210 protein-coding genes, 1 tRNA gene and 2 pseudogenes (2 of these 213 cut by a window edge) are annotated in these 227535 nt (G+C 64.0%); 117 read left to right on the top strand and 96 right to left on the bottom strand.

Annotation, left to right across the window (positions count from 1 at the left end):
- Window positions 1-390, top strand: the 3' portion of a protein-coding gene (locus EJ069_RS11445; RefSeq protein WP_126061373.1) for an anion transporter. The gene continues 834 nt to the left of window position 1, outside the view; only the last 390 of its 1224 coding nucleotides appear in the window; the start codon falls outside the window, past its left edge; the stop codon is at window positions 388-390.
- 49 nt (window positions 391-439) lie between these two features.
- Here EJ069_RS11445 and EJ069_RS11440 read toward each other — a convergent pair whose 3' ends face one another.
- Window positions 440-1030, bottom strand: a complete 591-nt coding sequence (locus tag EJ069_RS11440; protein ID WP_126061372.1) for a TetR/AcrR family transcriptional regulator — start codon at window positions 1028-1030, stop codon at window positions 440-442.
- Window positions 1031-1113: 83 nt separating this feature from the next.
- Between EJ069_RS11440 and EJ069_RS11435 the strand changes: the two genes are divergently transcribed.
- Window positions 1114-1992: a crotonase/enoyl-CoA hydratase family protein gene (locus EJ069_RS11435; RefSeq protein ID WP_126061371.1), complete on the top strand. Its 879-nt coding sequence runs from the start codon at window positions 1114-1116 to the stop codon at window positions 1990-1992.
- 92 nt (window positions 1993-2084) lie between these two features.
- Here the strand turns inward: EJ069_RS11435 and EJ069_RS11430 are convergent, their stop codons facing one another.
- On the bottom strand, window positions 2085-3170 hold the full coding sequence (locus EJ069_RS11430; protein WP_126061370.1) for an HPP family protein: 1086 nt from the start codon (window positions 3168-3170) through the stop codon (window positions 2085-2087).
- A gap of 192 nt (window positions 3171-3362) precedes the next feature.
- Window positions 3363-4532, bottom strand: coding sequence for a cystathionine beta-lyase (locus EJ069_RS11425; RefSeq protein WP_126061369.1), 1170 nt, complete (start codon window positions 4530-4532; stop codon window positions 3363-3365).
- 466 nt (window positions 4533-4998) lie between these two features.
- Between EJ069_RS11425 and EJ069_RS11420 the strand changes: the two genes are divergently transcribed.
- From EJ069_RS11420 to EJ069_RS11400, 5 genes are all read left to right on the top strand, one after another.
- Entirely contained in the window at window positions 4999-6027 is a 1029-nt protein-coding gene (locus EJ069_RS11420) for an amino acid ABC transporter substrate-binding protein (RefSeq protein ID WP_042646531.1), read from the top strand.
- A 62-nt stretch (window positions 6028-6089) separates the two neighbouring features.
- Window positions 6090-7277: an amino acid ABC transporter permease gene (locus tag EJ069_RS11415; RefSeq protein WP_126061368.1), complete on the top strand. Its 1188-nt coding sequence runs from the start codon at window positions 6090-6092 to the stop codon at window positions 7275-7277.
- A gap of 3 nt (window positions 7278-7280) precedes the next feature.
- Complete coding sequence (locus EJ069_RS11410) at window positions 7281-8438, top strand: amino acid ABC transporter permease (protein WP_126061367.1); 1158 nt, start codon at window positions 7281-7283, stop codon at window positions 8436-8438.
- Between the two features lie 15 nt (window positions 8439-8453).
- Complete coding sequence (locus EJ069_RS11405; RefSeq protein ID WP_042646526.1) at window positions 8454-9257, top strand: amino acid ABC transporter ATP-binding protein; 804 nt, start codon at window positions 8454-8456, stop codon at window positions 9255-9257.
- 283 nt (window positions 9258-9540) lie between these two features.
- Entirely contained in the window at window positions 9541-10209 is a 669-nt protein-coding gene (locus EJ069_RS11400; protein ID WP_126061366.1) for a TIGR02117 family protein, read from the top strand.
- A 31-nt stretch (window positions 10210-10240) separates the two neighbouring features.
- Here the strand turns inward: EJ069_RS11400 and EJ069_RS11395 are convergent, their stop codons facing one another.
- Both EJ069_RS11395 and EJ069_RS11390 read right to left on the bottom strand, forming a co-directional pair.
- A complete protein-coding gene (locus EJ069_RS11395; RefSeq protein WP_126061365.1) occupies window positions 10241-11476 on the bottom strand; it encodes an FAD-dependent monooxygenase in 1236 nt (411 codons plus the stop codon).
- A 12-nt stretch (window positions 11477-11488) separates the two neighbouring features.
- On the bottom strand, window positions 11489-11734 hold the full coding sequence (locus tag EJ069_RS11390; protein WP_027169907.1) for a zinc-finger domain-containing protein: 246 nt from the start codon (window positions 11732-11734) through the stop codon (window positions 11489-11491).
- Between the two features lie 247 nt (window positions 11735-11981).
- Here EJ069_RS11390 and EJ069_RS11385 point away from each other — a divergent pair, with 247 nt between their 5' ends.
- Together EJ069_RS11385 and ppx are read left to right on the top strand one after the other, a co-directional pair.
- Entirely contained in the window at window positions 11982-14177 is a 2196-nt protein-coding gene (locus EJ069_RS11385) for an RNA degradosome polyphosphate kinase (RefSeq protein WP_126061364.1), read from the top strand.
- Window positions 14174-15709: an exopolyphosphatase gene (gene ppx / locus EJ069_RS11380; RefSeq protein WP_126061363.1), complete on the top strand. Its 1536-nt coding sequence runs from the start codon at window positions 14174-14176 to the stop codon at window positions 15707-15709. The genes EJ069_RS11385 and ppx overlap by 4 nt, the downstream gene beginning before the upstream one ends.
- 23 nt (window positions 15710-15732) lie before the next feature.
- Here the strand turns inward: ppx and EJ069_RS11375 are convergent, their stop codons facing one another.
- The 4 genes from EJ069_RS11375 to EJ069_RS11360 form a co-directional block, all read right to left on the bottom strand.
- The gene (locus EJ069_RS11375) at window positions 15733-16155 is read right to left on the bottom strand and encodes a DoxX family protein (protein WP_126061362.1); all 423 of its coding nucleotides are present in this window, start codon (window positions 16153-16155) and stop codon (window positions 15733-15735) included.
- Window positions 16156-16270: 115 nt separating this feature from the next.
- Window positions 16271-16693 (bottom strand): DoxX family protein, encoded by a 423-nt coding sequence (locus EJ069_RS11370; RefSeq protein ID WP_126061361.1) that lies wholly within the window; start codon window positions 16691-16693, stop codon window positions 16271-16273.
- A gap of 393 nt (window positions 16694-17086) precedes the next feature.
- Window positions 17087-18484 (bottom strand): class II fumarate hydratase, encoded by a 1398-nt coding sequence (gene fumC, locus EJ069_RS11365; RefSeq protein ID WP_126061360.1) that lies wholly within the window; start codon window positions 18482-18484, stop codon window positions 17087-17089.
- Window positions 18485-18590: 106 nt separating this feature from the next.
- Window positions 18591-19070: a cupin domain-containing protein gene (locus tag EJ069_RS11360; RefSeq protein WP_126061359.1), complete on the bottom strand. Its 480-nt coding sequence runs from the start codon at window positions 19068-19070 to the stop codon at window positions 18591-18593.
- Window positions 19071-19176: 106 nt separating this feature from the next.
- Between EJ069_RS11360 and EJ069_RS11355 the strand changes: the two genes are divergently transcribed.
- Complete coding sequence (locus EJ069_RS11355; protein ID WP_126061358.1) at window positions 19177-20154, top strand: LysR family transcriptional regulator; 978 nt, start codon at window positions 19177-19179, stop codon at window positions 20152-20154.
- A gap of 38 nt (window positions 20155-20192) precedes the next feature.
- Here the strand turns inward: EJ069_RS11355 and betI are convergent, their stop codons facing one another.
- On the bottom strand, window positions 20193-20843 hold the full coding sequence (gene betI, locus EJ069_RS11350) for a transcriptional regulator BetI (protein WP_126061357.1): 651 nt from the start codon (window positions 20841-20843) through the stop codon (window positions 20193-20195).
- 85 nt (window positions 20844-20928) lie between these two features.
- On the opposite strand from betI, the gene choX reads away from it, so the two are divergent.
- The 3 genes from choX to EJ069_RS11335 all read left to right on the top strand — a co-directional run bounded on the left by choX (window position 20929) and on the right by EJ069_RS11335 (window position 23379).
- Window positions 20929-21867 carry a choline ABC transporter substrate-binding protein gene (choX, locus tag EJ069_RS11345; RefSeq protein WP_126061356.1) on the top strand — a complete coding sequence of 313 codons (939 nt, stop codon included), beginning with the start codon at window positions 20929-20931 and terminating at the stop codon, window positions 21865-21867.
- Window positions 21864-22709, top strand: a complete 846-nt coding sequence (locus tag EJ069_RS11340) for an alpha/beta hydrolase (RefSeq protein WP_245456506.1) — start codon at window positions 21864-21866, stop codon at window positions 22707-22709. Before choX ends, EJ069_RS11340 begins: the two co-directional genes overlap by 4 nt.
- A 208-nt stretch (window positions 22710-22917) precedes the next feature.
- The gene (locus EJ069_RS11335) at window positions 22918-23379 is read left to right on the top strand and encodes a sulfocyanin-like copper-binding protein (protein WP_245456505.1); all 462 of its coding nucleotides are present in this window, start codon (window positions 22918-22920) and stop codon (window positions 23377-23379) included.
- Between the two features lie 66 nt (window positions 23380-23445).
- On the opposite strand, the gene EJ069_RS11330 is transcribed toward EJ069_RS11335, so the two are convergent.
- Complete coding sequence (locus tag EJ069_RS11330; RefSeq protein WP_126061355.1) at window positions 23446-24039, bottom strand: hypothetical protein; 594 nt, start codon at window positions 24037-24039, stop codon at window positions 23446-23448.
- A 136-nt stretch (window positions 24040-24175) separates the two neighbouring features.
- Between EJ069_RS11330 and EJ069_RS11325 the strand changes: the two genes are divergently transcribed.
- From EJ069_RS11325 to EJ069_RS11300, 6 genes are all read left to right on the top strand, one after another.
- Entirely contained in the window at window positions 24176-25324 is a 1149-nt protein-coding gene (locus EJ069_RS11325; RefSeq protein WP_126061354.1) for a metallophosphoesterase, read from the top strand.
- A 163-nt stretch (window positions 25325-25487) separates the two neighbouring features.
- Entirely contained in the window at window positions 25488-26891 is a 1404-nt protein-coding gene (locus EJ069_RS11320) for a patatin-like phospholipase family protein (protein WP_126064693.1), read from the top strand.
- A 19-nt stretch (window positions 26892-26910) separates the two neighbouring features.
- Window positions 26911-27564 (top strand): glutathione S-transferase family protein, encoded by a 654-nt coding sequence (locus EJ069_RS11315; RefSeq protein ID WP_126061353.1) that lies wholly within the window; start codon window positions 26911-26913, stop codon window positions 27562-27564.
- A 94-nt stretch (window positions 27565-27658) separates the two neighbouring features.
- Window positions 27659-27988: a YciI family protein gene (locus EJ069_RS11310; protein WP_245456504.1), complete on the top strand. Its 330-nt coding sequence runs from the start codon at window positions 27659-27661 to the stop codon at window positions 27986-27988.
- A 211-nt stretch (window positions 27989-28199) separates the two neighbouring features.
- Window positions 28200-28544 carry a YkgJ family cysteine cluster protein gene (locus EJ069_RS11305; RefSeq protein ID WP_126064691.1) on the top strand — a complete coding sequence of 115 codons (345 nt, stop codon included), beginning with the start codon at window positions 28200-28202 and terminating at the stop codon, window positions 28542-28544.
- Between the two features lie 68 nt (window positions 28545-28612).
- Window positions 28613-29224 carry a LysE family translocator gene (locus tag EJ069_RS11300; protein ID WP_126061352.1) on the top strand — a complete coding sequence of 204 codons (612 nt, stop codon included), beginning with the start codon at window positions 28613-28615 and terminating at the stop codon, window positions 29222-29224.
- Window positions 29225-29585: 361 nt separating this feature from the next.
- On the opposite strand, the gene groL is transcribed toward EJ069_RS11300, so the two are convergent.
- From groL to EJ069_RS11285, 3 genes are all read right to left on the bottom strand, one after another.
- Window positions 29586-31238 carry a chaperonin GroEL gene (gene groL, locus EJ069_RS11295; protein WP_126061351.1) on the bottom strand — a complete coding sequence of 551 codons (1653 nt, stop codon included), beginning with the start codon at window positions 31236-31238 and terminating at the stop codon, window positions 29586-29588.
- A gap of 62 nt (window positions 31239-31300) precedes the next feature.
- Entirely contained in the window at window positions 31301-31597 is a 297-nt protein-coding gene (gene groES, locus EJ069_RS11290) for a co-chaperone GroES (protein WP_073987612.1), read from the bottom strand.
- Between the two features lie 229 nt (window positions 31598-31826).
- Window positions 31827-32627: a methyltransferase domain-containing protein gene (locus tag EJ069_RS11285; RefSeq protein WP_126061350.1), complete on the bottom strand. Its 801-nt coding sequence runs from the start codon at window positions 32625-32627 to the stop codon at window positions 31827-31829.
- A 76-nt stretch (window positions 32628-32703) separates the two neighbouring features.
- Between EJ069_RS11285 and EJ069_RS11280 the strand changes: the two genes are divergently transcribed.
- Window positions 32704-33555 carry a hypothetical protein gene (locus EJ069_RS11280; RefSeq protein ID WP_126061349.1) on the top strand — a complete coding sequence of 284 codons (852 nt, stop codon included), beginning with the start codon at window positions 32704-32706 and terminating at the stop codon, window positions 33553-33555.
- 11 nt (window positions 33556-33566) lie between these two features.
- On the opposite strand, the gene EJ069_RS11275 is transcribed toward EJ069_RS11280, so the two are convergent.
- The gene (locus EJ069_RS11275) at window positions 33567-34193 is read right to left on the bottom strand and encodes a TetR/AcrR family transcriptional regulator (RefSeq protein ID WP_126061348.1); all 627 of its coding nucleotides are present in this window, start codon (window positions 34191-34193) and stop codon (window positions 33567-33569) included.
- A 120-nt stretch (window positions 34194-34313) separates the two neighbouring features.
- Here EJ069_RS11275 and EJ069_RS11270 point away from each other — a divergent pair, with 120 nt between their 5' ends.
- From EJ069_RS11270 to EJ069_RS11255, 4 genes are all read left to right on the top strand, one after another.
- Window positions 34314-35498: an MFS transporter gene (locus tag EJ069_RS11270; protein WP_126061347.1), complete on the top strand. Its 1185-nt coding sequence runs from the start codon at window positions 34314-34316 to the stop codon at window positions 35496-35498.
- A gap of 11 nt (window positions 35499-35509) precedes the next feature.
- Window positions 35510-36787, top strand: coding sequence for a D-arabinono-1,4-lactone oxidase (locus EJ069_RS11265; protein WP_126061346.1), 1278 nt, complete (start codon window positions 35510-35512; stop codon window positions 36785-36787).
- Window positions 36787-37923, top strand: a complete 1137-nt coding sequence (locus EJ069_RS11260; protein ID WP_189476289.1) for an alanine racemase — start codon at window positions 36787-36789, stop codon at window positions 37921-37923. Before EJ069_RS11265 ends, EJ069_RS11260 begins: the two co-directional genes overlap by 1 nt.
- Before the next feature lie 326 nt (window positions 37924-38249).
- Window positions 38250-39185, top strand: coding sequence for a bifunctional helix-turn-helix transcriptional regulator/GNAT family N-acetyltransferase (locus EJ069_RS11255; RefSeq protein ID WP_126061344.1), 936 nt, complete (start codon window positions 38250-38252; stop codon window positions 39183-39185).
- Window positions 39186-39227: 42 nt separating this feature from the next.
- On the opposite strand, the gene EJ069_RS11250 is transcribed toward EJ069_RS11255, so the two are convergent.
- The 6 genes from EJ069_RS11250 to EJ069_RS11225 are packed head-to-tail and all read right to left on the bottom strand — an operon-like array spanning window position 39228 to window position 45194.
- The gene (locus tag EJ069_RS11250; RefSeq protein WP_126061343.1) at window positions 39228-40163 is read right to left on the bottom strand and encodes a phosphatidate cytidylyltransferase; all 936 of its coding nucleotides are present in this window, start codon (window positions 40161-40163) and stop codon (window positions 39228-39230) included.
- Window positions 40163-40822, bottom strand: coding sequence for a lysophospholipid acyltransferase family protein (locus EJ069_RS11245; protein ID WP_126061342.1), 660 nt, complete (start codon window positions 40820-40822; stop codon window positions 40163-40165). The genes EJ069_RS11250 and EJ069_RS11245 overlap by 1 nt, the downstream gene beginning before the upstream one ends.
- Window positions 40819-41262 (bottom strand): hypothetical protein, encoded by a 444-nt coding sequence (locus EJ069_RS11240; RefSeq protein ID WP_126061341.1) that lies wholly within the window; start codon window positions 41260-41262, stop codon window positions 40819-40821. The genes EJ069_RS11245 and EJ069_RS11240 overlap by 4 nt, the downstream gene beginning before the upstream one ends.
- Window positions 41259-42596, bottom strand: coding sequence for a phosphatase PAP2/dual specificity phosphatase family protein (locus EJ069_RS11235; RefSeq protein WP_126061340.1), 1338 nt, complete (start codon window positions 42594-42596; stop codon window positions 41259-41261). Before EJ069_RS11235 ends, EJ069_RS11240 begins: the two co-directional genes overlap by 4 nt.
- 12 nt (window positions 42597-42608) lie before the next feature.
- The gene (locus EJ069_RS11230; protein WP_245456503.1) at window positions 42609-44396 is read right to left on the bottom strand and encodes a bifunctional alpha/beta hydrolase/class I SAM-dependent methyltransferase; all 1788 of its coding nucleotides are present in this window, start codon (window positions 44394-44396) and stop codon (window positions 42609-42611) included.
- Window positions 44397-44432: 36 nt separating this feature from the next.
- A complete protein-coding gene (locus EJ069_RS11225) occupies window positions 44433-45194 on the bottom strand; it encodes a CDP-alcohol phosphatidyltransferase family protein (RefSeq protein ID WP_348639364.1) in 762 nt (253 codons plus the stop codon).
- A gap of 121 nt (window positions 45195-45315) precedes the next feature.
- On the opposite strand from EJ069_RS11225, the gene EJ069_RS11220 reads away from it, so the two are divergent.
- The 3 genes from EJ069_RS11220 (at window position 45316) to EJ069_RS11210 (ending at window position 48934) form a co-directional block, all read left to right on the top strand.
- Entirely contained in the window at window positions 45316-45795 is a 480-nt protein-coding gene (locus EJ069_RS11220) for a MarR family transcriptional regulator (RefSeq protein ID WP_126061338.1), read from the top strand.
- Window positions 45792-46994, top strand: coding sequence for an HlyD family secretion protein (locus EJ069_RS11215; protein ID WP_126061337.1), 1203 nt, complete (start codon window positions 45792-45794; stop codon window positions 46992-46994). The genes EJ069_RS11220 and EJ069_RS11215 overlap by 4 nt, the downstream gene beginning before the upstream one ends.
- A gap of 407 nt (window positions 46995-47401) precedes the next feature.
- Entirely contained in the window at window positions 47402-48934 is a 1533-nt protein-coding gene (locus EJ069_RS11210; RefSeq protein ID WP_126061336.1) for a DHA2 family efflux MFS transporter permease subunit, read from the top strand.
- Between the two features lie 30 nt (window positions 48935-48964).
- On the opposite strand, the gene EJ069_RS11205 is transcribed toward EJ069_RS11210, so the two are convergent.
- Complete coding sequence (locus tag EJ069_RS11205) at window positions 48965-49471, bottom strand: CAP domain-containing protein (RefSeq protein WP_126061335.1); 507 nt, start codon at window positions 49469-49471, stop codon at window positions 48965-48967.
- 167 nt (window positions 49472-49638) lie between these two features.
- Between EJ069_RS11205 and EJ069_RS11200 the strand changes: the two genes are divergently transcribed.
- Window positions 49639-50463 carry a DUF2189 domain-containing protein gene (locus EJ069_RS11200; RefSeq protein WP_126061334.1) on the top strand — a complete coding sequence of 275 codons (825 nt, stop codon included), beginning with the start codon at window positions 49639-49641 and terminating at the stop codon, window positions 50461-50463.
- Window positions 50464-50489: 26 nt separating this feature from the next.
- Window positions 50490-51377 (top strand): dienelactone hydrolase family protein, encoded by an 888-nt coding sequence (locus EJ069_RS11195; protein WP_245456502.1) that lies wholly within the window; start codon window positions 50490-50492, stop codon window positions 51375-51377.
- A 2-nt stretch (window positions 51378-51379) separates the two neighbouring features.
- Here EJ069_RS11195 and EJ069_RS11190 read toward each other — a convergent pair whose 3' ends face one another.
- The 3 genes from EJ069_RS11190 to EJ069_RS11180 all read right to left on the bottom strand — a co-directional run bounded on the left by EJ069_RS11190 (window position 51380) and on the right by EJ069_RS11180 (window position 56000).
- Window positions 51380-52012 carry a LysE family translocator gene (locus EJ069_RS11190; protein WP_126061333.1) on the bottom strand — a complete coding sequence of 211 codons (633 nt, stop codon included), beginning with the start codon at window positions 52010-52012 and terminating at the stop codon, window positions 51380-51382.
- An 87-nt stretch (window positions 52013-52099) separates the two neighbouring features.
- Complete coding sequence (locus EJ069_RS11185; protein WP_126061332.1) at window positions 52100-54073, bottom strand: pilus assembly protein; 1974 nt, start codon at window positions 54071-54073, stop codon at window positions 52100-52102.
- Between the two features lie 28 nt (window positions 54074-54101).
- Window positions 54102-56000, bottom strand: a complete 1899-nt coding sequence (locus tag EJ069_RS11180; protein ID WP_126061331.1) for a TadE/TadG family type IV pilus assembly protein — start codon at window positions 55998-56000, stop codon at window positions 54102-54104.
- Between the two features lie 283 nt (window positions 56001-56283).
- On the opposite strand from EJ069_RS11180, the gene EJ069_RS11175 reads away from it, so the two are divergent.
- The 3 genes from EJ069_RS11175 (at window position 56284) to EJ069_RS11165 (ending at window position 58942) form a co-directional block, all read left to right on the top strand.
- Window positions 56284-57132, top strand: coding sequence for a TIGR01459 family HAD-type hydrolase (locus EJ069_RS11175; protein ID WP_126061330.1), 849 nt, complete (start codon window positions 56284-56286; stop codon window positions 57130-57132).
- 32 nt (window positions 57133-57164) lie between these two features.
- Window positions 57165-58148 carry a bifunctional riboflavin kinase/FAD synthetase gene (locus tag EJ069_RS11170; protein WP_126061329.1) on the top strand — a complete coding sequence of 328 codons (984 nt, stop codon included), beginning with the start codon at window positions 57165-57167 and terminating at the stop codon, window positions 58146-58148.
- A gap of 92 nt (window positions 58149-58240) precedes the next feature.
- Window positions 58241-58942, top strand: coding sequence for a hypothetical protein (locus tag EJ069_RS11165; protein WP_126061328.1), 702 nt, complete (start codon window positions 58241-58243; stop codon window positions 58940-58942).
- Between the two features lie 82 nt (window positions 58943-59024).
- Here EJ069_RS11165 and EJ069_RS11160 read toward each other — a convergent pair whose 3' ends face one another.
- The 4 genes from EJ069_RS11160 to EJ069_RS11145 all read right to left on the bottom strand — a co-directional run bounded on the left by EJ069_RS11160 (window position 59025) and on the right by EJ069_RS11145 (window position 63070).
- On the bottom strand, window positions 59025-59579 hold the full coding sequence (locus EJ069_RS11160; protein ID WP_126061327.1) for an HdeD family acid-resistance protein: 555 nt from the start codon (window positions 59577-59579) through the stop codon (window positions 59025-59027).
- 105 nt (window positions 59580-59684) lie between these two features.
- On the bottom strand, window positions 59685-61121 hold the full coding sequence (locus tag EJ069_RS11155; protein ID WP_126061326.1) for a glycosyltransferase family 1 protein: 1437 nt from the start codon (window positions 61119-61121) through the stop codon (window positions 59685-59687).
- A gap of 13 nt (window positions 61122-61134) precedes the next feature.
- Window positions 61135-62085, bottom strand: coding sequence for a glycosyltransferase (locus EJ069_RS11150; protein WP_189476286.1), 951 nt, complete (start codon window positions 62083-62085; stop codon window positions 61135-61137).
- Window positions 62086-62227: 142 nt separating this feature from the next.
- Window positions 62228-63070, bottom strand: a complete 843-nt coding sequence (locus tag EJ069_RS11145; RefSeq protein WP_126061324.1) for a hypothetical protein — start codon at window positions 63068-63070, stop codon at window positions 62228-62230.
- Window positions 63071-63383: 313 nt separating this feature from the next.
- On the opposite strand from EJ069_RS11145, the gene EJ069_RS11140 reads away from it, so the two are divergent.
- From EJ069_RS11140 to EJ069_RS11125, 4 genes are all read left to right on the top strand, one after another.
- The gene (locus EJ069_RS11140) at window positions 63384-64499 is read left to right on the top strand and encodes a glycosyltransferase family 4 protein (protein ID WP_126061323.1); all 1116 of its coding nucleotides are present in this window, start codon (window positions 63384-63386) and stop codon (window positions 64497-64499) included.
- Window positions 64500-64608: 109 nt separating this feature from the next.
- A complete protein-coding gene (locus EJ069_RS11135) occupies window positions 64609-65406 on the top strand; it encodes a MipA/OmpV family protein (protein ID WP_126061322.1) in 798 nt (265 codons plus the stop codon).
- A gap of 320 nt (window positions 65407-65726) precedes the next feature.
- On the top strand, window positions 65727-68690 hold the full coding sequence (gene ileS / locus EJ069_RS11130) for an isoleucine--tRNA ligase (RefSeq protein WP_126061321.1): 2964 nt from the start codon (window positions 65727-65729) through the stop codon (window positions 68688-68690).
- A gap of 306 nt (window positions 68691-68996) precedes the next feature.
- Complete coding sequence (locus EJ069_RS11125) at window positions 68997-69671, top strand: hypothetical protein (RefSeq protein WP_126061320.1); 675 nt, start codon at window positions 68997-68999, stop codon at window positions 69669-69671.
- A gap of 52 nt (window positions 69672-69723) precedes the next feature.
- On the opposite strand, the gene EJ069_RS11120 is transcribed toward EJ069_RS11125, so the two are convergent.
- The gene (locus EJ069_RS11120) at window positions 69724-70185 is read right to left on the bottom strand and encodes a nucleoside deaminase (protein ID WP_126061319.1); all 462 of its coding nucleotides are present in this window, start codon (window positions 70183-70185) and stop codon (window positions 69724-69726) included.
- A 180-nt stretch (window positions 70186-70365) separates the two neighbouring features.
- Between EJ069_RS11120 and EJ069_RS11115 the strand changes: the two genes are divergently transcribed.
- The 9 genes from EJ069_RS11115 (at window position 70366) to EJ069_RS11075 (ending at window position 85267) form a co-directional block, all read left to right on the top strand.
- Entirely contained in the window at window positions 70366-72318 is a 1953-nt protein-coding gene (locus EJ069_RS11115; protein WP_126061318.1) for a pseudouridine synthase, read from the top strand.
- The gene (gene rsmD / locus EJ069_RS11110) at window positions 72299-72853 is read left to right on the top strand and encodes a 16S rRNA (guanine(966)-N(2))-methyltransferase RsmD (RefSeq protein ID WP_126061317.1); all 555 of its coding nucleotides are present in this window, start codon (window positions 72299-72301) and stop codon (window positions 72851-72853) included. The genes EJ069_RS11115 and rsmD overlap by 20 nt, the downstream gene beginning before the upstream one ends.
- A 94-nt stretch (window positions 72854-72947) precedes the next feature.
- Window positions 72948-74309 carry a pitrilysin family protein gene (locus EJ069_RS11105; protein WP_126061316.1) on the top strand — a complete coding sequence of 454 codons (1362 nt, stop codon included), beginning with the start codon at window positions 72948-72950 and terminating at the stop codon, window positions 74307-74309.
- Window positions 74310-74530: 221 nt separating this feature from the next.
- Window positions 74531-75865, top strand: a complete 1335-nt coding sequence (locus tag EJ069_RS11100; RefSeq protein WP_245456501.1) for a pitrilysin family protein — start codon at window positions 74531-74533, stop codon at window positions 75863-75865.
- A complete protein-coding gene (locus tag EJ069_RS11095; RefSeq protein ID WP_126061314.1) occupies window positions 75862-76719 on the top strand; it encodes a patatin-like phospholipase family protein in 858 nt (285 codons plus the stop codon). Before EJ069_RS11100 ends, EJ069_RS11095 begins: the two co-directional genes overlap by 4 nt.
- Window positions 76720-77277: 558 nt before the next feature.
- Window positions 77278-79320 carry a type I secretion system permease/ATPase gene (locus EJ069_RS11090; protein WP_245456500.1) on the top strand — a complete coding sequence of 681 codons (2043 nt, stop codon included), beginning with the start codon at window positions 77278-77280 and terminating at the stop codon, window positions 79318-79320.
- A gap of 1 nt (window position 79321) precedes the next feature.
- Window positions 79322-80623 carry an HlyD family type I secretion periplasmic adaptor subunit gene (locus EJ069_RS11085; protein WP_126061313.1) on the top strand — a complete coding sequence of 434 codons (1302 nt, stop codon included), beginning with the start codon at window positions 79322-79324 and terminating at the stop codon, window positions 80621-80623.
- Between the two features lie 73 nt (window positions 80624-80696).
- Entirely contained in the window at window positions 80697-83213 is a 2517-nt protein-coding gene (locus tag EJ069_RS11080; RefSeq protein ID WP_126061312.1) for an SdrD B-like domain-containing protein, read from the top strand.
- A complete protein-coding gene (locus EJ069_RS11075) occupies window positions 83210-85267 on the top strand; it encodes a hypothetical protein (protein ID WP_126061311.1) in 2058 nt (685 codons plus the stop codon). The genes EJ069_RS11080 and EJ069_RS11075 overlap by 4 nt, the downstream gene beginning before the upstream one ends.
- A 200-nt stretch (window positions 85268-85467) precedes the next feature.
- Here EJ069_RS11075 and EJ069_RS11070 read toward each other — a convergent pair whose 3' ends face one another.
- Window positions 85468-86724 carry an outer membrane beta-barrel protein gene (locus tag EJ069_RS11070; protein ID WP_126064687.1) on the bottom strand — a complete coding sequence of 419 codons (1257 nt, stop codon included), beginning with the start codon at window positions 86722-86724 and terminating at the stop codon, window positions 85468-85470.
- 671 nt (window positions 86725-87395) lie between these two features.
- On the opposite strand from EJ069_RS11070, the gene EJ069_RS11060 reads away from it, so the two are divergent.
- The 6 genes from EJ069_RS11060 to EJ069_RS11030 all read left to right on the top strand — a co-directional run bounded on the left by EJ069_RS11060 (window position 87396) and on the right by EJ069_RS11030 (window position 96376).
- Window positions 87396-89429: an ATP-binding protein gene (locus EJ069_RS11060; protein ID WP_189476280.1), complete on the top strand. Its 2034-nt coding sequence runs from the start codon at window positions 87396-87398 to the stop codon at window positions 89427-89429.
- Window positions 89430-89762: 333 nt separating this feature from the next.
- A complete protein-coding gene (locus EJ069_RS11055) occupies window positions 89763-90806 on the top strand; it encodes a LacI family DNA-binding transcriptional regulator (RefSeq protein ID WP_126061310.1) in 1044 nt (347 codons plus the stop codon).
- 74 nt (window positions 90807-90880) lie between these two features.
- Window positions 90881-92128 carry a sugar ABC transporter substrate-binding protein gene (locus EJ069_RS11050; protein WP_126061309.1) on the top strand — a complete coding sequence of 416 codons (1248 nt, stop codon included), beginning with the start codon at window positions 90881-90883 and terminating at the stop codon, window positions 92126-92128.
- 460 nt (window positions 92129-92588) lie between these two features.
- Window positions 92589-93509 carry a sugar ABC transporter permease gene (locus EJ069_RS11040; protein WP_126061307.1) on the top strand — a complete coding sequence of 307 codons (921 nt, stop codon included), beginning with the start codon at window positions 92589-92591 and terminating at the stop codon, window positions 93507-93509.
- Window positions 93509-94366 carry a carbohydrate ABC transporter permease gene (locus EJ069_RS11035; RefSeq protein WP_126061306.1) on the top strand — a complete coding sequence of 286 codons (858 nt, stop codon included), beginning with the start codon at window positions 93509-93511 and terminating at the stop codon, window positions 94364-94366. Before EJ069_RS11040 ends, EJ069_RS11035 begins: the two co-directional genes overlap by 1 nt.
- 18 nt (window positions 94367-94384) lie before the next feature.
- The gene (locus EJ069_RS11030) at window positions 94385-96376 is read left to right on the top strand and encodes a glycoside hydrolase family 127 protein (RefSeq protein ID WP_126061305.1); all 1992 of its coding nucleotides are present in this window, start codon (window positions 94385-94387) and stop codon (window positions 96374-96376) included.
- Between the two features lie 9 nt (window positions 96377-96385).
- Here EJ069_RS11030 and EJ069_RS11025 read toward each other — a convergent pair whose 3' ends face one another.
- The 3 genes from EJ069_RS11025 to EJ069_RS11015 form a co-directional block, all read right to left on the bottom strand.
- Window positions 96386-97195, bottom strand: a complete 810-nt coding sequence (locus EJ069_RS11025; protein WP_126061304.1) for an endonuclease/exonuclease/phosphatase family protein — start codon at window positions 97193-97195, stop codon at window positions 96386-96388.
- A gap of 22 nt (window positions 97196-97217) precedes the next feature.
- Window positions 97218-98678, bottom strand: a complete 1461-nt coding sequence (locus tag EJ069_RS11020; RefSeq protein ID WP_126061303.1) for a phospholipase D-like domain-containing protein — start codon at window positions 98676-98678, stop codon at window positions 97218-97220.
- Window positions 98679-98740: 62 nt separating this feature from the next.
- A complete protein-coding gene (locus EJ069_RS11015) occupies window positions 98741-99568 on the bottom strand; it encodes an oxidoreductase (RefSeq protein WP_126061302.1) in 828 nt (275 codons plus the stop codon).
- Between the two features lie 75 nt (window positions 99569-99643).
- On the opposite strand from EJ069_RS11015, the gene EJ069_RS11010 reads away from it, so the two are divergent.
- Window positions 99644-100576, top strand: a complete 933-nt coding sequence (locus EJ069_RS11010) for an AraC family transcriptional regulator (RefSeq protein WP_126064685.1) — start codon at window positions 99644-99646, stop codon at window positions 100574-100576.
- Here the strand turns inward: EJ069_RS11010 and EJ069_RS11005 are convergent.
- The 3 genes from EJ069_RS11005 to EJ069_RS10995 form a co-directional block, all read right to left on the bottom strand.
- The gene (locus tag EJ069_RS11005) at window positions 100494-101255 is read right to left on the bottom strand and encodes a class I SAM-dependent methyltransferase (RefSeq protein WP_245456499.1); all 762 of its coding nucleotides are present in this window, start codon (window positions 101253-101255) and stop codon (window positions 100494-100496) included. The genes EJ069_RS11010 and EJ069_RS11005 overlap by 83 nt on opposite strands.
- A 77-nt stretch (window positions 101256-101332) precedes the next feature.
- The gene (locus EJ069_RS11000; RefSeq protein ID WP_126061301.1) at window positions 101333-101569 is read right to left on the bottom strand and encodes a hypothetical protein; all 237 of its coding nucleotides are present in this window, start codon (window positions 101567-101569) and stop codon (window positions 101333-101335) included.
- Window positions 101570-101673: 104 nt separating this feature from the next.
- A complete protein-coding gene (locus EJ069_RS10995) occupies window positions 101674-102423 on the bottom strand; it encodes a DUF899 family protein (protein WP_126061300.1) in 750 nt (249 codons plus the stop codon).
- 120 nt (window positions 102424-102543) lie between these two features.
- On the opposite strand from EJ069_RS10995, the gene EJ069_RS10990 reads away from it, so the two are divergent.
- Window positions 102544-103764 (top strand): helix-turn-helix domain-containing protein, encoded by a 1221-nt coding sequence (locus tag EJ069_RS10990; RefSeq protein WP_126061299.1) that lies wholly within the window; start codon window positions 102544-102546, stop codon window positions 103762-103764.
- A gap of 31 nt (window positions 103765-103795) precedes the next feature.
- Complete coding sequence (locus EJ069_RS10985) at window positions 103796-104458, top strand: DUF5074 domain-containing protein (protein WP_126061298.1); 663 nt, start codon at window positions 103796-103798, stop codon at window positions 104456-104458.
- 45 nt (window positions 104459-104503) lie between these two features.
- Here EJ069_RS10985 and EJ069_RS10980 read toward each other — a convergent pair whose 3' ends face one another.
- The gene (locus tag EJ069_RS10980) at window positions 104504-104722 is read right to left on the bottom strand and encodes a hypothetical protein (RefSeq protein ID WP_126061297.1); all 219 of its coding nucleotides are present in this window, start codon (window positions 104720-104722) and stop codon (window positions 104504-104506) included.
- 161 nt (window positions 104723-104883) lie between these two features.
- On the opposite strand from EJ069_RS10980, the gene EJ069_RS10975 reads away from it, so the two are divergent.
- Window positions 104884-105393 carry a winged helix-turn-helix domain-containing protein gene (locus EJ069_RS10975; RefSeq protein ID WP_189476277.1) on the top strand — a complete coding sequence of 170 codons (510 nt, stop codon included), beginning with the start codon at window positions 104884-104886 and terminating at the stop codon, window positions 105391-105393.
- A 4-nt stretch (window positions 105394-105397) separates the two neighbouring features.
- On the opposite strand, the gene EJ069_RS10970 is transcribed toward EJ069_RS10975, so the two are convergent.
- Entirely contained in the window at window positions 105398-105790 is a 393-nt protein-coding gene (locus EJ069_RS10970) for a hypothetical protein (RefSeq protein WP_126061295.1), read from the bottom strand.
- Between EJ069_RS10970 and EJ069_RS10965 the strand changes: the two genes are divergently transcribed.
- Window positions 105782-106402, top strand: coding sequence for a hypothetical protein (locus EJ069_RS10965; RefSeq protein WP_145965055.1), 621 nt, complete (start codon window positions 105782-105784; stop codon window positions 106400-106402). The genes EJ069_RS10970 and EJ069_RS10965 overlap by 9 nt on opposite strands.
- 76 nt (window positions 106403-106478) lie before the next feature.
- On the opposite strand, the gene EJ069_RS10960 is transcribed toward EJ069_RS10965, so the two are convergent.
- The 3 genes from EJ069_RS10960 to EJ069_RS10950 form a co-directional block, all read right to left on the bottom strand.
- Window positions 106479-107567, bottom strand: a complete 1089-nt coding sequence (locus EJ069_RS10960; RefSeq protein WP_126061293.1) for an acyltransferase family protein — start codon at window positions 107565-107567, stop codon at window positions 106479-106481.
- A gap of 119 nt (window positions 107568-107686) precedes the next feature.
- Complete coding sequence (locus EJ069_RS10955; RefSeq protein WP_126061292.1) at window positions 107687-108928, bottom strand: MFS transporter; 1242 nt, start codon at window positions 108926-108928, stop codon at window positions 107687-107689.
- Window positions 108925-110427, bottom strand: coding sequence for a winged helix-turn-helix domain-containing protein (locus tag EJ069_RS10950; protein ID WP_126061291.1), 1503 nt, complete (start codon window positions 110425-110427; stop codon window positions 108925-108927). Before EJ069_RS10950 ends, EJ069_RS10955 begins: the two co-directional genes overlap by 4 nt.
- Window positions 110428-110684: 257 nt before the next feature.
- Here EJ069_RS10950 and EJ069_RS10945 point away from each other — a divergent pair, with 257 nt between their 5' ends.
- Window positions 110685-111407, top strand: coding sequence for a phytochelatin synthase family protein (locus EJ069_RS10945; RefSeq protein ID WP_126061290.1), 723 nt, complete (start codon window positions 110685-110687; stop codon window positions 111405-111407).
- A 130-nt stretch (window positions 111408-111537) separates the two neighbouring features.
- Here the strand turns inward: EJ069_RS10945 and efp are convergent, their stop codons facing one another.
- On the bottom strand, window positions 111538-112107 hold the full coding sequence (gene efp, locus EJ069_RS10940) for an elongation factor P (protein ID WP_042646394.1): 570 nt from the start codon (window positions 112105-112107) through the stop codon (window positions 111538-111540).
- A gap of 129 nt (window positions 112108-112236) precedes the next feature.
- Between efp and epmA the strand changes: the two genes are divergently transcribed.
- From epmA to lpxK, 7 genes are all read left to right on the top strand, one after another.
- Window positions 112237-113280 (top strand): EF-P lysine aminoacylase EpmA, encoded by a 1044-nt coding sequence (epmA, locus tag EJ069_RS10935; protein WP_126061289.1) that lies wholly within the window; start codon window positions 112237-112239, stop codon window positions 113278-113280.
- Between the two features lie 204 nt (window positions 113281-113484).
- Entirely contained in the window at window positions 113485-114828 is a 1344-nt protein-coding gene (locus EJ069_RS10930) for a TldD/PmbA family protein (protein WP_126061288.1), read from the top strand.
- Window positions 114815-115624 carry a 3'(2'),5'-bisphosphate nucleotidase CysQ gene (locus tag EJ069_RS10925; RefSeq protein ID WP_126061287.1) on the top strand — a complete coding sequence of 270 codons (810 nt, stop codon included), beginning with the start codon at window positions 114815-114817 and terminating at the stop codon, window positions 115622-115624. Before EJ069_RS10930 ends, EJ069_RS10925 begins: the two co-directional genes overlap by 14 nt.
- A 75-nt stretch (window positions 115625-115699) precedes the next feature.
- The gene (locus EJ069_RS10920) at window positions 115700-115945 is read left to right on the top strand and encodes a DUF4170 domain-containing protein (RefSeq protein ID WP_042646392.1); all 246 of its coding nucleotides are present in this window, start codon (window positions 115700-115702) and stop codon (window positions 115943-115945) included.
- A gap of 5 nt (window positions 115946-115950) precedes the next feature.
- Complete coding sequence (locus EJ069_RS10915; RefSeq protein ID WP_126061286.1) at window positions 115951-116730, top strand: lysophospholipid acyltransferase family protein; 780 nt, start codon at window positions 115951-115953, stop codon at window positions 116728-116730.
- Window positions 116727-118043: a lipid IV(A) 3-deoxy-D-manno-octulosonic acid transferase gene (gene waaA / locus EJ069_RS10910; RefSeq protein ID WP_126061285.1), complete on the top strand. Its 1317-nt coding sequence runs from the start codon at window positions 116727-116729 to the stop codon at window positions 118041-118043. Before EJ069_RS10915 ends, waaA begins: the two co-directional genes overlap by 4 nt.
- Before the next feature lies 1 nt (window position 118044).
- Window positions 118045-119073: a tetraacyldisaccharide 4'-kinase gene (gene lpxK, locus EJ069_RS10905; protein ID WP_126061284.1), complete on the top strand. Its 1029-nt coding sequence runs from the start codon at window positions 118045-118047 to the stop codon at window positions 119071-119073.
- A 138-nt stretch (window positions 119074-119211) separates the two neighbouring features.
- Here lpxK and EJ069_RS10900 read toward each other — a convergent pair whose 3' ends face one another.
- The 3 genes from EJ069_RS10900 to EJ069_RS10890 form a co-directional block, all read right to left on the bottom strand.
- On the bottom strand, window positions 119212-120132 hold the full coding sequence (locus tag EJ069_RS10900) for a UDP-glucuronic acid decarboxylase family protein (RefSeq protein WP_245456498.1): 921 nt from the start codon (window positions 120130-120132) through the stop codon (window positions 119212-119214).
- Between the two features lie 201 nt (window positions 120133-120333).
- Window positions 120334-121113, bottom strand: a complete 780-nt coding sequence (locus EJ069_RS10895; protein ID WP_245456497.1) for a glycosyltransferase family 92 protein — start codon at window positions 121111-121113, stop codon at window positions 120334-120336.
- A gap of 123 nt (window positions 121114-121236) precedes the next feature.
- Window positions 121237-121467 (bottom strand): DUF2093 domain-containing protein, encoded by a 231-nt coding sequence (locus EJ069_RS10890; protein ID WP_126061281.1) that lies wholly within the window; start codon window positions 121465-121467, stop codon window positions 121237-121239.
- A gap of 115 nt (window positions 121468-121582) precedes the next feature.
- Here EJ069_RS10890 and EJ069_RS10885 point away from each other — a divergent pair, with 115 nt between their 5' ends.
- The gene (locus tag EJ069_RS10885) at window positions 121583-122185 is read left to right on the top strand and encodes a hypothetical protein (protein ID WP_126061280.1); all 603 of its coding nucleotides are present in this window, start codon (window positions 121583-121585) and stop codon (window positions 122183-122185) included.
- Here the strand turns inward: EJ069_RS10885 and EJ069_RS10880 are convergent.
- Window positions 122182-123108, bottom strand: coding sequence for a LysR substrate-binding domain-containing protein (locus EJ069_RS10880; protein ID WP_126061279.1), 927 nt, complete (start codon window positions 123106-123108; stop codon window positions 122182-122184). The two genes, EJ069_RS10885 and EJ069_RS10880, sit on opposite strands and share 4 nt — an antisense overlap.
- A gap of 90 nt (window positions 123109-123198) precedes the next feature.
- Here EJ069_RS10880 and EJ069_RS10875 point away from each other — a divergent pair, with 90 nt between their 5' ends.
- Entirely contained in the window at window positions 123199-124092 is an 894-nt protein-coding gene (locus tag EJ069_RS10875) for an EamA family transporter (protein WP_126061278.1), read from the top strand.
- 229 nt (window positions 124093-124321) lie between these two features.
- On the opposite strand, the gene mutL is transcribed toward EJ069_RS10875, so the two are convergent.
- Both mutL and EJ069_RS10865 read right to left on the bottom strand, forming a co-directional pair.
- On the bottom strand, window positions 124322-126211 hold the full coding sequence (mutL, locus tag EJ069_RS10870; RefSeq protein WP_126061277.1) for a DNA mismatch repair endonuclease MutL: 1890 nt from the start codon (window positions 126209-126211) through the stop codon (window positions 124322-124324).
- A gap of 260 nt (window positions 126212-126471) precedes the next feature.
- Window positions 126472-127374: a LysR substrate-binding domain-containing protein gene (locus tag EJ069_RS10865; protein WP_126061276.1), complete on the bottom strand. Its 903-nt coding sequence runs from the start codon at window positions 127372-127374 to the stop codon at window positions 126472-126474.
- Between the two features lie 90 nt (window positions 127375-127464).
- Here EJ069_RS10865 and EJ069_RS10860 point away from each other — a divergent pair, with 90 nt between their 5' ends.
- From EJ069_RS10860 to EJ069_RS10840, 5 genes are all read left to right on the top strand, one after another.
- Window positions 127465-129015 (top strand): trimethylamine methyltransferase family protein, encoded by a 1551-nt coding sequence (locus EJ069_RS10860; protein WP_126061275.1) that lies wholly within the window; start codon window positions 127465-127467, stop codon window positions 129013-129015.
- Between the two features lie 121 nt (window positions 129016-129136).
- Window positions 129137-130786, top strand: a complete 1650-nt coding sequence (locus tag EJ069_RS10855) for an ABC transporter substrate-binding protein (RefSeq protein WP_126061274.1) — start codon at window positions 129137-129139, stop codon at window positions 130784-130786.
- A 111-nt stretch (window positions 130787-130897) separates the two neighbouring features.
- Window positions 130898-131371 (top strand): DUF3828 domain-containing protein, encoded by a 474-nt coding sequence (locus tag EJ069_RS10850; protein ID WP_126061273.1) that lies wholly within the window; start codon window positions 130898-130900, stop codon window positions 131369-131371.
- Window positions 131372-131375: 4 nt separating this feature from the next.
- Window positions 131376-131972, top strand: coding sequence for a hypothetical protein (locus tag EJ069_RS10845; RefSeq protein WP_126061272.1), 597 nt, complete (start codon window positions 131376-131378; stop codon window positions 131970-131972).
- Between the two features lie 22 nt (window positions 131973-131994).
- A complete protein-coding gene (locus tag EJ069_RS10840) occupies window positions 131995-132864 on the top strand; it encodes an alpha/beta fold hydrolase (RefSeq protein WP_126061271.1) in 870 nt (289 codons plus the stop codon).
- Window positions 132865-132868: 4 nt separating this feature from the next.
- Here the strand turns inward: EJ069_RS10840 and queF are convergent, their stop codons facing one another.
- Window positions 132869-133330: a preQ(1) synthase gene (queF, locus tag EJ069_RS10835; RefSeq protein ID WP_126061270.1), complete on the bottom strand. Its 462-nt coding sequence runs from the start codon at window positions 133328-133330 to the stop codon at window positions 132869-132871.
- Window positions 133331-133468: 138 nt separating this feature from the next.
- Between queF and EJ069_RS10830 the strand changes: the two genes are divergently transcribed.
- The 9 genes from EJ069_RS10830 to EJ069_RS10790 all read left to right on the top strand — a co-directional run bounded on the left by EJ069_RS10830 (window position 133469) and on the right by EJ069_RS10790 (window position 142648).
- A complete protein-coding gene (locus EJ069_RS10830) occupies window positions 133469-135514 on the top strand; it encodes an NADH:flavin oxidoreductase (RefSeq protein WP_126061269.1) in 2046 nt (681 codons plus the stop codon).
- 169 nt (window positions 135515-135683) lie between these two features.
- Window positions 135684-136457 carry a glucose 1-dehydrogenase gene (locus tag EJ069_RS10825; RefSeq protein ID WP_126061268.1) on the top strand — a complete coding sequence of 258 codons (774 nt, stop codon included), beginning with the start codon at window positions 135684-135686 and terminating at the stop codon, window positions 136455-136457.
- Window positions 136458-136557: 100 nt separating this feature from the next.
- Window positions 136558-137880 (top strand): histidinol dehydrogenase, encoded by a 1323-nt coding sequence (gene hisD, locus EJ069_RS10820; RefSeq protein WP_126061267.1) that lies wholly within the window; start codon window positions 136558-136560, stop codon window positions 137878-137880.
- Between the two features lie 12 nt (window positions 137881-137892).
- Window positions 137893-138915 carry an alcohol dehydrogenase catalytic domain-containing protein gene (locus EJ069_RS10815; protein WP_126061266.1) on the top strand — a complete coding sequence of 341 codons (1023 nt, stop codon included), beginning with the start codon at window positions 137893-137895 and terminating at the stop codon, window positions 138913-138915.
- A gap of 31 nt (window positions 138916-138946) precedes the next feature.
- Window positions 138947-139678, top strand: a complete 732-nt coding sequence (gene hutC, locus EJ069_RS10810) for a histidine utilization repressor (RefSeq protein ID WP_126061265.1) — start codon at window positions 138947-138949, stop codon at window positions 139676-139678.
- Window positions 139679-139695: 17 nt separating this feature from the next.
- Window positions 139696-139971 carry a hypothetical protein gene (locus EJ069_RS10805; protein ID WP_126061264.1) on the top strand — a complete coding sequence of 92 codons (276 nt, stop codon included), beginning with the start codon at window positions 139696-139698 and terminating at the stop codon, window positions 139969-139971.
- Window positions 139964-140965 carry an ABC transporter substrate-binding protein gene (locus EJ069_RS10800; RefSeq protein ID WP_126064684.1) on the top strand — a complete coding sequence of 334 codons (1002 nt, stop codon included), beginning with the start codon at window positions 139964-139966 and terminating at the stop codon, window positions 140963-140965. The genes EJ069_RS10805 and EJ069_RS10800 overlap by 8 nt, the downstream gene beginning before the upstream one ends.
- A 92-nt stretch (window positions 140966-141057) precedes the next feature.
- On the top strand, window positions 141058-141852 hold the full coding sequence (locus EJ069_RS10795) for an ABC transporter permease (protein ID WP_126064683.1): 795 nt from the start codon (window positions 141058-141060) through the stop codon (window positions 141850-141852).
- 13 nt (window positions 141853-141865) lie between these two features.
- Window positions 141866-142648 carry an ABC transporter ATP-binding protein gene (locus tag EJ069_RS10790; RefSeq protein WP_126061263.1) on the top strand — a complete coding sequence of 261 codons (783 nt, stop codon included), beginning with the start codon at window positions 141866-141868 and terminating at the stop codon, window positions 142646-142648.
- A gap of 114 nt (window positions 142649-142762) precedes the next feature.
- On the opposite strand, the gene EJ069_RS10785 is transcribed toward EJ069_RS10790, so the two are convergent.
- On the bottom strand, window positions 142763-143170 hold the full coding sequence (locus EJ069_RS10785; RefSeq protein WP_126061262.1) for a hypothetical protein: 408 nt from the start codon (window positions 143168-143170) through the stop codon (window positions 142763-142765).
- Window positions 143171-143312: 142 nt separating this feature from the next.
- Between EJ069_RS10785 and EJ069_RS10780 the strand changes: the two genes are divergently transcribed.
- Window positions 143313-143831: a MarR family winged helix-turn-helix transcriptional regulator gene (locus tag EJ069_RS10780; protein WP_126061261.1), complete on the top strand. Its 519-nt coding sequence runs from the start codon at window positions 143313-143315 to the stop codon at window positions 143829-143831.
- A 4-nt stretch (window positions 143832-143835) separates the two neighbouring features.
- Here the strand turns inward: EJ069_RS10780 and EJ069_RS33250 are convergent, their stop codons facing one another.
- From EJ069_RS33250 to EJ069_RS10770, 3 genes and pseudogenes are all read right to left on the bottom strand, one after another.
- Window positions 143836-144315 carry a hypothetical protein gene (locus EJ069_RS33250; RefSeq protein WP_245456749.1) on the bottom strand — a complete coding sequence of 160 codons (480 nt, stop codon included), beginning with the start codon at window positions 144313-144315 and terminating at the stop codon, window positions 143836-143838.
- Between the two features lie 52 nt (window positions 144316-144367).
- A pseudogene (locus tag EJ069_RS33245) lies at window positions 144368-144574 on the bottom strand (polysaccharide deacetylase family protein); the annotation flags it as partial.
- 71 nt (window positions 144575-144645) lie between these two features.
- Window positions 144646-146715: an EAL domain-containing protein gene (locus EJ069_RS10770; protein WP_126061260.1), complete on the bottom strand. Its 2070-nt coding sequence runs from the start codon at window positions 146713-146715 to the stop codon at window positions 144646-144648.
- A 134-nt stretch (window positions 146716-146849) separates the two neighbouring features.
- Here EJ069_RS10770 and EJ069_RS32705 point away from each other — a divergent pair, with 134 nt between their 5' ends.
- From EJ069_RS32705 to tdh, 3 genes are read left to right on the top strand one after another with little or no spacing between them, the layout of a single operon-like run.
- On the top strand, window positions 146850-147014 hold the full coding sequence (locus EJ069_RS32705; RefSeq protein WP_189476274.1) for a hypothetical protein: 165 nt from the start codon (window positions 146850-146852) through the stop codon (window positions 147012-147014).
- Window positions 147011-148198: a glycine C-acetyltransferase gene (locus tag EJ069_RS10765; protein WP_126061259.1), complete on the top strand. Its 1188-nt coding sequence runs from the start codon at window positions 147011-147013 to the stop codon at window positions 148196-148198. The genes EJ069_RS32705 and EJ069_RS10765 overlap by 4 nt, the downstream gene beginning before the upstream one ends.
- Window positions 148199-148250: 52 nt before the next feature.
- Window positions 148251-149285, top strand: a complete 1035-nt coding sequence (tdh, locus tag EJ069_RS10760) for an L-threonine 3-dehydrogenase (protein WP_126061258.1) — start codon at window positions 148251-148253, stop codon at window positions 149283-149285.
- 134 nt (window positions 149286-149419) lie between these two features.
- Here tdh and EJ069_RS10755 read toward each other — a convergent pair whose 3' ends face one another.
- Complete coding sequence (locus tag EJ069_RS10755) at window positions 149420-149929, bottom strand: MarR family transcriptional regulator (RefSeq protein WP_245456642.1); 510 nt, start codon at window positions 149927-149929, stop codon at window positions 149420-149422.
- 131 nt (window positions 149930-150060) lie between these two features.
- Between EJ069_RS10755 and hmgA the strand changes: the two genes are divergently transcribed.
- Genes hmgA through EJ069_RS10725 form a run of 6 tightly spaced genes read left to right on the top strand, consistent with a single transcriptional unit; the run spans window position 150061 to window position 154472 of the window.
- Window positions 150061-151374, top strand: coding sequence for a homogentisate 1,2-dioxygenase (gene hmgA / locus EJ069_RS10750; protein ID WP_126061257.1), 1314 nt, complete (start codon window positions 150061-150063; stop codon window positions 151372-151374).
- The gene (locus tag EJ069_RS10745) at window positions 151371-152270 is read left to right on the top strand and encodes an MBL fold metallo-hydrolase (RefSeq protein WP_126061256.1); all 900 of its coding nucleotides are present in this window, start codon (window positions 151371-151373) and stop codon (window positions 152268-152270) included. The genes hmgA and EJ069_RS10745 overlap by 4 nt, the downstream gene beginning before the upstream one ends.
- Complete coding sequence (locus tag EJ069_RS10740) at window positions 152267-153280, top strand: fumarylacetoacetate hydrolase family protein (RefSeq protein WP_126061255.1); 1014 nt, start codon at window positions 152267-152269, stop codon at window positions 153278-153280. Before EJ069_RS10745 ends, EJ069_RS10740 begins: the two co-directional genes overlap by 4 nt.
- A 28-nt stretch (window positions 153281-153308) precedes the next feature.
- Window positions 153309-153845 carry a DinB family protein gene (locus EJ069_RS10735; protein ID WP_126061254.1) on the top strand — a complete coding sequence of 179 codons (537 nt, stop codon included), beginning with the start codon at window positions 153309-153311 and terminating at the stop codon, window positions 153843-153845.
- Window positions 153846-153901: 56 nt separating this feature from the next.
- On the top strand, window positions 153902-154159 hold the full coding sequence (locus EJ069_RS10730; RefSeq protein WP_126061253.1) for a BrnT family toxin: 258 nt from the start codon (window positions 153902-153904) through the stop codon (window positions 154157-154159).
- The gene (locus EJ069_RS10725) at window positions 154146-154472 is read left to right on the top strand and encodes a BrnA antitoxin family protein (RefSeq protein WP_126061252.1); all 327 of its coding nucleotides are present in this window, start codon (window positions 154146-154148) and stop codon (window positions 154470-154472) included. Before EJ069_RS10730 ends, EJ069_RS10725 begins: the two co-directional genes overlap by 14 nt.
- Window positions 154473-154488: 16 nt before the next feature.
- On the opposite strand, the gene EJ069_RS10720 is transcribed toward EJ069_RS10725, so the two are convergent.
- The 3 genes from EJ069_RS10720 to hppD all read right to left on the bottom strand — a co-directional run bounded on the left by EJ069_RS10720 (window position 154489) and on the right by hppD (window position 156273).
- Window positions 154489-154866, bottom strand: coding sequence for a type II toxin-antitoxin system VapC family toxin (locus EJ069_RS10720; protein WP_126061251.1), 378 nt, complete (start codon window positions 154864-154866; stop codon window positions 154489-154491).
- Window positions 154863-155087: a type II toxin-antitoxin system prevent-host-death family antitoxin gene (locus EJ069_RS10715; protein ID WP_126061250.1), complete on the bottom strand. Its 225-nt coding sequence runs from the start codon at window positions 155085-155087 to the stop codon at window positions 154863-154865. The genes EJ069_RS10720 and EJ069_RS10715 overlap by 4 nt, the downstream gene beginning before the upstream one ends.
- Window positions 155088-155157: 70 nt before the next feature.
- Entirely contained in the window at window positions 155158-156273 is a 1116-nt protein-coding gene (hppD, locus tag EJ069_RS10710; protein WP_126061249.1) for a 4-hydroxyphenylpyruvate dioxygenase, read from the bottom strand.
- A 137-nt stretch (window positions 156274-156410) separates the two neighbouring features.
- Here hppD and EJ069_RS10705 point away from each other — a divergent pair, with 137 nt between their 5' ends.
- On the top strand, window positions 156411-156878 hold the full coding sequence (locus EJ069_RS10705) for an Lrp/AsnC family transcriptional regulator (protein WP_042646286.1): 468 nt from the start codon (window positions 156411-156413) through the stop codon (window positions 156876-156878).
- 64 nt (window positions 156879-156942) lie between these two features.
- Here EJ069_RS10705 and EJ069_RS10700 read toward each other — a convergent pair whose 3' ends face one another.
- The 6 genes from EJ069_RS10700 to aztA all read right to left on the bottom strand — a co-directional run bounded on the left by EJ069_RS10700 (window position 156943) and on the right by aztA (window position 161038).
- Window positions 156943-157281: a TIGR01244 family sulfur transferase gene (locus EJ069_RS10700; protein WP_042646282.1), complete on the bottom strand. Its 339-nt coding sequence runs from the start codon at window positions 157279-157281 to the stop codon at window positions 156943-156945.
- A 91-nt stretch (window positions 157282-157372) separates the two neighbouring features.
- On the bottom strand, window positions 157373-157810 hold the full coding sequence (locus tag EJ069_RS10695; RefSeq protein ID WP_126061248.1) for a DUF6691 family protein: 438 nt from the start codon (window positions 157808-157810) through the stop codon (window positions 157373-157375).
- 3 nt (window positions 157811-157813) lie between these two features.
- Window positions 157814-158236, bottom strand: a complete 423-nt coding sequence (locus EJ069_RS10690) for a YeeE/YedE thiosulfate transporter family protein (protein WP_126061247.1) — start codon at window positions 158234-158236, stop codon at window positions 157814-157816.
- 131 nt (window positions 158237-158367) lie between these two features.
- Entirely contained in the window at window positions 158368-159309 is a 942-nt protein-coding gene (gene aztC / locus EJ069_RS10685; protein ID WP_126061246.1) for a zinc ABC transporter substrate-binding protein AztC, read from the bottom strand.
- Window positions 159310-159338: 29 nt separating this feature from the next.
- Window positions 159339-160214: a zinc ABC transporter permease AztB gene (gene aztB, locus EJ069_RS10680; protein WP_126061245.1), complete on the bottom strand. Its 876-nt coding sequence runs from the start codon at window positions 160212-160214 to the stop codon at window positions 159339-159341.
- Window positions 160214-161038 carry a zinc ABC transporter ATP-binding protein AztA gene (gene aztA, locus EJ069_RS10675; RefSeq protein ID WP_126061244.1) on the bottom strand — a complete coding sequence of 275 codons (825 nt, stop codon included), beginning with the start codon at window positions 161036-161038 and terminating at the stop codon, window positions 160214-160216. Before aztA ends, aztB begins: the two co-directional genes overlap by 1 nt.
- A 224-nt stretch (window positions 161039-161262) precedes the next feature.
- Between aztA and EJ069_RS10670 the strand changes: the two genes are divergently transcribed.
- Window positions 161263-161607: a RidA family protein gene (locus tag EJ069_RS10670; RefSeq protein ID WP_126061243.1), complete on the top strand. Its 345-nt coding sequence runs from the start codon at window positions 161263-161265 to the stop codon at window positions 161605-161607.
- A gap of 330 nt (window positions 161608-161937) precedes the next feature.
- Here EJ069_RS10670 and EJ069_RS10665 read toward each other — a convergent pair whose 3' ends face one another.
- The 3 genes from EJ069_RS10665 to EJ069_RS10655 all read right to left on the bottom strand — a co-directional run bounded on the left by EJ069_RS10665 (window position 161938) and on the right by EJ069_RS10655 (window position 165121).
- Window positions 161938-162918 (bottom strand): IS5 family transposase, encoded by a 981-nt coding sequence (locus EJ069_RS10665; protein ID WP_189341472.1) that lies wholly within the window; start codon window positions 162916-162918, stop codon window positions 161938-161940.
- A gap of 87 nt (window positions 162919-163005) precedes the next feature.
- Entirely contained in the window at window positions 163006-163752 is a 747-nt protein-coding gene (hutC, locus tag EJ069_RS10660; protein ID WP_126061242.1) for a histidine utilization repressor, read from the bottom strand.
- Between the two features lie 13 nt (window positions 163753-163765).
- A complete protein-coding gene (locus EJ069_RS10655; protein WP_126061241.1) occupies window positions 163766-165121 on the bottom strand; it encodes a formimidoylglutamate deiminase in 1356 nt (451 codons plus the stop codon).
- A 96-nt stretch (window positions 165122-165217) separates the two neighbouring features.
- On the opposite strand from EJ069_RS10655, the gene hutI reads away from it, so the two are divergent.
- The 8 genes from hutI to EJ069_RS10610 all read left to right on the top strand — a co-directional run bounded on the left by hutI (window position 165218) and on the right by EJ069_RS10610 (window position 183110).
- A complete protein-coding gene (gene hutI / locus EJ069_RS10650; RefSeq protein WP_189476271.1) occupies window positions 165218-166447 on the top strand; it encodes an imidazolonepropionase in 1230 nt (409 codons plus the stop codon).
- The gene (gene hutH, locus EJ069_RS10645; protein WP_126061239.1) at window positions 166444-167979 is read left to right on the top strand and encodes a histidine ammonia-lyase; all 1536 of its coding nucleotides are present in this window, start codon (window positions 166444-166446) and stop codon (window positions 167977-167979) included. Before hutI ends, hutH begins: the two co-directional genes overlap by 4 nt.
- A 52-nt stretch (window positions 167980-168031) precedes the next feature.
- Complete coding sequence (gene hutG / locus EJ069_RS10640) at window positions 168032-168847, top strand: N-formylglutamate deformylase (RefSeq protein WP_126061238.1); 816 nt, start codon at window positions 168032-168034, stop codon at window positions 168845-168847.
- Window positions 168848-168875: 28 nt separating this feature from the next.
- On the top strand, window positions 168876-170546 hold the full coding sequence (gene hutU / locus EJ069_RS10635; protein WP_126064682.1) for a urocanate hydratase: 1671 nt from the start codon (window positions 168876-168878) through the stop codon (window positions 170544-170546).
- 4 nt (window positions 170547-170550) lie between these two features.
- Entirely contained in the window at window positions 170551-171138 is a 588-nt protein-coding gene (locus EJ069_RS10630; protein WP_126061237.1) for a HutD family protein, read from the top strand.
- Window positions 171139-171407: 269 nt separating this feature from the next.
- Window positions 171408-179987, top strand: a complete 8580-nt coding sequence (locus tag EJ069_RS10625; protein ID WP_126061236.1) for a glucoamylase family protein — start codon at window positions 171408-171410, stop codon at window positions 179985-179987.
- Window positions 179988-180362: 375 nt separating this feature from the next.
- Window positions 180363-182132 (top strand): glucan ABC transporter ATP-binding protein/ permease, encoded by a 1770-nt coding sequence (locus EJ069_RS10620; RefSeq protein ID WP_126061235.1) that lies wholly within the window; start codon window positions 180363-180365, stop codon window positions 182130-182132.
- A gap of 198 nt (window positions 182133-182330) precedes the next feature.
- Window positions 182331-183110 carry a heme ABC transporter permease gene (locus tag EJ069_RS10610; protein ID WP_126061234.1) on the top strand — a complete coding sequence of 260 codons (780 nt, stop codon included), beginning with the start codon at window positions 182331-182333 and terminating at the stop codon, window positions 183108-183110.
- A gap of 217 nt (window positions 183111-183327) precedes the next feature.
- Here the strand turns inward: EJ069_RS10610 and EJ069_RS10605 are convergent, their stop codons facing one another.
- The gene (locus tag EJ069_RS10605; protein ID WP_126061233.1) at window positions 183328-184386 is read right to left on the bottom strand and encodes a D-TA family PLP-dependent enzyme; all 1059 of its coding nucleotides are present in this window, start codon (window positions 184384-184386) and stop codon (window positions 183328-183330) included.
- A 209-nt stretch (window positions 184387-184595) separates the two neighbouring features.
- On the opposite strand from EJ069_RS10605, the gene EJ069_RS10600 reads away from it, so the two are divergent.
- The gene (locus EJ069_RS10600; protein ID WP_041011546.1) at window positions 184596-185282 is read left to right on the top strand and encodes a D-lyxose/D-mannose family sugar isomerase; all 687 of its coding nucleotides are present in this window, start codon (window positions 184596-184598) and stop codon (window positions 185280-185282) included.
- A 6-nt stretch (window positions 185283-185288) separates the two neighbouring features.
- Here the strand turns inward: EJ069_RS10600 and EJ069_RS10595 are convergent, their stop codons facing one another.
- Genes EJ069_RS10595 through EJ069_RS10565 form a run of 7 tightly spaced genes read right to left on the bottom strand, consistent with a single transcriptional unit; the run spans window position 185289 to window position 191613 of the window.
- Window positions 185289-185639 (bottom strand): hypothetical protein, encoded by a 351-nt coding sequence (locus tag EJ069_RS10595; protein WP_126061232.1) that lies wholly within the window; start codon window positions 185637-185639, stop codon window positions 185289-185291.
- Window positions 185640-185653: 14 nt separating this feature from the next.
- Complete coding sequence (locus EJ069_RS10590; protein ID WP_126061231.1) at window positions 185654-186532, bottom strand: RDD family protein; 879 nt, start codon at window positions 186530-186532, stop codon at window positions 185654-185656.
- Complete coding sequence (locus EJ069_RS10585) at window positions 186519-187535, bottom strand: stage II sporulation protein M (RefSeq protein ID WP_126061230.1); 1017 nt, start codon at window positions 187533-187535, stop codon at window positions 186519-186521. The genes EJ069_RS10590 and EJ069_RS10585 overlap by 14 nt, the downstream gene beginning before the upstream one ends.
- Window positions 187532-188836: a DUF58 domain-containing protein gene (locus EJ069_RS10580; protein WP_126061229.1), complete on the bottom strand. Its 1305-nt coding sequence runs from the start codon at window positions 188834-188836 to the stop codon at window positions 187532-187534. Before EJ069_RS10580 ends, EJ069_RS10585 begins: the two co-directional genes overlap by 4 nt.
- Window positions 188833-189789: a MoxR family ATPase gene (locus tag EJ069_RS10575; protein WP_126061228.1), complete on the bottom strand. Its 957-nt coding sequence runs from the start codon at window positions 189787-189789 to the stop codon at window positions 188833-188835. Before EJ069_RS10575 ends, EJ069_RS10580 begins: the two co-directional genes overlap by 4 nt.
- Window positions 189776-190990 carry a DUF4350 domain-containing protein gene (locus EJ069_RS10570; protein WP_126061227.1) on the bottom strand — a complete coding sequence of 405 codons (1215 nt, stop codon included), beginning with the start codon at window positions 190988-190990 and terminating at the stop codon, window positions 189776-189778. Before EJ069_RS10570 ends, EJ069_RS10575 begins: the two co-directional genes overlap by 14 nt.
- Window positions 190987-191613, bottom strand: a complete 627-nt coding sequence (locus EJ069_RS10565; RefSeq protein ID WP_126061226.1) for a DUF4129 domain-containing protein — start codon at window positions 191611-191613, stop codon at window positions 190987-190989. The genes EJ069_RS10570 and EJ069_RS10565 overlap by 4 nt, the downstream gene beginning before the upstream one ends.
- 149 nt (window positions 191614-191762) lie before the next feature.
- Between EJ069_RS10565 and EJ069_RS10560 the strand changes: the two genes are divergently transcribed.
- The gene (locus tag EJ069_RS10560; protein WP_126061225.1) at window positions 191763-192545 is read left to right on the top strand and encodes a hypothetical protein; all 783 of its coding nucleotides are present in this window, start codon (window positions 191763-191765) and stop codon (window positions 192543-192545) included.
- A gap of 30 nt (window positions 192546-192575) precedes the next feature.
- Here the strand turns inward: EJ069_RS10560 and EJ069_RS10555 are convergent, their stop codons facing one another.
- The 4 genes and pseudogenes from EJ069_RS10555 to EJ069_RS10540 all read right to left on the bottom strand — a co-directional run bounded on the left by EJ069_RS10555 (window position 192576) and on the right by EJ069_RS10540 (window position 198001).
- Window positions 192576-194261 (bottom strand): hypothetical protein, encoded by a 1686-nt coding sequence (locus EJ069_RS10555; protein ID WP_126061224.1) that lies wholly within the window; start codon window positions 194259-194261, stop codon window positions 192576-192578.
- Between the two features lie 85 nt (window positions 194262-194346).
- Entirely contained in the window at window positions 194347-195471 is a 1125-nt protein-coding gene (locus tag EJ069_RS10550; protein ID WP_126064680.1) for an FAD-binding oxidoreductase, read from the bottom strand.
- Window positions 195472-195547: 76 nt separating this feature from the next.
- On the bottom strand, window positions 195548-197062 hold the full coding sequence (locus tag EJ069_RS33730) for an amino acid ABC transporter permease/ATP-binding protein (RefSeq protein ID WP_126061223.1): 1515 nt from the start codon (window positions 197060-197062) through the stop codon (window positions 195548-195550).
- Between the two features lie 104 nt (window positions 197063-197166).
- Window positions 197167-198001 (bottom strand): annotated as a pseudogene (locus EJ069_RS10540) (ABC transporter substrate-binding protein).
- Between the two features lie 193 nt (window positions 198002-198194).
- Here EJ069_RS10540 and EJ069_RS10535 point away from each other — a divergent pair.
- Window positions 198195-199271 carry a LacI family DNA-binding transcriptional regulator gene (locus EJ069_RS10535; RefSeq protein ID WP_126061222.1) on the top strand — a complete coding sequence of 359 codons (1077 nt, stop codon included), beginning with the start codon at window positions 198195-198197 and terminating at the stop codon, window positions 199269-199271.
- Between the two features lie 69 nt (window positions 199272-199340).
- Here the strand turns inward: EJ069_RS10535 and EJ069_RS10530 are convergent, their stop codons facing one another.
- The 6 genes from EJ069_RS10530 to EJ069_RS10500 form a co-directional block, all read right to left on the bottom strand.
- Window positions 199341-200981, bottom strand: a complete 1641-nt coding sequence (locus tag EJ069_RS10530; RefSeq protein ID WP_126061221.1) for an ABC transporter substrate-binding protein — start codon at window positions 200979-200981, stop codon at window positions 199341-199343.
- 361 nt (window positions 200982-201342) lie between these two features.
- Entirely contained in the window at window positions 201343-202311 is a 969-nt protein-coding gene (locus EJ069_RS10525; protein WP_126061220.1) for an alpha/beta hydrolase, read from the bottom strand.
- Window positions 202312-202316: 5 nt separating this feature from the next.
- A complete protein-coding gene (locus EJ069_RS10520) occupies window positions 202317-202994 on the bottom strand; it encodes an isochorismatase family protein (RefSeq protein ID WP_126061219.1) in 678 nt (225 codons plus the stop codon).
- 322 nt (window positions 202995-203316) lie between these two features.
- Window positions 203317-204612, bottom strand: a complete 1296-nt coding sequence (locus EJ069_RS10510) for a Xaa-Pro peptidase family protein (RefSeq protein WP_126061218.1) — start codon at window positions 204610-204612, stop codon at window positions 203317-203319.
- Window positions 204613-204935: 323 nt separating this feature from the next.
- The gene (locus tag EJ069_RS10505) at window positions 204936-205910 is read right to left on the bottom strand and encodes a GlxA family transcriptional regulator (RefSeq protein WP_126061217.1); all 975 of its coding nucleotides are present in this window, start codon (window positions 205908-205910) and stop codon (window positions 204936-204938) included.
- Entirely contained in the window at window positions 205907-206335 is a 429-nt protein-coding gene (locus tag EJ069_RS10500; protein WP_245456496.1) for an NUDIX domain-containing protein, read from the bottom strand. The genes EJ069_RS10505 and EJ069_RS10500 overlap by 4 nt, the downstream gene beginning before the upstream one ends.
- 183 nt (window positions 206336-206518) lie before the next feature.
- Between EJ069_RS10500 and EJ069_RS10495 the strand changes: the two genes are divergently transcribed.
- From EJ069_RS10495 to EJ069_RS10485, 3 genes are read left to right on the top strand one after another with little or no spacing between them, the layout of a single operon-like run.
- The gene (locus EJ069_RS10495; protein WP_126061215.1) at window positions 206519-206827 is read left to right on the top strand and encodes a DUF1778 domain-containing protein; all 309 of its coding nucleotides are present in this window, start codon (window positions 206519-206521) and stop codon (window positions 206825-206827) included.
- On the top strand, window positions 206824-207378 hold the full coding sequence (locus EJ069_RS10490) for a GNAT family N-acetyltransferase (protein WP_126061214.1): 555 nt from the start codon (window positions 206824-206826) through the stop codon (window positions 207376-207378). Before EJ069_RS10495 ends, EJ069_RS10490 begins: the two co-directional genes overlap by 4 nt.
- 35 nt (window positions 207379-207413) lie before the next feature.
- Window positions 207414-207911, top strand: coding sequence for a GAF domain-containing protein (locus tag EJ069_RS10485; protein WP_126061213.1), 498 nt, complete (start codon window positions 207414-207416; stop codon window positions 207909-207911).
- A 46-nt stretch (window positions 207912-207957) separates the two neighbouring features.
- Here EJ069_RS10485 and EJ069_RS10480 read toward each other — a convergent pair whose 3' ends face one another.
- Window positions 207958-209094: an NAD(P)/FAD-dependent oxidoreductase gene (locus tag EJ069_RS10480; RefSeq protein WP_126061212.1), complete on the bottom strand. Its 1137-nt coding sequence runs from the start codon at window positions 209092-209094 to the stop codon at window positions 207958-207960.
- 80 nt (window positions 209095-209174) lie between these two features.
- Here EJ069_RS10480 and EJ069_RS10475 point away from each other — a divergent pair, with 80 nt between their 5' ends.
- A complete protein-coding gene (locus EJ069_RS10475) occupies window positions 209175-209843 on the top strand; it encodes a TetR family transcriptional regulator (protein ID WP_126061211.1) in 669 nt (222 codons plus the stop codon).
- Between the two features lie 15 nt (window positions 209844-209858).
- Here the strand turns inward: EJ069_RS10475 and EJ069_RS10470 are convergent, their stop codons facing one another.
- Window positions 209859-210812, bottom strand: coding sequence for a YeiH family protein (locus EJ069_RS10470; protein ID WP_126064679.1), 954 nt, complete (start codon window positions 210810-210812; stop codon window positions 209859-209861).
- A 445-nt stretch (window positions 210813-211257) separates the two neighbouring features.
- Between EJ069_RS10470 and EJ069_RS10465 the strand changes: the two genes are divergently transcribed.
- The 3 genes from EJ069_RS10465 (at window position 211258) to EJ069_RS10455 (ending at window position 213727) form a co-directional block, all read left to right on the top strand.
- A complete protein-coding gene (locus EJ069_RS10465) occupies window positions 211258-211725 on the top strand; it encodes a GNAT family N-acetyltransferase (protein WP_126061210.1) in 468 nt (155 codons plus the stop codon).
- Window positions 211726-211745: 20 nt separating this feature from the next.
- Complete coding sequence (locus tag EJ069_RS10460; RefSeq protein WP_126061209.1) at window positions 211746-212129, top strand: ACT domain-containing protein; 384 nt, start codon at window positions 211746-211748, stop codon at window positions 212127-212129.
- 164 nt (window positions 212130-212293) lie between these two features.
- The gene (locus EJ069_RS10455; RefSeq protein ID WP_126061208.1) at window positions 212294-213727 is read left to right on the top strand and encodes an aldehyde dehydrogenase family protein; all 1434 of its coding nucleotides are present in this window, start codon (window positions 212294-212296) and stop codon (window positions 213725-213727) included.
- A gap of 174 nt (window positions 213728-213901) precedes the next feature.
- Here the strand turns inward: EJ069_RS10455 and EJ069_RS10450 are convergent, their stop codons facing one another.
- The 3 genes from EJ069_RS10450 to EJ069_RS10440 all read right to left on the bottom strand — a co-directional run bounded on the left by EJ069_RS10450 (window position 213902) and on the right by EJ069_RS10440 (window position 215496).
- A complete protein-coding gene (locus EJ069_RS10450; RefSeq protein WP_126061207.1) occupies window positions 213902-214135 on the bottom strand; it encodes a hypothetical protein in 234 nt (77 codons plus the stop codon).
- A gap of 208 nt (window positions 214136-214343) precedes the next feature.
- Window positions 214344-214417, bottom strand: a tRNA-Gln gene (locus EJ069_RS10445).
- Window positions 214418-214563: 146 nt separating this feature from the next.
- Entirely contained in the window at window positions 214564-215496 is a 933-nt protein-coding gene (locus EJ069_RS10440) for a YbhN family protein (protein WP_126061206.1), read from the bottom strand.
- Between the two features lie 249 nt (window positions 215497-215745).
- On the opposite strand from EJ069_RS10440, the gene EJ069_RS10435 reads away from it, so the two are divergent.
- Together EJ069_RS10435 and EJ069_RS10430 are read left to right on the top strand one after the other, a co-directional pair.
- Window positions 215746-217128 carry a Ppx/GppA phosphatase family protein gene (locus tag EJ069_RS10435; RefSeq protein WP_126061205.1) on the top strand — a complete coding sequence of 461 codons (1383 nt, stop codon included), beginning with the start codon at window positions 215746-215748 and terminating at the stop codon, window positions 217126-217128.
- Window positions 217125-217820, top strand: a complete 696-nt coding sequence (locus EJ069_RS10430; RefSeq protein WP_126061204.1) for an RlmE family RNA methyltransferase — start codon at window positions 217125-217127, stop codon at window positions 217818-217820. The genes EJ069_RS10435 and EJ069_RS10430 overlap by 4 nt, the downstream gene beginning before the upstream one ends.
- Window positions 217821-217862: 42 nt before the next feature.
- Here the strand turns inward: EJ069_RS10430 and EJ069_RS10425 are convergent, their stop codons facing one another.
- Together EJ069_RS10425 and EJ069_RS10420 are read right to left on the bottom strand one after the other, a co-directional pair.
- Complete coding sequence (locus EJ069_RS10425; RefSeq protein ID WP_126060767.1) at window positions 217863-218825, bottom strand: IS110 family transposase; 963 nt, start codon at window positions 218823-218825, stop codon at window positions 217863-217865.
- A 339-nt stretch (window positions 218826-219164) separates the two neighbouring features.
- Window positions 219165-220595, bottom strand: coding sequence for an MFS transporter (locus tag EJ069_RS10420; RefSeq protein WP_126061203.1), 1431 nt, complete (start codon window positions 220593-220595; stop codon window positions 219165-219167).
- A gap of 186 nt (window positions 220596-220781) precedes the next feature.
- On the opposite strand from EJ069_RS10420, the gene EJ069_RS10415 reads away from it, so the two are divergent.
- Complete coding sequence (locus tag EJ069_RS10415) at window positions 220782-222008, top strand: site-specific integrase (protein WP_189476268.1); 1227 nt, start codon at window positions 220782-220784, stop codon at window positions 222006-222008.
- A gap of 185 nt (window positions 222009-222193) precedes the next feature.
- On the top strand, window positions 222194-222325 hold the full coding sequence (locus EJ069_RS33725) for a hypothetical protein (RefSeq protein WP_281060059.1): 132 nt from the start codon (window positions 222194-222196) through the stop codon (window positions 222323-222325).
- Window positions 222326-222579: 254 nt separating this feature from the next.
- On the opposite strand, the gene EJ069_RS10410 is transcribed toward EJ069_RS33725, so the two are convergent.
- The 4 genes from EJ069_RS10410 to EJ069_RS10395 form a co-directional block, all read right to left on the bottom strand.
- Entirely contained in the window at window positions 222580-222942 is a 363-nt protein-coding gene (locus EJ069_RS10410; protein WP_126061201.1) for a hypothetical protein, read from the bottom strand.
- Window positions 222943-223225: 283 nt separating this feature from the next.
- Window positions 223226-224992 carry a virulence-associated E family protein gene (locus tag EJ069_RS10405; protein ID WP_126061200.1) on the bottom strand — a complete coding sequence of 589 codons (1767 nt, stop codon included), beginning with the start codon at window positions 224990-224992 and terminating at the stop codon, window positions 223226-223228.
- Window positions 224989-225957, bottom strand: a complete 969-nt coding sequence (locus tag EJ069_RS10400) for a hypothetical protein (protein WP_126061199.1) — start codon at window positions 225955-225957, stop codon at window positions 224989-224991. Before EJ069_RS10400 ends, EJ069_RS10405 begins: the two co-directional genes overlap by 4 nt.
- 225 nt (window positions 225958-226182) lie before the next feature.
- Window positions 226183-226434: a hypothetical protein gene (locus tag EJ069_RS10395; protein ID WP_126061198.1), complete on the bottom strand. Its 252-nt coding sequence runs from the start codon at window positions 226432-226434 to the stop codon at window positions 226183-226185.
- Window positions 226435-226570: 136 nt separating this feature from the next.
- Between EJ069_RS10395 and EJ069_RS10390 the strand changes: the two genes are divergently transcribed.
- The 3 genes from EJ069_RS10390 to EJ069_RS10380 all read left to right on the top strand — a co-directional run.
- Window positions 226571-227020 (top strand): DUF669 domain-containing protein, encoded by a 450-nt coding sequence (locus EJ069_RS10390; protein ID WP_126061197.1) that lies wholly within the window; start codon window positions 226571-226573, stop codon window positions 227018-227020.
- A gap of 118 nt (window positions 227021-227138) precedes the next feature.
- Window positions 227139-227435, top strand: a complete 297-nt coding sequence (locus EJ069_RS10385; RefSeq protein WP_126061196.1) for a hypothetical protein — start codon at window positions 227139-227141, stop codon at window positions 227433-227435.
- 18 nt (window positions 227436-227453) lie between these two features.
- Window positions 227454-227535 carry the beginning of a hypothetical protein gene (locus EJ069_RS10380; RefSeq protein ID WP_126061195.1) on the top strand. 140 nt of this gene lie beyond the right edge of the window, so 82 of the gene's 222 nt are visible here — the first part of the coding sequence; its start codon is at window positions 227454-227456; its stop codon lies beyond the right edge, outside the window.

The raw sequence follows: 227535 nt of genomic DNA, 5'->3' as shown, positions 1-227535 counted from the left end.
GGCCTGTTCGTCGTAGTGGCTGGCGCCGAGCGCACGCTGCTCACGCCCGACATGATCGCCTGGGCGAAGAACATCGGCCTCGACGATGTCTGGCGGCTTTCGGGCTTCACCGCGGTGCTCTCCAACATCATGAGCAATGTGCCGGCGGTGCTGGCGCTCCGTCCCTTCGTTCCCGGGCTGGAGAACCCGGAGCGCGCCTGGCTGGTCGTGGCGATGAGCTCGACGCTGGCCGGCAATTTCACGCTGCTCGGCTCGGTCGCCAACCTGATCGTCGCCGAGCAGGCGAAGGTGGCCGGCAAGGAGCTTTCCTTTTCCGCTTTCTTCAAGGTCGGCCTGCCGATGACGCTGGTGACGCTTCTCGCCGGCACCGCCTGGCTGGCCTTGTCCTGAAGAGGCCCCCCTCGAACGCCTCAATCGACGCGCCGCGAGCATCCACGATCTAAGCTGCGTGTTTGCCCGCCATCCTCGCCCGTATCAGCGTCGCGGCGGCATGGCCGGCGGCGTTGACGTAGTCGGGATTGTGATGGATCAGCATGCTGGAAAAGGCGCCGTCCATCAAAAGCACGATCTCGCGCGCCAGCATCTTCGCCTGGGCGACATCGTGGCTTGAAAGCGCGCCGGCCAGCCATTTCTCGAAATTGGTCTTGTGGCGTGCTCCAGCCTTCACCGCCGGATGTCCCGGCATCGCCGCCAGCTCGGCCGCCGTGCGCAGGAAACCGCAGCCCTTCCATTTGGGATGGCGGGCAACCCGTGCCAGGTTGGTGAACATCGCCTCGACCTTTTTGTCCGCGCCGCCCTCCGCCGCATCGAACCAGCCCGCCATCTGCTCTAGATTGGGCTGGTCGCGTCCTTCGAGATAGGCCGCGATCAGATCGTCCTTGCTGTTGAAATGGTAGTAGAGCGTGCGCTTGGTAAGTCCTGCCTTCTCGGCCACGGCGTCGACGCTGACGCGGCCGATGCCCTCGGCATAGAAGAGCTTAGTCGCCGCGTCGACAAGGCGTTTTCGCGTGGGATTGGTCTTTTCGTTCATCGTGTAAGTATACCGACTAGTGAATATACAAGCAATCGAAAGCCTGCTCCTTATCCGCCGAACCACCGGAAAAGGAAAAAGCCATGACCGACCTTGTGCTGAGCGAGACGCGCGACCGCGTCGCGATCCTCACCCTCAACCGACCCGATAGGCTGAATGCGCTGAATTACGCGCTGATCGACCGGCTGCTTTCGCGTCTCGACCTGATCGAGACGGATGATGGCGTGCGCGCCGTCATCCTCACAGGGGCAGGGGAACGCGCCTTTTCCGCCGGCGGCGACATCCACGAATTCTCGTTGAGCGTGGCCGAGGGCACCGATGTCGCGCTGCGTGATTTCGTCATGCGCGGCCAGCGTCTGACGGCGCGGCTGGAAGCGTTCCGCAAGCCGGTGATCGCCGCCGTCAACGGCCTCGCCTTTGGCGGCGGCTGCGAGATCACCGAAGCGGTGCCGCTGGCCGTCGCCAGCGACCGCGCCTTGTTCGCCAAGCCGGAGATCAAGCTTGCCATGCCGCCGACTTTCGGCGGCACGCAGCGGCTGCCGCGGCTTGCCGGCCGCAAGCGCGCGCTGGAGCTGCTGTTGACCGGTGAGACATTCTCCGCCGCTCGTGCCGCCGAGCTTGGCCTGGTCAACCAGGTCGTGCCGCACGAAGAGCTGATGCGGGCGGCCTTTGACCTTGCGCGCCGCATCGTCAGTCATTCGCAGACAGCGGTTGCCAGCATCCTCACAGCGGTGGCGCGTGGCATCAACTCGAGCATAGCGGAAGGCTTGCTGGTGGAGGCTGAGCAATTCGCCCGCGTTGCCCCGACAGCAGACCTGCGCGAAGGCTTGACCGCCTGGATCGAGCGGCGGCAGGCGGTCTATGACGGCTCATGGGCGCATCTCGCCCGGCCGGACAAGGCCACGGGCGCCACGCGGCGTCTCGACCGGGCGGTCCACTTGGCTGGCTGCCGCCCTGTCTGAAGCGGCTCGGCGTTTCACGAAAGCGCTGAACCGCTTCAGGTTCCATGCACTTTCAGGCGGAAGACCGTGTCACACTTTTCCTGCATTTGCTCCTAGGCCACCGCTTTCAACGGCGCCTTGCCAGCCTGTTGCACGCGCGCGGCCGCAGCCAGCAGGTCGGTCTGCGTGATCAGTCCAAGTATATGCCGGCCGCCATCGACGATCACCACCGCATGACTGCGCCCGTCGGTTAGCGTCGGCAGCAGGCTCATCGCCGGCATGTCGGGCAAAGCGGTGCTTGCTTTCGACATCACCCCTCCCACCGTGTCGGTCGTCCTCGTCAGCTCGCGCAGGCCGATTGCGCCGGTGAGCCGTCCTTCCGCGTCGACGACCGGCAAGGTGCGGATGTTGTGGTCGATCAAAAGGTTGCGCGCCTCGTCGGCCGTGGCCGTTTCCGGCACCGAGATCACATCGCGGGACATGATGTCCCGGCAAAGCAGCGTGCGCTGCGAGCGCACCATCGCCTGCAGCTCGACCTGACGCAGCAGGCGCTCCAGGTCATCGCGGTCGATGTCGAAGGTTTCGTCGAGCGCCGAGAGCGCCGCATCGACATCCTCGGGCCGAAAACCGACGCGCTCGGCTGGCGGCCGGTCGGCTGTGCCGTGACCGCTGTTGGCCGGCACATGCACATGGGGATAGTTGCGGCGCGACAGCTTGTGGAAGAGGAAGCCGAGCGCGACCAGGATGGTCGAGTTCAGCGCCACCGGCACAAACGGAAACAGGAAGCCGGCCGCGGCAACCGCCGGCCCGCCGAGCACGCCGGTAAGCGCCGCCGCGCCGCCCGGCGGGTGCAATGATCGCGTGAACGACATGGCGGCGATCGCCAGGGCCACCGCGAGGCCGGAGGCGATCACCGTGTCATGCACAAAATGCGCCACCGTTACGCCGACCAGCGCCGAAATCGTGTTGCCGCCGATGATCGACCAGGGCTGCGCCAGCGGGCTCGAGGGAACGGCAAAGAGCAGCACCGCGGAGGCGCCCATGGGCGCCACCAGCATCGCCACAAGCGGACCGCTACCCGTCGCAAGCCCGCTGATCATGCCGGTGAGTGCGATGCCGATGGTCGCGCCGATGCAGGCGAGCAGCCGCTCGCGAAGCGTCGCTCCGGCGAGGATTGGAACAAAGAGGCGAAACGCCATGGCAGGCCCTTGATCGAATGGGTGGAATTGCGCTGCACGCAATGCCGCTGAAGTCACGGATTTGGAAGCCAAACCAATCCGTAAATTCGCGGCCGGAGAGAATATTATTGCGCGGCGCGCTGTGGGGGACATGCCGCCAGCGGCTTTGCCTGTATCAATCGCGTGGGCGGCCAGCGTCTGCGGGTCAACCTGTCAGCCGGCGGCAGCCGCCGCCAGCCCACGCGCGATATCGGTCTTCAGATCTTCGACATCCTCAAGCCCGATCTGCAGACGGATCAGCGGACCGGCATAAGAGCCTTTGGCGATGGTGCGGTCGCCGAGGTGGACCGGCACGGCGAGGCTCTCATAGCCGCCCCAGGAATAGCCGAGCCCGAAGATCTTGAGGGCGTCGAGGAAAGCGTGCTGGGCCTTCTGCCCGCCACCCTGGAGCACGATCGAGAAGACGCCGCTCGAGCCGCAGAAGTCGCGCTTCCACAGCGCATGGTCGGGATGGCTTTCCAGCGCCGGGTGCAGCACCTGCGCGACGCCCGGCTGCCCTTCCAGCCAGCGCGCGACATCGAGCGCGGACTTGCGGTGATGCTCGAGCCGCACGCCCATCGTCCGCAGGCCGCGCAGGACCTGGTAGACATCGTCCGGACCGGAACAGCAGCCCAGCGTGCAGAAACCGTCATAAAGCTTCGTCCAGCAGGCCTCGTTGGCCGAAACCAGGCCAAGCAGCACGTCGGAATGGCCGGCCGGATATTTCGTCGCCGCGTGGATCGAGATGTCGACGCCATGGTCGAGCGGCTTGAAATAGAGCGGCGTCGCCCAGGTGTTGTCCATCATCACGGTGGCGCCCGCTTCATGCGCCACCTTGGCGATGGCCGGGATGTCCTGCACCTCATAGGTGTTCGATCCAGGCGATTCGGTGAACACCACTTTTGTATTGGGCCTGATCAGCGAGGCGATGCCGGCGCCGATGCGCGGCTCGTAATATTCGACCTCGATGCCGAGCCGCTTCAGCATCGTACCGGCGAAGTGGCGCGTCGGATGGTAGACGCTGTCGACGATCAATAGATGGTCGCCGGCGGCAAGGAAGGCGAGCAGCGGCACCGTCACCGCCGCCAATCCCGAAGGCACCGCGATGGTGCCGGCCGAGCCTTCCAGCGCGTCGACGGCGAGCGTCAGCGCATCCATCGTCGGCGTGCCGCGCGTGCCGTAAGTGTATTTCTGGCTGCGTCCGGCCATCGAGGCGGCATCGGGGTAAAGCACCGTGGAGGCGTGCACGACCGGTGGGTTGACGAAGCCGAAGTAGTCGCGCGGGTTATTGCCGGAATGGGCAAGCAGCGTGTTGGTGCCGATTCCGATGCCGTCTTTAGCCATGGTTCGTCGCCTATCGAATGATGTCGGGGGTCCAGCCATAAAGCGGCGGCAAAGCCCACGCAACCGCGCCGGGCCCGCCAAAAGCCCGTCTTCGGCTGGGCCAATCCAATCCCACCTGCGCTCAATAAAGCACCGCTATTGCCGAAGCGGATTCGGCCCGCGGATCACGGATTCGCGCCGCCGCAACTTGACTGATTTGTTCGCATGGCCTGCCGATTTCATGGGCTCTTGTCCGCAATTCAGGCATTTGCGGCAATTGCTTTTCAAACCTTTGAGCTTTCGGTCATTTCCCTTGACCTCACAGGAATAATCGCCTTCGATGCGTTTCGTGAATGGGAGGCAGCGCATCGGCAACCGATGCGGGTCCGGGAGTGGGCCTTGAAGTGGGAGCTGCATTCACAAACGAAAAAAGATCAAGCGTCGCCTGGCAGCAGGGGCGCCTGTAACAGAAAAGGGTCTGTGGGTCATGAAACACATTGCAATCGGCATTCTTGGCGCCGCCGCGCTCGGGTTCATGGCGTCCGCCGCTTCGGCTGGAACGCTCGATACCGTGAAGCAGAAGGGCTTTCTTCAATGCGGCGTCTCGACCGGTCTCGCCGGCTTTTCGGCGCCGGACGACAAGGGTGACTGGAAAGGCATCGATGCGGACTTCTGCCGCGCCGTCGCGGCCGCCGTCTTCGGTGACGCCACCAAGGTCAAGTTCACGCCGCTCAGCGCCAAGGAGCGTTTCACCGCGCTGCAGTCGGGCGAGATCGACCTCCTGTCGCGCAACACCACCTGGACCAGCAACCGCGACAGCGCGCTCGGCCTCGATTTCGTCGGCGTCACCTACTATGACGGTCAGGGCTTCATGATCAACGCCAAGAAGCTGCCGGGCGTGAACTCGGCGCTGCAGCTTTCGGGCGCCGCCGTCTGCGTGCAGAGCGGCACCACGACCGAGCTGAACCTCGCCGACTACTTCAAGAAGAACAAGATGGAGTACAATCCCGTCGTGTTCGAGAAGCTGGAAGAGGTCAACGCCGCCTATGATGCCGGCCGCTGCGACGCTTACACCACTGACCAGTCCGGCCTCTATGGCATCCGCCTGACACTGTCCTCGCCGGCCGATCACGTCGTGCTGCCCGAGATCATCTCCAAGGAGCCGCTCGGCCCGGCCGTGCGCCAGGGCGACGACCAGTGGGCCCACATCGCGCGCTGGACCTATTTCGCGCTGCTCAACGCCGAGGAGGCCGGCGTTACCCAGGCGAATGTCGAGGAGATGAAGACCTCGACCGATCCGAACATCCAGCGCCTTCTCGGCACCGAGCCGGACGGCAAGTACGGCGCCGATCTCGGCCTGTCCAACGACTGGGTCGTGAACATCGTCAAGGCTGTCGGCAATTATGGTGAAATGTTCGAGCGCAATGTCGGTTCGGGCAGCCCGCTCAAGATCGCGCGCGGCATCAACGCGCTGTGGACCAAGGGCGGCCTGCAATACGGCCCGCCGATCCGCTGATCGAAACGTGATCCGGGAGGCAGGTCGTCTGCCTCCCGGTTTCTCTTTCCAGGGGACGGTCCATGGCTTCGCAGGAAATCCTTCGCGGGGAGCCGAGCCGCGGCTCCTTCATCAATGACCCGAGAATACGCAGCCTGTTCTTTCAGACGCTGGTGGTGATCCTGCTGTTCAGCTCGATCTGGTGGATCGTCCACAACGTCATCGAAAATCTCCAGCGCCTACACATCGCCTCAGGCTTCGGCTTCCTGAAGAGCAGGGCCGGCTTCGACATCTCCGACACGCCGATCGCCTACACGTCCGACTCGACCTATTTCCGAGCGCTGGTCGTCGGTTTGCTCAACACGATCATCATTGCCGTCGCCGGCATCGTGCTTGCCACTGTTGTTGGCTTCCTGATCGGCATCGGCCGCCTGTCGCAGAACTGGCTGATCCGCAAGATCTGCACGGTCTATGTCGAGATCTTCCGCAACATCCCGCCGCTGCTGGTCATCTTCTTCTGGTATTCCGGCGTGCTGGCCGTGCTGCCGCCGCCGCGCGAGAGCATCCATTTGCCCCTCGGCTCCTTCCTCAACCAGCGTGGTTTCTATCTGCCGCGCGCCGTCTGGGGAGATGGCTCCTGGCTGATCGGCGTCGCATTGCTGCTTGCCATCGCGATGGCCTGGTTCGTCGCCCACAGGGCGCGGCAGCGGCAGCGGGCAACCGGCCAGCAATTCCCGGTGTTCTGGACGTCGGTCGCTCTCATCATTGGCCTGCCGGTGCTCGCCTTCCTGCTCAGCGGCATGCCGCTCAGCTTCGATTTCCCGAAGCAATCGACCTTCAACCTGACAGGCGGCTTCTGGATCAAGCCGGAGTTCCTGTCGCTGCTGCTGGCGCTGTCCTTCTACACCGCGGCCTTCATCGCCGAGATCGTGCGCGCCGGCATAAGGGGCGTCAGCAAGGGGCAGACCGAGGCGGCAGCGGCCCTTGGCCTGCGCTCCGGTCCTATCCTGCGGCTGGTGGTCATTCCGCAGGCGATGCGCATCGTCATCCCGCCGCTCACCAGCCAATACCTCAATCTGACCAAGAACTCATCGCTGGCCATCGCCATCGGTTATCCCGATCTGACAGCCACCGCCGGCACCGTACTGAACCAGACCGGACAGGCGGTGGAGGGCGTGTTCATCATGATGATCGCCTATCTGGTGCTGAGCCTGGTGACGTCCTTTGTCATGAACATCGTCAACGCCAGAATGGCGCTGGTGGAGAGGTAAGCCATGCAGGAACACGATATGTCCTGGGTGCGCACCGAGATGGCGCTGGCGCAGCCGGCGCCGCCTACCGAACGCGGCGCCTATGCCTGGGTGCGCAAAAACCTGATCGGTTCGGTCGGCGACACCATCCTCACGGTGCTGGGCATCGCCATTGTGGTGTGGGTCTTGCCGCAAATCATCAACTGGGCCTTCATCAACGCCGTTTGGACCGGCCCTGACCGCACGGTGTGCACGACCGCTTCGCAAGGCGGCATCCAGCCCGACGGTTGGACCGGCGCCTGCTGGGCCTTCGTCAACGCCAAGTTCGGCCAGTTCATGTTCGGCACCTATCCGATCGAGGAGCGCTGGCGGCCGATTCTGGTCGCCATCCTGTTCGTGGTGTTGCTGGTGCCGATGCTGATCCCGCGCGTGCCGCGCAAGGGGCTGAACGCGCTTCTGCTCTTCGTCGTGCTGCCGATCGTCGCCTTCGTCCTGCTGGTCGGCGGCGTGTTCGGCCTGCCGCATGTCGAGACCCCGCGTTGGGGCGGGCTGCTGGTCACGCTCAGCCTGTCCTTCGTCGGCATTGCCGTGTCGCTGCCGATGGGCATCGTGCTGGCGCTCGGTCGGCGTTCGAAGATGCCGATCATCAAATGGCTATGCGTCGTCTTCATTGAGACGGTGCGCGGCATTCCGCTGATCACGGTGCTGTTCTTCGCCAGCGTCATGCTGCCGCTGTTCCTGCCGGAAGGCGTCAGCTTCGACAAATACCTGCGGGCCCTGATCGGCGTCTCGCTGTTTGCCGCCGCCTATATGGCGGAAGTGGTCCGCGGCGGCCTGCAGGCGATCCCGAAGGGCCAGTATGAAGGCGCCGACTCGCTCGGCCTCGGCTACTGGCAGAAGATGGGCCTGATTGTGCTGCCGCAGGCGCTGAAGCTGGTCATCCCAGGCATCGTCAACACCTTCATCGGCATGCTCAAGGACACCAGCCTGGTCCTGATCATCTCGATGTTCGACCTGCTCGGCGTGGTGAAGCAGAACTTCGCCGACCCGAACTGGGCGACGCCGCAGACCCCGAAGTCCGGCCTGATCTTTGCCGCCTTTGTTTTCTGGCTGTTGTGCTTCGGCATGTCGCGCTATTCAATGTACACGGAACGCCGGCTCGACACCGGCTACAAAAGATAAAAAGGGGAATTGGCCATGACCACCGAAAACGCCGTCAGCGCGGAAGACCTCAAGGTCAATGCCGGAAAGATGCATGTCTCGACCACCGACGTCGCCATCGACATTGTCGGCATGCACAAATGGTATGGCGAGTTCCATGTCCTGAAGGACATCAACCTCAAGGTGATGCGCGGCGAGCGCATCGTCATTTGCGGCCCGTCCGGTTCCGGCAAATCGACCATGATCCGCTGCATCAACCGACTGGAAGAGCACCAGAAGGGCAAGATCATCGTCGACGGCAAGGAACTCACCAACGATCTGAAGAAGATCGACGAGGTGCGCCGCGAGGTCGGCATGGTGTTCCAGCATTTCAACCTGTTCCCGCATCTGACCATCCTGGAGAACTGCACGCTGGCGCCGATCTGGGTGCGCAAGATGCCGAAGAAGCAGGCCGAGGAAATCGCCATGCATTTCCTCAAGCGCGTCAAGATCCCGGAGCAGGCCAACAAATATCCCGGACAGCTCTCCGGCGGCCAGCAGCAGCGCGTGGCGATCGCGCGCTCGCTCTGCATGAACCCGCGCATCATGCTGTTCGACGAGCCGACCTCGGCGCTTGATCCCGAGATGATCAAGGAAGTGCTGGAGACGATGGTGGGTCTGGCGGAAGAGGGCATGACGATGCTGTGCGTCACCCACGAGATGGGCTTTGCCCGCAAGGTCGCCAACCGCGTGATCTTCATGGATCAGGGCCAGATCGTCGAGCAGAACACGCCGGCCGAGTTCTTCGACCACCCGCGCCATGAGCGCACGAAACTGTTCCTGTCGCAGATCCTACACTGAGCGGGGAACAGTTTCCTGGGAGGTGGCTCGTGCCCGTGCCTTCGTCATCCTAGGGCGGAGCAAGGAGCGAAGCGACGCGCGTAGACCCTAGGATCCATGCCGTGACGCTAAGGCGTTGCGATGTTTGCAGAATTCTGCTCCGTCGCGCTCTACGGCAAAGGTCACGGCATGGATCCTCGGGTCAAGCCCGAGGCTAACGAAGTCACGAACGGCTTCGGCTAATCTCGGAAATAGCGATGAAAGCTTCGCCTTTCATTTTTCTCGTCCGGACCTGCCGCGCCCGATGAGAACAATCCTGCGATATCTGGCAATGCTCGTCGGAGCGGTGCTTCTGGCCGCCGCGCTCGGCGCGATGGTGCCGCGCCCGCTCTGGCCCGCGGCGAAGGCCGAAGGCGAGGGGACACGGCGCATATTGGTGCTGAAGAACCCGATCCACACCGACATCGCTATCCCTCTGGATGACGGCGTTCGCCGGCGGTTTGCTTTCCTCGCCGATGCCGGTCTGCCGATGGATGCCTCGGATGCACGCTACATCGTCTTCGGCTGGGGTGGCCGCGCTTTCTACCTGGAGACGCCCACATGGTCGCAATTGAAGGCCGCGCCGGTGTTGAAGGCGCTGACGCTCGACGCCTCGGTGATGCATGTCGATGTCGCCGGTACGATCAAGGAGCCGCATCCGGATGTCGCCGGCTTCGACATCGACGAGGCGCATTTTGCAGCCCTCCTCGACTACATCGCGGCGAGTTTCCGGCAGGGATCAGACGGTCCGATGGCCATCGGCAATGCCGGCTATTCGGCCTTCGACCGTTTCTACGAAGCCAACGGCCATTTCAACGCGCTGGTCGGTTGCAACACTTGGACGGCGGCCGGATTACGCGTCGCCGGCCTGCGAACAGGTTGGTGGAACCCGCTGCCGGTATCGTTGTGGTGGTCGATGGGATTGTATAACTGACGCAGTACCGTGAATCGAGTCCTCGGGTGCTCTACCCCCGCACCACCTTGGGTTCCTCCCAGCCATAAAGCCAATCCAGGTCCGCGGCGAGCTTCTCCGGCGGCCGTGTCGCCAGCACCAGATTGCGGGCGACCGCCACCGGTCCCCAGGCGTGCCAGGTCAGCCGGTTGAACGCGCCGCGCTTGAGCACCCTTTCGACGCGCGGCCGCCTGAGATTTTCCCAGACGGCGAGGCCGTGGGCCGGATCGCCCGGAAAATCGGCGACCAGATTGGCGAGCATCGAGGCGTCCTCGATCCCCATGGCCGCGCCCTGGGCCGCGAACGGCGTCATGGCATGCGCGGCGTCGCCGATCAGCGCGATGCCTTGCGGGACGGCCCAGCGCTGTTGCCGGACAGTGTGCATTGGAAACGCCGTCCATGGCCCCGCCAGCGCGACGAGCTTCGCGAGCATCGCCGCGGTGCCACGCACGGCATTGGACAGGATGGCCGGGTCGGCATGGCCTGACCAGCCTTCCGCGATCCGTTCGCCTCTGGTGAAGGCGGCGAGGTTGACGGTGCGGCCCTTGCTCACCGGATAGGCGACCAAATGGAAGCCGGGATGCAGGAAGGTTGTGACGCAGCCCGCCGCTCCGATCTCGGCAAAAGCCTGCCCGGCGGGGCTGTCGACCGCCACGGTGGTGCGCCAGGCCAGTCGGCCCGAGAAGCGGCTTTTCGTGAAAGCGGCGTCCCGGGCCGCAAGCTGCGCGCGAACTGTCGACCAGACGCCATCGGCTCCGACCAGCAGGCCGGCTGCAACCGACGTGGTTTTGCCGTCGGCCTCGACCGTCGCGGTCACGCTTCGCTGGTCGGCGGCGATGCCTGTCACCCGCGCGCCGGTGACGAGCTCGATATCCGACCGCCCTGCCATTTCCTCCGCCAGAGCCACCTGCAGGTCGGCGCGGTGCGCCACCAGATAGGGCGCGCCCCAGCGCTTCTCGGCCGCCTGGCCAAGCGGCACGCGGGCCAGCTCGCGCAGGCTTTTCGCATCCTTCAGCACCACCGCTTCGGGCCGGACCGCGTTGGGCAACAGGCGGTCGAGTACGCCAAGACGGCGCAGAATGCGGGTTGCGTTTGGAGCCAGCTGGAGGCCGGAGCCGGCCGCTTGGAGCTGCTTGGCCTGCTCGAAGAGTTTCACCGGCAAGCCGCGCTCGGCGAAGGCAAGTGCTGCCGTCAGTCCGGCGATGCCGGCCCCGGCTATGACGACTTGCCGGGACCGTGCTTCAATCATGGTCGGGAAAGCTCAGGCGGCCTGGTCGACATAGAGGCAGCCGGCTGGCTGCGTTTCCGTCGCCTTCAGCGACGGCGAATAGCGATAGAGCGTCGAGCAGTAGGGGCAGACCTTTTCATTGTCGTCGCCCATGTCGAGGAACACGTGCGGGTGGTCGAAAGGCGGGTTGGCGCCGGTGCACATGAATTCCTTGACGCCGATCTCAATGACCGGATGGCCCGCGTCGTTCTGGAAGTGGGGAATGCTACCGCCTGCCATCGTCGTCTCCAATTGGGTTCGGCCAGTGGGTGTGACCCGCCTGCATCTGGAGCATAACATGCCAGTTTGCAAGATCGATGAAATCAAACTGTCGCAAAAGGCTGGCAGAGGATAAGTTGAGCCGGTTAAGCGCGTGAGGCTGGCACGGAGCGATTCCGTGACGACCGTGCGTCACAAAGAGATGTTAGGGCGTCGCCGGACGGCAATATGCGGCGCTCCAGGGACGGTTGCAGGCAGAGCGGGAAACATGAACGAACTGAAGCCGGTGCAGAGCGAGTTCATCACCGTCGAGGCGGCGAGTCCCGACGGCGGCAATCCCGACCGTTTCGTCAACCGCGAATTCTCCTGGCTGCAATTCAACCGCCGCGTGCTGGAAGAGTCGCTCAACGAGCATCATCCGCTGCTCGAGCGCGTCCGCTTCCTGTCGATCTCGGCCGCCAATCTCGACGAGTTCTTCATGGTCCGCGTTGCCGGCCTTGCCGGTCAGGTGCGCGAAGGGATCGCGTTGAAGAGCCCGGACGGCCGCACGCCCGAGCAGCAGCTCGAGCAGCTGCTGCGCGAGGTCGAGCGCCTGCAGGAGGACCAGCAGAAGAGCCTCTCGGCGCTGATGGCCCTGCTCAACAAGGAAGGCATCGAAAGCATCACCCGCGACGCGCTGACCAAGGATGAGAAGACCTGGCTGGAGGAGCATTTCCAGGAACAGGTGTTCCCGGTGCTGACGCCGCTGTCGATCGACCCGGCGCATCCGTTTCCCTTCATCCCCAATCTCGGCTTTTCCATCGCCTTGCAATTGCGCCATCGCAAGAATGGCGAGGAGATGAGCGCGCTCTTGCGCCTGCCGGTGGCGCTCAGGCGTTTCATCCGCCTGCCGGACCGCAAGCGCCATGTGCGCTTCATCCCGCTGGAGGAGGCGGTCGGCCTCTATATCGGCAAGCTGTTCCCCGGCTATGAGGTCAAGGGCTCGGGCACGTTCCGCATCATCCGCGACAGCGATATCGAGGTCGAGGAAGAATCGGAAGACCTCGTGCGCCTGTTCGAGACGGCGCTGAAGCGGCGGCGCCGCGGTTCGGTGATCCGTATCGAATTCGACACGCTGATGCCGGCCGAATTGCGCGATTTCGTCGCCGGCGAGCTCGGCGTCTCGGCGAGCCGCATCAGTGTGCTCACCGGTCCGCTGGCTCTCAACCAGATTTCCGAGATCGTCGCCATTCCGCGCGACGACCTGAAGTTCACCCCCTACAATCCGCGCTTTCCCGAGCGCATCCGCGAGCATGGCGGCGACTGCCTGGCCGCCATCCGCGAGAAGGACATCATCGTCCACCATCCTTACGAATCCTTCGACGTGGTGGTGCAGTTCCTGCGCCAGGCCGCCGCCGACCCGGAGGTGGTGGCGATCAAGCAGACGCTCTACCGCACTTCGAACGACAGCCCGATCGTGCGCGCGCTGATCGACGCCGCGGAGGCCGGCAAGTCGGTGACCGCGCTGGTCGAGCTCAAGGCGCGCTTCGACGAGGAGGCCAACATCCGCTGGGCGCGTGACCTTGAGCGCGCCGGCGTCCAGGTCGTGTTCGGCTTCCTGGAGCTGAAGACCCACGCCAAGATGTCGCTCATCGTGCGCCGCGAGGACGGCCGGCTGCGCAACTACGTCCATCTCGGCACCGGCAACTACCACCCGGTCACCGCCCGAATCTACACCGACCTGTCCTTCTTCACCACCGACCCGACGATCGCGCGCGATGTCGCGCAGATTTTCAACTTCATCACCGGCTATGCCGAACCGGCCGAGGAGATGCGCCTTGCCGTGTCGCCCTTCACGCTGCGCAACCGCATCCTGAAGCACATCGCCGAGGAGGTCGTCCATGCCCGCGAAGGACGGCCGGCGCGCATATGGATGAAGATGAACGCGCTGGTCGACCCGACCGTCATCGACGCGCTCTACGACGCCAGCCGCGCCGGGGTCGAGATCGACCTCGTCGTGCGCGGCATCTGCTGCCTGAGGCCGCAGGTGCCGGGCCTTTCGGAAAACATCAGGGTGAAATCGATCGTCGGCCGCTTCCTCGAGCACAGCCGCATCTACTGCTTCGGCAATGGCTACGGCCTGCCGTCGGACGAGGCGGTCGTCTACATCTCGTCCGCCGACATGATGCCGCGCAATCTCGACCGCCGCGTCGAGACGCTGGTGCCGATCACCAATCCAACTGTGCATGAACAGGTGCTTGGCCAGATCATGCTGGGCAACATCATGGACAACCAGCAAAGTTTCGACGTATTGGCTGACGGCACCTCCCGGCGCGTTGCGCTGGAGGAGGGCGAGGAGCCGTTCAACGCGCAGGAATACTTCATGACCAATCCGAGCCTCTCCGGACGGGGTGACGCGCTGAAATCGCATGCGCCCAAGCGCATCGCCCAGTTCAAACGCCGCAAGAAGAACAGCGCCGCGTGATTGCAGTTTCCCAGGGCCGGCTTCAGGACCGGCGGCCGCTGTCGATCATCGACATAGGGTCGAACTCGATCCGCCTTGTCGTCTATGAAGGGCTGGCGCGCTCGCCCTCGCTGCTGTTCAACGAAAAGATGCTGGCCGGCCTCGGCCGCGGCATCGTTTCGACGGGCAAGCTCGATCCCGAAGCCGTGACGCGTTCGATGGAGGAGTTCCGCCGCTTCCGCGCGCTGTCGGATCAGGCAGGCGCCGAGCACATGTATGTGCTGGCCACCGCCGCCGCGCGCGAGGCGGTCAACGGTCCCGATTTCATCCACCGCGCCGAGGAGGTGCTGAAGACCGAGATCCGCGTGCTCACCGGCCGCCAGGAAGCCTATTATTCGGCGCTCGGCGTCATTTCCGGTTTCCATCCGGCCAACGGCATCGCCGGTGACCTCGGCGGCGGCAGCCTCGAACTGATCGACATCAACCGGGAGGCGATCGGCGACGGCATCACGCTGCCGCTCGGCGGCCTGCGCCTGCAGGACATGGCCAAGAACTCGCTGGCGCAGGCGCAGAAGATCGCGCGCCAGGAACTGGCGCGGGCAAAGTTGCTCAAGGGCGGGCAAGGCAGGGTCTTTTATGCCGTCGGCGGCACCTGGCGAAACCTCGCCAGGCTGCATATGGAGATGAACAACTACCCGCTCGGCATCATGCATCACTACGAGATTTCGGCCGACAGCGCGCAGACCTTCCTCAGGCAGGTGGCCAAGGGCGAGGTCGAGAAGGTGAGGGGCATCGAAGGCGTCTCCAAGAACCGCCGCTCGCTGCTGCCCTACGGCGCCGTCGTGCTGCAGGAGATCATGACGGCGATGCAGCCCTCGAAGATCATCGTCTCGGCGCAAGGCGTGCGCGAGGGCTTTCTCTATTCGCTGCTCGACGCCGAGGAGCAGAAGGCCGACCCGCTGATCTCGGCGGCCGAGGAACTGGCGTTGTTGCGCTCGCGCTCGGTGCACCACGCGCATGACCTTGTCGAGTGGACAGGCAAGGCATTCAAGGCCTTCGGCATCGACGAGACGGAAGACGAAACGCGCTACCGCCATGCCGCCTGCCTGCTCGCCGATATCGGCTGGCGCGCGCATCCCGAATATCGCGGCAGGCAGTCGCTCAACATCATCGCGCACGCCTCCTTCATCGGTGTCGACCATCCCGGACGCGCCTATCTGGCCCTGGCCAACGCCTACCGCCATGACGGCATCTTCAACGACGGCATCGCGCCCGAGATCAAGGCGCTGGCGCCGCCGCGCCTTCTGGAACGCGCCCGAGTTCTGGCGGCGATGATGCGCGTGGTCTATCTGCTGACGGCGGCGATGCCGGGCGTCATGCCGCGGCTGAAATGGGAAAGCCGTGGCAACGGCGCGCTGGCGCTGGTGCTGCCAGCCTCGCTTTCCGACCTTTATGGCGAGCGCCCCGCCGGACGGCTGGCGCAACTGGCCCGCATCACCAACCGGCGCCTGGTGCTGGCGGTCGAAGGCGGTCCGAGCGTCTCGGTAAAATAGGACGTTTCGGTGAAAGGGCTGGCTCAGGTCACCTCGGCGGCGATCCCGAAGCCGCGCCCGTCAGCAGACCATGCGCCGGCGCCGGCCATGGCGAGCGCCAAGAAGCCGCCGGCAATGGCGATGTCCTTCATCAGCATCTGCTGGTGCAGGAAGGCGAGCGTGGCATCGTCGCCGCCCTGGCCGTAATGGCCGATGAAGCCCGCGACGATACAGAAGGCGGCAAGCAGAAGCGCCACGATCCGGGTCTGGAAACCGACAAGGATCAAGAGCCCGGCGATCAGTTCGAACAAGCCGGTGCCCCAGGCCGCTAAAGTCGGCGACGGCAGGCCGAGCCCGGCGAAATAATTGATCGTGCCGGAGATGTGGGTGAGGGCCTGAAAGCCCGACGGCACGAACAGCGCGGCTAGAAGCAGCCGCGAGACCAGAAGCAATGCATTGCGGAACATTGGCCACCTCCCTTGCCGGCTGACGCCGGCTGCGGCGCAGTCTACGCCTGCAACGAAAAAGCGGCGCGGAAAATTCCACGCCGCTTTCGAGTTTGGGCTTGGGAGGAAAGAAGGATCAGGCGCGCTTGGCGTCGATCGAATAGGCGCCGGCGCCGGACGAGGCGAGCAGGATGAAGCCGCCGGTGATGGCGAGGTTCTTGAGGAACTGGATCATCTGCATCTGGTCGGCCCAGCCGGTGTGGGCGACCAGCCCGGTGGCGATCGTGAAGGTGGCGAGCACCCAGGCGACGATGCGGGTCTGGAAGCCGACGAGGACGGCAAGGCCGCCGAGCAGTTCGATCAGGCCGACGAGGACCGCGGTAACGGTCGGGACCGGCAGGCCAAGGGAGCCGAAATAGGCGGCGGTGCCGGAAATGGCGGTGAGCTTGCCGAAGCCGGAAAGCAGGAAGATCACGGCCAGCAGGATGCGGCCGAGCAGGATCGTGGTGGAGCTGTTGGATGCGGTGCCGTTGCCGGCGACGGAAGAGTTGATGGACATGGCGGTTCTCCAAACGGGTTGAATGACCCGTCAGATAAACGATGTTGACTGTTCACAAAAAGCCACCTATGCGGCGACACATTGTTCACAGGATATATGTTTTTGGAATTGGTGCCCGCGCGCGAAAATCATGTCGCGAGATTAGGCTATCCCGGTAAATTCTGCTGCCGCAAAACGGAATCCTCGGTCCGAAGTTTGCGAGAGCTCGGCGATTGCCGAGACGCTCGTCACGTCGTCATCTACGGGCGGAGCAAGGAGCGAAGCGACGCGGCGCAGACCCGAGAATCCATGCCGTGACCTCAAAGCAGCCGCAAGCGGTCGGGGATGCTTCGCCCTGGAATGACATCGCGAGGCCGCAGCAGCTTGTAACAGCCTCGCTCCGCGTCGCGAAAACTACCCCGGATGCGTCATGTCCTCAGGGCGCACCAGCCGATCATAGTCAGCCTCGCTGACCAGCCCCGTCGCCAGGGCCTCCTCGCGCAAGGTCGTGCCGTTCTTGTGCGCGGTCTTGGCGATCTTGGCGGCGTTGTCGTAGCCGATGGTGGGGGCAAGCGCCGTCACCAGCATCAGCGAGCGCTCCAGCGCGGCCTTAATGTTGTCCTCGCGCGCCTCGATGCCGACAACGCAATTGTCGGTAAAGGAGACGGAGGCATCGGCCAGCAACTGCACCGACTGCAAGAAGTTGTAGGCCATCAGTGGGTTGTAGACATTGAGCTCGAAATGGCCCTGGCTGCCGGCGAAGGTGAGCGCCGCATTGTTGCCGAACACCTGCACGCAGACCTGCGTCAGCGCCTCGCACTGGGTCGGGTTGACCTTGCCCGGCATGATCGAGGATCCGGGCTCGTTCTCCGGCAGCGACAGCTCGCCGAGGCCCGAGCGCGGGCCGGAGCCGAGCAGGCGGATGTCGTTGGCGATCTTGAAGAGAGCCGCGGCCGCCGCGTTGATCGCGCCATGCGAGAACACCATGGAATCATGCGCCGCGAGCGCCTCGAACTTGTTCGGCGCGGTCACGAAGGCGATGCCGGTGATGGCGGCGATGCGGTCCGCCACCTTTTCCGCGAAGCCGACCGGCGCGTTGAGGCCGGTGCCTACGGCGGTGCCGCCTTGCGCCAGTTCCTGCAGGCCGGGCAGCGTCTGCTCGATGCGCTTGATCGAGGAGGCGACCTGCGCGGCATAGCCGGAAAATTCCTGGCCAAGGGTCAGCGGCGTGGCGTCCTGCGTGTGCGTGCGGCCGATCTTGATGATGTGGTTGAAGGCCCGCGCCTTGGCGTCGAGCGCCTTGTGCAGATGATGCAGGGCAGGGATCAGGTGGTGGACGACCCGCTCGGCGCAGGCGATGTGCATGGCCGTCGGATAGGTGTCGTTCGACGACTGGCTCATATTGACGTGATCGTTGGGGTGCACCGGCTTCTTCGAGCCCATGACGCCGCCGAGCATCTCGATCGCCCGGTTGGAGATCACTTCGTTGGCGTTCATGTTGGACTGAGTGCCGGAGCCGGTTTGCCACACCACCAGCGGGAAATGGGCATCAAGCTTGCCGTCGATCACTTCCTGTGCGGCGTCCACGATCGCCTTGCCGATCGCCGGATCGAGCCGCTTCATCTCCATGTTCACCTCGGCCGCGGCGCGCTTGACGATGCCGAGCGCGCGCACGATCGAAGCCGGCTGCTTCTCCCAGCCGATCTTGAAATTGCCCAGAGAGCGCTGCGCCTGCGCGCCCCAATAGCGGTCGGCCGCCACCTCGATGGGACCGAACGTATCGGTTTCGGTTCTGATCTTTTCAGCGCTCACGGCTACTCTCCGGTCTGTCGATTTGGGCAAGGGCGTATCGCGTTGCACAAACGGCATCAAGCGGAGATTGCGGGCGAGGAAGATGCAAATCGGTTGAAGGGAAGGCTCACGCCAGCGGCGGCCCGACAATGTCGATGCCGTTCTCCGCGCACAGCCTGGTCAGCATCTCGATCGTCTGCGGCGTCGGCGCCGCCACCGGCGGCAGGTCGGCCCGTTCGGCGGGCCGGCTTGCCTTGCGCACCATCGTCTCGAAATCCGGACCGCGCGTCACTGTGAGCGTATGCGCCCCTTCCGGAGACTCGACCCTGTAGGTGTGCGGCAGGCCTTTCGGCGCGAGCACCGTCTCGCCGGCGCCGGCGATCCGCTCGCGGCCGTCGATGACGAAGCGTATCCGCCCTTCAAGGATATGAAACACCTCGTCCTCGTTGCGGTGCACGTGCAGCGGCGCGGAATCGCCATAGGGCTGGCGGTGTTCGATAACGCAGATCCCATTCTCGCCGTCGGCCGAAGAGACCTGGATGGCGACAAGGGTGTTGTTGAACCAAAGGAGTTCCTTGCCTGCGATGCTGGTGTTGATCATTGTCATGATTGCTCTTTCTCTGTTGGGCGCCGGCGAAACTGCTTCGACAGCGACCTAACCTGGGATGGGTGGCCGACGGAAATCGAATGATCGTATGGGGCGGATCGATGCGATGAATTTGAATGCGCTCGACCTTAATCTGGTGAGGGTGCTCGACGCGCTTCTGCGCGAGAAGAGCGTGACGCGCGCCGGCGAGCAGATCGGCCTTAGCCAGCCAGCCGTCAGCGCGGCGCTCAACCGCCTGCGCCATGCGCTCAACGACCAGCTCTTCGTGCGCCGCGGCAACGACATGGTGCCGACGCTGCGCGCTGAGAGCCTGGCTGAGCCGGTGCGCGCGGCATTGCGCGAGATCGAGCGCGCCTTTCAGCCGGCAACCGATTTCGATCCGGCGAGGCTGGAACGGACCTTCACGCTTATGGGTGCCGATTTCTTCTCCATGCTCCTGATGCCGCCCTTTGCCGCGCGCATCGCGGGGGTGGCCCCGGGCGTATCGTTCCGCTTCCTCGACAGCGCCATCGGCGATGTCTCGAAGCTGCTGCAGGAGGATCGGATCGACCTGGCGCTGGAGCGCCCGCTGGAGGTCGCGGAGTGGGTCTCCAGCGTGGCGCTGTTCGGTTCTCCGTTCGCCATCATCGCGGCGAAGGACAATGAGGCGCTCAGGCCAGCGGGCATCGGCGAGGGCGAAGAGGTGCCGCTCGACCTCTTTTGCGCGCTGCCGCACGCATTGCGCTCGATCGACGGTTCGATGTCAGGCTTCACCGATGACGCGCTGGCCAGGATGGGAAGGGCACGTCGCGTCACGCTCGCTTTGCCGCACTTCCAGGCGGTGGCGCTGGCCGTGGCCGGCGGACCTTATCTGGCCGCCGTCCCGATGCAGTTCGCGGTGGCGGCGGCAAAATCCCTGCCGATCGGCATCTATCGGGCGCCGATCCCGATACAATCGCCGGCGGTCAGGATGTACTGGCACGCCCGCCGCGATGATGAGCCGCCGCATCGCTGGATCCGCGAGCAGATCCTCGATGAGGTCGGAAAGCTGGGGTTCAAGGATTGGGACGGCCCCGCGAGCGGTCAACCTCACCCCGCCACATAGCCGACATCCACCCGGCGGCCTGTCACTCGTATGAACTTTTATCCGGCCGAGGCCAGCCCGACGAGCGCCGGCTGGCGAAGGGCGAGCCGCCCCGCGACGAAGTCCTTGACCTGGCGCACCGCCTGTTCGCGCGTGACGCTGCCCGGCTGCAGGCCGAGCCTGAGCCACAGCCCGTCGATCAAGGCGGTGACGCCGAGCACGATCTCCTCGGCCAGTTGCGGCGAAGCGAGACCGCGCAGACCGGACAACAGGTTCGAGCGCATCCGCGCGTGGATCACCTTCTGGATGCGTGCCAGCTTCTCGTCGCGCGGCACCTCGGCGCAGAGCGACAGCCAGGCATGGCAGAGTGGCGGCAGGAACAGGTGCTCTTCGAAATTGCCCTCGATCACGGCGTCCAGCCGTTCCATCGGAGACCGCGCCCGCTGCAGTCTGGCGACGACGGCGTGACAGAGCACGGCGTTGGCCTCGCGCATGGCGTGCTCGAACAGCTCCTGCTTGTTGCGGAAATAATGCAGCACGATGCCCTTCGAAGCGCCGGCCTGGGCCGCGACCTTTTCCAGCGTCGCGCCAGCGATGCCTTCGCGCTCAAGAACGGCGAACGCCGCCTGCCGCAACTCCTTGCGGCGTATGTCGCTGAGACGCGTCAGTTTCACCGGACCGATCCATGCATGGCGAATCCATGTTGACATCTTCGCCCGCTCAGATCAATGATTGACCAGTGGGACAATAAAGTGACCGCTAGGTCAAAAAAAATCGAAAAAGAGGAGAACCGGAATGTTGCGGATGCTTGCGAATGGCGTTTGTCTCGCGGCCCTGATGCTGGCTTCCCAGGCGGCCCAGGCCGCCGAGGCCGAGAGCTGTAAAGCGGTCCGCATGGCCGAGCCCGGCTGGAATGATCTCGCCTTCACCACGGGCGTGGCCAAGGTCCTGCTGCAGGCGCTCGGCTATGAGCCGCAGAGCGAGGTGCTCGGCATCAACGTCATCTATGAAGGAATGAAGAACAAGGACCTCGACCTGTTCCTTGGCTACTGGGACCCGGCCATGGTCACCTATTACGAGCCCTACAAGAAGGACGGCTCGATCGAGAATGTGCGGGTCAATCTGGTCGGCGCCAAATACACTTTCGCCGTGCCGACCTATGTCTGGGACGCCGGCGTCAAGGACCTGTCCGACCTGCACAAATTCGCCGACAAGTTCGGCAAGAAGATGTATGGCATCGAGCCGGGCTCCAACCAGCTGATGATGGACGCCATCGCCGATCCGCAATTCGGCCTCGACGGCTGGCAGGTGGTGGAATCGAGCGAGGCCGGCATGCTCTCGGAGGTCGGCTACGAGATCAAGGAGAAGCAGTTCATCGTCTTCCAGGGCTGGGCGCCGCATCCGATGAACACGATGTACGACTTCAAGTATCTGACCGGCGGCGACAAGTTCTTCGGTCCGAATTTCGGCGCCGCCACCGTGACCACCCAGGTGCGCAAGGGTTTTCTGCAGGAATGCCCGAACGTCGCGCAGTTTCTCAAGAACCTTGCCTTCGACATCGACATGGAAAATGTCGGCATGGGCTATCTGATCAACGATGGCATGAAGCCGGAAGACGGCGCGCTGAAGTCGATCACCTTGCACAAGGATCGCCTCGACGCCTGGCTCGCCGGCGTCACCGCCTTCGACGGCAAGCCCGGCCTTGCCGCGATCAAGGAAAAGCTCGGATTGTGAGCCAGGCAGCCCCGGAGCCAACGGATCAGGACATCGAGCAATCCACCTGGGCCTCCCGCAAGCGGATGGTCGATGCCGGCGGCCTCGACCTAGCCTATGTCGAGGTCGTAGGTTCGGAGCCGCCTCTTGTCCTGGTGCACGGCTTCACCGACACCAGCCGCAGTTTTTCGCTGCTGGTCCCGCATCTTTCCGGGCGCCGGCTGATCATGCCGGATCTGCGTGGCCATGGCGGCTCGCAGGTGGGCGAGGGGTGCAGTGTCGCCGATTTCGCTGACGACATTGCCGGGCTGATCCGGCGCTTGCGGCTGGACCGACCGGTTGTCGTCGGACACTCGCTGGGCGGCATGGTGTCGATCGCGCTGGCCGCACAATATCCGGACTTGATCGGAGGGCTGGTCATCCTGGCCAGTGCGCAGAAGCCCGATTTCAGATCGCATCACCAACTGATCGACGGCGTGGCGGCCCTGCGCGACCCGATCTCGCCGTCGGATCCGTTCTATGACTGGTGGCATGCCTGCCAGCCGGGCGTGCCTCAGGCTTTTCTCGCCGGTCTCGCGCAGGACGCCTCCGCGATTCCGGCGGCGCGCTGGCGCGCCATTCTCGAAGAGATCCGCCGCACCGATCTGACCGCCGCGGCGCGGACCGTGCGGGTCCCGACGCTGATCATCGCCGGCGGGCGCGATCCGCTTTTCGGCGAGGCGCACCAGCAGGCGCTGAGCCAGGCAATCATCGGATCGCGTCTGGTCTGGGCGCGGGACTGCGGCCACAACCCACATTGGGAAGACCCGGCGTTCGTGGCTGCAATCATCGGCCGAGCCTTCGGAAACGACGACATCTGGTAGGGCAGTCGGGTCCAAGGCATTCTCAGGCTGTCCGTGTTGTTCAGCGTATCGGTTTGATCCAGCGCAAGGTCGGGCGCGGGCGGCGGTGCAATCATGCAGGCACCGTTCGGCCAGGTTCCATGGCAGAGAGCGGTCGGTTGCCGGTGTCGGTTCCACCGGTGTCTGCCGGAGGAGTTTTGCTGTGAATAAGCTGGTCAGGAATTCGGCTGTGGGCCTTGCCGCGATTTTTGCGATGGCTGGTGCCGCTCAAGCCGCCGCCACGGTTCAGGTTTCGTTGTGGGACAAAGGGGCGAACGTGCCCATGACCACAGGTTTCGCCTACGGAATGTCAGGCGTCGATATGTCGAAGGCAAGCATGGGGATAACGGCCAAGCCCGCGACGGTGAAAGCCGGCAAGATCACCTTCAAGGTGAAGAACAGCTCCAAGGATATTATCCACGAGATGATCGTGATGTATCGAGCGGATCCCACGGCCTCGCTTCCCTATATTGACGCCGAGAACAGGGTCGACGAGGACAAGGCCGGTGACAAGGGAGAGGTTTCGGAGCTCGACCCGGGCGCTTCGGGCACGCTTACCGTAGACCTGAAACCCGGCAAATACGTGCTCATCTGCAACGTCCCCGGTCATTTCGCGACAGGCATGTGGACGGAGTTCACCGTCAAGCCGTAGCAGCCGGTCGGCGTTGATGCGACTGGTGCACGGCCGGTTGGCAATTTGCAGTCGGCCGAAAGCGCCTTACTGCGCCAACGGCTTGATCCGCTCGAACCCCACCTCGCTCTGCGCGCTCGTCCCTTCATCATACCGCCGCGCCAGCACCGCCTGCAGGTCCGGCGAATAGAGCGCGGTGAACGTATCGATGACGTTGCCACTCTCGCCGGTGATCGTTTCGCCGACCACGAGCACATTGTATTTGCAGTCGCCGAGCCTGTAGGTGTCCTTGCCTTTGACGGTGAGCGCCAGCGTCTCGGTGCCCTGCGGCGCTTTTTTCGAGGACAGCCGCACGAATTCGGTCTTGCTCTTGGCGCCCGCCTTCAGCGGGAACAGCTTCCTCAGGTCGCCGAGCGGGATCATCGACAGCCGGCCGGTGTCGCTGTCGCGGAACACCTCGATCAGCCCGGCATAGAGATACTGTGTCTGCGGCGAATCCAATTGATATTTGTTGGCGACCGCGACCATGCCGCCGGGCGCCAGTCGGAACTCGCTGCTTATGCCGGGTTTTTCGAGCACGAAGCCGGCTTTTGCCGATTTGGCGTCGACGCAGTCTGCGGCCTGCGCGCCGCCGGCGAATGCGAGCATGGCGAGCACCATGCCGGTTGTAAGGCTCTTCATGCCTTCCTCCCCTGGGTGCATGTAGCAGAGCAATGACAGACCGCCGTTGTTCTGTCGACCCAGGAGCTTTCATGCCTTGGCATGAACAGTCTCCCAGGCGCCGGCTGGGCATTGAACTGGACGAGGCGGGTCGAGAATGTTTAATCGGGTAACGATGAAACGTCCCTCGCCAGCTACCATCTCGCGCCGTTTGCTCATCACCCGGACGGCACTCCTCGCTGCCGCCTGCGCCCTTCCTCGCGCGGCTTTCGGCCAGACCGGAAAGCGCATCCAGCCGATCGACGCCACCTTCCTCTTCGTCGCCGATATCCATGCCTGCCGCATGGCAAGCGGCCTCAGCCCCAATTGCCTGCAGGAAGGCAAGACCGATGCAGCTCTTCTGCGCAACGTCGCGGCCTTGAACGCCATTGCCGACAAGAAGTGGCCGGCCGAGATTGACGGCGTCTCCACCGGCCTGCATTCGGCCGGCACCCGCATAGGCACGCCGCTCGGCCTCGTCACCGGCGGCGACATCACCGACGATGGCGGTGGCCAGGTCACCGAGCCCAGCGAAGGCACGCAGCTTCTGCAGTTCTCCCAGCGCTATCAGGAAGGCATTGGGCCGGACCGCGTCCACATCCCGGTCTATGTCGGGCTCGGCAACCACGATCTCGACCAGAACGGCTCGCCGCCGCATGTCGATTGGTATCGCCGCGAATTGCGAGATTATGTCGAGGTCAACCATCGCCCCGGCGTGTTCTTCAAGCCGCCTGTGCCGGCAACCGAATATGATGTCGATACCGACTGCTATTCCTGGGACTGGGGCGGCCTGCATCTCATCCAGATGCACCGCTTCGCCGGCGACACTGGCCATGGCGCGCCGAGCAGCCTGCCCTGGCTGAAGCAGGACCTCGCCACTTATGCCGGCGATGGCCGTCCAGTGGTCGTCTTCCAGCATTATGGTTGGGACACCTTCTCGACCGAGCGCTGGGATCCGGTGAAACGCACCTATGACGACGATGGTTCAGGCCGCCCGCACTGGTGGGGCGAAGCCGACCGCCAGGCTCTGCTGGCGGCGATCAGCGGCTACAACGTCATCGCGATCTTCCACGGCCATCAGCACGAAGTGCCGATGATCTACCAGCGCGACGGCCTCGATCTCGTCAAGCCGAAGGCGGCCTATATGGGCGGCTTCGCGCTCGCGCGCATCACGGCCGACAACATGGATGTGGCGCTGGGCGAGGCGGCTGGCGACCATGGCGAGATCGTCTTCACCAACGCTTTCGCCAAGCAATTCCAGACATGAAAAGGCCGCCCCGCGGCGGCCTCCATGGTGCCTGTCATGCTGGTGCTTGAGGGGTGCGGTTGCATCGGGCAACGCAATCCGGTTAGGCTCGCAGCGGCTGCGGGAGAGGGCAGCCCTGGGGGAACCGGGTTTGCGTCTTCGTGTGGCTTTTGTCGCTGTCCTGATGGCCCTGGCTGGCTGCATCGCCGACGACGTCGGACCGATCAACACGCTCACCAGGCAAGCCGGTCGCCCATCACCCACTTACATCCCCGACCCGGCCGATGATGGCTCGACCGTCGTGGGTCTTGCGTTTTCCGGCGGCGGCACGCGGGCCGCCGCTTTCTCCTACGGCGTCTTGCGGGCGCTGGACGACGTCGTCATCGATCAACGCCCCAAACGGCGCACGCTGGTCGACGACATCAGGATGGTTTCGGGCGCTTCGGGCGGCGCCGTCGCCGCCGCATATTTCGGCTACAAGGGCAGGGACGGCTACCGGGATTTTCGCGAGCGCTTCCTGACCCAGAACGCCGAGGCCGATCTCAGGACATCGTTCTCGCCGGTCAACTTCATCCGCGCCTATTATGGCGGCGTCAACGACCGCAGCGGTTTCGCCAGATGGCTGAACGACCATCTGTTCGACGGCGCGACCTTCAAGGCCTTGCACCGGCCGAAAGGTCCGATCGTCTGGATCAACGCCTCCGACATCTACAACCGCACGCCGTTCCTCTTCACCTACGACACCTTCGCGGCGCTGTGCAGTGATCTCGACCAAGTGCGGATTGCCGACGCTGTCGCGGCATCGGCCGCCGTGCCGATCGTCTTCGCGCCGATCGTTGTCTCGGCGACCAGCCCGCATTGCGGTTACCGCAGGCCGCAATGGCTGAGCGAGGCGCTTGCGGACCGCAACGCCTCGCTGCGGCTCAAGGCCTATGCCAGCGCGCTCGATTCCTATCAGAACGACGATCCGCTCGATTATGTGAAGCTGCTCGACGGTGGGCTGACGGACAATATCGGCGTCACCGGCTTCACGCTTGAGCGCTCCGCCGCCGGCACGCCTTACGGGCCGCTGTCGCCGTCGGCCGCGGTCCGCCTGACGACGCTGATCTTCATCGTCGCCGACGCCGGGAGCGACAGCGATGTGAACTGGGCGAAGTCGCTGCACGGGCCAAAGGCCGCCGAGCTTCTCGACGCCGTGACCAGCACCACGCTCGCCGCCTCGGTGCGCGACGAGTTCGATGCGCTGAAACTTGCCGTCTCGCAATGGAAGGGCGAGCTGGTGCGCTATCGCTGCGGGCTGCCGGCCTCGACCGTTTCGGCCTATCGCGGTTCGTCGGCCGGGTGGAACTGCCGTGATGTCCGCCTTGTGGTCGAGCACCTTTCCTTTGCCGATCTCGATCCGGCGACGCAGGCGAAGCTGAACGAGATTCCGACCAGGCTCAGGCTGCCTGTCGACCAGGTCGATCTCACGACCGATGCCGGCCGCAGGGCGCTCGAGGTCAATCCCGACATACAGACGGCAATCGCTGGTATCCAGGCCCGCGCCGGCGTGAGGCCGCCCGCGATCACGACGGCTGAAGCGAATTGACATCATCAGGAGACAGTTCTTGGCAAAATTCACCCTCTATATCGGCAACAAATGCTTTTCCTCCTGGTCGCTCAGGCCCTGGGTGGCCATGCGGCACCTGGAAATACCTTTCGAGGAGGGCTTCGTGCGGCTGCGCACGCCGCAGACCGCGGCCAACCTCGCCAAGGTGTCGCCGACCGGGCTTGTGCCGGTGTTGAATCACAATGGCAGGATCGTCTGGGAAACGCTTGCCATCCTTGAATATCTTGCTGACCTCTACCCTGAGAAAAAGCTTTGGCCGGAGGACCTCGGCGCTCGTGCGCTGGCGCGCTCGGTTGCGACCGAGATGCATTCCGGTTTTCGTGAGGTTCGTTACGGCTGGCCGATGAACCTGCGTCGGCCGAACGCGCACAAGCCGCTCGATGCCGAAGGCGAGGCGCAGCGGGCGAGGATCGAGGCGATCTGGCGCCAGTGCCGCGAGCAATATGGCCAGGGCGGCCCGTTCCTGTTCGGCCATTTCACTGCGGCCGATGCCATGTATGCGCCGGTGGTCACGCGCTTCGACACCTATGGCGGCGAGCTGGCGCCCGTCACCCGCGCCTATGTCGATGCGGTGTTGGCGATGCCCGCGATGCGGCATTGGTACGCGGAAGCCGCCAAGGAGCCATGGCCGGAGCCTGGCCCGGACGAATAGAGCTATTCCGGAAGAAGGTGTAGCGTTCGTGGAAGTTGCGCAGCGGATCCGCCCTCTGGGCGGCCGGCGGCAATAGACTTTCGGGGAGGCGGCGATGGCCAGCAGTGAAGCACCGCGTGAAGCCATGGCGTCAAAGATCTTCCATTGCCGGCTGATCCCGCCGCGGCCGGATTTCGCCCTCACCATGTCGGAGGAAGAAAGGGCGCTGATGGGCAGGCATGCCGACTATCTGCGCGAGAAGCTCCGCGAAGGCATCATGATCATGGCAGGCCCGGTCGCCGATCCGGCCGGCCCATGGGGGCTGCTGATCCTGCGCGCCGGCAGCGAGGCGGAGGCGAGGGCGGTAACCGACGCCGACCCGGTGGCGCGTTCGGGTCGCGGTTTCCGCTATGAAATCCTGCCGCTGTTGAGCGTGATCATGTGAGGTCTGATGAAAAACGCCTCTCGCGCTTTTTACACGCGGGAGGCGTCTTTTGCCGTCAACCTTTCTCGATTGCTCTCGAATTGCTGACAGCAGGGATAAAACCGGCAGCCGGCGAAAGGGTTCCCGGCAAAACGAAAAAAATCATGCTGTCGGGAAAAATTGCGTGGAAGGATGGACGAAGGCCGCAATCCTGCGCCAAGACAAGGCACGCATGAGGATCGCCTTGCCGCTCGACCCCGCCATCACCGTATCGCTTTCGCAAGGCGTCGCCTTCGACTGCCAGAGCTGCGGCGCCTGCTGCTCTTATTCGGCCGACTGGCCGCGCTTCTCGACCGAGGAGGATGAGCAACTGGACCGCATCCCGCTCGAACTGGTAGCCGCCGACCAGTCCGGAATGCGCTGCGAGGGTGCGCGGTGCTCTGCGCTCACCGGAGAGGTGGGTAAGCACACGGCCTGCGGCATCTATGATCTCCGCCCAGATGTCTGCCGTGCCTGCATGCCCGGCGGCGACGACTGCCTGATGGCAAGGACGGCGCATGGGCTGCCGGTGAGCTAATCTCACGCGCTTGCCGAAATCCGCACCTCCCGGTAGGTTCCGGCCGGGCAGGGCCGCGGAGGAAATCCATGAGCATCGAATTCCTGTTGACGTCGCTGATCATCGTGGCCTCGCCCGGCACCGGCGTCCTCTACACGCTGAGCGCCGGCCTCTCGCGCGGGGCGCGGGCCTCGGTCGTCGCCGCATTCGCCTGCACGCTGGGCATCATCCCGCATATGGCGGCCGCCATCACTGGCCTCGCCGCTGTGCTGCACACCAGCGCCGTCGCCTTCGAGACGCTGAAATATCTCGGCGTCGCCTACCTGCTCTACATGGCCTGGAACACGCTGAAGGAGAAGGGCGGGTTGAGCATCGACGAGGACGCCGCGCCGCGCTCGACCGCCAGGACGATCACCACTGGCATCCTGGTCAACGTGCTGAACCCGAAACTGTCGATCTTCTTCTTCGCCTTCCTGCCGCAATTCGTCAGCGCCACCGAGCCGCATGCGCTGCCCAGGATGCTGGAGCTCTCCGGTGTCTTCATGCTGATGACCTTCGTCGTCTTCGCCGTCTATGGCGTCTTCGCGGCCTCGGTGCGCAGCCACATCGTGTCGCGGCCGAAGGTGTTGACCTGGATGCGCCGCAGCTTCGCCGCTGCCTTCGTCATGCTTGGCGCCAAGCTAGCTGTGGCGGATCGGTAGCTCTCTGTCCGTTCGCGGTTTCGGAAGCCTCGTCGCTTCCGGAGCCCGCCGCCGTCCGAACGCCGAGCCGCCAGGCCGAAGGCAGGTCGCCGATCATCTTCTTCAAGACGCGGCCGAACGCTGAGTCGGATTCCTAGCCGATTTCCGCCTGCGCGGCCCTCTAGCAGAAGATCAATTTCGTTTCGGAATGCCGATCAAACGCTGACCGCCCTGGCAATCCTTCGCAAAACAAAAAGGGCGGCATCGCTGCCGCCCTTCCGTATGCATTAGCTAGGTAGGCTGGATCAGAAGTCCATGCCGCCACTCAAGCCCGCTTGCGGGCTTGAGCAATGTTAGTTGATGGGCGTGCTTTATGGACTTCTTAGAAGTCCATGCCGCCCATGCCACCCATGCCGCCGCCGGGCATGCCGCCCGGCATACCGCCGGCAGCTTCCTTCTTCGGAGCTTCGGCGATCATGGCTTCGGTGGTGACGAGCAGGCCGGCAACCGAGGCCGCGTCCTGGAGAGCCGTGCGCACGACCTTGACCGGGTCGACGATACCCATGGCGATCATGTCGCCATAGTCGCCGGTCTGGGCGTTGAAGCCGAAGGTCGCGCCCTTGTTCTCGAGGATCTTGCCAGCAACGATCGAAGCTTCCGCACCGGCGTTCGACGCGATCTGGCGGGCCGGAGCCTGCAGCGCGCGGCGCACGATGTTGATGCCGGCAGCCTGGTCGGAGTTGACGCCGGTGGCCTTGACGTTGGCCGAGGCGCGCAGCAGGGCCACGCCGCCGCCGGCGACGATGCCTTCTTCTACGGCCGCGCGGGTCGCGTTGAGCGCGTCGTCAACGCGGTCCTTCTTTTCCTTCACTTCCACTTCGGTCGCACCGCCGACGCGGATCACGGCAACGCCGCCGGCGAGCTTCGCCAGACGTTCCTGCAGCTTCTCCTTGTCGTAGTCCGAGGTGGTCTCCTCGATCTGCTGCTTGATCTGGGCGACGCGGCCCTGGATCTCAGCCTTCTTGCCGGCGCCGTCGACGATAGTGGTGTTCTCCTTGGAGATCGACACCTTCTTGGCGCGGCCGAGCATGTTGAGGCCGACATTCTCAAGCTTGATGCCGAGGTCTTCCGAGATGACCTGGCCACCGGTCAGGATGGCGATGTCTTCCAGCATGGCCTTGCGGCGGTCACCGAAGCCCGGAGCCTTGACGGCGGCGATCTTCAGGCCACCGCGCAGCTTGTTGACGACCAGCGTGGCCAGGGCCTCGCCTTCGACGTCTTCCGAGATGATGAGCAGCGGCTTCGAGGTCTGAACGACAGCTTCCAGGACCGGCAGCATGGCCTGCAGGTTGGAGAGCTTCTTCTCGTGCAGCAGGATGTAGGCGTCTTCCAGATCGGCGACCATCTTGTCGGCGTTGGTGACGAAGTAGGGCGAGAGGTAGCCGCGGTCGAACTGCATGCCTTCGACGACTTCCAGCTCGGTCTCGGCGGTCTTGGCTTCCTCGACGGTGATGACGCCTTCGTTGCCGACCTTCTGCATCGCTTCCGCGATCATCTTGCCGACCGACTCGTCGCCATTGGCCGAGATCGTGCCGACCTGGGCGACTTCCTCGGAGGTCTTGATCTTCTTGGCGGCCTTGCCGAGAGCGGCGACGACTTCACCGACGGCGAGGTCGATGCCGCGCTTGAGGTCCATCGGGTTCATGCCGGCGGCAACGGCCTTGTTGCCCTCCTGCACGATCGCCTGAGCGAGAACGGTAGCGGTGGTCGTGCCGTCGCCGGCGATGTCGTTGGTCTTCGAAGCGACTTCGCGGACCATCTGGGCGCCCATGTTCTCGAACTTGTCCTCAAGCTCGATCTCCTTGGCGACGGTGACGCCGTCCTTGGTGATGCGCGGGGCGCCGAACGACTTGTCGATGACGACGTTGCGGCCCTTGGGACCAAGCGTCACCTTCACCGCGTCGGCGAGGATGTTGACACCGCGCAGCATGCGCTCACGGGCGTCGCGGGAGAATTTTACGTCTTTTGCAGCCATGGTTAGCTCCTGACAGGGGCTCGGGAAGAGCCCGAAAACTCAGTTGATGGAGAGGCCGAAATTCAGCCGATGATGCCCATAATGTCGGATTCCTTCATGATCAGAAGGTCTTCGCCATTGAGCTTGACTTCAGTGCCCGACCACTTGCCGAACAGGATGCGGTCGCCGGCCTTGACGTCCAGGGGCACCAGCTTGCCGTTTTCGTCGCGAGCGCCGGAGCCGACGGCGATGATCTCGCCTTCCTGCGGCTTCTCCTTGGCCGTGTCCGGGATGATGATCCCGCCGGCGGTCTTGGATTCGGATTCGACCCGGCGAACGACCACGCGGTCATGAAGCGGGCGGAACTTGGACTTTGCCATGTTGTCTTCCTCGAGTGAGAACGGTGAGAACTGTTCCTCCATCCGGCGAGGCCGCCGGATATGAGTTAGCACTCACCAAAGGCGAGTGCTAACGTGGCGCTGAGATAGGCCGGCGCCTTGCCAGAGTCAAGGCGCGCGAAAGGGGCAAGCGGCGCGAAATTTTTCTCAGGCGAAACGTCACCATGAAAAGCGCCTGCTGTCGCGGGAGACTGACGAGCAATCCCGCCCGTCAGTCTCGGCGCTTCGGCGCTCGCAGCACCAGCAGCGGGCAGCGTTCGGCGAGCCCGTATGTGCCGGTCGGGGCAACGTCGACGTCGTCGAAAAATACCTTGGCTTCCTCGACAAGCGCGCTTACCGGCGCGAAATTGTAGATGACGGATGAGTTCCGGTAGACGTCGATGGTTCCGATGACCGGCAACTCCCACCCCGTGCGTGTCGAAAGTTCGTTGCGGTCGGGAAACATCGCTTCGAATTGCTCGAGAATTCCCGTCACCGGTATGACGTAGTCCGGCGCGCCGGCGATGGCGGTCATGGCCACCCGCCATTTGAGGTCGTGAAAGGTCGAGACGCCGCCGGCCAACGCCAGGGCGCGGACATCCTGCGGATCGTCGCGTGTCTCGGGGCAGGCGTACAGCCTGATGCCGGCGCGGCCACTTGCCTTCAACACACGCGCGATCGACGCGAACAGTCTGCGCCTGAGGTCGGCAGCGCCGATGACCGAGAGGCATCCGTCGCCGATCAGTGCCTCGACGCTTGCATCGCCGAACGGGAGATCGAACCAGTCGCCTTGCACAGCCTTGTGCGTGTCGGTGTCGCCCGGCCAGATGCCGGCGATCATATCGGCGGACTCGTCGACCGCCGTCATGGCGGCGCCAAGCCCGGCGAGTTCCGGCGTCACGCCGAGCATTACGACATGCGACCGGCCAAGCCCGAGCTCGCGGTCATAGGCCCGGACGACTTCCGGCGGCGGCCTGAGCGGCGACCCCAGCAACTGCCAATGCCTGCGAATTGCATTCCAATGCTCTGTCATCCACAAACCCGCCCGTACGACACTGTGTTAGAACGCATAATCGAGGACGCTTAAGAAACCAAGCCGAGGAGGGCGGATGGCACGTATTGCGGTTATCACGCATGAGTTTGACGCGTTTGAACGACGTCGCGGGCCGTTGCTGCGTCGCGACAGCCCCTACATGCTCTTCGATCTCCTGGAGGAGTTGAAGCGCCGGGGACATTCCGTGCGCATTGTTGCGGGCACGTCGGCCAGGCCGGAGGCGGATATCGCGATACTCCATGTCGACGCGACCGTGACGCCACCCGAATATGTCGAATACGCGCGAACTTATCCATTCTGCCTCAACATCGGCGCCGCCGATATCTCGAAGCGTCGCGTCAGCGGCGCGGTGATCGACAGGGATCACGGCTGGCGAGGCCCAGTCATCGTCAAGAGCAGCCTCAACAATCTGGGGACGCGGGAGCAGACGCTCAATCGGCGATCGCGGCGCGCCGGCAGGCCGGAGCCGTTTCCCGATGCCAGGCTGCTCGATCGCTACCGCATCCACGGCTCGCTTGCGGATGTTCCCCCGGCCGTGTTCGATCGCAAGGATCTCGTGGTGGAAAAGTTTGTTCCCGAGCCCGAGCCCGACGGCTTTGGCGCCCGCTTCTGGCTGTTTTGCGGAGAACGCGAGCGTTGTACCCGGCATGTCTCGCCGCAGAACCTGGTCAAAGGCGAGGATACGATCCGACGAGAGCCGGTTCCGGTTCCCGACGAGCTTCGCGCGCTACGACGCGATCTCGGCTTCGACTACGGCAAGTTCGATTTCGTCATGCACGAAGGCAAGGCCGTTCTGCTCGACGCCAACAAGACGCCCGGCCGCGTCCGCAACCTGTCCGCCTTCCTCGCCGCCGGCAACGCCAATCTTGCCGACGGCTTTGAAGGGCTGATCCGTCAACACGTCTAGGCGGCGGGACTCTACAAAAACAGCCGCAACTGCGTGTGGATGATCGAGCGATAGTCGTCGATCGTGCGCCGGCCTTCTGCCTCGTCCTGCGTCAGCGCCAGCCGCACGACGCCGCCGGCAAGCTGGAAGATCAGGAACACGACCCGCCCGAACGCCTCGCGCTGATCCGCTTGAAGCATGGGCGCGACATGGTCGCAGAATATCTTCGCCTGGTGTCTCGTCTCGGCAATGTCGAGATGCTGCAGCGCCTTGTCGGCCTGGATGGCGTTCTGCAGGTCCTGGATCGCCGGGTCAGCCGCGACGCGGGCATAATAGTCGTCGAGCATGCGATCGGCGGCCGCCGTCACGTCGCCCAGCCCGTTTATCCGGGCGATGATCGCGCCGAAGCGCGCCCGGCTTTCCTCGGCAAATCGTTCGTAGAGCATCGCCAGGATCGCCGACTTCGACGGAAAGTAGTGATAGACGGTCGCGATCGGCCCGCCGGCCAGCGCGCCGACTTCCTTCATCGTCACCGCGTCGATGCCCTTTTCGCCGATCAGCCGCATGGTCGTGGCGAGGATCGCGTCGATGCGCTCGCGGCTGCGCTCCTGCTTCGGTCTGCGCCTGGGTTCCGTCGCCGTTCGCTTTGCACCCGTCATGGCCCGCATCTTTCCCGGAAAGTGCGAATTCGCGGTTGACAAGAAACATGATCAAGTATCAGTTTCACTGAATGCTGACAACTTGTCAGTTTTTCGATCGGGCTGCAAGGGAGGCATCTCGTGACTGCATCGCAAGCCGCGCAGGCGGAAGAGGGCGATTGGCTCGTCGGCAATCCGACGGGATCGCAGCTTGCCTCGGCGCTGTGGATCGGCTCGGTCGGCCTGCTCATCCTTGGCCTTCAGCCGGTGCTGCTCGGCGCGCTCTATACCGAAGGCCATGTCACCGGCGACGAGCTGGCACTGGTCGCCACCGCCGAGATGATCGCGATCGGCATCGGGTCGGCGATCGTGGCCATGTTGCTGCCTGCCAGGAACATGCGCTGGAAGAGCGCGGCGCTGCTCGTCCTGCTCGCGCTCGCCAATTTCTGGACCGCTTATGCCGGCAGCCCCAATGGGCTGATCGGCGCGCGCATACTGGCTGGCGTTGCGGAGGGCGGGCTGGTCGCCGTCGCCACCGAATTGATCGCCCGCTCGCGTCGGGCAGAGCGCATCGGCGGCTATTTCGTCACGCTGCAGACTTTGGCGCAATGCGCGCTGGCGCTGATCCTGGCGCTCTATGCCGTGCCCGCCGCTGGCTCGGCCGGCGGCTTCATCGCGCTCGGCATCGTCTGCCTCCTGTCGCTGGTCGTCGCCTGGGTCGTGCCGGACGATTATGCCGATCTGCCCAAGGAAGAGCAGTTCGGCAATGTGGCGACAGTGCCGGCGATCACCGCGCTGCTCTCGATCTTCTGCTATTTCATGTTCTTCGGCGCCGTCTGGGCGTTTCTGGAGCCCATCGGCGCGCAGTTCGGCATCGACGGCCGCACCGTCGGCCTGATGGTGTCGGCAAGTCTCGCCGCGCAGGTGATCGGCGCCATGACCGCGACGGTCTTTGAGGCGCGCATCGACTACCGTTTTGCCATCACGATCATCGGCATCGTCGCGGCGATCAGCTCTGTCCTGCTTGCGTCCGGCCCGGGTCTTTCGGTCTTCTGGGCGGTTGCGCTGGTGATGGGCTTCATCCTGCTCTTTATCGTGCCCTATCAGATCCGCATGGCAATCACCGCCGACGAGACGCGAACGGCGGTGCTTCTGGTTCCGGCCGCGCAGCTCTTCGGTCTCGCTATCGGCCCGATCGCCGCCTCGCTTTTGATCGATGCCGGGAATTTCCGCCCGGTGCCCGAATTCGCCGCGGCGACTGCTTTGGCCAGCGTGCTGCTGCTCGGCGTCTTCGTGCTGGTTGCCAGGCGGCATGGTCGGGCCTGAGGAGGATCGAGATGGCAAATGCCTGGAGCAACTGGTCTGGTTTCGTCACGGCTTCCCCGAAATCGATAGCGACGCCGGCCAACGCCGGCGAGCTGGCCGAGCTGGTGCGCTCGGCGCCGGGACCGCTGCGCGTGGCCGGCGCCGGCCACTCCTTCACGCCGCTGGTGCAATCCGACGGCACCATCGTCTCGCTGGAGAAGATCGAAGGGCTGGTTTCGCATGAACCGGCGGCCCACAGGGCGCGGGTGAGGGCGGGCACGCGGCTCGGCGCCCTGATGCACATCCTGCAAGGCATCGGCCAGGGCCTGCCCAACATGGGCGACATCGACAAGCAGGCGATCGGCGGCGCGCTGGGCACGGCAACGCATGGCTCCGGACCGACGCTCGGCGCCTATCACACGCAGCTCGAGGCGGTGCAGCTCGTCGATGGGCGAGGCAAGCTGCGCGAATACAGCCGGGCCGACGACCAGGACATGATCCACGCCACCGGTGTCGCGCTTGGCGCCTTCGGCATCCTAACCGAAGTCGCGATGAACAACATCGCGGCCTACCGCCTGCGCCGCCGCAAATGGGTGCTGCCGATTGGCGACATGCTGCGCGATTTCGAAAAGATGATGGCCGCGCATCGTTCGGCCGAATTCTACTACATCCCGTTTTCGGGCTATGCGCAGTTCATCGCCAGCGACCTGAGCGATGCCCAGCCAACGCAGCGGCCGACCGAGGACGACGAGCAGGGCCTGGCGACATTGCGCAAGCTGCGCACCGTGCTGCGCCGGCTGCCATCGCTGCGCCGCGCGCTGATCAAGGGCGCAGTCAAAAAGGTGCCGGCCGAGGATTATGTGCAGGACTGGCTCAACGTCTATGTCAGCGACCGTCGAACCAAATTCAACGAGATGGAATACCACCTGCCATTCGAGGAAGGCCCCAAGGCGTTGGCCGAGATCATCGCGCTGACGGAGAAGTACTTTCCGGAAGTCTATTTCCCGATGGAGGTGCGTTCGGTGGCGCCGGACGAATTCTGGCTTTCGCCCTTCCACAAGCGGCTGACCTGCTCGATCGCCATCCACCATGACGCGGCGAATGACCCGCTGCCCTTCATGCGCGCCGCCGAGCCCATCTTCCGCAAATATGGCGGCAGGCCGCATTGGGGCAAGATGCACAGCCTGAAGGCGGCGGATTTCAAGAAACTCTATCCGCGCTGGAACGACGCGCTTGCCGTGCGCCGCGACATCGATCCCGACAACCGTTTCGTGTCGCCCTATATGGCCGGCCTGTTCGGCATCGAATGATGAGCGCCTATTTCGCCGCCCTGTCCGAGGCGTTGAAGGCAGCCGAGATCTTCCGGCCCTGCCTGGTGCTCGACCGCGACCGGCTGGACGGCAACGTCGCGCTGGTGAAGGAGCGGCTGGCGCCCGGCCTTGCCGTTCGGCTGGTCGACAAGTCGCTGCCTTGCATGCCGCTGCTGTCGCATATCGCGCGGGCACTCGAAACCAACCGCTTCATGACCTTCCATCCGCCGGTGACGCAGGCCGTCCTCGACGGCTTTCCCGAGGGCGATCTGCTCTACGGCAAGCCGATGCCGGTCGGCGCTGCCAGGGCCGCGCTGACAAGAGGCGGCGCCGGCTGGTGGTCGCGCGTCTGCTGGCTCATCGACACGCCGGAGCGGCTGGCCGACTATGGCGCCTTGGCCGCCGCGCTCGACACCGAACTGCGCTTCGCCTTCGAGGTCGATGTCGGCCTGCATCGCGGCGGTTTTCGTGATCCCGCCGACATCAAGGCGCTGACGGTGCCGGAGCGCCTGCATTGCCAAGGCATCATGGCCTATGAAGCGCATGCGCCGGAGATACCGGGCCTCTTGGGCGGTGCGGCCAGGGCGCTGAAGCAGGCTTCGGCCAAGGCGGCGGAGTTCGCCGCCGCCCTCGATCCGGACCGGCGCCGCATCCTGAATATCGGCGGCTCGAAGACCGCGCTGCTGCATGGCGGCAACGTCGCCAACGAAGTGTCGATCGGCTCGGCCTTCGTGCTGCCGAGCGACTTCGACACCCCTGGCCTCGACGGCCTCCAGCCGGCCGCCTTCATCGCCACGCCGATCCTCAAAGCGCTCGATCCGATGCTGCCCGGTCCGCCGTCGGTTTCCAGGGCGCTACAGGCGCTCGGTCTTTTCCCGCGCAAGGGCTGCTATCTCTATGGCGGCAAGTGGATGGCCGAACCGGTGTTCCCCGAAGGCATGAAGCCGAACGGCCTGATCGGGCTATCGTCCAATCAGCAGTTCATGGGCCTGCCGGCAGGCGCGGGTGTGAAGCCCGGCGACTACGCCTTCCTGCGGCCAACGCAGAGCGAGGCGGTGCTGCAGCATTTCGGGGCGATCGCGGTTTTTGCCGGCGGGCGGATCGGCGAGTTCTGGCCGGTGCTGCCGACGGGGTGAGGCGGCGTCGCAGCCTTGGCCATTAGCGCCGCCGCATCCGCGACTTCGTCATTCCAGGGCGGAGCGACGCGAAGCGGAGCGCAGACCCTGGAATCCATGCCGTTCCGCCTGCCGTAGAACGAACACGGTGCAGAAGAAGGTACCCCTGCCGGCGTTTCGCCGTCAGGTCTGCACCGTCGCGGCGCCTGTAGGTCACGGCATGGATTCCAGGGTCTCCGCGCGTCGCTTCGCTCCTTGCTCCGCCCTAGAATGACGAAGCTGTGACGACCAATTTATTGACTGAGTCAACTAAATGATCGATCCTGTCCGTGACAGGAGGACTTCCCATGACCATCCACGACCACCCCGGCAAGGAGCGCATCGATACGGTGCGCGCCTTCAACCGCTTCTACACCCGCCAGATCGGCCTGCTCGACGAGGGCCTCCTGAAGAGCCCGTTCTCGCTGACCGAGGCGCGGGTGCTCTATGAGCTTGCTCATCGCGACGGGCTGGTCGCCAGCAATCTGGTGCGCGACCTTGGCCTCGACCCCGGCTATGTCAGCCGCCTCTTGAAAAAATTCGAGGAACGCGGCCTGGTCGAGCGCGAAGCCAGCGAGGCGGACGCGCGACGATCATCGATCGCGCTGACGCCGGCGGGCAGGCAAGCCTTCGCGCCGCTCAACCGGGATTCGCATGACCAGGTGCGTGCGCTGCTCGACCGCTTGCCGCCCGCCCACCAGGAGCGGCTGGTCAACGCCATGCGCACAGTCCAGTATCTGCTCGGCGACCGCCCCGAACCCAAGGTGCCTTACATCCTGCGGCCGCTGCAGGTCGGCGACATCGGCTGGGTCACGCGCCGTCAGGGCATGCTCTACACCGAGGAGTATGGCTGGGACGGAACCTATGAGGCGCTGGTCGCCGAGATCCTCGCCGAATTCGTCAAGAAATTCGACGCGCAATGGGAGCGCGCCTGGATCGCGGAGCGCGAAGGCGAGGTGGTCGGCTCGGTATTTGTCGTGCGCAAGTCGTCCGAGGTGGCGAAGCTGAGGCTCCTCTATGTCGAGCCGTCGGCGCGCGGCCTGGGCATCGGCCGGCGCCTGGTCGACGAATGCATCGCCTTCGCCCGCGCCAAGGGCTACAAGACGCTGACGCTGTGGACCAACGACATACTGGGCTCGGCTCGCCGCATCTACCAGGCCGCGGGTTTCCAGCTGGTCGACGAGGAGCGCCATCATTCCTTCGGCAAGGACTTGGTCGGGCAGACGTGGGATTTGGAGCTGTAGCGCTTCCCTTCTCGGATGCCCAAGCGGCTTTAACTGGCTTGCTCAGACCGTCCAGAAATAGCGCACGATGTGGAAGAAGATCGGCGCGGCGAAGACCAGGCTGTCAGTGCGGTCGAGCATACCGCCATGGCCTTCGATCAGATGGCCCCAATCCTTGACGCCCTGGTCGCGCTTGATCGCCGAGGCGACGAGGCCGCCGAGAAATCCCATCGTGCAGGCGACGAAGGCGACGGCCGAGGCCTGCAGCGGCGAGAAGGGCGTGATGAAGGCGAGCAGCGCGCCAAGCAGGCTCGACGCGACCAACCCGCCGATTAGGCCCTCCCAAGTTTTCGACGGCGAGACGTTCGGCGAAAAGCGGTGTTTTCCGAACAGTTTGCCGAAGATGTATTGCAGGACGTCGCTGCCCTGCACGACGATGATCAGGAAGGCGATGAGCAGAAGGTTGCGGTCTTCGAAGCCCGGCACGTTGAGCGTCAGCAAAGCTGGCACGTGGCTGACGCAATAGACCGAGATCATGATCGCCCACTGCTGCGCCGAGACCCGCTCCAGAAACCGTTCCGTGTCGCCGTGCAGCGCCGTTATTGCCGGCATCAGCAGGAAGCAGTAGACCGGAATGAAGATGACGAAGAGGCCATACCAGGCGGTCCACACCAGCCAGTACTGGAAGGGGATGACGATGCCGAACATGCCGAGCAGCACCCAGTGGTCGCTGCGGCGGCTATGCGTCAGCGTCACGAACTCACGCAGCGCCGCGAACGAGATCAGCGCGAACAGGAGGGTCATGCCGTAACGGCCGAAGAAGAAGGCGACCGTCATCAGCGCCACCATCACCCACCAGGCGTTGATGCGCTGCGTGAGGTTGACGAGTGTCGAACTGAGCGGCTTCGGCGCGCGCATCGAGAGGATGCCGGCGGTGACGCTGGCGGTGCTCAGCACCACGAAAAGGCCGATGATGAGAATGCTGATTTCGTGGCGCATCAATCGTCTCGGTCGGGGCGCGGATTGAGCGCCAGAAGCTCGGCGCGGGCGCGCTGCAGGAAGGCGCGCCGCTCTTCGCCCGGGGCGACGGCAACGGGGGCGCCGAAGACGACGCGGCAAAGCAGTGGCACCGGCAGGAACTGGCCCTTGGGCAGCACGCGCGACATGTTCTCGATCCAGCAGGGGATCAGCTCGACATCCGGCCGCGCCATCGACAGATTGTAGAGGCCGGAACGAAAAGGCAGCAGCTCGTCGCTGGTATTGCGGGTGCCCTCGGGGAAGATGATCAGCGAATGGCCCTGGTCTAGCACGGAAAGCATGATCGAGATCGGATGCTCCGCCTCGTTCGTCCATTGCCGGCTGATCAGCACGGAGGACAGCATGTCCTCGGCAATGAAGCGGCGGAGCCGCGACTTGCCCCAATATTCGGCCGCGGCGATGGCGTGCGTCTTGGCGCGCTCCGTCTCGCTGAGGCAGGCCGACAGAAGGATGAAATCGCCGTGGCTGGTGTGGTTGGCGAAATAGATGCGCTGCCGGTCCGACGGCTCGCTGCCGCTCCAGATCGGCCGCACGCCGGTGACCGCCCAGGCCATCGCCGAAAGGCCGACGGAGGTTATGGTCTGCAACAGCGTGTAGGTGCGCAGCGAAAGCTTGCTCATCCGGGCATCCAGAATCCGGCGGTGAGGAACGCGACGACGAAGACCGCGAAGGCGATCCGCTGCCTGGCCAGCAGGCGGCGTGTTCCGGCGATGCGCTGGTCGAGCGGGCGGGGCATGGCCGGGGCCGGCTTCAACCGCATGCGCGCCAGCATGTCATCGACAGCGGCGCCTCCTGATATCTCGTCGCCATGCGTCGCCATCAGCCGGAACAGCAGCGCATCGAAGGCAAGAAGCGCCGAGAGCCCGAGCACCATCACCGCGCTCGCCGCCGCGACGAGCAACGCCAGCACAGCAAGCGGCGCATGGAGCGCGCCGCGCGCCGAGGCGACCAGCGGGGCGATGCTGTCGCCGGCGATCACGATCACGGCCGGCCATGCCGCCTGCTTGACCAGCATGGCGGCGAAGGCGGCAGCCTTGCGCTGATAGGCGTCATCGTTCATGCCGGCTCGTCCAGTCCGAGCTGAAGATGCACCGGCCGGCCGGAAGCGGCGAGCTGCTTGCGCGCCTGCGCCGGCGTGTGCGAGCGGCCGCTGGCAACCAGCCAGCGGGCGACGACCGTGGCGCTGCGCTGGAAGCCGAGCGCGCAGCAGACCAGCACAGTGCCCTGCCGGCGCGCCGGCTCAACCGCCGCCACCGCCTGGTCGAGCGTGCCTACGGGCGGCGGCAGGAGATCGAGCATGGGAAAGCTGATCCAGCGGCCCGGCGCGTCACCTGGCCGCTCCAGCTCGGCGGCAAGATCAATCACCGTGCCGAAGCCGTGTGCTTCGGCAGCGTCGGGAAAGCGCCCGAGAAAGACACCGTCGGTGACGGCAACCACCGGCGGCAGCTTGCGCGTCCAGGCCCAGACATTGATCCTGGCGCCCAGCCGGTATGGCCAGAGCAGGACGCGGCTTGCCAGCGACACGCGGCCGTCCGCCGCCTTCTGGAACACTTTTGGCCCGGCCCCGGCATAGCCGAAAGCGACGATAGCCAGCGCAAGTGCCGGCCACAAAAAGATAAGCGCAAGCGCCGAGAAGAAGGCGCCGATGGCTGCGCCGGCGAGCGCCAGGCCGGCGCCCAGCGCGTAGCAGAGCGAAAGCCGCCGAGCCTTGGCATCGGTCGTCAGGCGGAAGCCGGCGAAGGGCAGCTCGCCCCGGGCCGGAAATAGCCACAGCGCGAAGAAGCCGAGCAGAGCGCCGGTCGGAACATCGGTGAAATGGTGCTGCCAGGTTGTCAGCACCGAGGCGCCGATCAGGAAGCACCAAACGTGCCAGAGCGTGAGCAGGGGGCCGGAAAGACGCTGGCGCCAATGATCCCAGATGATCGCCAGCAATGCGATATGCAGGGACGGCGCCTGGTTGAACGGCTTGTCGAAGCCGCCGAGCACGTCAAACATGAAGCCGGGCAGGCCGGTCGTTGCCGGCCGCACGAAGGTGGCGGTCAGCGGAAACAGGATGAAGCAGGAGACGGCGACGACCTGCGCCGTGAGGTAGCGGCCGGCCAGCCGGTTCACACGTTGCGTGCTGTCGTTGAGCAGCAGCGACAGGGCGTAGAACAGGTTGATCGACCAGTAAGGCACGATTGTCCAGGCAAGGAACGGGACGTGGTGTTCCCACGAGAACACGATGCTGCCGACATATGGACGGTTCGAGGCCAGCCAGTTGGCGAAGCCATAGGTCGAATAGAAGAATGGCGCGAGAAACGCGAGCCACAGCGCCGCCCGAAGGACGACACGTCCGTAGGGTTCGGCGGCCGCGGTGGCTGAAAGTGGCGGGGGCTCGGCGCTGGCGGGCATGCGTGGGCGGTCCTAAACCCGCCTTGCCAGCGAGACGGTGAAGATACCCCATTGGTCGATGCGCTGGTCGAGCTTCTCGAAGCCGGCGGCTTCGACCAGCTGATCCATCTCGGCTTGCGTGCGCCGACGCATGACCCAGGCCTGGCCGCCGCGATGCGAAGTCAGGCTGCGCGCGATCATCTCGAGCTGCGGGTGCCAGGGCTGGTTGGTGTAGATCAGCAGGCTGCCAGGCTGCATGGCGCGGGCCAGCCCGCCGAGCGAGCGGGCGATCAACGCATTGTCCGAGAAGAGCTCGTAAAGGCCGGAGACGATGGCAAGATCGGGCGCCGGGTTCAGCACCGCCAGCCCGGCGCCATCGAAGGCATCGGCGCGGCGGAACGAGACGCTGGCCGGCAATTGGCGATCGGCGATCAGCTTGCGGCCGAGCTCGACATTGAGGTCGGAATAGTCCTGCAGCCGCACGCTGGCCGGCTGCTCGGCGCTCTTGCCGATCGCATCGAGCACGTAGCGGCCGTGCCCGGCGGCTATGTCGATTATGTGGCCGGGACGTCCGGCCGCTTTCAGCGTTGCCAGCGCCGAACCGATCAGCTCCTCGAGGTTGAGCTTGCGCTGGCGGATGCCGCGCCAGCCGATGGCGTCCAGAAAGGTCCGATCGACCATGCGGCCGATAGGCCCCAATCCACGCGCATCGTTCTCGTAAACATAGTCCAGCGTCGAGCCGGAATCGAAGCCGGTGCCGACGCCGATCTTCATGCCGCGCGAGAACCAGCTGCCGATGCGGATGAACGCGCGGCTCATCGCCCAATAGAGGCCCCTGGGCGACAGGAGATCGAGCGGCGAAGCAAGCCTGTCGGCCTCGTCGCGCGTGTAGCCGGCGATGTCCGCCTGCTTCAGGTCGACGGCTTCGGCCGGCGAAGCAAATTGCCCTTCGATGAACGGCCGGATAAGGGCGAGCGCCTTGGCGCGGTCGCGCTCGCCGAGCGTATCGTGGAAGAAGCCCGGCAGCACATGCCGCTCCTTCGCGCGGCTACCGAGATTGACGAAGAACTCGTGCTGCGGGCCGTGCCGCACCACCCAATCGCTGCCGGACAAAAGAAGCTGCGTCGGCATGGTGATGGCGCGGGCGTCGGAGACGATGCGCGCCGCATGCTGGTAGAGCTCGACCAGTATGTTGGAAGCGATCGGCCTGGTGATCAGCGGGTCGTTCTCGAAGGAGGCGATGCGCACCGGGTCATGGGTGAGCAGGCTCGCCTTGACATAGGAATTGACGAAGAAGCGCCCGTTGATCCTCTGCCATAGCGCGATGCCTTCCTTGGCGAAGGGCACGTAGAGCTTGACCGAGAAAGCCGGCGAGGCCAGCACCATGGCGCGCAGTTGCGGCGCATAGTCATGCACCCAGGCGGCGGCGAGCACCGCGCCGAAGGATTGCGCGACGAGCGCGATATCCTGTGCGCCAAACCCGTCCTTGGCGGCGATCTCGCGCATGAAACAGTCGATATCGCGCACCAGCGCCGCGAAAGACGGCGCATAGCCGCGCTCGCCGGCGGAGCGGCCATTGCCGCGCGCATCCCAGGCATAGAAGGCGTAATCCGGCATTCGCAATTCATCGACCAGATGCGCCATGCGGCCGCCATGCTCGTGGCCGCGATGGAAGAGCACCACCGCACCTTTGGCCTCGGCCGATGCCGCCGGCCAGAAACGGTAGAAAATTTCCGTACCGTCATGGCTTTGGAAGCTGCGTTCCTGCGCCTGCCGCGTAGGGCTTTCCGCCGGCGCGGCGGCGATCTGTTCGTGAAGCATGCTGTTTCCCTCGGACGGCATGGCGAGCCTCGATGCTTAGCCGGAGCTGCCAGTAAGACCGGCACGTATCCGGTTTATGGCGGTCAGCAGCGACAGCGTAGCCATGGCCGGAAACACAAACGGCGCGAGGGCCGCGGGCCACAGCCCGACGGCGCACAGAGCCGCGACCACGCCGAGCGCCAGTGCCCTGTCGCTCTTGCCGAACGGGCCGACATAATTGCGACCGATGCCTGCGGGGATGCCGAGCACGCCGGCGAATTCTGCGAGCATCGCGGCAATGCCAAAGGTAACGACACCCCATTGGCCGAATTGCGCAAAGGCGGCGAAGGGCAGGATCAGCGCCAAATCGGAAACGACATCGCAGATCTCGTTCAGATACATGCCCAGGGTAGAGGCCTGGCCGTGCTCCCGCGCCAGCATGCCGTCCATCGCGTTGAGTGCCATGCGCACGAACAGCACCAGGGGGATGAGCAGCACAAGCAGGCGCGAACCCGGCGCCGCCGCGATCGCCACGCCGGCCGCGATCGACAGGGTGGCCGCCAGCAGGGTGATGAAATTGGCTGTCACGCCCATTGCTGCCAGCCGGCTGACAAGCGGTCGCAGCCTGTCCTGGAAGGCCGGCTTCAGCGCATAGAGCGTCGGCATTGCGTGATCCCCCGATCCACGGTGCAGCTTTACCACGAGCGAGGCGAGCGGCGCTAGCGTGCGGCAGAAAACACAGTGAATTTTCAGACGGTTGACGCCTTGCTGTGAATGCATCGCCTGAAACCGCAGCTTCGGCCTCGGGTAGCCGTTCACCGATTGCCGAATTCACCGGGCGCTAACCATGAATGCACCAAATGCCTGCCATGACGATTTGCCGGCTTCTGGCGCAATGCTTCCCCTTGAATAATAAGCACGCTTATTATATGTATCGCTCATGGTTTCGGATGGCATCGACAGATTGGGATTTTTGATCCACGACGTGCAGCGCCTGATGCGCAAGCGCTTCGAGGCGCGCGCCAGCGGGTTGGGGCTTTCCTCGGCGCAATGGCGGCTGATGGTGCGCGTCGCCAAGGAAGAAGGCATCACGCAGGCGCGGTTGGCCGAATTGCTCGAAATCGAGCCGATCAGCGTCTCTCGCCTTGTCGATCGCATGGAGGAGGGCGGCTGGATCGAGCGCCGCCAGGACGCCACCGACCGGCGCGTGCGCATGATCTTCCCGACCGAGAAGGCGAGCGCTGCCTACGCAGATGTCAAAAGCCTCGCCGGCGAGGTCTATGAAGAGTCGTTGACCGGCGTTTCGCCTGAAGAGCGACGCATCCTGATCCGGGTGTTGGACACGATCGTGCAGAACCTGACGGACGGCGAGGCATCGTCCCTCGAAAAGATCAAGAGCAGGGAAGGGGCAGCGGCATGAGCGCAGCAGCCAAGCGGGAAGACGACAATGTCACCAAGCTGAACGCGCCGGCGCAGCCGGTCGCTGAAGCGCCGGCGCAGCCGACGGTCGCTCCGGCCACGGCGGCTCCGGAGCCGCAGCCGGCGCCGGTCGCGCCGAAGAAGAAGCGCCGCCTCGGCCGCTTCATGCTGATGGTCGCGCTGCCGCTGGCGCTGCTTGCCGGCGGCTCCTATGTCTGGGTGACGGGCGGCCGCTATCAGGAAACCGAGAACGCCAACCTGCAGCAGGCCAGGATTTCGGTCGCCTCTGATACAGCCGGCCGTATCGTTCAGGTCGGCATCGCCGACAACCAGCTGGTCAAGCAGGGCGACCTTCTCTTCGTCATCGATCCCGAGCCTTACAGGATCGCGCTCGCCCAGGCCGATGCGGCGGTCGCCGCGGCGCGCCTCAATGTCGAGCAGCTGCGCGCCGCCTACAGCCAGGCGATGGCGCAGGAGAAGTCCGCCTCAAGCGAGGTCGACTATGCGCAGTCGCAATATGACCGCGCCGCCGATCTCGCGCAGAAGGGCATCAATGCCAAATCCTCGCTCGACCAGGCCCGCAACGATCTTGACAAGGCCAAGCAGCAGCTGGCCGTCGCGCAGCAGGGCATCGTCAGCGCCAAGGCGGCGCTCGGCGGCAATCCCGAGATCGAGACCGACAAGCATCCGACCGTGATGGCCGCTTTGGCCGCGCGCGACAAGGCGGCCTATGACCTGGCGCAGACGACGGTGAAGGCGCCTGCCGACGGTGTCATCTACCAGGCGGCTTCCTTCAAGGTCGGCCAGTATGTTTCCGTCGGCACGCCGCTCTTCGCGCTCGTCGAGACCGGCGACACCTGGATCGACGCCAATTTCAAGGAGACCCAGCTCACCAACATGAAGCCGGGCCAGAAGGCGGAGATCGTCGTCGACACCTTTCCGGGCCGCACCTTCGAGGCGACGGTCAAGGCGATCGGCGCCGGCACGGGCGCGGAGTTCTCGCTGCTGCCCGCGCAAAACGCTACCGGCAACTGGGTCAAGGTCACGCAGCGCATTCCCGTGCGCCTGGAGTTGACCGATCCCGACGCTAAGATGGCGCTGCGCACCGGCATGAGCGCGACCGTCACCGTCGACACCGGCGTGGCGCGCGGCCTGCCGTCGATCTTCGGCCATGCCACGGCAGGAGAGCACGCGCAGTAACAATACGCCCCCAAACCGGGGGCGGAGCAGGGACTGGCCTGATGGGAGGAGTGAGAAGGATAAGCGTTTAAGATCAGCCGTTTGACGGCGCGATCAAAACCGAAACCTTCGTCACGGACCCGTCGGTCCTCAGGTTTCCGGGCGGCAGACATCCGCTCCAACAGAGACTTTCAGTCGATGTAACCCCCACATCGATAGTCGCGTCCCACCGCGATGAAGGTCTCTCAACGGAAGGCATTGCCGCCCGGAAGCCTAGAGCCGGATGATTTCAGGTCTGTTCGACCTGAAATCTGAATCCGGCTCTAAATCAAAGAGATAGACCATGATGTCGTCCGAAAACCGCATCACACTTTTGGGCATCATGCTCTAGTCTACACGGTTTTGTTACCCGCTGGAAGTTCAGCATCATGAGCACGCCCGAACCCTTCAAGGAAGTGCCGCATCGCGGGCTGATCACCGTCGCGCTGATGCTGGCGACGATCATGCAGGCGCTCGACACTACGATCGCCAATGTCGCGCTGCCAACCATGACCGGCGACCTTGGCGCGTCGCCCGACAACATCAACTGGGTGCTGACCTCCTATATCGTGGCGGCGGCGATCATGACCCCGGTCACCGGCTGGCTTGCCGACCGGCTCGGCCGCAAGGAGCTGTTCCTCGCCTCCGTCGTCGGCTTCACGATCTTCTCCATGCTCTGCGGCCTGGCCTGGAGCCTCGAGACGATCGTGCTCTTCCGTCTGCTGCAGGGCGTGTTCGGCGCCGCCATCGTGCCGCTGTCACAGACCTTCCTGCTCGACATCAACCCGAAGGAGCGCCACGGCCAGGCGATGGCGATCTGGGGCGCCGGCATCATGCTTGGGCCGATCCTGGGCCCGACGCTCGGCGGCTGGCTGACGGAAAACTTCAACTGGCGTTGGGTGTTCTTCATCAACCTGCCGGTCGGCATCCTCGCCTTCCTCGGCATGGCCGCCTATCTGCCCGTCATCGCCAAGCGCGTGCGCGGCTTCGACTTCTTCGGCTTTGCCATGCTCTCGCTCGGCGTCGGCGCGCTGCAGCTTGTGCTCGATCGCGGCGGCGAGGTCGACTGGTTCAACTCGGCCGAGATCTGGATCGAGCTTGCTCTGTCGCTCACAGGCTTCTGGGTGTTCATCATCCACACGGTGACGGCAGAGCATCCCTTCATCGACCCAAAGATCTTCCTCGACCGCAATTTCGTGACCGGGCTGGGCTTCATCTTCGTCATGGGCGTGCTGATCCTGGCCTCGATGTCACTGTTGCCGCCGATGCTGGCCAACATCTTCGGCTATCCGACCGTGACCATCGGCGTCGTGCTGGGGCCGCGCGGCATCGGCACGATGATCTCGATGCTGGTCGTCGGCCGCATCATGCACAGGTTCGATGCGAGGATCCTCGTCGCCATCGGTTTCCTGCTGACCGCGCAGTCGCTGTACACCATGGCAAGCTTCACGCCGCAGATGGACAACTGGCTGATCCTCACCTCCGGCGTCATCCAGGGTCTCGGCATGGGCATGGTGTTCGTGCCGCTGTCGACGGTCGCCTTCGCCACGCTCGATGCGCGTTACCGCACTGACGCCACCTCGTTGTTCAGCCTGGTGCGCAATCTGGGCTCGTCGATCGGCGTGTCGGTGGTTGCGGCCTTGATGGTGCGCAACACCCAGATCAACCACACCGAGCTTTCGGCCTTCATCAATCCCTACAATCCCAACCTATGGGCTGCCTCGCCGGCGGCCGCGAGCGGCAACGCCGCGGCGCTGTCGCAGGTCGACCGCGCGGTGAATGCGCAGGCGATGATGATCTCCTACATCAATGACTTCAAAATCCTGATGGTGATGACGCTGGCCGCGATCCCGTTCGTCATCCTGCTGCGCAAGCCCAAGGCGGCGCCGGCGGGCGGCGCCCCGGCGGCGCATATGGATTGATCTGCCCGACGCTGGGCCGCTCCAGCGGCGCTATCGGCCCAGCACCAGCGCCCAGTAGCGCAAGGCAGGATCGCGGCCGTCGCGCACATAAGCCAGCCCGAAGCGGCTGAAGTCCGGATCGAGCATGTTGCGGCGGTGGCCGTCCGAATGCATCCAGATGTCGAACAGTTTTTGCAGGTCGAAGCGGCCTTCGGCGATGTTTTCGGCCGCCGCGCCCCGCACGCCATTGTCCTTCATGCGCGAGGCGAAATCCTTGCCCCAGCCGGTGGTGTGGCTCATGCGTTCGCGCGATGCCATGTAGCCGGCCTGCTGCAGCGCCGCCTGTTCGAGCTGCGTGTCGGGAACCAGCGCCGGCAGCCCGGCCGTGGTGCGAATGCCGGCCAGCGTCGCCGTGGCGGACGAAGAGACGCCGGCGCCTTCGCCGGTCGGCACCGTGACCGTGCTGCAGGCGGCGATGCCGGCAAGTGCTGCAAGGCCAGCGGCCTTGATCAGCATGCGACGGTTCATATCGGGGAGGGCGGTGGTCGAGATGCTCATCCGGCCTCTGATACCGCCGATCATGGCTTTTGCCGGGCAGGTGAGGAAAATCGCATGAAGCGGCGACTTTTCCCGGAAGATCGGTTATCATCCCGACGTTCTTGAAAGTGGCAGCCATGGGCGGCCACCCAGGCGGTGACCGCCCCCGATAGAAACGGAGGACGGTTATGGCCGGTTTTCATGTCATGACGGACGCGTACGGCGCGCATGTTCAGCCCACGGTGCGCCACATCTCGACAGCGGACCTTTGGGAGGCGCTCAAGCTCGGCGCCGAGGATTTTTGGGCCAAGCCTTCGCATTACGTGTTCCTGTGCCTGATCTATCCGATCGTTGGCCTGATCCTGACGCAATGGAGCTCGGGCTCGAACGCCATCCAGCTCGTCTATCCGCTGATGTCCGGTTTCGCCCTGATCGGCCCGTTCGCGGCCATCGGCCTCTATGAGATCAGCCGCCGGCGCGAGCTTGGCATGAGCAGCCGCTGGCACCATGCGCTGGACGTGCGCCATTCGCCGGCGCTGCCCTCGATCGCGGTCATCGGCATCCTGCTCTTCGCGCTGTTCCTGTTGTGGCTGTTCACCGCCCAGACACTCTACACCAGCCTGTTCGGCGCCGAGCCGCCCGCTTCGGTCGGCGCCTTCGTGCGTGACGTGCTGACGACCGGCAAGGGCTGGACGCTGATCCTCGTCGGCAACGCCGTCGGCTTCGGTTTCGCCGCTGTCGTTCTAGGCACCACCGTCGTCGCCTTCCCGCTGCTGCTCGACCGCGACGTCGGCGCCGTCGCGGCGATCGAGACCTCGGCCCGCGTGGTGATGGCCAATCCGCTGACGATGGCCCTCTGGGGCCTGACGGTCGCCGTGCTCCTGGTGATCGGCTCGATCCCGCTGTTTGCCGGCCTCGCCGTCGTCATGCCGATCCTCGGCCACGCGACCTGGCATCTCTACCGCAAGGTGGTCGAGCCGGAGCAGATCCGGCCGGTGCGCCGGCCGATGTAGGGAAGCGTCGGGCTTGGCAATATAACGTGCCGAAGCCCAGAGAGAGCACACTGGGCAAATTTCTGGGATGGCTCAAAGGAGCCGCCCGTGCGGCTGCCTGCTGTCTTGTCGGCGGGGTTTGCGTTGCGCAGGCCAGAGCTGACGAGTTGGTTCAGTTCGAGAGCGCGGTTGCGAAGCCGACTCCGTTTCAGCAGCGCATCGCCCAACAAAACGGGAAGGCACTCCAAGCTGTCCACGGCCAGCTGTTGAATGCGTATCTGACGCGACCACCGGGTAATGCGCCGTTCCCGGCTGTCGTGGCTCTCCCTGGTTGTTCGGGGGTGTCTGGAAGTTCGAAGAAAACCTGGCCCGAGCGGCTTTCTTCGTGGGGTTACGTCGTCCTCGTTGTCGACAGCTTCAGCTTGCGCGGCATAAAAGAAACCTGTGATCGCCTCCACTTTGTTGATCGCGTCGGTGACGCCTACGGCGCTCTTGGCTTCCTGTCTAAGTATAGTTTTGTCGACCCGCGGCGCATAGCATTGATCGGATTCTCCGCTGGCGGGAACGCTGCATTGGAGGCCGTGCAACTTGGCGGAGCCGAGGAGCTGATGGAGCGTAAGTTCAAGGCAGCGATAGCCTACTACCCCGATTGCTCGGGTTTAAATGGTGGCATGGCAGTTCCGACCTTGATCCTGATCGGAGAGCTTGACGATGCGTTTTCCGCCAAAAAATGCCAGGAGATGGTGGCAGGTAGCAACGGCAAGGGAAGCGCCGTGCAGCTTGAGGTGTTCAAGGGCGCCCGTCATGCATTTGACTCCCCAGGACTCAAGACTGGCAGCGAGCACTATGGGTACACGATGGAGTACAATGCGGCTGCGGCCGAAAAATCGGTAAGCGACGTTCAGGTCTTTCTTGAGCAAACTCTCGGGGGTTGACCTCAACGCTGCGCCTCGGTCGCCATCTTGAGCGCCAGCGCCGTCAGCACCGTGCCCATCATCCAGCGCTGGACGACCAGCCAGAACGGTCGGCCGGCAAGGAAATTCGCGATCGAGCCGGCGGTCACCGCGATGATGGCGTTGACGGTGAGGCTGGTCGAGATCTGCGTCACGCCAAGCACCAAAAGCTGCGACAGAACATGGCCCTTGGCCGGATTGATGAACTGCGGCAGCAGCGACAGATAGAGCACCGCGACCTTCGGGTTGAGCAGGTTGGTCATCAGCCCCATGACGAAAAGCTTGCGCGGCCTGTCCCTTGGCAATTCGCGGACCTGGAAGGGCGAGCGTCCGCCGGGCTTGAGCGCTTGCCAGGCGAGCCACAACAGATAGAGCGCGCCGGCGAAGCGCAGCGCGTCGTAGGCAAAAGGCACGGCGAAGATCAGCGCGGTGATGCCGAAGGCCGCCGAGATCACGTAGAACAGGAAGCCCAGCGCCACGCCGCCGAGCGAGATCAGCCCCGCCTTCGGCCCTTGCGACAGCGAGCGCGAGATGAGGTAGATCATGTTCGGGCCGGGTGTGAGCACCATGCCCAGGCAGATCAGCGCGAAGGTGAGGTGGTTGGCGGCGTCAGGCATCGGGATCTCCGGAAAGTTCCCGAGATGTGCGCCGCTTCGTCAAACGTCGCAAGGGCTTGATGGGATTGCCCTTTACGCCAGCGCGCCTTACCCGACCACGCGCAGGTTCGACAACTCGTTGGCGATCTCCTTGAAGTTGTCGGACAGCGTCGCCCCCGTTGCGTTCCAGAACAGTTTTGCCGGTTTGCTGGGATCGGTCGGATCCTTGCGGAAGCGGGAGTCGGAAGAGCATGCTTTCAGCGCCGCCATGGCCTTCTGGTCGCTGGAGCTGGTCGAGGACATGTCGAGCGCCACCGTCATCACCATTATATTGCCGGCCTTGGCATTGTCGCACAGCTTCGCCATTTGCTCGTTCATCGCCGCGGTGTAGTTGCTCGACGAATAGTTGAACTGGCCGATCGCGCTCGACGTGCCGCCGAACAGACGGGTGACCGAGGTGCCGTTATAGCCGACGCCGGTATAGCCATAGGCGGCATAGGTCGACTTGTTGCCGGCCGGGTCCGAGCTGACCGTCGAATAGGTGTTCTCGCCGTCGGTGAGCACGATGACCACCTTGTCGTTGCCGCGCTCGGTCTCCGGCCTCCCCTCGGTGAAAGGCGGGGCGCTGGAGACGGTGCGCCAGCCCCAGGCCATGCCTTCGGGCACATTCGTGTTGCCGTTGGGCTGCATCAGGTCGATCGCCGCCTTGATGGCTGCGAGCCCATCGGTCTGGGTCACATCGGTGAGCGGTGTGATCGGCGTGGTGGTGCAGCTGTAGTTCGGGCCCGCGCCCTTCGACAGCACTGGCGCATCGATCGGCCGCGGCATGAAATACTTGGCCATGTTCGACTGCCTGGTCTTGCCGGTGGTGCTCGACGGGTCGTCGTTCCACCAGCTGTTGACGGCGCCGTAGGTGACCGGGTTCGGCTCGTCCGGATCCTGCGTCACCTTCCAATGGTTGCCGGGTTCGTCCGGCGCGAACATCGGCACGAACATGGTCGCCGGATCTCCGACGCCGATGCCGGTGTTGTTGGGGCCGCCGGAGGCTGGCGTGTCGTCTACATTGTAGGGATATGGCCGCACTTCCACGCAACCCTGCCAACTGGCGAACGGGCCATAGGTGTCGTTGTAGTCGTATTCGTCGTGGCTATCGGAACAAGTATGATTGGATCGGTACTTGTCGCAGACGACCCGCTTGCTGCCGGCGATGCGTTCGTGGCTGGTGACGACCTTCATATCCCGATAGAGCTCGAATCGGGTCAGTATCTGGCCTTCCGCCGGACCCCAGCCGGTGCCTTTTTTATACCAGATGCCGTTGATTTTCTGAGCGTATTTGTCGGGGGCGTTTAGCGTCGACCAGTCGAAATTCTCGTTGGCGATCGGCGACAGCCCGTAGGTGTCCATCCAGGGGGCGTTGTCGTTGCTCGGCCCGACATTGACCGAGGCCGCGAATGGCACGAGGCTGAACTGCACCGGCTTGTCGATCTGCTTGATCTGCGCTGCCTGCTGCGCCAGCGTGTCGACGAGCTGCTTGGCGGCCTGCTTGAGCAGGTCGATGCGCTTTTGCCCCGAACCGGTGCCGGGCGTTGTCATGGAGCCCGAATTGTCGAGCACCATCGCCACTTCCAGCGTGTTCTTCAGCCGCACCTGGGAACACATCTCGACCTGGATCGGCTTATGTGCGTCGCCGTCTGATGCGCCGCTGAGCAGCGCCGCCGCCGGATGGAAATAGGGATGATAGGTGAGCGTCGCGCAAAGCTTCATCAAGCCGCCGCCGGTCTGGCTGCTCGGCAGCGTGACATCGAGCGAAATGTTGGCGGGATCGATGGCGTTGAGATTGGAATTCAGGAAGGCAGCCGCATAGGCCTTGATCTCGTCGTCCGACGCGCCCTGCGAAAGGCGCACCGCGGAGGCGAAATTGGCCGAGTCGAGCGCGTCGAGCACCATCTGCTTCTCGCGGTTGAGCTCGGTGAAGTCGACCCCCACCGCCAGGGCCCCCATCAGCGGAACCATGGCGACTGCCGTCACGAGGGCATAGTTGCCGCGGCGGTCACGGCAGAATTGATGCCAGAATTTGCGCATTTTGCTCGAGCGGCCCCGCTTATTGTGCTCAACTGACGATGCGCAGGTTCGACAATTCGCTGCCGATCGCCTTGAAGTCGTCCGACAGCGTGGCGCCGGTCGAGTTCCAGAACAGCTTCGCGGGCTTGCTGGGGTCGGTTGGATCCCTGCGGAAGCGCGAGTCCGACGCGCAGGCGGTGAGCGCGGAGATTGCCTTTTTCTCGGCCGTTTTTTGATTGCTGAGATCGAGAGAAACCGTCATGACGATGATGTTGTTGGCCTTGGCGTTGGCGCACAGCGTTTGCATCTGCTCGTCGAGAGCGGCGGTATAGTTGGCGTCCGTATAGGTGCTTTTGCCGACGGCTGAGCTGGTGTTCATGAACATGCGGGTCACCGAGCCCGAACCGGGATATGCCAGTCCTGTATATCCATAAGCGGCATAGGTTGATCTGTTCTTGGCGTAGCTGCCATCGTTGACGGAGCTATAAGTATTGGCGCCGTCCGTGAGCACGATGACAACCTTGTCGTTGCCTCTCTCGTTGTTATCTCGGCCCTCGGTGAAAGGTTCATTGCTGGAGAGAGTCCTCCAGCCCCACGCGAGTCCCTCTGGCACGTTGGTGTTGCCGGTAGGTGTCATCGCATCTATGGCGCTGAGGATTGTCTGCTTGCCGGCAGTTGTCGTTACATCCTGCAAGGGTGTGATCGGGCTCGTCGTGCAACCGGCGTTGGGGCCGTCGTCTGCCGATACGGTCGAAGCGTTGTACGGTTTGGTTAGGAAATATTTCCGCATATCCGCTTGGCGTTTAGTCACCGTTAGACCATCGTTCGAATCTATCCACCAGTTGTTGCTGTAGCCCCAGGAGCTCGTGCTTGTGCGCGTGCTGTCGGTCCACAAATTACCTGCTTCGTCGGGCGCGAACATGGGGACGAAAAGCGTCGCGGGAGTCCCCGACGACGGAGTCGTGTCGTCAACATTGTAGGGGTAGGGCCGTGCCTCTACGCAACCTCTCCAAGCCTCATAGGGAGCAGTCGTGTAAGTGTATGTCTGGCATGAGCCGTTGCTGTTCTTTTTAGAGCAGGTTCGTGTAGTGGCCATGATATCATCGTAAAGACTGAAGCGCGTTGCTTTCGCATTTTGGCTTGCGTCCCAGCCGCTGCCGCGCTTGTAATAGCTATCGCCGACTTTCTCGATGTACTTGTTCGGATCATAACCCGGCGCGTTCTTGTACATCTGTGACCAATCGAAATCCTCATGATGGATGGGCGAAACGCCATCCTGGTCCATCCAACTCTTGTTCTTGTTGGACGGGCCGACATTGACCGAGGCGGAGAACGGGACCAGCGAGAACTGCACGGGTTTGCTGACCTGCCGCATTAAATCGGCCTGTCCAGCTAGCATGGTCACCAATTCGGTAGCGGCGGTCTTGAGAAGTTCGATTCGTTGTTGGCCGGTACCTGAGCCGTTCAGACTCATCGAGCCGGAATTATCGAGCACCAGCGCCACTTCAAGCGTGTTCTTTAGGCGGATTTCGGATCTGGCCGACAAGCTGACGGAGGTATCGCCCGAGGTTCCACCAAGCAATGCGACCGCGGCCGGCAGGAAGTAAGGCTGGTACTTCAGGGCGGCCTCGAGCACCAGCGTGCCGCCGCCCGCATTGTTGTTCGGCAAAGTCACCGTCAGCGCCGTGTTCGCCGGAAGGACGTGCCTGAGGTTGGCTTCGAAGAACGTCTTGGCATAGGCCTTCGCGTCGGCGTCGCTGGCGCCGGCGACGATCTGCTGTGCCGTTGCGATGCCCGCCGCGTCGAGCGCGTTCAGCGTTTCCTGCTTCTGCCTGACCAACTCGGTGTAGTCGACGGCGATCGCCACGGCGCCCATCAGCGGTATCATGGTGATGACCGTCATCAAGGCGTAGTTACCCCGCCTGTCGCGAAAAAAATCGCGGATCATTGTATTTACCCCCGCCAAGGATCCATGCCGAGATACGACCATGGTCGCAGTTGCTGTCGTACCATGGTCATAAATCGTTAAATTTCAGCTTGCGCGAAACCATCAAGAACGCACCGCCTTTTTGACGCCGGGTTAACCCTGGGCTTCCGAGGCGGGCGAGATCGAGGCCCGGCCTGTGGTGATCTGGAAAGCTCGTGACAGGATCACACGCTTCGGTTATTCGGGACCGTCCGTGGCCGACAGTCTGTCGCGGCCTGCCAGCAATCGAAATCAGGGACACGGCATGGCGGATACGCCTGACATCATCACCTCGCTCGACGCCCTTGCGAGGCGCTACGCGGCCATACTGTGCGACGTATGGGGCGTCGTGCACAATGGCGAATGGCATTTTCCGGCCGCCGCCGCCGCGCTTGCCCGGGCACGCGCGGCCAATGTGCCTGTCGTGCTGATCACCAATTCGCCACGCCGCAGCGCCGACGTCGTTGCCCAGATGAAAGTGATCGGTGTTCCCGCCGACGCCTGTGACCGGGTCGTTACTTCCGGCGACGTGACGCGCGACCTGATCGCCGACGGCCCAAGGCGGATCTTCCATATCGGGCCGGAACGCGATTTCACGCTCTATGACGGACTCGATGTCGATCTTGTCGAGGAAATCGAGGCCTCGGGTGTCGTCTGCACCGGTCTCTATGACGACGAGGTTGAGAAGCCCGCCGATTATGCCGAACTGCTGCAGCGGCTGCGCGCCCGCAACCTGCCTTTCATTTGCGCCAATCCCGATATCCTGGTGGAGCGCGGCGAGCGGACCATCTGGTGCGCCGGTGCGCTCGCGCGGGATTACGCGCAACTGGGCGGCCGTACGCTGATTGCCGGCAAGCCCTTCGCGCCGATCTACCATGTCGCGATGAAGGAGGTCGCCGGATTGCTCGGCCGCGCCGTCGAGCGAAGCGAGGTTCTCGCCATCGGCGACGGCATGATGACCGATGTCAAGGGCGCGGCCGACAACGGCTTTGACGTGCTCTATGTCTCCGGCGGCATCCACGCGCGAGAGCATGGCGACGATCCCGCAAGGCTGGCGGCCTTTCTCGAAAAGCACGGCTACCGGCCGGTCGCCGTCATTCCGCGCCTGCAATAGGTTGATAGTCTGGCCATGACGGGCGCTTTGACATGACGCAAGCCTTCGAACGTCTTTCCACAGCCGCGCCACTGCCTGCGCATTTGCGCGGCGGCGTCGTGGCGATCGGCAATTTCGACGGCGTCCATCGCGGCCATCAGGCCGTCCTGGAGCGCGCGCTGGCTGAGGCCGGCCGCAATGGCGTGCCCGCCTTGGTGCTCACCTTCGAGCCGCATCCGCGCAAGGTGTTTCGGCCACAGGTGCCGCTCTTCGTGCTGACGCCGCCACCGATGAAGGCGCGGCTGCTCGCCGGACTTGGCTTCGCCGCCTTGGTCGAGCAGCCCTTCACGCGCGATTTCGCCTCGCTCTCCGCCGAGGCTTTCGTGACCGATGTGCTGGAGAAGAATCTCGGCATCCACCATGCCGTTACCGGCTTCGACTTTCATTTCGGCAAGGACCGCCAGGGCGGCCCGGCCTTCTTGATGGCGGCGGGAGAACGGCATGGCTTTGGCGTGACGCTCGTCGACGCCTTCCGCGATGAAGGCGCCGAAGTGGTCTCGTCGAGCCGCATCCGCGGACTGCTCGCCGAAGGCAAGGTGGAGGAGGCCGCCGGCCTGCTCGGCTATCGTTTCACCGTCGAGGCCGAGGTGATCGGCGGCCAGCAGCTTGGCCGTACGCTCGGTTTCCCGACCGCCAACATGCGGCTTTCGCCGGAAGCCGCCCTCAGGGAGGGGATCTACGCCGTCCGCTTCCGCCGTGCCGACGGCACGCTTCATGACGGCGTCGCCAGCTTCGGCCGCCGCCCGACCGTCGACGACAATGGCGCGCCGCTGCTCGAGACCTACGTCTTCGATTTTTCCGGCGATCTCTATGGCGAGAGCTGTGAGGTGTCGTTCTTCGGCTTCCTGCGCCCGGAGCTCAAATTCGACGGCCTCGACGCGCTGGTGGCGCAGATGAAAACGGACGAGGCAGAGGCGAGGGCGCTGCTGGCGGGCGTGCGCCCGCTCTCGCAACTGGACGCCGAAATCGCGTTCTGACCTCTCGGCCTTGAGGCAGATCCGGTAAGCGTCGAACCAGGAATTGTGGCTTCTTCTCGATTCTGCTCTACTGCGAAGGCCGGGAGATGCTCATGACGAATATTCTCGTCGCGATTGCCTGTTATGGCGGCAATATGAAGGTCCAGTGCGCCGTCAGCCTGGTTGCTTTGTGTTCGAATTTCGCGGCTCGCGGCGTCCTCTTCGAAATCAGATACCGTGACAGCGCCGATATCGCGGCCAATCGAAATCACTTGGCCTCGATTGCGCTGTCGCAGCCTGAACGCACGCACCTGCTGTTCGTTGACAGCGATATGGAATTCAGGCCGCAGACGGTATTTCGGATGCTGCAACTGGATCGGCCCATCATCGGCTGCGTCTATCCCAAGCGGCGACCGCTTTCATCTTCGCTCGAGGACTTCGTCGTCAATGTCGGCAACCAAACGCGGCTTCACGTTCTGAACGGTATTTGCCAGGTCGCTGGCGTGGGCATGGGGCTGACGCTCGTCCATCGTACAGTTCTTGAGCAGATGGTTGGCACGGGAGAGCTTCGTCAATGGAGGCCGGACAGGTCAGCGCCGCTGCACTATGGCTTCTTCGACCCGATCGCGACGAAGAGCAGCTATACTTCCGAGGATCTCTCCTTCTGCAACAGATGGACCGAGCTCTGCAACGGCGAGATTTGCGCCCTTGTCGACGAGGAAATCGGACACGTTGGAGAATTCACATACAAGGCGCGCCTGCTGGATCATGTCGGCGGGATGCGAGACGACTCGAACCAAAAGCCGTTGTCCTAAACGAAGACGAGTGCGCGCCGGCGGGCATGCGCCCGCCCTCGCAATTAGAGCGGCGAAATCTGATCCCGATCGCCGCTTGCTTCTACCGCTTCAGGGCCAGCCCGATGGCGATGAAACTCCAGCCCTGGAAGACCAGGTCGATCGCCAGGAAGATGCCAAGCACCCAAAGGCTGTTGACTGGCCAGCCCATGGCGATCATCAGGCCGAGCAGAATGGTGATGATGCCGGCCGCGAGCAGCCATCCCCAGCCTTGCTCCGGCCGGTGACTGAAGGCTACCCAGGACCGCAAAAGTCCGGAGGCGATGAGCGCGATGGCGAGCAGCAGCGTCAGCACCGCCGAGGCGAGCAGCGGGTTGTCGAAGGCGAAAAAACCGGCGATGGCGTAGAGCAGGCCGCTCAGCAGCCAGTAGAAGAAGCGTCCCCAGGTCTTGACCCCGAAGGCGTGGATGATCTCGATGATGCCAGCCATCAGCATCAGCCAACCGACGACATACACCGAGGCGACGGTGGCGATGAACAGATTGCCGAATGCGATGCCGCCGAAGATCAGCAGCAGCACGCCGAGCGCGACGAACCATCCCCATTTGTCCCGCGTCTGGCCGATTGCGTCTCTGAGAGCGTCGCTTGGCAAAGTCATGGTTCATCTCCCTCGAAAATTCACCACCGGTCGTGCGTGAAAGGAAGCTAGACCGAAAGGGATTGTGCGTCCAGCAACACCGGCGGAGGCTGGCTGTGGCCGAGCCTAAGGCGTTCGTTCTCGCGCCGGCGCGACCTCGTCCGGGAACGGCGCAAGGGTGGCCTCCAGCGTCTCCCGGCCAGCCAGCTCCCAGCTTCGCGCCACGAATTCGCCTGCCTTCGCCTCATAGCAAGTCCGGGCCTCAGGCGAGGTGATCCATTCCCGCATGGCCTTTTCCCATCCTTCGACATCGAGTGGGTCAAGGCAGAGTCCGAATGGACCAACCACTTCGGGGATGGCCCCGCCTGTCGAGGCGATCAGCGCCTTTCCGTAGGCCAGAGCCTCGACGGGCGGTAGTCCATATCCCTCATAGAGCGACGGGTAGACGCAGAACGCGCTGTCTTGGTAGAGCAGGGACAATGTCCCATCATCGACGTTGTCGAGATGGATAAGGCTCTGGCCGTAGTCGGGATGGCTGTGAAGCTTCTCAAGGACCCCATCGACCATCCAGCCGCTGCGGCCGACGAAAACCAGCTTCATACCGCTATGCGCGACCGTTCCGTCCTGAACGAGGCGCCGCCACACGTCCATGAGCAACGAATGGTTCTTGCGCGGTTCGATGGTGGAAACGAACAGGATGTAGCGACCTGCCTCAAGTCCGTCCGGCAGGGAGCCGTCCGCCTTCGATTTGCGCGCGCTGTCGCAGCCGAGCGGGACCAGTTTCAGGTCCGGCAGGTGAAGGCCGAGCCCGGCGGCATGCTCCTCCATATCGGCGGTGACGCGCTTCGACGTCAGGATGAACCGGTCCGCCAGCCTGATCGCCAGATTCACGTAATCCGTGAATCTCGTGACGTCATGCGGTTTGTACCATTCCGGAAACTGGATCGGGATGATGTCGTTCAGCAGCACGATCAGCCTTGCGCCTGCCGAGCGGCACGCGCGCGAAATGACCCCGATATCGGTGTGCGACCAATCATTGTTCATCAACAGCAGATGGTCGCCGGGCGCCGGCTCGTATTTGTTGCCGGCCACCGTCCGCAGTGGCACGATCCGGACGCGTGAACCGTCGTCGCGAGCGACCAGCCGCCGCTCGTTGGGCTTCATCAGCCGGTTTTCGATCCGCTCAAGCAAGGGAACGAGACTGCTGTCCGGATTGTGCCGGGTGAACGCGCCGATTTCCGTTATCAGGATCCGGCGCGGTCTTATGATCGCCATCAGCGCCTGCCGCGCCCAGTTCGGCCATCGATCGTAAAACTGCACCTTGACGCGGGCAGGGTCCGGATGAAAATGCATATCGCATGAGATGTCCCCGGCGATGATTTCCGCCGCCAGTTGCGGCGAGACCTGCCTGAGGACCCGGTCGACCGGGTCGAACACCGTGAACGCCACATCGGAGGCCGTGAACGCGGCCGCGGCCGCGCTGTAATGCCGTTGCACGCGGACCAGGCCGACCGGAGGGCCGAGCCAGCGCGCCATGCTGGTGAGATCGACGACAAGCCGCATCAGCCGGGCCGCATCAATTCGGCCGCATGTTGGCAGGGCGCGCGATCATCCTGCGCCAAGCCAGTCGAGGCCCGAGCGCGAGCGTCCTGAACGAGGGGGCGCCGACAGCCGCGAGGAGCAGCAGCTTGCAGCTCGTGGCAAACGGTATGTCCGCCGTTCGCAGCAGCAATTCGATGTCGCGTCTCTCCAGGCTCGAGATACCGGCCCCAGTGGCGGCGCGCCATGCCAGAAAGGTTCCGATGGCCTCCGTGGGTTGGCCGTTTGCGTCGAACGGCTCGGCGCGGGAGCGGCGCAACAGCGCCGACTGCCTGGCCAGCGCCGCGGCCGCCTTTTGCTGATCCTCCTTGACGCGCGACACCTGTCCTGGATGCGAGCGCAATTTGACCAGCCGCGCATCCATATTGGCCAGCTTTCCCGCCTCGGAAAGCCGCAGCCACAGATCGTAGTCCTCCGCATAGGTGAATGCGCGACGGTAGCCGCCCACGCGCCGGACGGCGTCGGTCCGGAACATCACTGTCGGATGAAGCATGGGATTGTATCGGGCAAGGGCAGACCGCAAGGGCTCGTTGCCGAGGGGAACCTCTATTGGCCTCAGCGGTTTTCCGTCCCGGTCGATCCGCAATCCCGCCGTGCCGAGCAACTGCAGATCGGCATCCGCGTCGAAGCGCGCCGCCTGCAGGCGCAACCTGTCGGGCAGCGAGATGTCGTCGCCATCCATGCGCGCCACAAGAGGGGCCCGCGCGAGCGCGATTCCCATATTGAGCGCGTCGACGATGCCCTTGCCGCGATTGGCGACGACCTTGACGCGGCCGTCGCCCTCGCCGAGCGACGTCGCGATCGCGGCGCTGTCGTCCGAGGAGCCATCGTCGACGACGATGACTTCGATGTCAGCCAGATCCTGGTCCAGAATGCTCTGCAAGGCTTCGCCGATGTAGGGCGCGCCGTCTCTCACCGGAATGATCACACTTACTGTCGGCAACAGAACGTCCTTGCGATAATCGGGCGTGACCGAATGACCATTGAATCGGCCAGTTTGAGTACGGGATGTTTGCGGTCTGGATTCAAGGTTCCATCGCAAAGTTCGATCACCGTGTCGACTGCCAATCTCATTGTCGCGCCGATCTGGGCTGGGCCTGAAGGGTGGGTTCCAGCAAGCGCAGAACTGCCTCGCGCTTCTTCGCCTTCAACGAGAGATCGCCGTCGAGGCCGACTTCGTGCAGCCAGCTTCCCCGCCATTCGCAATAGGCCCGCCTGAGTTCAACTCCGGGCAAGGCGGCGAATGCCGTTATCGGCCGTTGCGGCAGCGCGTTCGGGTCCACGTCCCGATAGAGCACCTCCCAGTTGGCCCCGCCGGTATCGAGGCCGGCGAACCAGTCGAGCCCGAAATCGAGAGGCTTGCGGGCGACGGCGTCGAAGCGGAAGAAACAATAGCCCGCCCACAAATACCAGCGAGCGCCCGCTCGGCGCAGGTCACCGTAGAACGCCACATCTTGAAGAGGCGCGAAGGGGTCGCATGGCTGCGTCGGGAAGAGATCCTGGTCCAGAAATCCGAACGCGGCTGGTGCCGCGTGTTTCAGAACATTGTGCCACATCCAGTTGAGCGCCGCGGCATGGGACCGGCTCGGGTTTTTCACGGTCCATGGATTGGCCGGCAGCCTGACATAGGAGGTGCCGTAGGCCGCGCATACATGCCTGTTCTCGTCTGCGGCAGCTTCGCTGATGCTGTTGTCGGCCACGATGTGGAGGTCGTGACGGACAAGTCCCCTGATCAGCCGCACCTGCAGATCGAGGCATTCGGCATCGCCGAAGGCGATGGTGAGCAGCACATCGCGACTCCGGGCGGCCTCGCGAGTGCCCTGGATGTCGCAAGCCTTGGCCGGCAGGCTCAGGAACCTCCGGTCGATCTTCCGGTAACGGGCGGTCTTGATGGCATGTGTCAGCGGCTGCATTCTCAGCCATTGCCGCCAGTTGTATTCACGCAGGGCCTTTGGCACGGGTATGGCAGCTTTCAGGCGAAGCCGGCTTGGCAGCCGCAATTAATGCATGGATTCTTCATAATCGCGATCCGGTCGATTTTTTTTGGAAAGCCTTCAACGCTACAGCATCCAAGTCTCTTGATAAGCCGCTATATACAGCATATGCGTCTTTTCGACACGACCAACATTTGAGCGCCCGGCGTGTTTGTTTGAGTGGGGAAGTCTGGGGCGCACCCGGAGTCTCTCTCCGTCGATCTTGGGGGTGGGCGGCGCTCCGGAACATGTGATGAGAATCTGCTGTGCAATCTCTGCCCTCTTTATGAACGGGGGTTTGCAGAGGGATTGTCTGAATATCAGCGACCGACTGGTCGCGCGCGGCCATAGCGTGACGATCCTGACGACGCGGCAGGTCGGTCATGTCGAGAGTTCGGCGACGATAAAGGTCCATCCGGCACGGGTTCTTTCCAACCCGGGCACCGAATTTGCGCTGGGAAAGACGCTGCTGACGGCCAGGCTGGATTTCGACTGCGTGGTCGGTTTCAACAAGATGGCGGGCTTGGACATCTACTATGCCGGCGACCCGCCCTACTTTGCCTCGAAGCTCGGCTGGTGGCGGCCGTTTTCGCCTCGCTTCATTCGCCAGCAAAAACTCGAATCGATGATTTTTGCCCCCGGTGGTGCCGTGCAGGTCATTGCGCTCAGCGAGCACCAGGCAGCTCTTTACCGCGACTTCTGGCGAACTGAGAAATCGCGGATCCATGTTGTCGGACCGACGCTCGATCCGAAACGTCGCCGGCCGGAGTTGCTGGCCGGCGACCGCAATGAAATCCGCGATCGGTTCGGGCTTCCCCGCCAGGCCGTCATTGCCTTGAGCATCGCCAACAGAATGAAAGTGAAGGGTCTTGACCGGGCGGTGAAGGCCCTGCAGCCGTTCCCGGACATCCACTGGCTGGTGGCCGGTCTTCGCAAAGATAGCGAGGAGGAAATCCGGCTTCGCAGCCTGATTGCCAAGTCCGGCATGTCGAGCCGGGTCACCCTGCTGGGCATCCAGGAGGACATCCCGGCGGTTGTGGTCGCGAGCGATTTCATGCTGCACCCGGCGCGCCTGGAAAATACCGGCACGGTGATTCTCGAGGCGCTCGCAAATGGCCTGCCGGTCATCGCGTCGGCCGCCTGCGGATATGCAAAATATGTCGAAGCCAGCGGGGCGGGACTGGTTGTGGCCAATCACGACGATCCCGAAATCTGGCGACAGGCGGTCCGGAAAGCCGGCGACGCGGCAGTACGCATGCAATGGCATCAGGCGGCCCTTGCTTACGGCTCGTCAAACACGCTTACCGGCGGACTGGAAGCGGCCTGCGATCTGATAGAGAGCTTGCGCCGCAACCGGCGTGTCGGCTAGTTGCCTTTCAGTCCGATTTTGCGATTTTAAGTCAAATTTTACCGAACGCACGGCATGGCTTGGGCGTCGGCGAATGGTCTTGCCGGCACGTTTCGCGTAAGGGGTGACGATGCGTATTGTCGGGACGATTCCGCTGGCCGTCGCCATAGGTCTGTTCACCGCGTCTGTCGCCCAGGCGGGCGAGGGCAGCTGGATATCCGGCGACTGGTACCTGACGCTCGGCGCCACCGGCCTCGTCGCGCCGAACTTCGAGGGCGGCAAGAAATATATGTTCAGCGCCCAGCCGATCATCTCGCTCGGCAAGGTCGGTCCGCAGGCGCGCTTCACCTCGCGCAACGACAACATCTCGCTGGCGCTTATCGACGACGGTTCCGTTCGCGCCGGCCTGACCGGCAAGTTCATTTTCTCGCGCGACAGCGAGGACGAGCTCAAGGGGCTCGATCCCGTGCGCTTCGGCGGTGAGGTGGGCGGCTTCTTCGAATTCTATCCACTGGATTGGGTGAGGGCGCGGGCCGAATTGCGGCACGGCATTCGTTCCCATAACGGCTTCGTCGCCGACATCGCGGCGGACGCCTTCTATGACATCACGCCGACGGTCCGCATTTCCGGCGGTCCGCGCGTCTCCTTCGCGTCATCCAACTATTTCGACGCCTATTACGGCGTCAACGCCAAGGAAGCGGCTGCTTCGGGCCTGAGCGAATACCATCCGGGCGGCGGTGTGAAATCGGCGGGCCTCGGCGGCGCGATCACCTGGAAGGTGACCGAGCCGATGACGGCCAGCGTCTTCACCGAATATTCGCGCCTGATGGGGCCGGCTGCCGATTCCAGCCTGGTCAAGGAACGCGGCGATCGCAACCAATGGACCTTCGGTGTCTCTACCACTTACCGCTTTAATTTCACCATGTAGGCCGCGAAACGGCTTCATGCCTTGAATTCCGCGCTTTATTCCTGCCGCGCCATCCGCTAAAAGCCACGCCATGATGAGCTTTTCGCGCCTTTTCGCGATCGCGATACGAATTACGGGCCCGGTGTTCCGGGCGGCCTGAGCGCCGCTGGAGCCGCCGGGAGTTTTCGCGCGCGCCCCTCGCGCTTTTTCAAGAAAATCAACGCATATCGCCCAAAAGTGGGCTCCGGTTTTGGGAAAGCGATATGCGTCAGCTAAGACCTCAACGCCCGGGCTTTCCGCCGCCGGGCAACGCAGATGGCAGATCAATGACCGACACCCCAATGACCGACGCTGTTGAAACGATCGACTATTCCAAGACACTTTATCTGCCGCAGACGGATTTCCCGATGCGCGCCGGCCTGCCTGAGAAGGAGCCCGGCCTGGTCAAGCGCTGGCAGGACATGGACCTTTACAGGAAGCTGCGCGAGGAGGCCGCCGGCCGCGAGAAATTCGTGCTGCACGACGGTCCGCCCTACGCCAATGGCAACATCCATATCGGCCATGCGCTGAATAAGATCCTCAAGGACGTCATCAACCGCTCGTTCCAGATGCGCGGCTACGACGCCAACTACGTGCCGGGTTGGGACTGCCACGGCCTGCCGATCGAGTGGAAGATCGAGGAGCAGTATCGCGCCAAGGGCAAGAACAAGGACGAGGTGCCGGTCAACGAGTTCCGCAGGGAATGCCGCGACTTCGCGGCCGATTGGATCAAGGTGCAGGGCTCAGAGTTCCAGCGCCTGGGCGTCATCGGCGATTTCGACAACCCCTATACGACCATGGCCTACCATGCCGAGGCGCGCATCGCCGGCGAGCTGCTGAAATTCGCCATGTCGGGTCAGCTCTACCGCGGCTCGAAGCCTGTGATGTGGAGCGTGGTCGAGCGCACCGCGCTCGCCGAAGCCGAGGTCGAGTATCAGGATTATGAGAGCGACACGATCTGGGTGAAGTTTCCGGTTGCGAGCCTCGCCCAGCCGGTCGCCGGCGCGGCGCCGGCGCTGGACGACACGGCGCTCGATCTGGTCGAGGCGCATGTCGTCATCTGGACGACCACGCCCTGGACCATCCCCGGCAACCGTGCCGTCAGCTATTCGCCGCGCATAGCCTATGGCCTCTATGAGGTGACGGCGGCCGAGAACGCCTTCGGCCCGCAGCCCGGCGAGAAGCTGATCTTTGCCGATGCCTTGGCCGAGGACTGCGCCGCCAAGGCCAAGGTCACGTTGAACAGGCTTCACAGCGTCCCGGCCGAACAGCTTGGGAAGCTTACGCTTTCGCATCCTTTCAAGGGTCTCGGCGGCGGCTATGAGTTCCCGGTGCCGATGGTTGCCGGCGAGCATGTCACCGATGACGCGGGTACCGGCTTCGTCCACACCGCGCCCGGTCATGGCCGCGAGGACTTCGACGCGTGGATGGAGGCGGCCGCCGACCTTCGGGCACGCGGCGTCGACACCACGATCCCGTTCACGGTCGACGACGCCGGCTTCTTCACCAAGGACGCGCCGGGCTTCGGCCCGGGACGCGAAGGCGGCGCCGCGCGTGTCATCGACGACAACGGCAAGAAGGGCAACGCCAACCAGGCGGTCATCGACGAGCTGATCAAGCGCAATGCGCTCTTCGCGCGCGGCCGGCTGAAGCACAGCTATCCGCATTCCTGGCGCTCGAAGAAGCCGGTCATCTTCCGCAACACGCCGCAATGGTTCGTCTATATGGACAAGGATCTCGGCGACGGCACGACGCTGCGCAGCCGCGCGCTGAAGGCGATCGACGACACCCGTTTCGTGCCGGCGGCCGGCCAGAACCGCATCCGCGCCATGATCGAGGAGCGCCCGGACTGGGTGCTTTCGCGCCAGCGCGCCTGGGGCGTGCCGATCGCCGTCTTCGCCGACGAGGACGGCAATGTGCTGAAGGATGAGGCCGTCAACCAGCGCATCATGGAGGCTTTCGAGAAGGAGGGCGCCGACGCCTGGTTCGCCGACGGCGCCAAGGAACGTTTCCTCGGCAATCACGATGCCTCGAAATGGCACCAGGTGATGGACATCCTGGACGTCTGGTTCGATTCCGGCTCGACCCATGTCTTCACGCTGGAAGACCGTCCGGACCTCAAATGGCCGGCCGACGTTTATCTCGAGGGCTCCGACCAGCATCGCGGCTGGTTCCATTCCTCGCTGCTCGAAAGCTGCGGCACGAGGGGCAGGGCGCCTTATGAGGCGGTCATCACCCATGGCTTCACCATGGATGAGGAAGGCCGCAAGATGTCGAAATCGCTCGGCAACACGGTGGTGCCGCAGGACGTGATAAAGCAGTCTGGCGCCGATATCCTGCGGCTCTGGGTGGTGACGACCGATTATTGGGAAGACCAGCGACTCGGCAAGAACGTGCTGCAGACCAATATCGACGCCTATCGCAAACTCAGGAACACCATCCGCTGGATGCTGGGCACGCTCGCCCATGACGACGGCAAGGACGTGCCGGTGGAGACGATGCCGGAGCTGGAGCGGTTGATGCTGCACCGGCTGTCCGAGTTGGACGAAGTGGTGCGCCAGGGCTACGACGCGTTCGAGTTCAAGCGCATCACCCGCGCGCTGCTCGACTTCATGGTGGTCGAGCTTTCGGCCTTCTATTTCGACATCCGCAAGGACGCGCTTTACTGTGACGGGCCGTCGAGCCTGCGCCGCCGCGCGGCCGTCCAGGTGGTGCGCCATCTCTTCGAATGCCTGGTGAAATGGCTGGCGCCGATGCTGCCCTTCACCACCGAGGAAGCTTGGCTCGACCGCCATCCGGAAGCGGTCTCGGTGCATCTCGACCAGTTCCCGGAGATCCCGCAGAACTGGCGCAACGAGGCGCTGGCCGAGAAATGGCGCAAGGTGAGGCAGGTGCGCCGCGTCGTCACCGGCGCGCTGGAGATCGCGCGCGCCGAGAAGCTGATCGGCTCGTCGCTGGAAGCCGTGCCGGTGGTGACGCTGGACGACGCCGCGCTGGAAGCGGCCATCGCCGATGTCGACATGGCCGAGATGGCGATCACCAGCGACCTCGTCATCAAGCATGGCAAGGCGCCAGAGGGCGCTTTCACGCTCGACGACGTCAAGGGTGTGGCCGTGGTCGTGGATAAAGCCGAGGATCGCGGCCTCACCAAATGCGCGCGCTCCTGGCGCTACACCGCCGATGTCGGGCAGGACCCGGAATTCCCGGATGTCTCGGCCCGCGACGCGGCCGTGCTGCACGAGCTGAAGGCGCTCGGGCGTCTCTAGGTGCATGTCGCCCAAAAGTGTGCGGCGGTTTTGGGCTAACGACATGCACTCTTCAAACAAGTGCATGTCGCCCAAAAGTGTGCGGCGGTTTTGGGATCAACGACATGCGCCGGTCAAATAAGTGCAAAAGTACCACGCCGGGCGGCCCATATCCGCCCGTGCGTTGCCCTTAACAAGTGGTTGAGGTAAACACGCGACACTCCGGCAGACAAATTGTCGCCGGATTTCCGTCGCAAGTGCGGGGAAGAAGGGGACCGTGCCCTTGGCCGGTGGCGACCGAAAGGCAGTTAGAGTGGGACTTTTTGCATGACCGACAGAACGTTCGCGCGCGCCGCGCTGGTGGCGCCGCTTGTGGTATCGGCCATCGCCTTGTCGGGCTGCATGAGCTCGCCGACCTACGGAACCGACAAGACGGCGGCCGCGCAGCTCTTCGACGACGTTTCGGGCGCTGCCTCGATCACGCCGAAGCGTCGCACTCCGATCGACTACAAGCCGCGCCCTGAACTGGTGAAACCCGCGCCGGGGCAGAAGGAAAGCCTGCCGCCGCCGCAGGAAAGCATCGAGACGGCGAGCACCGAGTGGCCCGAATCGCCGGAGGCCCGCCGCGCCCGCATCCGCGCCGACGCCACCGCGCATCAGAACGACCCGAATTACCAGCCGGAAGCCGTCGAGGATGTCCAGACCGATCCCGCGTCGGTGAAGAAGGCGATGGCTGACTCGGCCTCCAGCCACCCGCCACGCTGGTCGCCCGATGATTCCAGCGCTACGCGCACCGCCGAGATCCAGCGCCGGCTTGCCGAGCAGAAGCAGGGCGACCCGACCACCCGCAAATATCTGAGCGAGCCGCCGCTTGCCTATCGCCAGCCCTCCGATGCCGCGCCACAGAACGAACTCGGCGAGGACGAGTACAAGAAGGAGCGCCGCCTCAAGGCACAGGCGGAAGGCAAGAAGGGCGGCTGGTTCGACTGGCTGGGGCTGTGAATAGTGAATAATGAATAGATCACTACTCGCTACTCGCTAGTTTCTTCACCATTCACCATTCACCGCCATTTCGCTTCCCGCGGAAAAAGTCCTTGAGGATAAGGGCGGCGGCGCTCTCGCCGATCCCCGGATAGATGTCCGGCGCGTGGTGGCAGATGGGCGACGCGAAGAAGCGCGTGCCGTTCACCACCGCGCCGCCTTTCTCGTCGGCGGCGCCGAAATAGAGCCGCCGCAGCCTGGCGAAGGAGATGGCGCCGGCGCACATCGCGCAGGGCTCCAGCGTTACATAAAGGTCGTGGCCGGTGAGGCGTTCGCTGGCGAGCTTCCGGCAGGCCTCGCGGATCACCAGCATCTCGGCATGCGCCGTCGGATCGGCAAGCTCGCGGGTACGGTTGCCGGCTTTCGCGACCACCGTGTTGCCGCTGATGATCACCGCGCCGACCGGCACTTCGCCGCGGCCGGCGGCCGCCTCGGCCTCTTCAAGCGCCAAGGCCATGAAATCCGGTCGTTTCAAACGGTTTCCATCCCGATTACTCCTCGCCACCCGAGAGTGATCCTGTTATCTAGCGCGAGACCCTGAAAACCGGAATCGGTTTTTGCCGCGCCGCCGGATGCGCAAAATCAAGATGACACTGCCTGCGTTGGGCGTCCGAAAGGGCGCGCGGCGCTGTAGCAGGCAAAGACGAGCAAAGTAATGGACGACGATAAGAAATCTCCACCCGGACCGCGCAAGGGCGGCTCGAAACCGGCGGGCCCGCGCGGCGGCAAGCCGGCCCACGGCGCCAAGAAGCCGTTCGCAAAATGGGAGCGGCCGATGGCTGCCGAAGGCGAGCGCAACTTCAAGCGCTACCAGCCGCGTGAGATGGGGCCGCGCGAAGCGGGCGAGGGCGCGGAACGTGGCGACCGGCCGTTCCGCAAAGGTCCGCCGCGTGACGGTAAGCCCTTCGATAAACGCGAGGGCCGCAAGCCCTATACGCCACGCGGTGACCGGCCGATGGCCGAAGGCGAGCGCCCGGCCCGCGATTTCAAGCGCAGCTACAAGCCGCGTGAAATGGGCGAGGGCGCGGAACGTGGCGACCGGCCGTTCCGCAAAGGCCCGCCGCGCGACGGCTTCGATAAACGCGAGGGCCGCAAGCCCTTTGTGCCGCGCGGTGACCGCCCGGTGGCCGCTGAAGGCGAGCGTGGCGAACCCCGTTTCGACCGTCCCAAGCGCGACTTCGGCGAGCGCCCGGCACGCGACTTTGCCGACCGGCCGAAGCGCGATTTCAGCGATCGTCCGCGCGGCACGGGAAAGCCCGAGGGCGGCTTCAAGCCGCGCCCGCGTCCTTCGGAAGCCGCGCCGGAGGCCGGCGAGCGCATCGCCAAGCGGCTGGCGCGTGCCGGCATCGCCTCACGCCGCGACGCCGAGGAACTGATCGCGGCCGGCCGCGTCAAGGTCAACGGCAAGGTGCTGGATTCGCCGGCCTTCAACGTCAGCGCCACCGACGTCATCCATCTCGACGGCACCGAGATCCCGCCGATCGAGCGCACGCGCCTGTTCCTGTTCCACAAGCCGGCGGGTGTCGTCACCACCAACCGCGATCCGGAAGGCCGCAAGACCGTCTTCGACGTGCTGCCGTCCGGCCTGCCGCGATTGATGACGATCGGCCGCCTCGACATCAACACCGAAGGCCTGCTGCTGCTTACCAATGACGGCGGGTTGTCGCGCGTGCTCGAATTGCCGGCCACCGGCTGGCTGCGGCGCTATCGTGCGCGCGTCCACGGCAAGGTCGAGGAGAGCGCGCTCGCCGGCTTGCGTGAGGGCATCGCCGTCGACGGCGTCTTTTACGGTTCGATCGAGGCCTCGCTTGACCGCGAGCAGGGCACCAATGCCTGGCTGACGCTGGGCTTGCGCGAAGGCAAGAACCGCGAGGTGAAGAACATCCTTGGCGCGCTTGGCCTCGATGTCACACGGCTGATCCGCATCTCCTACGGCCCCTTCCAGCTGGAAGATCTGCCCGAGGGCCATGTGCTGGAGATCAAGGGCCGGGTACTGCGCGAGCAGCTCGGCGAACGGCTGATCGAGGAATCCGGCGCCAATTTCGATGCCGAGATCCAGAAGCCTTTCTCCAACAAGCCGGTGCGCGGCGGCGGTCCGCGCCGCGAAGAGGCCGACCGGCCGAAATTCACGCGCGACGGCGACCGTCGGCCGATCGGCGAGGGCGGGCTGATCAAGGCGCGCAAGCGCCGCGAGGACAGCCGCGACGAGGCGCTGAGCAAGCTCTCGACCAAACCGGACAGGGCATTTGGGGAGCGCGGTGCGAAGTCCGATCGCGGCGGCTTCGGCGACAAGCCGCGTGGCGGCTTTGGCGACAAACCGCGCGGCAAGAAATCCGAGCGCGAGCAGCGGCCGATCGAGCCGCCGGGCCAGCGCAAGGCCAATGTCTGGATGGCGCCGGGCGCCCGGCCGATCGGCAAGGGCAGGGCGGAAGCCGACGCCGCCAGGGCCGCCGAGGCGAAGGCGCGCAAGGCGGCGTTCAAACCGGGCGGCAAGGGCAAGCCGGGCCCGAAGCCATTCGGCAAGCCCCGTGGCGAGCGCCCCGAAGGCGATGGCGGCAACAGGCCGCGTGGTCCGAAGAGGGGCGGCGATGCGGATCGTCGGCGGTGATTTCCGCGGGCGTCCGCTGGCGACGCCGAAAAGCAATGCCATTCGCCCCACCACCGACCGAACCCGCGAGGCGGTGTTCAACGTCCTGGCGCATCGCTACGCCTGCAAGCTGGAGGGCGGCCGTGTGCTCGACCTCTTCGCCGGCACGGGCGCGCTCGGGCTTGAGGCTTTGTCGCGCGGGGCCTCCTACTGTGTCTTCATCGAGGAATCGACCGAGGGGCGCGGCCTGATCCGCGAGAATGTCGAAGCCTACGGGCTCACCGGCCGCACAAAGATCTTCCGCCGCGACGCCACGCATCTCGGCGAAGCCGGCACGATCTCGCCCTTTGGCCTGATCTTCGCCGATCCGCCCTATGGCAAAGGTCTAGGCGAACGGGCGCTGCGCTCGGCCAAGGACGGCGGCTGGCTTCTGCCCGGCGCGCTCTGCGTAGTCGAGGAGGCGGCATCGGCGCCCTTCGATCCTGGCGCCGGTTTTTCGGTGATGGACGAGCGCAATTACGGCGAAACGGTCATCCGCTTCATCGAGGCCGGCTAGCTTGTTCTAGCCGCGCCTCGAAAATGCCGAACAAATCACTTTGCCTCGCCAGCGAACCTTGCCTATCGTCGCGCAACCGGGACCGGAGAACTTGATGACACCTACGCGGATGGCGCTGCGCGCGGCGCTCCTTGTCGGCACGCTGGCGATGATGGCGTCGGCTCCGGCCCGCGCGGCCGACGATGGCGACGTCAAGGATTTCCTCCTCGATAACGGCATGGAGGTGGTCGTCATCCCGGACCACCGCGCGCCGATCGTCACCCACATGGTTTGGTACAAGATCGGCAGCGCCGACGAGCCCGCTGGCAAATCCGGCATCGCGCATTTCTTCGAGCATCTGATGTTCAAGGCCACGACCAACCACGCCGCCGGCGAATTCGACCGCGCCGTGTCCGAGATCGGTGGCTCCAACAACGCCTTCACCTCCTACGACTACACCGCCTTCCACGAGACGGTGCCACCCTCGGCGCTCGAACAGATGATGGGCTTCGAGGCCGATCGCATGCGCAACCTGATCCTGACCGACGATGTCATCAAGACCGAGCGCGATGTGATCCTGGAGGAGCGCCGCTCGCGCATCGACAGCAATCCGCAGGCGGTTCTGGACGAGGAGGTCGATGCGACGCTCTGGCAGAACCAGCCCTACCGCATTCCCGTGATCGGCTGGATGCAGGAAATGGAGCAGTTGAACCGTCCGGACGCCAAAGCCTTCTACGACAACTACTACCGGCCCAACAACGCGGTGTTGATCGTAGCGGGCGACGTCGAGCCGAATGCCGTCAAGGCGATGGCCGAGCGCACCTACGGCAAGGTCGCGCGCGGTCCGGACCTGCGGCCGCGCATCCGCCCGGTCGAGCCGGAGCAGAACACCAGACGCACGGTGACGCTGACCGACGCGCGCGTCTCGGTGCCGAGCTTTTCGACGCAATGGGTGGTGCCATCCTATCATACGGCCAAGCCCGGCGAGGCGGAGGCGCTGGACCTGCTGGCCGAGATCCTCGGCGGCGGCAACCGCAGCCGGCTGTACCAGGAGCTCGTCGTCAAGCAGGGGATCGCCTCCGACGCGGCCGCCTATTTCCAGGGCACGATGCTCGACGACACCAACTTCGCCGTCTATGGCGCGCCGCGCGGCGACGCCAAGCTTGCCGATGTCGAGGCGGCGGTCGACGCCGAGATCGCCCGCATCGTCAAGGAAGGCGTGAGCGACGATGAGCTGGAACGGGCCAAGACCCGTTATGTGCGCTCCATGATCTTTGCCCGCGACAAGCAGGACGACATGGCCAACATGTATGGCTCTACGCTTGCCACCGGCGGCAACGTCAAGGACGTTCAGGAATGGCCTGACCGCATCCGCAAGGTCACCGCCGATGAGGTCAAGGCGGTCGCCGCCCGCTACCTGGTGCTCGAGCATTCGACCACCGGCTATCTCTTGCCGCAGCAACAGGCGGAGAATTGATGATGAGCATGGTTTCGGTGCGCCGGCGGTTCTTCCCTTCTCCCCTTGTGGGGTCCGAAGGACGGGGCGAGACCCGTGGCTCGCCCCCAGGTGGTGGCCGAGCGAAGCTCGGACGGATGAGGGGTGTTCCACCTTGGCTGGGATGGCGATCTGTCACCCACCCCTCAACCGTCTCGGCGCTGCGCGCCGATCCACCTTCTCCCACAAGGGGAGAAGGAAAAATGTATCGCGCCGTCGCCACGCTTTGCTTTGCCCTGTTCTTCCTGCTCCTGCCGGCGCTTGCCGCCCGCGCGGAGATGAACATCCAGGAGGTGAAGTCGAAAAAGGGCATCACCGCCTGGCTGGTGGAGGACCATTCGATCCCGCTGATCGCCATCCGCTTCGTCTTCGATGGCGGCAGCGCGCAGGATCCGGCCGGCAAGGAGGGCTTGGTCAACCTGATGACCGGCCTGTTCGACGAAGGCGCCGGCGACCTCGACAGCGACGCCTTCCAGCAGAAGCTCGACGATGCCGGCGCCGAGATGAGTTTTCAGGCTGCGCGCGACGGCACCTACGGCTCGATGCGTATGCTGTCCGAGCAGAAGGACGAGGCTTTTGGCCTGCTGAAACTGGCGGTGAACAGCCCGCGTTTCGACCAGGCGCCGATCGACCGTATCCGCGCCCAGGTGCTCTCCGGCATTCTCGCCAATGAGCGCGATCCGAACACGGTGGCGCAGCAGCGCTGGCTGCGCGCCATTTACGGCGAGCATCCCTATTCGCGTTCCGACCAGGGGACGAAGGGCAGCCTGACCACCATCACCGCGGATGACATCAGGGCCTTCCACAAGGCCAATTTCGCCCGCGGCGGCCTGCATGTGGCGGTGGTCGGCGACATCGACGCCGCGACACTGGGCAACAAGCTGGACGACGTCTTCGGCGATCTGCCTGAAAAGCAGGCGCTGGCTCCGGTGTCGGATGTCACGCCAAAGCTGGGGCAGCAACTCGAGGTGAACTACGACTTGCCGCAGACCTCGCTGCAGCTCGCCTGGCCGGGCGTGAAACGCAGCGATCCCGATTTCTTTGCCATCGTCCTGATGAACGAGATCCTGGGTGGCTCGACCTTCACCTCCCGGCTCTTTTCGGAGGTGCGCGAGAAGCGCGGCCTTGCCTATGGCGTCAGTTCCGATCTGGTCGACAACGAGCATTCCCACGCGCTGCTGGTGACGACGGCGACGCGCTCCGACCGCGCCGCCGAAACGCTTTCGATCGTGCGCCAGGTGGTGAAGGATATGGCCGAGAACGGCCCCACCGAGGAAGAGCTCGCGGCGATCAAGAAATACATGATCGGCGCTTACGCCATCAACAATCTGGATTCCTCCGCCTCCATTGCCGCGACGCTGGTCGAGCTGCAGGTCGACAATCTCGGCATCGACTATATGAAGCGCCGCGCCGCGCTCATCAACGCGGTGACGCTGGCCGACGTCAAGGCGGCGGCGAAGAAGCTTCTGTCGGCCGATCCCGCCGTGATGGTCATCGGCCCGCCGCTGGTTCAGGTGGCGGGAGGCGGCAAGGGATGAGCCCGACCTTCGGGGTGGCTTTCGGCGGCGGCGGCGCGCGCGGTCTCGCGCATATCCACATCATCGAGGCGCTCGATGAGCTTGGCATCACGCCGGTGGCGATCGCCGGCTCGTCGATCGGCTCCATCATGGGAGCCGGCATGGCGTCGGGCATGACGGGCGCCGAGATCCACGGCTATGCCCGATCGATCCTCGGCAGCCGCGCCGAAGTGGCGGCGCGCATGTGGCGCTCGCGGCCGGGCACGATCGCGGAGGCCATGCAAGGCGGCATCCGCGTAGGCCAGTTCAACATCGAGCGCATCCTGAAGGCCTTCCTGCCTGAGCCGATCCCGCGGACGTTCGACGCGCTGAAGATCCCGCTCAAGGTGACGGCGACCGATTATTTCGGCCACAAGCTGGCGGTGCTCGCCGAGGGTGAATTGCATTCCGCGCTCGCCGCCTCGGCAGCCATCCCTGCGGTGTTCCGTCCGGTGGTGCGCAATGGCTGCCTGCTGATCGACGGCGGCATCTACAACCCCGTCCCCTTCGATCTCCTCGAAAAGGATGCCGACATCATCATCGCGATCGACGTGGTCGGAGCGCCGAGCGATGCCGAGCGCAAGCACCCGACCACGGTCGACCTGATGTACGGCGCCTCGCAATTGATGATGCAGTCGATCATCGCCAACAAGCTGCAGCAGTCGAGGCCCGACATCCTGATCCGCCCGAAAGTCTCGAAGTACCGCGTGCTCGATTTCCTGAAGATCGAGGCGCTGATGGCCGATACGGCAGAGATCAAGGACGAATTGAAGCGCGCCGTCGAGAAGGCGGTCGCCAGGCATGGCGGCAAGCACGGGAAGAAGAAGGTTGTCTGAGGGTTCCCCCGGCCGCGCCCCTTCAGGTCCTCGCGATGGCGACCTAGGTCCGACAACCGAAGTCCGATAGATTGGCGCATAGGTCTTTGGTTGCGCTGGACCTAAGAATAACACGAAGTATTCTTTATGCTGAGTGGCCGCCTTTTATGCATGGATTTGAGGCATGTCATAAACACTTCATGGAGTTGCCCGTTGACGCACGCCCCGGTAGAGTTAATAATCTGCTAATAAAGAGTAGCGTGAAAAGCCTCCTGACCGGCAACAACGAGTTACGGCGCTACTGGGGTAGGAATAGCATTGCGGCATTTTCGCCGCCGTCGCCGTCATCCTTGATCAGTAAGCCGTCGAGAGCCGCCACTCGCCGGCCTGAGCAGTTGGTGCGGCTTGCTCGACGTTATGCGAATCCCCCCTCTACGGAGTAGGCGCTGATCTCAGCGCTCTTGGCACGGGTGTTTGGGCTGCCTTGCGCGGCCATCCTGCCAACGGCGGCAACTGACGCGCCCAGGATGTGAAAGGCGTGTCGTGGCTGTGGGGTTCGGTAACGCGTCGCTCAGGTTGATGGGCACAACCTTTCGTTCGGCGCAGGCGAAGGTGCGGCTTGTCGGCCTGATCCTCGTGGCTTGCGTTGCCATGTTTCTCCTCTTCGGCTCCGGCCGGCATGCATCGATAGGCTCGATGCTCGTCGCGGCGGCGATGGCGGCTTTCGGTTGCCTGGCCATGTTCCGCGCCCGCGGCGACGTCGTGCAAGCCGCGGCGCAAAGCGTCGTCGACGCCGCACATTCTCGCACAGGGACACGCAGCAAACCTTCGACGAGAGCGACCGGCCGTCGGCCCGCCGGCTCCGCTCGTTCGGAACTCGCTGCCGCACTTGCCAGCTGCCGGTCCGCCTTCGTCTCCGTTGGCCTGTTCAGCGGCATGCTCAACGTGCTGACGCTGGCGGGCTCGCTCTACATGCTCGAGGTCTATGACCGCGTGCTGCCGAGCCGCAGCCTGCCGACCCTCGTCGGCATTTCGATCCTGCTCGTCATCCTCTATTGCGGGCAGGCCTTTCTCGATTTCGTACGCGCGCGGGTTCTGGTGCGGATCGGCGGCGCCCTCGACGAAGCTCTTGGTCATCGTGTCTATACCTCGATGCTGAGATTGCCGCTGAAGGCAGGGCGCCAGGGCGACAGCCTGCAGCCGATGCGCGATCTCGACAGCGTGCGCGGCTTCCTGTCCGGCATGGGCCCGACGGCGCTGTTCGACCTGCCATGGATGCCGATCTATCTGGTCATCATCTTCATGTTCCACTGGGTGCTTGGCGTGACGGCGCTGCTCGGGGCGGCCGTGCTGGTCGTGCTGACCCTGCTTGCCGAGCGGCTGACCCGGCAACCGGTATCGGCCGCCACCTCGAGCGGGAATCGCCGCGGCGGGCTGATCACGGCGGGCACTCGCAATGCTGAAGTGGTCGCCGCCATGGGCATGGCTGGCGGGCTGGCGTCGCGCTGGCGAGATGCCAACCTCGAATTCATTGCCGACCAGCGCAAGGTGAGCGACGTTGCCGGCAGCTTCGGTTCGGTATCGAAAGTGCTGCGCATGCTGCTGCAGTCGTCGATGCTCGGCATCGGCGCCTGGCTGGTTATCGAGGAGCAGGCGACGGCGGGCGTCATCATCGCCGCTTCTATCCTCAGCGGCCGCGCGCTCGCGCCAGTCGATCTTGCGATTGCCAACTGGAAAGGTTTCGTGAGCGCCCGCCAGGGCTGGCAACGGTTGGCCAAAGTGCTGGCGGCCATGCCCGCCGAGACCGAGCCGCTGCAGCTGCCGGCGCCGAACGCCAACGTGACAATGCAGAATGCGATGATCGCGGCTCCGGGGGTGCAGCGGCTGCTGGTCCAGGACGCCAGCTTCGCCATGGAGGCCGGCCATGGGCTCGGCATCATCGGTCCGAGCGGCTCGGGAAAGTCCACCCTGGTGAGGGCTCTCGTTGGGGCCTGGCAGCCTGTCGGCGGCCGCGTCAAGCTTGACGGCGCCGATCTCGACCAGTGGTCGTCACAAGAGCGCGGCCGCCATATCGGCTACCTGCCGCAGGACGTGGAGCTGTTTGCCGGCACGGTTGCCGAAAACATCTCCCGCTTCGAACCGGAAACCGACGCTGACGCGATCATCGCCGCAGCCAAGGCGGCCGGCGCGCATGACTTGATCGTCAGCTTCCGCCAGGGCTACGAGACCGAGATCGGCGAGCATGGAGAAGCGCTTTCGGCCGGCCAGCGCCAGCGCATCGCGCTCGCCCGCGCGCTGTATCGCGATCCGTTCCTCGTCGTGCTCGACGAACCGAACTCCAACCTGGACATGGATGGCGAGCAGGCACTGATCCGCGCGATGCTCGGCGTTCGCGAGCGCGGCGGCGTGGTGGTGATTGTCGCCCATCGTCCGAACGTGCTGGCCGCCGTCGATTTCATCATGGCGATGAACCAGGGGCGCGTGCACGAATTCGGACCGAAGGACGAGGTTTTCGCCAAGATGTTCCCGATGCTGCGGCCGGTCCCTTCAGGGAACCAGCCGCCGAAGGCGGCGGAAGGCCCCCGCATGGCTGCCGCAAACGGAACCGGGGGAGGGAACTGACATGGCAGTGTCGAGCGCCTCGCACGCGTCGATCCGCTTCTACACGAGGCTTGGGCTTGGAGCCGTGCTGCTGCTTGCCGGAGGCGTCGGCGGCTGGGCTTCGGTCACAGAGATCGCCGGCGCGGTGATCGCCCCCGGCACGCTCGTCGTCGATTCCCACGTCAAGAACGTGCAGCATGCGATCGGTGGCATCGTTGCCGAGATCGATGCCCACGACGGCGACAAGGTGAAAGCCGGCGACCTTCTGCTGCGTCTCGACCGCACCGTGCCGGCCGCCAATCTCGCGGTGGTGAGCAAGGCGCTCGACCAGCTCACGGCGCGCAAGGCCCGGCTCGATGCGGAGCGCCAGGGGAGCGATTCCATCGTTTTTCCGCGTGAGCTTCTGGACCGCGTCGCCGATCCTGACGTCGCCGAGGCTGTGGCCGGCGAAAAGCAGCACTTCGAGACCCGGCGCACCTCCCGTGCCGGCCAGAAAAGCCAGCTTGGGGAACGCATCGCCCAGCTCGAGAAGGAGATAGCCGGAGACGTCGCGCAGGCCGATGCCAAGGGCAAGGAGATCAAGCTGGAGCAAAAGGAGCTCGCTTCGGTGCGCGCGCTTTGGGCCAAGAAGCTCATTTCCATCGATCGCCTGACGCAGACCGAGCGCGAAGCCACCCGCCTCGACGGCGAGCGCGGCCAGCTCATCGCCGCCCAGGCGCAGGCCGAGGGGAAGATCGCCGAGATCAAGCTGCAGATCATCCAGATCGATCTCGACCTCAGCACCGAAGTGAACAAGGACCTGCGCGATGTCGACGGCCAGATGAGCGAGCTCCTGGAACGCAAGGTCGCCGCCGAGGACCAGCTGAAGCGGGTCGACATCCGCGCGCCGCAGGACGGTGTCGTGCAGCAGTCGATCGCCTATACGGTCGGCGGCGTGGTGAAACCGGGCGAGACGATCATGCAGGTCGTGCCCGACAATGACAGCCTTGCGGTGGAAGCCAGGATCGCGCCCAGCGACATCGACAAGCTATGGGCCGGCCAGTCGGCCTCACTGCGCTTTTCCGCATTCAACACGCGCACCACGCCGCAGATCGACGGCGTGGTCGAGCGGACCTCGCCCGACATCGCCACCGATCAGCGCACCGGCGTCAGCTACTACACCGTGCGCATCAGGACGACCGCCGCCCAGGTTGCACGCCTCGGCGACGTCAAGCTGGTCCCCGGCATGCCGGTGGAATCCTTCATCAAGACCGAGGACCGTTCGGTGATGTCCTATCTGGTGAAGCCGTTGCAGGACCAGATCACCCGAGCCTTCAGACAGTAAGCCCCGCCTGGAGCGGGAAAATGGAAACAGCAGATACGGAACGCAACCGCAGTCAAATTCAAGGGGAAACGTCATGGCCGACATTACGGACAATCTGACAGGTGATCCGCTCACGGTAACCGATCCCACGACGACCGGAAGCATCGACCCCGTCGCGCCGCCTGCAATCTCGCTTGATCAGGCGGATGCGGATTACGCGCCCGGCGAGACGGTGGGAATCACGACCACCAATGTCTCGGACGGCGGCACGTTCACCTTCGAGGTCGCTCATCTCAGCGCCGGCGCTGATGGCGTCCTCGGCACTGCGGACGATGTGCTCTCATATGATCTCACGGGAACCGGCACGCCCTGGACCGTCACCGACGGCGGCGCCGGCGATCTCGACGGCGTCGTCAACGGATCGATCCAGACGTCGTGGTACGTCAATGCCGATGCGGCAAACCAGGCTTTCGTGCTGACGGCCACTGATGAGGCGACCGGCGCCTCCGCGACGGCAAACTTCACCGACGCGCCGAAGCCGCCGCCGCCGCTAAATCCGCCAACCTACGATCTGACCTTTGCCAATACCGTAACGATCAATGGCGCCATCTTTTCCTCTTCGGATGTCGCAACCGGTGCGGGAACGGGTTTGCTCGATCCTTTCGTCCGAATTTCGCAACAAGGCAACAACACGTCGGAACAGGGGTATAACACTGACGCCAGTGTTAAAGTGCTCGATGATACCACTCAGGGTGGTAGTCAGTATGTTCACGCGGTGAACATTTCCGATATTCCGATTCAATTTATAAACGGCGTCGGCTACTATCGATTTGATCTCGACATCAACGAGTCCAACACTTCAACTTCCCAGAACCTTTCCCTGGATTCGCTCCAGATCTGGCAGGCCAGCGTCGGGAATTTGAGTGATTACGACCCCGGAGCAGCCCCGGACCAGAGCACCGGCGCGTTCCCCGCAGGGGACAACGCTTCGCTGATCTACAACATGGATGCCGGCGGCGACAAATTCGTCGGGCTGAACGGCAACCTCCAGCCAGGCAGCGGCAACACCACCGATATGTCGTTGCTGGTTCCGGTCAGTTCCTTCGATCCGAGCAAGCCCTATATCTATCTCTATTCGGCGATGGGCTACCAGGACGGCACCTATCAAGGTCCTACGGAATCGGCGCAGAGCACCTGGACCTCTGAGTCCGGCTTCGAAGAGTGGAATCGCCAGATCGGCCAGGTGATCGACGGTCACAAGTTCAACGACCTGAACGCAGACGGTGTTTGGGAGGCCGGGGAGCCGGCTCTCGCCGGCTGGACGATCTATATCGACGCCAACAACAACAACACGCTAGACGCGGGCGAGCCCTTCGCGGTCACCGACGCGAACGGGTATTATAAATTCACCGTCACGCCCGGCACCTACACGATCCGCGAGCAGCCGCAAGCGGGATGGACGCAGGATGCGCCGAACAATGCCCAGGGTGAGTTCGCCATCACGGTGGCGGCCGGTCAGAACAGCCACAACAACGACTTCGGCAATTTCCAACTGGGCTCGATCTCGGGCCACAAATATCTCGACGCCGATGGCAGCCTGGCGACGACCGGTGACCGGACTGCGGTGCAAGGCTGGACGATCACGCTTTACAACGACGCCAACCACAACAACGTCGCCGATGCCGGCGAGCAGGTGGCGCAGACGACGACCGACGTCAACGGCCTCTACCAGTTCACCGGTCTGGTGCCCGGGGACTATCTGATCAAGGAACAGGACCAGGCGGGTTGGACGCATCTGAGTCCGGTCACGATCAACCAGGACAATCTCACCTCCGGCCAGAACCTGACGAACCAAGACTTCATCAACACGCAGCTCGGCTCGATCTCGGGCCACAAATATGTCGACGCTGACGGCAGCCTGGCGACGACCGGCGACGAGACTGGGGTGAGCGGCTGGACAATCACGCTCTACAATGACGCCAACCACAACAACGTCGCCGATGCCGGCGAGCAGGTGGCGCAGACGACGACCGATGGCAGCGGCGCCTACCAGTTCACCGGGCTGGCGCCTGGCGACTACATCATCAAGGAAGAGAACAAGGCGGGCTGGACGCATCTGAGCCCGGTGCAGATCAACCAGAACAGCCTGACCGCCGGCAAGGACCTGACCAACCAGGATTTTGTCAACTTCAAGCTGTTCGAGATCTCCGGCCACAAGTTCGAGGACGTGAACGGCGACGACGGCACGCCCGGCAACACCGGCGACGACAAGCCATGGGAAGGCGTGACCATCTTCATCGACGCCAACAACAACCAGACGCTGGACAATGGCGAGCTGCAGACGACCACGGACGCCAACGGCTTCTGGCAGTTCACCGGGCTCGACGCCAGCTATGCCGGCGACAAGGTCTACGAGGTGCTGCCGGGCGGCTCGGTGCAGACGCTGGGCAGCGCCGGTTACACCATCACCGGCACTTCCGGCGCCGACCAGGACGATCTCGACTTCGCCAACTTCAAGCTGTTCGAGATCTCCGGCCACAAGTTCGAGGACGTCAACGGCGACGACGGCACGCCCGGCAACACCGCGACGACAAGCCATGGGAAGGCGTGACCATCTTCATCGACGCCAACAACAACCAGACGCTGGACAATGGCGAGCTGCAGACGACCACGGACGCCAACGGCTTCTGGCAGTTCACCGGGCTCGACGCCAGCTATGCCGGCGACAAGGTCTACGAGGTGCTGCCGGGCGGCTCGGTGCAGACGCTGGGCAGCGCCGGTTACACCATCACCGGCACTTCCGGCGCCGACCAGGACGATCTCGACTTCGCCAACTTCAAGCTGTTCGAGATCTCCGGCCACAAGTTCGAGGACGTGAACGGCGACGACGGCACGCCCGGCAACACCGGCGACGACAAGCCATGGGAAGGCGTGACCATCTTCATCGACGCCAACAACAACCAGACGCTGGACAATGGCGAGCTGCAGACGACCACGGACGCCAACGGCTTCTGGCAGTTCACCGGGCTCGACGCCAGCTATGCCGGCGACAAGGTCTACGAGGTGCTGCCGGGCGGCTCGGTGCAGACGCTGGGCAGCGCCGGTTACACCATCACCGGCACTTCCGGCGCCGACCAGGACGATCTCGACTTCGCCAACTTCAAGCTGTTCGAGATCTCCGGCCACAAGTTCGAGGACGTCAACGGCGACGACGGCACGCCCGGCAACACCTCCGACGACAAGCCGTGGGAAGGCGTGACCATCTTCATCGACGCCAACAACAACCAGACGCTGGACAATGGCGAGCTGCAGACGACCACGGACGCCAACGGCTTCTGGCAGTTCACCGGGCTCGACGCCAGCTATGCCGGCGACAAGGTCTACGAGGTGCTGCCGGGCGGCTCGGTGCAGACGCTGGGCAGCGCCGGTTACACCATCACCGGCACTTCCGGCGCCGACCAGGACGATCTCGACTTCGCCAACTTCAAGCTGTTCGAGATCTCCGGCCACAAGTTCGAGGACGTCAACGGCGACGACGGCACGCCCGGCAACACCTCCGACGACAAGCCGTGGGAAGGCGTGACCATCTTCATCGACGCCAACAACAACCAGACGCTGGACAATGGCGAGCTGCAGACGACCACGGACGCCAACGGCTTCTGGCAGTTCACCGGGCTCGACGCCAGCTATGCCGGCGACAAGGTCTACGAGGTGCTGCCGGGCGGCTCGGTGCAGACGCTGGGCAGCGCCGGTTACACCATCACCGGCACTTCCGGCGCCGACCAGGACGATCTCGACTTCGCCAACTTCAAATTCTTCTCGGTCTCGGGCACCAAGTACGAGGACCTTACCGGCAACGGCAAGACCGGCGACGACATTCCATGGTCGCACGATCCTGTGACCATCTACATCGACATCAACGACAACCACGTGTTTGACGCCGGCGACCTTTCGACGACGACGGGGGCCGGCGGTGCCTGGTCGATCGGCGGTCTCACGCTGGACGATGTCGGGAAGAGCATCTACGAAGTGGTGCCGGACGGCTCCGAGCAGACCGGCATCCTCGTGCAGACGGTCGACAACCCCGGCAGCGGCGGCGTTGACATCGGCAACGACTTCACCAACTTCCTGCCACCGCCGGGCCAAGGCTTGACGCCTGGCTTCTGGAAGAACCACATCGATATCTTGAATCAGGAGCTGGGCGAGTACCATTCGGGCTGGACCTCCAAGACCTCCTTTGAGGAGATCTTCGAGTTCCAGAACCTCAACATTATCTCTGGAAATCCCTCGATCGCGGATGCGTTGGCAGCCAAGGGTGGCGGCATCCATCACCTCGAACGCTCCTCGGCGGCGGCGTATCTCTCGGCTGCCGTCACCGCCGTGCCCGACGGCCTCGGCGGTAAACCGGAGCTCAATTTCAGCTTCTCCGCGGCGACCAGTTCGGACCCGGCCATCATCTCCATTCTCAATCTGATCGATGCGAACCACGATCACACGCTGCAACCGATCGAGGTGGCTGGTGCGGTGCGGGACGTCCTTAACGACACCAACGCCCCGACCTCCAACTTCGGCGAGACCGGTCAACCCGGGATCAACGATGTCGCCAACGCCTTCGATGCGATGAACAACCAGCTGCATCCGGACGCTAGCGTCTTCCTCGTCTAACAAGCTGCGCGCTGACCTCGCGCAAACAGCGATGGGGGCACCTTGCCCCCCAATTGTTCTGCGTCGTTGCCGGGCAAATGGCGCGGTCGATCAGTCCGGCGCCGGTAAGCTGGCGGGCGACGCGCAGGTTCTGCCGGGACAATATGAAAAGAAAAGCCCGCCAATCGGCGGGCTTTCCTGCTCTGGCTGGAGGCCTTTGCTTAGTTGAACTTGTACTTGGCGTCGATGCGCACGGTGTGGAAGGACGGCGTCGAGGTCACAAGCCCGCTCGGGATCGGGAATTCGTCCGAAAAATCTTCCTTGGCGAACTGCGAGTAGCGGTATTCGATGCCGACGGTCATCTTGTCCGACACAGCCGTTTCCAGGCCCGCGCCGACCGAGAAGCCGCTGGAGCCCCAATCGACGTCGAGCGGTGCCGGAGCATCGAGCTTGAAGTGCTGCCAGCTGTAGCCGGCGAGCGCATAGGCCAGCGTCGCCTCGTTGACCTTCATGCCGATGCGGCCGAGCACGTCGAAACCATAATCGGTGTTGAGACTGATCGAATCGACACCGCCACCCAGAAGCCCGCCCAGCTCGAGCTTCGACTTGATGCCGGAGAGGCGCGCGTCCAAGAGTCCGCCGATCACCCAGCTGCCCATGTCCTGGTCGTAGCCGATGCTGGCTTCGCCGAACACGCCTTCGCCGCCCAGGCCGTTGACCTTCACATCAGCCGGCGGAACTTCGATCTGATGCACCACCGCGCCGGCGCCGAGTCCGCCGCCGACATAGAAGCCGGTCCAGTTGTAGGTCGGCGTCTCGAAGCTGGCGGCGCCGCCGTCATTGGCGTTGAAGCGGTAGCTGGCGGCCACTTCGAAGGTGTGGCGCGAGGTGTCGAGATTGAGCGCGCCATCCGGCAGCCCAAACTGGGAAAGCAGATTGTCCTTGGTGCCGAAGCGGGTGTAGCGATACTCGCCCTTCAGCGTCCAGTTGCTGTTGATCGCAGTTTCGACACCGGCGCCGACGAAGTAGCCACCCTGATCCCAATCCATGCCAAACCCGGCATTGGTGTCGAGCTTGTACTTCTGCCAGGCATAGCCGCCCAGCACATAGCCCAGCGTGCTCGGCGTCAGCAGGTAGCCGGCGCGCACGCCGACGTCGAAGCCGTAGGTTTCCTTGAGGTCGGCGCTGAGGCCGCCCAGGGCGCCCACATCAAGCGACGTCTTGATCGTGCCGACATGGGCGTCGATCAGGCCGCCAAGCAGAAAGCGCTGCGAGACCATGTAGTCGTAGCCCACGGTCGCCTGGCCGTAGATGCCTTCGCCGCCGATACCGTTGAGCGAGGCTCCCGGGAGGAAATCGCTGCTCAGCTTGTGCACATTGGCGCCGGCGCCGACGCCAAAGCCGACATAGACGCCGCTCCAGTTGAAGCCGGGAGCCGCCTGCTCCTGGACAACGTCGGCGGCATGCGCGGCCGACATCAAGGCAACGGCCGAAACAGCGCCCAGCAGAACGGATTTCGCGGAAACACGAAGAAGAAGCATAGCCCATAACCCCAATTTAAAACCGCCGCGTTTCTAGCAGGGGTTGTCGAGATTCGTAGTAGCAGAAATGCAACACCCGAGGATCGAACTGCCCAATTCCTGGGCAGCTTTCCGCAGGACTCGGCGGTTCCGGCAAAAATCCACCCAAAAAAGGTCAGTTTGGTTGCAGAGGCCGTGAGGCTGGTCGATTTGCCACGGGACTCGATGGGCGAGGACCTTGACCTGGCGCCTGGTGGTCGCTGTTCCTATTGCCGCTGGCGCGAGCTTGGCGCCGACGGCGACGCCGGGTTCCGAGCCTGGCGCATGCGCGTCCCCAACGAGCACCTGCGCCACTCGATCGCGACTCGCTGGTGGCACTGCTCGCGCATAACGGCTTCGACTGCGTGACCCTGAACGGGTTCGAGGACGGGATTAGGCTGAGTCCTGGGGAGGTGGGGCCGAATATTCTGTCGGGCTTTTAGGAGGCGGTAGGCGGGTTTCCGCCCGGCCCAACCAGCCCCCTAGGCGGCCTTCTAGGGGAAGGCCAGTCGTCGTCCAACGTTCCGGCTTGTCACGGGCCAAGGCATATGCTCCTTATACAATAATCGCTGCAGTCTTGGGGGAACATCTTGACGTCGCTAAAATCAAATATCGTGAAGCGCATTGAGCGTCTGCCGAAGCCAACCAACGTTGCCGGGGCAATGCAGCCATTATTCGAAGCTGTCAGTAATGCAATACACTCAACGCAGTTCAAGTTTGATGATGCTGTAACGGAGAAGGGGAAAATTACAGTCACGGTGTCGATTGATAGGAAAAAGGGAGACCCGTGGGCTGCCGTGGAAGATAACGGCGTAGGTCTGGACGCTCGCAACTTCGAGGCCTTCACCACCACCGACACAGACAATAAAATCACGATTGGTGGAAAGGGAGTGGGGCGGCTCCTGTGGCTTGATTGTTTTGAAAACGTTGAAGTGAACAGCGTGTTTCGGGAAAATGGCCGCCTATCTCGTCGCACGTTCTCGTTCGTGCTCAGTCAAGAAGACCAGATCAAAGACCTTGAGGTGGTCAATGCCCCAGAGGCCACCGAGACGATGTTCCACGTCAAATTTCAAGGGTTAAGGGACAACGGATATCGCGCCAAGTTTCCCGGGCGAGATAGCTACGTTTTCCAGCACTTCACCTCTCACTTTCTCCCCACATTCATCGGGGGCCGTAGCCCCAAGATCACGGTGATCTGTGGAGACGAATCGCGCGAGTACCCAGAGGCGATGGCGAGCATCGTTCACCGCCGGACGTCAGAGATCCCAATTTTGACCGAAGAATATGGCGAGCTCAAGCTGACGTTGCTTGAGTGCGATAAGGTTGCCAGTTCCGATCTTAAAGGCACGCACTTCGTCCACTTCATTGCTCATGACCGAACCGTGCAATCTCAATGCGTTGATGGGAAGCTTGGACTTAAATACTTCGGCGGTGACGATAACCGCGTCTTCCACGCGATTCTTACGGGTAAATACCTGGACGAGAATGTTAATCAGGAGCGCACTGCCTTCATGTTTGAAGATGCGGTGTTGGATCGGATAATCAACGTCCTGTGGCCGCACGTGGAAACCTTCTTGGCCGAGCCACTCGCCAAATTAAGCGGGGCACAGCGGGCTAAGATCGACGCTATCACGGAGTCCTACCCTTCGGTTGCGTACGGGAGCACGGACGAGCTTCAAGCGAAACTTCCGGCCGGCGAACTTAACGAAGACGCGATATACGCGCACCTATCCCGCGAGCGTTTCCGCCGTGACCAGCGGCAGGGTGAGAAGATACGCGGCGTACTTCATCGTCTCCGGGGAGGGGTCGCAAAGGTTGAAGATTTCTACAAGGCCATTGAAGAGGCCCGTGACGCGATAGAGGACGCCGAGCAAAAAAGTTTGGCTGAATATGTTGTCCGTAGAAAGGTTGTCCTGGACTTTATCGAGGTGCTTTTGGAGAAGGTCCGAGACGACACGCGGGATAGTTCATACCAGCGAGAGGACATCCTCCATTCGATGATATGCCCCGTAAGAATTAACACGCTTGAGGGTGACGGGCGAAAGGTCGAGCCGGTCGCTTCACATGATTTGTGGATCATAGACGAGCGGCTTACGTTCGCTCAGTATTTCAGTTCGGACACTGAATTCTCCGTTCTTACCAAAGGCGTACAGAGCGATGAAAGGCCAGACATTCTCATTTTCGATCACGTGCATGGCCTGATGCAGACCGACGATCCCTCCAAGGTGCTCCTCTTTGAGTTAAAAAGGCCGGGAAGGACGAGTTACGACGACAATGAAAACCCGCAGATGCAAATTGAGCGCTATGTAAAGCAGCTACTTGCGGGAGGGCGAATCGATGCGAAAGGCCGACCAATTAAGCTCGGATCTGACACTGTAATCTATTGCTATATCGTGGCCGATATCGTCGGAAAACTAGATGAGTGGACCTATTCTTGGCAACGGACCGCAGATGGGCGCGGCCGCATCTTGCAACCGAGGTTTGGCTTTAACGGCATCATTGAACTGATCGGTTGGGATGATCTGCTTGCCGATGCCAAGGCCCGGAACAGGGCATTCTTCGAGTATGCAGGCATCTCAGGGAAAAGCTTCTTCAGTGACAGAACGCTGGACGAAGTAGCGTAACGGTTGAGTACTGAGTGGACAAATCGCCGGCTCGCTGTCTCGCCACCCGCCGCTTGTAAGACCGTGGGCTGAACGTCCGTCGTTGTTTCTCACACGCCAAGGGTTGCTAATCGCTACCAACGCGCCCGGTCATTCCAGAGCTGGTCGCGATGAATGGTTCTGGCGCAGGGCGGCGATGGACGTCCCCCCTTGCCAACCTCCCCGCCTTCCCCTACTCTCTCCCCCTGAGAAAACCTTTTCCCAACCCGCCCTGCGCCCACTGACCTCACCCGTCATCACCCCGTAGGACAATAAGAGAAAACCTTTTCCCAACTTAGGGAATCCGCCGCGCCCATGTCTGCCGACCCCGAACCAGCGCCAGTTTCCGCCAAGCCGCCGGTGACGCTGCGCGAGGTCGCGGCGGCGGCCGGGGTCAGCGTCGCAACGGCGTCGAAGGCGCTTAACGGGCAGGGGCGCATGACGGCGGAGACGCGCGAGCGCATCCGCGAGACGGCTAGGCAGCTCGGCTTCCGGCCGAACAGCCTGGCGCAGAGCCTGCTCAGGAAACGCTCCTTCACCGTCGGGCTGCTCACCAACGATACCTACGGCCGCTTCTCGCTGCCGCTGATGGCCGGGGTTTCGGATGCCCTGGTCGACAAGGGCGTGTCGGTGTTCCTGTGCAATGTCGAGGACGACCAGCGGCTCGGCCAGCTGCATGTGGAGGCCATGCTCGACAAGCGCGTCGACGGCATCGTCGCCACCGGAAAGCGCATCGACCGCCATCTGCCGGTCGATCTCTCCGGTTTGCGCATTCCGGTCGTCTATGCCTTCACTCAGCCCGATCCCGGCGCGGTCGGCCTCGTCTCCGACGATGCCGGCGGCGCGCGGCTGGCGGTGGAGCATTTTCTGCGGCTCGGGCGCCGGCGCATCGCCCATGTCAGCGGCCCGGCGAGTTTTGCTGTGGTGCACGCGCGGGCGCAAGCCTGGCGCGATGTGCTGAAGGAGAATGGCCTGGCCGCGAGCGAGCCGCTGCTCGGCGCCTGGTCGGAAGCCTGGGGGCATGATGCAGTCGAAAAACTGTTCGGCGGGGCGGGGAGGGAAGGCTGGCCGGATGCCGTCTTCTGCGGCAACGACCAGATCGCCCGCGGCGTCATCGACGCGCTGCGCGAGCGCGGCATCCGCGTGCCCGAGGATGTCGGCGTCATCGGCTTCGATAATTGGCAGATCGTGGCCGAGGCGACGCGCCCGCCGCTCACCTCCGTCGACATGAATCTTTCGGCGCTCGGCCGCGAGGCCGGGCTTGCTTTGCTTTCGCTCGTCGACGGCCAGCCGGCCGCGCCGGGCATCAGGAAACTGCCGTGCCGGCTGGTGGTGCGTCAGTCATGCGGGGCGGAATGAAGCAACGCGGCCACGCGCCCGCATCCGCCGGGCGGCGTGGCCAAACTGGGAGGAGAACCATGAGGAGGAGTAACGTGAAGACCATGCTTGCCAAGCTGATGCTTGCCGCTTCCGTCATCGGGGGCGGCCTGCAGGCGGCGTCCGCCGAGACCGCCAACATCTGGGTGCGCGCCGACGGCTCGAACTTCATGCCGCGCATCGTCGACGCCTTCAACAAGGCGCATAAGGACCAGATCAAGCTCGACATCATTCCCAATGCCGAGATCATCCCGAAATATGGCGCGGCCGCCGCCGGCGGCACGGCGCCCGACGCGCTCTCGCTCGACCTGATCTACACGCCGTCCTTCGCCGCCGCCGGCCAGCTGGAGGACATCACCGACTGGGCGAAATCCTTGCCCTATTTTTCGAGCCTCTCGCCGGCGCATGTGAAGACCGGCACCTATAAGGACCGCATCTATGGCCTGCCGTTCTCGGCCGACGCCTCGGTGCTGATCTGGAACAAGAAGCTGTTCAAGCAGGCGGGGCTGGACCCGGAGAAGGGGCCGACCAACTGGGCCGAGATCGCGGCCGACGCGGAGAAGGTCAACGCGCTCGGCGGCGACATCAAGGGTTTTTACTTCTCCGGCAATTGCGGCGGCTGCAACATCTTCACCTTCACGCCGCTGATCTGGGCCTCGGGCGGCGACATCCTGTCGGAGGACGGCTCGAAGGCGACGCTCGACAGCCCGCAGCTGCGCGGCGCGATCGACCTCTACCGCTCGATGATCAAGAAGGGTCTGGTGCCCGAGGGCGCGCAGACCGACACCGGCGCCAATTTCTTCGCCGCCTTCGCCGGCGGCAAGATCGGCATCTCGCCCTCCGGCGCCTTCGCCATCGGCGCGCTCAACACACAATATCCGGATATCGACTACGGCATCACCTTCCTGCCGGGCAAGGATGGCGGCTGGTCGTCCTTCGCCGGAGGCGACAATTTCGTCGTCACCAAGGGCACCAAGAAGATCGCCGTGGTGAAGGAGTTCCTGGACTTCGCCTATTCGCTCGAAGGCCAGACCATCCTCGCTAAATATGGCAGCCTGCCGGTGCGCAACGACATCGCCAAGGACGCGCTGAAGGATCTCGACCCGCGCTACCAGGTGGCGGCCGAGGCGATGGCCAAGGGCAGGACGCCCTATTCGGTGGTGTTCAACGACCTGATCAACTCCGCCAACGGTCCCTGGACGCAGATGGTCAACGAGGTGTTCTTCGGCGACGACGTCGACGGCGCCATCGCCAACGCGCAGGAGACCATGCAGTCGATCATCGACCAGGCGCCGAACAAGTAGACACCAGGCCGGCCGGCGGCGGGGATCGCGCGACGCCCCGCCGCCACCGCCCTGACCGGCCGCCCGCCCCGTCTCCCTGGCCGGGCGGCCGGGATGTTGCATCGCTGAACGGCAGGAACTGACGCGTTGACACAAGACCCCTCATCCGGCCGCTTCGCGGCCACCTTCTCCCCGGTGGGGAGAAGAGGTTAGGGCCGGCGCTCGCGATCTCCTCTCCCCTTGGGGAGAGGTCGGATTGCCCCGAATTGCCCTTTGCAATTCGGTTGGCAATCCGGGTGAGGGGGCGTCGGCAAGTTCGCTTCCCCCTTCTCCCTTTGTGGGAGAAGGGGGATCGGCGCGCAGCGCCGAGACGGATGAGGGGTGTTCCAGGGAACGCCAGCCTCTCACTCCGCTGGAACACCCCTCATCCGTCGCCTTCGGCGACACCTTCTCCCACAAGGGGAGAAGGGGGAGCCAGGCCATGACCGCCATCGCCGCTACCTCCGCCCGCGCCAGGCCTCGCACTGCCACCAGCCTGCGGCAGTGGGTTGGCCTGCTCTACGTCCTGCCGGCCGTCGCTTTCGTCACCGTCTTCTTCGTCATCCCGCTCGGCATGACGGCCTGGATGTCGCTCAACAACTGGCCGCTGATGGGCGAGCATGCCTTCATTGGCTTCGACAATTATGTCGCGATCCTGCGCGACACGCGCTTCTGGAACGCGCTGAAATTCACCTTCTACTATACCGTGATCGTCACCATCGCGATCTTCGCCGTCGCCTTTCCGCTGGCGATCTTCATCGAAAAGCCGCGCCCGCTCACCAACCTCTACCGCACCGCCTTCTTCATGCCGGCGGTGGTCGGCTTCGCTTCGGCGAGCCTGCTCTGGTCCTGGCTGCTCAATGTCGATTCCGGCCTGTTCAGCCCGGCCGCCTATGACCTCGGCCTGACCGAAAAGAAGGTCAATCTTCTCGCCACCTTCCAGCCGGCCTTCTGGTCGATCATCGCCATGGTGGTCTGGAAGGTCGCCGGCTTCACCATGATCATCCTGATGACCGGCCTGCAGTCGATCCCGCAGGATCTGCAGGAGGCCGCCGTCATCGACGGGGCAGGGCCGTTCGCGAGGTTCAGGGCGATCACCTTGCCCTTGATGCGCCGCACGCTGGCGCTGGCGCTGATCCTGTCGGTGGCGGGCTCGATCCTCGCCTTCGACCAGTTCTACATCATCCTGCGCGGCGGCCCGCGCAACCAGACGCTGACGGCGGTCTACTGGATCTTCAACCAGTCCTTCGTGTCGTTCAAATTAGGCTATGGCGCGGCACTCTCCATGGTGCTCTTGGCCATCCTGGTGGCGCTCAGCCTTATCCAGCTCTGGCTGCTTCGCAAGCCCGAGGGGCTCGACTGATGGCCGAGGCGATGTCGCAGAACCGCAGGGCCGCCTTCAGCCTCGCCAGGCATTCGACCGGCATCATCGCCTCGGTGCTGTTCCTGGCGCCGATCGTGTGGACGGTGCTGTCGACCTTCAAGCCGGCGCAGGAGGCGCGCCAACCGCCGCTGCCGCCCTGGCCGACCACCGGCTTCTCGGTCGAGAATTACGAGACGCTGAACGCCTTCGGCGACGGGCTCTGGGCCTCGGCGCAGAACAGCATCTATGTCTCGGTGATGACGGTGCTGCTCTCGGTGCTGGTCAGCGTGCTGGCCGGCTACGGCTTCTCGCGCTTCCGCTTTCCGTTCCGGGATTTCTTCTTCGTCCTCATCCTGTCGACGATCATGATCCCGTTCCAGTCGATCCTGACGCCGATCTTCCTGGTGCTGACCAGGCTCGGCCTGCACAACACGCTGACCGGGCTGGTCTGCGTCTATGTCACGCTGCAGCTGCCCTTCTCGATCTTCATGATGCGCAACGCCTTCGACGCCGTGCCGCGCGAGATCGAGGAGGCGGCGCGCATGGATGGCGCCAACAACGTCACCATGCTCGTCAAGGTGATGCTGCCCTTGGTCTGGCCGGGCGTTGTCACCATCGCCCTGTTCGCTTTCCTCGGCGCCTGGAACGAGTTCCTGGCAGCACTCGTGCTGATGACCGACCAGTCCAAATTCACCCTGCCGGTGATGATGACCGCGCTTCAGTCCGGCCGCTTCGGCGCCATCGACTGGGGCGCCGTGCAGGCCGGCGTCACGGTGATGATGGTGCCTTGCCTGATCCTGTTCCTGGCGCTGCAGCGCTTCTACATCCGCGGCCTGATGGCCGGGGCCGTCAAGTAATTCGAATGGAGTGAAATCATGACCGCATCGAATCCCGCCAAAGAGACCGGCACCTCCGTCAGGCCGAAGCTCGCCTTCCGGCCGTTGCCGGTGCCGCAGGTCGACGTCCGCGGCTTCTGGGGCGACCGTGTCGACGCGGTCGCCGCCAGGACCGCCGGCATCCTCTACGACCGCTGCGTCGAGGCGCGCATGCTGGAGCAGATCGATCCGGACCGGCCGTCGCCGGGCGTCGTCATTCCGTTCCATTCGCCGTCGCCGGACGAGGCCGACGGGCAGGGCGCCGAGTTCACCGGCTCGACGGTGACGACGCAGATGTTCTGGGATTCCGATTGGGGCAAGACCATCGAGACCGCCGCCTATTCGCTCTACCGCCGCCGCAACCCGGAGCTGGAGCAGAAGATCGACGCCGTCATCGACATGTATGGCAAGCTGCAGCAGGAGGACGGCTATCTCTCCAGCTGGTACCAGCGCATCCAGCCTGGGCTGCGCTGGACCAATCTGCGCGATTGCCACGAGCTCTACTGCGCCGGCCATCTGATCGAGGGCGCGGTCGCCTACTTCCAGGCGACGGGCAAGCGCAAGCTGCTCGACATCATGTGCCGCTACGCCGACCACATCGCCTCGATGTTCGGCCCGGAGCCCGGCAAGAAAAAGGGCTATTGCGGCCATGAGGAGATCGAGCTGGCGCTGGTCAAGCTGGCGCGGGTGACGGGCGAGAACAAGTATATGGACCTGGCGAAGTACTTCATCGACCAGCGCGGCCTTGAGCCGCATTATTTCGACGAGGAGGCGCGCGCCCGCGGCGCCGATCCGAAGGCCTATCACTTCAAGACCTACGAGTATAACCAGTCGCACAAGCCGGTGCGCGAGCAGGACAAGGTCGTCGGCCATGCGGTGCGGGCCATGTATCTCTATTCCGGCATGGCCGATATCGCGACCGAATATGGCGACGACACGCTGCGCGTGGCACTTGACCGGCTCTGGGACGATCTGATGACCAAGAGCCTCTATGTCACCGGCGGCCTCGGGCCGTCGGCGCACAATGAGGGCTTCACCAGCGACTACGACCTGCCCAACGAGACAGCCTATGCCGAGACCTGCGCCTCGGTCGGCCTGGTGTTCTGGGCAAGCCGCATGCTCGGCATGGGGCCGAACGCCCGCTACGCCGACATGATGGAGCGCGCGCTCTACAACGGCTCGATCTCCGGCCTGTCGCTCGACGGCTCGCTGTTTTTCTATGAGAATCCGCTGGAGAGCAGGGGCGGTCACCACCGTTGGAAATGGCACCGCTGCCCCTGCTGCCCGCCCAATATCGGCCGCATGGTGGCCTCGATCGGCAGCTATTTCTACGGCCTCGCCGACGACGCGCTGGCCGTCCATCTCTATGGCGACTCGAACGCCCGCTTCGAGATCGCCGGCCGCCAGGTCACCCTGGTCCAGACGAGCAACTATCCCTGGGACGGCGCCGTCGCGATCGAGGTCGGGCCGGATGCGCCGGTTGCGTTCACGCTTCACCTGCGCGTGCCGGCCTGGTGCCGCAAGGCGGCGCTTCGGATAAACGGCAAGCTGGTCGATCTCGAGGCGGCGACGGTCGACGGCTATGCCGCGATCCGCCGCGAATGGCGCGAGGGCGACACGGTCGAGCTCGACCTCGAAATGTCGATGGCGCGCCTCTTCGCCAACCCGAATGTGCGCCAGGACATCGGTCGCGTGGCGCTGGCGCGCGGCCCGCTGATCTATTGCGTCGAGGAAACCGACAATGGCGGTGGGCTGCATCGCTTCGCCCTGCCGCGCGAGGCAAGGCTCGAGGCGCATGCCGAGCCGAGCCTGCTCGGCGGCGTCGTCACCCTTTCGGCCATCGGCAGCAGGGCCGAGACGGAAAACTGGGGCCACGATCTCTATCGTCCCGAATCGCCGGCGATCGAGGCGACAAAGCTCAAGGCAATTCCCTATTTCGCCTGGGACAATCGCGACCCCGGCGAGATGCTGGTCTGGCTGAGGGAAGGGTAGGGCGGCAATCTACAGATGCACGAAAGCCGTCAGCGGCAGGTGATCGGAGGCGACGCGCGACAGCGGCGTGTCATGCGCCTCGACGCCTGAAACCAAACCGTGCCGGTTGCCCATGATCCGGTCGAGCGCCAGCACCGGCAGGCCCGACGGGAAGGTCGGCACCGCCGGCGGCGTCGGCCCGAAGGTCGTGTGCAGCGTGTTCAGCGCCGAGCGGTTGCCGAGCCGCCATTCGTTGAGGTCGCCGAGCAAGAGCGTCGGCCTTTCGTCGGCGCTGCTCATGATGTCGAGCACGACGCGGGCCTGTTCGGAGCGCGAGCGGCGCAAAAGGCCGAGATGGGCGGCGATCACGCGCAGCGACCGTTTCTCGTCAAGATCGATCTCGGCGACCAGCGCGCCGCGCGGCTCCAGTCCCGGCAGCTTGAGCTGGTGGACGTCGCGCACGGTGCCGCGCTTGAACAGGAGCACATTGCCGCGCCAGCCATGCCCCTTGCCGTTGCCCGAGACCGGCACCGGCACCAGTCCCGTCTCCAGCTCCAGGCGGGCGAGATCGAGCAGCCCGGCCCTGTCGCCGAAGCGGTTGTCGGCTTCCTGCAGGGCGATCACGTCGGGGCTCATTTCGCGGATGACGCGGGCCGTCCTGTCAGGGTCGAATCTGCGGTCCGTGCCGATGCATTTGTGGACGTTGTAGGAGGCGACGACGATTTCAGTGTCGTTGACTCGCTTGCGCGGCGTCGCCTTCGCCTTGCGCGCGCTCCTGGCGCGGATCGACAGGAGCACGGTCTCCGGCAGGCTGCGTCCCTTGATGTCGTTTGTCTCCATAGTCCCGATGCTCGATTCCGTTCTAAAGATAGGGTGATCCCAGCCACAGCAAACGGTCGAAGACGCGGATTACGAATGGCCTTGCATTCAGCGTCTCCAGCGTCACCGGCTGGGCGGTCGAGATGGCAGCCGCAATGCGGGCGTCGATCTCGGCGGCGAAGTTCTTGTCCAGGACTTCCATGTCGATCTCGAAATTCAGCCTCAGCGAGCGCGCGTCCAGATTGGAGGAGCCGACATAGGCCCACACGCCGTCGATCGCCATCAGCTTGGAATGATCGAACGAGCCCTCGTGGCGCCAGACCCGGCAATAATGCTTCAAAACCTGGTCGAACTGCGCCGTCATCGCATGATCGACGAGGAAAAGGTTGTTCACTGCCGGCACGACGATGTCGATTTCGACGCCGCGGCGGCCAGCCGTGGTCAACGCGCTGATGAACTCCCGGTCCGGCAGGAAATAGGGCGACATGATGCGGATCGATTTGCGGGCGACCGAAAACGCTCCCATCAGCAGCTTCAGGTTGGTTTCGTTGGACGCGTCCGGCCCGGTCGCCACCGCGCGCACCAGCACCGGCTGCCCGGGCGGCGCCGCGGCGCGCTCAACCTGCCACGGACCGTCCTTCAAGGCCTCGTTGCCGGCAAAGCGCCAGTCCTCGGCGGCAACCGAGAACAGGTCGGCCACCACCGGTCCGGTGACCTCGAAATGGGTGTCCCGCGAACTGTCGGAACCGGCGAATTCGGCCGAGAATCCCTTGCGGATGTTCATGCCTCCCGTGAACGCCACCGCGCCGTCGACGATCAGGATCTTCCTGTGCGTCCTCAGATTGGCATAGGGAAGTCTCAGACCCATGACGATGTTGCCGTTGAAGAGGTCGACGCTGACGTTGGCCTCCCTGAGTTGTTTCAGGATGCTCGGCACCGAATAGCGCACGCCGACGGCGTCGATCAGCACGCGCACGGTGACGCCGCGCTTGACGGCGTTGCCGAGCGACTGGACGAAAAGCGCCCCGACCGCATCATTGTCGAAAATATAGGTTTCGAGCAGGACGCTTCTTTGCGCCGTGTCAATTGCCCGACACATCGCCGTATAGGCCTCGTCGCCGGTCTTGAGCACGGCGATGGTGTTTCCGGAGGTCAGCGGACGCCGCGCCACCCTGTCGCCAAGCGTCTTCAACCCGGTGAAGCGCTGGCCGTATTCGGCGTTGATCAGGGCTTCCAGCGCGACATCGCGGTCGTGCCGGGCGGCGGCGGCCTCGGGTGAGACCGGCCGCATCGCGCTGATCGTCGCACGGCGGATGCGGTTGATGCCGGCAATGGCGTAGATGATCGCGCCGAGAAAGGGCGAGAGCAGCATCACGCCGACCCAGCCGGTGGCGGCGCGCACGTCTTCCTTGGTCATGATGGCATGCACGATGCCGACCGCCGCCATCGCCAGCGAGAGGATCAGGATAAGCGTCGACCAGTGACTCGCAATCGCGTCAAGCATTGACCCGACTATGGAGCGAGCCGGGCCGGAAAGGCAATGCGGCGGGTTATTCCAGCGCTCATTCAGCCATCGGTCGAGATGGTTACGGCCCTCCAGGCTTCGATCTCCTGCTGCAGGCGTTCGATACGCTCGGACACGAGCCTGAGGGCGTCGCTGCCAAGCAGAAGCTGCGGCGGCGGAGCTTCGGATTCCACCAAAGCCAATACGGCCGTTGCGAGCTTGTCCGGATCGCCAAGCTGCTTGCCGCTTTTCGTCAGCCGGGCTTCCCGGATCGGGTCGAACAGCGCGTCATAATCCGCGATAGACCTTTCGGTCCGGACCATGGAACGTCCGGCCCAGTCCGTCCGGAAGGAACCGGGGCAGATGGCGGTAACGCGAACGCCAAACGGGGCCATTTCCGAACGCATCACCTCCGATATGCCCTGGAGCGCGAACTTGCTGCCGCAATAGTAAGCAATGCCCGGCATCGTGATCATGCCGCCCATCGAAGTGACATTGACGATGAAGCCACGGCGTCGCTCGCGGAACCTCGGAAGAAACGCCTTGGCGACCGCCACGGCGCCGAAGACGTTCACGTCGAACTGGCGCCGCATCTCTTCGAGCGGCGACTCTTCAAGCACCCCTTCGTGGCCATAGCCGGCATTGTTGATCAGGACATCGACGGGCCCGTGCTCTTTCTCCGCCTGCGCGACGACGTCCGGCACGCGGTCGAACTCCGTGACATCGCACATGACCGTCCGCATCGCGGGCAGGGATCTGCCGAGTGCCGCGCGTGACGTCTCGGACCGTACGGTCCCAATGACCGTATGGCCCGTCTGGATGGCGGCGGAAGCGATGGCGAGGCCAAAGCCGGAATTGGCGCCGGTGATGAAGAAGGTCTTTTTCGCCATGGTCTGCGGTCCTTTGTTGATCGAGTGCGCGTTGGCAAATAGTATTGGGCGATGGGATCTTCGATTGCGTTTTCTATGAATGGCTTGCCAAATCCTATTGGATTCGACGCCGGACGAAGACGGGAACTGGTCGACCTGGCCGGAGCTCTCGGCGAACGCATTGGATACAACGCGACCGCGCTCGAGAGCGTACGGGTGCTCCGGACGGAGGCCGTGCTCCATGACGTCCCGGTGCTTTATGAGCCGGGCGCGGTGTTCGTCCTGCAGGGAAGCAAGCGAGGCATCCTCGAACAGGAGGTCTACCTCTACGACGAAGAACACTATCTGGCGGTGTCGGTGCCGGTTCCGTTTCGAATGGAGTCGATGGCCAGCCCCGATCGTCCGCTGCTTGCCGTCTATGTCGAGTTTGACATGCGGCTGGCGGCCGAGATTGCAGGGCGGCTGGAGACGCATTCCGCAATGGGAAGCGACAGGCCGCAAAGTCTCATATCGAACAGGATGGAGGCCGATATCGAGGATGTGCTGCTGCGCCTTTTGAAGGCGCTTCGCAACCCTGCCGAGACCGCCATTCTTGGATCAGGCCTGCTGCGCGAGCTGCATTACCGGGTGCTGATTGGCCCGCAAGGCGGCGCAATGATCGCGGCCTTGCAGCAAAGGGGCAGGTCGGGAAGGATCGTGCGGAGCCTTGCGTGGCTGCGGGAAAACTACAGCTGCGAAATCTCGGTTGCCAATCTGGCGAGAGAAGCAGGCATGAGCGTGCCTTCCTACCACGTCCATTTCAGGGAGATGACCGGAAGCAGCCCGATGCAGTACGTGAAAGCCATGCGGCTGCACGAGGCAAGACTGATGATCGCACGCAAGGGCACGATCGCTCAGGCCGCGGCTTCGGTCGGCTATGCGAGCGCGGCTCAGTTCAGCCGTGACTTCAAGCGGCATTTTGGGCGCACGGCTTCTGAAGAGACGAACTGGGTCCGTGGCCATCTGGGCGAGCTTGCCTGGGCGGGGTAGTCCGCCGTTGGCGCTCAGCCGGCTCCTCGGTCCATGGCTTCCTGAAGAAGCCCGACAGAATATTCGGACCCGCTTCTCCGGGCCGCAGCCTGATCCCGTCCTCGAAACAGTTCAGGGTCACGCAGTCGAAGCCGTTGTGCGCGAGCAGCGCCACCAGCGAGTCGCGGTCGAAGTGGTGCAGGTGCTCGTTGGGGAGGCGCATGCGCCAGGTCCGGAACCAAGCGTCGCCGTCGGCGCCCAGCTCACGCCAGCGGCAATAAGGGACGGCGACGGCCAGATGCCGGGTCTGCAGGCGGGCGAGGAAACTGAGATCCGGGATGTGTTCGAGCACGTCGAACATGGCGACGAGATCCCACGAGCCAGCGAGCGCCTCCTCCCAATCGACAAAGCGGACACCTTGGGGCAGCGGAAACTCGGCGATGTCGCAGCCGGCGCAATCGGCGACGCCGGTAATCTTGGCGGCTTCGATGAATGTGCCGGTGCCATATCCGATTTCCAGCACCGAGCGCGGAACCTCGCCGGTGATCCCCAGCACCCAGCCAAGCCGCTGATAGCCGAGCTTGATGGTCCGGTCGCTCAGGTCCTCGTAGTAGGAGATGTATTTTTTGTCGTACTTGATCGGCGTGAAGTCGATCTGGTGGATCACGCCGAATTCGTCCGCCTCATAGTTATCCAGCATTCAGACGCCGCCTCCGCATCCGAATTCTCTACATGGCAGAGCTAAACGCAACGTAACGGGAACGCTGAGCGCTTGCGTCAAATCCCGTTGGTGCGCCTCGCCATCAGCCGCAGCCAAGGCGTCAGATGGAAGCCCGCCATCAACAGATACATCGGCGCCATACCGCTCAGCACCGAGGCGCCCGTCATGCACATCGTGTCGTGGTCGCCATAGGCAGCCGTCAGCAGCGCCATCATGGCGAAGGTTGGCGCCGCGGCGAGGCAGAGCCAGTCGGCGAGGCGGAAGCTGCTCGGGCGAGGGTTGTCGATGCTCATGACATTCACCTTCTGAAGCGGTCAGGTTTGCAGGGGTCAGAGAGACAAGGCTTGGCGAGATCGGCTTCGGCGGCGCGGGTCGCGCCGCCGGAGTTGCTTCACGCTCAGGCGCTCTTGTTGCGGAACGCCGCTTCGCCGGCATCCGAGACCTCGACCCATCTCTGGTCAGGCGCGGCGCCTTCTTCGTAATTGTCGTGCCAGTTCCACCATTTGTAGGTCTGGGTCTGCGGATAGCCCTCGGGCGAATCCTCCCACACCTCCTGACGGCCGAGCGGCGTGACGTCGAGATAGCTCCACACGGTGCCGAAGGCTTCGTCGCCGCGGTTGTTGACGAAATAGGTGCGGAAGATGCGCTTGCCGTCATGGATGAAGACGTTGTGGCCGTGCCATTGGTCGACGCCGAAATCCTTATCCCAGCTGTCGGTGATGGTGTACCAGGGCATTTTCCAGTCCATCTGTTGCTTCAACCGCTGGATGTCGGCCTGCGGCGCGCGCGAGGCATAGGCAAGCGTGGTGTCGCGGGCGTTGAGATGGGCGAGGTTACCGACCATGTCGGCGCCGAGCGAGCAGCCGCGACAGGCGTGCTCCGGCCAGCCATAGACGCCCGGCTCGAAGAAGGCGCGGTAGATCACGAGCTGGCGGCGGCCTTCGAAGAGGTCGAGCAGGCTCACCTTGCCGTTCGGGCCGTCGAACACATAGTCCTTGGTGACTTCCATCCACGGCATGCGGCGGCGTTCGGCGGCCAATGCGTCGCGGGCGCGGGTCATCGCCTTTTCCTTGACCAGCATTTCTTCATAGGCGCCTTCCCACGCTTCCTGCGAAACGACCGGCGGTGTCTTCATCTGTTGGGTCATTGCTCTTGTCCCGTTCTTGGGTTTGGTTTGGGGTGACAGGGACAGACATAGGCCGCATGCTTCGATGGTGAGAGTTACAAGTGTGACGCGATTTGATCCGCCGGGCCCTGAGGCGGCGGCATGGACTCGCTGATCAACGCCGCCGGGCGCGCACTCGCCGCGGGCGATCCGCTGGGCGCCTTGAAGCGCGTCGCCCTGCGCGACGACGCGCCGGCGCTGGCGCTGCGCGGCATCGCGATGGCGCAGCTCGGCGATTTCGCCAAGGCCAAGGCGCTGCTGAAGGACGCCGTCCGCTCCTTCAGCCCGAAGGAGGCGGTCGCACGCGCGCGCTGCGTCGTCGCCGAGGCCGAGATCGCGTTGGTCTCGCGCGACCTCGGCTGGCCGGAGAAGGCCTTGCGGTCCGCACGCGCCACGCTTGCCGCGCATGGCGACCGGCTGAACGCCGCCTATGCCGGCAGCCTCGAGGCGCGCCGCCTCATCCTGATCGGCCGGCTCGACGAGGCCGAGCGGCTGCTTTCGGATTTCGATCCGGCGCCGCTGCCGCCGGTTGCGCGCGTCGCGCATGAACTGGCCGCGGCCGGCATCGCGGTCAGGCGTCTGAGGACAAAGGCGGCGCGCTCGGCGTTCGGTCGGGCATCGCTGGCCGCTTACGAAGCCAACATCCCGGCCTTGAAGGCCGAAGTCGAAGCGGCATCCCTGGTCTTGAACACGCCGGTCGGCAGGCTGATCGCGCGCGGCGCAGAGAAAGATCTGCTGCTCGACGAGGTCGAGGCGTTGCTGAGCTCGGGCGCGCTGGTCATCGATGCCTGCCGCAACGTGGTGCGCGAGGCCGATGCGGTCGTCTCGCTGGCGACACGGCCGGTGCTGTTCGCGCTGGCGCGCACGCTTGCCGAGGCATGGCCGGCGGATGCCTCGCGTGAGATGCTGTTGAGACGCGCCTTTCGGGCAAGGCACGCGGATGAATCTCATCGCGCGCGGCTGAGGGTCGAGATGGGGCGGCTGCGCGCCGAGCTCGCTGGGTTGGCCGATATCAATGCGACCGCCGCCGGGTTTGCGCTGACGCCCCTCAAAGCCGCCGACGTCGTCGTGCTGGCGCCGCCTGTCGAGGAGGAACACGGCGCGGTGCTCGCTTTCCTGACCGACGGCGAGGCCTGGTCGAGCTCGGCGCTGGCGATCGCGCTCGGCGCCAGCGCGCGCACCGTGCAGCGGGCGCTGGAAGAGCTGTCGACGCAGAACAAGGTGCAGCCGGTCGGCCGGGGCCGGGCGCGCCGCTGGATGATGCCGCCGGTGACCGGATTCCCGACTGTGTTGTTACTCCCGGGGCCGCTGCCGACCGACTAGTCTGCGGCCATTGTTCGAATGGAGGCTGAAAATGAAACGAGCCGCTGCCGAGATCCTGCGCGAATATGGACCGTTCCCCGGCGTCGAGCGCGTCAATGGCGTCACCTATGACGGCCAAAATATCTGGTTCGCCAGTGGCGACAAGCTGAACGCGCTCGATCCCGACAGCGGCAAGATCGTGCGTACGATCGATGTCGCCTCGCATGCCGGGACTGCCTTCGATGGTGAGTATCTCTACCAGATTGCCGAGGATCGCATCCACAAGGTCGACCCGAAGATCGGCAAGGTCGTCGCCACCATTCCTGCCCCCGGCAATGGCGGGGACTCAGGCATGGCGTGGGCCGAGGGTTCGCTTTGGGTCGGCGAATACCGGGCGCACAAGATCCATCAGATCGATCCTGAAACGGGCAGTGTGATCCGCACGATCGAATCCAAGCGCGTCGTCACGGGCGTCACCTGGGTCGATGGCGAGCTCTGGCATGCCACCTGGGAGGGCGAGGAGGGCGATCTGGTGCGCGTCGACCCCGACACGGGCGACGTACTGCAGGAACTGGCGATGCCCTCCGGGGTGTCGGGGCTGGAATCCGACGGCGGCGGCTGCTTCTTCTGCGGTGGCGGCAGCAGCGGCAAGATCAAGGCCGCAAAGCGTCCGGGGCAGGGCGCGACGGAGAAGGTTTCCGCTCCCCGCAAATAACGGGAAGGTCAAGCCGTTATCCGGCACCGACTGAAAGCTTGCAAGTCACCAGGTGAGGTCGCGGCCTTCGAGATTATCGTCCGGAACGATCTGTGCTTGGCGACCAGGACTGGTGTAAGGGGCCAGGTAGGCCAAGCGGAGTGCATCGCTCCACAGGCCGGGTATGGCACTGAGTGACGCGCCGATTGCAAGCCTTGGAAGGCTTGGCCGTGGTAGATTGAAGCGTCGGACAGCGGTCGGGGCGGTGGTGAGGATGTCAGCCATGATAGCCCTCCTATGACGAAGAACATGACACCGCTTTCCACTCCGGTCCTTGGCTTTGACCTGAAGAATCCTGAACAGGCCTGAAGTTCGCCTTCAGGATGATCTTGGGTTATCTTGTTGGATTATCTTGGCCGTGAGGGACGGATTCTTGGCCAATGGACTTGGAGTTCGGCAACTATCGTTTGAAGCGAACCGAGCGGCAGCTACTGGGGCCGAATGGGCCGGTGGAGCTTTCGACCCGCTCCTTCGACATCCTTGCCAGTTTGCTCGAGAAGCCGGATGAGGTGATCGGCAAGACCGAACTTTTCGATGCGGTCTGGCCGGGCCTGGTGGTGGAGGAGAACACGCTGCAGGTCCATATTTCGGCACTGCGCAAGGTTCTTGACGCCGGCACAATCATGACCGTGCACGGTCGGGGCTACAAATATGCGGGACCGAGGCCCGTTCCGGCTGCACCTGTTGTGGATGACGCCTCGCCGCAGACAAAACCATCCATCGCCGTCCTTCCCTTCGCCAATCTGAGCGGCGATTCGGCGCAGGAAATCTTCTGCGAAGGATTGGCGCTCAACATCGTCGCCAACCTCGGGCGCTTTCACGAGCTGTTCGTCATCGACAGGTTTTCGACCCTGGCCTATCGGAACCGGACGGTGACATCGGCCGAGGCCGCGTGAACTTTCAGTTCGCTACATCATAGAGGGAAGCGTTCAGAAAGCTGGTGACCGCATCCGCGTCTCTGTCCAACTTGTCGACGGAGCCGACAATCGGCAGCTTTGGACCGAGATCTATGACCGGCAACTGACCGATATCTTCGCGGTCCAGGACGAAATCACCGGCATGATCATAGGAACGCTTGCGTCCGGCTATGGCGGCAGACTCGGCAAGGCCTGGCGTGATCGAAGCAAGTCCGCCGGACTTGAGAGTTTCGTTGCCCTGGATCACATGCAGCGCGCAATTGATGCCTGTCGTTTCAACAAGGAAGGAGAGAGCCTCGCCAGGAAGCATCTGACGAAGGCGATTGAATGTGATCCAACGCTTGCCAAGGCCTACAGCAAAATGGCTTTGAGTCATCTTGCCGACGCCTGTTGCGGCTGGGCTGACGACTACGACGTCTCGATGGAATTGGCCCGACGATGGGCAATCAAGGCAATCGCCTGCGACGATGGCGATTCCTGGTCCCATTGGGCCCTCGCCAACTATCATTTGTACACAGCAAATCATGGCGTGGCGCTCGATGCGTTCCGAAAGGGCCTCGAATGCAATCCCAACGACGCCGAGGTGACGACCGACTACGGGCTTTGCCTCAGCTATGCGGGCAGGGGGGAAGAGGGCATCGAACATGCGCGCAAAGCCATGCGCCTCAACCCGTATCACTATGAATGGTACACTTCTCAACTGGGCCAGATCTATTTCGATACCCGCCACTATGACAAGGCCATCGCCACCTTTGCCAGCCTGCGTTCGCTGGATAGCGCGGTGATGCGTATCTATCAGGCGGCCAGCTTCGCGGCCGCCGGGAACCCGCAGCAGGCCCAGAAATCTGTGAAACGCGCTCTCGAACTCGATGCCGGCGCTACGCTGGAAAAATGGACCGATCCGAAGCTGGCGCCGTATGGCGATGCCGCTTACCTTGAGCATTTCCGGAAGAATCTACGCAAGGCCGGTCTGCGCGGCCGCGCGTAGACAAGGAAGAAGCTCCTCCCGGGCCGCGATCAGGTGCGGGTCAAGACCTGGATTGACACGAAACATCCAGCCTCGATCAGGCCGCCTCGCGCACCGGCCGCGCAACGCCTTTGTTTGAGATTTGGCCGGCATGCTGCCCGTCGACATGCGCCCAGGCCGGCCGCTCGAACAGGAAGGTGCCGAAGCCGATGCGCTTGACGATGAAATAGAGCACCACCGGGCTGATGACCGAGACAAGCAGCACAGCCAGGCTCAGCATGCCGGTGTCGGTCAGAAGGCCGCTCGCCAGCATGACACCGCGGAAGATCGACATCGGAATGGTGAAGGCGACATAGACGACCAGCGAATGCTCGCCGAGCCAGCGCAGCCACTCCATGGAAGCGAATTTCGACAGGAAGCCGCCGGCCACGCACAGCGCCACCGCGCCTGCGACGGCCAGCGTCAGATGCAGTGGCGGCCATGCCGCTAGGCCCATCTGCATGCCGACAGGTTGCACGGCATAGCCCGGCGAATAGACGAGCAGCCCGTTGACGAGCGCCCAGGCGAGCAGGCCCGCGACGGCGATCGCCGGACGAGCTTGTGTCCATTCGACCAGCCGAAATATCAGCGGCGCGAGCACGAAGCCGAGATAGAAGAACACGAAATAGGCCGCGAACTGCTCGAGCGCGTAGCTGTCGGGCTTCGGCGCCCACATTTGCAGCGCGGCGGCAGCCAAGATGACGATCCAGTGCGGCACGCGAAGCTCGCGCAGCACGCGGATCGCGATGCCGAAAACCGCCAGCATGTAGATGAACCACAAGACGCCATAGGGCTGGACGACGGCCATTGCCAGGTCGTGCAGCATGCCGGCGGGGTCGCGGCTGAAGATGCCGATCTTCAGCCCGATCGAGATGAGCGCCCACAGCACGTAGAAATAGAGATAGTGGACGACACGGCGGTCGACATAACGCCGCCACGGCCGGTCGATCACCTGCGACAGGAACAGGCCCGAGATCAGGAAGAATTCCGGCATGCGGAAGGGCGTCGCGAAGCCGATCACATAGTGCAGGAAGCCGACACCGCCGGTGTACTCGCCTGTGTTGTAGGCCGAATACATCATCACCACCAGGATGATGGAAAGGCCTTTTGCCGTGTCCACCCACGGCATGCGGTTGGGGCTGCTCATGCGCGATCTCAAGGAAAATTCAACTGCCGCGATTGTAGCGGACCGGCGAATGGCCCGCAGCAACAAGCTTACGATATCGTAAACGGAAACCTTGTTCGGGGCCCGCGTTAACCATCGCCTTACGGAGACTGGCCGGCGACATGCGTCTCGCGCATCGCCATCGCGACGATCGCGCCCGACAGGAATGTCAGCGCCGCGATGGCCCCGATCGCCGCGACGAAGCCGAAGAAATCGGCGATCAGGCCCGCGGTGAGGGCGCCAATTGCGTAGCCGAGGTCGCGCCAGAAGCGGTAGACGCTGAGCGAGCGCGCTCGCCACGACGGATGCGAGGCGTCCGAAACGGCCGCGATCAGGCTTGGATAGACCATCGCCGTGCCGAGGCCGAGCAGCAGGCTCGCCAGCAGCCACCAGCCGAATTCGCGCGTCATGGCGGTCAAGAGAAGTCCCGCCGCCTGCACCCACATGCCGGCGACGATCAGGCCCTTGCGGCCCCACCGGTCGCTGAGCGGCCCGGTCGCGACCTGCAGGACGCCCCACACCGCCGGATAGACGGCCTTGAGGATGCCGATGCGCTCGACGCCGAGCCCGTTGGCGACAAAGAAGAGCGGGAACAGCCCCCAGCTCATGCCGTCATTCAGATTGTTCACCAAGCCGGCCTGGGAGGCGGCGAACAGGTTACGGTCCCCGAACGAGGTCAGCATGAAGATCTCACGGAAGCTGAGCGGCGAAATCTGTTTTGGGTGATTGGCCAGTTCCAGCTCTACATGCCCGCGCGTGTCGCGCACCAGCAGGATGGACAGCGTCGCACCCAGGATCGCATAGCCGACGCCGAGATAGATCGGCACCGGACGCAGCCCGTAGCGGCTGGCGAGATAGCCGGTGAGGAAGGCGGTGACGCCGACGGCGAGGTAGCCGGCGAATTCGTTGAGGCCGACGGCCAGCCCGCGCGATTTCGGCCCGACGAGATCGACCTTCATGATCACCGTCATCGACCAGGCGAAGCCCTGGTTGATGCCGAGCAAGGCGTTGGCGGCCACGATCCAGCCCCAGCTCGGGGCCCAGATGATGATGAAGGGCACCGGCAAGCCGAACAGCCAGCCCAGGACCAGCACGCGCTTGCGGCCCCATCTATCGGCAAGCTGGCCGGAGACGAGATTGGCGCAGGCCTTGACCACGCCGAAGCTGACGATGAAGGAGACGATCAGCGTGGTGGAAGCGACGCCGAATTCCTCCGCGCCGATCAGCGGCACGACGGTCCGCTCGATGCCCACCATCCCGCCGACGAAGGCGTTGATCAGCACGAGCAGCGAAAACTGCTTCCAGTTGGCCTTGAGGCCGAGCGCGACGGCGGTGGCGTTCACACGGGAAAACCGGCCTTTCTGAAGCCTGATGTGAAAAGCTCGAGAGCGACTGGGTCGGCGAACGGGAGACCTGAAATCAGCCGAACAGTCACGTCGTGTTTCCTCATCAGTGTTTCCTCGACTTCAGCGCGCGCCTTCTCCATCTCGCCTAAATGCGCGTAAGTCGCCGCGAGGAAGGCATGAGTGAAGAAATGGTCTCCGGCCCTCTGATACGAACCGACGGCTTCCGAGTATCTTCCAAGCAGGAAGAGCGAACTGCCCTTCACCTCCCAGAACCATGTCGGAGGTAACGGGTCGCGCAGTAACGCGCTTTGGAGCACGTTGAGCGCCGTCTCGGCCCGTCCGCCATAATTGAGCCAGCTTGCGTAATCTCCTGCGATGTTCACGTCCAGCGGGTTCAGCGAGCGTGCTCGCTCGAAATGCATTCCCGCATCGCTGTGCTGGCGCATGTGCGTAAGCACCAGCCCCATGCTCTGGTGACAGACGCCGTCGCTCCTGTCGAGATCGAGCGCCGTTCGGGCCGAGTCCCAAGCCTTCTGTAGCGTCCTCGGATCGTTGTCATACCAGAATCTGCCAACGGCTGCCTGGGCGAGGAAGGCGTGGCCTTGAGCGAAGGTCGAATCGAGCTCGACGCACCGAACGAACAGCGGCTCGGACTTGTCCAGTTCATATCGATGGAAGAGCGCGCGCCCTTGCAGATAGTAGTCGTATGCATCCCAATCGGCTGGAGGCTTGCGCCTGGAGCGGCTTGCCGAGTCGGCCTCCGTTTGGCCCTCGACCATCGAGGCGATGAGAGCGGCAACCTCGTCTTGCAATGTGAAGATGTCGTTGAGGGCCCGATCGTACCGTTGGGCCCACAGGTGGGTGCCGGTGGCGGCATCAATCAATTGTGTGGTGATGCGAATGCGTTCACCGAGCTTTCGTATGCTGCCTTCGACGAGGTAGCGAACCCCGAGTTTGCGACGGACTTCGGCGATGTCCGGTACCGGATGGCGAAACTGAAAAGACGAGTTGCGTGCGATGACGAGGAGGGAGCGAAATCTGGCCAGCTCCGTGATTATGTCCTCGGTTATGCCGTCACTGAGATATTGCTGGTCCTGGTCGCCGCCCAAATTGGCAAAAGGCAGCACCGCAATCGACGGTTTGCCGGATGCCGGCATCGGTTTGGAGGATGTGCTCGCCACCGGCTCAATCGTCCCGGTGAAGCGGTAGCCGACGCGAGGCACGGTGGCGATCCACTCGCCGCCGTTGTCAGCCGGACCAAGAACCTTTCTTAGTGTCGCGATCTGGACGGTAAGGTTGCCTTCCTCAACGGCGGTCCCCGGCCAGGCAGCGTCCATCAGCTCAGCCTTGGTCACGATTTCGCCGGGCCGTGCCGCAAGCGCGGCAAGCAACGTCAGCCCACGATGCCCAACGGCGATCGGGGTACGCTCTTTAAGGAGCGTCCCGGTGTCGGGATCGAGTACGAACGGACCAAAAGCGATGCGAGTCCCCTGCATCTGGGCATATTAAGCGTTTCGACAGTTTTCGGGAAAGGGTTGGAGAACGGCTAAACCGCAGCCGAGGCTCGGTCGGACGTTCCGCGCCGCCTCGAGGACGGCATGCCGGAATGGAAAGCCGCCGGCCTGCTGGTGGCGGCGGCCGCCTGATGATGCGGCTGGTTGATTGACCCGGGCGCGCCGGCAGATCAACGTGCGATGGCCTGCGAAAGCTGATAGCATCCCTCGATGCTTTCTCCACGAGGCTGAGGGTCACCATGTCTGCGCGTTTCTATTCGCTCCTGCTAACGTTTCTCCTGATTGCGCCCAGCGCCTTCTCCGAGACGCTGAAGCTTCCGGACAATCTGACGGGGTTCAGTTCCCCTGCCGGAGAGAGCTTTCTTGCCGAGAGCATGGCGAAGGAAGCCTATTTCCCCCTCGCGAGCAACTTTCTCACGCAAAAGACGCAGGCCTATTGCGGCGTGGCCAGCATCGTCATGGTGCTGAACGCGCTCAACGTTCCGGCGCCTTCGGTGCCCGAATACGAACCCTACAAGACGTTCACGCAGGATAATGTCCTGAACGAGCGCACGGAAACCATTCTTCCTCGTCAGGTCCTCGACAAGCAGGGAATGACGCTCGACCAGATCGGGGCCATTCTTTCCACCCAGCCTATCAAGGCTGAGGTCCGCCATGCTTCGGATGCCAGCCTCGAGCAGTTTCGCACCCAGGCCAGTTCGTTCCTTGCCAAGCCCGGGCACTTCGTCATCGTCAATTATCTGCGCAAGGCGATGGGCCAGGAGAAGGGCGGGCATATATCGCCGCTGGCCGCTTACGACGAGAAAGCGGACAGGTTCCTGATCCTCGATGTCGCCCGCTACAAATATCCGCCGGTATGGGTGACGACGGCCGACCTGTTCGGAGCGATGAACACGGTCGACAGCGACAACGAGAACAAAACCCGCGGATATGTGCTGATATCGTCGCCTTCGGGACAGTAGTTCAGCCGAACTTGCGGCTGATACTGCCCACAAGGGACATGCCTCTCATACCTTGCAGAAGTCGGCGGGGCGCATTCGTGCGTAGCCCGCCCCTGCAGGCGAGCCGCGCTAATCGTGCCGCCGTAAAATATCAGTCCTTGGCGCGCTCGACGTAGGAGCCGTCTGCGGTCATCACCACGATTCGCGTGCCGGCGGAGATGTGCGGCGGCACGGCGGTGCGCACGCCGTTGGAGAGCACGGCCGGCTTATAGGAGGAAGACGCCGTCTGGCCCTTGGTGACCGGCTCGGTCTCGACCACCTCGAAGGTGGCGCGCTGCGGCAGCGTCAGCGAGATCGGCACGCCGTTGAACTGGGCGAGCTGAACGGCCATGCCTTCCTGCAGATAGGGCGCGAAATCGCCGACCACGGCTTCCGAAGCCACGACCTGGTCGTAGCTTTCCGGGTTCATGAAGTGAAAACCCTCGCCGTCGGAATAGAGGAAGGTGTGCTCGCGCTCCTCGACATAGGCGCGCTCGACCATTTCGGTCGTGCGGTAGCGTTCCGAGACCTTCACCCCGTCGCCGATACGGCGCATGTCGAGCTGGGTCACCGGCGTGCCCTTGCCAGGGTGGATGTTTTCGGCAAAGAGGATGACATAGAGCTTGCCGTCCTTATCGACGACGTTGCCTTTGCGTAAGGAGCTGGCGATGACCTTGACCACGATATTCGATCCCGTTCGAGTTTTTCGGCCTGCAAGCGTCGATTTCCGCGAAGCGGCGACGGCGGCCATCGCGTGCGCCCTAGCGCATCTTGCGCCGAACCGCCAGCCTTCCCGGCGATTTTCCTGCCCATGACCGCCGCTTCGCCCTGGTGGATGCCCGACATCCATGCCGACCGCCGGCCCCGGCTGATGGCGCGCAACGCCATCGCGGCGGCACTTCGCGGCTGGTTCGCGGAACGTGATTTCATCGAGGTGACGACCTCGGCGCTGCAGGTTTCGCCGGGCAACGAGGCGCATCTTTCCGCCTTCGCCACCGAGGCGATCGGACCCGACGCGTCGCGCCGGCCGCTCTATCTCCACACCTCGCCGGAATTCGCCTGCAAGAAGCTGCTCGCCGCCGGCGAGGAGCGCATCTTCAGCCTGGGCGCCGTCTGGCGCAACCGTGAGCGTGGGCCGCTGCATCATCCCGAGTTCACGATGCTCGAATGGTACCGCGTCGGCGAAGCTTACGAGCGCCTGATGGACGACTGCGCCGAATTCCTGGCGCTTGCCGCGGAGAAGGCCGGCTCCAGGCGTTTCCGTTTTCGCGGACGCGAGGCCGACCCCTTCGCCGAGCCGGAGCGGCTGAGCGTGGCGGAGGCCTTCACTCGATATGCCTGCATCGACCTTCTGGCGACCGTCGCGGCTGACGGGAGCACGGATCGCGACGGACTTCATGCCACGCTGGTCAAGGCTGGCCTGCGCACCGCGCCCGACGACAATTGGGCCGATCTGTTCAGCCGGGTGATGGTGGAGAAGATCGAACCGGCGCTGGGGCAGGGGCGGGCCACCATCCTTTACGGCTATCCGATTTCGGAAGCGGCACTTGCCCGCCCGAGCGCCGAGGATCCGCGCGTTGCCGAGCGCTTCGAGCTTTATTGCTGCGGCGTCGAGCTCGCCAACGCCTTCGGCGAGCTTACCGACCCGGCAGAGCAGCGCCGCCGCTTCCTCGCCGAGATGGACGAGAAAGAGCGCGTCTATGGCGAGCGCTATCCGCTGGACGAGGATTTCCTGGCGGCCTTGGCCATCATGCCGCAGGCAAGCGGCTCGGCGCTGGGCTTCGACCGGCTGGTGATGCTGGCGACGGGGGCAACGAGGATCGAGGACGTGATCTGGGCGCCGGTGGCCGGATAGCACGCCCTTTTCGGCCCTGCGCATCCACACGAACCACCGCGATTGCCTTGAGATTGCCGCATCCGCCATTGCACTAGCGTGGATGGAACAATAGATGGTGCGACAGCTGGCGCTTCGGCATGCACAAGACGATGCGACAGGTGCCGCAGGGCGTGACAAAGTGCATGGCCCTGACAGATTGCATGAACAAACGGGAACAACCTTATGACCAACCGGCTCGACGCAGCGAAATTGACCGATCGCGTGACGGCGCTCGTCGAGGCTGCCAGGCGTGCCGGCGCCGACGCGGCCGACGCGGTGGCGGTGCGCGGCCGCTCTACCGGCGTGTCGGTGCGGCTGGGCAAGGTCGAGGGCACCGAATCGTCGGAGAGCGAGGATATGTCGCTGCGCGTCTTCGTCGGCCAACGCGTGGCGAGCGTCTCGGCGACCGCCGCTTCCGATCCGAAATCGCTTGCCGAGCGGGCCGTCGCCATGGCCAAAGTCTCGCCCGAGGATCCGTTCCAGAGCCTCGCCGATCCCGCGTTGCTCGCCCGCAATTTGCGCGACCTCGACCTTTTCGATCCGACCGAGGTACCGGCCGACCAGTTGAAGGAGGCGGCCCTTGCCGCCGAAGCGGCCGCATTGGCCGTCAAGGGCGTCACCAATTCCTCCGGTAGCAGCGCTAGCGCCGGACTGGGCGGCCTCGTGCTCGCCACCTCGCATGGCTTTGTCGGCCAGTATGTCGCCTCGCGTTTCTCGCGCTCGACCAGCGTCATAGCCGGGGAGGGCACGGCTATGGAGCGCGACTATGAATTCTCCTCGCGCCAGCATTTCGCCGATCTCGACGCGCCGGAAGAGATCGGCCGCAAGGCCGGCGAACGCGCCGTGCGCCGCCTCGGCGCCCGCAAGGCGGCGACCGGCCCGGTCGATGTGGTGTTCGATCCGCGCGTGGCGCGCGGCATCGCCGGCCATCTCGCCGGCGCCATCAACGGCGCGGCGGTCGCCCGCAAGACCAGCTTCCTGCGCGACATGATGGGCAAGCAAGTGGCCTCGGCCGCGATCACCGTCACCGACGAGCCTTTGCGCCGGCGCGGACAGGCCTCGCGCCCGTTCGACGGCGAAGGCGTCGAGGGCGGGAAGCTGCTGATGGTCGAGAAGGGCATCTTGAACCACTGGTTCCTGTCGACCTCGGCCGCGCGCGAGCTCGGTCTCGTCACAAATGGACGCGGCTCGCGCAGCGGCTCGTCGGTCTCGCCGTCCTCGACCAATCTCGCCATCGAGCCCGGTGAGCGTTCGCCGGACGACTTGATCGCGTCGCTGAAGCGCGGCTTTTACGTCACCGAGGTGTTCGGCCAGGGCGTCGACATGGTGACCGGAGAATACAGCCGCGGCGCCTCCGGCTACTGGATCGAGAACGGCGCGCTGGCCTATCCGGTGGCCGAGGTGACGATCGCCTCCAACCTGAAGACCATGTTCCTCAACATGGTGCCGGCGAGCGACCTCGACCGCAATTTCGGCACGGCTGCCCCGACGCTCCTGATCGAAGGGATGACCCTTGCCGGCGCTTGACCAACTGACATCGAGCGAGGCTGGGGACGACCTTGCATTGCTGCGCGAAGCCGCCCGCGAAGCCGGCGCCATCGCCATGGGCTATTTCGGCAACAACCCGCAGGTGTGGATGAAGGGCGGCACCTCGCCGGTGAGCGAGGCCGACCATGCGGCGGACGCCTATCTTTGCGAGACCTTGCTCAAGGCGCGTCCGGATTATGGCTGGCTGTCGGAAGAGACCGCCGATGACCACGCCAGGCTGTCGGCCCGCCGCACCTTCGTCGTCGACCCGATCGACGGCACGCGCGGCTTTCTCGACGGCCTGCATTCCTGGTGCGTCAGCGTCGCCGTGGTCGAGGACGGCCGCTCGCTGGCCGGCGTGCTCGAATGCCCGGCCAAGCATGAGACTTACTGGGCCCTGCCGGGCGAGGGCGCCTATCTCAACGACAAGCGCATCCATGTGCGTCCGCTGGGTGAGAGCGTCGATATCGGCGGACCCAAGCCGCTGGTCGACCTGATGCCGGAAGTCTGGCACGACAGGCTGCGGCGGGCCGCCTACATCCCCTCGCTTGCCTATAGGCTGGCGATGATCGCCGCCGGCAAGCTCGATGCGACCTTCGTCAAGCCGAATGCGCATGACTGGGACATCGCCGCCGCCGATCTCATCCTCGCCGAGGCTGGCGGCGCACTGCTTGATCGCGCCGGCAAGCCGCCGCGCTATGCCGGCGAGGTGATCAATCACGGCGCGCTCGCGGCCGGCAGCGGCGAACTGCTTGGCGTGCTCGCCGGTGTAATTGCCCGCATTGACCAAGGGTGAGTCGGCCCACAGTTCCAAAATCGTCTGCTTTGGGCTAAACGTTTCACAAAATTCATGAATCTGCGAAGGATCGGCATGGCCGTGGAAGACGGAAAGAAACAGCTTTTGCACCTGGTTTTCGGTGGAGAGCTGAAAAAGCTGGGTGGAACCGAGTTTCGTGACCTGGACGCGCTCGACATCGTCGGAATCTACCCCGACTATCAATCGGCGCACACTGCGTGGAAAGCGAAGGCGCAAGCCAGTGTCGACAATGCCCATATGCGTTATTTCGTTGTTCATCTGCACCGTCTGCTCGATCCAGAAACAAAGGTCGGCGGTTGACGTCGATGGAGCATGAAGCGGTGAAAGGCGCGACCAGGCGGCGCGCTGCCAGACGCGGCGGAACGCGTACGCTGTGGCGGCGCATCCGCGAGCCGTTGGCGCAGTCGAGTTTCGTCAAGAATTTCATCGCCAGCCTGTTCGCCTGGTTCCTGCGGCTGATTCGCCTCACCAGCCCGCTTGTCGAAGGCTCGACGAAGGTTGCCGGCGGCGCTTATGCGCATCTTGAGCCCGGCATCATCGCGCTCTGGCACGGCCAGCAACTCCTGACCCCTGCCTATTACCCCAAGGGCCGGCCGCTGGTCGCCATGGTCTCCCGCAGCGCCGACGCCGAGCTCCAGGCACTGATGCTCGAGAAATTCGGCATCGAGGCGGTGCGCGGTTCCGGCGGCCGCAACAGTTCGAACCACCTCGACAAGGGCGGCGCCAAGGCCTTGATCGCGCTCAAGAGGTCGCTCGTGATCGGCAAGAACGTCGCCATGATCGCCGATATTCCGAACGGCAAGCCGCGCGAGGCCGGGCTTGGCATCGTTCTTCTGGCAAGGCTTTCCGGCCGGCCGATCCTGCCTTCGGCCATCGCCACCAGTCGCCGCAAGGTGCTTGAGAAGAGCTGGGATAAGACCACCATCAACCTGCCTTTCGGGCGCTCCGCGGTCATCGTGGGCCCCCCGGTCTTCGTGCCGGCCGATGCCGACGATGCCGAGATGGAGCGCAAGCGCCAGGAGGTCACCGCCTCCCTCAACGCCGCGACGGCCGAGGCCTATCGCCTCGTGGATGGCGGCAAATGAGCGAGCGCTGGGCGCGTGCGGCTCTGACCGCCTACCGCTATGCGGGGGCGGCCGCCTATCCGCTGATCGGTCCTTATGTCGCCTGGCGCGCCTCGCGCGGCAAGGAGGATCGCGCCCGGCGCCGCGAGCGCTATGGCGTCGCCGGCCGGCCCCGGCCGGAAGGGCCGGTGATCTGGATCCATGCGGCAAGCGTCGGCGAGACGATCGCGGTGGTGCCGCTGGTCGAGAGCATCCTCGACTACGGCGTCAACGTCGTCCTGACCACCGGTACCGTGACTTCGGCCAAGGTCGCCGACGAGCGCCTCGGCAGCCGCATCATCCACCAATATGTGCCGCTCGATCTCAAGCCCGCGGTAAGCCGTTTCCTCGATCACTGGCGGCCGGAACTGGCGATCATCGCCGAATCGGAAATCTGGCCGATGACCATCCTGGAACTCGGCGCCCGCAACGTGCCGCAGGTTCTGGTCAACGGCCGGCTGTCGGACCGCTCCTTCACCTCGTGGAAGAAGCGCGCAAGCGTTGCCGAGGCGCTGTTCGAGAATCTCGCCCATGTCATCGCCCAATCGGATGTCGACGGCGAGCGGTTCCGCGCGCTCGGCGCCCGGCCGGTCACGGTTTCCGGCAATCTCAAGGTCGACACCAACCCGCCGCCGGTTGACGAGCGGGCCCTGGCCACCCTGCAGCGCCAGATCGGCAATCGCCCGACCTGGGCGGCGATCTCGACCCATGACGGCGAAGAGGTCGTGGCCGCCGAGGTCCATGCCAGCCTGCACAGGCGCCATCATGGGCTTTTGACCATCATCGTGCCGCGTCATCCCGACCGCGCCGACGCGCTTGCCGCGCAGATTTCCGGCATGGGCCTGACGGTGGCAAGGCGCAGCAAGGGTGACCGCATCTCGCCCGACATCGATATCCTTCTCGGCGACACGATCGGTGAGATGGGGCTTTACCTGAGGCTGACCGAGATCGCTTTCGTCGGCCGTTCGCTGACCTCGGAAGGCGGCCAGAACCCGCTCGAGCCCGCGATGCTCGAAACCGCCGTGCTTGCCGGCCGCAACGTCCAGAATTTCCGCGAGGCCTATCAGCGCCTGCTCGACAGCGGCGGCGCCAAGCTTGTGCGCGACCGCGACATGCTGACCGGCGCGGTCAATTTCCTTCTGACCAACGAAGTGGCGCGCCACGAAATGATCGCGGCGGGTGCCGCCACCGTCGACGAGATGCGCGGCGCGCTTGCGCGCACGCTGAAATCTCTGGAGCCCTATATTCAGCCGCTGGTCGTCAAGGCGCGGCTGAAGGGCGCCAACGGTCGATGAGATGACCAGCGAGGCGCCGCCCTTCTGGTGGGAAAAGCCGGACTGGCGCGTGCTCGCTCTGTCGCCGGTGTCGGCTGCTTACGGCATGATTGCCGGCCGCCGCATGCGGCATGCCCCCCGCGAGAAGGTCGACGCGCCGGTGCTGTGCGTGGGCAACCTGACCGTCGGCGGCAGCGGCAAGACCCCGGTCGCCATTGCCCTGGCCAAACAAGCCAGGCGCATGCAGCTCACGCCCGGCTTCCTGTCGCGCGGCCATGGCGGTTCGTTCGCCAAGCCGCATGTCGTCGATGCGCATCACGACGCCGCCAAGCATGTCGGCGACGAGCCGCTGCTTCTGGCCGAACATGCGCCGGTGGCGGTGACGGCGAACCGCGCCGCGGGCGCAAAACTGCTCATCGAGGGACATGGCTGCGATTTGCTGATCATGGATGACGGCTTCCAGTCGGCGCGCATCCATATCGACTATGCGCTGGTCGTGGTCGACGCCCGCTTCGGCGTCGGCAACGGCCGCGTCATTCCGGGTGGACCGCTCCGCGCCAAGATCGTCGACCAGCTGGTCTTCACCAGCGGCTTGCTGAAGATGGGCGAGGGGGCCGCCGCCGACGGCGTCGTGCGCCAGGCGGCGCGTGCCGGCCGGCCGATCTTCCTGGCGCATGTCGAGCCGGCGGATCCGTCACGCTTCGCCGGCGGCCGGTTCCTGGCCTTCGCCGGCATCGGCCATCCGGAGAAATTCTTCGACACGGTGCGCGGCGCGGGCGGCGAAGTCGCGCTTTCGCGCGCCTTTCCGGATCATCATTTCTACGCCCAGGACGAGCTTGCCGACCTTCTGGCGCTCGCCCGGCAGGAGGGGCTGCGCCTCGTCACCACGGCGAAGGACGCCGCGCGGCTGCGCCACGGCGAGGTGCCCGCCGGTTTCCTCGATCAACTGGACGTGCTCGATATCGAGGCCGTGTTCGAGCTTGATCACGTGCCCGAACGCATCATCGGCGAGACGCTCGATGCCTGGCGTCAGCGCAAGATGCGGGGTTGAGTTTTGCGCCGCGCCTAGAGCAATTCCAGGAAAAGTGTGAGCGGTTTTCCGTCCGGAATTGCGTCAAAACAAAGAGATAGAGCGGTTCGCCGTTTCCGTGAAACGGTGAACCGCTCTAGTTGATACGGTGCCCTACCGTCAGTTGATAAGCCCACGGAAATAGCGAACCGTCTGGCCAAGCCCGTCTTCGAGGGCAACACGAGGGGACCAATCCAGCGCCGCACGCGCCAGGCCTATATCGGGCTGGCGCTGTTGGGGGTCGTCTTCGGGGAGGGGCTTGAACTCGATCTTTGACTTGCCGCCGACGATGCCCAGCACCAGCTCGGCCAGCTCGAGGATCGTGACTTCCGTCGGGTTTCCGATGTTGACGGGCCCGACGAGATCGTCGGGCGTCGCCATCATCCGGGCCATCCCATCCACCAGGTCGTCGACATAGCAGAAACTGCGGGTGTGGCTTCCGTCGCCGTAGATGGTTATGGGGTCGTTGCGCAATGCCTGAACGATGAAATTGCTGACCACGCGCCCATCCGAAGGGTGCATGCGAGGTCCATATGTATTGAAGATGCGCACCACCTTGATCGGCAGTTGCGACCGGCGCCGATAGTCGAAGAACAGCGCTTCGGCGCATCTTTTGCCTTCATCGTAGCAACTGCGCGGGCCAATCGGGTTGACATGGCCCCAATAGGCCTCGGTCTGGGGATGGACTTGCGGATCGCCATAGACCTCGGACGTCGACGCCTGAAGGATTCTGGCGCCCGAAGCGCATGCAAGGTCGAGCATGTTGATGGCGCCATAGACGCAAGCCTTTGTCGTCTCGATCGGAATGCGCTGGTAGTGAACAGGCGAGGCGGGGCAAGCGAGATTGAAGATCTCATCGGCCTCGGCCTGAAGCGGCACGGTGACGTCGTGCCTCAGCAGGCTGAACCGCGCATTGTTTGACAGGTGACGGATGTTCTCATCCGAACCAGTCGAGAAATTGTCGAGGCATATTACTTCATGGCCGCTTGCCAGCAACAGGTCGCATAGATGCGAACCAATAAAGCCGGCACCGCCGGTCACTAGAGCCTTCACGGCAAATCCCCCATACCCACGGCATTGTCTATAACCGCAGAGTCACGAACCTGTCACGTGCGTTGGAAGAAGGGTTTTTCGTCGCGACGATCGATTGTTGCCGGCACTCGGCCAGGAACGTGTATGGGCTGGCCTCCCGGGTGAATGGCGCCGGCCGTGAAGCCGCGACAGGCCAAGTTGCAGGTTGCCTCAGCGCTGACGCTGCATCGCCTCGAGGATGGTCTCGTCGCGCTCGACATTGAGCTTGCTTTCGAAGTCGAAATGCCAATCCCTGTCGCGCGGCGTGGAAGTCGAGGCGTCGCCGCGCCGGATCTTCTGGTCGAGGTCGGCGAGCGATCGCGACCAATAGTGATTGATCCTCAATATATCGAGCTTGGGAGCCATGCCGGGCACGATGGTCCGTCGATCAGTGTCCACCCCTTCACCGGACAGGAATTTCGACTGATGGACGCCAGGCCTGTAGACCATGCGAGGGTTGAGGATAGTCTTGACCGTCGTGATGTCCGGCCCGGCTCGCATCGTAAAGGCCTCGACCAGTGGACTTTCCGGCCGCTCGACATGGCCGGAAGAGCCATAGAACGCCTGCCATACGCAAACGCCCGGAAGGTCGCGATAGTCCCTGAGAACCGAGGGCACGTCACGTCCGTCGGGCGCGAAAAGAAACTCATCGATGTCGAAGAATCCGATCCACAATGCTTCACGCCAGCGCCTGCGGATGCAGTCTCTATAAGCCGACAGCTGTCCCACCGGCCGCGGCCAGTCGACCAGCGTAACCAGCCCTTGCTGGATGAACGGGTCCAATACGGCTTTGAAGTCGTCGGTCGAGAAGTTGTTGTAGAGATAGAAATGCTCAAATCCCACGCTCTGGTGGAACCTGATCCATTCGGCCAGAAACGGCGCTTCTTCACGGAAGATGGCGCAGGCCGCCAGCTTGAACCGTGGGGCTTTCGATACCGCCCGATCGCGCATTCTCGCACGCATGATAAGCGGCATGCGAAGAAAGGTCTTGAGAGACTTCTTGAAGTTTTTCAATTCGGTAGCCTAAGGCGCAATCGAGGTGACTATCACGGCGTCGTGGGCTCGCCCGGCCTATCACCGTTTGCGCAGTTCCGGGTGCATCTCGATCTCGCGGGCGAGCGAGACCGCCGCGTTCACATAGGGCTCCTGCCGGGCGACGCTCCAATATTTGAGTTCGTCGAGCGGAATGTTCTCGCCCGTCACCGCGCAGCGCACGAACGAGCCCGGACTGGTGACCTGGAAGTCGCCGTCGAGATAGCGGATCCGGGCTTCCCTGCCGCCCGGGCCTTCGAAACGGTTCATCATGAAAGGACGCTTGCGTTCATCTGGGTTTCAATCGCCACAAATCGCAAGCAACGTCAAGCTTGACGCAATGCTCATCCGGTATGGCTGAGCGTCAAAATAGTTTCCGGAAGCCGGCATGGACATCACCTCGACCCGCTTGAACGCACTGATCGGTGAAGCGCTTACCCCGCAGCCGGTGCCGTCGCCCAAGGCCGATCCCGCGGTGGCGGCTTTGATCAAGACGCTGGTCCAGCCGCCGGCGCCGTCGACGGGTCAGGCGGCGCAAATCGCGGCCCAGTCGCTGCAAAGCGCGCAGCCGCGCCCTGCCGCCCAGGCATCGCAGCGCCTGTCGTCCTCAGAGGTCGAGGATGCTTACCACGCTGTGATGGAGCCCGATGCCGTAACCGACGCCTCGCCGGCGACGCCCACGACGGGCAGGGCGGCGACGGATGCCGATCAGGCTCCGCGCGGCTTCGCCTCACCGCAGGCAGCGGTTGCAGACAATGTGTCCAGGCCCGCAGTTGCGCCGGCATTGTCCACATTTTCGCCGGCCGTCGCTTCCGCCGCGGTGCTGGTAGCAGCCAACGCCAACGCGCCGCAGCCTCGCGGCGCTGCGATCCGCCCGGCTGGTCACGCGCCGCGATCGGAATCCGCGCCGATATCCCTTTGGACGATCTCGGTCGTCACGGCCATCGTCTCGGCGGTGACGGCAACGATCATGGTCCTCCTGCTTCGCTAGGCATCGTCCTGAAGGAAAGCTTCGACCTTCTCCGGCGCAAGCCCTGCCTGCTCGGCAATGCGCCTAGCCAGATCTGCGGCGGCCGCGCGCGGCCGGCCGATGGGGCGGTCCATCCAATAGGACACCGGATTGAGCGCAACGCGCTCGTCGACGGCAACGATACGGCCGGACCGGAGCTGGTCCGCGGTCAGCGGCGGGCGCGCCAGCGCGATGCCCAGCCCATGTGCCGCCGCGTCCAGAACCAGATTGTAATCCTCGAAACGCCGGTCCTGCGGACGGGGACGGTAATCGATGTCTTGCGCGGCGAGCCATGCGCGCCATCCGGACGCATCGGAATCGTTGATCAGCGGGTACTTCAGCAGCCGCGCAGGGTCGCCCAGCCCGATCTCCTTTGCGAGCTCCGGCGAGGCGATGGGGAAAATCTGCTCCTCGAAAAGCTGCACCGAGACGCGGCCCGGGATGCGGCCGCGCCCGCAGCGCACCGAAAGGTCGATGCCTTCGTCGGCAAGGTCGGCCTGGCGGTTGTCGACATCGAGCACGATGCGCAGCTTGGTCGGGTTGTTCTCAAGCCCGGCCATGCGCGGCATCAGCCACAGCCCGCTCACCGAGGGGATCGAGGCCAGCCGCACCACGGCCGTGCCGCGAGGCTCGACCCAGCGGTCGGAATTGACCGAAATCAGCGCAAAGGCCTCTGTGGTGCGAAGATGCAGGCGATTGCCCTCGATGGTTAGTGTCACGCCGCGCGCATTGCGCTCGAAGACTTTCAAGCCCAGCCAGTCCTCGAGCTTGGCGATCTGGCGACTTACCGCGCCATGGGTGAGGTTGAGTTTTTCGGCCGCCGCGGAAAAACTCCCCGTGCGCGCCGCGGCATCGAAGGCGCGCAAGGTTTCCAACGGCAGTATCTGATCAGAGCTGTGAGCCATGCTCACAGCTGACCCTCGATTTGCTCGTTTGTCAATTGGCCGGCAATGGCGTTTTCTGCATCCATGGCACAGAAAGACGAGGTTACGGCAATGAGCGCTTACACCGGCACGTTGAATGAGACACAGCGCATGGACGGCACCGCGGCCGTCGCGGTGGGTCTTACGGTGCTTGGCTGGGCTTCGGCGTTCCCGGCGATCCGGGCCGGCCTCGCCGCCTTCCAGCCGCTGGAGCTCGGCGCGCTGCGCTTTGCCATCGCGGCGGTCCCGGCCGCCATATTTCTCGCGGTCAAGCGCCCGGCGCTGCCCAGGATCGACGAGCTGTGGCGCTTCGCCTTTGGCGGCGCCATCTTCGTCGCGCTCTACACCGCCATGCTCAATTTCGGCGAGCTCACCGTCTCGGCGGGTGCGGCCGGCTTCATCATCAATGTCAGCCCGATCTTCACCGCAATCATGGCCATGGCCCTGCTCGGCGAGCGGTTCTCAGGCATCGCCTGGCTGGGCACGGTCATCTCCTTCGCCGGCATCGGCATCATCGCGGTGGCCGACGGGCACGGCCTGCATTTCAATACCGGCGCGCTGCTGGTGCTGGGCTCCGCGCTCTGCTCCGCTGTCAACACCATCGTCCAGAAGCCGCTCTTCGCCCGCCATCATCCGCTGACGATATCCGCCTCCAACATGGTGCTCGGTGCGCTCTGCCTGTCGCCATTCCTGCCGGAAGCGTTTTCGCAGGCGGCGGTCGCCGACACTGCCGGTCTCGGCGCGGTCATCTATCTCGGCATCGTGCCCTCGTTGATCGCCTATGCCGCCTGGGCGACCGCGCTGTCGCGCCTGCCTGCCGCCCGCGCCTCGAACTTCCTCTACCTGGTCTCGCCGACCTCCGCGCTGATCGGCTTCTTCTGGCTGGGCGAAGTGCCGTCGCTGCTCGGCATCCTCGGCGGTGCGCTGGCGCTGGGTGGCGTGATCGTGGTGAATTTGAAGCGGTAAATCAAATTATTGGAGCCGTTCTCAAGAAAAGAGCCGCTTCGAGCTGCTCTTTTCTTGCCCCCTCATCCGGCCGCTTCCCGGCCACCTTCTTCCCATGGGGAGAAGAGATTGGCGCCGGCGCCGACAATCTCCTCTCCCCACCGGGGTCCGAAGGACGGGCGAGACCCGTGGCTCGCCCCGGAATGGTCAGCCGAGCGCAGCGGAGGCTGGGTGAGGGGCCGTGGCGCACTCACCGCCTTCCAAACAGCCTTTCGATATCGGCGAGCTTGAGCTCGATATAGGTCGGGCGGCCATGGTTGCAGGTGCCGGAGCCGGGCGTCGCCTCCATCTGGCGCAGCAGCGCGTTCATCTCCTCGGCCTTGAGCAGCCGCCCCGAGCGGACGGAACCATGGCAGGCCATGGTCGCGGCGATCTTGTCCAACCGTTCCTTGAGCGTCTCGACGGTGTCGTTGTCGGCGATCTCGTCTGCAAGGTCGCGCACCAGCTGCTGCACATTGGTTTCGCCGAGCATCGACGGCGTCTCGCGCACCGCCACCGCGCCGGGGCCGAAGCGCTCCAGGCCGAGGCCGAATTTGGCCAGCGTCTCAGAGTGCATCGCCAGCCGCTCGGCGTCTTCTTCCGGCAGATCGACGATCTCGGGCAAAAGCAGCATCTGCGACGGCACCGGGCGCGAATGCAGCGCGTTCTTCAGCGCCTCGTAGACCAGCCGCTCATGCGCGGCATGCTGGTCAACGATGACCAGCGAATCCTTGGTCTGGGCGACGATGTAGTTCTCATGCACCTGCGCGCGCGCCGCGCCCAGCACCATGCCGAGCAGCGCTTCGGCCGGCTCGGCCATGCCGGCCCGCGCGTCGGCACTGGCGAGCGGGCCGGTGTCGAAGGCCGCCTGGTCGTTCTCGGCAAAACCATTGCGCTGATGGCTCGCCCCGCCATAGCCCATCTCGCCATTGCCCATGTCGAGCGGTCGCTGCGCCGAGCGCAGCGGGTCGAAGCCTCCGGAACCGGAGGCGTGATAGGCCGCCTCGTAGCTGCGATGGCCGCCGGTCGGGCCGGGATGCGAATAGGGCGTCGCCCCAGACCTGAAGGCCGCCATCATGCCGGCGGCACCCGTGGTCGCCGCGCGGATGCCGGCGCCGGCCAGCGCCTCGCGGATGGCGCCGACGATCAGCCCGCGCACCAGGCCCGGGTCGCGGAAGCGCACATCGGCCTTGGCCGGATGGACATTGACGTCGACCGTCAAGGGATCGAGCGACAGGAAGAGCACCGTCACCGCGTGCCGGTCGCGCGGCAAAACGTCGGCGAAGGCGCCGCGGACCGCGCCGGCGATCAGCTTGTCGCGCACTGGCCGCCCGTTGACATAGGCATATTGCTGCAGCGCGTTGGCACGCGTGTAGGACGGGATCGAGACGTGGCCGGCCAGATGCACGCCATCGCGCATGGCATCGATGGCAATCGCATTGTCCGGAAAATCCTTGCCCATCACCTGCGCGACGCGGGCGAGCCGGCCCTCCGGCGTGTCGTCCATCGCCGGCAGCTCCAAGGTGGTGCGGTCCGAGCCGGCCAGCGTGAAGCGGACGGCCGGGAAGGCGATGGCGATGCGCTTCACCACGTCGCTGGTGGCCGAGCTTTCGGCGCGCTCCCCCTTCATGAATTTGAGCCTGGCCGGCGTGGCGAAGAAGAGGTCGCGCACCTCGACCGTGGTGCCGCGATTGGCCGCCGCCGGCTTCACCGGTAAGACGCGCCCGCCGTCGATCCCGATCTCGGCGGCGCTGTCGCCTGACGCCGTGCGCGAGCGGATCGACAGTCGCGCCACCGAACCGATCGAAGGCAGCGCCTCGCCCCGGAAGCCGAGCGAGCGAATGTCGTGGATGTCATTGGAGAGCTTCGAGGTGCAGTGGCGCGCAATGGCCAGCGCGAGTTCCTGTTCGGGGATACCCGAGCCGTCATCGGTGACGCGGATGAGGTTCAGCCCGCCGCCGGCGGTGACGATCTCCACGCGCGACGCGCCGGCGTCGAGCGCGTTCTCGACAAGCTCCTTCACCACGCTCGCCGGACGCTCGATGACCTCGCCGGCGGCGATCTGGTTGATCATCGTTTCGGAAAGCTGTCGAATGGGCATGCGGCGATTATAGGCGGATTCGAACGGCGTGGGGGAGGGGAGAATGGCGCCAAATCTCCCCCCTCGAGGGGGAGATGTCGCCGAAGGCGACAGAGGGGGTCGTCTCGCGTCGAGCGCCGACGCCGCCTCTCGACGCGGAAGACCTCGGCGATCTACGCGAGACGACCCCTTCTGGCCTGCCGGCCATCTCCCCCTCGAGGGGGAGATCACGCTCTCGGCCGCGCCAACGCTGTTATGGGAGGCGCCTCGCGCTCCCAGATTCACGCCTGCGCCACCAGCCAATCCCTGACCTTGCGCGCATTGTCGGTTAGATCGCGGTTCTTCGGCCAGATGACATGGAAGCCGATGCCGGTCCTCATCACATGATCGGTCACCGGCACCAGCAGCCCTGAGGCCACAAGCCGCTCGACGAGATGGCGCCAGCCGAGCGAGATGCCTTGCCCTTCCATCACCGCCTGGATCACCAGCGCATAGTCGTTGATGCGCAGGCCTCGTTCGGCATTGCGCAGGCTGGTTCCGGCGGACGCGAACCATTCGTCCCAGGTCGGCGCCTCGCGATAGGGTTCTTCCAGATGGATCAGCCGGTGCGTTGCCAGTTCCTCGACCGTCTTCGGCTTGCCGAATCTGGCGAGATAGCTGGGGCCGGCGACCGGAAAGATTTCTTCGTCGGACAGCGACAGCGAATGATAGTCCGGCCAGTCGCGCGGAACGCCGCCGCGCACGCCGAGCGGAATGCCTTCGGCGATGATGTCGAGGTCGCGGTCGGCGGTCTGGATGCGCAGGTCGACGCCCGGCAATTCGTCGCGGAACTGCTGCAGGCGCGGCATCATCCAGAAGGAGCCGAAGGCGGTCGAGGCGGCCAAGGTCACATGACCGCCGGTCGCCTGCAGGCGAAGGTCCTCCGCGGACTTGCGGATATGCGAGAGGCCCAGCGAAACATCGGCATGGAAACGTTCGCCGGCTTCCGTCAGAAGCACCTGCCGGTGGCGCCGCTGGAAGAGCTTGGCGCCAAGCTGCTCCTCCAGCCCGCGCACCGCATAGGAGACGGCCGCCTGCGTCATGCCGAGCTCGCGCCCGGCGGCGGTGAAGCTGGACAGCCGGCCCGCGGCCTCGAAGACGATCAGGCTGCCGGCGGAGGGCAGAAGCTGGCGTAGGTTTCGCATAAGCGCAGCTTATACAAGAGATCAGGATTTTCCAGCATCACATCCATATTTCCTCTCGCTAACTTGGTCGGGCGGGAAGAAGGAGCCTCCATGAACGCACCGGCCGTTGAACTGACCGAACAGACCCACCGCCGCGGCGGCGGCCGGCTCGGCCGCAAGGCGCTGAGAAGCGCGCCGATCGCGTCCTTCCCCACCCTTGTGCGCAAAATCCCCGCCTATGAGATCGTGCCCGACGAGGCAGTGGAGCTGATCCATGAGGAATCGCTGAAGATCCTCGAGGAGGTGGGCTGCGAATTCCGCGACGACGGCGCGATCGAGCTCTGGAAGGCGGCCGGCGCCGATGTCAGGCAAACGCGTGTCCGCATCGACCGCGCGCTCCTGATGGAGCTGGTCTCGAAGGTCCCGCCGGAGTTCACGCTGCACGCGCGAAACCCCGAGAGGACAGTGCGCGTCGGCGGCAAGAATTCCATCTTCGTGCCGATGTATGGCGCGCCCTATGTCCGCGACCTCGACAACAAGCGCCGCTACGGCACGCTGGCCGACCTCAACAATTTCCACAAGATGGCCTACATGGCGCCGGCGCTGCATTCCTCGAGCTCGGTCATCTGCGAGCCGATGGAGATCGCGGTGCCGAAGCGGCACCTTCACATCATTCATTCGGCGCTGAAGCACTCCGACAAGCCGTTCATGGGCATCGTCACGTCCAAGGAGCGCGCCGAAGACACGATGGCGATGGCTGGCATCGTCTTCGGCGAGGAGTTCGTGCGCGACAACCCGGTGCTGGTTTCGATCACCAACTGCAATTCGCCGCTGGTGTGGGATGCCACCATGATCGACGCGATGCGGGTTTATGCCAGCCACAACCAGCCGCTGATCCTGGCCCCCTTCGCGCTGTGCGGCGCTTCGACCTCCGCCTCCGCCGTCGGCGCGGTGGCGCAGGTCAACGCCGAAGCGCTCGCCGGCGTGGCCTTGACCCAGCTCATCCGGCCCGGCTCGCCGCAGCTCTACGGTCAGTTCATGGTGACCGTCGACATGAAGACCGGCGCGCCGATGGGCGGCACCCCGGAGGCCGCCCAGATGATGTATCTGATGGGAGCGCTGGCCAGGAAATACAAGCTGCCCTGGCGCACCTCCGGCTTCCATGTCGGCTCGAAGCTCAACGACGCGCAGGCGGGTTACGAGGCGAACATGCTGATGCATGCCGCGATCCTTTCCGGCGCCAACTACATCTGGCATTCCGCCGGCTGGCTGGAAGCGGGGCTGACCTGCGGCTATTCGAAATTCGCCACCGACTGCGAGCAGCTCGTCGGCTGGTACAAATATGCCGGCGGTGTGTCCTTCGATGATTTCAAGGACGCGATGGCGGCGATCCGCGAGGTCGGCCCGCAAGGCCATTTCCTCGGCACGCAGCATACGCTCGAGCATTTCGAGAGCGCCTTCTTCATGCCCAACATCATGGACTTCAATTCCTTCGAGCAATGGAGCGCCGAGGGCGCGAAGGACCATGACACACGCGGCCTCGAGAAGGCGCGCGCCATGCTGGCCGACTACCAGGAGCCGAAGCTCGACGAGGGCATTGCCGAAGGTCTCAGGGATTTGATCGCGCGGCGCGAGGAAAAGCTGCCGGACAGCGTCAGTTGATGGAAGGCAGCGTCGGAACATGATCCCGAAAAGTGGGAACCGGTTTTCGGAAAAGATCATGCTCCAAAAAAGAGTTAAACCAACCGGGCGAAGACCCGACCAGATCAATGGGAGAACGAGAATGACACTTTTCAGAAGCAATGGTGACCGGGTCCCGGCCGCGATCGAGACGATGGCCGGGGAGGCGCGCGCGGGCCGTGTCGACCGGCGCGAATTCCTGGCGCTGGCCAGCGCCTTCGGCGCATCCACGGCTTTCGCCTATGGCATGCTCGGCCTTGCCGCGCCGACCAAGGCGCTGGCCGACGAGCCGAAGAAGGGCGGAACGCTGCATGTCGCGATGTCGGTCAAGGCGCAGAAGGACCCGCGCACCTATGACTGGACCGAGATGGCGAACGTCACCCGCACGTGGCTGGAGCCGCTGGTGCGCTACACCCACCAGTTCACCTTCGAGCCGGTTCTGCTCGAAAGCTGGGACGTCAATGACGACGCCACCGAATACACGCTGCATCTGCGCAAGGGCGTCGCCTGGAACAATGGCGATGCCTTCAACGCCGATGACGTTGTCGCCAATCTGAACCGCTGGTGCGACAAGGCGGCTTCCGGCAATTCCATGGCCGCCCGCGTCGGCGCGCTGATCGACACCAAGACCGGCAAGGCCAAGGATGGCGCCATCACCAAGGTCGACGACCACACGGTCAAGCTGAAGCTCGTCGAAGCCGATATCGCCATCATCCCGGGCCTCACCGACTATCCGGCGCTGGTCGTGCATCGCGACTTCGACAAGGACGGCGCCGATCCGATCAAGAAGCCGATCGGCACCGGAGCGTTCGAGCTGGTCTCCTACGATGTCGGCCAGAAAGCGGTCGTCAAGCGCCGCGAGAACGGCAGATGGTGGGGCGGCGAGGCGCCGCTCGACGGGGTGGAGTTCATAGACTACGGCACCGATTTCAACGCCACGCTCAATGCCTTCGATTCCGGCGAGGTCGACCTCGATTTCGAAACACCGGCCGACTACATCGACCCGCTGGACAAGATGGGCCTGGTGAAGTCGGAGGTCGCGACCGCGACCACGCTCGTTGCCCGCACCAACGTCACCCACAAGCCCTATGACGACAAGCGGGTGCGCAACGCGCTGCAGATGGCGGTCGACAACAACCAGGTGATGCAGCTTGGCTATAATGGCCGCGGCACGGTCGGCGAGAACCATCACGTCGCCCCGATCCATCCCGAATACTACCCGCTGCCCAAGAAGGAGCGCGATGCCACCGGCGCCAAGAAGCTGATGGCCGAAGCTGGCCAGGCCGACTTCGAGCATGAGCTAATCACCGTCGAGGACGAGTGGCAGAAGAACACCGGCGATGCCATTGCCGGCCAGCTGCGCGATGCCGGCATCAAGGTGAAGCGCACCGTGTTGCCCGGCTCCACCTTCTGGAACGACTGGACGAAATATCCCTATTCCATGACCATCTGGTACATGCGCCCGCTCGGCGTCCAGGTTCTGGCGCTGGGCTACCGCACCGGCGAGGCCTGGAACGAGACGGCCTACTCCAATCCGGAGTTCGACGCCAAGCTCAAGGAGGCGCTGTCGCAGATCGACGTCGCCAAGCGCAAGGAGGTGATGAAGGACGTCGAGACGATCCTGCAGGACTCCGGCGTCATCATCCAGCCCTTCTGGCAGAAGCTCTACTGCCACATGAACAAGAAGGTGAAGAACTACTCGATGCACCAGACATACGAGATGGACTTCCAGAACGTCTGGCTGGATGCCTGAGCGCGCCCGGGCTTCATGAGCCGCAAAGACTTCATGAGCCGCAAAAAAGGCGATATGCAGGAGGCGTGGTGGCAAGCGTGCCGCCACGCCGCCGAACCCCGGAGATCCTGCATGAAGCCGATAGTGCTTGCCGCTGTCTTCTCGATTGCCTTGCCCGCCGCCGTGCTTGCCGGGCCGGCCTCCAACGCCGTGAAGTTCTTCTACGTGCCTTCGGTGAAGTTCGAGGGAGACGCCAAATACCGCGACCGTTTCACCGAGCCGGTCACCAAGCTGTTCGAAGCCAACGACAAGGCGCAAAAGGAGAAGCCCGACGAGGTGTCCTGCCTCGACTTCGACCCAGGCCTCGACGCGCAGGATTTCGATCAGAAGACCCTGTCGAAGACGCTGAAGCTCACCGAGACCGTCAATGGCGACACCGCCGAAGTGACGGCCAACTTCAATCTTTTCCCGGAAGGCGATGACTCCAAACGCGAAATGGTGTGGTCGCTGAAGAAAGTGGACGGCAAGTGGAAGATCGCCGATATCAGTTCCAAAACCAGCGACTGGAAGCTCAGCGCGCTGGGATGCGGCGCCTCGACGGAGTGACGCCGTGCCTCGGCGCTTTGTCCTCGCGCTGGCGAGCTTGTCGATGCTGGCCGCGGGGCTGAGCGGCGTCGCCTCTGCGCAGGGGCTCTTCAGCGCGCCGCCGCCGAAAGCCTCATCCGGCGACAACACCTCGCCGCCTGCGGCCGACACGTCGCCGCCCGCAGCCGCTGCGCCGGACAGCAAGCCGGCCGAACCGGCGCCCGTGGCCCCTGTTCTGCCCGGATCGCCGACCGCGGTGGTGAAGCCCTTCTACGAGCATCTCGGGCTGGAGCTCGATCCTGCGCAGCGCAAGAACTTCACCGATCCGGCGAAAACCGTGCTCGACAAGAGCGATGCGCTGCGCGCCTCGGGGCAGGGGGAATGCCTCGACCCCAACATGGCCCTCGACAATGCCGACTATGACAAACTGGCCATCGACCGGAGTCTGCGCACCATCGAAGCCGTCAATGGCGACGAGGCCAAGGTGGTCGTCGCCTTCGTCGTCGAGGGCCACCAGCACCGCCTGGAATGGAAGCTGAAGAAGGTCGGCGGCGCCTGGAAGGTCTCCGATCTCCTGTCGGTCACCGGCGAATGGGCGCTGAGCCAGTATCAGTGCGAATGATGGTGACAGGGCAGATCGACGGATGAAACGGCGCGCTCTGCTTGCTACCGCCATTGTGGGACTTTTCGCCACTGCCGGCGTCGTCGACTGGGCGGTCGGAACGACGCTGATCGCGCGAGAGCCTCGTCAAAGTCTGATGGCACCGAGCGATTTGCCAGTCGAACGCGTGGTGCTCGAACAAACTGGTGCGCCAGAGCTTGTCGGTTGGGCGGCCGAGCGCAAGGGCAGTTGCGGCGCGATCGTCCTGTTGCATGGGCGGGGCGCCAATCGATTGGCAACGGTGCAAAGGGCGAAAATGCTGTTCGACGCCGGCTATTCCGTGGTCCTCTTCGACCTGTCGGGTCACGGCGAGAGCGGCGGTACCGTTCAGGGCTTCGGCTACAGTGAGGGGCAAGACGCCGCCCGAATCCTGGCCTATGCGAGGCAGCGCTTTCTCGGTCAGAAAATCGGCGCGCTCGGCTCGTCGCTGGGTGCCGCGTCGTTTGTCTTTGCGACGCCGCAGGCACTGGCCGACGCCTATGTGCTCGAACAGCTCTACGCGACCTTGCGCGAGACGACGGCCCGGCGCATGCCGTTCTATGCCTTGCGCAGCTTGCAGGCCGATATCTTGCTGGCACAAATGTCGGTGCGCCTTGGCTTCGGCGCCGACGACGTCAGGCCTGTGGACCGCATCGGCAAGATCGGCAAACCGCTGATGCTGCTGGCAGGCGGTTCCGATCCGTTCATCGATCGCGGCCAGATGGCGGCCTTGCATAACGCGGCGCCCGCGTCGGAGCTCGTCTGGTTCGAAGGCGCCGGTCACGTCGACCTCTTGCGCTACGATGAGTCTCGTTACCGCAAGGCGGTTCTGCCTTTCCTGTCAAAGAACATTTGCCAGGCCAGCCATGTCTGAGCGCTCACCCTCTCCCACGATAGGGCGCCACGCCGGTATCGGGCAGCCATACGTCCTCGGGCGGAGCGCCGGTCTGCCAGAAGACATCGATCGGGATGCCGCCGCGCGGGAACCAGTAGCCGCCGACGCGCAGCCAGAGCGGCTTGGTCGCTTCGACGATGCGGCGGCCGATCATCACCGTGCATTCCTCATGGAAGGCGCCGTGGTTGCGGAACGAGGTCATGAACAGCTTCAGCGACTTCGATTCCACCAGCGTCCGGTCGGGTGCGTAGTCGATGACGATGTGGGCGAAATCCGGCTGGCCGGTGACCGGGCAGAGCGAGGTGAATTCGGGGCAGGTGAAGCGCACGATCGCCGGTGGGCCATCTCCGCGCTGGAACGGCACGGTCTCCAGGACCGCCTGTTCGGGGCTCTGTGGCGTCTCGACGTGCTTGCCGAGCTGGGTGAGATTCTTGGCGTCGGTCATCAATGGCTCCTTGCCGCCGGTCCGAACCGCAGTTCGAAGGTGGCGGGCGTAAACGAAGAACGAAGAAGGCACCGCAATTCTTTCGGGCGCGGCACATTTGGCGCGCTCATTAGCACAATTTGAAACGGCAGGAAGACGATGACCAGCAACGACCCGCTTCTCCAACCCTACCAGCTCAAGCACCTGACGCTGAAGAACCGGGTGATGTCGACCAGCCATGAGCCGGCCTATTCCGAGGACGGCATGCCGAAGGAGCGCTACCGGCTCTACCATGCCGAGAAGGCCAAGGGCGGCATGGCGCTCACAATGACGGCTGGCTCGGCGATCGTCTCGCGCGACAGCCCGGCCGCCTTCGGCAATTTGCATGTCTATGACGACCGCATCGTGCCCTGGCTCGCCGAACTGGCGGATGCCTGCCATGAGCATGACTGCAAGGTGATGATCCAGATCACCCATCTCGGTCGCCGCACCGGCTGGAACAAGGCCGACTGGCTGCCGGTGCTGTCGGCTTCGCCGGTGCGCGAGCCGGCGCATCGCGCCTTTCCCAAGACCATCGAGGAATGGGACATCGAGCGCATCGTCGCCGACTACGCCGCGGCCGCGCAGCGCTGCCAGGCGGCCGGCCTCGACGGCATCGAGTTCGAATCCTACGGCCATCTGATGGACGGCTTCTGGTCGCCGCTCACCAACCATCGCGACGATGAGTTCGGCGGCTCGCTCGACAATCGGTTGCGCTTCACCGACATGGTGCTCGACGCCGTGCGTGCCGCGGTCGGTAAAGAATTCATCGTCGGCATTCGCATGGTTGCCGACGAGGATCTCGAAAACGGCATCTCGAAGGAAGTCGGCGTCGAGATCGCCAGGCGGCTTGCCAATTCCGGCAAGGTCGATTTCCTCAACATCATCCGCGGCACGATCGAGACGGACGCGTCGCTGACCAAGGTGATCCCGGTGACCGGCATGCGCTCCTCGCCGCATCTGGATTTCGCCGGCGAGGTGAGGGCGGCGACCAAGTTCCCGACCTTCCATGCCGCGCGCATTTCCGACGTCGCCACGGCGCGCCACGCCATCGCCACCGGCAAGCTCGACATGGTCGGCATGACGCGCGCCCATATCGCCGATCCGCATATCGTCAAGAAGGTGATGGAAGGCCGCGAGCATGAGATCCGGCCTTGCGTCGGCGCCACCTATTGCCTCGACCGCATCTATGAGGGCGGCGAGGCGCTGTGCGTCCACAACGCCGCAACCGGCCGCGAGGCGACCGTTCCGCACATCATCGCCAAGAGCGAAGGACCGAAGAAGAAGGTCGTGGTCGTAGGCGCCGGCGCGGGTGGCCTGGAAGCCGCGCGCGTCGCGGCCGAACGCGGTCACCAGGTGACGGTGCTCGAAGCCTCCAGCCAGGCGGGCGGCCAGGTGAGGCTCGCCACCCAGAACCCGCGCCGCAAGGAACTGATCGGCATCATCGACTGGCGGCTGGCCGAGCTTGACCGCCTCGGTGTCGAGATCCGCTACGACACCTGGGCCGAGAGGGACGATGTGCTGGCGCTGGCGCCGGACGTGGTGATCGTGGCGACCGGCGGCATGCCGCAGAACCCGCCGCTGAACGCCGGCGACAATCTCGTCACCTCGAGCTGGGACATCATGGCAGGCTCCGTCAAGCCGGCCGAGAATGTCCTGCTCTATGATGACAATGGCGGCCATCAGGGCATGGGCGCGGCCGAGCTCATCGCCAACAGCGGCTCGAAGCTGGAGCTGGTCTCGCCGGAGCGCTTCTTCGCGCCGGAAATGGGCGGCATGAACCACGTGCCCTATATGCGCGCCTTCCACGAGAAAGGCGTCACCGTCACCATCAACACCCGCCTGCGTTCGGTGCGGCGCGAGGGCAACCAGCTCGTCGCCGAGCTCGCGTCGGACTTCGCCGACGGTTGGCGCGGCGAAAGGCGCGTCGACCAGGTGGTGGTCGAGCACGGCACGGCGCCGCTCGACGACCTCTACCTTGCGCTCAAACCGCTGTCGAAGAATGGCGGCGCGGTCGACTATGAGCGGCTGGTGAAAGGCGGCGACATCTTCCCATCGCGCAATGCCGACGGCGGCTTCGTGCTGTTCCGCATCGGCGACGCGGTCGCCTCGCGCAACATCCACGCCGCCATCTATGACGGCATCCGGTTCGGGATCAGGATCTGAGGGACAGGTCGCCGCGCGAAATCGCAGCGGCAGGGAATGCCGTACGGCTTGCGGTATCGGTTGCGGGTAGCGCGTGGCTCCCAAAGTCATTGTATATGCTTGTATGTATAACCAAGGATCGGTTAGTCTCGCGGGCGAGGGCAGGCCGGCAAGGCCAAGGAGGATCGATATGCGCAATGCTTCCCTCTTCGACCTGTCGGGCAGGAAGGCGCTCGTCACCGGCGCCAGCCGCGGCATCGGGCGCGGCATCGCCGAGGCGCTGAGCGCTGCCGGCGCCGCTGTCGCCGTCACGGCGCGCAGCCTTGCTTCGCTGCAGGAGACAACGGCGGCGATCCGGGCCGCCGGTGGCGTTGCGCATGCCATTGCCCTGGATGTCACCGACGTCGCCCGCTGCCGCGCCGCGACCGCCGAGGCAGCCAACCTGCTTGGCGGCCTCGACATCCTAGTCAACAATGCCGGCATGGAAGAGGTCAGGCCTTCGCTCGATGTCGACGAAGCGCTCTGGGACAGGATTGTCGACACCAATCTCAAGGGCGCCTTCTTCTGCGCCCAGGCCGCCGCCCGCCACATGCGCGATGCCGGACGGCCTGGCGCCATCATCAATTTGTGCTCGCTGACCTCCGAGGTCGGCATACCCACGGCCGTGCCCTACGGTTCGTCGAAGTCGGGCCTGCTCGGCATGACGCGGGCGCTGTCGGCGGAATGGGCGGGTCTCGGGATCAGGGTCAATGCGATTGCGCCCGGCTATTTCAGGACGGCGATGACCGAGGTGTTCTACGCCGACGCGGCGTGGCAGCAATCGATGCTCGCCAAGATCCCGCAGCATCGTTTCGGCGACCTTTCGGATCTGCACGGCATTGCGGTCTTCCTGGCCTCGGACGCCTCGGCCTACATCACCGGGCAGTGCTTTCCGGTGGATGGGGGCTTTCTTGCCTCCATCTGATGCGGTTTGCCGTGGCCGGTCCGCCCGGAGGATGCAGAAAAATGCTGGCGAGCATTATACATACATGTATATACTTTTCCCGCCTTTCTGAGGAGCAGCCATGTCCGAGATCAGCTTCCACGACCTCTCATCCGCCAGCGCCGAACAGCGGGCGAGCCTGCTGAAGCGCGCCGAAGCCGACCTCTCGGTCTTCGTCGAGAAGGTCCGTCCGATCCTCGAGGCGGTCAGGACCGAAGGCGACGCGGCCCTGCTCCGCTTCGTCAGGGATCTGGACAAGGCCGATGTGGCCGCGGGCAGTCTGAAGGTCTCGGAAGCGGAGTTCGACGCGGCCTTCGGCAAGGTCGACAAGGATGTCATCGACAGCATCCGCTTCGGCATCACAAACATCAGGCATTTTCACGAGGAGCAGCGTCCCGAGACGATGTGGCTCAAGGAAGTCCGCCCCGGCGCCTATGCCGGCGACCGCTACACGCCGATCGGCTCGGTCGCGCTCTACGTCCCGCGCGGCAAGGGCGCCTTCCCGTCGGTGACCATGATGACCTCGGTTCCGGCCGTCATCGCCGGCGTGCCGCAGATCGCCATCGTGACGCCGCCGACCGCGGACGGTTCCGTCGATGCCGCGACCCTGGTCGCCGCTCGGTTCGCCGGGGTCGAGACCGTCTACAAATGCGGCGGCGCGCATGCGGTCGCGGCCGTCGCCTACGGCACCGAGACGGTGAAGCCCGCGCTCAAGATCGTCGGCCCGGGCAGCCCTTGGGTGGTTGCGGCCAAGAGCCTGCTGTCCTCGATCATCGACACCGGCCTTCCGGCCGGCCCGTCGGAAGCGATCATCTTCGCCGACGACAGCGTCGACGGCGGCCTCGCTGCGCTCGACCTTCTGATCGAGGCTGAGCACGGACCGGACTCTTCCGCCTATCTCGTGACGCACAGCCGCAAGGTCGCCGACGCGGCCCTGGCAGCACTTCCCGACCATTGGTCCCGTATGACCGAGCAGCGGGTCGAGTTCTCGCGCGCGGTGCTCACCGGCAAGCGCGGCGGCATCGTGCTGACCGCGTCACTGGAGGACAGCTACCGCTTCATCAACGACTATGCGCCCGAGCACCTCGAAATCCTGTCCAGGGAGCCGTTCGCGCATCTCGGCCACATCACCGAGGCCGCCGAGATCCTCATGGGCCCGCACACGCCGGTGACGCTCGCCAATTTCGTCCTCGGGCCGAATGCGGTGCTGCCGACCAGCCGCTGGGCGCGCACTTACGGGCCGCTTTCAGTGACGGATTTCCTGAAACGTTCGTCGGTCGGTTATGTGACCTCGGCCGCCTATCCGGAGCTTGCCGGCCATGCCCGCAGGCTTGCCCGCTATGAGGGGTTCAGCTCGCATGAGAACGCGGTCTCGGAAATCCGCGACCGCTATCTCGGCGCCTGACGGGCCGGCGCGATGAAGGCCGCCAGACTCCATGGACCAGGCGACCTGCGCGTCGAGGACATCGCCGCGCCGGGGGCTCCCGAGGCGGGCTGGGTGAAGCTCAATGTCGACGCCGCCGGCATCTGCGGCTCCGACCTCCACAATTTCCGCACTGGACAATGGATAAGCCGCGCGCCGTCGACGGCCGGCCACGAATTGACAGGCACGGTGGTCGCGGTCGGCGAGGGCGTCGGCACCGTCGCCGTGGGTGACCGGGTGGTCGCCGATTCCCGCTTCTGGTGCGGGGAATGCGCGCAATGCCGCGCGGGCAGGCGGCATCTGTGCGCCTCGCTGGGCTTCGTCGGCGAAATATGCGACGGCGGCTTTGCCGAGGAGACGGTGCTGCCGGCGCGCCTGCTGCATCTCATCGACGCCGCGCTGGATGAAAGAGTGGCGGCCATGGCCGAGCCGCTCGCCGTCGCGCTGCATGCTGTGCGGCGCCTGCCGAAGACCGCGGGTTCGGTGCTTGTCGTCGGCTGCGGCACCATCGGCGGCCTGGCGGCGCTGCTGTTGTCGCGGACGTTCTCGGGCAGGGTGCTGATCGCCGATCGCAACAAGGCTCGGTGCGAGCGCGTTGCCCGGGTGACCGGCGCCACCATCGTCGATCTCGACCGCGAGGCCATTGCCGAAGCCACCGCCGATGCGCCTCTGCTTGCGGCCGTCGAGGCCACCGGCAGCATCGCCGCGCTCAACCAGCTGCTGGGTGTTCTGGGTTCCGGCGCCACCGTGGCGCTGGTCGGCATTTTCCACGGCCGCCTCGACATAGACCCCAACATGCTGGTCGAACGCGAGATCGGTCTGCTGGGCTGCCATGCCTTTGCCGATGAGCTGCCCGACGCCATCGGGATGCTGGCGGAGCTGTCCGGACCACTGATCAGCCTGATCGATCGCGAGATCGGCCTGGACGATATTCCTGCCGCTTATGAGCGTCTTTTGGCGGGGCAGGGCGACGGCTTGAAAACCATCATCCGGCTGCGGCAGCCTGCCGGCACCTGATTTCCGATGTTCGCCGGAAAGGACTTTTGAAATGAGTGCTTTGCCCGATACGGCCAGCCCCCTCTACGAGAAGGTCAAGGACTACATCCTGACCAACATCGGAACCGGCAAGTGGACCAAGGACAGCAAGCTGCCGTCCGAGAATGAATTCGTGGCCGCGCTCGGCGTGTCGCGCATGACCGTCCACCGCGCCTTGAGGGAATTGACATCGGCCGGCTTCCTGATCCGGTTGCAGGGCGTGGGGACATTCATCGCGCCGCCAAAGCCACAATCGACGCTGATCGAGATTAACAACATCGCGGCCGAGATCGTCGCGCGCGGCAACAGGCATCGCTCCGAGGTTCTCGTCCTCGAAAGGATCATGCCGACCAAGGATCTCTCGCTGTCCTTCGAATTCGCCAAGCGCGCGGCGATCTATCATTCGGTGGTGGTCAATTTCGAGAACGACCTGCCCGTGCAACTGGAAGAGCGGTTCGTCAATCCGAGCCTGATACCCGACTATGACAAGCAGGATTTCTCGAAGACGGCGACCTATGATTACCTGATGCAGAAGACGCCGGTGACCGAGGTCGAACACATCATTTCCGCGGTCCCGGCCGATGCCGAGACGGCGCGGCGCCTCGCCATCGACGTCGGCAGTTGCTGCCTTCTCCTGCATCGCCGGACATGGACGGGTGCGGTCGTCGCCACCATCAGCAAGCTGACCTATGTCGGCAGCCGCTACTCGCTCGGCAGCCGCTATTCTCCGTCGCGCAAGACGTGAGGCGGGTCGAATTGTTCATGCCTCCGGTGCCGGTCATGACCGGGCAGGGATCGGCCCGCCCAAATGCTAACAAGAGCACGGAAATCAGCCTCTCCAGCTTGTATATGCATGTATGTATTTTAGCCTTGACATCCATCATCGTCGACGTTGAATATCGTTTCACTTCCGTCGTCGTGGCAGGTAAGACGCCGAGGCACAGTGCCGCAAGAAGCAGAAGCCGCATTCTCACCGGACGGGAAGTTTGGTTCAAAAAAGCGCTCTGGATCATCAAGGGGAACAAAGATGATGCGTAACCTCACAGGACAATTCCGTGCGCTCGTGGTAGCGGCGACCCTCGGCTTCGCCCCACTCGCCCACGCCGCCGATACGGCCATTCCCGCGACGCCCGAGGCCGGATCGTTCAAGATCGGCATCGAGCCGTGGCTGGGCTACGGCCAGTGGCATGTCGCCGAAGCCAAGGGCCTGTTCAAGGCGAGCGGTCTGTCGGACGTCCAGATCGTCAACTTCAGCGAGGACAAGGACATCAACGCCGCCCTGGCGAGCGGCCAGCTCGATGCGGCGAACATCGCCACCCACACCGCCATGGGCATGGTCGCGGCCGGCCTGCCGGTCAAGATCGTGCTGCTGCTCGACGTCTCGATGACGGCCGACGCCATGATCGCCGGCAAGGACGTCAACTCTGTCGCCGATCTCAAGGGCAAGCAGGTCGCCTTCGAGGAAGGCACGACCAGCGACATCCTGCTGAAATACGCGCTGGCCAAGAGCGGCATGTCGATCGCCGACGTCCAGCCGGTGCCGATGCCGGCCGCGGATGCGGGCAGCGCGCTGATCGCCGGCCGCGTCCCGGTCGCTGTCACTTATGAGCCCTATCTCACCACCGCCAGGGCACAGAACAAGGACGTCAAGCTTCTGTTCACCGCCGGCGAGGATCCCGGCCTGATCAGCGACGTGCTGGTGGTGCGCGACGAGGTGATCAAGTCGCGGCCCGGCCAGGTGCTGGCCATGATCAAGGCCTGGGATGCGGCGCTCAAGGACTACAATGCCGACACGCCCGGCGGCCGCGCCATCATCTCCAAGGCGGTCGGCTCGAGCGTCGAGGACCTCAACACCGCCTTCGACGGCGTGCGCTACTATTCGCTTGCCGAGAACAAGAGCGCGCTGACAGGCGATTTTTCCACCAAGACATTCGCTGATGTCGAGGCCGCCGCCAGGAATGCCGGGCTGCTTCAGGCCGACGTGACGCCGGAGCAGATGATCGACCCGGCCTTCGTCAAGGCCGCGCAGTAGACCGGGCCGTGGCGGTCGCCGAGATGCCCGACGAGCCTGTCGGCAAAGCGAGCGCGCCTGGCCCGGCGACGGGACCTACCGCCAGGCAGGCGATGCGCCGTCGCCGCTCCTCCGGGATCGGCGCGCCCATCGCGCGCGCCCGTTTTCTGATCATCGCCGTGGCCGTCTTTGCGGGTCTTGGCCTCGCCTGGTGGGCGGCGACGGGGCTCGACCTGGTCAAGCCGATCTTCCTGCCGTCGCCCGCCAGCGTGGCGACGCAACTCGGCAAGCTCTGGGCCGACGGCACGCTGCTCACCGATCTCGAGGCCTCGATCTACCGTATTTCGGTCGGCTTTCTCATCGCCTCGGTGCTCGCCATTCCGATCGGCGTGCTGATCGGCAGCTTCCGGACCTGGGAAGCGGCCATCGAGCCGCTGGTCGATTTCATCCGCTATATGCCGGTGGTCGCCTTCGTGCCGCTCTCCATCCTGTGGGCGGGGACGAGCGACGTCCAGAAATTCCTGATCATCTTCATCGGCACCTTCTTCCAGCAGGTGCTGATGATCATGGACAACGTCAAGCGCGTGCCGGCCGACTTCGTCGGTCTCGGCCGGACGCTCGGCCTGCCGGACCGCAAGATCCTGACGCGCATCGTGGTGCCAAGCGCCTTGCCGGGCATCTGGGATACGCTGCGCATCAGCCTGGGCTGGGCCTGGACGTGGCTTGTGCTGGCCGAACTCGTCGCCGCGACATCCGGCCTCGGCTATCGCATCACCGTCTCGCAGCGCTATTTTCAGACCAACACCATCATCGGCTACATCCTTCTGCTCGGCATCCTCGGCCTGATCACCGATCAGGTCATGAAGGCGCTGGGCAAGGTGCTGTTCCGCCAGGACAGCCGTTCATGACGAGGTCCGGCCGATGAATTCCCCAAAACTGCGGATCAAGGGCCTCCACAAGAGTTTCGGCACCGGAGCGCGACGCACCGAAGTGCTGCGCGACATCAATCTCGACCTCGCCGACAACGAGTTCGTGTCGCTGGTCGGCACGTCGGGCTGCGGCAAGAGCACGCTGCTGTCGATCGTCGCCGGACTGCAGGATTTCGACTCGGGTGAACTCGACATCGACGGGTCGCCGATCCTGAAGCCAGGTCTCGATCGCGGCGTCGTCTTCCAGTCCTATACGCTGCTGCCCTGGCTGACGGCGCAGCAGAACATCGAGTTCGCCCTCAAGGCCGCCGGCCATGACCGCGCCACCTGCCGTCGGATCGCGCTTGAGCATCTCGACCTGGTCAAGCTCCCGCACTCGGCCAATCTCTATCCATCCGAACTGTCGGGCGGCATGAAGCAGCGCGTCGCCATTGCGCGCGCGCTTTCCTACCGCCCCAAGATGCTCTTGATGGACGAGCCCTTCGGTGCGCTCGATGCCCTGACCAGGCATCAGATGCAGGAGCTGCTCACCCAGATCTGGGAGGAGCACAGGCTGACCGTGCTCTTCGTCACCCACGACGTCGAGGAGGCTGTCTACCTGTCGGACCGCATTGTCGTGATGGGCATCGGCCCGGGGCGCATCATGCGGACTTTTGACGTTGACATCGAGCGCCCGCGCCGCGAGGAGGTCATGGAGAGCGCCGCTTTCATGGACCTGCAGCGCAATGTCCACAAGGCCATTCGCGAGGCATCCAGGCGCCCCGAGATGGCTTAGGCGTGTCGTCCCGGCCGCCGGCTTGTGACGCGCAACGGACCTTTGCAAGGAGAGCCACCTGCCGCTCTGGTCCGTTGCGCGTCGCGCCCGGTCGGTTGTGCCGGCCGTGCGATGTCAAAACAGCTTGGCGGTCGCCATGCAAACCACGGTGATGACCAGCAGCCCGCCGGCGATGCGTTCGCCTCTGGTCATTCTCGCCCGCAGCTGGGTCTGCGTCGCTTGATCGGCGCCGGCCAGTTGCCGGCTGGCGGAGGCGACGAGCGCGCCCTGCACGCCGGCGGCGATCAGCGCGGTCACAATGCCGAGCGCCAGCGCCTTCTCCATCGGGCCGAACGCGCCCTCATGGAAGAAATACCAGAGCAGAATGCCGGTCAGGAACGCCAGACCGGAGGCGCCAAGCTGCGGCCGGATGAAGCGCTCCGCCTTGATCTCCGGATCGCGGGCGACCGCAATGGTGGTGCCGGCCCAGAACACGCCGGCCATGACGTGCAGGCCGATGATGACGATATAGACATATTGCATGACCGCATTCCTCTCTGCCGCCCGCCGCACGTCGCTGCCACGTCGCGACGCCATCAATAAGGCAAAGTTAGATATCTAACGATTAGATGTCAATTCATGGAGCCGAGTTTCACGTTCTCATTGCATGCTCTACTGTCACGTCATGACACCGTTTGACCGCCCGCCCGTCGGCATGAACCTCGCCCGCACCTCGAAAGTGGTGGCGCAGGCCTTCGATGCCGCCCTGGTCGAGGCCGGCGGCACGCTGCCGGTCTGGTTGACCTTGCTGTCGGTCAAGTCGAAGGAACTGGCCAACCAGCGCGAGCTTGCCGGCATGATCGGCATCCAGGGCGCGACGCTGACGCATCACCTCAACGCCATGGAGGCGCAAGGTTTGCTGACGCGCCGCCGCGATCCCGAAAACCGCCGGGTCCACCAGGTGGCGCTGACTGAAGCCGGAGAAGCGCTGTTCGAGAAATTGCGTCTCGCGGCCGTCGACTTCGACAAGCGGCTGCGGGCCGGTCTGCCGGACGAACGGCTCGCGGAATTCGCCGAGATGCTGGCGGCGCTGCGGGCGAATGTCGAAGCCCCCAGCTTTGGAAGCTTGCTGACGTCGTTTCCCGTAGAAAAGGAAGATATCCCGCCTCGTTCGCGCAGACCGGGTCGGAGGGTCAAACTATAACCAACTACTGGTCGTAGCCCGCAATCGCCCCGAAAGCGTAGTGGCGCAGCCTGAGCGCCGCGATCAAGGTCGTCAGCTTCGTCTTGCCGTCGAAAGCATCCTGGAACATCTCGTCATGCATGAGCAGGATCAGCTTGTTCGGCCTGGCGAAATGGCCGTAGGCGAACAGATGGTCGATCTCGCTGACCAGATGGTCGACGCTCTGAACCGGCTTGCCGCTGTCCTCATGCACCCACTCGTGATCCCAGCCGTAAAGCCAGAAGCCTGAAGCCGCGACGAATTCGTAGTCCGGATCCTCGCGGCCGGCCTCGGCCAGCCCGAGTGAATTGTCGTCCTTCGAGTAATTGGGCAGCCGGAACACGTCGCGTCCGGGCAGCCGCGCATGCACGGCCGGCTTCAGCCCGAGCACAACATTGGCCTTCAGCATGTCGGCGACCACGCCTTCGGTGTCGCCGTAAGAAATGCCGGTAGTGATTATAGGCATGGCTGTAGCTGTGGTTGCCGATCGTCACGAGCGGCATCGATTTCGCCCGCTGCAACAGCGCCCGGTTGGTAGCGTTGGCCTCGGCATGCATGCCGACCATGAACAAAGTTGCGGGCACCTGCTCGGCCTGCAGAACGTCGAGGATGTTGGCTGTACCGTTCAGCGGACCGTCGTCGAAAGTGAGGTAGATGGTGCGGTCGGCGGCCGAGGCGGGCGATGCGACAAGCAGCAGGAACGGCAGGATATAACGAAGCAGCATTCGCAAAACCCGGTTGCGATCCCGATAGGCCGCCATAACGCCCGGTTGTGTCAAGCTTGTTGGCGGTTGCGCTAGCCCAGGCTGCCCTGCAGCACTTTCAGCTTCGCCTTTTTCGGGCTGCGTGCCGCCAGCCATTCGCGCGCCTTGTCCTGCGGCATCGGGAAGGCGATGGAATAGCCCTGCACCTGGTCGCAGCCTATCGCCATCAGCGAGTCGAGCTCGGCCTCGGTCTCGGCGCCCTCGGCGACGATCGAGATGCCCAACCCCCTGGCAAGTTCCGTGATGGCGCGTACGATCTTGCTGTTGTCGCCATTCTCATTGATGTTCTGGACAAAGCGCCGGTCGATCTTCAGCCGGTCGATCTCGTTCGGGTTGACGTGGCTGAGCGAGGCATAGCCGGTGCCGAAATCGTCAAGCTCCAGATGCACGCCGGCGGCGCGGATGTGGCGGAGCTTGGCGGCGATTCCGGTCTTCTCATCGTCGAGGATGACGGATTCGACGATTTCCAGCGAAAGCTTCTGCGGCGCCAGCCCGGCGCGCTCCAGCGTGCCGAACAGGAACTCGTCGAAATCAGGCTCGCGCAACTCGGTGCCCGAGACATTGACGGCAATGCGCCCGAAATCGATACCGGCCCGATCCCATTCGGCGGCCTCGTTGATCGCCTTGCTGATGACGATGCGGCCGACATCGGGCATGAAGCCGCATTTCTCGGCGACGGGAATGAACTCGCCGGGCGAGATCATGCCGCGCGTGGCGTGGTTCCAGCGCACCAAGGCCTCGATGCCGCTGATCTTGCCGCTGGTCAGCGATACTTGCGGCTGGAAATAGACCTCGAAACTTTTGTCGGCGATCGCCGTGCGGATGTCCTGTTCGAGCTGCTTGCGGTAGTCGAGCTCGCGCCGCAGTTCCTCCGAGAAGAAGGAGAAATTGCCGCCGCCGAGCTTCTTGGCGGAATAGAGGGCGAGGTCGGCATGGACGAGCAGGTCCTGCGCATTGTCGGCGTCGACTGGATAGACCGCGATGCCGGCGCTGGCGCCAGGCATGATGGTCGTACCCTGGAAGGTGATCGGCTCGTTGATTTCGGCAAGGATGCGCTTGGCCAGCGCATGGATGTCCTCGGTGGTGCCGGCCCCGTTGAGGATCATGACGAATTCGTCGCCGCCGAGCCGCGCGCAGAGGTCAGACGCGCGGCAGGAATCGCGCATGCGCTGCGCCGTCACCACCAGCACATAGTCGCCGGCGGCGTGTCCGAGCGTGTCGTTGATCTGCTTGAAGCGGTCGAGATCGAACTGGACCACCGCCAGGCGCTCGCGGCGCCGGTGTGCGCCCTTGATCAGCGTATCGAAATGGTCGGTGAGGAAGGTGCGGTTGTGGAGACCGGTCAAGCCGTCATGCACGGCGATGAAGGCCATGGAGTTGCGCGCGTCCACCAGCTCGCGGGTCTTGCGCAGGATGGCGTTGGACATCGGCCGAAAGATGAACAGCGCCACCAGCACGATGACGCCGAGGGTGGCGAAGAACAGCGTGCGGTGCAGGTCGAGGATGTTGCTGGACTGCGCGTCGGCGAACGCGCTGATGCGCTGGCCGAGCGCGGCATAGCCCGACAGTGTCGCATTGGCGACGGAAGCATCGAGGCCGGCGCGTTCGCCGCCGGCCTTGTAGCCGTTGCTCTGCATACCGAGCTGCGACTCAAAGGACGAGACCAGCCTTTCGCCATTGGCGACGAGCCCGACCGAGAAGTAATCGAGGTGGAACGGCTTGTTGAACAGCACATATTCGATCGACTTCGGATCGTTGCGTGCCGGCGACAGCGGATCGGCGCCGGTCTCCTTGAGCAGCCGGTCGTAGCTGGTTTCGAATTCGCCCGTCGCCTGCTTGAGCGCGGTGACCAGCGCCGGCTGCTTGTCGCGCGAGGCAGCGCCCGTGGCGCTCGCCAGGAAGACGATGCGTTGCGACAGCGCCTTCTGCGTCGAGACGATGTCGAGCAGGGCATCATTGTGCTGCTGCTGCGCCATCAGCTGCTGCAGAAGAATGAAGGAGGCCACCACCATGGCGGCAATAATCGCGAGCGCCAGCCAGTAGCCGGTCTTAATGAGCAGGATCAGCTTGCGCGAAACGCTCTGCACTGGCTGCTGCGACATGACTTAAGTGACCCTCCGGTCGACGGATTCCCGCCTTCGTGACGGGAAGACGCTTGCCTTGAAAGGGTTAACAGCTCGGCAAAGGAGGCCGATGGCGAACGCAGCGGCGCGACAAAGCTCGCAAGATGGTTATCATGTCGTTTCCCGCGCACAGCTTTTTGATCGCATTGCTGGTGCCTCGCCAGAAAGGATTGCCGTCCGGCTTTCGCGACGCCACCGAAGCGGTCGCTTTTGCGATGGATTTTTTGCAGCCGTGGCGCGACAGTCCGGCCTCGAACCGAACAGGGCCAGACCCATGAGCAAAGCATTCCTTTCCCACATCGACAGCGAGCTCCAGGGGCTGAAATCGGCCGGGCTCTACAAAGCCGAGCGGGTGATTTCCTCCATGCAGTCCGCCGAGATCGAGGTCGGCGGCGAAAAGGTGCTGAACTTCTGCGCCAACAACTATCTCGGCCTCGCCGACAGCCTGGACCTGCGCGACGCGGCAAAGCATGCGCTCGACCGCTACGGATACGGCATGGCTTCGGTGCGTTTCATCTGCGGCACGCAGGAAGAGCATAAGGAACTCGAGGCGACGATCTCGTCGTTCCTCGGCATGGAGGACACCATCCTCTACTCTTCCTGCTTCGACGCCAATGGCGGCCTGTTCGAGACGCTGCTTGGCGAGGAGGACGCCATCATCTCCGATGCCTTGAACCACGCCTCGATCATCGACGGGGTCAGGCTCTCCAAGGCCAAGCGCTTCCGCTACGCCAACAACGACATGGCCGATCTCGAGGCCCGGCTGAAGGAGGCGAAGGACTGCCGCTTCCGGCTGATCGCCACCGACGGCGTGTTTTCGATGGACGGCATCATCGCCAATCTGCGCGGCGTCTGCGATCTGGCCGAGAAATACGATGCGATGGTGATGGTTGACGACAGCCATGCGGTCGGCTTCGTCGGCAGGAACGGCCGCGGCTCGGCCGAGCATTGCGGTGTCGAGGGCAGGGTGGACATCATCACCGGCACGCTGGGCAAGGCGCTGGGCGGCGCCTCCGGCGGTTATACGTCCGGCAAGAGGCAGGTGGTCGACTGGTTGCGCCAGCGTTCGCGGCCCTATCTTTTTTCCAACACGCTGATGCCGGCCATCGCCGGCGCCTCGATCAAAGTGTTCGACCTGATCCGCCATGGCGACGCGCTGCGCCGGCGCTTATATGACAATGCGGACCGGTTCCGCTCCAGCATGGGTAAGCTTGGCTTTACGCTTGCCGGCGCCGACCATCCGATCATCCCGGTGATGCTGGGTGACGCCGCTCTGGCGCAGGAGATGGCCGCGCGCATGCTGAAGCGCGGCATCTATGTCATCGGTTTCTCCTTCCCGGTGGTGCCGAAGGGCCAGGCGCGCATCCGCACACAGATGTCGGCGGCGCATTCCAGCGCCGACATCGATCGCGCGGTCGAGGCGTTTGGCGAGGTCGGCAAGGAACTGGGCGTCATTTCCTGAACGCCCGGCGCTGGAAAAAGATTCCGGATCAATGGATTCGAAGGACAACAGAATGTCGAACATGATGAAAGCGCTGGTGAAGGCCAAGGCTGAGCCGGGCATCTGGATGGAAGAGGTGCCGGTGCCGGAGATCGGCCCCAACGACGTGCTGATCAAGGTCAAGAAGACCGCGATCTGTGGCACCGACGTTCATATCTACAATTGGGATCAATGGGCGCAGAAGACCGTGCCGGTGCCGATGGTGACGGGCCATGAATTCGTCGGCACCGTCGCCGATTTCGGCGCCGCGGTCACCGAATACAAGGTCGGCCAGCGCGTCTCGGGCGAGGGGCACATCGTCTGTGGTCACTGCCGCAACTGTCGTGCGGGCAGGGGCCATCTCTGCCGCAACACGCTGGGCGTCGGCGTCAACCGCCCCGGCGCCTTCGGCGAGTACATGGCGATCCCGCAGCACAATGTCGTGCCGATCCCCGACGACGTGCCGGACGAAATCGCCGCCATCTTCGATCCGCTCGGCAATGCGGTTCACACCGCACTGTCCTTCGACTTGGTCGGCGAGGACGTGCTGGTCACCGGCGCCGGCCCGATCGGCATCATGGGCGCGCTGGTCGCGCAATGCGTCGGCGCGCGAAAAGTCGTCATCACCGACATCAACCCGGTCCGGCTGGATCTGGCGCGCAAGCTGGGTGTCCAGCATGTCGTCGACGCCTCGGAGGAAAAGCTGCGCGACGTGATGCCGTCGATCGGCATGAGCGAAGGGTTCGATGTCGGCCTGGAGATGTCGGGCGCCGCGCCCGCCTTCCGCGACATGATCGACACCATGAACAATGGCGGCAAGATCGCCATTTTGGGCATCGCGCCTACCGGCTTCGAGATCGACTGGAACAAGGTCATCTTCAAGATGCTGCATCTGAAGGGCATCTACGGTCGCGAGATGTTCGAGACCTGGTACAAGATGATCGCGCTCGTGCAGGGGCCGCTCGATGTCTCGGGGCTGATCACGCACCGCATTGGGATCGACGATTTTCAGGTGGGCTTCGACGCGATGCGGAGCGGCAGTTCGGGCAAGGTGGTGATGGATTGGTGAGGGGCTTCTAAGGAAACGTCGAGTTCCTTCGCCCCCCTCTCTGTCCTGCCGGACATCTCAAGGGGGGAGATTGGCCGCCTCGGCGCCAGCTCTCATCCTGCAACGTTGGCGATTGGCGAAAGCCGGCGTGACATCTAATCTCCCCCCTTGAGGGGGAGATGTCCGGCAGGACAGAGAGGGGGGCCTCGCGCCAGCCTATCAGCCCTTTTCTTCCAAGGCCCCTCCAGCGCCGCGATCCCCGTCACGATCGCCGCCCGTTCGCCCGCGCTCAACCTCGCCAGCAACTCCCTTTCAAACGCCTTCGCCAGCGGCACCATTTCTCGATAGGCCGCAAGCCCCGCCTTGGTCAGCGCAAGATGCTCGACTCGCCGGTCTTTCTCGTCCGGCGTGCGCGTCAGCCAGCGCCGGCGCTCCAGCTCGGCCACCGCGCGCGAAACCTTGGTCTTGTGCATGGCCGACTGCTCTCCGAGCGCTGTCGCCGTCATCGTGCCGTGCTGGCCCAGCCCCGACAGCGTGCGCCATTCCGGCCGCGTCAGGCCGTGGCGCTCCTTGTAGATGCGGGAGAACTCGCGACTGACGGTGTCCGCAAGCCGGTAGAGACGGTACGGGAGAAAGCTTTCGAGTTCGAGGATTTCAGGTTCCATGAAGCGCTCCCCGGGATGCAGCGCGCCGTTGATAGTTACATTTTCGATGGTTACAAATGAAACCAGTTTGGTCAACATCACCGGCAAGCTACGCTTTGCGAGGTTTGGGCACCGGGATCAGGGAGGATCGGATGGGCTTTTCATACATGCCGGGCTTCGGCAATGACTTCGAGACCGAGACTCTGCCCGGCTCGCTGCCGCAGGGGCGCAACTCGCCGCAGCGGCCGGCCTACGGGCTTTATGCCGAGCAGCTCTCCGGCTCGCCTTTCACCGCGCCGCGCGGCACCAATGAGCGTTCGTGGCTCTACCGCATCCGCCCGAGCGTGAAACATACCGGCCGCTTCAAGGCCGCGAGCTACCCGCTGTGGAAGACAGGTCCCAACATCGGCGATCATGAGCTGGCGCTCGGCCAATATCGCTGGAATCCGACGCCCATGCCCTCCGAGCCGACGGACTTCATCTCCGGCATGCGCACCTTCACCACGGCCGGCGATGCTGTCGGGCAATCCGGCATGGCCGCGCATGTCTATGTCGCCAACCGCTCGATGGTCGACGACCATTTCTTCAACGCCGACGGCGAATTGCTGGTCGTGCCGCAGGTCGGCGCGCTGCGCTTCGTCACCGAGATGGGCGTCATCGAGCTTCGCCCCGGCGAGATCGCCGTGCTGCCGCGCGGCCTGGTCTTCAAGGTCGAGCTCACCGACAAGGAGGCGCGCGGCTATGTCTGCGAGAATTACGGCGCCAAGTTCACCATGCCGGACCGCGGCCCGATCGGCGCCAATTGCCTGGCCAATCCGCGTGACTTCAAGACGCCCTGCGCCTGGTTCGAGGAGAAGGAGACGCCGTGCCGGCTGACCGTCAAATGGTGCGGCACCTTCCACGTCACAGAGCTCGGCCATTCGCCGCTCGACGTCGTCGCCTGGCACGGTAACTATGCGCCCTATAAGTATGACCTGGCTACGTTTTCGCCGGTCGGAGCCATCCTGTTCGACCATCCCGATCCGTCTATTTTCACCGTGCTGACGGCGCCGAGCGGCGAGGAGGGCACGGCCAACGTCGACTTCGTCATCTTCCCGCCGCGCTGGCTGGTTGCAGAGGACACGTTCCGTCCGCCATGGTACCACCGCAACATCATGAGCGAGTTCATGGGCCTGATCCATGGCCAGTACGACGCCAAGGAAGAGGGCTTTGTGCCGGGCGGCATCAGCCTGCACAATCAGATGCTGGCGCATGGGCCGGATGCTTCCGGCTTCGAGAAAGCCACCCGCGCCGAGTTGAAGCCGGTCAAGCTCGACAACACCATGGCCTTCATGTTCGAGACCCGATTTCCCCAGATGCTGACGCGCTATGCCGCGGAACTCGGAACCTTGCAGGAGAACTACATCGACTGCTGGGCCGACCTGAAGAAGCGTTTCAACGGCACCCCGGAGGGCGACTGGTCTTGAGCGCTGAAGCAGCGGACCGACTCGTCCTGCTCGGCTCCAAGGGCGGCCCGGCATTGCGGCCGGGCGGTCCGTGGCCGAGCTCCTCGCTACTCGAGATCGGCGAGCGCACCATCGTCGTTGATTGCGGGCTGGGTGTCACGCGCGGCCTGGTCGATGCCGGCATCAGCCTCAAGGCGCTTGACCTGATCTTCATCACGCACCTCCATTCGGACCATATTCTGGAACTCGGGCCGCTGATCCACACCGCCTGGACAGCGGGGTTGACGACGCCGATGACCGTTTTCGGCCCACCCGGCACACAGGACTACTGGCGGCATTTCGGCCGGGCGATGGAATTCGACATCGGGATCCGCATCGTGGACGAGGGCCGGCCGGATATCCGCGAACTGGTTTCCATCAAGGAATTCGGCGAGGGCGCCATCCTGGAGGAGGAAGGACTGATAGTGACGGCGCTGCGCGTCGACCATCCGCCGGTGACCGACTGTTTTGCGTTGCGCTTCGGGCATGGCGGTAGAAGCGTAGTTTTTTCCGCCGACACGGCCTTCTTTCCGCCGCTGGCCGGCTTTGCCAAAGAGGCCGACATTCTCGTCCATGAGGCCATGCTGGAAGAAGGTGTGGAAAGGCTGGTCGCCCGGACCGGCAACGGCGCGCGGCTGCGCGAGCACCTCTTCGCCAGCCACAGCCTCGCCGAGGATGCCGGCCGCATCGCCAGCGATGCCGGTGTGCGGCGGCTGGTGCTCAACCATCTCATTCCGGCCGACGATCCAGCCATCGGCGAAGCCGATTGGGTCGCCGCTGTCAGGAAATCGTGGGCGGGTGACTTGACGATCGCCCGCGACGGCCTTGTTGTACAACTAAGCGGCGCCAAAGCCGCGCGAGGAGAGGAAACCGCATGAAGCTTGCCACACTGAAGAACGGGACGCGCGACGGGAAGCTTGTCGTGGTCTCGCGCGATCTGACGCGGTTCACCGATGCCTCCTTCCTGGTGCCGACGCTGCAGGCCGCACTCGACGACTGGCGCCGCATTGCCCCGCATCTCGCGACGTTGGCGGAATCGCTCGAGACCAACGCCGTCCCGTCGGAGCGTTTCCACGAACACAACGCGCATTCGCCGTTGCCGCGGGCCTATCAATGGGCAGACGGATCGGCCTATGTGAATCATGTCGAGCTGGTGCGGAAGGCGCGCGGCGCCGAAATGCCGGCAAGCTTCTGGACCGATCCGCTGATCTACCAGGGCGGCTCGGATAGTTTTGTTCCCCCGCGCGATCCGATCCGCATGGCCGATGAAGCCTTCGGCATCGACATGGAGGCCGAGGTTGCGGTCATCGTCGACGACGTGCCGATGGGCGCGAGCCTGGAAGAGGCGAGGGAGGCGATCCGCCTCGTCATGCTGGTCAACGACGTGACGCTGCGCGCCATCACCGGGCCTGAGCTGGCCAAGGGCTTCGGCTTCTTCCAGTCGAAACCGTCATCGGCTTTCTCGCCGGTCGCTGTCACACCCGACGAACTGGGCGATGCCTGGGATGGCGGCAAGGTCAGCCTGCCGCTGCTCGCCGATCTCAACGGCAAGCCCTTCGGCCGCGCCAATGCCGGCGTCGACATGACCTTCGACTTTCCGGCATTGATCGCGCATGCCGCGAAAACCCGGCCGCTTGCCGCCGGCACCATCATCGGCTCCGGCACCGTTTCCAACAAGCTGAATGGCGGGCCGGGCAAACCGGTCTCGGCCGGCGGCGCCGGCTATTCCTGCATCGCCGAACTGCGCATGATCGAGACCATCGAGAGCGGCGAGCCGAAGACGCCGTTCCTGCGTTTCGGCGACACGGTGCGGATCGAGATGAAGGACAAGGCCGGCCATTCGATCTTCGGCGCCATCGAGCAGAAGGTCGAGAAATACGTCAAATAGGCGCGGGCCGGGGGAGGAGGCCTAAACGGTGACGCTGCTCGATCACCTGCGCCGCATGGCGCGCAACAATCTCTGGTCGAACGACCGGCTCTACCGCGCCGTGCTCGCGCTCCAGCCCGGCGAGTTCGAGGGCAAGCGCACCAGCTTCTTCCCTTCGATCAAGGAGACGCTCAACCACATCCTTGCGGTCGACCTTCTCTATCTCGACTTCCTGACCGATGGTGGTCTCGGCGCGGCGGCCTACGACAACTTCGTTCCGTTCGACGATGCGACGAGCCTGGCGGCGGCGCAAGCCGATTTCGACCGCAGGCTGATCGCCTTCTGCGACGGTCTCTCCGAAGCCGATCTGGACCGCCGTGTCATCACCGACCGACGCGAGGACGGCCTGATTCCCGAGCGCATCGGCGACATCCTCGCCCATGTCTTCCTGCACGACATCCACCACCGCGGCCAGGTGCACGCGATGCTCTCCGGCACGTCCGTTGCGCCGCCGCAGCTGGATGAGTTTTTGCTCGATTATGACGTGAAGCTCAGGAAGGACGAGGTTGAGCGGTTGGGTCTGTGAAAATTACCGTAGTTACGAAAATTCTTGACTGAATTATTGTAGGTACATAAATTCAGATGAAGATCGTTTGGGACGAACCGAAACGGTTGGCCAATATCGAGAAGCATGGGCTGGATTTCGCCGTTCTGGACGAGGAGTTCTTTCTGGCTTCGACGATCCGGGTGGCCAAAGCTGGCCGCTTCATGGCGATTGGTCGGGTAGTCGGTAGCGTTGTTGCGGTGGTCTTTGCCCGGCTTGGCTCCGAAGGCATCTCCATCATTTCAATGCGGCTGGCCAACCAGACGGAAAGGAGATTGTTCAATGGCGAAAGCTAAGCTGAGCATCATGAAACCCGACAAGGATTTTCAACCAGGCAAGGGCTTTACCAAGGAAGATTGGGACGCGGTTTCGGACAATCCCGAATGGACCGAGGAGGATTTTCGAAACGCCCGCCCCTTCACGGAAGTGTTCCCGGACCTCGCCGAAAGCATCCGCCGTTCGCGCGGCCGACCTGCGCTCGACAACCCGAAGAAGCAGGTGACGCTGCGTCTCGATAGCGACGTGGTCGCCCGCTTCCGCGCCGGCGGACCCGGCTGGCAGAGCCGCATCAACGACATTCTGCGGAAAGCCGCCGGCCTCCAAAAGTAGCTTGATCGTATGGCAGTCAGGCCAGTGCGACCTCGTATCGGGCAAAATGCGGGTCTGATGTCAGGATAGTCAGGTTTTCCATCTGCGCCTGCGCGATCAGCAACCGGTCGAACGGATCGCCGTGGTGAGGGGGCAGATCGCCGACGGCATGCGCGTGCCGAAATGTGACGGCGAGCGGCTGAAATCGCATCCTTGGAAGCAATGCGGGCAGGTCATCTGGCGCCTGAAGTTTTCCAATTGATCGTTTGATGGCGATTTCCCAAACGCTTGCCGCGCTCGCGAACACCACCGCTTCGGAGTTCAGGATGGCACGGTGCTGTTCGCTGAGACGTCGATCGTCCGAAATCGACCAGAGGATAATATGCGTGTCGGCGAGAAACGGACCTGTCGTCATTTGACGTACTCGTCCCATTCGGGACCGAGTTCGTCAAAGTCGTCCGCAATCCAGATCTTGCCCTTCAGGGCGCCGATACGCGGAAGCGGTTCGACCACCTCCGGAGGTACAATACGCGCGGCAACCCTGCCATGGCGCGTAAGCACGATCTCCTCGCCGGCTTCCGCGCGGCTTACGAGTTCCGACAATTTGGCCTTGGCTTCGGCGATGGAGACATTCATGGATGCGATCCTTTATGACCATAATTTAGGTCATAATTGATCGCATCGCAAGACATCCGAATCGGATCGCCTACGCCGCCTTGCCGTCCAGCTTGATCACGCCGCGCTTGATCTGGTCCTGCTCGATCGATTCGAACAGGGCGCGGAAATTGCCTTCGCCAAAGCCTTCGTCGCCCTTGCGCTGGATGAACTCGAAGAAGATCGGGCCGATCACGGTCTTCGAGAAAATCTGCAGCAGGATCTTGGTCATGCCGCCGTCGACCACGCCTTCGCCGTCGATCAGGATGCCGTGCTTCTTCATGCGCTCGATCGGCTCGTCATGGCCGTGCACGCGCTCATGCGACATTTCATAATAGGTGTCGGGCGGGCCGGGCATGAACTTCAGCCCGTTGGCGGCAAGCTTGTCGGTGGCCTCGTAGATGGCGTCGGTGCCCACCGCGATGTGCTGGATGCCCTCACCATTGTACTTCTTGAGGTACTCGGCGATCTGACTGGTCTCGTCCTTGGATTCGTTCAGCGGAATGCGGATCTTGCCGCAGGGCGAGGTAATCGCCCGGCTGACCAGGCCGGTGATCTTGCCGTCGATGTCGAAGAAATGGATCTGCTTGAAGCCGAACAGGTCGCGGTAGAAATCCCACCACTTGTCCATGTTGCCGCGATAGACATTGTGGGTGAGGTGGTCGAGGAAGTAGAAGCCGACGCCTTCGGGCTTGGGATCGCGCTCGCCTAACCACTCGAACTCGGCATCGTAGGCCGACCCCTTCTCGCCATAGGCTTCGATGAAATAGAGCAGCGAACCGCCGATGCCGACGATGGCCGGCACGTCGAGCGCCTTGTCGGTGCCTTCATAGGGCGTCGCGCCCTTCGACACGGCGTGCTCGAAGGCGTGCTTGGCATCGACCACGCGCCAGGCCATCGAGGCGGCGCAAGGGCCATGCTTTTCGACGAACTTCATCGCATGCGAGCCCGGCTCGGCATTGACGACATAGTTGATGTCACCCTGGCGCCAGACGGTGATGTTCTTGGTCCGGTGCTTGGCCACCGCGACATAACCCATGCGGGTGAAAAGCTCGGCAAGCTTGGCGGGCTCCGGATGCGCGAATTCGACGAATTCGAAACCGTCGGTGCCGGCGGGATTTTGCTTGCTGATTTTCGCGGGTGGCGCGTCGTGCGGGAAGGGGCCCATGGCAGTCCTCCGAAAGCTGTTGCGGCCAAGCTTGGCCATGCTCGCCATGATAGCGCGGAGCCGCCGCACGGTGCTTGCATTCAGCCGCCCATAACGCGCATCATGTGCGCAAATTGTGCATGAGTGGAGGAATAGGTATGGATGATGCGCGCCTTGATCAGTTTGACCGCAAGATAATGGCGCTTCTGCAGGACGATGCGCGATACACCAACAACGATCTTTCGGAGCGCGTGAACCTGTCGCCCTCGCAATGCTCGCGCCGCCGCCAGCGGCTGGAGGACGATGGCTACATCAAGGGCTACCGCGCCGTGCTCGACCGCGATCGTCTCGGCTTTTCGCTGGTCAACGTCATCTCGGTGACCCTGGCCACCCACAATCGCGACAATGCCCGCCGCTTCGGCGAACTGGTGGCGCGACTGCCCGAGGTGCAGGAGGCGCACGCGCTGACCGGCGAGATGGATTACATCCTCAAGGTGGTGACGCCCGATCTCAAATCACTGTCGGAGTTCGTCAACGGCGTTCTGCTGCCGCATGAATCCGTGCAGCACGTGAAGACGGCGATCGTGCTGGAGACGCTCAAGGAAACCGGCGCGCTGCCGATTTAAAGTGTGCTGATATTCAAGTGAGGCCGGCCTGACCTGAATATCAGTACACTTTCTCGGCAAATCGTCAGCCGCGCTGCTGCTGGATCAGCCCGTAAAGATTGGTGCAGCGGGCGCCGGAGCGGCAATAGGCGAAGACCGGCCCTTCGAGCTCGTCGAGCGCGGCGGCCTGGTCCTCGACATTGTCCATGGTGATCTGGCCGCTGATGACCGGAATGTAGCGGAACGCCAGCCCTGCCGCCTCAGCCGCGGCCTTGACGCTGTCGGCAGAGGGCTGGCCAGGCTGCTCGTCGTCCGGCCGGTTGCAGATCACGCTCTTGAAGCCGGCGTCCTTGATGGCGGCGATGTCCTGCGGCTGGATCTGGCCGGAGACCGAATAGTCGTCGCTGATCTGGCGGTATTCCATGATGTCGTCCTCGCAATTCTAGGCGCCTGTTGGCTTGGGCGCAGTTCTGCCACTCCCCAGACCGGCCGGCAACCACTGCGGTGGAGATTTCCTATGTGGTCGCCAGGCGGGCAAGCCGAGTCCTGGCCAAGCGCGCCACCGCGATGCCCGCCACCATCGCGACGACGAAGATCAGCGTCTCCGCGCGGCCAAGGCCGAGCGCCGGAATGGCGCCGCCGGGGCAAAAGCCGGCAATGCCCCAGCCGATGCCGAACAGCGCGGCGCCCCCGACGAGTTGGCTGTCGATGTCCTTCCTGCCCGGCAAGGCGAAAGCCGTTTCGAACACCGGCCTCTTGCGGAGGGCGAATATGAGGCGGTAACCGGCAAAGGCAACGGCCAGGCCGCCGCCCATCACGAAGATCAGGCTAGGATCCCAGGTTCCGGCGATGTCGAAGAAATTCAGCACCTTCGCCGGGTTGATCATGCCGGACACAGCGATGCCCAAACCGAAGAGGCCGCCGATCAGGAAGGCCGAGGCGAGCTTGCTCATGGTTCAGCTTCCAATCACATGACGGGTGACAAAAACGGTGACGAAGGCGGTGGCCATGAAGGTCGCGACGGCGACGAACGAGCGCGGCCACAGTCGCGCGATGCCGCAAATGCCGTGCCCGCTCGGACAACCGCCACCGAAATGCACGCCGACACCGACGAGAAAGCCGCCGACGACAAGGGCCAACGTCGGCACCGGCACATTGAACTCGATGTCCTTCCCGGCGAGCTGGATCAGCAACGGCGCGCCGATCGCGCCGGCGAGAAAGGCAGCGCGCCACTTCCAGTCGGCGGACACCGGCGGGATAACGCCGGTCAGTATCCCAGTCATTCCCGCAATGCGGCCATGCAATGCCATAAGCAGCACGGCCGACAGCCCGATCAGGGCTCCGCCAAGCAGAGACTGGAAAGGCGTGAAGTCGGTCATGGAAAGCCAATCCGCGTCGATAAGGAGATACTCATTCAGCAGATAGACATTTTCACACGGGAATCCAGCCGGAAATGGTCCGGCTGGAAAGGCGGCGTTGGCCGGTTCTCAACGCAGGCTGACAAGCCGGCTCAACTGCCGAGGATCGCGCCTTTGATCTGCGTGATGTTGTTGTGCATCATGTCGATATAGGTCGAAGCCGGGCCGTCCGACCCCGACAGCGCGTCCGAATAGAGCGTGCCGCCGACCTTGATGCCGGTCTCGCCGGCGATCTGCTCGATCAGCCGCGGATTGGTGATGTTTTCCACGAAGATCGCCGCAGCCCTGTCCTGCTTCACCTGTTCGACGAGCTTGGCGACGTCGGCCGCGGAAGGCTCGGAATCGGTCGAGATGCCCTGCGGCGCCAGGAAGGTCAGGCCGTATTCATGCTCGAAATAGCCGAAGGCGTCATGCGAGGTGATGACCACGCGCTTCGCCTCCGGGATCGACTGGATCGCCGCCTTCACGTCGCCTTCCAGCGCGTCGAGCTTGGTGGTGTAGGCTGCGGCGTTGGCCTTATAGCTGTCGCAACCTTCATTGTCGGCCGCGCAAAAAGCATCGGCGATGTTCTTCACATAGATCTTGGCATTGGCGATCGATTGGAAGGCGTGCGGATCGGTGACGGTCTTGCCGCCGCCGGTGCCGGCGCCTTCGGCAGCGTCCGCGTCGGCGAATTCCGGCTTGAAGTCGATCGGCGTGACACCCTTGGTCAACGTCACGATCGCGGCCTTGGTGGCGCTGGCGTCGACCAGGCGCTGCAGGAAACCTTCGAAATGCAGGCCGTTGACCAGCACGACGTCGGCGCCTGCCATCGCCACCGCGTCGGCCGGGCTCGGCTCATAGACATGCGCGTCGCCGTCCGGCCCGACGATGGTGGTGATGTTGACCCGGTCGCCGCCGACATTCTTGGCGAAATCGGCAATCACGGTAAAACTCGCCACCACTTTGAGCGGCGCCGCGAATGCGGAAGAGGTCGCGAAGGCGCTTAATGTTATAACACTCAACGCCAGCGCGGCACGGAAGGATTTCAGCATTGGGACAGTCTCCTTGCTTTGGGAATTGATCAGGCGGTGCGGTGGCGGTGATGCACGATGCGGGCGCGCAGCACGCCGCGCGTGCCGAACAGGATCGAGCAGAAATAGACGACGCCGGCCGAAAGGATGATCGCCGGGCCGGAAGGCAGCGAAGCGTGGTAGGACAGAAGCAACCCGGCGATGCAGGAGGCAAAGCCGATCAGCACGGCGAGCACGCACATCGGTTCGACGCGCACCGTCCAGAAGCGGGCGGCAGCTGCCGGCAGCATCATCAGCCCGACCGAGAGCAGCGTGCCCAGGGCCTGGAAGCCGCCGACGAGGTTGAGCACGACAAGGCCTAGGAAGATGAAATGCACTGGGCTGCCCATGCGGCTCACCGAGCGCAGGAACAGCGGATCGAGGCATTCGGCGACCAGCGCGCGCCAGAAAATGGCGAGGCAGGCGAGCGTCACCGCCACGATGCCGCCGATCAGGATCAGCGCCTCATTGTTGAGCGCGAGCACCGTGCCGAACAGCACATGCATCAGATCGACGCTGGAGCCGCGGATCGACACCATCAGCACGCCGACCGCAAGCGAGATCAGATAGAAGGCCGCCATCGAGGCGTCCTCGCGCTGGATGGTGAAGCGCGAGACCGCTCCCGCGCCGAGCGCCACGATGATGCCGGCGATCAACCCGCCGACGGTCATCGGCAGGATCTCGAGCCCGTAGAGCAGGAAGCCGGCGGCGGCACCCGGCAGGATGGCATGCGCCATGGCGTCGCCCGAAAGGCTCATGCGCCTTAGCATCAGGAAGACGCCGACCGGGCAGGCGCCGAGCGACAGCATCAGCGAGCCGAACAGCGCCCGCTGCATGAAGGCGAAATCGGCGAAGGGTGCGATGAACAAGCCGTAGAAAAATTCCATCACGCCGCCCTCGGTCCGGAGCCGTGGTCGTGATGATGATCATGCGCATGATCGTGATGGTCGTGCCCATGGTCATGGGCGTGATCATGCTCGCTCGGCTCGCACCAGGGCGCATTCTCTTCCCAGGCCTCGTGGAAGCGCCGTGCCTTGAGCAGGTTTTCCGGCCGCAGCGTTTCCTTTGTGTCGCCCCAGGCGACCGGCTGGCGGGCGAGCAGCAGCGTTTCCGGGAAATTCTGCCGCACGAGATCGAGGTCATGCACGACGACCATGATCGTACGCTCCTCGCCATGCCAGCGCTTTATCAATTGGATGAGATCGCCGACGGTCTTGGCGTCGACCGCATTGAAAGGCTCGTCGAGCAGGATGAGGTCGGCGTCCTGCAACAGCACGCGGGCAAACAGCGTGCGCTGCAATTGGCCGCCGGACAGCGTGTCGATCGGCCGCTTCTCGAAGCCGCCGAGCCCGACCGCCATCAATGCCTTGCTGACCGACTCGCGATCCTCTTTCGTATAGCGGCCGAGCATCCCGCGCTTCGGCCACAGGCCGAGCGAGACCAGATCGACGACCCGCGCCGGAAAGGAGCGGTCGAGTTCCGACTGCTGCGGCAGATAGGCGGTGCGGACGCCCGGCATGCGGACCACGGCCCCTTCCATCGGCTTCAGCACGCCCACGATGCCCTTCATCAGCGTCGACTTGCCCGAGCCATTGGCGCCGACCACCGCGGTCAACGAGCCTTTGCGGACGACGCCGTTCAGATGATGGATCGCCGGATGGCTGCCATAGCCGAGCGTCAGGTCGCGGAAGGTCAGGCAGGCATTGGTCATCAGGCGTCGGTCCGCGAAATCGGGTAGCTTGTCGATATGTGATGTTATTACATTAGTCAACATCGCGGTCCGGCGGAATTGTGACACGGCCGGTCAACTCGCCGTGTAGGCGGATGGGCGGACTCTCCGGACAATTGGCTCAATTGGTTTCGCGGCCACCGGCCTTGCCCCAGGGCGGTCCGGACTCTAAACAAGCGCGACTCCAAGAAACGAAGGAACCTGCAATGAGCATTCGTCGCATCGATGTCGGCCCGCGCATGAGCCAGATCGTCATCCACGGCAATACCGTCTACCTGGCCGGTCAGGTTGGCCAGCCCGGCGGCAACGTCGCCTCGCAGACGCGCGACATCCTGAAGACCATCGACGAATTGCTGGCCAAGGCCGGCACCGACAAGACCAAGATCGTCCAGGCGATCATCTGGCTGGCCGACATGGGCACCTTCGCCGAGATGAACTCGGAATGGGACAAGTGGGTGCCGCAGGGCCACACCCCGGCCCGCGCCACCGGCGAAGCCAAGTTGGCTACTCCGGAATATCTGGTCGAGATCATTGTGACGGCGGCGCTGTAGGGCGCGGCGCTTCCCCTTCTCCCCTTGTGGGAGAAGGTGGCCGCGAAGCGGCCGGATGAGGGGTGTTGGAAGGATCGCTGCGTTGAAGAAATGGGCGCTTGAAGCCCCCTGTTCTTCAGCGCCTCGTTTCTTCCAACACCCCTCATCCGTCTCGGCGCTGCACGCCGATCCACCTTCTCCCACAAGGAGGGTTTTGCATGGGAGCCGATATTTAGCGCACGAGGCAGATGGGCGTTTTTTGAAAGGCGCTCTGGCCGCTTTGGCGGGTTGTTTTGCCTCGCTCTTGAGGCCTCAGGCCGCCTTGGCAGTGGATTTTGGGCGGACTGCGCCTCATGCCGGCTTCCTCTTTGGGAAGAGGACTGCGGCCGCTCTTTGCAGATTGTAGCCGCAGCCGGCAAGCATGCACTGCGTCCGGTTGGTCGCAAGGTTGAAGAAGCGCAGTCGCCGCATGCCGTAGCGCTGTTTGAACACTGCAAACGGCCGCTCCACTGCCGCCCGCACCTTCGAGATGAGCCGGTTGCGCTGCTTCTGACGCGGTGTCAGCGGATGGTGCTTGTTGGCTCTGTGCATCAGCCGGTCCTTGATGCCGGCCTGCTTCAGCCGGGCATGGCGGGCATGGGTGTAGTAGGCTTGGTCGCCATAGGCCGCCTTCTCGTCCCCGATGATCAGGCCGTCGGCCGGCTCGGTATCGGTGACCGATGCATCCGTAAAGTCCATGCGCCGGATCAGCGTATGAGCATCGTCGACGCCGTTGTGCACCTTATAGCCGAACACGGTCTTGTTGCCCTTGCGTCCCCAACGTGCCTCGCCATCGGCCGATGGCCGCGCCGTCGCCTCCTCACCCTTCTTCGGCTTCGCCGGCGGGCGCGCGGCGGCCTGCATGAAGGAGGCATCGATCAACGTGCCGCGCTTGACGATCAGCCCCTTCTGCTCAAGCTGCCGCGTGATCTCATAAAACACCCGGTCGATCAGCCCATCGCACTTCAGCTCCTCGCGGAAACGCCACAACGTCGAATGGTCCGGCGTGGGGTCCGACAGGCTGAAACCGGCAAAGCGGCGGAACGACAGCCGGTCGCGCAGTTGTGCCTCCAGCGAAGGATCGCTGAGATTGTTCCACACGCCAAGCAGCAGACAGCGCAGCAAGGCCTCGGCCGGATAGCTAATGTTGCCCCGTCCTGGTCCGCTGCGCTGACCAAGAAGCGCCTTGATCGGCACCCAGTCGATCACTCGCGCGATCTGGTCAAGCTCCGTCACGTCCGACCACACCAGCCCATCCGCAAGGCTCAGTTGTCCAAGCACGCGATCGACCATCCGAATCATCTCCCCTTCATGCCGGACCTACGGAATCACCAACTCAGTTCCGTGCAAAGCCCTCACAAGGGGAGAAGGAGAAGAGCGCTACCCCTGCGACGGCGTGAACCTCGCCACCAGCGTATGGCTCTCCGCCGGATAGATGAAGCGTACATGGGTCACCGGGTGCTCAGCGCTCCAGGTGCGGCGCTCGACCACCAGGCAGGGCGCGCTCGCGTCGATGTCGAGCGCGTCGGCGATATTCTCGTCGGCGGCCATGGCGCGGATGCGATGTTCGGCCTCGCTCCACGGCACGCGGCCGATCAGCCAAGGGCCCGGCGCGATGTCGAGGAATTCCTCCTCGCCGGCCTCGGGTACGGCCGAAAGGTTGATCAGCCGCTGCTCCAGCGCGAACGGCCGTTCGCCGGCAAAATGCAGGCCTTCCAGCGCAAGCACCGGACCCGCGGCGGAAAGCCCGAGCCGCGCGCGGTCATCGGCGCTGCTGCGCCGCTTGAGGCGTTCCAGCCGCTCGTAGCGATAGGGCAGGCCGAGCGCCTCGACCTCGATCCTGATGTCGTGCAGTTCCAGCACCGCCGCCTGCGACTGCGGCTGGCGCACGAAACTACCCGACCGGCGCCGGCGCTCGATCAGCCCGGCCTTTGCAAGCTGCGACAGCGCCTTGTTCACCGTCATGCGCGAGCAATTGTATTGGGCCGTCAGTTCGTGCTCGAAGGGGATGCGATGCCCGGGCGTCCAGGCGCCCGAGAGGATCTTTTCACGGATGTCGGAGAGGATGCGCTGATGCAGCGAGAGGATCTCGCCGCCATCGACATCGTCTGTCTCGACCAGGCTCATCGGACGGTCCTGTTCAGCCTTGCGACAATGCGGTCATGACTTCGCGGAACCGCTTGGCAACGGCCTCGCGCTTGACATGCCTGCCGCCGCTGACCTGCTTTCTGCCATGCACCCAGACGCAATCGATCGTGCTGCCATTGGCAAAGATCCAGGCGTCGAGGATCGCGTCTCCCGTCTTGCCGGCCAGCGATGGATGGTTTTGATCGAGCGAGACGAGGTCGGCAGCGCCGCCGGCGGCAATTCGCGACGGGCCGGCGCCCAGCGCCAGGCTGCCGCCGTCGAGCGCCGCATCGAACAGGGCGCGCCCGTTGGAACCGCCGGGACGCGCCAGCACATTGCGGGCGCGATGGGCGAGGCGCTGCGAATATTCGAGCTGCCTCAGCTCGTCCGGCAGCCCGATCAGCACGTTGGAATCGGACCCGACACCGAAACGGCCGCCATGCTCAACGAAAAGCGGCGCCGCGAAAGTGCCGTCGCCGAGATTGGCCTCGGTGATCGGGCAAAGCCCCGCGATCGCCCCGGTCCGGGCCATGGCGATCGTCTCGGCCTCGGTCATATGCGTGGCGTGGATCAGGCACCAACTTTTGTCGACTTTGGCGTTGGCGAGCAGGAATTCGACCGGACGCTTGCCCGACCAGGCAACGCAATCCTCGACCTCCTTCACCTGCTCGGCGACATGGATGTGGATCGGACCGTTCGGCGCCATCGCTGCGACTGAATTGAGTTCGTCCGGCGTTGCGGCCCGCAAACTGTGCGGCGCGACGCCGACAACGGCTTGCTCAAGCGGACGAACAGCCTCGCGGGCTTTCTCAAGCAGACGCCCGAAACGTTCGACATCATTGATGAATCGCCGCTGGCCTTCATTGGGAGCGGCGCCGCCGAAGGCCGAATGTGCATAGAAGACCGGCAGGAGCGTTAGGCCGATGCCGGTCTCTCCGGCTGCCGCCGCGATCCGCTCCGCCATCTCGGCGATGTTGGCGTAGGGCTGTCCGTCGCAGTCGTGGTGGAGGTAGTGGAACTCGCCGACGCGCGAGAAGCCGGCTTCCAGCATCTCGACATAAAGCTGCGCCGCGACCACCTCGACTTGATCCGGCGTCATCGACAGCGCGAAGCGGTACATCACCTCGCGCCAGCTCCAGAAACTGTCGGCCGAAGGGCCGCGCAATTCGGCAAGACCTGCCATGCCGCGCTGGAAGGCGTGGCTGTGCAGGTTGGGCATGCCAGGCAGGACGATGGCATGGCGCTCGTCGCCCGCCTGCGCGATAGCGCCGGCCTCGACCTTGGAGATGCGGCCATCCTCAAAGGCGATCCTGACATTGCTTTGCCAGCCCTCGGGCAGCAGCGCCTGTTCTGCAAAGATTGCCGTCACGTTCCTCTCCGAATCTGAAGTCCGAGCGACATTATCGCTTGCGTCGCGTTTCAATATGTATATACATAATCGCTATCCAAGCAAACGGAAAAGATGATGGGTGGAGCAAGCGGGAAGAGCGGCCATCGGGTCTGGCGCAATGCGCGCCTGGCGACCATGGCTGAGGGCGCGACCGGTCTCGGTATCGTCGAGAAAGGCGCGGTCGTCGCGCGCGACGGCCTCATTGTTTATGCCGGTCGCGAGGCCGATATGCCGGCTGCGGCCGGGCAGGGCGCCGAGACCGTTGATTGCGTGGGGCGTTGGATCACGCCTGGCCTGATCGATTGCCACACGCACCTCGTCTATGCCGGCAACCGCGCCAATGAATTCGAGATGCGGCTGGCGGGCGCCACCTATGAAGAAGTGGCGCGCGCCGGTGGCGGCATCGTTTCCTCGGTCAAATCGCTGCGCGCCGCCAGCGAGAACGAGCTCGTCGCCCAGACTCTGCCGCGTCTCGACGCGCTGCTCGCCGAAGGCGTCACGACCGTCGAGGTGAAGTCCGGTTACGGCCTCAATGCTGACAACGAGAAAAAATCGCTGCGCGCCGCCCGCCGGCTGGCAGACGAGCGCCCGGTCACGATCCGCACCACTTGTCTCGCGGCCCATGCGCTGCCGCCGGAAGCCAAGGGCGACAAGGACGCGTTCATCGATCTCGTCGCGGATACCATCCTGCCGCAGGTCGCCGCCGAAAAGCTCGCCGACGCCGTCGACGGTTTCTGCGAGGGCATTGCCTTCTCGCCCGAGCAGATGGCGCGCGTTTTCGACAAGGCCAAGGCGCTCGGCCTGCCGGTGAAGCTTCATGCCGACCAGCTTTCCAATCTGCATGGCGCGGCGCTTGCCGCGCGCTATGGCGCGCTGTCGGCCGACCATCTTGAATACACGGACGAGGAGGGCGCCGCGGCGATGGCCAAAGCCGGCACCGTGGCGACAATCCTGCCCGGCGCTTACTACTTCATCCGCGAGACGAAGAAGCCGCCGGTCGATCTGTTCCGCCGCCACGGCGTGAAAATGGCGGTCGCTACCGACAGCAATCCCGGCACCTCGCCGCTCACCTCGCTGCTGCTCACCATGAACATGGCCGCGACTCTGTTCGGCATGACCGTCGACGAATGCCTCGCCGGCGTCACCCGTGAGGCCGCACGTGCGCTGGGACTCCTCGACAAGACTGGCACGCTGGAAGCCGGCAAATCGGCCGACCTCGCCATCTGGGACATCGAGCGCCCGGCCGAACTCGTCTACCGCATGGGCTTCAATCCGCTCCATGCCCGCATCTGGAGAGGACAATGACCGAACTGACCCTGACGCCCGGCAGCGCGACGCTTGCCGACTGGCGCGCCATCTATCGCGGCGCCGTGCCGAAGCTCGACGCCGCCTGCCGGCCGAAGATCAAGGCGAGCGCCGAGGCGGTGGCTCGCATCCTCGCCAAGGGCGAGCCGGTCTATGGCATCAACACCGGCTTCGGCAAGCTCGCCAGCGTCCGCATTCCAGAAAGCGATCTCGAGACGCTCCAGCGCAACATCGTGCTTTCGCATGCCGCCGGTGTCGGCGAGCCGATGCCCGTCGCGGTGGTGCGGCTGATGATGGCGCTGAAGCTCGCCAGCCTTGCCCAGGGGGCTTCCGGGGTTCGCGCCGAGACCATCGACCTGCTTCAAGGCATGCTCGCCAACGACGTCATTCCGGTCGTGCCCGCGCAGGGCTCGGTCGGCGCTTCCGGCGACCTCGCGCCGCTCTCGCACATGACCGCCGTGATGATCGGCGTCGGCGAATGCTTTACCCCGCATGGCCGCTTCCCGGCCAAGGTTGCGTTCGTCTCGCATGGGCTGGAGCCGGTGACGCTCGGCGCCAAGGAGGGGCTGGCGCTGCTCAACGGCACGCAATTCTCGACGGCTTTTGCGCTGGCCGGCCTGTTCGAGGCCGAGGTGCTCTACCAGTCGGCGCTGGTCGCCGGCGCGCTGTCGACGGACGCAGCCAAGGGCTCCGACGCCCCCTTCGATCCGCGCATTCATCTGTTGAGAAAACATCGCGGTCAGATCGAAACGGCGGATGCCTTGCGCAATCTGATGGCCGGCAGCGCCATCCGTGAATCGCATCGCGTCGACGACGAGCGCGTGCAGGATCCGTACTGTCTGCGCTGTCAGCCGCAGGTGATGGGCGCCGCGCTCGATGTGCTGCGCAAGGCCGCCGACACGCTTGAGACCGAGGCCAATGGCGTCACCGACAACCCGCTGATCTTCGCCGAGGACGACACCGCCCTTTCTGGCGGCAATTTCCACGCCGAGCCGGTGGCCTTCGCCGCCGACATGATCGCGCTGGCGGTCTGCGAGATCGGCTCGCTGTCGGAGCGGCGCATCGCTATGCTGGTCGATCCGGCGCTGTCCGGCATGCCGGCCTTCCTCACGCCCAAGCCGGGGCTCAATTCCGGTTTCATGATTCCGCAGGTGACGGCGGCAGCGCTTGTTTCGGAAAACAAGCAGAAGGCCTATCCGGCGAGCGTCGATTCCATCCCGACCTCGGCCAACCAGGAAGACCATGTCTCGATGGCCGCGCACGGCGCGCGCCGTCTGCTCGGCATGATCGAGAATGCGACCGCCGTCATCGGCATCGAATTGCTGGCCGCGGCGCAAGGCTGCGATTTCCAAGCGCCGCTGGCTTCGAGCGAGGCGCTCGAAGCCGTGCGCAAGCTGGTCCGCGCCGAGGTGCCGTGTCTGGACAATGACCGGCATTTCCATCCCGACATGGAGAAGGCGATCGCCATGGTGCGCAGCGGCGCCGCGGTGAAGGCGGCGGGTGCTGTGAAGCTGCCGGGGATTGCGTCGTGAGAATGCTAACGACGACACGGCGCCGTAGAGCGCCAACGCACGGAGGTCTCGCATGACCCCTCCCTGGCTTACCGTCACCCGAGGCACTGCGCCCCTGCTGGTCTCGATCCCGCACACAGGTATTGATCTTGCAGGCCTGGACTCCCGCCTGGTCTCGACCTGGCTTGGCCGGCGCGACTGCGACTGGTGGATCGACAAGCTCTATGATTTTGCCGCCGACCTTGGCGCGACCGTCGTGCACACCGCCATTTCGCGCACTGTCATCGACGTCAACCGCGACCCGTCCGGCGTTTCGCTCTATCCGGGCCAGGCGACGACGACGCTCTGCCCGACGGACACTTTTGACGGCGGTCCGCTCTACAATATGGGTGACGAACCGACGCCGTCCGAGATCGACCAGCGCCGCGAGACATATTTCGTGCCGTATCATGCCGCCCTGCAGGCCGAGATCGACCGGCTGCGCGGCATGCATGAGAACATCGTGCTCTATGACTGCCATTCGATCCGCTCGGTGCTGCCGCGCCTGTTCGAAGGCACGCTGCCGGTCTTCAACCTCGGCACCAATGACGGCAGGAGCACCGATCCGTCGCTGCAGCAAAAGGTCAGCGAGATCCTTGCCGCGACCGGCGAGAGCTGGGTGGTGAACGGCCGTTTCAAAGGCGGCTGGATCACCAGAAGCTTCGGCCAGCCCGAGAACGGCGTCCACGCGCTTCAGATGGAGCTCTCCAACCGCGGCTATATGCGCGAGCCGGCCGAAAAGGGTTCGCCGGAAAACTGGCCGGTCCCTTACGACCCAAGCTATGCCGCGCCGATCCGCGCCACGCTGAAAACCATTCTCGAAACCGCCATTGAATGGGCTGGGCGCTGACGCGCCGCCTTACTCGAAAGGGACAATGATGAACGATCCGCGCCACAACATCCGCGAAGTGCGTGCGCCCCGCGGCGACAAGCTCAACGCCCGCTATTGGACGACCGAGGCGCCGCTGCGCATGCTGATGAACAATCTCGACCCGGAGGTCGCCGAGAACCCCAACGAGCTGGTCGTCTATGGCGGCATCGGCCGGGCGGCGCGCACCTGGAACGATTTCGACCGCATTGTCGCTTCGCTGAAGACGCTGGGCGAGGACGAGACGCTGCTGGTTCAGTCCGGCAAGCCGGTCGGCGTTTTCAAGACCCATTCCAATGCCCCGCGCGTGCTCATCGCCAACTCCAACATCGTGCCGCATTGGGCGAACTGGGAGAAGTTCAACGAGCTCGATAGGAAGGGCCTGATGATGTACGGCCAGATGACGGCCGGTTCCTGGATCTATATCGGCACGCAGGGCATCGTGCAGGGCACCTACGAGACCTTCGTCGAGGCCGGCCGCCAGCATTACAATGGCGACCTCAAGGGCAAGTGGATCCTGACCGGCGGTCTCGGCGGCATGGGCGGCGCCCAGCCTCTGGCCGCCGTCATGGCCGGTGCCTCTTGCCTCGCCATCGAGTGCAACCCTGACTCGATCGATTTCCGCCTGCGCACCCGCTATCTCGACGAGAAGGCCGAGACGCTGGACGAAGCGATGGAGATGATCGACCGCTGGACCAAGGCCGGCGAGGCGAAGTCCGTCGGCCTGCTCGGCAACGCCGCCGAGATCGTGCCCGAAATGTTTAGGCGCGGCATCCGCCCCGACATCCTCACTGACCAGACCTCGGCGCATGACCCGATCAACGGCTATCTACCCAAAGGCTGGACCATGGCCGAATGGCGCGAGAAGCGCACCTCTGATCCGAAAGCCGTCGAAAAGGCGGCTCGCGCATCGATGCGCGAGCATGTCGAGGCGATGGTGGCGTTCTGGAACGCCGGCGTGCCGACGCTCGACTACGGCAACAACATCCGCCAGGTCGCCAAGGACGAAGGCTTTGAGAACGCTTTCGCCTTCCCCGGCTTCGTGCCGGCCTATATCCGGCCGCTGTTCTGCCGCGGCATCGGTCCGTTCCGTTGGGCAGCGCTGTCTGGCGATCCGGAGGATATCTACAAGACCGACGCCAAGGTACGAGAGCTCACCCCCGGAAATACGCACCTCCACAACTGGCTAGACATGGCGCGCGAGCGCATCTCGTTCCAGGGTCTGCCGGCGCGCATCTGCTGGGTCGGCCTCGGCGACCGTCACCGGCTCGGTCTCGCCTTCAACGAGATGGTCGCCAAGGGCGAGCTCAAGGCGCCCGTCGTCATCGGTCGCGACCACCTCGATTCCGGCTCGGTCGCCTCGCCGAACCGAGAGACCGAAGCGATGAAGGACGGCTCGGACGCCATTTCCGACTGGCCGCTGCTCAACGCGCTGCTCAACACCGCGTCGGGCGCCACCTGGGTGTCGCTGCATCATGGCGGCGGCGTCGGCATGGGCTTCTCGCAGCATGCCGGCATGGTGATCGTCGCCGACGGAACGGCTGACGCGGCGAAGCGCCTCGAGCGCGTGTTGTGGAACGATCCGGCGACCGGCGTGATGCGCCATGCCGACGCCGGCTACGACATCGCCATCCAGTGCGCCAAGGAGCACCAGCTCAACCTGCCGGGCATATTGGGCTGAACGGATGCGTATCCTTCGTGCCGCCGATTACCGCGTCATGCCGTGGAAGAATGGCGGCGGCACGACCACGGAGATCGCGGTTTCGCCCGACGGCGCCGGACTCGACGAGTTCGACTGGCGCGTCTCGATGGCCCGCGTCGAAACCAGCGGGCCGTTCTCCAGCTTCGCCGGCATCGACCGCACGCTGTCGGTGCTGAAAGGCGAGGGGATTGTCCTCGACATTGCCGGCCAGCCGACGGCGCGGCTGACCACGGCGTCAGTGCCGCTCGCCTTTGCGGGCGACGTGCCGACCAGCGCGGCGCTGATCGGCGGTCCGATCACCGATCTCAACGTCATGACCCGCCGTGGCCGCATGGCCCATGCCGTCGAGCGCCGGCCGCTCTCCGGCGAGATTAGCATCACTTCGCGCGCCGACACGACGCTGGTTCTGGCAGTCAACGCAGGCTTCACGCTTCTCACGGATGACAGGCAGAGCCTCGGACCGCTCGATACGCTGATCCTCGAGCGCGACAGCCCGCAATTGCGGCTCCAGCCTGAGGGGCAGGGGCTGCTTTTCGTGATCGCGATCGATCGCCTCGCCGCCAACCATTAACGGCTGTTGCCAAACATGATCGCGGCGCGGGCGAATTATCGCCCGGCCCCTTGCATGTATCACGAAAAAGCCTGATTCCTTGCCCTGATCCAACCGGGGGCGAAGAGCGAGGGGCGTTCGCCCGCAAGCTGTCGAAAGGGCACGCCCTGTTGTGGTGCGCAGAACAAACTTTCGGCGGATCAGTCATGCAACCAATTGCAATTGAACCGGTTTTAGGGCCATTGCCGTGGCGGTGACGCCGCATTGCGCCCCCGCTTACGGAATTTTCAATGAACATTCAGACCAATCCCAATAAGATCGAACAGACAAGCGCCGGCTTCCCGTTGGTGACGGAAGCGCCGATACGCTCCAATTTCCTGCCTGAGGACCGGCTGCGCGCCTTGGGCGTCGCTTTAGCCAAGGGCGAGGTCAAGGACCTGTTCGGCCTCGCCCCGTTCGAGTTCCAGGCCCGCATCCGCGACAGCGCCAAGAAGATCCTCGAAGTCTACCGTTCGACCAATGCCGCTCAGGCCAAGGGCGAGACCATCACGCCGGCCGCGCAATGGCTGCTCGACAACAACTATTTGGTCGAGGAGACGATCTTCCAGGTCAAGCGCGACCTGCCGCGCCGCTTCTACCGCCAGCTGCCGACGCTCACGCTCGGCGACGGCACTGTGCTGCCGCGCGCCTTCGTCGTTGCCTGGAGCTATGTCGAGCATTCCGACAGCTCGGTCTCGGCCAACATGTTCAAGGCCATTGTCGAGGGCTTCCAGTCGGTCGAGCCGATGAAGATCGGCGAGCTCTGGGCGCTGCCCTCGCTGCTGCGCTTTGTGCTGATCGAGAACCTGCGTCGCATCGCCGTGCGCGTCGACCGCACCAGGCAGATGCGACACATCGCCAACGAGGTTGCCGACCGGGTTCTCGCGACCGACGACAATGCCGACCGCACCAGGATCCTGTCCAACTACAGCGCGCATGCGCAGGACACCACTTTTGCCACCCAGTTGCTCTACCGCCTGCGCGACGGGTCGCAGAACGCCGGCCGGGCGCTGGAATGGCTGGAGGGAGAGCTGGAAAAGACCGGCTCCGATGCCGAGGAGATCATCATCTCCGAGCATCAGACGCTCTCCAGCGGCAATGTCACGACCGGCAACATCATCCGCGGCCTGCGCCTCATCAACGACGTCGACTGGACGGTCTGGTTCGAAGGCGTCAGCCGCATCGACACGCTGCTCCGTGAAAAGACCGATTTCGCCGACCTGGATTTCTTCTCGCGCGATCAGTACCGCACCGCGATCGAGCAGTTGGCGCGGCGCTCGGAGCTCTCCGAATACCGGGTGGCCGAAAAGGCGATCGAGCTTGCCGGCCACACGCCCGGCGTCACCGATGCATCCGGCGTGCCGGAGACAGCGGATCCGGACGTGCACACCGATGTCGGCTTCTTCCTGGTCGGGCCGCGCCGTCAGGAGCTGGAAAAGGCGATCGGCTACCGGCCGCCTTTCTATGTGACCTTCAAGCGTGCCTTTGCCAGCGCCGGCTGGATGGGCATCGTCGGCCCGGTTTTCCTTCTGACGGCGCTGCTGTTGGTGCTGTCGGGCAGGGCGCTCGCCAATCTCGGCCTGTCGGTGGAGCCGATCACGCTGATGCTGGCGCTGTTCGCAGTGCCGGCAAGCGAAGGCGCGCTGGCCTTCTTCAACACCGTCGTGGCGCTGTTCCTCAAACCCACCCGGCTTGTCGGCTACGACTACAACAAGCACGGCATCCCGGCCGAGGCGCGCACGCTGGTCGTGGTGCCCTCGCTGATCGGCTCGCGCGACGACGTCGAGGAAAACATCCGTAACATCGAGGTGCACCACCTCGCCAACACGGCCGAAGAGATCCATTTCGCCCTGTTGTCCGACTGGCCGGATTCCAAGACCGAGATCGACGCCGCCGACATCGAGATCCTGCAATATGCCCGTGACGAGATCGCCAGGCTCAACGCCCGCTATCCGTCGGAAGGCTCGCCGCGCTTCTATCTCCTGCATCGCCGCCGGCTCTACAATCAGGCGCAAGGCTGCTGGATGGGCTGGGAGCGCAAGCGCGGCAAGCTGCATGAGCTGAACCTTCTCCTGCGTGGCGACAGCGACACCACCTTCCTGCCGCTCGACGTGCCGCTGCCGGAAAAGGTCGTCTATGTGATGACGCTCGACGCCGACACGCGCACGACTCGCGACGCGGTTTCGAGCCTGGTCGGCAAGCTCGCCCATCCGCTCAACCGCCCGCATTTCGATCCGGTCAAGCGCGTCGTCACCGCGGGCTACACGATCCTGCAGCCGCGCATCACGGCGTCGCTGACCAGCGGCGACGACGCCTCCTTCTTCCAGCGCGTCTTCTCGGCCAATCGCGGCCTCGACCCCTATGTCTTCGCCGTATCCGACGTCTACCAGGACGTCTTCGGCGACGGTTCCTTCACCGGCAAGGGCCTCTACCATGTCGACGCCTTCGAGGCGGCGCTGAAGAACCGCATCGACGAAAACACCATCCTCAGCCACGACCTGCTCGAAGGCGCGCTCTCGCGCGCCGCTTTGGTCACCGACGTCGAGCTGGTCGAGGACTATCCCACCCGCTACTCGGTCGACGCCTCGCGCCACCATCGCTGGGCGCGCGGCGACTGGCAGCTGCTCGGCTATATTTTCGACCCGCGCTCCGGGGTGCCGGCGCTGTCGCGCTGGAAGATGGTCGACAATCTGCGCCGCTCGGTCACCCCGATCTTCTGGGTCCTGGCCTGCGTCGCCGGCTGGACGCTGCTGCCCTTCACCCAGGCGGCGCAGTGGCAGGCGCTTATGATCCTCAGCCTGTTCATGGCGCCTACCTTCGACATCGTGAACGGCATCCTGCCCAAGAGCGGCGACCAGACGCCGCGCGGCCATTTCTCGGCACTTGCGCGCGACACCGTGTTCGGCACGGCGCTGGTGGCGCTGAAGGTGCTCTTGATGGCGCATCTCGCCTGGATGATGGGCGACGCCATCATTCGCACCATCTACCGCCTCTTCGTCAGCCGGCAGAACCTGCTCGAATGGCGCACCGCCTCGCAGGCCGCCAAGGGCGGCAACGATCTCGGCGCCTATTATGGCATGATGTATGGCGCGGTGATCATCGGCGTCGTCGGCCTGGCTATTCCGGTGCTGGCCGATTCCACAGGCGCCTTCGTCGCCTTCTTCTTCGCCATCTTCTGGATCGCTTCGCCCGCCGTCGCCTGCTGGATCAGCCGCTCGGCCGAGACCGAGGACAGGCTGCGCATCTCGAGCGCCGACATCCAGGTGCTGCGCACCTTCGCGCGCCGCACATGGCACTATTTCGAGACCTTCGTGACGCCCGAGCAGCATCATTTGCCGCCGGACAATTTCCAGGAAAGCCCGGCGCCGGTGGTGGCGCCGCGCACCTCGCCGACCAATATCGGCGTCTATCTGCTGTCGGTGGTTTCGGCGCGCGATTTCGGCTGGATCAGCCTGTCGGACGCCATCACCCGCATCGACGCGACGATGACGACCATCGAGAACATGCCGCGCGACCGCGGCCATCTCTACAACTGGTATGACACGACGACGCTGAAGCCGCTCTATCCGCTTTACATCTCGGCGGTCGACAGCGGCAATCTCGCCGGACATCTGGTCGCGGTTGCGGCCTCCTGCGCCGAATGGGCCGAAGCGCCGTCCGTGCATCTGCAGGGCGATTTCGAAGGCATCATCGACACCGTCACCATCCTCGACGAAAGCCTGGAAGAGCTGCCGGACGACCGCCGGCAGCTGCGGCCGCTGCGCCAGCGCCTGGCCGACCGTCTCGACGGCATGCGCCGCGCGGTTGCGACCATCAAGGCGCAGCCGGAGATGGCCTCGATCCGGACCATCAACCTTGCCGTGCTCGCCGGCGAGATCCGCAAGCTCGCCACCGCCATCCACACCGAGGCCGCCTCGCCGAAGAGCGATGTCATCGCCGATTGGGCGGCGAGACTCGAGGCGACCTGCGAGGCGCATGTGCACGATTCGCACAATGACGAGAGCGCAGTCGCCGCTCTGCGCGCCAAGCTGCTGGCGCTACGCGAGCGCTGCCGCCGCTACGCTTTCGAGATGGATTTCTCCTTCCTGATGCGTCAGGAGCGCAAGCTGCTCTCGATCGGCTACCGCGTCGAGGACCGCCAGCTCGACGAAAGCTGCTACGACCTTCTCGCCTCCGAGGCGCGGTTGACGAGCCTGTTCGCCATCGCCAAGGGCGACCTGCCGACCGAGCATTGGTTCCGTCTCGGACGCCCGATCGTCGAGATCGGCTTCCAGGGCGCGCTGATGTCCTGGTCGGGCTCGATGTTCGAGTATCTGATGCCGCCTCTGGTCATGAAGGAGCCGCAGGGCTCGATCCTCAACCAGACCAGCAAGCTCATCATCAAGCGCCAGATCCAATATGCGCGTTCCAAGAACGTGCCCTGGGGCATTTCGGAAGCGGCCTACAACGCCCGCGACCGCGAGCTCACCTATCAGTACACCAATTTCGGCGTGCCCGGCCTCGGCCTGAAACGGGGCCTTGGCCAGAACACCGTGATCGCGCCCTATGCGACGATTCTCGCGGCGCAGTTCAGCCCGCGCGAGGCGGTGCAGAACCTGCAGAGGTTGCGCTCGATCGGCGCGCTTGGCCGCCACGGTTTCTATGACGCGGTCGATTTCACGCCGCAGCGCGTGCCTGAAGGCACCGACCACGCCGTGGTGCAGAACTATATGGCGCACCATTCCGGCATGTCGATCGCCGCTGTCGCCGACGCCATTTTCGAGGGCCGGCTGCGCGAGCGTTTCCACAGCGACCCGGTGATCGAGTCGGCCGAGCTCCTCCTGCAGGAGAAGGCGCCGCGCGACATTCCGACCGCGACCGTCAGGACGGAAGCCGACGAGCGATCCAAGGACGAGACCGAGACCGAGAGCCCGGACAGCCGGGTCATCCTCGACCCCATCAAGGCGCTGCGGGCGACCAACGTCATGTCCAACGGCCGCTATTCGGTCATGGTCACAGCGACGGGCTCCGGCTACAGCCGCTTCGGCGAGCTTGCCGTCACCCGCTGGCAGCCGGATCCGAGCGAGGATCGCCTCGGCTCCTACATCTTCCTGCGCGACACCGCGACGGGCGACTGGTGGTCCGCCACCGCCGAGCCGAAGCGCGCCGAAGGCGAACGCGTCCAGACGCTGTTCGGCGACGACAAGGCGAGCTTCACCAAGTCCGTCGGCTCGCTGCGTTCCGAGGTCGAGTGCATCGTCATTTCCGAGGGCAATGGCGAAGGCCGCCGCATCACCCTCTACAATGACGGTGCCACCGACCGGCATATCGAGGTGACCTCCTTCGCCGAGCTGGTGCTGGGCAACGAGGCCTCGGACAACGCGCATCCGGCCTTCTCCAAGATGTTCGTCGAGACTGAGATCGCGCCGAACAACGGCGCGATCTTCGCCACCAGGCGCAAGCGCGACAAGAACGACCCCGACCTCACCATGGTGCATTTCGTCACCGACCCGTCGGGCCCGTCGCGCGATGCCGAGGCCGAAACCGACCGGCGCGCCTTCATCGGCCGCGGCCGCACCATCGCCGATGCCGTCGCCTTCGACCCCGGCGTCCGGCTTTCCGGCAGCCAGGGCTTCACGCTGGACCCGGTGGCGGCGCTGCGCCGCCAGGTCCGCGTGCCGGCCAACAAGAAGATATCGCTGACCTTCTGGACCGCCGTCGGCGCCAATCGCGCCGAGCTCGACGAGGCGATCGCCCGGCTCGACCATCAGGAGAGCTTCGCACGCCAGGCGATGCTTGCCTGGACGCGCAGCCAGGTGCAGACGCGCCATCTGGGCCTCAGCCTCACCGACGCCGCCAATGTGCAGAAGCTCGCCCGCTACCTGATCTATCCCGATCCGTTCCTGCGCCTGCCGGCGGAATCCATCGCCTCGGGCCTCGGTCGCCAGTCGAGCCTGTGGCCGACCAGCATCTCCGGCGATTTCCCGATCTTCCTGGTGCGCATCGGCGACGTCGCCGATCTCGAGATCGTCGCCCAGGCGCTGCGCTTCCAGGAATATATGCGGGCGCGCGGCATGATGATCGACTTCGTCGTCGTCAACGAGCAGGCCTCGTCCTATGTGCAGGACCTGCAGCGCGCGGTGGAGACGCTGTGCGAGAACAGCCGCCTGCGCGGCCGCGAGCTTGGGCCGCGCCAGCACATCTTCGCGGTGCGCCGCGACCTGATGGACGAGCCGACCTACAAGACCCTGCTGTCGGTCGCGCGGGTGGTTCTTCACACCCGCAACGGCACGATCTTCGATCAGCTCGAACGCGCCGAGACCGCGGCGCTGCAGGCCCGCGATGCCTTGCTGCAGGCCGAGGGCGGCTCACCGCGTGAACCCAACCCACCGCTGCCCTTGCCGGTGCCGGCAAGCCAGGCTGGAGCCGACATCGCCGCCGACGGCCGAGGCCTCAGCCTCTGGAATGGCTATGGCGGCTTCGACGGCGACGGCCGCCACTATGTCACGCGGCTGACCGGACGGCGTGTGACGCCACAGCCCTGGATCAACGTCATCTCCAACGCCTCCTTCGGCTTCCACGTCTCGGCCGAAGGCGCAGGCTTCACCTGGAGCCGCAACAGCCGCGACTACCAGCTGACGCCATGGTCGAACGACCCGGTGTCGAACCGGCCGGGCGAGGGCTTCTATGTCTTCGACCATGCCAGCGGCAAGGCGTTCTCGCCGATGGCGGCGACGGTCCGCGATCCGGCGATGACCTATGAGACCTGGCACGGCCAGGGCTTTTCGACCTTCCGCTCCAAGCGCGGCCCATTGTCGATGGACCTGACGCAGGTGGTGGATCCCGTCGATCCGGTGAAAATCAGCCGGTTGCGCATCCAGAATTCCGGATCTGTGCCGGCGCGGCTGCGCGTCTATGCCTATGCCGAATGGGTGCTGGGCGGCCATCGCTCGCGCACGGCGGCGACCATCGTGCCCGCGCGGGACACGGCAACAGGGGCCATGCTGGCGCAGAACCCCTACGGCCTCGACTTCGGCGAGCGCGTCGCCTTCCTGGGAGCAAGCCATCCGATCCATTCGGTGACCGCCGACCGCTCCGAATTCATCGGCAGGCACGGCACGACGGAGTATCCGCAGGCCGTGCTGGGCGGGCTTGCGCTCTCCGGTCGCATCGAGGCGGGCGATGACCCTTGCGCGGTCGTCGCCAGCGACATCGACATTCCCGCCGGCGGCGACGTCACGCTGTCCTGGCTGCTCGGCGACGCGGCCACGCCCGCCGAAGCAAGCGCGCTGGTGCAGACCCATCGCGGCAAGGATTTCGACCAGCGCCTGGCCGACAATGAAAAGGCCTGGCGCGGCTTCCTCGACACCATCCAGGTCGAGACGCCGGACGAGGCGATGAACGCCATGGTCAACCACTGGCTGCCCTACCAGAGCCTGGCCTGCCGTATCCGCGCGCGCTCGGCCTTCTACCAGGCAAGCGGCGCCTTCGGCTTCCGCGACCAGCTGCAGGACACGCTGGCGCTTCTGGCGCACGATCCGAAGCTGGCGCGCGACCAGATCCTCAATGCCGCGCGCCGGCAGTTCCCGGAAGGCGACGTGCAGCACTGGTGGCTGCCGCGCACCGATGCCGGCGTGCGCACCATGATCTCGGACGATGTCGTCTGGCTGGCGCATGCGACGGCGCGCTACATCGAGGTGACCGGCGACGCCGCGATCCTCAAGGAGCAGTTGCCCTTCATCGACGGGCAGCAGCTTGGAGAAGGCGAGCATGACGCCTTCTTCACGCCCGAGATCACCAAGAACACCGCTTCGCTCTACGACCATTGCGCCCGGGCGCTCGATCTTGCGATCAAGCGCAGCAGCCCCGCCGGCCTGCCGCTCATCCTCGGCGGCGACTGGAACGACGGCATGAACCGTGTCGGCGAGGGCGGCAAGGGCGAGAGCGTGTGGCTGGGCTGGTTCCTCCTGAAGACCCTCACCGACTTTGCCCCTGTCGCCAAGGGGCAGGGCGACACCAAGCAGGCACAGGCCTGGCTGAAGCACGCCGACGTGCTGAAGCGGGCGCTGGAAAGCACCGCCTGGGACGGTCAATGGTACCGGCGCGGCAGTTTCGACGACGGCACGCCGCTCGGCTCGCACAATTCGGACGAGTGCAAGATCGACTCGATCGCTCAATCCTGGAGCGTGCTGTCGGGCGAGGGCGATCCGGCCCGCTCGACGACGGCCATGGAGCAGGCGACCAACATGCTGGTCGATGACGAGCTCAAGATCGTCAAGCTGTTCACGCCGCCCTTCTCGAAAAGCGAGAAGGACCCCGGCTACATCAAGAGCTACCCGCCGGGCGTGCGTGAGAATGGCGGCCAGTACACCCACGCCGCCACCTGGTTCGTGATCGCGCTGGCCGAAATGGGCCGCACCGACGAGGCCTATCACTGCTTCTCGATGCTGAACCCGGTCAACCACGCCTCGGACGAGGCGGCGGCCGAGCATTACCGCGTCGAGCCCTATGTCGTGGCCGCCGACATCTATGCCGGCGAAGGCAAGGGCGGCCGCGGCGGCTGGACCTGGTACACGGGCTCGGCCGGCTGGCTTTACCGCGCAGCGGTGGAAGGCATCCTCGGCATCGAGCGGCGCGGCAGGGAGATCACGTTTCGGCCAAAGCTGCCCGGACACTGGGACGGCTACGCCGCGACGCTCAAGATGTTCGGCGGCGAGATCAAGGTTCGGGTCATCCGCGACAAAAAGACCAAGTCGATCTCGCTAGAAGTCGACGGTTCGAAGAAAAAATCGGCCTCCTTCGAGCCGAAAGCCGGCGACAAGACCGAGGTCGTCGTCAGGATACCTGCGTAAAATCAAAGACTTGGCTTCTCGGCCGCGCATCCCTCGGGGTGCGCGGCCGATCGCCGTTTTTTACTTGGCGCGGTTGCCGCACTCCATCGCGCGCCTTCCTTTAGGGCAGGCTAAGCAAGCAGGCTGTGATTAAAAATGTGGCAGCGGGGAGCAAGTGCCACTATTTTGCCGCAAGGCTGACATTTCACCTTTTATCTCAAACCGTTAGGTGATCACGTCAGATTTCGTACCGTCGTCATCTTTTGTTCGCTAAATGGGAACGGAAGGGATAGACGACGCATTGTTTCGCGACACGTTTACCGTTACGTGTCACAAAATGGTGCGGTGCACAATTCGGGCATTGAGCACAAACAAGAGTTTGGCGGAGTAGCTGAAGTGTCACTTCTGCAGATCTACTTTAGAGCGCTGGGTTATCTGGCGGCCGACAAGAAGCGCGTCGCGCTGATTTGCGGCGCCAACGTCGCGCTCGCCGCGATTGCGATCCTCGAGCCGATCCTGCTGGGCAGGGTGATCGGAGCCATCTCCGAGAAAGGCCCTGTGTTTTCGACGCTCGCCGTGTGGGCCGCGCTTGGTGCTTTCAACGTCATTGCCTTCGTGCTGGTGGCGCGCGGCGCCGACCGGTTCGCCCATGCCCGCCGCTCGGAAGTGCTGTGCCAGTCCTTCGAGCGCGTGATCACCATGCCGCTTGCCTGGCATCACCAGCGCGGCACGTCCAATTCGCTGCACACGCTTCTTCGCGCCGTCGAGACCCTGTTCAGCCTGTGGCTCGAATTCATGCGCGTGCATTTGTCGACGGCCATCGCGCTGGTTCTGCTGGTGCCGACCGCGCTTGCCATGGACATTCGCATGTCCGTCGTGCTGCTCGGCCTCGGCATTCTCTATGTCGGCATCGGCCGTATCGTCATGCGCCGCACCAAGGCGGGGCAGACCGCCGTCGAGCGCCACTACCACACCGTCTTTGCGCATGTGTCGGACAGCGTCAGCAATGTCGCCGTGCTGCAGAGCTACAACCGCATCGGCCACGAGACCGCGACGCTGAAGCGTTACGTCAAGGACCTGCTCGACGCGCAGAACCCTGTGCTCGACTGGTGGGCGATCGCAAATGCGCTGAACCGCCTGTCGTCGACCATCTCGATGATGATCGTGCTGTCGATCGGCGCCTATCTCGTCACCCGTGGCCAGCTCCGCGTCGGCGACGTCGTCGCCTTCACCGGCTTTGCCGGGATGCTGATCGCCCGTCTCGACCAGATGTCGGCTTTCACCACCCAGATTTCCGAGGCCCGCGCCAAGCTCGAGGATTTCTACCGCCTTGAGGACTCGGCTGCCGAGACCATCGAGCCGGACGGCCTGCGCGAGCTCACCAACGTCACCGGCCATGTGCGCTTCGAGGACGTCAGCTTCGAGTTCGCCAATTCGGGCCACGGCATCGAGGACGTCTCGTTCGAGGTCCAGGCTGGCCAGACGGTCGCCATCGTCGGCCCGACCGGCGCTGGCAAGACGACGCTGATCAATCTGCTGCAGCGGGTCTTCACGCCGTCCAGCGGTCGTATCCTGATCGACGGCATCGACACCAGGACCGTGACCCGCAAGTCGCTGCGGCACTCGATCGCCACCGTCTTCCAGGACGCCGGCCTGCTCAACCGCTCTATCGAGGACAACATCCGCGTCGGCCGCGCCGATGCGAGCAATGACGAAGTGCACGCCGCGGCCAATGCGGCCGCCGCGCAGGACTTCATCCTGGCCAAGAGCAGCGGCTACGACACCGTCGTCGGCGAGCGCGGGGGCCAGCTTTCGGGCGGCGAGCGCCAGCGTATCGCCATCGCCCGCGCCGTGCTGAAGGATGCGCCGATCCTGGTGCTCGACGAGGCGACCAGCGCGCTCGACGTCGAGACCGAGGACCGTGTCAAGGAAGCGATCGACGAGCTGCGCCGCAACCGCACGACCTTCATCATCGCCCACCGCCTGACCACGGTCCGCGACGCCGACCTCGTCGTCTTCATGGACAAGGGCAAGGTGGTCGAGATGGGCGGCTTCACCGAGCTGTCGCTGCGCAACGGCCGCTTCGCCGCCCTGCTGCGCGCCGGCGGCCTGCTCAACGACGAAGAGGTCCGCCGTCTCAGCCGTCCGGTGACGGAAGCGGCGTAAAGTACAGCGCTCCTCCTTCTCCCCTTGTGGGAGAAGGTGGATCGGCGCGCAGCGCCGAGACGGATGAGGGGTGTTCCAGCGGAGCGAGACGCCGGCTTTCCCTGGAGCACCCCTCATCCGTCGCCTTCGGCGACACCTTCTCCCACAAGGGGAGAAGGGGAATTGCCCCAAACCCACTGCGGGTCTATTTAGGTCGCTATGAGCGACACCACTTCACGCTTTTCCGGCTGGATCGATCTCGCCAACCCGACGCGCTTCGTCGGGCTGGCCGACAAGCTCATTCCGTGGCTGGCGGCGGTCGCGGCCATCCTGCTTGGCGTGGGCCTCTATATGAGCTTCACCGCGCCGGAGGATTTCCAGCAGGGCATCACCGTGCGCATCATGTATATCCACGTGCCTTTCGCCTGGCTGGCCATGATGTGCTACACGATCATGGCGATCTCGGCGCTGGGCACGCTGGTCTGGCGCCATCCGCTGGCCGATGTTGCGCTCAAATCGGCGGCCCCGATCGGTGCCACCTTCACCGCGCTGGCGCTGATCACCGGCTCCATCTGGGGCAAGCCGATGTGGGGCACCTGGTGGGTATGGGACGCGCGGCTGACCTCTGTCTTCGTGCTTTTCCTGATGTATCTCGGCATCATCGCGCTGACCCGCGCGCTGGATGACGCCGGCCGCGCCGCCTGGGCGGCGGCCATCATCACGCTGGTCGGCTTCATCAACATCCCCATCATCAAGTTCTCGGTCGACTGGTGGAACACGCTGCACCAGCCGGCCTCCGTCTTCCGCCTCGGCGGCCCGACCATCGACCCGTCGATGTTATGGCCGCTGGCCGTAATGGCGCTGGGTTTCACGGTGCTGTTCTTCGCCCTGCATCTGATGGTGATGCGCACGGAGATATTCAGGCGGCGGGTGACGGCGATGCGGAGAGTGGCGGCAAGGCAGGCTGAGAAGGCTCCCCCTTCTCCCCTTGTGGGGTGAGAAGCGGTCCGCGTTAGCGGACGAAAAGCCAACTGCTTGGCTTTTCGAGCTTCGAACGCCCTGAGCCTGCGAAGGGCCGGGCCGGGGCCGCGAAGCGGCCGGATGAGGGGTGTTCCAGCGGAGTGAGACGTTGGCGTTCCCTGGAACACCCCTCATCCGTCTCGGCGCTGCGCGCCGATCCACCTTCTCCCACAAGGGGAGAAGGGAAAGGCGCGCTTCACCCCATCTTCCCTCGCGCCGCCACTGGCAGCGTTTCCAGCACCTTGTCGCCGTCGATCAGATGCACCTGGTCGAACAAATTCGTCACCACGCAGCAATGATCCGGAACGACGCGCACCCGCTCACCGATGCGCAAGGCGGCGCCGTCGGCAAGCGTGACGGTGCCATGCTCTTCGCTCAAACCGGTCACGAGGGCGCCGGGCATGCCGAGCAGTTCGCCGAACTCCGGCAGGCCGAGCGTGTCGGACGACAGCGCCTTGCTGCCTGAGTCGAGGATGGCGCGGGTCGGCGTCGGGTGGCTAACGACGGTGGCAAGCACCGTCAACGCGCAGTCCTCGAGCGTGCCGACGCCTTTGGCGACCTGGTAGCGGTCGAGGTAGATATAGGTGCCGGGCCGGTATTCGGTGACGATGCTGTTCTCGCCGGAGCGCCACATATCCGGCGTGCCGCCGCTGGAGACGCGCACGCATTCGAGCCCCGCCGCGGCAAGCGCGTCGTGCCCGCTTTTCAGCCAGGCCTCGGCTTGCGCCGCGCGGCCGGCCGCCGGATAGGTCATCAGCCCGCCGAAGGCGAGGCCCTTGGCCTGGTCGATTACCTTCGCAAGCGCCACCGCATCGGCCGGGCTCTGCACGCCGCAGCGGCCCATGCCGGTGTCGCACTCGACCAGCACCTGCAGCGGATGACCGGCATCGGTGAAGGTGGCGGCAAGGCCTTCCAGCGTCTCATGGCTGTCCGCCGTCACCGAGAGCGTGACGCGCCCATGCAGCGCCTTCAGCCGCTCCAGCTTGGCGCGGCCAAGGATGTTGTAGGGCAGAAAAATATCCTCAAGCCCCGCATCGGCCATCACTTCGGCCTCGCCGATCTTCTGGCAGGTGATGCCGACCGCGCCCGCCGCGACCTGCTTCTTCGCCCAGTAGGGCAGCTTGTGCGTCTTGATGTGCGGCCGCAGCTTCAGCCCGTGGGCGTCGGCATGCGCCTGCGCTTTTTTGATGTTGGCTTCGGCACGGGCCGCATCGATCAGGATCGCCGGCGTGTCGAGGTCGTCTATGCTTGGCATGAAATCACCATTCAAAGCATGTCTCCCGAGAGCGGGATCCGGTTTCTGGACAAAGACATGCGCAAAATCGAAAAGTCCGGCTGGGTTTATGGTCCCGATCCGAACGGATGTCACGGGGCCAGAACAGCGGGTTTGCGTCGACAGCCGACCGGCATTGGGCTATTCGGATGGTCAGATTTCAGCAAGGCATCGGCCGGAGGAGAACCATCATGAAGCGCTCCAAGATCAACGACATCATCCGCGAAGCCGACGCCTTCATCCGCTCCTTCGGCTATATCATGCCGCCCTTCGCCTATTGGTCGCCGGAAGAGATGAAGGCGCACAAGGCCGACTCTTCCGCCATCTTCACCTCGCGCCTCGGCTGGGACATCACCGACTACGGCCAGGAGAAGTTCGACGAGCTCGGCCTGTTCCTGTTCACCGTGCGCAACGGCCGCTACGAGGACATGAAGCTCGGCATGGGCATGCTCTATGCCGAAAAGATCATGATCTCGCGCAAGGACCAGCTCTCGCCGATGCACCGCCACAACATCAAGGCCGAGGACATCATCAACCGCGGCGGCGGCAAGCTGGTGCTGGAACTCTTCATGCATGACCGCGACGGCGGCATCGACCCGAAGGCCGAAGTGTCGGTGCCGGTCGACGGCACCATCACCAGGTTGCCGGCCGGCGGGCTCCTGAAGCTCGATCCCGGCCAGAGCGTCACGCTTTTGCCCGGCGTCTGGCACGCCTTCTGGGCCGAGGGCAAGGATGTGCTGATCGGCGAGGTTTCCACCGTCAATGACGACCTCACCGACAACGTCTTCCGCGAGCCGATCGGCCGCTTCTCCAACATCGACGAGGACGTCGCGCCGCTGCACCTGCTGGTGTCGGACTATGAGAAATGGGTGGGGTAGGCGGGGTTAGTCGACCCAGTTCAGCTGCTGATAGAACGTCCAGACATTGATTGTACTGTCGTCTCGGTCATTCGTGCTGTGGAGGGAGAGGATAATATCCACGGAGGGCGGGCTCTCGATCCGCGTAGTGATCAGGCGCGTCCCATCAGACACGATACCCACTTCTGAGCTCACCTTCCAATTCCCGGCGGCTTGCTGAAGGCGCTGGGACGAATCCTCAAACTGCTCTCTCATCGACGCATCGTTTGAGAACGGAGCGTCGGTGAGTTTGGCAAATTCGTTCCAGGATCCGGAAACAGCGGCCTGAATGGCGCGGTTGATCCTGGCTTCTTCTGCTTCGCTGATCTTGGCGCGCACGCTGGAACTCCGATCTACCGCGCGTACTTATCCGCCTTGCGGTTGCCCAGCAGCAGCTTGCGTTCCAGATGCGCGCGCAGCTCGCCGTAATAGGCGGTGAGGAAAGCCTTTGAATCGACCGGTTCGACCCTGGCGCCGATCTTGCGGGCGATCGTCTCCGCCACCGCCTTGAGCGCGGAATGATCGTCGCGGCGCAGCACTTCCTCGAGCTTCTGCAACTCGGCGATGCCATAGGCGTCGAGCTGCACGGGGCTGAACTGGAAGCGGGAGGCAATCGGGTCCTTTCGCAATGAAAGGTCCTCGACCAGCGCCACTTTCGGCGCCTCGACCACCCAGGTGCCGGCGAGCAGGTCGCCGATCCTCAGCCGGTCGCGGTTGAACAGCGGGAACAGCGAGAACAGCAGCGCCCACACCAGGCCGAAAATGGTCGACAGCGTGTCGGCGACATCCGCGCTGGCGCGCGCGGCGAGGATCGAAAGCGGCAGGAAAACCTCGATCTCGCGCATCAGGTTGCGCGCGATGACCTGGTCCAGCGTGAGGCCGGCGCCGCTGCGCGACGCGACCCTCACGCCAACCATGCGCTTGCCCGGTGTGGCTGCCCGACGTCCCGCCTCGAAGGCGATGAAATAGACGTTGCGCAGGAAGAAGATGAAGATGATCCAGACGATGAACAGCGGCTCGGCATCTTGCACGCCAAGCCCGCCAAGGCCGAACAGCGCGACGAGGCTGACCACGATTGCCGCCACGACGATGATCACCACGTCGAGCAGGAATCCGGAAGCCCGGGTGCCGGCATCCGCCAGTTTCACGCGCAGGTCGACGCCCTCCGGCGTGACAAGCGGGCGGATCAATGCCGCCGGGTTCTTGACCTTCGCTGTCCTAGCGGTCGCCATGCCGCACCATCCGGAACAGGTAGAAATAGCAGATCCATAAGGCGAGCATGCCGCCGCCGATCGAATAGCGGACGATGTCGCCGGTGATCGTCTGCCGGCCGACGCCCTCCAGCAATCCGGCGAAAAGCAGCATCACCGTGACGCCGATCATGGCGGTCGCCGCGACGCGTCCGGCCCGGGCGGCAGCCGCCATCCGGGTCAGTTCGCCGGGAAAGGCGATGCTGGTGCCGATGCGCATGCCCGCAGCACCCGCGATGGCGATGGCGAACAGCTCCGTCGTGCCATGGATCGAAAGCCAGCCGCCGAGCTCGAAACCCAGGCCCTTGGCGGCATAGATCTGGAAAATGGCGCCGAGCATGCAGCCATTCATCAGGATGATCAGGACGCTCGGCACGGCAAAGGCGAAACCCAGCGCAAACGCCAGGATCGAGACCTGCGTGTTGTGGGTGAAGAGATAGGCGGCGAATCCCGACAGGAAATGGTCGCCGCCGCCGTAAAGCACGCCGCGCAGCGTCTCGGCCGAGGAGTCCGGATTGCGCCCGCCCGCCAGACTCGGCGCGATGATGGCGTCGTACCAGCGCTTGTCGGAGGCGACCAGCCAATAGCCGGCGATCGCGCCGATCGCCGTGAGGGCGACCGACGTCCACACCTCGCGCCACAGATCGCGGATCGCCGCCGGCCAATCGTGCAGGAAGAAGTCGCCGATGCGCGTCCGCAAGGAGCGCCGCGCGCCGTAGAGGTAGAAGTAGCCGCGCAGGCACAGCGCCTCGAGATAGGCGATCAGCGCGCTGTCGAGCGATGTCGCGCGCGCCACTGAAAGCGAGGACAGCGCCGAGCGGTAGAGTAGGGGGAGCGACAACAATTCGTCTTCCGACAGTGCGCGCGGCGCGCGTTTCTCGACCCGCGCCAACAGCGCCTCGAAGGCTTTCCAGTCGGCCTCGCGCTCCTGGCGGAAGCTCGCCAGCGACTGGCGCACCGCATCGGTGCCGGCGGCGAGCGTCATAGAAGGTTCCCCTCCTTGAGCTGGATATAGCGTTCGACCAGCGCGGGGCCGAGCCGCTGATGGTCGGCCTCGATGACATGCGCGCCGAGCAGCCTGAGCCTGCCGATCACCACCTGCCGCTGCTTCAGGAGATCACCGGCGGTGACGGAGCGGGCGACATCCTCTGGCGCCGCCGGCGCCATGTCGGCCAGCGTTTCGAGCTCCACGTCCCGCATCAGCATGAACAGCACCAGATGCCGCTCGGTCAGCCGGCCGACGGTGCGCAGCATCAATTCGGCGCTGATCGGGTCGACGAAATCGGTGAAGACGATGACCAGCGAGCGCCGATCAAGCTTGGCTGACAGCGTGGTCAGCGCCAGGGTGAAATTGGTCTCTTCGGTCGAATAGTCGATCTCGGCGGCGCGCTTCTGGATCATGGTGAAGCTGGGCGAGCCCCGCACCGCGCCGCTGGAGACGCGCGGCCGGGCATCGAAGGAGAACAGGCTGACGAGATCCCCACCCTTGAGCGCGATGAAGGCCGACAGGAGTGCGGCCGTCACTGCCCGGTCGACCTTCGGCACGCCGTCGACCGGCTCGCACATCAGCCGGCCGCTGTCGATCGCCAGAACGATGTTGTTGTTTTCCTCGATCCGGAACTCGCGCGCCAGAAGCTTGCCGTGGCGGGCGCTGCGCTTCCAGTCGATCATGCGCCGGCCCATGCCGGGCTGGTAGTCCTTCAGCGCCTCGAACTCGCGGCCCTGTCCAGCGCGCTTCTGCGCATGGCCGTCGGCAAGGGCAGAACGCTGCAAGAGCGTGATCGCCTCGTCGCGCGCGCTGTTGACGTTGGGCAGCACCGCGACCTTGCGGTCGACCGGCAATGTGACCTGATTCCACACCAGCCCGAACGGGCCCTGCCAGCGCAGCCACAGTCGGTCGAAACTGGCGATGCCGCGCCGGATGGCCTCGAATTCGAGGTCGAGCGTGCCGCCATTGGCCGGCAGCGCACCGCCTGTGCCGGCGACCGGCTGAACCCGCTGGTCATGCCCGATGCGCGCCTCCAGGCGCCGCAACTTTGCCCCGACACCGGCCGCGATGTGCAGCGTGAAGCGCCCGCCGATGCCGACCTGGGGCGGCGCCGTCAGCACCGCATCGAGCGAGGCGCGGCCTCTGCCGGCCGCCGCGTCCACCGCCAGGAAGGCAAGCAGCAGGCAGACCCACAACAGGCCGAGATACCAGACAGAAGGCAGCGCGAGCGCGATCAGGAAGGCGGGGATCGCCCCCGCCGCTGCTGCCCAGACCGCTCGCCCGCTCGGATAGATCAACGCGGCGCTTCCGTGTGGTCGACGAGGTCGGAGACGATCTGCTCGACCAGCCGCCCGTCGATCTGAGCGGCCGGCGAAAGCACGACGCGGTGGCGCAGCGCCGGCACGGCCAGAGCCTTGACGTCGTCCGGGATGACATAGTTGCGGCCGTCGAGCGCCGCCCTGGCGCGCGCGGCTCTCGCCAGCATGGCGCCCGCGCGAGGGCTGGCGCCCACCTCCAGGTCAGGGCTTTCGCGCGTGCCGCGCACCAGCGCCGCGATGTAGCCGACGACATCGCCGACCAGCGTGACGTCGCCGACGGTGGCAAGTGCGGCTTCCAGCGTCCTGCGGTCGGTCTGCGCCCTGATGCCGTATTGGCCGATGTCGTGCGAGGCCGAGCCGCCGCCGTGGTTGACGATGATGGCGCGCTCTTCCGCGAGGTCCGGATAGCTTACCCGGTGCTTGAACAGGAAGCGGTCGAGCTGAGCCTCGGGCAGCGGATAGACACCCTGATGCTCGATCGGGTTCTGCGTTGCCACCACCATGAAATTCTGCCCTAGCGAATGCGTGGTGCCGTCGAAGGTGACGGCGTGTTCCTGCATGGCTTCAAGCAGGGCGGCCTGCGTCTTCGGCGGCGTGCGATTGATTTCGTCGGCGAGCAAAAGGTCACAGAAGATCGGGCCGCGCGTCAGCGTAAACTGCCCGGTCTGGAAATTGTAGATGTTGGCGCCGACGATGTCGCCTGGCATCAGGTCGGGCGTGAACTGGATGCGGCCATAGGCGACGCCCAGCGCCTGCGCAAAGCAGCGCGCGGTCATGGTCTTGGCGGTGCCCGGCGGGCCTTCGAGCAGGATATGGCCGCCGGCAAACAGCGCCGTCAGCATCAGGTCGACCGTGTCGTGCTGGCCGGTGATCGCTTTCGCCACTTCTTCCCTGATCGCGTTCGCCAGGGCCTTCACTTTATCGACGTTCACCGAGCCTCCTTGCTGTCCAGTCATGCAGCTGTTCGGCTGCTTCATGCATTGCTGCCAAATTGTTGGATTCGTTCGCGGCCTGGAAGCGCCGGGTGAAGCCGTGCGCCTCGCTTTTGTCGCGGGAATCGAGCCAGCGGTCGAGTGCCTCGCCCTGCAGCCCGTGCGGCGCGCCAAGCAGCGCGCCGGCGCGCTGCCGCATCAGCGCCGCGTACCGGTCGCCAAGTCCTTCCAGCCGCCCGGCGCGCCTCAACAGCGTCGCCGTGGTGTCGACCAGCGCCCGCTTGCCGAAAGCGATGGCGCGGCCTTCCGCCCTCGGCGGCCCGAAGCGGCCGAGCCCGTGCAGGAAGGCAAGCGCGGCCGCCACCAGCACCGAAAGCGTCAAAGCCAGGAAGGGCGGTTCGACCAAAAGCTTGGCGAGATCGTATTTCTGGCCGATGCCGTGCAGCGTCAGGTCGAACATGACCGCGCCCTTAGCAGGCTCCAGCATGGCGATCATGTCGAGCGCCGCGGCTGCCGTCTGCTCGTCCTTGAGCCCGGCATTGTTGATGAAGTCGGGATCAGTGAGGATGTAGAAGGGTTCGTTATCGAGCTCGGTGAGGATGGCTTTGCCGTCACCGGCCGCGATGAGCGGATGATCATCCGCCACCCATTGCAGTTCGTCCGGCGCGGCGATCCTGCGGCCTTGGACATCGATCGTGTCAACCGTCGGCTTGCCTTCGCCAAGCTTCGCCTTGGCGATGCGGCCGAGCCAGTCATTGACGACCGAGTTCGGCAGCCGTTCGATTTTCGTTTCCCAACCGTCCCGGCCCAGCAATGGCATGGTCTGCCATTTCGGCAACACGAAAAGCGTGTCCTTGCCCGAGCGCAGCTTGATGAGGTGATCGAGCGCGGCCGGGTCGCTGCCCGGCGCGATGGTGACGACGAGCAGGAAGGTCGAAGCCAGCGGCGACTCCAGGTCCTTCTCGCCGCGCTCCATCGGCGGCGCCTGTCCATTGGTGAGCTTCAGCCATTCGACAAGCCCGACATAACCGGTGCCGCCTTTCGAGAACGGCGTGGCGCCGCCTTCTGGCTGGCGGAAATCGGGCGCATAGGTGGACAGCAGGAAAAAGCCGGCGGCGGCCAGAAGACTGGCGAAGATGCCCCAGAACAACGTCTTGCGGCTGAACGGCTCCTGCACTGTTTCCGTCGTTGCCGCGCTCATGCCCAGGCGTCCCGGAAGGCGAAACGCTCATAGGCGCCGCGCGCCTGCTGCCACCCTTCGGCGCCGACGGGCCGCCGGGCAAACAGGGCGGCTTCGACGATGCGGGCGATCTCGCTGAAGGCGGCGCGGGGCCGGCTAGGGATCGAGCCGGCGGCCGCGATGTCGCGCGCGGTGAGCGACGGTCGCAGGAAGTCCGGTATGCGGGTCGCGATGTCGGCGACGCTGCGGCGCAACAGAAGATGCACCGCCTCGTCAAACTCGCCGCGCGCGGCAAGCGCGTCTGCTTCGGAGAGCAGGACCTGGGCGACACCCACGTCCGGGCGCCATTCCTCCTTCTCCTCGGTCTCCTGGCGCTTGCGCCGCCAGGGCAGGCGCCAAGCGACGCCTCTGGCTTCAAGCAGGAGCAGAAAAGCGATGATCGCGACGCCGATGATCACCGCGCCCCAGAACAGATAGATCATATAGGGGCCGAGCTTGGCCAAGCCGTCCAGCAACGGCTTCAGCCATTCGGGAGGCTCGGGCCGCACATAGGTCGGCAGCCCGAACTGGATCGAATCGTCAGTCAGCAGTTGCTTGTGCAACTGTGCCAGCCGTTCCGCGTCTTCCGTCCCTGCGGCTGTCACCCGCCCGTTTCCCCTGCAACCTGCGGTTCGGAACCGACACTGGCAATACGCCATGACAATTGCAAGTGCACTGGACGCAGCCCCGCAATCTTGGCAAATTTACTTTGAAGTCATCGATTGGATGCAGCGATGACTCGGGGGAAATTATCATGACCACTGCGACATTGGGACAACCCGGCAGGTTCGAGATCGGCAGGGTATTCAGCAATACCTTCGCCGTCATTGGCCGAAACATCGGGCTTTGCGTGGGGCTGGCGGCGCTGTTCGCCGGCCTGCCGACATTGGTGATCCGGATGGCGACCCAGCCTCAGATCGACGCGATACTGCAAAGGGATCCTGGTGCCATGCCTGATCCGAGCGCGGCATTTCGCAATTCCTACATCACCATCATCGCCGGTCTGGTTTCATTTGTGTGCACGCTTCTGCTGCAATCGGCGCTGGTGCGGGCGACCATCGAGGACCTCAACGGCAAGCGGCCGTCCTTCGGCGACTGCGTCCAGATTGCGATCCGCTTTCTGCTGCCGACCCTGGCGATCGGTATTCTTGTCGCTCTCGGCGCGGGCATCGGCCTGATGCTGCTGATCGTGCCCGGCATCGTTCTGTGGCTCGGCTGGTCGATGTCGGTGCCGGTCCTGATCCAGGAACGGCGAGGCGTGTTCGGTTCTATGTCGCGCAGCCGAGCCCTGACCAAAGGCAGCCGCTGGTCGCTGTTCGGCCTGTTCCTCATTCTGATCATCATCGCGATGATCATCCAGTGGGGGATATTGCTCGTCCTCGTGCTGTTCGGCGGCCTCATCGCCGAGATCGGAGCGGCGCTGGTGCAGACCGTGGTGTCGATGGTGCTCTCGATCGCCACGGCGGTGAGCTATGTCGAACTCCGCCAGGCGAAGGAAGGGGCAAGCATCGACGAGCTGGCGGAGATTTTCTCGTAGCGGCCGCCACGGTCGAGGAGCGACAGCCGCCTAGTGACAACAGCAACAGTCCGCCTGCACGCTCGTCCGGCACAGGCATGACGAGGTGATCGCCACATCCGCCTTCACAAGCGCCGCCGCCAGCTTCGCCTGCAGCCCCGGCAGCTCGTCTTTCTCGCCGCGCTGCTTCAGGCATTCGACTAGCCCGTGCAGCGCCCAGACATTGTCTGGGTGCTGGGCGCAGCGCTGCACGGCGCCGCTCAAGCCAAGATCGTCGCGATAGACCTGTTCCGCCTCCGTCGCGTGGCCTTGATCCAGTAGCAGCGCCGCCAGTGCGTGGCGCGGCGGATGCATCCAGGCCCATGGCTCGGTGTAGGACAGATTGTCGTCAAGCTCGACCGCGCGCCGCAGATGACCATAGGCCTCGTCATGCCGACCCCGGTGATAGGCGAGCTCGCCGTCGAGAAGTGTCGCGCCGACCACAAGCGAGGCTTTCGTGGGGTTGCTGAGGAAGCGGCGCTCCGGCGGAATGTTTTCGATTTGCCGGTTAAACAAATCGCGATGATGTTCGGCGGAGGCGAAGTCGCGCAGCGTCGCATGCGCCACGCCCTTGGCGTAGTGCTGCAGCGCCGTGGTCACCACATAGAGATCGGGCTCACCGTTCATCGGCTCATCGATGATCTCGCGCCAGCGTCCGAAGCGCACCTGAACATGCGATTTCATCGCGTGATAGCCTTCGACCGTCTGCGTCAGCTTCGGCCGCTCGGGGATGCTCACGACGTCACGCGTCACCAGGCTGCGCACCTTGTCGGCCGCCCACAGGGCAGGGCGGTACTGGCCAAGCAACATGCAGGTGAACATCATCAGATGCAGGTCGTGGCAGCATCCGAGCAGGTAGTAGGTCGGCTCGCCGGCATAGGCGAGGTAGAGGTCGTTGGCGCGCACCGCCTTCTCGCTGGCAATCTTGGCCTTCTCATATTCGCCGCACAGCACGTAAATGTGCCCCGGCATATGGTTCATATGGCCGGCATCCGGGCACATCGCGCCCAGCCGCTCCGCCGAGCGCATGCCGCGTTCGGGCTGCGTCGACATTTCAAGCAGGTGGATATGCAGATGCAGGGCCGCCGGGTGCGGCGCGGCGCCTGCCTCATCTGACAGCCGGATCGAGCGCTCGCAAATCTCAAGCGCCTCGACAACATCGGAATTCGGTGCCGGCGCGCCGGTCTTGAGGTTCCACAGCCGCCGCACCGTGCGCATCATCAGCGCCTCGACCGTCAGCACCATCACGTCATGATCGTCGGGAAAGTCGCGAAAAACCTGCCGCATCGCGGCGGCGTAGGCGTCGTCCCATTTTTCGAATTCGGCGGCGCTCACGCCATGCGGCTGCTGGAAGCGAGCGCCGAGCGCCTCGATCAGCCGCCGCTCGACAGCGCTCGCGCTCGCTGCATTGGCTTGCGCCAGCCGCACATGCTCGAAACAGCGCCTGGCGGCATGATCGGCCTCGGCCTTGCCATGCTCCTTCCAGGTCAGATTGTAGAAAGGCCCGGCGGCATAGGCGATGCCCCAATGCACGAAGGCGCAAGCTGGATCGCTCTCCAGCGCCTTCTCGAAGCATTTGATCCCCTCCTCATGGTTGAAGCCGTAGCACCAGTTCAGCCCGATATCGAACCAGCGCTGCGTTTCGGCCGAGGATGTGGAGATCGGGCGGCGATAGGCGCCGAGGTCGAAGTGATCCATGCCTTGCCTGTTCTCATATTCCGCGCCGGCGGGTACCGGTCGAGCGCAATCTGAGCTGAAAGGCAATCGCTTGGCAAACGGCTTCTCAGCTATCGAACCGCGCTGGACGGAACGGCTCAAGCAACGCATTGGATGTGCCGCTGACGATCTCATGAGCGAGCAATTCTCCCACCACGAGGCCCAGTGTCGCGCCGCTGTGGCTGAAGACGACGTGATAGCCGGGAATGCCGGTCAGCTGGCCGACGACCGGTTCGCCATCGGCCGGAATTGGTTTCGGGCCCATGTGAAGGCTCTCCAGGACAAGCCTCGGATTACCCTCCAGCACTTTGGAGGCTTCCTCGAGCAGCCCCGCGATCGTGGATGACTTGGCCTCGTATGTGCCATCGTCGCGCACGATGACTTCCTCTTCAGACCATGCCGAATCCAGCGCGAAGGCGCCGTTCGGCGTTGGGCGGATGGCGACGCGCGGCGTATTCAGCACGGCTCGGAGCGGATGCTGGACCGGCTTGCTGAAGACGAGGAGCGCACGCGTGGTGCCGTCGCCGATACGCCTGCCAACCTTGGCAGCCATGTCCGGTACTGCCGGGCCGGTCGCAACCACCACTGCATCGGCAGCAACCGCCTGGCCGGAGCCGGTCCTTACACCATTGGCGCGGCCATTGGCGAGCGTCACCTCGGCGGCGCCGGCATCGGTTACCACGCGCCCGCCAAGTTCGCGAAATTCCCTCAAGAGGAAGTCGATCAGAGAAGGCAGGTCTACCCAGCCTTCGCCGGCATTGAAGATGGCGCCCTGAGGCGAGACAGCGCGCAGGTCGACACCAGGCGTGACAGCGCTGAGTTCAGAAGGCGCGAGCAGCTGTGTCTGGTAGCCAATCGACCGCTCGTGCCGGTGGATTTCTGCTATCTGATTGGAAGCATTGTCGGCGTCCCAGGTGAGGCCGCCGTCGAACCGCAGCCAGGCGCTGCAATCGTGACTGGCCGCAAAAGCCTTGTAGCGCTCAAGGCCTTGAACACGCAGCTTGTGATATGCTGCCGAGCGCTTTCGCGCCGAATTGAGCCACGCCAGTGAGCGCGACGATGCCCCATTCGCAACGGGACCGTCATTGACGAGCGTCGTGTCCGCGCCAAGCCGGGCGAGATGGACAGCCGTCGATACGCCAAAGATGCCGCCGCCGATGATGACGACCTTGAGTGCGGATTTACCAGTCATTTGTGCAGCTTTCGATTGTCGCAACGGGTTGAGTTTGAAGGAGGCTGAGCACGTCGGCCACCTGGCGCGGCGTTCCTCACAGCACCTCGGCCAGGAACTGCTTGAGCCGCTGACTCTTCGGTCGGTCGAAGATCTCCGCCGGCGGCCCGACCTCGACAATGCGGCCTTCGTCCATGAACGCGACCTGGTCGGCTACCTTGCGGGCGAATCCCATCTCGTGGGTCACGACGATCATGGTCATGCCGCGCCGAGCGAGGTCGGCCATCAGGTTGAGCACGCCTTTGACGAGTTCGGGATCGAGCGCGCTGGTGACTTCGTCGAAGAGAATGACCTCGGGCTCCATCGCGAGAGCCCGCGCGATCGCCACGCGCTGTTGCTGGCCGCCCGAAAGGCGGCTCGGACGGTACCCCGCGCGGGCGGCAAGACCCACTTCCACCAGGCGCGCTTCGGCTGTGCGCCTGGCCTGGCTTGCCGGCACGCCCTTGATCCTGGTCAGCGCCAGCATGACGTTCTCGATCGCTGTATGGTTCGGGAACAGATTGAAATGCTGGAAGACCATGCCGACGCGCCGGCGCAGCATCTCCGGTTTCATCGCCAGGATGCTCTGGCCGTCGAGCAGCACGTCGCCGGCCTTGGGTTCGACCAGCCGGTTGAGGCAGCGCAGCAGCGTCGACTTTCCCGAACCGGACGGCCCGATGACGCAGGTGACAGTGCCGGGTTCGACCTTGAGCCTTATTTGCTTCAGGACCTGCAATTCGCCATAGGCCATGTCGAGATCGCTCACTTCGAGGCTGCCGGCCTTGATCGTTGGCCGCGCCGCGCCCGGCGAGGCGGTGTCCTTCAACTCGCCGACCTCAACCAACCCGCTGACCACGCCGCCCGGCTTCTGCTTGCCGAGGCGCAAGCGGTTGTCGATGGTGTTGACGACGTGGGTCAGCGGCACGGTGATGATGAGGTAGAACATGCCGGCCAGAAGCAGGGGCGACAGATTGCCGGTGACGACCGCCTGGTCCTGGCCGATGCGGAAGATCTCGCGTTCTGAGGCCAGCAGGCCGAGAAAATAGACGAGGCTGGAATCCTTGACGTTGCCGATGAACTGGTTGACCAGCGCGGGAAGCACGCGGCGTATGCCCTGTGGAACTACGATCAGCCGCATGCCCTGGCTGTAGCTCATGCTGAGCGCGCGGCAGGCCTCCATCTGGCCGCTTTCGACGCTCTGGATACCGGAGCGGAAAATCTCCCCGATATAGGCGCCTGCAATCAGGCTGAGCGCCAGGATGCCGAGCGGGTAGGGCGAGGGGCCGAAGATCTCGCGCCCGATCCGGGCGAAGCCCTGGCCGATCAAGAGGATGGTGAGGATGGCCGGGAGACCGCGAAAGATGTCAGTATAGACGCGTGCCGGAATGCGCAGCCAGGCAGAGCGCGAGATGCCCATCACGGCGAGCACCATGCCGATCAGGATGCCGAGCACTGTCGAGGCCGCGGCGAGGATCAGCGTGTTCTTCAGCCCGACAGTGAGCAACGACGGCAGCACCGATGCCATCGCGTCCCAGTCGAAGAAGCTCCGTTGAAGATTTGCGAGCCAGTCCATTCGTCATCCTGCATTGCGAGGCGGCGCAAATGGCCGCTCGGCCGGTCATTTGCCGTCTGCCAAGGGAATGGCCGCCGGCGTTCGCACCGGCGGCCGAGTTCGGGTCAGTTCTTCTTGGGGAGGTATTGATCCGGCATCGGCGATCCGGGGAACCATTTCTGGTAGAGGTCCGCCAGGTACCGTCCTGCATGGCTTCGTGGATGCCCTTGTTGAGCGCCTCGCGGAACGCGTCGTTGCCCTTGCGCACCACAAAACCGGCGGGTGCGTCAAACGACGGGATGTTGACGGCGATCTTCAGGCTCGGATAGCGCTCGCCATATTGTTTGGCGGCTTCATAGTCGAGGAAGTGACCGTCGATCGTGCCGTTGTTGAGCGCGGCGATGGCCGAGTTGTTGTCTGGGAACTTCACCAGGTCCGTGTTCTTGAAATTCTTGGTGGCATAAATCTCCTGCAGCGTCCCCTGGACCACACCGAGCCGCTTGCCGGCAAGGCCGTCGGCGGAAGTGATCTTGGGGTCCGACGTCAGCACCGACAGATATCCGGCGAGATAGCCGTCCGAGAAATCGACGGTCTTCTTGCGCTGCTCGGTCGTTCCGATCGCGGCGACCGCGACGTCGAAGCGCTGGTTGGCGACCGATGGCATCAGCGCCGAGAATTCCTGGCCGGTGAAGGTCACCTGGTCCGGCTTGAAGCCCATCCGACCTACCACGTTCAGGAAGAATTCGAGATCGAACCCCGTGAACTTGCCGTCGGCAGTGGTGAAGGCATAAGGCTTGGCATCTCCCATCGTGCCGACGCTGATCGTCTTGGATCTATGAGATTGTAGGGATTATCCGTCGCCCACGCCTTTGGCAGCGATAGGACGGCAAGCGCGACTGCTAAGATGAAGGCGCCGACGCGCTGACGTCGGCTTGAAATGAAAAGACGTCTGATGTGCATGGTTGTTCTCCACTCTCAAGATCGGTCCGTGCGGGGGGCACAGCGAACAATTTCTGTACGGCCTGCGATCGACGCCATGGGGCGTTCTTCTTGTTATGAGACCGGTCTCAAATGCGGATGAGACCGGTCTCTTGACATTTGTAGGCACGACGACGAGCATCCGTCAACGAATTTGAAGAGCGATTTTTCCACAATGAAGCGTCCGCCCAAGATTTCCTCTATCACTGTCAGCGACGTTGCCCGGGAGGCGAAGGTTTCGAAGGCGACCGCTGCGCGCGTCCTGGGCGGCTATGGCCGCGTCAGTCAGTCAGTGCACGCGGCCGTGTTGGAGGCGGCCAAGGCGCTGGGCTATCGGCCGAACGAGCTGGCGCGCAGCATGACGACCGGCCGTTCGGGTAGTATCGGGGTCGTCGTCGGCGACATCGAGAACCCTTTCTTCTCGCTCGCGGTGCGCGGCATAAGCGATGTCGCAAGGTTGTCGGGCATCAACGTCATTCTGGCCAACTCGGGTGAGGAGGTCGAAGCGGAAAAGAGCGCCATACGCGTGCTCCTGGCAAAGCAGGTCGACGGGCTGATCGTCACGCCCGCCCAGGCTGCAGACATCGCCCACCTTAGGGAGATTTCCTGCCCGCTGGCGCTGCTCGATCGGGCACTGCCGGAGCTGGATGTCGACACGGTAACGGTGGATGATCGCAACGCTGCGCTACGCGCGACCCGCATGCTGACCCAAGCCGGGCACCGTAGGATCGCCTATGTCACCGCCGCGGTGTTGTCGGGGGATTTTCGCGGTGCCGCTTCAAGGATCAATACTTCCACGGTGCGGGAGCGTATCCTGGGCTTCCTCGAAGCCTGCCGCGAAGCCGACATCGAGAATGCGGAGCGCAATATTCATTTCGGCAGCAGCCGATCGGAGAGGTCCCATGCCCTGCTGCTGGAGATGCTCGGGAGCGCCGACAGGCCAACTGCAATCCTGGCCTCCGACAGCGTCGTGGCGCTCGATCTCTTCAAGGCGATCCGGGAATGCGGCCTCGGCATTCCGCGGGACATATCGCTAGTCACGTTCCACGATGCCGACTGGACCAGCGTGACGACGCCGCCGATCACCGTGATCGATCAGCCGGTCTATGCACTCGGAAAATCGGCGGCGGAGCTTCTGATCCGCCGCCTGAAAGGTGATGATCGGCCCCCTGAAAGCATAGTCCTGCCGACGACGATCATTGAGCGGATGTCAGTAGGTGCTCCCCTGCGCCAGCCGGACGATCAATCCTGACTGTGCAGGCCGCCACAAACCGGCCGACGCGACTGGAGGGTCGCGCCGGCCGCCTCGGTCCTGGGAGGCTCAGGACTCCAGCCACACCTTTTCGAAATGCTGCTCGAGCGCCTGGTGCTGTTCGCAGCCTTGCACGCCCTTGCGATAGGTGCGGTAGACCGAGCGCCAGTAGGGCTGGATGATGATGCCGCTGTCGCGCAAATTGGTCTCGATCTTGGCCATGATCTCTTTGCGCGCCGCGGCGTCCGGCGTCGCAAGCGCCTTGTCGAGAAGCTCGTCGAACTCCTTGTTCGAATAGGCGCTTTCGTTCCAGGCCGCGCCCGATTTATAGGCCAAGGCCAGCACCTGGACGCCGAGCGGGCGGCCGAGCCATTCGGTGCAGGAGTAGGGGAACTTGCTCCAGTCGTTCCAGAAGGTCGCTGCCGGCAGCACGGTGCGCTTGATCTTGAAGCCCGCCTCGCGGATTTGCGCCGCGATCGCGTCCGCGGTGCTCTTTTGCCATTCGATGTCGACCGAGATCAGCTCATATTCGTGGTCGGCCTTGCCGGATTCCGACATCAGCTTCTTCGCCTGGTCGACGTCGCGTTTGGCCGGGCCGATGTCGGCGAATTCCGGATGCATCGGGCCGACATGGTGGTTGTCGGCGGGTTTGCCTCGGCCGTCGAGGCCGAGCTTCAGCACCGCCGCATTGTCGACGGCAAGCTGGGCGGCGCGGCGCAGCTTGATGTCGTCATAGGGCGCGTTGGCGACATTGAAGCGCGCCACGATGGTCGAGCCGGTGGCGATCTCGGAATTCTGCAGGCCCATCTTGTCGGTCTGCGAGACGGCATCCGACGCGGTCTCGTGGTCGGTGTCGATCTCGCCGGATTCGAAGGCCGACAGCATGGCGTTGGGGTCGGAGCCGTAATCGACCCATTTGATGCCGTCGAGATGGAACTCGCCCTTCCACCAGGGCTTGTCCTTGCGCTTCACCTCGGCGCCGGTCTCGGCGTCCCAGCTCACCAGCTCGCAGGGGCCGGTGGTGATGGCCAAGGCCTTCTTCGGATCGGCATCGCCCTCATAGGAGCGGTGCATGATCAGCGCCGGATAGTCAGCCATGCCGGCGATCAGCGAGATGTCGGGCTTCGGCAGGTTGAGCTTGACGGTGTAGTCGTCGACCTTCTGGATGCCGCCGTCGACCGGCTTCTTGGTGTCGGCATTGACCAGCGCGCCCATGCGCGCCGCGACCGAATTGCCGGCGACCGAGGCGTCGCACCAGCGGTTGAGATTGTGGATCACATCGTCGGCGTTGAATGTGTCGCCATTCGACCAGGTGATGCCCTTGCGCATGTGAAGCGTGATCGTCTTGGCGTCGTCGCTGGTCTCCCAGCTTTCCAAGAGCCAGGGTTCGAAGGAAAAATCGGTGTTCCAGCGCACCAGATATTCGTTGCACTGGCGCGCGACATTCGACATCTCGACGCCATCGAAGGTGCGCGGATCCTTGAACCCCTTGACGTTCATCGCGACGCGCAGCACGCCGCCCTTTTTCGGCTCGGCGGCGCGGGCAGGCGAGGGGGCGATCCCGCCCAGCGCCATCGCGCCGGCGGCGCTGACGCCGAAACCGGCCATCAAGGCCATGTATTCGCGCCGGCTGATCGCGCCTTTCTTGAGGTCATTGGCGGTGGGCTCCGCGCGCGGGTGCAGTTTCCTGTCGGTCAGCATGAATTTCATCGTCGTTCCCTCTGTTGTTGGCGCACGTTGCCCGCGCGGCGGTCTGTTGGGGCAACGACTTGCACGAGCCAACGGTCGCCCCGGGATTGCCAGGCGCGGGGCGGATGCGACCGCCAGGGCGCCGTTGCCTGCGAGGGAATGATAGGTCCGCTTTCCGCGGCGAAATGTTTGGTTTTCCGCAGTTCTTGTGCGCTGTTCCGCAGGCTAAGTTGACTCAGACGGCGTCGCCCCCTCATCCGGCCGCTTCGCGGCCACCTTCTCCCCGAGGGGAGAAGAGGTTCGCGCCGGCGCTGACAGGCTCCTCTCCCCTTGGGGAGAGGTCAGCCGAGCGATGCGGAGGCTGGGTGAGGGGGAGCGCCGTTCAATACGGCCACTCGCCCCGTCCGAGCGCGCCGATATCCGCAACAATCCGCCCAAACGCCTCCGCCGCGCGCGGCACCGTCGGGCGGGCGCGCAGGAAGGAGTGCACCAGCCGCTTCTCCTCGCGGCACCACGCTTGTCCGCCAGCGGCAACAATCCGGTCGCGATAGGCCTCTCCGTCCGACGACAGCGGGTCGCATTCGGCGGTGGCGATGATCGTCGGCGGCAGTCTGGAAAAGTCACGATCCGTGAGCGGCGAGAACGTTGGGTCGTCGGGTGACTGCCCGGGCGCGGACCGGACGCGCCGGTAGAACTCGATGTCGGCGAGCGTCAGCAGCGGCGCTTCGGCATGCTCGACATAGGAGCGCCCGGTCTCGTCGCTGCCCAGGCCGGGATAGATCAGCATCTGGCCAACGGCGTGCCGTTGATGCCGCCGCGTCGCCTGCGCCACCGCAGCGGCGAGATTGCCGCCGGCGCTCTCGCCGCAAAGCACGATCGGCAGCCCACTGGTCGCGGCGACCCAGTCGAACACGGCCAGCGCGTCGTTGAAGGAAGCCGGATGCAGATGTTCCGGCGCCAGCCGGTAGTCGGCCGAGACCACCTCGAATCCAGTGCCGGCGCAGATCTCGGCGCAGATGTCGTCATGGCTGTCGAGGTCGCCGAGCACGAACCCGCCGCCGTGATAGTAGACGACGATCGCCGCCGGCTTACCCTCCATGCGATAGCGGCGGACCGGGATCGCATGCGCCGCGGTAGCGACGATGCCGTCACTGGTGGTCACACCCTCGGGACGGCCTTGGTGAAACGCCTCGCACATCCGGTCATAGACCGCGCGCTGCTCGGCGATCGGTGCCGCAACGATCTCCGGCGGGTACCAACTGTTGACCTTGTCGATGTATTCCCAAAGCTCCGGGTCGAGCCGATCGGCATATTTGCCGCGGCTCGCCGGATCGGTTGCGTTGCCAGCCACTACCGTCAGAGCTCGGCGTAGAGCCGCGCCGCGTTCTCGAAGGTGAAGCGCAGCGGCACCGAACCCTCGACCTGCCACACATTGACCGTGTCGCCGGCCATTAGCCGGCAGGCGTCGAGCGTGTTGGTGACGGCACCGCCATAGAGACGATTGGCGAGGTTTAGGATGCCGGTCTGGTGCATGGCGGCACTTGCGCTGCCGCAGGCGTCCTTGACCAGCAGCACGCGGAAACCAAGCGCCACCGCATCCTTCACCGTGGCGTCGATGCAGGCCTCGGTCCAGACGCCGGCAATCACCAGCCATTCGATGCCGGAGGCCTTGAGCTTGTCGGCAAAATCGTTCTTGCCGAAGGCGCTCGCTTCCTGCTTGACCAGCATGGCTTCGCTGTTCCGCGGCGCCACTTCATGGCAGATCGCCGTCAGCGGATCGTCCTTATCGGAGAAGGCCGACTTGCCGCTTTCGTCCACAGGGTGGAAAGGCCGCGCCGCCGCGAGGTCGACGATATAGGCCCAGTGATGGAGCGGCACGAAATTGCGCCGCGCCGCCTCCTGCAGGCGCTGCACATTGGCGAGGATGTCGGCAAACCCCTCGACCAGATAGCGTTTGTCCTTGCGATGCTCCTCCTGGAGATCGATGAACACCGCGGCGACCGTGCCGCGTCGGATGGAAATGGGCGTTTTCATGCGTATGCTCTCGAAGAGGTGCCGCGGCGCGTCGGAATGTGCCGCAGCTTATCAGCTTCGTCATTCCAGGGCGAAGCAGCCGCGAAGCGGCGTCGCGAAGACCCTGGAATCCATTCCGTTACCTTGATCGAAGAGCGCGGCCTAACAGAATTCTGCACCGTTGCGGCGCTCCGACGTAACGGAATGGATCCTAGGGTCTGCGCCGCGTCGCTTCGCTCCTTGCTTCGCCCTAGGATGACGACGACATGAGTGCTGCAGCCAATCTCGGACGCCTGTGACAACGTATGAGCGGCGCCAACAGAACGTATCGGCATCAAACCGCTCATTCTAAAAACTCGTCTTCATAAGGAAACCGCGAGAGCAGCTCCGTCCCGGTCTCGGTGATGAGAATCTCGTCCTCGAGCTTGACGCCCTCGCGGCCGCCTTTCTCGCCGATATAGCTTTCCACGCTCACCACCATGCCCGGCACGATGATGCCGTCGCGGCCATAGGTCTCGTAGTCCATCGAGTGGGCGATGAAAGGCGTCTCGCCATGCATGCCGACGCCATGCATCACCGATGTGTAGCGCTGGTCGACGAAACGATCCGGGATTTTCCATGCCTTCTCGGCGATCTCGCGGAAAGCCATGCCGGGCTTCACGATGCCGATATTGTGCTGCACCTGGTCGTGCGCCATGCGGTAGAGCGATTTCTGATAGGGGGTGGGCTTGCCGGGGCCGCAGCGGAAGGTGCGCGAGAAGTCGGAATAATAGCCGTAGCAGCCGATCGTGTCCGTATCGAGCGCGACCAGTTCGCCCGGCCTGATCTTGCGCCCGCTCGCTTCGTTGAACCATGGGTTGGTGCGCTGCCCGGAGGTAAGCAGCCGGGTCTCGATGAACTCGCCGCCCTGACGGATCACTTCGTGATACATGATGGCGAACAGCTCGTTTTCGGAAACGCCGGGCTTGATCGCCTCGCGCACCGCAGCCACCGCGGCTTCGGCGCCGGCCATCGATGCTTGCAGGCATTTTACTTCCTCGGGCGTCTTTACCGCGCGCACCGCCAAAATCTCGCCCTGGCAGTCCCGGACCTCGCAGCCGCGTTTTTCCAGCGCCAGCGCCTGCAGGTGGCTGCAGCGGTCGAGCCCGAGCTTCATCGAGCCGCCGCCATGCTTCTTGAGAAGCTCGGTGATTTCGTCGGCGAAGGGGCCGGCGGTTTCGTCGTCGCGGCCGGACACCGATGACCAGACCAGCTTGGATGGCCGCGCCTCGTCGATCGTGTCGAGCACCATCGAGACATGGTAGCTCTGCGGATATTCGAAGAGCACGATCGGCCCTTCGGTCGGAATGAAGAAGTAGCGCGTCGAATTGCGCAGGAAATAGCCGAACATGTTGCGCGAACCGGTGGCGTAGCGCTGGTTGTAAGGATCGAACAAAACGACGCCGCCATAACCCGCCTCGCGCATCCATGCGCGCAGCTTGGTAAGGCGTCCCTTACGCAGAGCATCCGCATCGATGAAGGACGGCTCGGTGTCGGAGAGCCACATGCCGCCCGCGGGATCAGCCGCGGCCGAGTGGCGCATGCGGTCCTTGAAGTCCACATCCTCGGTGCTGTCGGGATCGAATACGACGATGCTCATGGCGGCCTCCTGATGGGAAGAACATAGCCGGACGCTATAAGATCGCTGTGCGGAATTCCGCAAATGTTATGCTGAGTGCCGCATCACAACCTCGTCATTCTAGGGCGAAGCAAGGAGCGAAGCGACGCGCGCAGACCCTAAAATCCATTCCGCTACCTCGACCGGAGAGCGCCACGGCAGAAAATCCTCGCTGGGCATGGCGCTGTCGATTCTGCACCGCCGAGACGCTCGCGAGTCCCGGCATGGATCCTAGGGTCTCCGCTCCGCTGCGCGTCGCTTCGCCCTAAGATGACGACTGTTACGTGGAGTCGCGCTAACTCTACCTAATGCCTCCTCATCGCCTTCGGCGCGTGCCCATGCTCCTCGCGAAACGCCCGGGCAAAACTGGACATCGACGCAAACCCGCAGGCCAGCGCGACATCGCGCACCATCAGCGTCGAATGCGCCAAAAGGTCGGCCGCCCGCTTCAGCCTGAGCCGCCGGTAATAGCCGTTGGGCGAGATATCCAGCTCGGCGCGGAAATTGCGCTCGAGCTTGTCGGGCGACACGCCGAGCCGCTCCGCAAGTTCCGCCATGCCGAGCCGCTCCTCGACCGCATCCTCCATGATGGCGATGGCCGATAGAACCAGCTCGTTCTGCACCCCGGTGCGCAGCCTGAGCGGCATAAGCTTGCGGTCGACGCTGGAGCGCAGTGGACTGTGCACGAACCATTCGGCGACACCCGCCGCGAGCTCGGCGCCACAGTCGCGCGTGATGATCTCCAGCATCATGTCGAGACTGCCGACGCCGCCGGCCGAGGTGAAACGCTTGCGGTCGATGACGAAGAGATCGCGCCGAAGCTCAATATCCGGGAATGCCTCGGTGAAGGCGGGCTGGCTGGTCCAGTGCAAGGTGCAGGCATGACCGTCGAGCAGGCCGGCGCGGGCAAGGAAGAAGGCAGCGTCCGCGACCGCGCCGATATGAGCGCCGCCGCGCAGGCTCTTGCGGATCCAGCTCATCGCCTCGTCGGCCACGACATGGTCGGCATCGCCACCGGAGCACACCACGATGCGGTCGACCTTCGGTGCGTCCGCCGCGCAAAAGCCGGGCTGGATGACGACGCCATTGGAGGCTTCGACCGTGCCCGGATCGGCGCCGACGATGACCCAGCGGTAGCAGTCGCGCTTGGCAAGGATGTTGACGGCGCGCAGCGGCTCGATAACGGACGAAAACGCCATCATCGGAAAGCCGGGAAAGACCAGCACCGCGAAGGTGAGAGGCGCTCCGCCCGGCTGTTTTTCCACATTGCGTAAACTCATGGCTGGCGGCCGTAACGCGGCAGGACGATATCGGCGGTCAGCGGCGCCAGGTCCATGCCGCTCGCCAGCGCCGGGTTAAGCCAGATCATCTCCTCGATCTCCGCCGCCGGGATCGGCTCGCCGGTGATGGAGAGCTCGAACAGCTCGGCCTCGACACGGGCGTCCGGCTCGTTGGCGGCTGGCGCCGAAAACACGCCGAGATGCGAGGCAGCGCCCGGATCGACGACGATGCCCAGTTCCTCGCGCAATTCGCGCGCCAGGGCTGCGGGGGGCAACTCACACGGCTCGATCTTGCCGCCGGCCTGCATGAAGGCTTTTGTGCCGCGCTTGCGCACCAGCAGCAGCCTGCCGCCTTCGTCGCGGATCACCGCGGCGGCGATGCGGATTGTCCTGGTCGTCACTGTTCCGGAATGGCTGGAGGTCACGACAGGCTGTTTCCTCGCGGCGGTTTTGGTGGCAGAGAGGTCGGAGTGTATCGGGCACGGGCGCGCCCTTGCAACGGAGAAACGACCAGGAAGTTTGCGGCAACCGCCGCAGCTTGCTGTTATGCAACTTTCTTGACCTGTACGCCGATGCGACGTACATAAGGCGTACGAAGGAGCAAGGACATGGAAACATTCCATGATGAAATTCGAGAGATCGAGGAGCGCAGCAGCGAGCGGATGAACTTCCGCACGAAACCACGCATCAAGAAAGCCATTCAACAAGCCGCCGCTCTTGCCGGTGTCGATGACTCGGTTTTCACAATGAATGCCGCATACAAGGCCGCCATGGAAACGATTGAGGCTCATGAGCGCACCGCTCTGCGGCCTGTCGACCATGCTGCCTTCTTTGCGGCCCTCGACAATCCCCCGCAGCCGACGGATCGGCTGCGGGCGTCGTTTGCGCGCTATGTCAAAACCGTCATTTCCAAGTGACGCGGCAGCCCGAACTCGCCAAGGTCGTAGAGCCGTTCGATCCTGAAAAGCACGATCGAACGGCTTTTTCCTGTGGCGTGGATCAGGTCGACAATTTCTTCAAAAGGACCGCCAACAAGCTATCCAAAGCCGACAATCTTCGGGTCTTCGTGATGGTCAGTCCGGCTGGAGGCCTGATCGGCTTTTACGCCATCAATTCGCACTCGGTGGATTATAGCGAGCTGCCGCACAAATACGCGAGAACCCGGCCGGGACATGGGAACATCCCCGCGGCCTATTTGTCCATGATGGGTGTTGACTTGCGATTCGCAGGCAATGGATATGGCGGCGACCTTCTGCTCGACGCACTGGTGCGCATAGCGGGGATTGCTGAACATATCGGAATTGCCGTTGTCATGCTGGACGTGCTGGATTGCGGCGACCCGGCCAAGGTGGCGCGCAGAAAGAAGCTCTATCTCGATCATGGTTTCACCGCATTGCCGTCCAACGAATTGCGGCTGTTCCTGCCGATCAAAACCGTTCAGGAACTGATGATGCACAGCAATCTGTAGGCCAAGCACTCGGCTTGCAACGGAGAGACAACACGATGTTCGCGGCAACCGTCATCGACACCAAGGACAAGCCGGCCTTCTACAAGGAGTTGGCCACGCAACTGAAAGCGTTGCTGGAAGGCGAGGGCGATTCCGTCGCGAACGCCGCCAACACGGCGGCGCTGATCTACCAGATGGTGCCCGACCTCAACTGGGCGGGCTTCTATTTCCTCGCCTCCGATGACGAGCTGGTGCTCGGACCCTTCCAGGGCAAGCCGGCCTGCGTGCGCATCGCTGTCGGCAAGGGCGTCTGCGGCAAGGCCATTGAGCTCGACATGTCGATGCTGGTCAAGGACGTCAACGAATTCCCCGGCCACATCGCCTGCGATGCCGATTCGCGCTCCGAGCTGGTGGTGCTGTTGCGCGACGCCGATGGCGCGTTCGGCGTGCTCGACCTCGACAGCCCGCTGCCGGGCCGCTTCGACAAGGAGGACCAGGCCGGCATCGAGAAGCTCGCCGCGATCTATGTCGCGGCGTGCGAGTTCGAGGACTGAGGGCACAGGCTCGCTCGCGATTGGAACGTTCGAAGGGTCGTCAGGATCACGCGTGCTTTTCCCGCGCGACGTCGTTGAAGAAGTCCACCAGTGAGAACGGCGCGCGTTCGCCGAGGCAAAGCTCCAGCACCCGGCGCGCGTCCGGGGCTTCGGCGGCGGCGCGGGCAAACATCGGCTCCTCATAGTCGGCAAGCGCCTTCTCGATGTCGTACGGGTTCGCGGCAATCGCCTTGCCGAGCTCGGCGCCGTCGAACATTGCCAGGTTGGCGCCCTCGCCGGACGGTGGCATGAGGTGCGCGGCATCGCCGAGCAGTGTCACGCCTGCGACGCGACCCCAGCGGTGTTCATCGGGCAGCGTGTAGATCATGCGCGGAACCGGCGCGGTTTCGCCGTCGGTGATCAGCGTGGTAAGCGCCGGCGCCCAGCCTTCAAACTCGGCGGCGATCCGGGTTCTGGCGGCGTCGGCATCGGTGAAGTCGATGCCTGCGAACCATTCCGCGGGCCGGCTCAATTGAACATAGGTGTGGAGGACGCCTCCCGCTTCTCGATGCGCGGCGATCGCATTTCCCGGGGCAGCCGCAAACATTGTGCCCAAGCCGACCACTTCGGCGGCGGCGGGGTGTCGATCGTCAACATCGTATAGATACGTCTCGATGAACGTTGCGCCGACATAACGTGGCGTTGCGTCCGACAGTAGCGGCCGCACCTTCGACCATGCGCCGTCAGCCCCCACGAGAAGCTCGGTTTCGACAGCCGATCCGTCGGTGAAGGTCAGTTCGTGCCGGCCGGCACCCAGAGCGGCGACGCCGGCAAGCTTCTTTCCCCAGCGGATGGTGTCGGCGGGCAGCGAGTCTATCAGAATGCGCCGCAGATCGCCGCGTAGCACTTCGGGTCGGCCGCCATCGTCCGCTTCCTCAAGCAGCACCGTGCCGTGCCGGTCGAGCACGCGGCTAGCCGCGCCGCCTTGGTGGATGATGGCGTGGAAGGCTTCGGTGAGGCCAGCGGCTTCGAGCGCGATCTGTCCGTTATGCTCGTGGATGTCGATCTGCCCGCCTTGCGTGCGCGCCGACGCCGAAGCCTCCGCTTCATAGACCGTTACAGCTATGCCCTGGGTATGAAGCACGCGCGCCAGGGTGAGGCCGCCAAGACCCGCGCCCACGATTGTTACCTCTGTCATCGTCATGATCCTTTTTCGACGAGATATTGGAACGATGTTCCATAAATAGTATTTGGAACGTCGTTCCATTCATGTCAAGATGCGGCATGGCAAAGAGTGGACGGATTGAGCGGCGCACCGATGCGCTTTCGAAGGAGCGGATCATCGGGGCCGCGGTCGAGATCCTGGATTCAGGCGGCGAGAGCGGCCTGACTTTCCGTGCGCTCGCGGCACGCCTGGCGACGGGAAGCGGGGCGATCTACTGGCACGTCAAGGACAAGGACGAACTGCTCGCCACGGCGACCGAAGAGGTCATCGACCGTGTCATGAGGGAGGCGATTCAGGAAGCGGACCCACGGGAGGCGATACGAGCGGTCGCGCTGGGGCTGTTCGATGCGATCGACGCGCATCCGTGGGCGGGTGCCCAGCTTTCGCGCGCGCCGTGGCAGCCGGCGGTGGGGAGGATATTCGAAAGCATCGGCGGGCACCTCGACGCGCTCGATGTTCCGGACCGGGCACTGTTCGACGCGGCATCCGCCCTGGTGCACTACATCCTCGGCGCCGCCGCGCAGAACGCCGCAAACGCCCGACTGGCGCCGCACGATACGGACAGAACGGAGTTTCTGTCAGCCATGATCGAGCGATGGACGGCGCCGGATCCCGCTGGCTTTCCGTTCCTGCACCGAATTGCACCACGGTTCCAAGATCACGATGACCGCGAGCAATTCCTGGCCGGCATCGATCTCATCCTGGCTGGCGTCGGTGCAACCCGGTAGTGGTTTCGCGAGAGCTTACGCAAACCTCACGAGCATCAGGCTGAAGCAGCCGATGAAGAGGAAGGCCGAGAAGGCGAGCATCAGCGGCCGTAGTCCGCGCGAGCGCAGCTCCGAAATATCGGCCTGCAGGCCCATGGCGGCGAGTCCCATGGTCAGCATCATCTGCGTGGCCAAGGCGATCGCCGAATGGATCTGCGCCGGGATCGCGACCAGGCTGTTCAGCGCCACCACCGCCACGAAAGCCGCGACGAACCAGGGCATCGGCGGCTTGGCGCCGGATGCGTCGGTGCCGCCGCGGCGCGCCATCAGGCCGAGCGCGATGACCATCGGCGCCAGCATGGCGACCCGCGTCAGCTTGGCGACGGTCGCGGTCTCGCCGGCAAGCGTGCCGTTCTGGAAGCCGGCGCCGATCACCTGCGCCACCTCATGGATCGAGGCTCCTGCCCACAAGCCGAAAGTATGCTGGTCGAGCCCAAACACGGGCGCCAGCAGCGGGAAGCCGAGCATGGCGATGGTACCGAACAGCGTGATGGCGGCGACCGCATAGGTGACATCCTCGTCGGCCGCGTCGGTGACGATGTTGGTGGCGACGATCGCCGAGGCGCCGCAGATCGAGGTGCCGGCGGCGATCAGCTGCGCGAGCTTCCGGTCGACGCCGATCAGCCGTCCGAGCGTGACGGTGAAGAGGAAGGTGGCGCCGAGCGTGGCGGCGACGATGCCGACGCCGCCGAGGCCGATGCCCGCCACCTGGCCGAGCGTGAGCTGGAAGGCGAGCAGCACGATGGCGAAGCGCAACAGGCGCTTTTGTGAAAACGCAATGCCGGCCTTGGCGTGCGCGGGCACGCCGAGCATGTTGGAAAAGATCATGCCGGCGACGACGGCGAGGATCATCGGGCTGAACAGGCCGGAGAAGCCGCGTGCCGAGTAGGCGACGCTGGTGATCATCGCCACCAGCACCAGTCCCGGCATGATGCCGGTCGAGACCTCGGTCAGGGCAGGGTGCCTGCGCCCGGCGGCGGCCGGGTTCAGGTGGTCTGGAAGATCGTTCGCGGTGGCGGGCAGGAAAGACAATCGAATTCTCCGGGCGCGTTCTGTGCCGGAATGCCATTCCGCAACTAATCGTTCCAACGAATTGTTCGAGTTATAACAATCGATTTTTGCGAACGATCGGCGAGCCGCTAGCGGGTTGGCCCAATAACCGGCATCGGCCAAGCCTTGACGCTTGCCGGTGCCTCCTCCAGCCTGCCGCGATGTTCACCAGCGCGCCCGCCAATACCAAGCGACGCCGCCTTCGCCGAGTGCGGAGCGGCAGGCCGATTGTGCGACGATAACCCGATACGATAAATAAGGTTCGTTCGTTTCCTGCCCCGCCCGCGACTTCAGCCGGCGGGGTTTTCATTTATGGAGCCTCGCAATGACCATCGATTTTCCCATCCGGTTTCGGGCGGCCGAAGCGGCGGACGCCGCCGCCATCCGCGATATCGTGCGCGCCGCCTATGCCAAATGGGTGCCGGTTATCGGCCGCGAGCCGCTGCCGATGCGCGCCGATTACGACAAGGCTGTCGCCGAGCATCCATTCGACCTCGCCATCGCGCAGGATCGCATTGTCGGGATGCTTGAATCCGTCCTCGCCGACGATCATCTCTGGATCGAGAATCTTTGCGTCGCGCCGGAGGCGCAGGGCAAAGGGATCGGCCGGCTGCTACTGGAGCGGGCAGAGGGCAAGGCGCGCGAGGCCGGGCGCCATCAGCTTCGCCTGCTGACCAACGGCGCGTTCGAGGCGAATGTGTCGCTCTACAAGGGACAGGGCTACTCGATAGACCGGGAAGAGCCGTTCATGAACGGCTCGACCGTTTATATGAGCAAGAGGATCGCGGGATGACCGGGAATCGGAGCGGGGCCATGGCTGCCAGGATCAGGCTGAAGCAACTGCCAGGCCTATACGCGATTTCGAGGCTGGAAGCTGGACATGGCATTCCCGATTGGGCGGACGGGCCGGGTTTCGTCAGCATCACCAGAACGGAGGATGAGCTTTCGATAACCTGCCTGCAGGAGCGCGTTCCGGATCTGGCCAGGCAGGATCGCGACTGGGTCGCCATCAAATTCGAAGGTCCCTTTGCCTTCGGCGAAACTGGCATCGTGCTGTCTGTCATTCGGCCGCTGTCGGAGAACGGCCTCGGCATCTTCGTGGTGTCCACCTTCGATGGCGACCATCTGCTGGTGAAGGCCGCCGATCAAGCCGCGGCGGCGCAGCTGCTGGGTGACGCTGGACATACGCTGCTGTAATCGGTCCCGGCGGGAGTCAGCCGGCACATCAGGCTCGACGGACGGCTGGCTCAATCGCCCGCGCTCGCGTTTGACAGGGCCCTTGCGGCGTCGTTATCTCTGGCGGTATACGACGACCCAACCCACCACAATCGAGCACCCGCGGCTGGCCGAGGAGGAAAACCATGTCCCACAATCTGCAATTCTATATCGACGGCGCCTGGGTCGATCCGGTCGTGCCGAACGCGCTCGATGTCATCGATCCCTCGAACGAAGACGCCTTCGCGCAGATATCGCTGGGCTCCAAGGCCGATGTCGACAAGGCGGTGGCCGCCGCCAAGCGCGCCTTCGCCAGCTTCGGCTTCACCTCGGTCGAGGAGCGACTCGACATCCTCAACCGCGTTATCCAAATCTACAAGAAGCGCAGCAAGGACCTCGCGCTCGCCGTCTCGCGCGAGATGGGCGCGCCGCGCCAGATGGCGCTGGACAGCCAGGTCGGCGTCGGCCAGGCGCATCTGGAAAAGATGGCCGAGGTGCTGAAGACCTTTCAGTTCCGCCACGTCAAAGGCTCGTCGCTGATCGTGAAAGAGCCGATCGGCGTCGTCGGCCTGATAACGCCGTGGAATTGGCCGCTGAACCAGATCACCTGCAAGGTGGGCCCCGCGCTTGCCGCCGGCTGCACTATGGTGCTGAAGCCGTCGGAGATCGCGCCGCTCGACGCCATCATCTTCGCCGAGATCATCGATGAGGCCGGCGTGCCGAAGGGCGTTTTCAATCTCGTCAACGGCGATGGCCCGACCGTCGGCCAGGCGCTGGCCAGCCACCTGGGTGTCGACATGATGTCGTTCACGGGGTCGACCCGCGCCGGCATCCTCGTCGCCAAGGCGGCGGCCGACACGGTCAAGCGTGTGCATCAGGAACTCGGCGGCAAGTCGGCCAACATCCTGTTTCCCGATGTCGATCTGGAACGGGCCGTCACCAAGGGCGTCGCCGGCTGCTTTGGCAACAGCGGCCAGTCCTGCAACGCGCCGACCCGCATGTTCGTGCCGCGCGACCGGCACGACGAGGCGGCCGGCTACGCGAAGAAGGCGGCGGAGAAATTCACCGTCGGCCCGGCCGACGCGCCCACGTCCAAGCTCGGCCCGGTGGTGAGCCAGATCCAGTTCGACAAGATTCAAGGATTGATCCAGAGCGGCATCGACGAAGGCGCCACGCTGGTCGCCGGCGGCCCCGGCCGCCCGGCCGAGCTCAATCGTGGCTACTATGTCCGCCCGACAGTGTTCGCCAATGTCACCCATGACATGCGCATCGCCAGGGAGGAGATCTTCGGTCCGGTGCTATCGATCATGCCTTACGACACGGTCGAGCAGGCAGTCGAGCAGGCCAACGACACGGTCTACGGCCTGGCCTCTTACATCCAGGCCAAGGACATCGAGAAGGCGCGCGAGGTGGCTGCCCGCATGCGCTCCGGCAACGTCTACATAAACTACCCGACCTGGGACGCCGGCCTGCCCTTCGGCGGCTACAAGCAGTCCGGCAACGGCCGCGAATATGCCGAATACGGCCTGGAGGATTTCCTCGAGATCAAGGGCATCGCAGGGTATGAGGCGGCGGAGTAGCGAGCCCGGTCCACAACCGGAAGAGTGTCAAGGGCGACGGGCAGCCGCTACATCCACTTCAAACGCGAAAAGGCTTCGCCGGCGAGACCTCGCCTTGCGAGCTTCGGGCGATGCGCTGTAACCGTGCTTGTTGGCACCTGCCAAGCTCGTCGCGAGCTTGTCGACGTCTGCGGTTTACCCGCGGCCCGCCTCGATGATACCGACCATCGCCCGGGTAAATTCAACCATACTGTTTGCCGTGATGGCTGCATTGTCGGGAGATTGCCCGATATGCTCGGCGGCTCCGCAACATGATCGTCGGATGCTGTCGTAGTAGGGATCTCTCTCATCGTCCGGCATCGTCGCCAAATTCAGGGCACGGCGGTGGATCATGCGCAACAGCTGCGCCAATGCTGTTTCGACACTCATGCGTTTGCTCCGCATCGGTCGAGCGTCTCGGCACACAGAGTGCCGGATCGTCGATCGGGGACATTCCCGATTCGAGCAGGCTGCGCCGCAGCTATTAATATATAGTTGATTGCTAATATGACCGGAAAATCAACCGGAGTTCAGCCGACAGCGATGCCCGTTGCGATAAACTTACGGTTCACGTGCGGGGAATGCGCGGAGAAAACTTTGGCTGGGGAACCTGGATTCGAACCAGGACTAACGGAGTCAGAGTCCGTGGGTCTACCGTTAACCTATTCCCCAGCAGGCGCGTCTGGTATCGCGCTAGCCAAGCGGCTCATGTGCCGCGAGCGCTGCGTTGTAGCCGCCATCGGAAAATAGTCAAGCCCGCAACTGAGTTCAATCGCAGGGTTTTTGCCGAAGCGGTCTGCCAAGCTCCCCAAAGGCCGTCAGCCTTCGCCTTTGCTGTACTGCGAATGCTCGAAATAGAGCACCATGCAAAGGCCGATCAGCAGCGGAATGATGAGATAGAACAGGCGGAACACCAGAAGTGCTGCAAGCACGCCCACAGGGTCCATGTCCGATAGCCCGGTGAGGAAGACGACCTCGAAGACGCCGAGCGCGCCCGGCGCATGCGACAGGAGCCCGATCGAGAACGACACCATGAACACGCCGAGCACGACGAAATAGCCGGGATTGCCGGTCTCCGGCAGGGCGAAATAGATGATCGCGGCGGCGGCCAACAGCTCGACGGGCCCGACCAGCAACTGCCGCGCCACGATCGGCAGCGCGGGATAGTGCAACTGGAAGGAGCCGATCTTCAAAGGTCTCAGCCGAAGCCAACTGCCGAAGGCATAGGCTCCGACGAGGATGAGCATGGCAAGCCCGGCGGCGAAGGCGGCGCCATGGTGCGGCGCGCCGGTGAAGCGATCGATGATCTGCGGCTCGAACAGCAGAACGAGGCCGCCGAGGAAGACGCTGGAGAGAATGAAGGTGAACCAGCAGATCGCCACCAGCACGCCGATCTCCTGGCCGGTCAGCCCCCTTGTGCCATAGGCGCGATAGCGGATCACCGCGCCGGAAAACACCGAGCCACCGATATTGTGCGACACCGCGTAGGTGGTGAAGGAGCACAGCGTGACGAACAGCCACGATACTTTCTTGCCGATATGCAAGAGCGCTATGTGGTCGTAGCCGGCGAGCGAGGCATAGGCGACGACGGAGCTTAGCGCCGCCAGCACCCAGCCGCGCGGCGGGATGGCGGCGATGCCGGCCCAGACATCGTCGAGCGATACGCCGCGCAATTCGTGAATGAGCAGCCACAGCGAGAACGCGACGGCCGCGATGCCTATGACCGGCCAGAAATAGCGCCTCCAATTCATGGCGTCGTCATCATGCGTTGCAGCTCATTGTTTTGATGGTGCCCAACCTCTTCGAACCCACATTTGAGACATGCCTGATTGAAGCCGGCTATTCAACCGGCAAGACATTGCCTCAACGTGACCTGCCAAAATTCGAGCCCCGCGCTCTTGGTGATTGCGAACGGCACTGCTACTCTGTTGCCAACTTGAAACAAATCGAGGTGCCTGCTGCGTCCGTTCCCGGTTCGCGCGGCGCCGGAAGGAACTGAAGTGGAAGACCACGATACCGGCGCGGGCGCGTCGGCAGTGGGCATGTCCGGGGCATCGCCGGCGCAGTCGGGAGGCCCGCAACCGGCGCGATTCAGCCGCCACGCGGGTGCGCACCAAAGACATGCCGACCCCAGACATGCCGGCCCCAAACATGTCGGCCAGAGACAGACTGGCGCCGGTCAGGCCGACCAGCATGGCGATCTACCGAAAGGCAAGACGCGCAAGCGCCGCAAGCGCAAGCGCGGCCGCAAGGTGTTCGCGCGGGACGAGAACGGCGCCGTGCCCAATGCCGCGCCTGCCGGCACGACGGCAAGCCAGCCTCAGAGCCCGCCCCTGCAGGCCGAGCGAAGGCCGCCGCTCCAGCCTCCGCCACGTCCGCCCCAGCAGGAATTGCCTGTCTTCGCCGCGCTCGACCTCGGCACCAACAATTGCCGGTTGCTGGTCGCGGTGCCTGGCCGTCACGGCCAATTCCGCGTCATCGACGCTTTCTCGCGCATCGTCAGGCTGGGCGAGGGGCTGACGGCCAGCGGCCGGCTCGGCCAGGCGGCGATGGATCGCGCTGTCGAGGCGCTGAAGGTCTGCGGCGAGAAGCTGCGCAACCGCAAGATCAGGAAAGCCAGGCTGATTGCCACCGAGGCCTGCCGCTCGGCCGCCAACGGTGTCGAGTTCCTGGATCGCGTCGAGCGCGAGGCCGGGCTGAAGCTCGAGATTATTGACCGCCAGACCGAGGCCCGCCTTGCCGTTTCCGGCTGCGGCTCGCTGGTCGAGCGCGACACGCAAGGCGTGGTGCTGTTCGACATCGGCGGCGGCTCGTCGGAAATCGCGCTGATCGACCTGACCGGACGGCGCTCGCCACGTCTGGCCAATCACATCGTCTCCTGGACGTCGCTGCCCGTCGGCGTCGTCTCGCTCGCCGAACGCTTCGGCGGCCGCACCGTGACGCGCGAGACCTTTGCCGCGATGGTCGACGACGTGGCCGCGCGGCTGAAGGCTTTTGACGGCCGCGACCGGCTCGCCCATGTGCTGGCCAGCCCCAACTTCCACCTGCTTGGCACCTCCGGCACGGTGACGACGCTGGCCGGCGTGCATCTCGATCTCGAGCGCTACGACCGCCGCCGTGTCGACGGGCTGTGGATGGACCGCGACAGCGTCGATCGCATGATCGAGCGGCTGATCGGTTGGGATTTCCAGCAGCGTTGCGCCAACCCCTGCATCGGCGCCGACCGCGCCGATCTCGTGCTCGCCGGCTGCGCCATCCTGGAGGCGATCCGCGGCGTGTGGCCGTCCGAGCGGCTGCGTGTCGCCGACCGCGGCCTGCGCGAAGGGATCCTGAGCGAGCTGATGGCCGATGACGGCGTCTGGCGGAATGATGGGCGCCGATGACAAAGAAACCGGAAAAGCCGGGCTCGGCCAGCCTGCGCGTCCTCAAGACTAGGATCAAGAAGAAGAGCGGCCTGAAGGAATCGTCACGCCGCTGGCTCGAGCGGCACATGAACGATCCTTATGTGCAGCGCTCCAAGGCCGACGGCTACCGCTCCCGCGCCGCCTACAAGCTGATCGAGATCGACGACAAGCATCATCTGCTGAAGCCCGGCATGAAGGTCATCGACTTGGGCGCGGCGCCCGGCGGCTGGTGCCAGGTGGCAGCCGCGCGGACGAAGTCAGGCGCCGAGAATCCGCATGTCGTCGGCATCGACTATCTCGAAATGGATGCCGTTCCCGGCGCCGTCATCCTGCAGATGGATTTTCTCGACCCCGACGCGCCGCAGAAATTGGCCGAGGCGCTCGGCGGCCAGCCGGACGTGGTGTTGTCCGATATGGCAGCACCCACCACCGGCCACCGCCGCACGGATCATCTGCGCACCATGCATCTGTGCGAAGTCGCGGCCGATTTCGCGCTGCACGTCCTGAAACCCGGCGGGCATTTCCTCGCCAAGACCTTCCAGGGCGGCGCCGAGAACGAGCTCTTGTCGCTGCTGAAGCAGAACTTCCGCTCCGTCCATCACGTGAAGCCGCCGGCTTCAAGGGATGAATCGGTGGAGCTTTATCTGCTGGCGAAGGAGTTTAAGGGATAGCGCTTGTCCTTCTCCCCTTGTGGGAGAAGCGCAACCATTAGCTTAGGCGGCGTGGTTTGCGGGTGGAGCTTTGCTCCACGGAGTGCCGCGTTCGACGACGGCGTTGGCGAAGATGAGGAGCTTTCTGACACAGGCGATGATGGCTTTCCTGTGGGCCTTGCCGTTGTTCGTAAGGCGGCCGTAGAGAGCGACCAGGGCGGTGTTCCAGCGCTGGGAAGCGGGCAATGCAGCATTGAAGAGCGCTCGGCGGACACGACTGCGACCGCCGGCGATATGGCGCTCGCCGGTACGTTCGCCCGAGTCGTCGTCGTAAGGAGCGACGCCAACCAAGGCAGAGATTTGCTCACGACTGACCTTGCCGAGTTCGGGCAAGAGGATGACGAGGGTGAGCGCGGTGCGTATGCCGATGCCATCAACGCTGGCGATCAGCTCGAGCCGCCGAGCGAGATCATCGTGTTTGCACACGACGACCTGCAGGAGCAGCAGTTCGGCCTCGCGGCGCCGCTGCAGACGCTGAACGTCACGCTTGAGTTGGTTGAGAATCCGCTTGGTGGTGAAGTGCTCGCGCCGCGTCTTGAGGTGAGCGATATCGTACTCCAGTTGCTCGATGAAGAGCAGATGCTCAGCGAACGCGGCCAGCCTGGTGTCTGGCGGTTCATGCAGGTCGCCGAGATTGGCAGCGCACTCGGCGATGAGGGCGGCGTCGATACGATCGTTCTTGGCACGACGCAGCTTGTAGATGGCAAAGGCATGCACTTGACGCGGCTGCAGGAGAGCGACCTCGAAGCCCTGCTCGCGCAAATATTCCACGACGGCTCGTTCGTAACCCCCGGAGGCTTCGATGCCGATGCGTTTGATCTTACGCGCGCTCAGCCAAGCAACCAACTCTTGATGTCCGTCTCTGGCATTGGCTACGCGCAACCTGTCGCTCGTCGGATAGGTTGCGACATCAAGCGACTTCTTGCTGGTGTCGATTCCGGCGGTTCTTGTGCTAGTCTCATTCATCTTCGTCGTTCCCTGCCTTGCATACGAACCAGGTTGTTCCAGCAACCATCCGGGCCACGATGAAGAGCCGATCGCGATCTTGCTTCTCCTTAACCCCACGGGTTCGGGTGGCTGGCGATCCGACGATCGGCGCCAACGGCCGGGTGGCCACCCGGCCGTTGGCGTCCCTTACGGGACGACCACTTCATACAACATCGCTTATGCAAGGTGGCCGCGAAGCGGCCGGATGAGGGGTGTTCCAGGGAACACCCACCCCTCACTCCGCTGGAACACCCCTCATCCGTCTCGGCGCTATCGCGCCGATCCACCTTCTCCCACAAGGGAGGAGGAAAAGGTGCTCTACTTCCCAGCCGTGCTCACCGTTTCCAGCGTCTTCGGCGTGGCCAGCCGACCATGGCCCGAGACGGCACTGCCGGCCTCCGGCGCAAGCCGCATGAAGGTGATCGATGCCGCCGCGGACACTGCCGCCACGATGAAGAAGGCGATGTGGAAGTCGCTCAAGGTCAGCGGCCCGCCATGGATCGAGGTCGACACTTCGAGGATGCCGCCGGCCAGCGCCACGCCGAGCGCGATCGACAATTGCTGGAAGACTGCTGTGATCGGCGTCGCCTTGCTGGTGTCGGCGGGCGTGATCTCGGCATAGGAAAGCGCATTGACGCCGGTGAAGAACATCGACCGGATGAAGCCGCCGACCAGAAGGATCGCCAGCATCAGCATGTAGGGCGTGTCGGGCGTGAACAGGCCATAGATGGCGATCGAGGCGGCGGCGACCAGCGAGCCCCAGATCAGCACGCGCCGGAAGCCGGCGAGCCGGAAGAGCAGCGCGGTCACGAACTTCATGCCGATGGCTCCGATCGCCGAAACGAAGGTGATCATGCCCGATTGGAAAGGCGTCAGCCCGAAACCGATCTGGAACATCAGCGGCAGAAGGAACGGCACCGCGCCGATGCCGATGCGAAACAGCGAGCCGCCGAGCACGGAGGATCGGAAGACCTGGTTGCGAAACAGCTCCAGCGCCAGCAGCGGGTTCTTCGCGCGGTGGGCGTGGATGAGATAGAGCACGCCGGAGATCAACCCGACCGCCACAGTGATGAAGCCGGCCATCGGCGGCAGCGCCGGCAGGCTGACGACGGAAAGGCCAAAGACGACGCCGGACGCTGCGAGACCGCTGAGCACAAATCCTGGGAAATCGAGCGGCGGCGTCTCGGCCGGCGCGGTTTCCGGCAGATAGCGCGTGGCGAGCCAGATGCCCAGCAGCCCGATCGGCACGTTGATCAGAAAGATCCAGTGCCAGGTCAGATAGGTGGTGATAAAGCCGCCGATCGGCGGGCCGACCAGGGGGCCGACCAGCGCCGGCACGGTCAGCCAGGACATTGCCGCGACCAGCTCGCTCTTCGGCGTGGCGCGCACGAGCACGAGGCGGCCGACCGGCGTCATCATCGCGCCGCCTATGCCTTGCAGGAAGCGCGACACCACGAAAGCCGGCAGCGAATTGGAAAACGCGCAGGCGACAGAGCCGGCGATGAAGACGCCGATCGCGGCGCGAAACACGGTCTTGGCCCCGAACCGGTCCGCCATCCAGCCGCTGATCGGAATGAAGATCGCCAGCGACACCAAATAGGCCGTCAGCGCCAGCTTCAGCGCGATCGGGCTGGTGTGGATGTCGATCGCGATCGCCGGCAGCGAAGTCGCGATGACGGTCGAATCCATGTTCTCCATGAACAGCGCCGTGGCCAAAATTAGGGGCAGGGTCTGCACATTGGCGAACATGCGACGGCGATTTAATCCATTGTAGATCAATGTCTTTTGCCTTTTCGGGTGTCATCCATGCACATTTGCGCACATTGGCGAACAGCGCCCGATCTTATGAACAACTTATGAAGCGGATTGCCACGCTCACCGCGCCATCTTATGAATGCGGCCATTAGCACACGCCATAGTGGTGTGTCGCATCACATGGGCATCAACATGGCGCGAGCATCCAATAAACTGACCGACACGTGGTTGAAGCGGTCGAAGATCGACAACGGCATTTATGGCGACGGCGATGGGCTGTATCTGCGCGTCCAGGGTTCGGGTCGCTCATGGGTCTACATTTACGCCGGGGCAGGGGGCAAACGCCGCGAGATGGGCTTGGGCGCTTATCCTTCGGTGGGTCTGGCCGATGCTCGCGGGCGGGCTGATGCGGCGCGTAAGATTCGTGCCACAGGGGGCGATCCCATTGAAGCGCGCGATGCTGCGAAAGAGGCTGCTGCCCTCGCTTTGGTTCGCGAGGCTGAGGCGCAGGCTCGCGAGCAGGAACAGGCGGAGTTGACCGCGTTTGCGAACGTCGCCGAGCAGTTCGTCCGGGCAAAGGAAAAGGGCTGGACCCACGACATCGCCACCAAGTATCGCGGCTACATTCGCAACCATCTCGGCACGTTGTCGAGTGTGTCGTGCTGCGACTTGACCACGCTGAGCATCTGCGAGGCATTGCGGCCGATATGGGACACGCCTACCGGTCCTTTCGTTCGCTCGTTCGTTGAGCGCATCCTGGATTACGCCATGGTGTCGGGAATCTGCCCCGAGCGCCTGAACCCGGCGCGGATCGACGCGGTCAAGCACGTGCTGCACGACCGCGACTATGAAGGCGAACACCACGCGGCCATGCCTTACGCCGACGTGCCTGCCTTTGCCAAAGCCTTGCGTTCCACACCGGGGTATGTTCAGCCCGCCCTGCTGTTCGCCATCCTGACCGCCTCGCGTCAGCGTGAGGTCCGCGAGATGACTTGGCGCGAGGTCGATCTTGACGCCGCGCTGTGGGTGATCCCGAAGGCGCGCTACAAGACCCGCGTTGACCATCGCGTGCCGCTCTCGAAAGCCGCCGTCGATCTGTTGAAGGGCATCGTCTCGAACCGCGAGCCCGACGCTCTGGTCTTCGCCGGGCGCTTAAAGGGCCGTCCGATGTCGCAGCACGCCTTCGCCACGTTGATACCCGAACCGTTCAAGGCGCACGGCTTCCGCACGTCCTTTGTTGGCTGGGCGACGCGCCCGGGCAGCACGTTCACCGACGACATGGCACAGCGCTGCCTAGGGCATCTGATCGGCACCGCCGTCACTCGCGCTTACGACCGAGACGACCGCCTGCCACAGCGGCGCGAAATGATGGACGCTTGGGCCGACTACCTGCTGCCGTCCGCCTGATCCCGACTTAGTTATGCCCGGTACCTGTGAACGACGGGCGTTTGTGAGTGTCTTAGGCCCTTCTGTTGCTGAAATGTTCCAGTCTTAGTGTTGACTCCGGCCCGGAGATCGGCGCTCATTAATTAGCTGATTCCTTTACATGACTTTTTCTCAATGGCGAGATTTGTCTGAAAGGAACCGCCCCCATGATAATCACCCTCGACCTAGGGCAGGCGCTCACCCTGCTCGCAAGCTTGTTCGGCGTCGTCGCCGGACTGATCGCGATTGCCCGCTTCATCAAATGGTGGTGGCACCAGCCCCCGGAGCCGGGCGAATGATTGTGGCGCCCTTCGCTGGTCGCCGCGAACGTTGCCGACGCCGATTTGCAGGGCGGTACAAGCGATCCGAGCGCTCGGGCCGATGTCGTGGGCGTCCGACGCTCAGCGCGCGTTATACCGACGCCACGGTGGCTGGGCGGACGTGTTCAGATCGAACAGTTACCAGCGCGCATTTGCGCGGTTTCCCGCCGGTCAGCGCCACGGTTCATAAGATCGGTCATAAGATGGTCGTTCGTGCCACAGGGTGGGTGCCGTCAGTCGCGCCGCTGCAAACAGCTCGGCACGGTGATCACTCGGGCAATCGCTTCCTGCTCGGCCCGGATCGCTTCAAGCTCGGCAGGCGTAAAGAACGGCTCATGCCCGCTGTAGGCCAGCGCGGCTTCCGCAGCTAGGCGGTAAGGATCGGGCGGCAGCAATTGCGCCAAGCGCCACAGATGCAGCATGCGCTCCAATTCGCGCTCGTACCCGACAAGCCAGCCCGTATCGTAACCGGCAGCGTATCCCGCCCATTCCGCCTTGGTCTCAGCGCGAGGATAGGGCGAACGCTCGCCTTCCTTGCCGTCGATTAGACCGGCATCGAAACCGCGCTCGTAGGAGAGATCGTATTCAGCGGACATCGCTCATGCCACAGGTGGAGCAGGTTTCGCCCCGGTTTTGTGCGGATTTTCGTGCCGATTTCGGAGTTTTGTCAGGCGGTGTTGAGACGCATGACAAACGCCTGCCACTGTAACGCATTGATTTCATTGCATTGTCAGGCGTGGCAGGCGTGTCATGAGAAATAATGAGGGTAAAATGTATCACGCGACACCTTGACACAATTTCCCCCGGTAATGCTTCTATGAAAAACGACACTCGTGACGCATGACGCATGACAAATTTCGGCATGAATTTTCACGTTTCTCATTGTTCTTGCGCGGATTTTGCAGCCTCCTCTGCCATGCGAACGTAATCAAACGGCGTAATCTTCAACCGCTCGGGCAGATAATACCGCTCGCCCCGCACACCATTCACGCGCATTGTCTTGGTCAGATAGCCCAAACGACGCACAACATTGCCGACACGGTTCTTGTCAGTCTGCTTCATCCGCTCATCGGGGAACCCCAAGTATCGCAGCACATCAGCCGCCGTGTATCCCTCGCGCCACGTCCCCGGAATGCCATCAGACCTGGTTGCCCCTGTGGCATCTGCCAGCAAATACTGCTCGATACGCTCGGCCCAAACCTCCTCATCGTACCGCTCAGCGACAGCGCCCTTGGCCGCCAGATCGATCTCAGCTTCAAGGCTTGCGTCGATCCACCAACGCTCGCCAGCCTTGTATCGCGCATCTGCCTCTGCCCATAGTTGCGCTCGATCTCGCTCCATGGCTGCGATATCGATCACTCGCGTTACCGCAAAGGGCCACATGCGCCGCGCGCCGGTTGGGTCATTGAGGTAATGGGATTCGTTGCCTGTGTACGCCCAGCCGAAGGTGCGCGGGAACTTGGCGTTGAGGCGGGCGTAAGGCGGCCGGTAATCGTCAACCTTGCGGCTGATGAACGGTTTCGTTTGCGTGCCGGCGCGGCCCTTGAGCGAATGGCCTTCGCCGAACTCGACAATCAGGCGGCCGCGCAGTTTCTGCCAACTGTCCTTGTTCGAAATGTCGTCAGTGAACTCTAAATAGAAGTCCTTGCTGAAATGCGCGGCGACGGTTTCGAACAGCGTCGTTTTGCGAAAGCCTTGATCGCTTTCTAACGCAAGCACGTTTTCGAACTTGCAGCCCGGATCGCGAGCGCGAGCAACCAAGCCGATCCACCAACGCGCCCCTGCGGCGCGAGCGAATGGCGTATCGGCAACGTGGCAAATATCGATCAACCACGTATCCAGGCGCGACGTACCGTCCCATTGCTCGGCGTCGAGGCCATCGACCACGCAATTCTGTGTCCTGCCGCGTGCTGCGATTGTCAGCGCATCGGTGACGATTTCCTTGCCGATGCGATGCAGCCCGTTCCGCTGCGTGAAGGCGGTCGCAAGAATTATGTCCTCCTCGACCAATTCGCGCTGCGTCCAGGTCGTGCCATCATCGACCTGCCACGGCGGGCACTGGGTGATCAGAACGGCATTCATGAACTCATCGAAGACAAGGCAATCGCGGATCGAGCTTTCGCCGGCAAACATGATAAGGCAGTTTGCGAGGTTCGAGTACGGGACATCATTCTTGTCCACGTCGAGCTTGTCGCGCCAATGGTCGCTGTTCGCCTTGCGGTCGTTTCGGACGGTCGCAATCGCCTTGCCATACATGGCGCGAACGGCCTCTTTGCCGAGACCCGAGATCTTCTTATTGGCGATCTGCGCCAGGAGCTCGGCAACCTCGCCCGGGTTCAGTCTGACGCCCGCCGCCTTAACCAGGATATTGTTCACGTCGACCGCCGTGCTGCCGCCCTGCACCATGCTAGTAAGTTGATTGGCCTCCACGACAAGGGACTGGTACGTGACAGGTGCCAAAGGGCTGCTCGCGCCGATGTCACGCGCGAACCCGTTCATGCCGACGACATGCCTTACAGCGGCATTCGCCTGCTTGGCTGTCCATCCCGTCGCTTCGAGCGCTTGAACTATTACGGCCTCGCCATCGCCCGCCAAATAGCGCTGCTTAACGTAATTCTCGACCTGCTCGAAAATAGTCATGGTCATGCCCTGCTCTGAAATTTCATGCTGAGTGCCGCCGACTTATCGAGGCCGTTCGAGACCCTGCCAGCGTTCTCGACGCGCGCGACGGCGCGCTCCCATTCCTTGGCGTTCCTGCCGTAAAAGACCCGATGCAGCTTTCTCGGTCGCGTCTCGTTATCGCGCGGCGTCGAGCGCTGCACGAATGGCGACGCCTCAAGAACGCGGAAGGCGACCAGCTTGTCAGCCCGCGCGCTGGCGAGGGCGAGAACGATGGTGCCGAGCACCGCTGACCAATTACCAGGACCAGGATACAGGATCGGCGTGTTCAACAGCGGGCGAAGACCCGCGCCGCCTTTGACGTACTTGGACGCTTCATCGATCAGCGCTTCATTGTCGCCATAGGTGATGCTGTCATATTCCACAGGGGCGACCGGCTCTCGCGCGGCAATGCGTCCGAGCCTCATGAATGCATCATAGCCAGCGGTAATGGTTTGTCCCGGCGCCATCCCGTTGCCGGTCACAGCGATGAAGCGCGCGCCGTTCTCGATGCCGTCATAGAACGTGACGCCGCCTCCCATGCTGCGCCACCCCTGTGGAAGCTGACCGAAATAATAGAGGTGTTCGCCTTCGCCGCTTACCGACCATTCGTGGAGCGTCGGGAACAGGCTGCGGAAATCGAGTATGTTCTGCTTGAGCGCGTCAACGTTGGTCGCTTCGCGGTAATCGATGTCGGCAACGGTGACGCCTTGGCCGAGCACAATGCCGATGCCGAATTCTGGTCCTGCGGCAACCGCGGCGAGGCGGCATTGATCGAAGGTGCCCCAGTTCGCCAGGTTGAACGCGCTGACCTCGCCAAGCGACAGGTCGCGCCAACAATGCGGCACCTTCTTAAGCTTACCTTGCGCCTGGACTAGGCGATATATTATCCAGCTTGGGTATTTACGAAGGACAAGCGCAACGTTGTCCAAATAACAATTTGCGTGAAGCATGCGAAATTCTTCCCACGGCATGGTGACGCGCCGAAGGAAAGCGATTATGTTGGGCGTGTTTCCGACACACCCTTTGCTTTCCTATAGCGACCCCGCCCTGACCAAGCGGGGGTTGTGTCGTTTTGTGCCTTGGGATTTCGCTTTCCGGCAATCGCGTGCCTAGCAGGAGGCATGTATGCTTACCACGGCCAACAGGTGCCCGTCGCGGAATCGCGTAAGACCAGTTTATGCCGCTTCGGGCCGCTTCGCTAGTCCGAGAAATTCCATGAGCTGCTGCATGTCGGCGATGCACAGCGAGGAGCCCGGGTTGTTGGCGAAGTAATTCAGGCGCCCGTACTTGACCCGAGAATCGAGTGACAGCTGCTGCCGATCCTTGCTCGTCTTGACCAAGTGGCGAAGATATTCTTGCGTGGCGACAAGGTCTAGCGGGATCGGTTCGCGGTTAATATCGTCGGCACTATACGCGCTCGTGTTCATTTGCTGCGTCTCCTGATTATTTCAAAAGTCGTTATTGACAAATCAATACGTGGTCGTTCATGTATTCGTCAACGGTTATTTGCGTCGTTCGCGACGTTACCTCAAACGCTAAAGTATATCCACGAGGATCGCTAATATGAATGCCGTCGTACCAATCCCGTCATGGGCGATGCCGACCGATAACGATCCGCTGCCACATGGGGAATACCTGGCAGTTGTCATTGACAGCGAGGCGCGCATGGCCAACGGCGCTTCACTCGTGTCGCCACGCTACCAGAAAGGCGTGATCGTGATCACGTATATGATAGTCGAGGGCGATTATACCGGCAGGAAAATCGAGGAACAGTTCCACATAAACGATGCCAGCTTGACGGTGCGTGATGTCGAATGCGGGCGGTTTGCAAGCTTGGTCGAAGCGCTCGGAATGGTGCGCGTTGGTTTGTCCTCACGCGAACTTCATGGCAAGCATTTGAAGCTTTCGGTCTTCACACAAGGTCGGACGGTCATCGTGCTGAACCACCTGCGGGTGCGCATCGAACAGCGGCATTGGGATGTCGACTGGGTCGACCCGAGCAACGACGCTTGAACCCCACGAAATCCGCACGTACCGCGCGTCACGCGCACGAAAACTTTTGACAGCGTATCGAACGCGCGCGCATCGATGACGGCCCCACACAACACAGCAACGCAACGAGGAGAACAGAATGCAAACAGCATCTGTACTGGCGGCAACCATGTTGTTTAACCCTGATTTCTTCACGCCGGTCGAGGTATCGACCGAAAAACTCGACGCCGACTTGGCGTCATGGCAGATCGGCAAGACGATCCGCGCCATTCTCGCCGCTGAGTGTAGCGACGGCTCATGCATAGACGATCCAGTCGAGTTGCATGGCGAGATCGTCGACCTCCTGCCCGAGCTAGAAGGCAATCTGAAACAACAGGCGCGCGTGGTGATGCTTATGTGCGGCACCCTGATCCACGAGCGCGGCATCAAGATTTAACAGCGAAAGGAACCGACCATGACCCCCGCCAACGCTCGCCAGATCAGCGACCACCTAAAACAGCTTTATCCCGACGCCTACCGCCCGATGCTGCATCATT

The organism is Mesorhizobium sp. M2A.F.Ca.ET.043.05.1.1 (genome assembly GCF_003952445.1).
Taxonomy (GTDB): Bacteria; Pseudomonadota; Alphaproteobacteria; order Rhizobiales; family Rhizobiaceae; genus Mesorhizobium.
This window is presented reverse-complemented; position numbering and strand designations above follow the sequence as displayed.

What these genes read in the sequence shown, in the direction of transcription:
- EJ069_RS10400 (WP_126061199.1), bottom strand. Translation starts at nt 225,957, where the DNA reads ATGCTTCACGCAAATTGTTATTTGGACAACGTTGCGCTTGTCCTTCGT.
- EJ069_RS11025 (WP_126061304.1), bottom strand. Translation starts at nt 97,195, where the DNA reads ATGGAGACAAACGACATCAAGGGACGCAGCCTGCCGGAGACCGTGCTC.
- EJ069_RS11055 (WP_126061310.1), top strand. Translation starts at nt 89,763, where the DNA reads ATGTCTGCCGACCCCGAACCAGCGCCAGTTTCCGCCAAGCCGCCGGTG.
- EJ069_RS10765 (WP_126061259.1), top strand. Translation starts at nt 147,011, where the DNA reads ATGAGCAAAGCATTCCTTTCCCACATCGACAGCGAGCTCCAGGGGCTG.
- EJ069_RS11360 (WP_126061359.1), bottom strand. Translation starts at nt 19,070, where the DNA reads ATGACAATGATCAACACCAGCATCGCAGGCAAGGAACTCCTTTGGTTC.
- EJ069_RS11165 (WP_126061328.1), top strand. Translation starts at nt 58,241, where the DNA reads ATGACGAATATTCTCGTCGCGATTGCCTGTTATGGCGGCAATATGAAG.
- EJ069_RS10665 (WP_189341472.1), bottom strand. Translation starts at nt 162,918, where the DNA reads ATGGTCGATCGCGTGCTTGGACAACTGAGCCTTGCGGATGGGCTGGTG.
- EJ069_RS10485 (WP_126061213.1), top strand. Translation starts at nt 207,414, where the DNA reads ATGTTCGCGGCAACCGTCATCGACACCAAGGACAAGCCGGCCTTCTAC.
- EJ069_RS11205 (WP_126061335.1), bottom strand. Translation starts at nt 49,471, where the DNA reads ATGAGCATCTCGACCACCGCCCTCCCCGATATGAACCGTCGCATGCTG.
- hmgA (WP_126061257.1), top strand. Translation starts at nt 150,061, where the DNA reads ATGGGCTTTTCATACATGCCGGGCTTCGGCAATGACTTCGAGACCGAG.
- EJ069_RS11280 (WP_126061349.1), top strand. Translation starts at nt 32,704, where the DNA reads ATGGCACGTATTGCGGTTATCACGCATGAGTTTGACGCGTTTGAACGA.
- betI (WP_126061357.1), bottom strand. Translation starts at nt 20,843, where the DNA reads ATGTCAACATGGATTCGCCATGCATGGATCGGTCCGGTGAAACTGACG.
- EJ069_RS11390 (WP_027169907.1), bottom strand. Translation starts at nt 11,734, where the DNA reads ATGGCAGGCGGTAGCATTCCCCACTTCCAGAACGACGCGGGCCATCCG.
- EJ069_RS11410 (WP_126061367.1), top strand. Translation starts at nt 7,281, where the DNA reads ATGCAGGAACACGATATGTCCTGGGTGCGCACCGAGATGGCGCTGGCG.
- EJ069_RS11170 (WP_126061329.1), top strand. Translation starts at nt 57,165, where the DNA reads ATGACGCAAGCCTTCGAACGTCTTTCCACAGCCGCGCCACTGCCTGCG.
- EJ069_RS11145 (WP_126061324.1), bottom strand. Translation starts at nt 63,070, where the DNA reads ATGCAGCCGCTGACACATGCCATCAAGACCGCCCGTTACCGGAAGATC.
- EJ069_RS10530 (WP_126061221.1), bottom strand. Translation starts at nt 200,981, where the DNA reads ATGAAATTCATGCTGACCGACAGGAAACTGCACCCGCGCGCGGAGCCC.
- EJ069_RS10415 (WP_189476268.1), top strand. Translation starts at nt 220,782, where the DNA reads ATGGGCATCAACATGGCGCGAGCATCCAATAAACTGACCGACACGTGG.
- EJ069_RS33725 (WP_281060059.1), top strand. Translation starts at nt 222,194, where the DNA reads ATGATAATCACCCTCGACCTAGGGCAGGCGCTCACCCTGCTCGCAAGC.
- EJ069_RS10830 (WP_126061269.1), top strand. Translation starts at nt 133,469, where the DNA reads ATGACCAGCAACGACCCGCTTCTCCAACCCTACCAGCTCAAGCACCTG.
- EJ069_RS11005 (WP_245456499.1), bottom strand. Translation starts at nt 101,255, where the DNA reads ATGCTGGATAACTATGAGGCGGACGAATTCGGCGTGATCCACCAGATC.
- EJ069_RS10895 (WP_245456497.1), bottom strand. Translation starts at nt 121,113, where the DNA reads ATGCGCGATCGGGCGGTATCGAAAGCCCCACGGTTCAAGCTGGCGGCC.
- EJ069_RS10700 (WP_042646282.1), bottom strand. Translation starts at nt 157,281, where the DNA reads ATGGAATACCGCCAGATCAGCGACGACTATTCGGTCTCCGGCCAGATC.
- hutH (WP_126061239.1), top strand. Translation starts at nt 166,444, where the DNA reads ATGACCGAACTGACCCTGACGCCCGGCAGCGCGACGCTTGCCGACTGG.
- EJ069_RS10690 (WP_126061247.1), bottom strand. Translation starts at nt 158,236, where the DNA reads ATGACCGACTTCACGCCTTTCCAGTCTCTGCTTGGCGGAGCCCTGATC.
- EJ069_RS11135 (WP_126061322.1), top strand. Translation starts at nt 64,609, where the DNA reads ATGCGTATTGTCGGGACGATTCCGCTGGCCGTCGCCATAGGTCTGTTC.
- EJ069_RS10610 (WP_126061234.1), top strand. Translation starts at nt 182,331, where the DNA reads ATGAGCGACACCACTTCACGCTTTTCCGGCTGGATCGATCTCGCCAAC.
- EJ069_RS11100 (WP_245456501.1), top strand. Translation starts at nt 74,531, where the DNA reads ATGTATCGCGCCGTCGCCACGCTTTGCTTTGCCCTGTTCTTCCTGCTC.
- EJ069_RS10510 (WP_126061218.1), bottom strand. Translation starts at nt 204,612, where the DNA reads ATGAGCATCGTCGTATTCGATCCCGACAGCACCGAGGATGTGGACTTC.
- EJ069_RS10915 (WP_126061286.1), top strand. Translation starts at nt 115,951, where the DNA reads ATGGAGCATGAAGCGGTGAAAGGCGCGACCAGGCGGCGCGCTGCCAGA.
- choX (WP_126061356.1), top strand. Translation starts at nt 20,929, where the DNA reads ATGTTGCGGATGCTTGCGAATGGCGTTTGTCTCGCGGCCCTGATGCTG.
- EJ069_RS11010 (WP_126064685.1), top strand. Translation starts at nt 99,644, where the DNA reads ATGAATGGCTTGCCAAATCCTATTGGATTCGACGCCGGACGAAGACGG.
- hutC (WP_126061265.1), top strand. Translation starts at nt 138,947, where the DNA reads ATGAGTGCTTTGCCCGATACGGCCAGCCCCCTCTACGAGAAGGTCAAG.
- EJ069_RS11240 (WP_126061341.1), bottom strand. Translation starts at nt 41,262, where the DNA reads ATGAACGATGACGCCTATCAGCGCAAGGCTGCCGCCTTCGCCGCCATG.
- EJ069_RS11080 (WP_126061312.1), top strand. Translation starts at nt 80,697, where the DNA reads ATGGCCGACATTACGGACAATCTGACAGGTGATCCGCTCACGGTAACC.
- EJ069_RS11355 (WP_126061358.1), top strand. Translation starts at nt 19,177, where the DNA reads ATGAATTTGAATGCGCTCGACCTTAATCTGGTGAGGGTGCTCGACGCG.
- EJ069_RS33730 (WP_126061223.1), bottom strand. Translation starts at nt 197,062, where the DNA reads ATGGACTGGCTCGCAAATCTTCAACGGAGCTTCTTCGACTGGGACGCG.
- EJ069_RS11330 (WP_126061355.1), bottom strand. Translation starts at nt 24,039, where the DNA reads ATGAAGAGCCTTACAACCGGCATGGTGCTCGCCATGCTCGCATTCGCC.
- ileS (WP_126061321.1), top strand. Translation starts at nt 65,727, where the DNA reads ATGACCGACGCTGTTGAAACGATCGACTATTCCAAGACACTTTATCTG.
- EJ069_RS10555 (WP_126061224.1), bottom strand. Translation starts at nt 194,261, where the DNA reads ATGGATCACTTCGACCTCGGCGCCTATCGCCGCCCGATCTCCACATCC.
- EJ069_RS11200 (WP_126061334.1), top strand. Translation starts at nt 49,639, where the DNA reads ATGGCCGGTTTTCATGTCATGACGGACGCGTACGGCGCGCATGTTCAG.
- EJ069_RS10630 (WP_126061237.1), top strand. Translation starts at nt 170,551, where the DNA reads ATGCGTATCCTTCGTGCCGCCGATTACCGCGTCATGCCGTGGAAGAAT.
- EJ069_RS10550 (WP_126064680.1), bottom strand. Translation starts at nt 195,471, where the DNA reads ATGACTGGTAAATCCGCACTCAAGGTCGTCATCATCGGCGGCGGCATC.
- EJ069_RS10590 (WP_126061231.1), bottom strand. Translation starts at nt 186,532, where the DNA reads ATGGCGACCGCTAGGACAGCGAAGGTCAAGAACCCGGCGGCATTGATC.
- EJ069_RS11400 (WP_126061366.1), top strand. Translation starts at nt 9,541, where the DNA reads ATGAGAACAATCCTGCGATATCTGGCAATGCTCGTCGGAGCGGTGCTT.
- EJ069_RS10990 (WP_126061299.1), top strand. Translation starts at nt 102,544, where the DNA reads ATGGACTCGCTGATCAACGCCGCCGGGCGCGCACTCGCCGCGGGCGAT.
- EJ069_RS10520 (WP_126061219.1), bottom strand. Translation starts at nt 202,994, where the DNA reads ATGAAAACGCCCATTTCCATCCGACGCGGCACGGTCGCCGCGGTGTTC.
- EJ069_RS11285 (WP_126061350.1), bottom strand. Translation starts at nt 32,627, where the DNA reads ATGACAGAGCATTGGAATGCAATTCGCAGGCATTGGCAGTTGCTGGGG.
- epmA (WP_126061289.1), top strand. Translation starts at nt 112,237, where the DNA reads ATGACCGCCGCTTCGCCCTGGTGGATGCCCGACATCCATGCCGACCGC.
- EJ069_RS10560 (WP_126061225.1), top strand. Translation starts at nt 191,763, where the DNA reads ATGACCACTGCGACATTGGGACAACCCGGCAGGTTCGAGATCGGCAGG.
- EJ069_RS11185 (WP_126061332.1), bottom strand. Translation starts at nt 54,073, where the DNA reads ATGCGCAAATTCTGGCATCAATTCTGCCGTGACCGCCGCGGCAACTAT.
- EJ069_RS11320 (WP_126064693.1), top strand. Translation starts at nt 25,488, where the DNA reads ATGGCCCTGGCTGGCTGCATCGCCGACGACGTCGGACCGATCAACACG.
- EJ069_RS11035 (WP_126061306.1), top strand. Translation starts at nt 93,509, where the DNA reads ATGGCCGAGGCGATGTCGCAGAACCGCAGGGCCGCCTTCAGCCTCGCC.
- EJ069_RS10805 (WP_126061264.1), top strand. Translation starts at nt 139,696, where the DNA reads ATGCCTCCGGTGCCGGTCATGACCGGGCAGGGATCGGCCCGCCCAAAT.
- hutC (WP_126061242.1), bottom strand. Translation starts at nt 163,752, where the DNA reads ATGAGCCTGGTCGAGACAGACGATGTCGATGGCGGCGAGATCCTCTCG.
- EJ069_RS11300 (WP_126061352.1), top strand. Translation starts at nt 28,613, where the DNA reads ATGAGCATCGAATTCCTGTTGACGTCGCTGATCATCGTGGCCTCGCCC.
- EJ069_RS11385 (WP_126061364.1), top strand. Translation starts at nt 11,982, where the DNA reads ATGAACGAACTGAAGCCGGTGCAGAGCGAGTTCATCACCGTCGAGGCG.
- EJ069_RS11030 (WP_126061305.1), top strand. Translation starts at nt 94,385, where the DNA reads ATGACCGCATCGAATCCCGCCAAAGAGACCGGCACCTCCGTCAGGCCG.
- EJ069_RS11000 (WP_126061301.1), bottom strand. Translation starts at nt 101,569, where the DNA reads ATGAGCATCGACAACCCTCGCCCGAGCAGCTTCCGCCTCGCCGACTGG.
- EJ069_RS11415 (WP_126061368.1), top strand. Translation starts at nt 6,090, where the DNA reads ATGGCTTCGCAGGAAATCCTTCGCGGGGAGCCGAGCCGCGGCTCCTTC.
- EJ069_RS11220 (WP_126061338.1), top strand. Translation starts at nt 45,316, where the DNA reads ATGGTTTCGGATGGCATCGACAGATTGGGATTTTTGATCCACGACGTG.
- EJ069_RS10890 (WP_126061281.1), bottom strand. Translation starts at nt 121,467, where the DNA reads ATGATGAACCGTTTCGAAGGCCCGGGCGGCAGGGAAGCCCGGATCCGC.
- EJ069_RS10410 (WP_126061201.1), bottom strand. Translation starts at nt 222,942, where the DNA reads ATGTCCGCTGAATACGATCTCTCCTACGAGCGCGGTTTCGATGCCGGT.
- EJ069_RS11085 (WP_126061313.1), top strand. Translation starts at nt 79,322, where the DNA reads ATGGCAGTGTCGAGCGCCTCGCACGCGTCGATCCGCTTCTACACGAGG.
- aztA (WP_126061244.1), bottom strand. Translation starts at nt 161,038, where the DNA reads ATGACCAATGCCTGCCTGACCTTCCGCGACCTGACGCTCGGCTATGGC.
- EJ069_RS11015 (WP_126061302.1), bottom strand. Translation starts at nt 99,568, where the DNA reads ATGGCGAAAAAGACCTTCTTCATCACCGGCGCCAATTCCGGCTTTGGC.
- EJ069_RS11155 (WP_126061326.1), bottom strand. Translation starts at nt 61,121, where the DNA reads ATGCGGCTTGTCGTCGATCTCACCAGCATGGCGCGCTGGCTCGGCCCT.
- EJ069_RS10875 (WP_126061278.1), top strand. Translation starts at nt 123,199, where the DNA reads ATGAGCGCTTACACCGGCACGTTGAATGAGACACAGCGCATGGACGGC.
- EJ069_RS10795 (WP_126064683.1), top strand. Translation starts at nt 141,058, where the DNA reads ATGCGCCGTCGCCGCTCCTCCGGGATCGGCGCGCCCATCGCGCGCGCC.
- EJ069_RS10670 (WP_126061243.1), top strand. Translation starts at nt 161,263, where the DNA reads ATGAGCATTCGTCGCATCGATGTCGGCCCGCGCATGAGCCAGATCGTC.
- queF (WP_126061270.1), bottom strand. Translation starts at nt 133,330, where the DNA reads ATGACCGACGCCAAGAATCTCACCCAGCTCGGCAAGCACGTCGAGACG.
- EJ069_RS11125 (WP_126061320.1), top strand. Translation starts at nt 68,997, where the DNA reads ATGACCGACAGAACGTTCGCGCGCGCCGCGCTGGTGGCGCCGCTTGTG.
- EJ069_RS11020 (WP_126061303.1), bottom strand. Translation starts at nt 98,678, where the DNA reads ATGCTTGACGCGATTGCGAGTCACTGGTCGACGCTTATCCTGATCCTC.
- EJ069_RS11405 (WP_042646526.1), top strand. Translation starts at nt 8,454, where the DNA reads ATGACCACCGAAAACGCCGTCAGCGCGGAAGACCTCAAGGTCAATGCC.
- EJ069_RS11440 (WP_126061372.1), bottom strand. Translation starts at nt 1,030, where the DNA reads ATGAACGAAAAGACCAATCCCACGCGAAAACGCCTTGTCGACGCGGCG.
- EJ069_RS10920 (WP_042646392.1), top strand. Translation starts at nt 115,700, where the DNA reads ATGGCCGTGGAAGACGGAAAGAAACAGCTTTTGCACCTGGTTTTCGGT.
- EJ069_RS10715 (WP_126061250.1), bottom strand. Translation starts at nt 155,087, where the DNA reads ATGAATGTCTCCATCGCCGAAGCCAAGGCCAAATTGTCGGAACTCGTA.
- EJ069_RS10980 (WP_126061297.1), bottom strand. Translation starts at nt 104,722, where the DNA reads ATGGCTGACATCCTCACCACCGCCCCGACCGCTGTCCGACGCTTCAAT.
- hppD (WP_126061249.1), bottom strand. Translation starts at nt 156,273, where the DNA reads ATGGGCCCCTTCCCGCACGACGCGCCACCCGCGAAAATCAGCAAGCAA.
- EJ069_RS10440 (WP_126061206.1), bottom strand. Translation starts at nt 215,496, where the DNA reads ATGAATTGGAGGCGCTATTTCTGGCCGGTCATAGGCATCGCGGCCGTC.
- EJ069_RS10460 (WP_126061209.1), top strand. Translation starts at nt 211,746, where the DNA reads ATGGCTGCCAGGATCAGGCTGAAGCAACTGCCAGGCCTATACGCGATT.
- EJ069_RS10570 (WP_126061227.1), bottom strand. Translation starts at nt 190,990, where the DNA reads ATGAGCGCGGCAACGACGGAAACAGTGCAGGAGCCGTTCAGCCGCAAG.
- hutG (WP_126061238.1), top strand. Translation starts at nt 168,032, where the DNA reads ATGACCCCTCCCTGGCTTACCGTCACCCGAGGCACTGCGCCCCTGCTG.
- EJ069_RS10625 (WP_126061236.1), top strand. Translation starts at nt 171,408, where the DNA reads ATGAACATTCAGACCAATCCCAATAAGATCGAACAGACAAGCGCCGGC.
- EJ069_RS11375 (WP_126061362.1), bottom strand. Translation starts at nt 16,155, where the DNA reads ATGTTCCGCAATGCATTGCTTCTGGTCTCGCGGCTGCTTCTAGCCGCG.
- EJ069_RS33250 (WP_245456749.1), bottom strand. Translation starts at nt 144,315, where the DNA reads ATGCCTATAATCACTACCGGCATTTCTTACGGCGACACCGAAGGCGTG.
- EJ069_RS11175 (WP_126061330.1), top strand. Translation starts at nt 56,284, where the DNA reads ATGGCGGATACGCCTGACATCATCACCTCGCTCGACGCCCTTGCGAGG.
- hutU (WP_126064682.1), top strand. Translation starts at nt 168,876, where the DNA reads ATGAACGATCCGCGCCACAACATCCGCGAAGTGCGTGCGCCCCGCGGC.
- EJ069_RS10930 (WP_126061288.1), top strand. Translation starts at nt 113,485, where the DNA reads ATGACCAACCGGCTCGACGCAGCGAAATTGACCGATCGCGTGACGGCG.
- EJ069_RS11105 (WP_126061316.1), top strand. Translation starts at nt 72,948, where the DNA reads ATGACACCTACGCGGATGGCGCTGCGCGCGGCGCTCCTTGTCGGCACG.
- EJ069_RS10740 (WP_126061255.1), top strand. Translation starts at nt 152,267, where the DNA reads ATGAAGCTTGCCACACTGAAGAACGGGACGCGCGACGGGAAGCTTGTC.
- EJ069_RS10995 (WP_126061300.1), bottom strand. Translation starts at nt 102,423, where the DNA reads ATGACCCAACAGATGAAGACACCGCCGGTCGTTTCGCAGGAAGCGTGG.
- EJ069_RS10495 (WP_126061215.1), top strand. Translation starts at nt 206,519, where the DNA reads ATGGAAACATTCCATGATGAAATTCGAGAGATCGAGGAGCGCAGCAGC.
- EJ069_RS11180 (WP_126061331.1), bottom strand. Translation starts at nt 56,000, where the DNA reads ATGATCCGCGATTTTTTTCGCGACAGGCGGGGTAACTACGCCTTGATG.
- EJ069_RS11260 (WP_189476289.1), top strand. Translation starts at nt 36,787, where the DNA reads ATGAGCGCCTATTTCGCCGCCCTGTCCGAGGCGTTGAAGGCAGCCGAG.
- EJ069_RS11160 (WP_126061327.1), bottom strand. Translation starts at nt 59,579, where the DNA reads ATGACTTTGCCAAGCGACGCTCTCAGAGACGCAATCGGCCAGACGCGG.
- EJ069_RS11325 (WP_126061354.1), top strand. Translation starts at nt 24,176, where the DNA reads ATGTTTAATCGGGTAACGATGAAACGTCCCTCGCCAGCTACCATCTCG.
- EJ069_RS10465 (WP_126061210.1), top strand. Translation starts at nt 211,258, where the DNA reads ATGACCATCGATTTTCCCATCCGGTTTCGGGCGGCCGAAGCGGCGGAC.
- EJ069_RS10780 (WP_126061261.1), top strand. Translation starts at nt 143,313, where the DNA reads ATGACACCGTTTGACCGCCCGCCCGTCGGCATGAACCTCGCCCGCACC.
- EJ069_RS10860 (WP_126061275.1), top strand. Translation starts at nt 127,465, where the DNA reads ATGAACGCACCGGCCGTTGAACTGACCGAACAGACCCACCGCCGCGGC.
- EJ069_RS10585 (WP_126061230.1), bottom strand. Translation starts at nt 187,535, where the DNA reads ATGACGCTCGCCGCCGGCACCGATGCGGTGCGCCAGTCGCTGGCGAGC.
- EJ069_RS11235 (WP_126061340.1), bottom strand. Translation starts at nt 42,596, where the DNA reads ATGCCCGCCAGCGCCGAGCCCCCGCCACTTTCAGCCACCGCGGCCGCC.
- rsmD (WP_126061317.1), top strand. Translation starts at nt 72,299, where the DNA reads ATGCGGATCGTCGGCGGTGATTTCCGCGGGCGTCCGCTGGCGACGCCG.
- EJ069_RS10770 (WP_126061260.1), bottom strand. Translation starts at nt 146,715, where the DNA reads ATGTCGCAGCAGCCAGTGCAGAGCGTTTCGCGCAAGCTGATCCTGCTC.
- EJ069_RS10450 (WP_126061207.1), bottom strand. Translation starts at nt 214,135, where the DNA reads ATGAGTGTCGAAACAGCATTGGCGCAGCTGTTGCGCATGATCCACCGC.
- EJ069_RS10815 (WP_126061266.1), top strand. Translation starts at nt 137,893, where the DNA reads ATGAAGGCCGCCAGACTCCATGGACCAGGCGACCTGCGCGTCGAGGAC.
- EJ069_RS10385 (WP_126061196.1), top strand. Translation starts at nt 227,139, where the DNA reads ATGCAAACAGCATCTGTACTGGCGGCAACCATGTTGTTTAACCCTGAT.
- EJ069_RS11395 (WP_126061365.1), bottom strand. Translation starts at nt 11,476, where the DNA reads ATGATTGAAGCACGGTCCCGGCAAGTCGTCATAGCCGGGGCCGGCATC.
- EJ069_RS11425 (WP_126061369.1), bottom strand. Translation starts at nt 4,532, where the DNA reads ATGGCTAAAGACGGCATCGGAATCGGCACCAACACGCTGCTTGCCCAT.
- EJ069_RS10850 (WP_126061273.1), top strand. Translation starts at nt 130,898, where the DNA reads ATGAAGCCGATAGTGCTTGCCGCTGTCTTCTCGATTGCCTTGCCCGCC.
- groL (WP_126061351.1), bottom strand. Translation starts at nt 31,238, where the DNA reads ATGGCTGCAAAAGACGTAAAATTCTCCCGCGACGCCCGTGAGCGCATG.
- EJ069_RS10720 (WP_126061251.1), bottom strand. Translation starts at nt 154,866, where the DNA reads ATGACGACAGGTCCGTTTCTCGCCGACACGCATATTATCCTCTGGTCG.
- EJ069_RS10705 (WP_042646286.1), top strand. Translation starts at nt 156,411, where the DNA reads ATGGATGATGCGCGCCTTGATCAGTTTGACCGCAAGATAATGGCGCTT.
- EJ069_RS11140 (WP_126061323.1), top strand. Translation starts at nt 63,384, where the DNA reads ATGAGAATCTGCTGTGCAATCTCTGCCCTCTTTATGAACGGGGGTTTG.
- EJ069_RS11245 (WP_126061342.1), bottom strand. Translation starts at nt 40,822, where the DNA reads ATGAGCAAGCTTTCGCTGCGCACCTACACGCTGTTGCAGACCATAACC.
- EJ069_RS11370 (WP_126061361.1), bottom strand. Translation starts at nt 16,693, where the DNA reads ATGTCCATCAACTCTTCCGTCGCCGGCAACGGCACCGCATCCAACAGC.
- EJ069_RS10970 (WP_126061295.1), bottom strand. Translation starts at nt 105,790, where the DNA reads ATGACTCAAAGCCATTTTGCTGTAGGCCTTGGCAAGCGTTGGATCACA.
- EJ069_RS10945 (WP_126061290.1), top strand. Translation starts at nt 110,685, where the DNA reads ATGTCTGCGCGTTTCTATTCGCTCCTGCTAACGTTTCTCCTGATTGCG.
- EJ069_RS10785 (WP_126061262.1), bottom strand. Translation starts at nt 143,170, where the DNA reads ATGCAATATGTCTATATCGTCATCATCGGCCTGCACGTCATGGCCGGC.
- EJ069_RS11095 (WP_126061314.1), top strand. Translation starts at nt 75,862, where the DNA reads ATGAGCCCGACCTTCGGGGTGGCTTTCGGCGGCGGCGGCGCGCGCGGT.
- EJ069_RS10800 (WP_126064684.1), top strand. Translation starts at nt 139,964, where the DNA reads ATGCGTAACCTCACAGGACAATTCCGTGCGCTCGTGGTAGCGGCGACC.
- EJ069_RS10600 (WP_041011546.1), top strand. Translation starts at nt 184,596, where the DNA reads ATGAAGCGCTCCAAGATCAACGACATCATCCGCGAAGCCGACGCCTTC.
- EJ069_RS10985 (WP_126061298.1), top strand. Translation starts at nt 103,796, where the DNA reads ATGAAACGAGCCGCTGCCGAGATCCTGCGCGAATATGGACCGTTCCCC.
- EJ069_RS11040 (WP_126061307.1), top strand. Translation starts at nt 92,589, where the DNA reads ATGACCGCCATCGCCGCTACCTCCGCCCGCGCCAGGCCTCGCACTGCC.
- EJ069_RS10470 (WP_126064679.1), bottom strand. Translation starts at nt 210,812, where the DNA reads ATGCCGGGACTGGTGCTGGTGGCGATGATCACCAGCGTCGCCTACTCG.
- EJ069_RS11430 (WP_126061370.1), bottom strand. Translation starts at nt 3,170, where the DNA reads ATGGCGTTTCGCCTCTTTGTTCCAATCCTCGCCGGAGCGACGCTTCGC.
- EJ069_RS10725 (WP_126061252.1), top strand. Translation starts at nt 154,146, where the DNA reads ATGGCGAAAGCTAAGCTGAGCATCATGAAACCCGACAAGGATTTTCAA.
- aztC (WP_126061246.1), bottom strand. Translation starts at nt 159,309, where the DNA reads ATGCTGAAATCCTTCCGTGCCGCGCTGGCGTTGAGTGTTATAACATTA.
- hutI (WP_189476271.1), top strand. Translation starts at nt 165,218, where the DNA reads ATGGGTGGAGCAAGCGGGAAGAGCGGCCATCGGGTCTGGCGCAATGCG.
- EJ069_RS11435 (WP_126061371.1), top strand. Translation starts at nt 1,114, where the DNA reads ATGACCGACCTTGTGCTGAGCGAGACGCGCGACCGCGTCGCGATCCTC.
- lpxK (WP_126061284.1), top strand. Translation starts at nt 118,045, where the DNA reads ATGACCAGCGAGGCGCCGCCCTTCTGGTGGGAAAAGCCGGACTGGCGC.
- EJ069_RS10420 (WP_126061203.1), bottom strand. Translation starts at nt 220,595, where the DNA reads ATGTTCGCCAATGTGCAGACCCTGCCCCTAATTTTGGCCACGGCGCTG.
- EJ069_RS11310 (WP_245456504.1), top strand. Translation starts at nt 27,659, where the DNA reads ATGGCCAGCAGTGAAGCACCGCGTGAAGCCATGGCGTCAAAGATCTTC.
- EJ069_RS11250 (WP_126061343.1), bottom strand. Translation starts at nt 40,163, where the DNA reads ATGCGCCACGAAATCAGCATTCTCATCATCGGCCTTTTCGTGGTGCTG.
- hisD (WP_126061267.1), top strand. Translation starts at nt 136,558, where the DNA reads ATGTCCGAGATCAGCTTCCACGACCTCTCATCCGCCAGCGCCGAACAG.
- EJ069_RS32705 (WP_189476274.1), top strand. Translation starts at nt 146,850, where the DNA reads ATGTCGTTTCCCGCGCACAGCTTTTTGATCGCATTGCTGGTGCCTCGC.
- groES (WP_073987612.1), bottom strand. Translation starts at nt 31,597, where the DNA reads ATGGCAAAGTCCAAGTTCCGCCCGCTTCATGACCGCGTGGTCGTTCGC.
- EJ069_RS11275 (WP_126061348.1), bottom strand. Translation starts at nt 34,193, where the DNA reads ATGACGGGTGCAAAGCGAACGGCGACGGAACCCAGGCGCAGACCGAAG.
- EJ069_RS10535 (WP_126061222.1), top strand. Translation starts at nt 198,195, where the DNA reads ATGAAGCGTCCGCCCAAGATTTCCTCTATCACTGTCAGCGACGTTGCC.
- EJ069_RS10950 (WP_126061291.1), bottom strand. Translation starts at nt 110,427, where the DNA reads ATGCAGGGGACTCGCATCGCTTTTGGTCCGTTCGTACTCGATCCCGAC.
- EJ069_RS10395 (WP_126061198.1), bottom strand. Translation starts at nt 226,434, where the DNA reads ATGAACACGAGCGCGTATAGTGCCGACGATATTAACCGCGAACCGATC.
- EJ069_RS10825 (WP_126061268.1), top strand. Translation starts at nt 135,684, where the DNA reads ATGCGCAATGCTTCCCTCTTCGACCTGTCGGGCAGGAAGGCGCTCGTC.
- EJ069_RS10755 (WP_245456642.1), bottom strand. Translation starts at nt 149,929, where the DNA reads ATGGAACCTGAAATCCTCGAACTCGAAAGCTTTCTCCCGTACCGTCTC.
- EJ069_RS10430 (WP_126061204.1), top strand. Translation starts at nt 217,125, where the DNA reads ATGACAAAGAAACCGGAAAAGCCGGGCTCGGCCAGCCTGCGCGTCCTC.
- EJ069_RS11420 (WP_042646531.1), top strand. Translation starts at nt 4,999, where the DNA reads ATGAAACACATTGCAATCGGCATTCTTGGCGCCGCCGCGCTCGGGTTC.
- EJ069_RS11190 (WP_126061333.1), bottom strand. Translation starts at nt 52,012, where the DNA reads ATGCCTGACGCCGCCAACCACCTCACCTTCGCGCTGATCTGCCTGGGC.
- EJ069_RS11210 (WP_126061336.1), top strand. Translation starts at nt 47,402, where the DNA reads ATGAGCACGCCCGAACCCTTCAAGGAAGTGCCGCATCGCGGGCTGATC.
- EJ069_RS10455 (WP_126061208.1), top strand. Translation starts at nt 212,294, where the DNA reads ATGTCCCACAATCTGCAATTCTATATCGACGGCGCCTGGGTCGATCCG.
- EJ069_RS11230 (WP_245456503.1), bottom strand. Translation starts at nt 44,396, where the DNA reads ATGCTTCACGAACAGATCGCCGCCGCGCCGGCGGAAAGCCCTACGCGG.
- EJ069_RS10695 (WP_126061248.1), bottom strand. Translation starts at nt 157,810, where the DNA reads ATGAGCAAGCTCGCCTCGGCCTTCCTGATCGGCGGCCTCTTCGGTTTG.
- EJ069_RS11215 (WP_126061337.1), top strand. Translation starts at nt 45,792, where the DNA reads ATGAGCGCAGCAGCCAAGCGGGAAGACGACAATGTCACCAAGCTGAAC.
- EJ069_RS10885 (WP_126061280.1), top strand. Translation starts at nt 121,583, where the DNA reads ATGGACATCACCTCGACCCGCTTGAACGCACTGATCGGTGAAGCGCTT.
- tdh (WP_126061258.1), top strand. Translation starts at nt 148,251, where the DNA reads ATGTCGAACATGATGAAAGCGCTGGTGAAGGCCAAGGCTGAGCCGGGC.
- EJ069_RS10390 (WP_126061197.1), top strand. Translation starts at nt 226,571, where the DNA reads ATGAATGCCGTCGTACCAATCCCGTCATGGGCGATGCCGACCGATAAC.
- EJ069_RS11090 (WP_245456500.1), top strand. Translation starts at nt 77,278, where the DNA reads ATGGGCACAACCTTTCGTTCGGCGCAGGCGAAGGTGCGGCTTGTCGGC.
- EJ069_RS11305 (WP_126064691.1), top strand. Translation starts at nt 28,200, where the DNA reads ATGAGGATCGCCTTGCCGCTCGACCCCGCCATCACCGTATCGCTTTCG.
- EJ069_RS11115 (WP_126061318.1), top strand. Translation starts at nt 70,366, where the DNA reads ATGGACGACGATAAGAAATCTCCACCCGGACCGCGCAAGGGCGGCTCG.
- EJ069_RS11070 (WP_126064687.1), bottom strand. Translation starts at nt 86,724, where the DNA reads ATGTCGGCCGCGCATGCCGCCGACGTTGTCCAGGAGCAGGCGGCTCCC.
- mutL (WP_126061277.1), bottom strand. Translation starts at nt 126,211, where the DNA reads ATGCCCATTCGACAGCTTTCCGAAACGATGATCAACCAGATCGCCGCC.
- EJ069_RS10605 (WP_126061233.1), bottom strand. Translation starts at nt 184,386, where the DNA reads ATGCCAAGCATAGACGACCTCGACACGCCGGCGATCCTGATCGATGCG.
- EJ069_RS10730 (WP_126061253.1), top strand. Translation starts at nt 153,902, where the DNA reads ATGAAGATCGTTTGGGACGAACCGAAACGGTTGGCCAATATCGAGAAG.
- EJ069_RS10880 (WP_126061279.1), bottom strand. Translation starts at nt 123,108, where the DNA reads ATGGCTCACAGCTCTGATCAGATACTGCCGTTGGAAACCTTGCGCGCC.
- EJ069_RS10790 (WP_126061263.1), top strand. Translation starts at nt 141,866, where the DNA reads ATGAATTCCCCAAAACTGCGGATCAAGGGCCTCCACAAGAGTTTCGGC.
- EJ069_RS10405 (WP_126061200.1), bottom strand. Translation starts at nt 224,992, where the DNA reads ATGACCATGACTATTTTCGAGCAGGTCGAGAATTACGTTAAGCAGCGC.
- EJ069_RS11265 (WP_126061346.1), top strand. Translation starts at nt 35,510, where the DNA reads ATGGCAAATGCCTGGAGCAACTGGTCTGGTTTCGTCACGGCTTCCCCG.
- EJ069_RS10865 (WP_126061276.1), bottom strand. Translation starts at nt 127,374, where the DNA reads ATGCGAAACCTACGCCAGCTTCTGCCCTCCGCCGGCAGCCTGATCGTC.
- EJ069_RS10855 (WP_126061274.1), top strand. Translation starts at nt 129,137, where the DNA reads ATGACACTTTTCAGAAGCAATGGTGACCGGGTCCCGGCCGCGATCGAG.
- EJ069_RS10840 (WP_126061271.1), top strand. Translation starts at nt 131,995, where the DNA reads ATGAAACGGCGCGCTCTGCTTGCTACCGCCATTGTGGGACTTTTCGCC.
- EJ069_RS10505 (WP_126061217.1), bottom strand. Translation starts at nt 205,910, where the DNA reads ATGAGTTTACGCAATGTGGAAAAACAGCCGGGCGGAGCGCCTCTCACC.
- waaA (WP_126061285.1), top strand. Translation starts at nt 116,727, where the DNA reads ATGAGCGAGCGCTGGGCGCGTGCGGCTCTGACCGCCTACCGCTATGCG.
- EJ069_RS10960 (WP_126061293.1), bottom strand. Translation starts at nt 107,567, where the DNA reads ATGAGCAGCCCCAACCGCATGCCGTGGGTGGACACGGCAAAAGGCCTT.
- EJ069_RS11255 (WP_126061344.1), top strand. Translation starts at nt 38,250, where the DNA reads ATGACCATCCACGACCACCCCGGCAAGGAGCGCATCGATACGGTGCGC.
- EJ069_RS10480 (WP_126061212.1), bottom strand. Translation starts at nt 209,094, where the DNA reads ATGACGATGACAGAGGTAACAATCGTGGGCGCGGGTCTTGGCGGCCTC.
- EJ069_RS10425 (WP_126060767.1), bottom strand. Translation starts at nt 218,825, where the DNA reads ATGAATGAGACTAGCACAAGAACCGCCGGAATCGACACCAGCAAGAAG.
- EJ069_RS10475 (WP_126061211.1), top strand. Translation starts at nt 209,175, where the DNA reads ATGGCAAAGAGTGGACGGATTGAGCGGCGCACCGATGCGCTTTCGAAG.
- aztB (WP_126061245.1), bottom strand. Translation starts at nt 160,214, where the DNA reads ATGGAATTTTTCTACGGCTTGTTCATCGCACCCTTCGCCGATTTCGCC.